The following is a 173,631-nucleotide window of genomic DNA, read 5'->3' as shown; positions in this document are numbered from 1 at the left end:
TGCTTAATTCGCAATGGTGTTTTGATACCTGTCCTACGGACGGGGGTCAGTCCCTGTGGAGAAAGGGGTTTTTCGATTAGATTAATCGTTATTCGTATTGGACTTTAACGCGGAAGCCTGCTTCTTCCGAATGAATTGGATAAAGGCGCGTAGCTTGTTTCCGCCTGGCAGCCAGTCCAGTTCCTTATCCTCAATGAGTGGAATGATGATAAGCAGTCCCAGGTATACAACGAGTCCTACACCGACTCCAGCGACGGTCTCAATCGCTCCCAAAATGCGCACTGGTTCTCTTCCTCTGAACAGGAAATCAACTACCTCTGTCGCTCCCCAAGCCAGAATCAGCATGAGGTTAGCCACCAATAACGGATAAACAGTATCAAAGCGCCAGTTTATCGGAATCGATACGTAACGGCTGATGACGCGCATATTCAGTACACAGACAAATGCAGTAGCAACCAGCCATGACAGGGACAAGCCATCCATACCAAACATCGAGGTAAACACGAGTGTCGCCAGTACCTTTACAATGACACCATACAGCAGATGACGTGCAGGGATTTTTTCTTTGCCGATTCCTTGCAAAATACCGTTTGTAGCAAGCAACAAGGAAAGCGGAATCGCTGTGATGCCTAAAATCGCCATTGCACGCGTGCCTTCCATATCACCATAGAGCGCCAGATTCGCCCCTTCAGCTACAGCTGTCAGCCCAAGACCGGCAGGTAGACCGATTAGCCAAGCAAAGCGCAGCGAGAGTTTGGTCAAGGTCGTAATCCGTTCCTGATCCTTTTGTCTGATCGCTTCGGCAATGGCAGGCACGATCGAGAGGGCAATCGATGATCCGAACAAGCTCGCCATTTGCAGAAGTGGTCCTCCCCTGCTGTAAATGCCAAACCACGTATCCGCCGTCAAGCCGTCCACATTCCATATGTAGCGGAAGATGTTAATCGCCAGAAAGGAATCCGTCAGGCTGAAAATCGGGATAACCAAGGCGCTGACACAAATCGGCCAGGCAATTCGCCACATCGAGGCGAAGAAGGCACGATCATACCACCAAGTAAGGCGCCCCCACTCTGCCCCGCTAAATACGGAATTTTTCCGGTTGTGGAGCCACATGAGCAATGCTAGAAACCCGAGACTTAAAAAGGTACTGATCATCGTACCGAAGTTGACTCCGGTAATCACGGTATCCGTATCTTCACCGAGTGACACGAGATACAGGGAAGCCACCAAAATAAATACGACACGCAATGTTTGCTCTACGATTTGCGAGAGCCCGACAAACAACATTTTTTGATGGCCGTAGAAAAAGCCGCGAATAACCGCAATCAAGGGAACAAACAGCAGCGACATGGATATCGCACGAATCGGCTCAATCAAATGCGGATTCCCCATGAGTTTTGCGATCAGTGGAGAGCTGGCGTACAGGAGCGCAAACAAGACAAGTCCGATCCCGCCCATCATGACCATGCTACGGGCCAAAATTTGTCCAATAGAGCCTTGTTTTCCTTCAGCTAATGCCTCTGCAATCACCCTGGACAAGGCTACTGGCACACCTGCTGTCGCCAATATGAGGAAAGTCAGGTAGAGAGGATATACTTCCTGATAGAGTCCGAGACCTCTGTCGCCCACTATCTCCTGAAGCGGAATCCGATAAAACATCCCGATAACTTTTGACAAAATCCCCGCTATGGCTAAGATCAACGCTCCCGCGAGAAAATGACTTTTTTTCAACATGGGTAACTCCTTTATTCGTCTCTTTGACTGGATACCCGTGGGGCAGCACCAATCGACATGAACCCACTCTCTATCCTACTATCATTTCCCTCTTCCAGCAAACAGGTATATCGATGGAATTTCGCAGCAATACTGGTAAAAAACAGATTCCATTGATTTTTGTGAAAAACGTCTCGACGTTTTTCATTAGACAGAATGTGACCACTTGCGGTCTGCAAATGAACGGTCATGGCCGTTCATTTGCATTCGTCTGCCTGTGTAATCTGTAAGTAGGAGGGGATATTATGCCCACAACCGGATTTTTGATCCGCCATGTACAGTGGCCGTTAATGGAGGCTTTGAAAGGAAATTGCATCCGTCCTTACATGAAAGAATTGCAAGCAGCCGAGCATCTATCTGCCGAAGCGCTTAACGTGCAGCAGCGAGAAAAGCTGGTGAAGCTACTCGATCATGCGATACAAAACGTACCAGCCTACACAGCCTTCGCCCCAGACTGGAGCAAAATGCGCGAGATGCCTGAACGTTTTTTGCAGCGTATTCCTGTTCTGACCAAAGCACACTTTCGGCAAAACGCTGATCAATATATGAGCCAAGGCCTACAAACCAAAAGCCTTCTTGTAAATCGTACGGGAGGCTCCACAGGTGAACCTACCCATTTTTATCTCGATCGTCCAACTGTCGAGCGATATGAAGCTGCGCGCTGGTTGGGGCTATCCTGGTACGGCATACGCATAGGTGACCCATGTGTAATGATCTGGGGCTCTCCTCTCGAATTAAACGCCCAGCAAGCTCGCCGCTACCACTGGAAGGAGCGCTGGTTGAAAAACCGCCTGATGATCTCTGCCTATGAACTGGACGAAAGACATTTGGAAGCAAACCTGCGCCTCATCCGGGATTTCCAACCAGCCTATTTATACGGGTACACTTCCGCACTTCATACGCTCGCCACGATGATGCTACGACGCGGCATGACACTCGGAATCCCGCTCAAAGCCGTGGTCTCTACAGCAGAAAGCCTGCATGAACACCAGCGACAAACGATTGTTCAGGCTTTTGATGCGCCTGTTGTGAATGAATACGGCGCCCGTGACGGCGGAATCATCGCCTACCAATGCAAGGCTGGGAGCATGCATGCCTTTTCCGGGAACTGTTATTTGGAGGTAGTCGATCCCATTACGCATATTCCCGTCTACAAAGGGTACCCAGGAGCACTGCTTGTCACAGACCTGCACAATACTGTCATGCCTCGCCTGCGCTACCAATTAGGAGATGTCGTCGCGCTTTCTGATTCAACCTGCTCATGCAATCTCCCTTTTCCACTTCTGGCTTCGATCGACGGCAGAGAAGACGACATGTTCCTATCGCTAAACGGACGGTACGTACATGGACATTATTTTAATCACATCGTTCGCAATATGGACAGCTTCCGCACCTTCCAGATCGTCCAGCATGAGCCGGAGCGACTAAGCCTGAAACTGGTGAAGGAGCCCGAACGGTTTTTACCTGCCGATGAAGCCAAGCTTTTGGCAGGAATTCGCTCGGCATTAGGTCAAGTGAGTATCCAAGTTTCTTACGTGGAGACCATTCCCCCAGCAAGTTCAGGTAAGACTCGTTATGCAATCCGGGAATTCCCCCTTACGAGCGCCCACCCGCTGGAGTAGACCGCTTGCGTACTTTTTGCAGCAGCTCTGATACAAGTGGCTCTCGAACCAAAATGAGCACCACGAGATATAAAAGAGCTGCACCGATAATTCCTAGCGGCAAGTACAACCAGACAGGCCATGCGGATAACCATGGATCGACAAGTAAAATAGCACCGGCCATGACTGCGCAGCCCAAAATGGTTTTCCCAGCAGTCATGAGGAAATTCGCCCGTACAGGGCTGCCTACCGCCCTCCATAGTAAAACAAACAGCAGGAGCGCTTGACTGATAGCCGAAACGGCATTAGCCAGGGCAATACCGCCATGACCAAGCAGTGGAATGAGCAACCAATTGGCAAGGGCATACACACCAATACCGATCGCCCCGATAATAACGGGTGTCTTCGTGTTTTCCAGCGCATAAAAGGCGCGAGTCAGCAAGTCTCTCGACGCTAAAAAGAAAAGTCCTACGCCATAAAACGGCAGTGCCCACGCTGTCAAAGCGACAGAATGCTCATCGAACGCACCGCGCTCAAAAGCTAGACGGATGATAGGCTCTGCATATAGCGCAAGTCCAACCGTCACGGGCAACAGCAAAATGAGGAGATAGGCAAGTCCCTTTTGCAGGATTTGCTTCATCTCCGTCATTTCCCCCCGCTTGACATGACTAGCCAACAGTGGGAACAGTGGCAGTGTAAACGCCCCGACAAAAATAGCCAGAGGCAATTGCATAATCTGGTTCGCATTGGCGAGAGCAGAGACGACACCAGTTCCGAGTCCTTCTGCAAATCCTCGCTCCAAAAAGGTGGTGGCCTGGGCTACAACCGCACCAATCAAAATCGGAATGACGCGCTCGCCCATGCCTTTGAGCGAATCATCCTCACGCCAAGCAAATGAGAAGCGGTGCTGGTAGCCGAACCCGCGCAAAGTCGGGAGAATCGGCAACAGTGCCGCCAAGTAACCGATTGTCGTAGCCATCGCCAGTCCAATGGGACCATACATCGGAACGAGCACATACATGCTGACAATCACCAAAGCTCCATTGACTACCGTGCCAAGCGTGGGTGTAAAGAAATGCTGATGAGCATTGCAAATACTCGACCACAGTCCTGTTAACCCGATGAAAATAGCTGATGGCCACATCCATTGCAGCATGGTAGCCGTGAGTTCCAGCTTCTCACCTGTCAGTCCAAACATCCCGGCAAGCTCGTAAGAAAAAACAACCCCTAAGACAGAGAGAGCAACGAATGCGCCCAAAATAATCGTGAGCATCTTCTGATACAAGTCAGTCGTCCGCTCTCCTTTTTCCATCATGCCGCGCATCGTCGGAATCAGTACAGCATTGACCGCTCCCGGTATGACCAAGAACAACGTCAGCGGGATCGTTGCCGCGATATTAAACGCATCTGCCTCCATCCCAGTACCGTACAAGCTCGATACATACACACTGCGAAAAAAGCCTAGAAGCCTACCAACGAGAGTCAGCACGACAATCATGGAGGCAATTTTTAACAAACTCATGTCCACTTTTCTCCTATCCCTATTCGAAACCCTACGTTCCAGGCTTGGTTCTAATCCCTCAAACTACCTAGCTATCATATCTTATTTCTAGCGTTCCTACCAACCTCTTTCCCCCCGGCTTGCTACCGGGTTGTCAGATTCATTATAATAGGTAGGTTAATCCCTACCTGTAGGAGGACTACAATAAAAATGAGAGAAACCGTGTTGAAGTGGGGAAGCCAATCAACTACGTGGTTGTATTTGCTGTTGGCCTATCCAGTAATTGATTACGTCTTGCGACAGATTCTACCGATTCCAGTCATATCTTCTTTATGGGATGAAGGACTGCTCATCGTTCTGATGCTGTTTACGTTTGGAGCGTTCTTGCAATCAAACAGAACGATGCCTGGAATCAAACATTGGCTGGGAGCCTTTTTGGTCTTGGGTGTTGCCATCATGGTGACAGACATGGCGAACTGGGGGGCGACTGTGGAAGGATTCCGCTCTGTCTACCAGTACATCCTCGCCTTTTTCATGGGCTTCTATTTACTGAAGTCGATGGAAGACTTGGACAAGTTCATGAAGGGACTTGTGCTGGTTGGTTTCGTGGCGGCTCTGTACGGAGTTTTTCAAGTCGTTGTTGGTGTCAAAACGCCAGAATCATGGGTACAGGAAGGCGAAGCGATCACGACTCGCGCTTTCTCCTTTGTGACGAGCCCGAACGTATTGGGCAGCTACATGGCGTTGGTTTCACCGATTGCCGCTGGTCTTTTCATGACAGCGAAAGACCGAAAGCAAAAATGGATCTGGGCCATTGTTGCACTGACTACTGTGCTCGCTATGCTCTTAACGGGGTCTCGCGGTGCCTGGTTCGCGCTCGCCTTTGCCGTATTTGTGTGCTTCTACATATGGAACAAGCGAGTCGCCGGATATTTGGTGATCGCGGGGATCGTCGGGCTTGTTGCTCTGTTCTTCGTTCCTGATTCCGTTCCGCTTGTCGGAAAAGTAAAAGATCGCATTTTCACGCTGTTTACTGTTGAATATTTCGAATCAAGTAGCCAAGGAGGACGCGTTGGTCGCTGGGGCGAAGCCTATGACAAAATGCGCATCGAGCCATTGTTCGGTGTTGGGCTTGGCCATCACGGCGGAGCGGTTGCTACTCGCCATTTCGGAACGATTTATTCAGACAGTTATTTCTTCAAAAGTCTAGCGGAATACGGTCTGATCGGGATCATCCTGTTAATCGGAACTGTGATCACCATGTTCAAATACGGAGCTGGGCTCATCCGCAACCTCCAAGGCTCGCCGCACTTTTTTGCGATACTCGGCCTATTGGGCGGATTAATAGCCGTAGCTACCCATAACCTCGTGGAAAACATTTTCGAGGTGCCGTTCATGGCCCTCTATTTCTGGCTGTTTGGTGGCTTCCTCTGCGCATTATTCGTCGACCAGACACAAAACAAAAGGTGGTGAGGGCATGCGCCGGAATCCTATTCTCGAAACGATAAGCTGGGCGCTGTACGCCATTGCCCTGTTTCTGATTTACCATTTGCTCGTGAAACCAGCTTTCCTTGATTTAACGTGGATTGCTGTACTCATTTTCCTGCCACTGCTAGCATTTTGCTACTTCGTGGTCCATCCATCGGAACGTCGTCAAGTGCTTGTGTTTACCATCGGCTTCTTGCTCTTGGATCGAGCACTGACACGCGTCGATGTGAAGACGACCGCTGCTCTGTTGATCGGTGGAGCCATCGCGATCATCGTGATTGCGCTTCTCGTGAAATGGTACGGACGCCTCAACTGGCGTGCAGTAGGCTCGTTGGTCCTGATCGCCCTCTTGGCGAATGTGACGTTCAACAGGGATACACTGACTGCACTGAGCAACTTTACCGTGAAATACGAATCTGAGCGTTTATACAACGGAGATTGGGTGGATTACTTCCCGCTCACGCTGCACGACGTCAATGGCGATGGCAGCATGGAGATCATCACGTACGGCAATGCCGAGGAGCTTCCACTGCCTGAAGTAATTGAAAAGCCAGAGACGGAAGAAGAGAAAAAAGCAATGGCGGAGAAGTTGCGCCATTTGCAGGCTGAACCTGTTTCTCTTTATGTCCTGACCTGGAAAGACGGCCAAATGGTGCGGATGCCGAATGACCAGATTCCGGCAGATACCATGGAGATCATCAAGGAAAAATTGCCAACCGATTACCCGGGCTTCCCGTATTACACGATGAAAGACGGTCAATTGGTACCGAATGTACAACGCCAACCATATGCGGAAGGCATGATGCAAATCGGAACGGCACCATATCGTGCGTTTATGCTTGATATGGAAAACATCGCAAATCAACTGGCAGAAAACGAAGGCAGTATGGACGTACGACAAACGTTGGGCTCCAAGTACACGGATCTACACATCAAGGATGGTATGCTGACAGGAAACTATGACGGCAAGCCTTTTGGCGGGATGACCAAATCAACCAAGCTGTTGACCACCATGATGCTCCCAGAAGGACGCGAAGGACTCGTTGTCATGGGTGAACATCTGAGTGTACTGACCGTCGATTCTGATGGCACACTGACGGAAGCCTATACCTTGACTCGCAAAGAAGCTGAGTTGGCAACTGGCGAGTTCATTCCCGCCGATATCGACAACGACAAGGTCGACGAGCTGCTCGTAGCTGGCAAGCCTTCGTACATTTTGAAACCAAAACCAGATGGTACGTGGGAAATATTGTGGGCTAGCGGTGACCGCGACAAGAGCTTCCGCTTCTCCAACTTTGCTACGCTCGGTAACAGCGACAAGCCTGAGATCGTAGCAAAGGCAAAGAGCTGGGTAAGCACAACGGATTCTCGCTATTTGTCTGGCTATGACTACACACCTGAAGGTTTGAAACAAAACTGGCGCATTTACTTGCCACTGATCAATGTTCAAATCGGCGACATCGATGGCGACAAGCAAAACGAAATCGTGGCCAACATGTACAATACGCATCGCATTCTCGTGTTTAAGCAGCACAACATTCCGGTCTTCGGACTCACGATCGCGATTTTCGTGGGACTCTTGGGATACGGAGTCGTAAGGAGGTTTCGCCATGCGTAAAACGACGAAAGCATGGGCATTACTCGCTGCCATCTGCACAGCCTCCCTACTCGGTGGCTGCACGTATGAATCAGGAACGAAAGCTTTTGCCACTACCAATTTTGACCAGAAGCCGGATCAAACGACGACGGTCCAAACCGAGTCAGGAGCAGATTGGCTGAAAACAGCTCTAGAAAAGGGCAAAACGGATGAATTGGCACAGACCTACTGGTATAAGGGCCATGTGAAAAACACCATCTTGTCTCGCACCACGACGAGTATGTTCAATGGTGCCGTCATCAACGGGAAAGGCTACAATGTCGATGCACGCATCGCAGCCCAGCCCTATTCGTACTATCGAATTCACGACAAGCGCTACATCAAGGCTAACGAGCAGTTTGTGACCGCTCCGGATGAGCCACTTGCCTTCGACGTATTGAAAGGCTTCGAAGACTGGCTGCCTTTCATGGATCAGGCCGTCCAATTGCCTGAGGAAAAAGTAATTGGCGTCGTCAGCGTTCCGTTCCAATTGAAAATGACAGGAGCAGATTGGCTGAAAAATAGCCAAAGCTCACTGTTTGAACCACTGAAAAAACAATTGGGAGACCGCCCTGATCTGGATTACATCTTGAAGCAATCCACGATCAAAACAACGATTTGGTTCGGCAAGGAAGACCGTCTGATCCACCAGTACGAGACTTGGATCATTCTCCCACTGCCTGAAGCCGGAACGATGGACCAGCAAGTGATGTTCAACCTGTTTAAATACGGCGATACGGGTGGCATTCACATCAAAGAACCGGAAGAAGTAGAAAAATATTTGTTGTACTAAAAAAGCCTGCTACCCTTGCATGGCAGCAGACTGATCGGTACGAAACAGGACCTGGCGTTTATCGTCAGGTCCTGTTATTTTCATGCAGAAGAAGGATGTCTGTCATGAAGAAAACCCCGCAGCCTTCAATGGCTCCGGGGCTATGCTGAACTATTTTTTTACCAGTTCATCCATCAATTTCGCCAATTGCTTGGCCTGCTCACGACGCTCATACGGTTTCACACGCTCTGCAAAATCCGCTCCGCGTTCCTCACTACCCGTTTGTCCTTGCGCTTTCCACTCCTGATACAGCTTCAGGTACGCTTGCTTGATCTCGTCTTTTTGCTCTGGATCGGCTACTTGTCCGAGACGGAAATCTTCAATAATCTCTGTCGCTTCTCCTCTTTTGTTCAGAGCAAGAATCGGGTTGCCGATCCCCATGTATTCATAGAGCTTGCCCGGAATATACGCTCCAGCGTCAGCGGACACGTCCCCGATCATCAAGAGGACATTCGCACCTTTCATCAGTCCGAGTGCTTCTTTATGCGGCAGGTTCCCCAACACGCTAACGATGTCCCCCAGCCCCAATGCTTCTACACAGTCGCGATTTTCGGAATACCCCGGATAATCGAACACCCCTGCAAAGCTGAGCAAGAGATCATCTCTGTCTACTGCTTTTTCATCGATGAGTTCCCGGATGGCTTGCAGGAGTAGGCGTGGGTTGCGCTTTTGATACAAAATACCTGCGTACACCGCATGAAATTTGTCCGGAGCAGCATGGCTAGGAGCCAACCCATGAAAATCAGCCTGATCAAACCCATTGTAGATCAGCTCCATCCGCTTGATGCGGTCCTGGTGCTTCTCGCGAAAATTATAGGCGAAGGTCGCGGTAACGGTCGTGATCGCATCCGCTTGGGACATCACGGCCTCCTCCATTCGCTCTTCCATGCGCTCTCGCCATTCGATGCCAGAGGTGTGCATATTTTGCGTCCACGGATCACGGAAGTCCGCTACCCATTTGCAGCCAAACTCACGCGAAAGCTTTTTCGCAATCAAATGGTTCGTTACCGGTCCCGATGTGGAAAAAATCACGTCGATCTTTTCTCGGCGCATAATTTCCCGCCCCAGCTTGAGCGCATTCGGCATCCACAGGATTTGGTCGTCTGGTATCAACAAGTATGGCTTTACTTTTTTCAGCACATTGACGATTTGTTTTTTTACCTTCGCCTTGAACGAAGGCTGTGATGGTGTGGACGTTGTATTGGCACTTGCTGATGCAGCTTGTCCCCCTCGATTCGGCAGAAGCTGCCACTCCTTCGCACGGTGAATGGTAACATCACTCGGCAGCTGTGCCAAAAGGGATGGATCGAGCGTCGCATGATAAGCAGGATCTACTGTTAGCACATGGACATTCCAGCCAAACTCCCCCAAATATTTGGCCATTTTCAACGGTCTTGGCACGCCGCCTCCACCAATTGGAGGAAATATGTAGCATATGATCAACACATTGTGCGTATTCATTTACGTAACCGTCCTTCTCCAGTTCAATTTTCCATCATCAACGATACCATAAGTGCTGTCTTATTGCGAATCTAGCAGGCATCTGCTATAGTGAAAATGGCTTTGTTTACAAATTATCCTTCATTTTCGGCACACCGCCTGTATTGGGTCGTGCCTCCATGTACATACCTCGGTAGAGGTTGTTTTTTAATTACGATTCGGGTGAATTCAGATGAGCAAATTACGAGTCCTCCACGTGATTGGCGGGGGGGAATTTGGCGGTGCTGAACAACATATTCTCAATTTGGTCACTACTTTTCCAGTCGACGAAGTAGATGTCGCAGTCGTATGCTTCTATGATTCTCTCTTCGCGAGTAAATTGCGGGAATCAGGCATCCAAGTCATTACACTGAATCAGTTCGGACGTTTTGACTTACGATTGCTGCAGGCTCTGCGGAATGCCTTTTCCACATTCCAACCAGCGATTATCCATACGCATGGGATTAAAGCCAATTTCTTTTCCCGACTGGCAGCTCGCGGTATGAAGGTGCCTTTACTGACCACTGTTCATAGCTCACTCCGTTATGATTATACAAGCTCCTTGGCCTATGCCATTGTAAGCATGATGGAAATGAGCACAAGACATTGGAACCGTCATTATATCGCGATCAGTGGTGCGATTGGCGATATTTTGCGGGGGCAGGGTGTTCGCTCGTCTGACATTAGCGTGATTTATAACGGAATGGACATGAAGCCTTATCGGCAAAACCATTTACGAGAGAATGATCGCAATCGACTGCGTGCGGAATGGAACATACCAGAGGATGCCTTTTTGTTCGGGACAGCAGCTCGCTTTGTTCCCGTAAAAGGTCTCCCGATTCTTCTCGATGCTTTTCATACGCTTTTGGCGGACAAGAAAGAGGCCCCTTATCTCGTGTTGATCGGAGACGGCTCTGAACGTGCTGCGCTCGAAGCCAAGGTGAAAGAATTGGGCCTGGAATCGCGTGTTCGCTTTGCTGGTTTTCGGCAAGATATACCTGCGTGCTTGCATGCCTTGGATGGCTTTGTCCACTCTTCTCTGTACGAAGGGCTAGGCTATACGATCATCGAGGCAATGGCTTCGGAGGTTCCTGTTGTAGCAAGCAATGCCGGCGGTGTGAAAGAGTTTGTTTTCGATGGCGAGACGGGGCTGATCGTCGAACCGGGAAATCCCGCTTTGCTGGCGCAAGCAATGGAACGGCTATGGACTTCACCACAGCTGCGTGAGACCATGGTGCAAAAAGCTCTGAACAAAGTAGAATCCACTTTTACCATTCAACTCATGACCGAACAAATTGTTGCTCTTTATCGCAGGTTACTGAAATGACGAAAAGCACGGTGAAACGCGAACAGCGAGCATCGTGCTTTTTCATATGATTTGTTTGAAGAATCTGTTTTTATGGTTGCCTACTCATGAGCAATCTGGTTACATATGAATTGGAACTATTTTGTATAGCAAGCTGCACCAGACAGAAAGGGTGAAAATGAGATGAAACTATTTCTTTCGGTAGACATGGAAGGTATTTCAGGTATTGTGGATACGAGCTATATTAACCCGGATTCGGGGGTTAACTATCAGCGTGGCCGCCAGTTTATGACGGACGATGCTAATGCGGTTATTGAAGCCGCAATTGAGTCTGGCGTAACGGAAATTGTTGTAGCAGACAGTCACAACACGATGAACAACATTCTCTGGGAAAAGCTCCATCCGAAAACGAGACTGTTGGCAGGTTCTCCACGCGATTCATCTATGATGCAGGGCCTCGACGAGAGCTTTGATGCAGCAATGTTTATCGGCTATCATACCCGCCAAGGGATTCCTGGCGTGCTCAGCCATACAATGTCCGGTGTCGTTCACAATATGTATATCAACGGACAAGTCGTGGGTGAGTTCGGCTTTAACGCCGCGATTGCAGGCATGCACAACGTTCCTGTTGTCATGGTGTCTGGTGATAATCTCATCGCCGTCGAAGCACAGGAACTGATTCCAGGCATTCAAACAGCGATCGTGAAGGAAGCTGTCTCCCGCACAGCTGCTATCTGTCTCTCGCGTGAAGAAGCAACCGCTGAATTGAAGCGCAAGACGGCCAATGCCTTGCGCAACCGGAACAACATCCTGCCATTCCGTACAGCTGTACCTGTAGAGCTGGCGATGGAATTCTCCCATGCAGGACAAGCCGAGATGGCCGCAATTGTCCCGGGCACTCGCTATGAAACAGCTACAAACATGGTTTATTACAATGCAGCCAATCCGCAGGATATGTACAAAACGATGCGGGCTATGCTGAATCTGGCGTCGGGTGCAGAGTTTTTCTAAACAAGTGAGGAGGGAACGGAAGACTGATATCAGTTCTTCCGTTCTCTATTTTAGTGGGAGATTTTTTAAGACTCTGCAGCTACTTCTAGAGAAAATAAAAAAGCAGACCCATCACCTGAGTCTGCTTGTCGTTTCAGCTTTTATAGTCTTCGAACGTTCGTCGCTTGAGGACCACGTTGACCGTTTTCTACGTCAAACTCAACCTCTTGCCCTTCGTCCAAGGATTTGTACCCTTCGCCCTGAATAGCGGAGAAGTGAACGAATACGTCATCTCCACCATCACGCTCGATAAAACCGAAACCTTTTTCACTGTTAAACCACTTTACTCTTCCACGTTCCATTTTTTGCCTCCTAGCATGTAACCCTTACATGACATTTGAAATATTGTCTTACCCCGGTTACTATTGCCATTTACGAGGCTTATTATACGTGATCGAACTTTTTTCTCCTATTTCGCAGCCTTTGTTGCTTCTTTTGCTTTGCTCTGGTCCACGATAAATTGTCCCTTCCAGTTGCCCGCTGTTTTGCCGATCCGGTTCACATCGATATTTAAGGTGAGTGGCTGTGGGAGATTAAATCCACTCGCGACGAAGGCAAGTACGCCTTCTGGCTTATCGTGATCCGCTATTCCCACCATTACTTCCTTACCGGACTCGTCTGTTAAGTAGAAAGGCAAGTAATCCTCTTTGCTGGTCCCGATAAAGTTTAGGACACTTGTACCTTCCAAGCCTTTATCCTGGTACACAGGATTGCCATTTTGTTCGCCTCCCACATCTAATCCTGTCGTATCGAATTCGAAAGGCACCAGTTCGCCATTTTGTTGTTCAATGCGATAGTGCAGCAGAACTTTAGTTTCTTCCGCATACACTTCCGTAAAATGAATCGTAATCCCCTGATCGGTAATTTTTTGATCGATCGGAATAGACAACCCTTCTGCCGCTGCTCGCTTAACCCCTTCATTCACCAAACTGTTCAAGTCTTTTGGTTTGTCTGCAAAATAAGAGGTCCCATTTAAAGCCGCATATACTCCAGTCGGCAGTATAATAGCAGCAACTAATCCCATCATTACTAATTTTTTCTTCATCGTTACAGTCTCCTTTTTTTCGTGATAGCGATGAAAGGACTGCCTGACTCGCTGGTCGAGTTCATCAGGGATCGAGGTTTCGTCAATTTGTTTGGTGAGTGACTGTTTTACGATTTTTTCGATAGACATGTTTGGAGTTCCTCCTCATTCCATTCGACGTCAATCCACTCTCGGATTCGCTTTAATGCCAGATGATTTCTCGATTTTGCTGTCCCCACTGGTATTTGCAGCAGTTCAGCAATCTGATCGTACGTATAATCGTAGTAATACCGATAAATCACGACGATGCGCAGCTTGAACGGCAGCTTTTGGATTGCTTGCTGCATCTCTGTGGCAGACTCCATCGCAAGCATTGGCTCATCCGGTGTTTCGACATGTTGCTTTTCTTCCAAGCTCTGTTTTCGTTCTAACAGACGGAATCTTCTCCAAATCTGTCTACGCCAGTTTTTCACCTGTCTAATGACAATCCCATTCACCCAGAAAAGAAACGGACGCTTGCGATCATAAGCAGGCAGTGATCTCCATAGCTGATAGTAGATTTCGCTTACAATATCATGAACATCTTCTTTATTCGTGACCATGGCTGCTACGGTACCGTAAATTTTTGTCCGTGTCATGCTGTAGACCACCTCAAAAGCTTCTTGGTCTCCATCAAGCAAACGGTCCAGCCACAGTTCTAACATTTGATCATTCATCGGAGGGCCCCCTGAAATTGTATACACGTTGTATTGGCTCTCTCGTTCAATATGGTTCACTACTTTATGAAAAAAAACCTCTCCAAACGCTTCTACGTGCGTTTAGAGAGGTTTTCTCGTATGAATCAGTGGAACTTTGTGCAAGAATTAAATGCGCACCACAGTGGCCTTACTGACAAGATCACGCGGGATGCGGTTTTTCGTATCGAAAAGGATCGGCGCGTCAGCCATCTTTTCAGCAACATGGGCCCAGTTCGCCTCAGCAAATTCCTTTTGGACAGCAGTCAGGAACAATGCATCTGCTCCATTCACTGCTTTCTCCAGACTATCAACCTTGTGATCATACACAGTCGGAACAGCTGGATCATAGGAACGAACGTCTACTCCTTTTGCCATGAGTAGCTTGATCAGATCGTGAACAGGGCTTACGCGGTCGTCATTGGAAAAGTCTTTCATCGCCATCCCCAAAACAGCAACGCGGCTTCCTACCAACGTCTTGCCATTTTTCTTCAAGGCTTGCTCGAGCATGCCGATCAACACTTCAGGAACTGCATCATTCGTATTGCGAGCCAGTTGCAGAATCGGCAGGTTCACTTCCAATTCACGTGCCTTAGGCTGCAAGTAGTACAGCGCATTCGGTAAGCAGAAGCCGCCTACACCCGGTCCTGGCGATAACATGTTTACACGCGTGTGCGTATTGGCAACCTTGATCAGCTCGAACGTATCGATGCCAAATGCCTCGGAGAAACGAGCGAATTCTTGTACCATCGCGATGTTTACATCACGCTGGATGTTCTCGATGACTTTTGCTGTCTCGACTACACGGATATCCGAGATCGTAATGTCCGTCTCACTGATGAAAGACAACAACTCTTTTCCTTTTTCAGCGCTTTGTTCATTGATACCACCAAGAACGAGCGGCATATGGATGAACTCTTCAAAAGCACGCCCCTCTGCAATTCGCTCCGAGCAGTACGTCAGGAAGAAATCAACACCAGCAACAAGACCGCTTGTTTCCTCCAAAATTGGCAGAATCACATCTTCTGTCGTTCCTGGTACGACGGTACTGCGGATCATGATGGTATCGCCTTTTTTCAGTACGTGACCGAGAGATTGTGCACAGCTTTTCAGCGGTCCAAGATCAGGATCGCCGTTATGAACAGGCAATCCGGCTGTTACAATATAGTTATTGACTTCCGCAGCAGCTTCCTCGTAGGAGGTCGTTGCACGGAAACGTTTTGCTTCAATCTGCTCTTTGAGGATCTCTGGCAACGTTTTTCCCTGATAGGACTCCAGGTGATGGGAATGTGCCGCATTGATCTCTTCTACGACATGCGGTAAGACGTCGATACCGATGACGTTTGCTCCTTTCATGGCATAGGTAAGCGCCAATGGCAAGCCTACAAACCCCAATCCCACAACAGCTACGCGTACAGGTTGAGTCATTGCGTATCTCCTCTTTCACATTCTCTAAGTAAGGTCCGTATGACTGTAGAAGTCACGCGGCCAACTTGCGCATATTTTTAGGACAGGTAGTAAACACCTGCAGCGATAAAAAGCACACACAATCCGATGAGGACCTTGTACAACGTTTCCAAGGCTGTTCCTCCCCCATACAATCTTGGCTTGTCCTCTTTTTCGTAAAAAGGACTTTGATTGGGCAGAATAGTTTGGTACTCTTTCGCCAAATCAAATTATACTCTCGTTTGAAATATCGTTCAACCCGTCTAACGAGGCAAGGATGCCCCGATGATATACGAAAATCCGATGGACAGGACCATCGCAATAAAACCAATAGCCCTGTTATCTTTTGCAATTTCCTGATCGACGTTAAAGGTAGGGGTCATGAATTCAAAAATGAAGTACGCAGACAACAACAGGAAAAATCCGAATGTCGCCCAAATCAACGCTTCGCCCAAAGACAAATGCGCCTGAATGGAATAACGAAAAATGTTCGCGATCCCAAAAATTTTCCCGCCTGTTGCCATAGCTACTGCCATGTTCCCACGCTTCAATTCTTCCCAAACACGGTAACGCGTTACCAGTTCAAAAATGGCTAAGAATAAAATCATCGCCAATCCAGACACAGTAAAATAAGCTGCAGTTGCAAAATATGGATTGTGTAGAAGGCTTTCCATATGTCCCTCCCGACCTCTTATTTCAATTCGGCAATGGTAGCACCTACGCCGCCTTCTCCTTGACCACCTAAGCGGAAGGATTTTACATTCCGATGACTTCTCAAATACTCGTGCACGCCTTTGCGCAGTACCCCTGTCCCGTGTCCATGAATAATGGAGACCGAGTGCAAGCCTGCCAACAACGCATCATCTAAAAACTGATCGATTTCCCGAATGCTGTCTTCAACGTTGTAGCCGCGCAAGTCGAGATCCATCTTGATATTGTCACTGCGACGCTTCACAGAGGTGTACGGAGCCGCTTGCGGTTTTTGCTGGATGGAGTTTTGGACATGCATATCATCGCGCTTCACTTTCATTTTCATGATCCCGATCTGCACGAGGAATTCTTCATTGTTTACTTTTTCCAGCACGGTTCCTTTTTGTCCGAAGCTCGTCACCATTACCTCGTCGCCCACCTTGATCTGTGTGGCACGAACGGCTTTCGCAGGCTTCTTCACCTTTTCCTTCTCCAGCTCAAGGACGGCATTGCCCAAGCGCTTCTTCGCATCGATGAGACGATGCTCCTTGATTTCCATGCCTTCTGCCATCATCTCGCGCAGCTCGCGAATGATCGTTTCCGCTTCTTCTTTTGCGAGTTGGACGGCAATTCGCGCTTCGTCTTCTGCTCGCTCCATTCGTTTGTTTTTCTCTTCAGCAAATTGCGCACGCTCTTCTTCCAGCTGTCTACGCAGCTCTTCCGCTTCCTCGCGTGCCGCTTTTGCCACCAACCTGTCTGCTTCCGCCGACTTGCGATTACGCTCCAACGAAGCGATCATGTTCTCGACCTGATTGTCTTCCTCACTGATCGAGCCGCGCGCTACATCAATGATGTGTTCCGGCAATCCCAGTCGTCTTGCGATGGCAAACGCGTTAGATCGACCAGGCACCCCGATGAGCAAACGATAAGTAGGACGTAGCGTCTGTACGTCAAATTCTACGCTGGCATTGATAACCTCGGGTCTATCATAGGCATACGCCTTCAATTCGCTGTAGTGCGTCGTTGCGACCAATCTCGCACCGGAATCAATCACATGGTCGATGATGGACATAGCCAGAGCAGCACCCTCTGTCGGGTCTGTTCCTGCACCTAGCTCGTCAAATAGTACCAAGCTCTTGTCGTCCATTTTCGCCAAGATTTGAATAATATTGGTCATATGGCTCGAGAATGTAGACAGACTCTGCTCGATGGATTGCTCATCCCCGATATCAGCAAAAACGGAGGAGAATACGGTCATCTCGCTCTCTTCCTCTGCCGGAATATGCAAGCCTGCCATGGTCATCAAGGACAGCAGTCCGATTGTTTTGAGGGAAACGGTTTTTCCGCCTGTATTCGGGCCTGTCACAACAATCGCCTGAAACTCTCCACCTAACTCCACATCTACAGGAACGACAACTTCTCGTGGAATGAGCGGATGACGCGCTTTTCGCATGTTTACGTATCCGCGATCATTGATGCGTGGACAGATCGCCTTCATGCTCCAGGCAAGCTGAGCCTTGGCAAACATGAAATCGAGCTCTGTCAGCGCTTCTGTGTTTTCGATCAAAGCTTCTACCGCAAAGGATACCTGCTCCGTCAACACATACAGAATGCGCTCCACTTCACGTTCCTCGCGTAAGCGAAGCTCGCGAAGCTTGTTGTTCATCTCAACGATCACTTCCGGCTCGATAAAGAGCGTCGCTCCAGAAGCCGACTGATCATGAACAATTCCACCAAATACAGAACGATACTCCTGCTTCACCGGAATGACAAAACGATCGCCACGAATCGTAACGATGTTTTCCATCAGCATTTTTTGGTAAGTAGACGAGCGTGTCATTTGATCGAGCTTTTCGCGAATGCGCGACTCGAGTTGTCTGATTTCTTGACGTACCTGACGCAATTCAAGACTCGCGCTGTCCAAAATATCGCCGTTTTCATCAACACAGCGGCGAATTTCGGTTTCCAACTCACGCAGGCCCTCAATTCGCTCTGCCTGCTGTTGCAATAATGGCAGCTCGTGATCCTCACACATATCAAGCAAAAACGTTTTGAGCCTGCGTCCGGCCATAACGGTGCTGGCGATATCCAGCAATTCCATCGGGGCGAGCATAGCGTTCAATCTGGCGCGCTGTACGGGACCGCGGATATCGCGAATGCCACCGAGAGGCACGCTGCCTTTTAGGCGTAATACGGTTGCTGCTTGTTCTGTCCCTTGTTGAGCGGTTATGACTTCATCCAAGCGTAAAAAAGGAATCAGCTCTGATGCTTTTTCTTTTCCATATGTGCAAGATGCCTTGTCAATCAACAGGGCGACTATTTTATCGTATTCTAACGTCTTTAAAACCCGTTGTTCCACTGTGCTCCTCCTTCTTTATCCAGCGGCGACCGTTGTACCGTGCGGGCGGGAGCGACGGTCTATACCGGCAATCATTACGATCTCCCCATTATAACATGGCAGCAGAGCTTAGAAAACTTGGGCTACGGATAGCAGCGGACAAAGCACCTCCGGCGAAGGATAATTTTACACGTTTTCGTAAGGCATAGTTCTACTCTTTGCGTGAGAGAATGAAAGGTGAAACAACCCTAAAGGAGGAGTACACTTGACGATCATGCGCCATATCGTCCGCTTTATCGTCGCTGCCGTAGTCCTGATGTTTGTCGGCTTTCTGGTCCCCGGCTTTTCAGTTAGCAGTTTTTGGACAGCTCTGTTTGCGGCCGTTGTCATCGCACTGATTGGCTGGGCCGTAGAAGCCATTTTCGGAGATCGAATTTCGCCGTACAATCGTGGTATTATCGGCTTCTTGGTCAGTGCCGTCGTGATTTATCTCACTCAGTTCATCGTCTCTGGCTTCCGCGTAACGATTCTTGGAGCGCTTCTGGCTTCCTTGGTGATCGGGATCATCGACTTGTTTATCCCGATCAAAACCCATATGGATATGCGCAATGGAGATGCCGGGAACAAGCAGGAGACATAGGCAAAATGCAACAAAGAGCCATCCCATCAATGACGGGGTGGCTCTTCTCCTTTTACCCACAACGTGAAAAGAGAGGCATTCCGCCCCTCTTTTCCTTAATCTATCGGTTTAGCCTTTGCCTCTTCCTGAATGATTTTCAGCAGTTCTTCGTACTCCTGACGCAAGCGGAAGTATTCATCCGCGATATTGACTGCAGAAAGTACGGCAATTTTGGCAGTATCCAGTCGATGGTTGCCGTTTGCGATTTCGTTCATCTTGTCATCAACGAAACCGGCCACCATGCGTATGTGATTGACACTTGCCTTGCCACTGAGCCGGTATTGTTGGCCAAAGATGTCCACCGTCAAACGATTTTTCCCATCACCTTGCACGAGAGGTACCCCCCTACTGCGACCTTTGCTCTACTTTATCCTTTTTTAGGTTACTGAAAATGTCAGATTTCGTCAAGCAATCTTACACGCGCAGTTCAGCGCCTGTGTTGTTTTTCAAGGCTTCGATGACAGCAGTGGTCACTTGTTGAATCTCTTCGTCCTGCAAGGTACGCTCTGCGTGACGGAATACGAGGGCAAATGCCATGCTCTTCTTATCTTGGGCAATACGCTCACCCATGTATACATCGAACAGGGTTACGGACTCGAGCAGCTCGCCTGCCGCTTCACGAATCGTTGCTTCCAATGCACCAGCAGCTACACTGCGATCCACAACGAGAGCCAAGTCACGCGTTACCGCTGGGGACTTCGGCAACTGATTGTAATGTCCTACCTCGGCAGCTACATCAATCAAAGTAGCTACATCCAGCTGGAATACGTACGTTTCGGACAGATCATACGCTTTTTCTGTACCCGGATGAACCTGCCCCAAATACCCCAGTCTTTTTTCTCCTACCCATACTTCAGCAGTACGGCCTGGGTGCATACCCGCGATGTCCTGTACAGCTTTGTATTCAGCAGCTTGGATACCCAAACGAGCGAAGAGTGATTCCACAATCCCTTTGGTTTGGAAGAAATCAACAGGCTGCTTAGCGCCCATCCAGTTTTGTGTGAGGAGTTGTCCAGTCAATGCACCGGCTACATAAAGACGTTCTTCTGGAAGCTGCGTGAGTGTTTCTTCTTTCGTCAAGAACACACGGCCCAATTCAAAAATCGCGACATCGTGGTTTTGACGGTTTTTATTGTAAGCGACTGTTTCCAAGAGGCTTGGAATCAAGCTCGTGCGCAGAACGCTATGGTCTTCACTCATTGGCATCATGAGCGCAACAGGGTTTACTTTCTCCTGATGCAGACCCGCTACTGCCTCGACACGATCTGGATGAACCAGTGCATAGGAAATCGCTTCATTCATGCCAGTACCGATCAGGTGATGACGGATGGTACGGCGCAATTGCTGTTCTTTTGTCAACTGTCCTTGTGTAGTCGAACCAGAAGGCAAGCTGGTCGGAATGTTGTCGTAGCCATACAGACGTGCAACCTCTTCCACCAAATCCTCTGGCAGCGTAATGTCGCCACGTCTTGTTGGAACCGTTACTGTCCATTTGTCGCCCGCTACTTCATACGGGAATTGCAGACGCTCGAAAATCGGCGATACTTCAGAAGCCGCCATGTCGGTTCCAAGATGCTGATTGATTTTTGCAAGCGTAACGGATACAACAGCAGGCGTAGCTTCGCTTACAACAGCAGAGCTGATTCCTTTGGATACCGTTGCCCCAGACAATTGCTGAATCAGAGCAGCAGCGCGCTCTCCCGCTTCCTGCACACGTGCCTGATCAACGCCTTTTTCCCAACGTACGCAGCCTTCTGTACGCATGCCGAGCATACGAGCCGTACGGCGTACTGTTTTTGGCGTGAACCAAGCTGCTTCGAGAATGATTTCACTCGTCTCGCCTGTGATTTCAGAGTTAGCTCCGCCCATTACACCTGCGATCGCCAAGCCTTTGGTCTGGTCGGCAATCAGCAAGGTTTGCTCATCCAGCGCGCGCTCTTGATCGTCCAATGTCACGAGCTTTTCGCCTTCGTTTGCCAGTCGAACGACAATAGAGCGATCAGCTACCTGTGTCGCATCGAAAGCATGCAGCGGCTGACCGTACTCGAGCAGCACGTAGTTGGTCACGTCTACCACGTTGTTGATCGGACGAATTCCCGCTGCCATCAGGCGATTTTTCATCCATTGCGGAGATGTCGCGATTTTAGCGTTGGTGAAGTGACGACCGTGGTATTGATAACTTTCATTCGTCGCTTCGATCTTGACTTGGATTGGGTTGTCGCCACCGTTTTCGGTCAGCTCGATTTGTGGGAATGCCACTTCTTTGCCCAAAATAGCGGCTACCTCGTAAGCAACCCCCAGCATGCTCAAGCAATCCGAACGGTTCGGCGTCAGACCCAATTCCAGTACATAGTCATCCAAGCCGAGGTACGTAATCGCATCCATTCCGATTTCCGCATCCGCTGGCAAGACCATAATGCCTTCTTGCTGATCTTTTGCCAGAAGCTTTTCGTTTAAGCCCAATTCTTTTGCCGAGCAGATCATCCCTTGGGATTCTACTCCACGCAGCTTGGAACGCTTGATGTTCAGTCCATCTGGGAGCTTCGCACCGATCAGGGCAACGAGAACTTTTTGTCCCTCGTCTACGTTCGCTGCTCCACAAACGATTTGCAGGTCTTCTCCTTGTCCTGCATCAACGACGCATACGTTGAGACGGTCTGCATCCGGATGCTTGCTGCGTTCTTTTACATAACCGATCACAACACCGGATACACCTGCGTTGCGCGATTCAACTGCATCTACCTCAATCCCGCTGCGAGTCAGCTTTTCAGCCAGCTCCTGGGGTGTCGTTCCACTCAGATCGACGTATTCAGATAACCATTGGTACGATACCTTCATCTTTGCCTCTCCTCTCTAGCCTCGATTGAACTGACGCAGGAAACGAACGTCATTGGTATAAAAATGGCGGATGTCCTCCACCGCGTATTTGAGCATCGCAATTCGTTCTACACCCATACCGAATGCAAAGCCGCTGACTTCCTCAGGGTTGTAGCCGGCCATTTCCAGTACACGCGGGTGAACCATACCAGCACCCAAAATCTCGATCCAGCCTGTTTGCTTACATACTCGGCAACCATTGCCACCGCAGTTGAAGCATTGCAGGTCTACTTCTACGGAAGGCTCCGTGAACGGAAAGAAGCTTGGGCGCAGACGGATTTGTTGGTTTTCCCCGAACATTTGACGGGCAAACGTCAAGAGGGTACCTTTCAAGTCACTCATCCCGATTTTTTTATCAATGACGAGACCCTCGATCTGCGTGAATTGGTGGGAGTGTGTCGCATCGTCATCATCGCGGCGGTACACTTTACCCGGACAGATCATTTTGAGTGGGGTCTTGCCTTCTTTTTTCAGCATCGTACGCGCTTGCACAGGAGATGTCTGCGTACGGAGCAACAGCTCTTCTGTGACGTAGAACGTATCTTGCATATCGCGTGCCGGGTGATCCTTCGGTAGGTTCAGCATCTCGAAGTTGAAGTGGTCCATTTCAACCTCAGGGCCTTCTGCCACCTCAAAGCCCAGGCCGATGAAAATGTCTTCGATCTCTTCAATAATCCGAGAGAGCGGGTGCATGGTGCCTGCTGGTACTGGACGTCCTGGCAGTGTCACATCGATTGTTTGAGAAGAAAGCTTGGCATTCAAAGCCGCTTCTTCAAAAGCTTTTTGTTTACCGGAGAACGCTGCTTCCAGCGCTTCCCTTACTTCATTCACCAGCTGACCGACAACTGGACGCTCTTCTGGGGACAGGCCGCCCATTCCGCGCAGCAGTTCTGTCAACTCGCCCTTTTTCCCCAGGTATTTGACGCGCAAATCCTGAAGTTGTGCGGCTTCTGTCACTTGGCTGATTTGGCCCAGTGCGGACTCTTTCATTTCTTGCAACCGAGTTTGCACTTCGAATCGCTCCTTTTTTATTTGTTAAAATAACCTCTACCGAGGCCTTCTCATGGATGAGCGACCGCGTCTTAGCGGAAAGTTATTATGCGCTCCGGAAAGTTTAAGCACAGTCGCTTTTTCACACTGTGAAACACTTAAACTTTCCTCCACGTAAAAAAAAAGAAAAACCCGCCCCAGAAAAGGGACGAGTTACTTTTTTCTCGCGGTACCACCCTTGTTAGACAATTCGCTTCCACCCTGTGACAAATCCATGACAATATCACTAGTGAAAAGAGACATTTGTCTCACTTCAGATCATTGGTAACGGGTATGACCCGGCTGCTCCTACTGCGCGAAAAGCGGTTCAGAGTGCGGCTTTGGAGTGAATTCGGCAGCTATCATGTTAAAGATGCTCGCAGTCTGTGACATCTTCTCCCTGAAAAAACAGATAGGTCCTGCGTACTAGTCTCCGTCATCGCTTTACGTTATAATTGTGACGTAAGGAAAATTATAGCGCAACAAGAGAGAACTTTCAATTCTACAAATGTTACATATCAAGAGAGTGTTTTCATGTGTATGTTACCATTCGAAAGGGGATTTTGACATGATTGATAATGTTTCCGCCCTTTACGATAAGACAATCAACTGCCGCCATTGCCAAGCGACCTTTTCGACCAAAAGGATCAGAAGCGGCACGTTGACGATGCTTCATCGCGATAGCGATTTTTATACCACTTTTAAAGAGCAAACTTTAAATCCCATTATATATACCGTCAATGTCTGCCCTGAATGCGGCTTCGCCTTTACGGATCAATTCCGGGACAAGCTCGCCCCCTGGCAAAAGCAGATCGTGGATGAACAAATCTCCTCGAAATGGAAGCCAAAAGACTTTGGCAAGGTTCGTCATGTACCAGAAGCCATTGTCAGCTACAAGCTGGCCATTTACGCAGCTGAACTCACGGATCAGCCCCATTCTGTAAAAGCAGGTCTGTATTTGCGCCTCGCATGGCTTTATCGATTCCAGAAAAATGTCGTGGAAGAAATGCGCTTTATCGATATGGCCGTGGAAGAATATGAACAATCGTATATTCATTCCGACTACACACGCGGCGACAAAGAAATGACCGAAGTTCGCTTGCTGTACTTGATTGGTGAGCTTTACCGCAGACTCGAAAAGTTTGACTTAGCCATCAAGTATTTCGGCAAGGCACTGGCTTTTCGCAACCACACCATTGAGAGCGGCATTATCCGGATGGCGCAAGATCAATGGCAACTCGCGCGCGAAGAGTATAAAGAGAAAAAAAGTGAGCAAAAGATCGGCTAAGCATGCCGATCTTTTCTTTTGCGTTGTGCCTCGTATACAAAAATTCCTGCCGCGACTGCTGCATTCAATGACTCCGCGCCGCCATAAAGCGGGATATGAACGAATTGGTCTGCCCTGGAAAACATCTCTTTAGAGACGCCTCTTCCCTCATTTCCGATGACCATTGCCGTCAAACCAGCATAATCAGCCTCGTCATAGGAAACACTGTTTTGCTCCAAGGAAGAGATCAGAACTCGCCCTCCCTTTGCCTTCCATTCATCTGCTGTCTCGACTAACGACTGTGTAAAGACTGGAATGCGGAACAGTGCCCCCATTGTGGCACGTACCACTTTTCCATTGTAAATATCAACACTGCCACTTCCAAGTACGACACCATCGACTGCTGCCGCTTCTGCTGTACGCAAAATCGTGCCGAGGTTGCCCGGGTCTTGTATTTCATCCAAAAAGAGGAGTAGCAAGCTGTCTTGTTCCTCTCTCTTCTTATCTACCCATTTTGCCCAATCTGCTGCTGTTTTTTTCACTTCGGCCACAATTCCTTGTGGTGACTTGGTTTCGGACAGCTTCGCCAGCACTGTCTCTGACGCCGCAATGACCTGAACAGCTTCCGGATGATTAGCCAGTGCACGTTGGCAGGCAGGGTCCATGTCACGCTGCTGATCGTAAATAACCGTGACTACCTCCGCCCCGCTTTTTAACGCCTCCTCTACCAGGTGCGCCCCTTCCACGAGAAAACGCTGCTGCTCTTCCCGTCCTTTCCGTGACAGCAACTGGTGCAATCGCTTTATCAGAGAGTTTTGTACCGAAGTAATGATTTCATTTGTCATAAACCTATGCCCGCTCCTCAAATTCACGTAAGTCTTTGTTGTTCCCGATCACCACAAGCACGTCGCCGTATTGGATGACTTCATCCGGGCTAGGAGCGATGTTGAATTTATCTCCACTTTTGATGGCAATAACGTTGACCTCGTATTTTTTCCGAATATCCAGTTGCCGCAAGTTTTGACCGACCAGCTTGGACGACACGACGACCTCCGCCACGCTGTAGTCCTCTGCCAGCTCAATAAAGTCAAGAACGTTAGAGGAGATCAGATTGTGGGCGACCCGCACTCCCATGTCGCGCTCAGGGAATACGACACGGTCAGCTCCTACCTTGTACAATACTTGTCCATGACGCTCATTCTGTGCTTTTGCCACGATCTTTTTGACACCCAAGTCTTTCAATGTCAATACTGTCAGGATGCTCGCCTGAATATCGACCCCAATGGCCACGACGACTACGTCAAAATTGCGGATGCCGATTTCCTTCAAGGCCCGTTCATCCGTAGAATCAGCCGCTACCGCGTGCGTTACGTACTGAATATTTTCGTTAATGCGCTCCTCGTTCTCATCTATTCCCATGACTTCATAATCCATCTCGTACAGCGTTCTCGCCACGCTAGAACCAAAACGTCCCATCCCGATAATGGCAAATTGCTTGGACATGTTAATCTTCCCCTTTACGGAACTTACCAATAACAAGCATTATAGCACAACCAAAACATCCGCCACAAAACGGTCATGAACGTTTTATACGAAAAGCATGGTATGCGCAAATCAGCGTTTACAAATACTATTTCTTGAATTCATTCTCACAAGAGAGGTGCAAGCACGATCATGAATATTGCCTCACTCAACCTACGTCAAGCGATCATGTACAAAATGCAAGGCTCAGATCCAAGCGCAGTTGAAGATACCATTAGTGATGCCATCTCGAGCGGTCAGGAGAAGACGCTCCCGGGTTTAGGCGTTTTGTTTGAAGTGCTGTGGCAAAACAGCGATGCTTCCTCACGTCAATCCATGATTACGACGATCGCGGAACACTTGCCTGAGCAAGCCGAAAAACCGATCTAACCACATCTTCTTTGAACCAAGCAAGCTACAAAAGGGAGGGGCTCTTATGTCCCTCCCTTTTCATTGTTCACTTCCCGACCTTTGTTGAACTGATTGCGCATGAATTGGGTGATTGCCAGCAAAATGGGCATGATGATAGTTATCAAAAATCCCAAGGCAGTCAAATGCTGTGTATAAGAAAACAATTCCACTATATTTTGCGGCAGTAATGTTAGGAAAAATAGTGGCACCATGATCACAATCGCGGTGATTCGCTGAAAACGAATGCCTTTGTGAAACCAGCGTCGCAATGAAAAAATCGTCGCGTAAAGCATATTACCGATTGTTGTAAATACAGAAGCAACCCAAATTGCAAGGAAGGCGGACTCAAAACGCTCCAAAAACCAACCGCTTCTCTGCGTTACCTTGACCAGTTCAAGCGTAGGCCAAACCAGCCTCTGCAATTCTTCATAGCCAAATACAGTAATGCCTGCGACAACTGTGATCAAATAAACGACAAGAGCAAAGCTCATTCCTGTCATACTGGCCACCCCTAGTCTTGCCCCGGGAATAGCGAAGGCAAAGTAAACCATTAACAACTCATACCCGGTGTAGAGCGTATACGTATTCAGACCCGTTTTCATGACCTCCTTCCATGACTCTACTTGGAATGGCAATAAATTGTACCAATCTGCGTTCATGAAGGAGACGAGCGGAATCAAAAGAGACGGCAACAGAAGGAAAGGAATCAACAGCTCATTTATTCTTGCCACAACTTCAATCTCATGAATACAAAGAAACATGACCAACAATAGCAACGTGATGAGAATTACTTCCAGTGGCGTTTGCGGCAATACGGAGGTCACGACGACTTCCCCGAACAATCTGGCTGTGATTCCCGCATTGAGGAACTGATAGAGAATGAAAAGAAACACACACAGGGTACCGATGGCAACACCGAATACCCTCGGCATAAATTCGACAAAGGTAAGGCCAGGAAACTGGTTACCTAAATAAACGATTGCCGCCACAGCCACGGATGCTACGAAAGCACCTGCAATGGGTCCCAACCATCCCATTTGATGAAGGAGTTCGGTTGCCGTTCTCGGGATGATGAGTATACCCACCCCGATCATCGAACTGATCATAATGCTTGTCAGTTGCCAGGTACCAAAATTACGTTGCTGATTCTCCACAATGATCGCTCTCCTATTGCATTTCCATACCAAGACGGCGCAGCTTGATTTTGTATGTAACGCGAACCGGAAAATCCCTGAAATCTTCTTTCCAGTTGTGGGTTTTCCAATAGTCTTGGTAATGCTTCGCACGCAGTGTAAGGCCCAGCTTCAAAATGTCACTATTGTACTGCTTTTGTACTTGCTGTAGTAGCTTCTTGGCGCGGTTTTCCATTTCTTTTTGGATAAGCGCTTGCATTTGTAGCACGAATTGCTCTGCTGGAATTTTCAGGTCTTCTGTGAGTTCGACAATATCTCCCTGAAGCTCGCATTGATAGGTTGCGGAAGAGGATTTATGAATGATCACCTTTTTTTTTGCAAAATGCGGACGAAAGCTCACATATCCGTTCTTGGTTTTCGGCAATGGAATCAAAATGTCTCCACCCGGTTTTTCATTGCGCAGCTGGAGCAATACCCATGTCTGCACGTGATCTAGTATCCCCACCATCTTGTGTCCACGAAAAACAGCAACCCCTTTCCAGCTCACCTCATTCTTTCTTGCCTCTACATAATTCAAAAATGGCTCCATGGTTAGATTAGAGGTCTGATTGAAATAGTCGCCCAACGTTTGGTCTGGAATTCTTCCTAATTTCATGCCATTTTCGATCAGTCCCATCAAAAAGACGACGGGTATCGGCTCGATCCTCGGTTTGATTTCCAGTAAAGTGGAGGCTTTTCCCCTCACGACGATCGGCCACAGGAGTCGCCTTATTTGCGGCTCGCGACGAAAGCTGTCCATGATGTCTTGGATACCCTTTCTGGCGACCTCCTCACTTACTGCAAGAATTCGCGTATGTCCAAGAAACAATCGCTGGTTCAGCTTCATTTGCAGGTTGTTGGAAGCATCTGTTACCGTTCTTCCTGTCACGCTCATGATTTTCACGGCATTCGCATCATTTCCTCCACCTTTCCCACTGCTCCCCGCGATTTTAATGGGAATCGGAATTTGGACGGTCATTTTGTACAGATTCTCATCTTTTTCATCCTGATCAATCGCAATGGCCAATACCGATGCGCGTTCCTCCAGTTCACGTCTGTCCCAGCACCCCGTCAGCAAGATTGTACAGATGATCAACAAAGCGAAGTATCTAAGAGACTTACCCATCGATATTCCGCCCCTCTCGTCGGGTCACCATGTCACGAATGAGGATTACTACCCAGTAAACGACGGGGAACAGCAAATTAATGACTAAGCTAGACAACCCCAGCAACGACGCCCACTTAAATACTTCTGTAATGTTTTGTGGAATGAGGGAAAAGAAGAATAAAGGGACGAGAAGGGCAGAAGCCACGATTCTTTGAAACCTGATTCCCTTGCGAAACAACTGTCTAAGTGAATAAACAACAACGTAATACGCATTGGCTACCGTAGTAAAAACAGCCGAAACCCACACGGCCAAAAAAGCAGACTCTAATCGTTCCAAGATTAATCCAGGCACCTGCGTCGTCTTGACCAATTCAAGTGTCGGCCACGTCACCCTCTGCAGCTCTTCATACCCAAATACCGAAATCCCCGCCACCACGATTAACGTATAGAGCAATGCTGCAATTAACAGGCTGTAAAATCCAGCCAATTCTCTGTTCGTATTTTGTTGTGCATAGGCAAAAAAGATGAACATAATTTCAAAACCAGAATAAGAATAAATTCCTTCGTATACCCCCTCTACCATTGAATGTAATGACACATGATTCATCGGCAGGAGATTCCCGAATTCCGCTTTTTGGAACGACGCAATCGCAATAAAAAGAAGTGGCAAGATAATAAAAGGAAACAGCAGCTCGTTCACTCGCGCTACTACTTCCACCTCATGCATGCACAAAAATAGTACCAACAAAAACATCGTGATAAGCACAACTTCCAGCGGTGTCTGCAAAAGAACGGAAGTCACAACCACTTCACCAAATACACGTGAAACGACTGCCGTGGAGAAATACAGGTATACCAGATAGATACAAATCCATGGGAGGCTGAATACTTTGCCCACCCAAGGCCTTTTGACAGATCCCCATACCTTGTGACTGTATTCAATAAAGGTTTCCCCCGGGTAGCGCCTGCTCAATTTGACAATTAACCATAAGGAGACGTACGCACCTGCTGAACCAATCAGAGGGGCGATCCAGCCCGCCTCAAATAATTTCGAGCTGGTTGTGCGAGGTAGGGTCAATACGCCGACACCGATTAAGGTACTGGTGATGAGACAAATTTGCTGCCACATCGATAGACTTTGGTGCCAGCCGTGCCCCTCCCTCCTGTTCATTTCTGGTTATCCTCCTCTCTGATCCGGATTTTATCTTGAACATGAAACATCATCGGTCTTGTTTTCATCAGATGATGGGGCGCCCTTACGAACAAGTCCTTCATTCCATTCAGGTTGAGCGGACTAAGCGGGCTCATATAGGGTACTCCGAACGATTTCAGTGAAGACAAGTGGATGAGAATGACGATCAAAAACAGCATAATACCGTAAAGACCAAACATCCCTGCCAAGATCATAACCGGGAAGCGGAGCATGCGAATGGCAATCGCTGCACTGTAACTCGGGGATGCGAACGAGCCGATTGTCGTCACAGCTACGATGATCACCATGACAGGACTGACCAGCCCGGCCGTTACCGCCGCCTCTCCGACCACGAGTGCTCCAACAATTCCGATCGTAGGACCTATTGGCCCCGGTAGCCTTACACTTGCTTCCCTCAATATCTCAATAGCCAACTCCATAAACAGGGCTTCGATTAAAGAAGGGAATGGAACCGTAGATCGTCCTGCCGCCATCGCAATGACCAGTCGAGAAGGGATCATCTCTGGATGGAATGCGCTAAAAGCGATATAAAGAGACGGTAACAGTAAGGCGATGCTGATACTGATAATCCGAATCAAACGAATCAAGGTCGCGATGTAAAATCGCTCGTAATAATCCTCGGGACTCTGATAAAACTGCGAAAATACAGCCGGAGCAATCAAACCGAACGGAGTCCCATCTACCAGAATGCCTACCTTCCCTTCCAAAAGATTGGCCACTACTTTGTCAGGGCGCTCCGTATTTTGAATCTGCGGGAATGGGGACCATCTCCGATCCTGGATCATTTGTTCGATGTAACCGCTCTCCAGCACAGAATCTACACGAACACTGCTCTCTATTCGCGCAATCACTTCCTCGACCATCGGGGGATGCGCAATACCGTCGATGTACATAACGTAAATGTCAGTCTGCGTTCGCTCCCCGACAACCATATGACGCACTCTGAGATTGGGGTCCTTCAAGCGGAAGCGGATCAGCGCTGCATTCACACACAACGTTTCACAAAAACCATCGCGTGGCCCTCGTACCACTGATTCCGTCTGAGGCTCTTCCACTGAACGCCTGTCCCAACCTCTCGTGTTATTCAAATAAGCATTTTGACACCCATCGATGATCAGTACCGCACATCCAGACAAAATATTTCGGACGATCTGCCTCAGTTTGTCTGTCAAATCCAGCTCATTTGTCGCCGGATCTTGATAAGTGATATCGGGAGTCGTCATATAGCGAATAATAAAATCACTAATGACATTGCGATCCACCATGCCATCTATAAAAACGATAGCGGCTTGAGTCTTCGACTTTGTTTGAAAACGACGAACGACGAGATCGTCACACTTTCCAAACTGCGCTTGAATCAAATTGATGTTTTCTTCCACATTTGTCGTGAGCGTAACATCCGCTACGCTTTCCATGCTCTTGTTGGAGTGCTGATCCAACCCTTTTGACTGGAGGGCTTCTTTTCTTTTTTGCCATGCTTGAAAAAACTGGTTCAAGCTGCTCACCCTTATCCATGGAATATATCCTGCCTACAGGTACGGATAGTGTGCCCAATAATGGAAAGGAAATCCCGTAAAAGACGTATATCAAAAAGAAAAACAGGTCCAACCTAAGTCGGACCTGTTAAGCAACTACCTCGCGCTTGTTCTCAAATTTCTCGTAGCTCTTCTCTTGCATGATCGTCTTTAAGCTCTGGACACTTTCCCAAACCTCTGTATAAGTTGTATAGAAAGCAACAGGGGCCAATCGAATGATGTTCGGTGCACGGAAATCAGGAATAATGCCCGCTTCCTTCAGAGCCTTGCATATACGTATGGCCTCATCGTGTTCAAGGCTGACATGCCCACCTCGGCGATCATCCTGCTGTGGGTTTGCAATCGTAAAACCCATGTCTGCAAGCTCCACCTCGATCAAATCCATCATGAACCGCGTTAAGCCGAGCGACTTGGTACGAAGCTTTTCCACGGACGCCTCCTGGAACATTTCCAAGGAACCAAGCAGTGGCGCGAGGCTCAGCATATGAGGGGTACCAATCTGGTAAGCGCCCGCATTTTCGCAAGCTTCCAGCGTATGTTCCATGTCAAATTGCTTATCCTTTTTCGAACTGAACCACCCTGCCAATCCCGGAGCCCTGCCAAAATGCTTTCGGTTGACATATAGACTACCCACGCTTCCGGGCCCTGCATTTACGTATTTGTAGTTGCACCAGTATGCAAAGTCCACTCCCCATTTGCTGAAGGAATGCGGGATCGCGCCTACAGAATGACATCCGTCAAAACCAATCAGAATGTCTCTCTCATGTGCAGCTGCTGTCAATCGCTCGATATCAAGCAGCTGACCGCTGCGATACAGGACCGTCGGGAGGACTACCAGTGCTACTTCATCTGTCATCGCATCTATAATGTCCTCTTCCTCGATCAAGCGGCCATCTCTTGACGCTACCCGAACCAAATGCTCTTCCGGGTCCAGCCCATGGAGCTTCATTTGACTCTGGAGTGCGTAGATATCCGTAGGAAAATCCAGCTCGGTGGCAACGACCTTCGTCCTTCTCCCAACCGGATGATAGAAGGTAGCTGCCAGCTGATGGAGGTTGATCGTCGTAGAACCCGTTACGATCACTTCCTCGGGGCTTGCCCCTACAAGTGCTGCGCTCATCTCTCCCAATTTCTCCGAGAAGAAAAACCACGGATGGTTACCCGTTGTCCAGCCTTCCACACCCAACTCCTTCCAAGACTGCATCATATCCATGACACTCTGTTCCGCTCTTTTTGACATGAGGCCAAGCGAGTTACCATCCAAATACAGGCTCGGAAGCAGATAAAACTCTTCGCGATAGCTCGCGAGTTCGTCTTGTGCATCCAATTGCTTTGCGTACGTTTTCGTTATGGGGCTTGATTGAGACATAGCTACCTCCTCAGCTTGTTCTATCGTTCCCTTTTATTATAGGCTGAATTTTCGAACAAGAGAATCCCGTTCACAAAAAGAAAATCCCGTGCCACCTACGACACGAGACTTTTATCCAAGTATAGCTGCGTCAACCAAATGACTAGCAAGATTTGCGCGATGCAAAAGAGCGGAAGTAGGATGAGAAAAGACATATGCTTGGTCTTATGCCGTTGAATAAGCATGCCCTCAAGCGCACCGATCCCTCCTCCTAAAAATGCGACTAGCAAAAGGCTCAGTTCTGGAACCCGAAAACCTTTTTCTTTCGCCAGACGCTTGTCTGTCTGCATCAGGTAATAAGCATAACCATTTAGCAGTAAAGCTCCCCCAGCCAGCACCCAGACATTTGAATTGAAGTATCCTGCCAAGAGGAGGCCCCAACTTATGACGAGCACCAGCACGAGATTGCGGCGATGGGCAGCTAATTGTTGATGGTACATTTCTTATTCTCCTTTTGCCCGATATGCCCGATTTCCCATAAACTGCTTGCGTACGAAGAATACCACACCCAAAACAACCACGATCACCAGCAAAGCGTAGAAACCATATTTGCGGATGACTTCGATAATTGCTTCCACATTATTTCCGAATACATGGCCGAGAAAGTAAAAGGCAATAGTCCAAACCAACCCGATCGGATATGACAGCATCGCATAACGACGGAACGTCATACCGCCAAGCCCGACCAAATAAGGTACGACATGACGGACAACCGGAAATAAGTAGCTGATGCAAAGGGCAGTAGTACCATACTTCTCTAGCAAGCCCGTTGATCGATTCACGGCGTTCCTCATTTTCTCGGTTTTGCACAGCCATTGCAATATCGGTTTCCCAAAGTACTTTCCAAGTAAAAAGCCAATCGTCAATCCGGAGGCAACCCCTAAATATCCCGCCAAAAAAGAATACCATGGGTTTAGCACGCCGATGGAGGCAAGAAATCCTCCTGTAGCGACAACCAGCTCATCGGGAATCGGCAAACCGACAATCCCCAGCCAGAGCAGGAAAAAAATCGCTACGTAGCCGTATTGCTCTATGATTGACATCAGTAGGTCGACTTCCATGAGGCAAAATCCCCTATCCTTGCCACAGTGCGGTCATTTCTTGACATACTAGCAGCTATGGCATCGCACGATATCTGACTCTATGTATTACGTATGAACCTCAAAAAAGGTACTTGTTTATTTTGCAATAGATTTACGTATTTTATCAAGCACAGATACGCCAGACGACTCTATCATGATAGATGTTTGAGCGCTTCACGTCTGGACAAACTCGCGAGTGGCGTCGCTTCAACAAATTCACGTACGGCGTCAGGATTTGTTTTCGCATACTCTCTCAACGCCCAGCCGATTGCCTTCTGAATAAAAAACTCTTTGGAATCCACGCATCTTTCCACCAAGGAATAGAGCAGCCGCTGATCTGTCTTGTCTTTGTATGACAACTGAAATAAAATCGCCGTTCGTTGCAGCCACATGTTTGTTCCATTCATCCAGGCTGTCGTATTCGATTCGATCAGTTCGGGATGTAAGGCAAACAATCTACCTGTTGTATGGGAAGCCAAATAATCCACGGTATCCCACCACGATTTGGTCGTGATCAGTTCGACTACGAACGGGAGATGGTCAGGGGTGAGACGCTTTTTGGACTTCTCGAGTACGTCAAGCGCTACATACTGGTACTCTCGCGCTGGCAATGCCCACAAGGACCTAACAACCTGCTCCCACTTTTCGGGTACACCATAATCACGAAAGATTTGTTTGGTCAGTTCTTTGCGCTGTGGTGATTTTATACCCAGAAAAGGAAAATGATTTTTCATGTACTGCGCCATTGGACCAGCCACAATCGAATCACCATGTGCACGCAACAGTTCCTCTACAGCCTCTGTATACTCGCTTGCGTTCATCTGCGTCTCCTCCCTCCCACTCATCTGATAATCCGGTGGTTAGCCTGCCGCTTGGACGTCCTGCTTGATGACAGCAAAAGCATTTTGCTCTTCATCTTTGTACGGATAATACACGACAAGTGTAAAATCTCCCTCGACAAACTCACCGGTCTCCATCCATTTTTCAATGTCAAAGGTCACCTTGGCGGTCAGCGTGTGTTTGAAGTAATCTTTTTCCAACGCAGCATGCGCCGCAAAATCATCGCGGAGTCGCTCACGCTGCTCGGTTAGGACAGCGAACGTCTGCTGCATCTCTTCCTTGTCCATGACATCCTCCCACCACAACTTGCGCGGGCGATGCTTCTGATTTCGCAGGAAATCGAATTTCATCATGCTGAGCACATGCCCCATGCCGTCCACTTGCTGAGATTGCAAAAACTTCTGCAAGCGCATGAACAAATCCTCTAATTGATGACCGATTCGGCCCCAGCCTTGATTTTCCCAATAGTCGCCAAATGCCTGGAAGAAGTCAAAAGCCGTTTCGAACTGATTTGCCAACAGCCACTCCACGGTATAGTCCATCCGGTGCGCATTCCAGTACTTTTCCAGAATGTCTTCTACACGCTTGATTTTTTGCATGTCATCAAAGGAAAGGACGTTGTTCCCCAAAATTTCGTAAGGAGCCTCATCCATAAAAACATAGCCGTGATTAGCCGCACGCGCACGAACACCTGTCCCGCGCAGCATTTTCAAAAAGCCGAGCTGAAGCTCTTCCGGGCGCAGACCAAACACGTCATTAAAGGTTTTGCGGAAGGATGCATAATCTTCCTCAGGCAAACCAGCGATCAAGTCCAGATGCTGATCGATTTTTTTCGAATCCTTGATCTGTGTCACTGTACGCGCAAGGCGATCGAAGCGCTGAATCCGCTGAACAAGGCGATTGGTCTCATCATTCGTGGACTGAACCCCAATCTCGAAGCGGAAAATGCCTGGCGGTGCGTTCTCGGTCAAGAAGTCGAGTACGTCCGCGCGCAAAATGTCTGCCGTGATCTCAAATTGAAAGACCGTGCCATTGTGGTTGTCGATCAAAAACTGAAAGATCTCCAGCGCATATTTTTTATTGATGTTAAACGTGCGATCCACGAACTTAATCGTTTTGACGCCGTGATTGATCAAACGCATGAGATCTTCTTTTACTCGTTCTAGACTGAAATAGCGTACGCCGTCTTCAATGGAAGACAGACAGTATTGGCATTTGAACGGACACCCACGGGATGCTTCAAAATAGACGACGCGGTTGTTCAGCTCGTCCAGATTGTCCGCGTATGGTGAAGGAATGCTGTCCATCTCTTCCACTTGTGCACGCGGCATGGAAAAACGCACGTACTCCTCTTCGCGATAAGCGATCCCGGCTACATCACGCAGGCGTGGAGGCTGCTTGGTTTGCAAGGATTCCTGATACACCTGCAAAAGCTCCAAGAAGGTCTGCTCCCCTTCACCAATACAGATGACATCGATTTCAGGATGCTTCTTCATCCATTCATCCGCATCGTAGGTCACTTCTGGTCCCCCGAGGATAATCGGAACATCCGGGCAAATCTTTTTCAGTGTGCGCATGACACTGAGGGTCTCACGAATGTTCCAGATATAACAGGAAAATGCAACGACATCGGGCTTGCGCTTGTGGATATCTGCTACTATATTTAACGTCACATCGTTGATGGTATACTCCACCAGCTCAATCGAAGGAAATGCTTCCTGGGCATAGCTTCGCAAATAACGCAAAGCGAGCGAGGAGTGAATAAACTTGGCGTTTAAGGTCGATAGTAAAATCTTCATGGATGGGTCTACTCTCCTTGCAAAATTCGGCACCAAAAAACCATCTGCAATCGATGGTTCAAGGTCTGACCGATCTTTTTCCTTTCGTAACAGTACCATACGAGACTACTAACGGCAAATCCATCCGGTTACAAGTTGCTGAACCCGAACGGTTACCGATTTAATTCGCGCACCACATGCCCAAGCTCTGGCACGATCAACCGATTCATCGCCAGTCGCACCGCACCTGTCGAGCCTGGCGTGGAAAAAATCATTTTCCCTTTCCGTGTCCCTGCAATCGCACGACTGAGCATCGCTGCGGAACCGATGTCTTCTGTAAAGCTCAACATCCGAAACAGCTCACCAAAGCCCGGCATTTCCTTGTCAAGCAAGCCAGAAACAGCCTCAAAGGTATTGTCTCTTGGCGAAATGCCAGTGCCGCCATTGAGAAGAATGACTTGAACGTCGTCATGTGCGATTCCCGCTTCGATCGCCGCAATGACCTGTACAGGCTCGTCCTTTACAATTTGATAAAGAGCAACGCTGTGACCGGCTTCAGTCAGAAGCTGCTTCATTAACTGGCCGCTTTTATCTGTATCCTCTGTCCGAGTATCGGAAACGGTGATGACCATGCATGTGACTTGCTTGGGCGATAGCGCCTTGTGTTCCTGCGTACTCATCCGTAATTTCCTCATTTCTTCAATATATATCTTTTTCTCATGATACCATGTTCGAGATTCCAATACCCTCGTCGTTCCGGCAACAATTTCTTCACTCCCTATACCCGAGATGCTTCGCTTTCCTATATAATGCTGATGACTGCTATTTTTTCGACAGACAAGGAGGCGTGCGCGAATGCCAGAGCGACCATATTTTTCTTTTCATTTCCACAAACAATCGCACACACCAATCTATGTACAACTCGCTGAACAATTAAAAACAGCGATTCTGCGTGGTGCCTTTCTTGTAGATGGACAACAATTGATATCGCTGCGAGATATGAAAACAATTAGCGGCTGCTCGTTGGAGACAGTCAAAAAAGCATACGATCATCTTGCGCTGGAAGGCTGGCTGGAAGCTGTGCACGGCAAAGGCTATTACTTGACGCAACTTGCCAAAGAAGCTCGTTTGGAAAATCGCCTCCCGCTCACAGATATTCCGATCGCTTCCCTGGCGGATTCCTCCCCTCGTCCCAGCGAAGAACTGGTGAAGCGATTGCGTGGTGCTTTTTATGAGAGCCTGACCGTATTGGATGAACCATCCGCGAAGAAGAAAATCATGCGAACGCAGGCTACCAAAGTTTTCGCTGATCATCTCAGCCGCAGGGGACTGCCACACTCACCTGAACGCCTTCTGCTTTTTAACAGAAGCACGAGCGGCTTCGCCTTTCTAGCACAGCGCATCATGAACGCACGCGATGTTGTCTATGTGGAGGAATATAGCTATCCCGTATTTCTGCGCTTACTGAGCCAGTGCGGTATTACGGTTCGCCCGATTCGCATGGATGAAGAAGGCGTCTGTATTCAAGCCCTCAATGAAGAGCAGGAGCATTACCCCGCCAATTGGCTGTTGATTAACCCGCATTACCAATTCCCTACCGGCATCAGCTATTCATTGAAACGAAAAGAAGAGCTGCTCGAATGGGCACAGAATCATAACGTACGCCTGATTGAAAATGACCATTATGGCGACCTCTGGTTTGAAGAGCCGAGCGTTCCCCTGTACCACATGGCTGTGCAGGCAAAAAGCTCTGTCGAGGTCTACTATTTGCATTCTTTGTCCAAAACACTGGCTCGCGACCTGCAATTGGGCGTGTTGATGCTTCCTTCTGATTTATCGGATGATGAACTGGAACGCTATAGCCAGCTTGTTTCCATGACCGGAGCTGAACCTTCCCTGCTCGTCGTAGAGGCAGCCGTTCAACTCCTCGATGATCCTTGGTTTTACGAAGAGTTTCTTGCAGATCGACGTGCCCTGTTCCAAGCCCGCTTCCTACGACTCTGGCAGGAAAGACGGCAAGCACTCCCCGATCACGCGCGGATGTTCCCCATCGCCGGCGGCTTAAATACGTGGATCAAATGGGGCACGCCAACCGCAAGAGCAACCGAACAGGAAGAGAGAGTCGTCGCTATTCTTCGAGAGGAAGGTCTTGAGCTGACAGGTGGCCATGCCTTTCGCGTAGCGGATGAGCCTACCGATATTCTGCGCTGCCCGGCTGTCCGTTTCCCGCTTGCTCCATTGGAAGAACGAGAGTTGAAACATTGGCTTCACCGATTGGGCGCTGCTCTTCTTCGGTAAGATTTCCTAGGGAAATGCCATACTAAGAGATGGATTTCCCTCCTTCCCATAAACTAGACTCGAAAAAAGCCGAGGTATAACCTGCTATGATTAAAAAAATCGTAGATAAGCTTCACCTTGATCCACCAAAAACACTTGTTCTTGGGTTTGGCTTAATTATTTTCCTGGGAGCGCTGCTTTTGACACTCCCGGTCTCTACAGTTGATGGACTTGGCCTGCATTGGCTTGATGCTCTGTTTACGGCCACCTCTGCTACGTGTGTAACAGGCTTGGTTGTCGTCGATACTGGATCGACTTTCACTACCTTTGGTCAACTTGTCATTTTGTCGCTCATCCAGATAGGTGGACTTGGCTTTATGACGTTCGCTACCTTTTTCGCACTGATTATGCGTAAAAAAATCTCATTGCGTGAACGCCTCATCCTGCAAGAATCACTGAATCAGATATCGATAGAAGGTGTCGTACGTTTAGCCAAAATGATTTTGATTTTTACTGCCGTCACTGAGTTTATAGGTGGAGTGCTTCTCTCTATTCGTTTTGCATTTGACTTTCCTCTGCCAAAAGCGATCTACTTCGGCTTTTTCCATGCAATTTCTAACTTTAATAACGCTGGATTTGATCTGATGGGCGATTTCGCCAGCTTAACTGCTTATGTAGCGGATCCGCTCGTTAATCTCGTCGTCTGCTTGATGATCATTCTTGGCGGTATAGGTTTCATCGTTATGAGTGAGTTGTACGATTATCGTCAAACGCGTCGCCTGTCTTTACATACGAAGGTGGTACTGGCAACAACCGGTCTCTTGATCACGGCAGGGACCGTGCTTATCTTCATTTTGGAGTATAACAATCCAAAAACGTTACAGCCCCTTTCCATGATGGGCAAAGTGCTTGGCTCCTTTTATCAGTCGGTTACACCTCGTACGGCTGGCTCGAACACATTGAATATCGGGGATATGTATCAGTCTTCGCTTTTCCTCATTATTATCTTGATGTTCATCGGTGCTTCTCCTGGCTCAACGGGAGGCGGAATCAAAACGACGACCTTTGCCACACTGATTGGTGCTGTTATTGCCCAAATTAAAGGGAAAGAAGATGTCATTTTCTTCCGGCAACGCATTCTGCCTCATATGGTCTACAAATCACTGACACTGACCATGATCGCCCTGTTCATTGTACTTGTCATGACGATGGTGCTCTCGATTACAGAGACAACCGCACGATTCGAGATGATCCTGTTCGAGGTCACTTCCGCGTTTGCTACGACTGGGCTATCCATGGGGCTGACCCCTCATCTGACTCCGATCGGGAAAACGCTGATCGTATTGACGATGTTTGCTGGTCGTTTGGGGCCACTCACGATTGCTTTTGCCCTCGCACAACGCAAGCAAAAAGAATACTTCCGTTATCCAAAAGGGAAGATCACGATCGGATAAGCCGTATAAAAATGGAGAAAACCCTGCCAAAGCACCCGAAGGACTTTGGCAGGGTTTCGTTTTGTATGTTTTATTGTTTTTGCCACTGTTTGGACAGCTCGTCGCGAACCAGTTGGCCCATCTCGACTGTACCAATCGCTTTGCTTCTGTCAGCTGCGATATCGCCAGTGCGATGTCCTGCTTCCAGTACGGACCATACTGCGTTCTCCACTGCTGCTGCCGCTTCATCCATACCGAGCGAGAGACGAAGCATCATCGCTACGGACAGAATGGTTGCCAGCGGATTGGCAATGCCTTTTCCAGCAATGTCAGGAGCAGAGCCATGAACCGGTTCGTACAGGCCATAGCTGCCCGCTGCCAGACTCGCCGAGGACAGCATCCCAATCGAACCAGTCAGCATCGCTGCCTGATCGCTCAAGATGTCGCCGAACATGTTTTCCGTCACGATAACGTCAAACTGTTTTGGTTCACGTACGAGTTGCATCGCGCAGGAGTCTACCAACTGGTGAGACAGCTCTACATCTGGATAGTCAGCAGCTACTCGCTCGGCTACCTTGCGCCAGAGGCGGGAGCTCTCGAGGACGTTTGCTTTATCTACAGATACAAGGCGCTTTTGGCGTTTACGCGCAATGTCGAAACCGACTCGAATGATTCGCTCGACTTCCGCTTCATGATAGATGCACTGATCTTCTGCGACTTCACCGTTTGGACCGTTATAGCGTTTTTTCTCACCGAAATAAATCCCTCCGGTCAGTTCACGTACAACGATCAAGTCAACGCCAGAAACGACTTCTGGCTTGAGGGAGGAAGCATCGATCAGAGAGCTGTGCATGGTAGCTGGACGAATGTTCGCAAACAAACCAAGTGCTTTGCGAATGCCGAGCAGCCCTGTTTCTGGACGAAGATGTCCAGGATTCTGGTCCCACTTCGGTCCGCCAACGGCTCCCAAGAGCACAGCATCCGCTTGCTTTGCCAGCGTTACCGTTTCTTCTGGCAACGGTGTTCCATCCGTATCGATTGCGATACCACCGATCCGGCCTTCTTCACATGTAAAAGTGACACCTTCCAGTTCCCCTACGAGCGTAAGGACTTTGACAGCTTCCTGCATGATTTCTGGTCCAATACCGTCTCCAGGAAGGACGGCGATGCGATAGTTTTTCTTCATCGTTTATCCCTTTTCTATACGTAATGGTTTCCGATCGCTGCTGGTTCCTATGATCCTATCCACATTTGACCTATCTTTATATCGTTGCACTGACGGGCGTAGGTTCGCCACGACGCTCCATGATCTTGTTCACTGCCCGTACGTAGGCGATCGCGCTCGCTTCCAGCACATCTGTGCTCACGCCGCGACCAGTTACGATCAGATCGCCCTGTTGCAGACGGACGAACACTTCACCCAGCGCATCTTGCCCGTGAGTAACAGAAAGGATTTTGTAATCGACGAGGGAGACCTCTTCTCCGGTAGCGCGGTCAATCGCTTTGTAGATGGAATCAACCGATCCATTTCCACATGCGGCTTCTTCGCATACTGATCCGTCGGCACGAACCAGTCGCACACTCGCTGTCGGAACGGAAATGTTGCCGTAAGCGAGCTGTACGGATTCCAGCTGGAACGCTTCTGGTCCGCGAACCATCTTGGAGTCTACCAGAGCGAGAATGTCGTCATCCGTGATTTCTTTCTTCTTGTCGCACAATACTTTGAACGCTGCAAACGCTACGTTCACCTCTTCTTGCTCCAAGTGATAGCCCAGATCAACCAGCTTTTCCTTGAAAGCATGGCGCCCAGAGTGCTTACCAAGAACCAGTTTGTTTGACTTGAAGCCGACCGATTCCGGACGGATAATTTCGTACGTGGTGACTTCTTTTAACACACCATCCTGGTGAATACCGGACTCGTGTGCAAAAGCATTTGCCCCCACGACTGCTTTATTTCCTGGCACGATCATCCCTGTCAAACGGCTCACCAGCTGGCTGGTCCGTGCGATTTCTTTCAAATTCAGCTTGGTCGTCGCCTGGTAGTAATCCTTGCGCGTTTCCAACGCAAGCGCCACTTCTTCCAGAGCAGCATTTCCAGCGCGCTCTCCGATTCCATTGATGGTGCCCTCGACCTGCGTAGCTCCGCCTTCGACTGCAGCGAGACTGTTGGCGACTGCCATCCCGAGGTCATCGTGGCAATGGCAGCTCAGGCGAATCAGATCAGTAGAAGGCACACGTTTTTTCAGCTCACGGAAAATGTCTCCGTACTGATACGGCGTCATGTAGCCAACCGTATCTGGAATATTTACCGTAGTAGCCCCTGCCTTGATGACCGCCTCTACAACCTCTGCCAAAAAGTCGATCTCGGTCCGCGCCGCATCCTCTGCGGAAAACTGGACTTCCGTAAAGTACTTTTTCGCATAAGTCACTGCTTCCACCGCCCGAGCAAGGACTTCTTCCTTGCTCATGTTCAGTTTGAACTGACGGTGAATCGGAGATGTCGCGAGAAAGACGTGGAGGGAAGCGTTTTGTGCGTTGCGAAGCGCTTCGTATGCCTTATCCATGTCGTCTTTTACGGCACGAGCCAGACTGACGACGGTTGCATTCTTCACCCGTTTTGCAACTTCGGCCACAGACTTTTGGTCACCTGGGGAGGCAGCAGCGAAGCCCGCCTCAATTCTGTTTACGCCCAGCTTCTCGAGTTGAAGGGCGATCTCCACCTTTTCGTTCGTGCTAATATTGACGCCCGGAGACTGCTCCCCATCGCGCAGTGTCGTATCAAAAATCTCAATGGTCCGCATGAACTTTTCACCTCCACATTTTTCCCTACATTGTATATAGATTTTTCACACAGCAATTATTGGCCGATTTTCGCTTCTTCTTTTTTCGTATCTTTGTTGATCCAAGACATCATACCGCGCAGTTGCTCTCCTACTACCTCGATGCCATGCTCGGATTCCAGACGGCGACGGGAAGTGAAGCCAGGACGGTTTGCTTGGTTTTCCAAGATCCAATTGCGAGCGAATGTACCGTCTTGGATTTCAGCCAATACTTTTTTCATTTCTTTGCGAGTTTCATCTGTGATGATGCGACGACCTGTGCTGTAGTCACCGTACTCAGCTGTGTCACTGATGGAGTAGCGCATACGAGCCAAGCCACCTTCGTACATCAGGTCAACGATCAGCTTCAGCTCATGCAAGCACTCGAAGTAGGCGATCTCAGGAGCATAACCTGCTTCCACCAATGTATCGAAGCCTGCTTTTACCAGCTCGCTTGCGCCACCGCACAATACTGCTTGCTCACCGAACAAGTCTGTTTCTGTCTCTTCACGGAAAGATGTTTCAATTACGCCAGCTTTTGTGCAACCGATACCGCTGGAGTATGCGAGTGCGAGGTCTTTCGCATTGCCAGTCGCATCTTGGTAGATCGCGATCAGACCAGGTACGCCAAAACCTTCTTGGTATACGCGGCGAACGAGATGACCTGGGCTTTTTGGAGCAGCCATGATTACGTCTACATCAGCTGGTGGCACGATTTGTGCGTAGTGGATGTTGAATCCGTGAGAGAAGCACAATGCAGCGCCGGATTTCAGGTTTGGCGCGATCTCGTCGCGGTATACTTGTGCTTGACGCTCATCTGGCATCAGGATTTGAACCACGTCAGCGCGTTTGGTTGCTTCTGCTACAGTCAGTACTTCAAAGCCGTCTTTTGCTGCTACATCCCAAGATTTTCCTGGACGAAGACCCACAACTACTTTATAACCGCTGTCGCGCAGGTTTTGTGCTTGTGCATGACCTTGGCTACCGTAGCCGATGATTGCAATTGTTTTTCCACGCAGTACCTCTTGTTTTACGTCCGCTTCATAATACATTTTTACCATTTGTATAGCCTCCCTAAAAATGTTTAGTTTGAATTTTTATTCTGAAATTTGGCAATTTAAACCGTTGCTGCGGCTGGTGCTGGAACAATACTGCGCGCCATCGCTACTGAACCTGTTCTTGTCAGTTCAATAACACCGTAGCTTTGTAATAGTACGAGCAGCGCATCAATCTTTTCGGTGTCACCCGTTACTTGCACGATCAGTGAGCTAGGACCCACATCGACGATCGCGGCACGGAACGGCTCGACAATTCCGTTTAACTCTGCCAGCTGGCTGGGCGATGCCGTCACTTTAATCAACGCCAGTTCCCGTGATACAAAAGAGTTCTCGCTGAGATTCGTGACTGAGATGACATCGATCAGCTTGTGTAATTGCTTCATAAGCTGATTGATTTGGCGGTCATCTCCTCCGGTTGTAATGATCATCCGGGACAGCCCCTGTTCTTCCGTGCCTCCCACCGTAATGCTGTCGATGTTGAAGCCGCGTTGGCCGAACAGTGTAGCCACTCTGGTCAAAACGCCTGGTTGGTCGTTGACGAGTACGGAAATGGTATGTTGCTGCATCCTAATCGTCCCCCAATTCCATCTGATCTAGTGTGTTGCCTGATGCAACCATCGGATAGACGTTTTCTTCCTGTGCTACTCGGAAGTCCACCACGACTGGTCCATCATGCGCAAGCGCCTCTGCCCAAACTACTTCGGCTTCTTCCGGCGTGCTTGCTCGCAAGCCTTTTACGCCATAGGCTTCCGCCAGCTTGACAAAATCCGGGCTGCATGTCAGATCGATTTGGCTGTAGCGATTATCGTAGAAGAGCTCCTGCCATTGACGTACCATTCCCAAACACTGATTGTTTACAATCGCTACTTTGACCGGAATTTTGTATTGGGAGACGATTGCCAGCTCCTGGTTGGTCATCTGGAATCCGCCATCCCCTACGACGGAGATTACCGTGCGATCCGGGTGAGCGATCTGTGCGCCAATTGCTGCCGGGAAGCCGAAGCCCATCGTGCCGAGACCACCGGAAGAAATAAAGGAGCGCGGGTGCTTGAACTTATAATATTGAGCTGTCCACATCTGGTGTTGTCCAACGTCTGTTGTGACGATCGCTTCCCCATCTGTGGAGTTGTACAAGAGTTCAATGACCGCTTGTGGCTTCAATACGTCGCCATCTTTTTTGTACTTGTACGGATGTTGTTCTCGCCACTCTTTCAACTGGCTAATCCACGCTTCCGAATCACAAGCTTTTGCGAGCGGAATTGCTTTTGCCAGCGTGCTCTTCACGTCGCCCGCTACTGTGACGGCTGTCTCTACGTTTTTCCCTAGCTCTGCTGGATCGATGTCAACGTGTACGATGCGGGCTTTTGGTGCGAACTCCTTCGTGCGTCCCATCGTGATCCGGTCATCAAAGCGTGCTCCCAGACCAATCACACAATCCGCATTCAAGAGCGCTTGGTTCGCTGTGTAATTCCCGTGCATCCCTGGCATTGCCAGCGACAACTCGTGTGTTCCAGGGAAACCACCCAATCCCATGAAAGTGTTGATCACCGGAATGCGTGTTTTTTCAGCAAAGTCGCGCAATTCTTTCTCTGCTTGAGCTGCAATGATTCCCCCGCCCGCCATAATGACTGGACGCTTCGCTTCACTAACGGCTTTTACAAACTCTTGTACTTGTTCGTCGGTTGGTACGAGTGAAGCGCGGTAGCCACGAATCTCCACTTGATCCGGGTAGGTAAATGGTGCCTTATCATTGGCGACATCTTTTGGAATGTCGATCAATACTGGACCCGGACGACCGGTTGTCGCAATGTGGAAAGCTTCCTTCACAATCCGCGGAAGATCGCGAATGTCGCGGACAAAGTAACTGTGCTTTGTAATTGGGATGGTAATCCCCGTAATGTTTGCTTCTTGGAACGCGTCGGTACCAATCAGCGACTGTGCCACGTTACCTGTGATGCAGACCAGCGGAACCGAGTCCATCTGAGCGGTTGCAATCCCCGTTACGAGGTTCGTTGCTCCCGGACCGGAAGTAGCGATACATACACCCGGTTTGCCTGTCGCTCGGGCATATCCGTCAGCAGCGTGGATAGCGCCTTGCTCGTGGCGAGTCAAAATGTGCTTGAAGTAGCTCCCGTACAGGGAGTCATAAATGGGGAGAACCGCCCCGCCTGGATAGCCGAAAATGTATTCGACCTGCTCCAGGATTAAACAGCGCAGCAGCGTTTCTGCTCCTGACACTTCTTCCCCGAACTGAATCGGTGGAATGCCGTTCTTTTTCTGCAATTCGGCCATTTCAACACTCATTGACCTCTCCTCCTCCCAATTCTCAACAGGTATTGAAAATAACTATAGACACATAGAAAAACCCTTTCGCCCCGACACGGTTTTATTTCCATGTCTTTTGGGGCGAAAGGGTTCGCGGTACCACCCAACTTTATCGGCGCCTCACGGTCAGCCGATCTCAGCCAGTCACAGCAAATGTGGACTGTAACACGTTAACGGGTGTTAAGCGGTTTGGCCTACTACCTGCAAAGCAAGTTTCAGCTAAACGGCTCGGAGGTGAGCAATGCGACGTACCCAATACCCGTTTCTCAGCATCAGGGCTCTCTGTAAAAGGGGTAACGCGCACCATCCTCGTCATGGCCTACTATTAAAACAATATTTTCAATATTGTTGTTGTCAGAATAAAGTGTTACGTCTGATTATAGCTAGGCACCTAGGGGGTGTCAACGAAAACAAAAAGATTTTACTGGACTTTCGTCCGAACGAATGCTCAGTTGGAAATGGCTTTACAGCGCGGTTTTTGCGTGAAAGCGGATACAGAAAAAGAGAAACTTGTCCAGCTTTTGCAACGGAAAAAGAACGGCTTTGCCGTCCCTCTCCTGCTTTTTCGGTTCGTTTTATTGCGGGGATTTCAATCCCTCTATCAAAATCGTTGCGACTTCCGGACGTGTAAATTCCGGAGGTGGCGTGATCCCGTTTCTCAACATTTCCCTCACTTTTGTTCCCGATAAGGTCATATGAGAGTCTTTGTCATGCGGGCACGTCTTGGTCGTTGCCATCCCTTGGCATGCCTTGCAGTAAAAGCTGTGCTCAAAAAAGAGCAGCTGGATACCGAGCTCACCTGGCGCAAACTCGGAAAAGATGTGCTGCGCATCATAGGTGCCGTAGTAATCGCCTACCCCTGCGTGATCGCGGCCGACGATAAAGTGAGTACAACCGTAATTTTTTCGTACTAATGCGTGGAAGACCGCCTCACGCGGACCCGCATATCGCATAGCAGCCGGAAAAGCGCCGAGCAGTACACGGTTGTGCGGATAGTAATTTTCCAGAAGGGCGAGATAGCTTTTCATTCGTACTTGAGCAGGAACATCGTCTGATTTCGTTTCCCCCATCAATGGGTTGAGAAAAAGGCCATCAACAATCTCTAATGCCGCCTTTTGAATATATTCATGCGCCCGGTGAACGGGATTGCGCGTTTGGAAACCAACCACCGTTTTCCAGCCATGTTCCCGAAATCTTTCTCTCGTTTCTGCTGGCGTCAAATAAAAACCAGAGAAACGCTCAGGCTTAGGCTTTTGCAGTATTTTTACAGGCCCACCCACGTATAGGTCAGGCTTTTCAACCAGCTTTTTCACACCGGGGTGAGCGAGATCAACCGTACGAAAAACGAGCTCCGCCTCACGCATTTTATCTGGCACAAAGCAGCTTTTCACCTGCAAAATCGCATAGTCCACTCCATCTTCCCCACGTAACAGAATACTGTCGCCGGGTACAAGATCGTCGTGCTCATCTCCATCGACAGCCAATGTCACTGGCAACGGCCAAACCGTTCCATTGGCTAGACGCATCGTTTCCACGACCGTGTGGTAATCCGCCTCTTCCATGAATCCAGCCAACGGCGAAAATGCTCCGATAGCAAGACACTCGATGTCCGACAGGGTCCATTTGTCCACGATAATGGCTTTTTTGACCCCGTGCCGCAAGATGGTTTGTTTCACTTCTTTCCCTCCTGCGCTGTTCATTTGTGCAGACCGCATTCGGTCTTTTCGAAGCCAGACCACCGTCCCGACCGAGAATCTTGGCCAGGCATGACAGCACGCGTGCATACTCGGCAGCCGATACTTGGATAGTTCCGGTCGTGCAATGGATTGTAAGGGACATCATGCGCATGGATATATTCCCACACCTGGGCCTCCGTCCAATCCGCTAGCGGATTGAATTTAACCAGGTCGAATTTTTCGTCCCACTCCACTTTTTTTGTATTCGCTCGAGTAGGTGATTGCTCGCGGCGAATGCCCGTAATCCACGCCTGATAGTTGGACAGGACGCGCTTTAATGGCTCTACCTTCCGAATCTCACAGCAAAGATTCGGTTCTCTCTCCCACAGTTTGTCTCCGTGTTTTTCTGCCTGCTCGGCTAACGTCAGCTGTGGCTGTACTTGAATAAATGTCATGCCGTATCTGGCTTGCAGCTTGTCACGCGTATCATACGTCTCAGCAAAATGAATGTTGGTATCGAGGTAAAATACAGGAATAGTGGGAGCCAATTTGTGCAGCATGTCGATTAAAACGACATCTTCAGCGCCAAAGCTGGCCGCTAGGATCAGACTAGCCGCATAGTTTTCCACGGCGTTCACAAGCACGCCCTGAGGTGCTTGAACTTCCAGTCGGCTTGCCCATCCCTGTATTTCCTCATCCGCCATTTTCTGGCGATTGCTCATCAGCGAAGCTCCTCTCTTGCTAGGATTCACCCACCATCATATGCCTAGTGACTGGAAGTGGAGCATCGTCCACCTATATCCAACTCGCCCAAACCACACGCTCATAACCGTGTGGTTGACCGCAAGCGGTCGCGTCCACTTTTATGAAAAATGTCGAGATGCTTCGATCCGCCGATGAGAGGGGACGTTTTTCACAGAAAAAAGCCGCCAGACAGGGTCTGACAGCTATCTGCTGCTTTATTTTTCCTCTTTTTCGTTTACTGTGGGGGCGAAAATAAAAGAGGCTCCGGTTTGTTGCGTGTTTTTGGCCTCGGCTTTTTGAACCGTCGGTACGGCGTACGAACCAGGGGTTACCAAGGAAGGTGTCACCGTGTAAGAATCATCCTTTTCTTTTGCAAACGCTCCTGGCACGAGCAATGCTGAACAGACAACCGCTGTTACACCCATCATCATCCATTTTTGTTTTCTCATCTATGTCTCTCTCCCTATCCAATGTTTTCCTGTAACGCTTTTTATTGTATGGCATTGGGGAGTCTGCTCGACACGGACGAAAGATTGTTTTTTTCTCAGACTTGAGACGGAATCATTTTCCACAAAGAAAAAGCATCCTGTACGGATGCTTTAACCCCATTAGTTTTCTTCTTTTTCGTTTACATTTGGAGCGAAAATAAATGCAGTTCCTGTTTTTTGCGTGCCTGTCACGGCATCTGTTTTCTGGACTACTGGAGCGGTAGCCGTCGTGTACGGAGCAGGGGCGAAGAAAGCATTCGTCACGGAATTTGCGTCATCTTTCTCTTTTGCAAACGCTCCTGGCACGACCATCGCTGAACAAACAACTGCTGTAATTCCCATCATCATCCACTTTTGTTTTTTCATTTTACTCTCTCTCCTATCCAATGTTTTCCTCTTATGGCTTTATTTTAAGCGTTTAGCCAGGCTGTTAAACACGGACGGAAGGTTGTTTTTTACTCAGACCTTGGGCGGATTCCTTTTTAGGCCCCGAGCCTAGTTCCATAACGTAATGCCGCGCCTTATTTCTTACACATCGACAGCGGTTCTTGTATGCTTATACAGCTCTTCCATCGTCTGTCCTTTCGCTCGAGCAAGTACCTCCATGCGCACACTCAGTTGCTTTTTCGCAAACTGCTCCAAATCAGCAACCTTCACTCCGAATGCACTCACCCCTTGTCGATCATCCATCCAGTCGTATAAATGACTTGCCATTGGAGCCAGCTCATCCATCTTTTTGGCAATGACATCGTAAATATGGGGATGCTCACAGATCAATCTCTGCAGCAGAAATGTTCCGTAGCTAATGTGTCGCGATTCGTCTGTTTTCAAATACCCAATTCCTTGCATTAAACCAGGCATGAGCCCCGTTTTGCTGAGTGCTTCGTAAAACGCATAATAGCCTGTCTCTGCGAGAACGCCTTCCACAAACATATTGTAGACAGTCGAAGCTTCTGCGATGGCTTCGGGGGATTTATCCGTCAGCAGACGATTGAGTGCATTCGGCAAGATCTCATGGAAAATTCGCTTGTACACATCATCGTGCAAATGATGCAAGTCTCCTGACTCGCCGATGTTGTCGAGAACCAATCGGAAAAACTCTGTATGCTTGGCCTCTTCAAAGAGGAAGGTCGTCAAATACATTTCTTCCTCCAATCGCCCTTCCTCGGCAATAACCATGATCAAAGGCAAAAGATCGAGGGTGACTGCCTCTTCCCCACCAAGAAAACCAGCAATTCGTCCCAAGGTTTCTTCCTTCTGCTCCGGATTCATATTCGCGTAATCTTCGCGGTCTTGCGTAAAATCAATGTCCTGCGGGTTCCAAATGCCGTATCTCTTCGCTTTTTGATACAATTGATACGGCAGTAGCTCCTGATTCAATCCTTTTTGGCTGGTCGAAACAAAACCATTCCTCATCCCCATCCAACCTTTCTTATTTCTCATACGCCCTCTATTCCGAATGAATGAAAGAAGTCATAAAATTGTTAATTTATACCAATTCCATTCTTTACGCTCAGATCAGCCGTTTGATAAAATGAAGGCGCTGTAGGTTGATTATAGGTCAGGCTGAACGGTCGTTCATATCCCCAAAAATCAGGGGGTGTTCATCACTCAAATGGAGGTGGCAATCACTCCATGGTCAGTCCAGAGCTGAACATGTACATCGATCGAATCGAAGAAACCGCATTTTACGAGGAGAAACTAGTGCTTGCTGTACGCGGCTTCGTGGATCTCTTTCCTTTCATGGGAGCCATTCTGTGCAATTACTCGACGCTCAGTCAAATGGGTGAGGGACTATGGTCGATCCTTGACCAAGAGTTATGCTCCATACGCGATATACGAGTGGACATGCGCAACATGCCCCTTATCCAGCGTGCGATCCGTGAACAAAAAGCCGTACTGCTAGATTCTGAGGCAATCCGTCAGTTCCCGCCCAATTTAGTGTACAACGCCCCTTATGCGCTCATTCTCCCCATCAGCTATGGGCCTAACGTACTCGGCTACGCCGGTATTTCCTGGCATCAGGATGGCTGTTCTGGCATCAACCAACAATTGGTACAATCTTTGAGCGCATACTGTCTGATGCTGGGCAAAGTATTGGCAACCGACTCCCTTCGCCCTAAAACCGTCAAGCTCTCACGCCGAGAAGTCGAAGTCATGCAGCGGATGTCATGGGGCGAAAGCGTCAAGGAGATGGCGGACTGGATGGGAATAAGTGAGTTTACCGTGCAGGATTACATCAAGTCGGCCTTAAAAAAGCTCGGTGTGCAAAATCGCGCACAAGGTGTAGCGGACGCCATTCGACAGCGAATCATTTGTTGAATACAAATAGAAAAAACAACCGAATGTGATCTCGGTTGTTTTTTCTTTGACGCAAACTTCCCTATCTACGTTCTGATTTCTACCACTATCTAGACCACAACAAAAAAGCCGACCTTGCCCTCAACCGGGAAGATCGGCTCTTCTATTCAAAAATTAAGCGTTCAGTTTGCTTTTTGCAACTGTTGCCAGTTCGTTGAACGCAGCTTTGTCGTTAACAGCCAAGTCAGCCAGCATTTTGCGGTTAACTTCGATGCCAGCAACTTTCAGGCCGTGCATCAAACGGCTGTAGGACAGACCGTTCATGCGAGCTTGCGCGTTGATACGAGTGATCCACAGTTTGCGGAAATCACGTTTCTTTTGACGACGGTCGCGGTATGCGTACAGCAGGGATTTCATTACCTGCGCATTAGCGGATTTAAACAGGCGATGTTTGGAACCGAAGTATCCTTTCGCCAGCTTCAGGATTTTCTTATGACGACGGCGTGTAACAATGCCACCTTTTACTCTTGGCATACTAAACTCCTCCTGGTCTTTCCAGCATGGCGGCCTACTACTAGGCGCTTAGGGAGCTCATGCTGCGTAATGGTGTGTATTAAAGAAAAACTTACAGGTAAGTGAGCATTTGCTCAATACGTTTTTGATCGCCTTTGGAAACGAGTGCAGCTTTACGCAGGTGGCGTTTTGCTTTTGTCGTTTTGTTAGCGAACAAGTGGCTACCAAATGCGCGGTCGCGCTTCAATTGGCCGCTTCCAGTCTTTTTGAAACGTTTCGCAGCAGCCTTGTTGGTTTTCATTTTAGGCATCTGAAAAATCCTCCTGTCTAAACTACTATCTTACTTTTCCGCTTTCGGAGCCAGAATCATGATCATGCTGCGGCCCTCGATCTTCGGCTTGCGCTCAGGCGTAGCGAGATCTTCACACTGTGCAGCAACACGTTCCATAACGCCTAGTCCAATTTCGGAGTGGGTGATTTCACGTCCACGGAAACGGATCGTACACTTCACCTTGTGTTGATCCTCCAAGAACTTGCGGACGTTGCGAAGCTTTGTTTGAAAATCGTGCTCCTCGATGTTAGAAGAAAAACGCACTTCTTTCAGCTCGATGATCTTCTGGTTTTTACGCGCTTCTTTTTCCTTTTTCGCCTGCTCGTATTTGAACTTTCCATAGTCCATGATACGGCATACAGGCGGCTTGGCTGTAGGAGCAACGTTTACCAGATCCAATTCAGCTTCCTGGGCAATGCGCAACGCTTCCCTAAAGGGTACGACTCCCAATTGGCTCCCGTCTGCACCGATTAAACGGACTTCACGGGCACGGATCGCTTCGTTAATTAACATTTGATCCTTGCTAATACTTGCCACCCCCGTCAATTTCGAGAAGGAACAAAAATGTGCGAACGCAATCTGCGCCCGCACATATCTCACCTAAGCAATTTCATCAGATCCGAGGATCTTTGCGTAAGAGTTACCTGTCAACAGTCGTATACGACGTCGACTCAGGTGAGAAGCTGTGCGCCTCTGCTTGTTCTCGAAGTATGAAGTGTTTATACACGCAATTTATATTACAGGGTAGCTTGGGTTTTGTCAAGGCTCATACCTAATTATCCCCCGATATGGGACATTTCGACCTTTTCACGCTTGGCGAGACCAGGCGTTTCGCTTAGTCGTTCCTCCGAGTAGCGGACATCCCGCTGCTCCCAGATTGCACGTATCAGCTCGCGAATCTCTTCATCCGTGCGTCCATCCCTGACTGGTTCGCGCAAATCATCTCCGGATGAAGCGAAGAGACAGTTGTACAATTTCCCTTCTGCCGACAGGCGAGCTCGCGTACAAGTGGAACAAAAAGCTTGGGTCACCGATGAGATCAACCCGATCTCCTGGTCCGATCCCTCATAGCGATAGCGAGAAGCCACCTCTCCATAGTAGTTCGCTTCAGTCGCTACCAAAGGCATCTCTTCATGGATCATGCGCACAATTTCACGGGAAGGTACGACTTGATCCAGCCGCCAACCGTTACTGTTTCCCACATCCATGAATTCAATAAATCGAAGGGTGTGCCCTTGCTCACGGAAGTACCGTGCCATCGGCAAAATATCTTGATCATTAACTCCGCGTTGTACCACCATGTTGATCTTGATCGTAAGCCCGACATCTGCCGCTACACGAATCCCTTCCAGCACGGCATCGACCTGATAGCCTCTTCCGTTCAACATCCCAAAGCGCTCATTATCCAAGCTGTCCAGGCTAACCGTGACCCGATCCAAACCTGCTTCTTTTAGTGCTTGCGCATGGCGGGACAAGAGAGAACCGTTGGTCGTCATCGCAATATCTTGAACGCCTTCTACTTCACGTATCATTCGAATCAATTCAGGCAGATTTCTGCGCATTAATGGCTCTCCGCCGGTAATGCGGATTTTCCCGACCCCAAGTGAAGTAAAAATCTGGGTCAAACGGGTAATCTCCTCAAAGGTCAGCAACTTGCTTTGCGGCAAAAACTCAAAATCCGGTCCAAAAATTTCGGAAGGCATACAATAACGACATCGAAAATTACATTTATCGGTGACAGATATTCGTAAATCTCGGAGAGGACGGTTCCGTAAATCAAGCACTTTATCTGGCATAGATGTTCACTCTCCTTTTATCTATATAGACATTCATCATTACTATCATACCGCATTTCGACTTAGTACCAGTCTATTATCATAAATCGAAATAGCCAAATTTTCAAACGCAAACAGCACATTATTTCATAAATGGGTCCACTTTTGCAAAAAAAGAGTACGAATACCTCCCGACATTCGTACTCTTTCCGTTATGCATTCTTATATTTTAAACTTACTGATCATTCTTTCCAGTTCACGAGCCATCTGATTCAAGGATTCAAATGAAACGGAAAACTCTTCCATAGTGGCCAATTGACCTTTGGAGGAAGCAGCCAGATTTTCAGCATTGTGCGCTGAAATCCTTGCAATTTGGGCAGTCTCGTCTACAGATGCTGCTACTTGTTCCGATCCGGCGGACATCTGCTCAGAGACAGCAGATACCTCCTGAATTTGATCCGTTATCTGTCGAATTTCTTGCAAGATGCGTTGGAAGGCTTCTCCTGACTCCAGTACGGTAGACAATCCATCCTGAACATCTTGGTTGACTGAATCCATCGAGTTGACCGCCATGGTCGTATCTGTTTGGATCTCCTGAATGAGGTTGGCGATTTGTCGAGCAGACTCATCCGATTGTTCAGCGAGTTTTCTCACTTCATCTGCTACGACTGCAAAACCTCGTCCATGCTCTCCCGCACGGGCAGCTTCGATGGCTGCATTGAGAGCAAGCAGATTCGTTTGGGAAGCAATTCCCGTAATCACGTCAATGATTTGCACAATTTCTTTGGATCGCTCACCCAATTGCTTGACTACGGATACGGAATGTTCCACAGAGCCACGGATGGAGTCCATTTGCTGGATAGCTTTTTGGATGGACTGGTTTCCTAGCTGTGCTTCATCCGCCGTACATGTAGATGATTCCGAGATGATCGAGGTGGTTTCCGCCACCCGTTGGATGCCGATCGACATTTCTTCCATCGCTCTTGCGGATTCTTCCGTACCTCTGAGCTGATTTTGCGCCCCGCTCGCTACTTCCTGTATCGTAGTAGAAATCTTGTTCGTAGTATCTACATTGTCTGCCAAGCGAACCGATATGTTGTCTGATGAAGTAGAGAGTGTGTTAACCGCTTTTTGGACTTCCCGAATGAGTCCTTGGATGGATACTTGCATCACCTGAATACTCTGACCAAGCATGCCAATTTCGTCTTTTCTTTCCAAAAGATTTTTGGGCAATTCACCAGTAAAGTCACCACGTCCAATCTGTGCAATCTGGTCAACAATGGCAAGCAATGGCTTGGTGAATTTGTGCGAGAAAAGAACGGATGCGACAACCGCTAGTAAGGCAAACAAAAGGCTCAATGCCCCGATGATGAAACCGATTTGATTGGCTTCAGCAGAGAGCTCAGCTTTTTCGATAAACGAAATATATTTCCAGCCAGTTTTGTCTGAAGTAAAGACGTTAGCCAAATACTCGGTATCGTTCATCGTGACCGCAAAGCTACTTGCGGTATTCTCTGCGATAGCAGCCAATTCAGGAATTTGTGTATCTTTCAGGTTTTTCGAATTGAGCTCGGGGTTCTTGGGATTAGCCAAAATCGTTCCGTCTTTGCCAACCAGCATGAGATAACCCGTTTTCCCGATCTTAATTTCTTTCAAAATGTCGGTTAGCCCTTTTAAATTCACATCCAGTCCAACAACACCCAGTGGTTCACCCTTGTCATCCGTAAGCATCGTCACGTTACTGATCACGATACTGTTGTCGCCCAAATAGAGATACGGATCTGTCGTGATCACTTTTCCGGGATTCTCCATTGGGGTTTTGTACCAATCCCTTGTACGCGGATCGTAATTCGGAATGACATCATCTGTCGGCCATTGTATGTATCCTCCGTATTTTGTCGCTAAATAAATAAATGCAGTATTCGGATGAGAATCGACAAATCGCAGGAAATCTTGAAAAATGGCCGCCTCTACTCCGCCATTTTGCAGTGGCGTATGCTTGGTTTTGGTTGGTTTGTCCATATACGTCGTGATGGTGTTATTTGCACTTTTTAATAAAGGACTACCTGCTATCAGGTTTACGTTTTCACGAATCGAGTCGAAATGCAGGTTAATCGCGTTGTCTACTTGAGCCACTTCTTTTGTCGTGGACTCTTTAAAATAAGTATGAATTCTCTCCTCCATTTTGACATAGACAAATGAGCTAATCACTCCAATCGGGATTAAAATAATAGCAAGAAATGCTGCTATCAGTCTTTGCTTGATGCTTACCCGCATACGTATCCCCCGCAGTTCTTCTTGATGTCCATATCTATAATTACCCTACATTCTTTTCCCGTTCTTTTTTCCAAATAAACGTATAATGAAAAAAGCCGCCCAAAACTTCAGGGCGGCTTTACTTCTATACGCTTTTACTTCATTTCATTGATTTCAGCGCGGATTTTCTCTACAAACGCATCCACTGTCATCGCGCCTTCATCGCCCACTCCGCGTTTGCGAACGGACAATGTACCGTCAGCCACCTCTTTTTCACCGATGACCAGCATGTACGGGATTTTTTCAACTTGTGCTTCACGAATTTTGTAGCCGATTTTCTCATTGCGGCCATCCAACTCTACACGAATGCCAGCTTGTTGCAGCTTTTCTCTTACTTGTTCTGCATATGGCATGTGCACTTCGCTGATGTTCATGATGCGTGCTTGGATTGGAGTCAGCCAAATCGGGAATGCACCTGCGTAGTGCTCGATCAGGATTCCAATGAAGCGCTCCATAGAGCCGTACATCGCACGGTGCAGGACAACTGGGCGATGCTTCTCGTTGTCTTGACCAACATAAGTCAGGTCGAATTTCTCAGGCATCTGGAAGTCCAGCTGGATCGTTCCACATTGGTGACGGCGTTTCAGCGCGTCGGTAATTTGGAAGTCGATCTTCGGTCCGTAGAACGCACCGTCTCCATCTTTGATTTCATATGCCATACCGAGCTCATCCAACACTGTTTTCAGAGAGCTTTCTGCTGCTTCCCACAGCTCATCAGAGCCCATGGAATCTTCCGGACGAGTGGACAGAGCCACACTGTATTCGAATCCAAATACCTTGTAGATGCTGTCAATCAAAGTGATCATGCCTTTGATTTCGCTCGCGATCTGATCAGGACGGACAAATACGTGCGCGTCATCCTGGCAGAAGGTGCGCACCCGCAGCATTCCGTTCAATGCCCCGGAGTACTCATGGCGGTGAACTTGCCCGAACTCGGAGTAACGGATCGGTAGGTCGCGATAGGAATGCATTTCGTTTTTATAGATCAGCATGTGACCTGGGCAGTTCATTGGCTTCAAGGCGTAAGTCGCGTTGTCTACTTCAGAGAAGTACATGTTCTCTTTGTAATGATCCCAGTGACCGGATTCTTTCCAGAGACGCTCGTTCATGAGGAACGGAGAGCGCACTTCTGTGTATTGTGCCAATTGTTGCAGACGGCGGGAGAATTGCTCCAGCTCATTGCGAACAGTGAAGCCTTTTGGCAGGTAGAACGGCATACCTGGTGCTTCCTCGGAGAACATGAACAGTCCCAGTTCTTTACCCAATTTGCGGTGATCGCGCTTTTTCGCTTCTTCGATGAAGTGCAGATATTCATCCATGTCTGCTTTTTTCGGCCAAGCTGTACCGTATACGCGTTGCAGAACTTGGTTTTCTGCTTTTCCGCGCCAGTATGCACCTGCCACGCTCATCAGCTTGAATGCTTTGATGAAGCCAGTGGACGGCAAGTGCGGACCACGACAGAGGTCGAAAAATTCGCCTTGCTCATACATCGTGATAGTCGCATCCTCTGGCAGGTCGCGAATCAGCTCCAGCTTCAGGTGATCGTTCATCTCTTGGAAAATCGCAGTTGCTTCTTCACGGCTTACGACTTTGCGGCGAATCGGCAGGTCTTCCTTCACGATTTTTTCCATTTCTGCTTCGATTTTGCCCAAATCCTCTGGGGAAAGAGATACTGGAATATCCATGTCGTAGTAGAAGCCATCTTCAATCACAGGACCGATACCGAACTTCACTTCAGCGCCGTAAATGCGTTTTACCGCTTGAGCGAGCAAGTGAGCCGTACTGTGGCGGTATACTTCCAATCCGTCAGCAGAATCGAGGGTAACGATTTCAATCGCTGCGTCATCTGTAAGCTCTGTGTACAGATCGACAACCTTGCCATCTTTTTTACCAGCTACTGCCTTTTTCTTCAGGCTAGAGCTAATGGAGCCTGCGATGTCTTCGATAGTAATCCCAGCGTCGTATTGACGAACGGCTCCATCTGGGAAAGTAACATGAATTTGTGCCACTGTGGATTCTTCCTTCCTGTATCTTGTTTGGTTGAGAAAATAAAAAAACACTCATCCCAAAAAGGGACGAGTGTGTTCTCGCGGTACCACCCTACTTCAAGTCTGTTCACCAAAACAGACTCCTCATTCCATGTAACGGTATTTAACCGGCATACCGATAGTAAAAGCCTACGCTTCGTTCCCGGTAGCTACTCGAAGGTGGTAGATCAATAACAGTTCGCAGCGAGCTTCCAGCCTATGGCCCGCCTCTCTAGAGCGTCCTTACTATTGTCCGTGTCCTTCTCATCGTATTTATAAGCGATGTAAAGTTGTTGTTGCTATTATAGTTTAGAGGGATTATTCCCGTCAAGTACACGTCGCTCGGATAAGCAAAGCGAACAAGAGTGGCAAGTAACGAGCCGACTGTCAAAAATACTGCGGATCGTCTGTGCAAGCCCTGGCTTTTCCGATGCCATATGGAGCACGATACTCTCAGGAGCCAGTGTAACCAAAGCACTGACCAAATAATCCTCGTCCCTACATTTTTGTTCGTCCATGTTCAGCACGGTATCCAACTGTTCAAGCCAAAGACGATCCCCTTTTTTGTCATAAAGATGGAAAGGTTTGTCCACACTAGGAACGACATGAACGACTTCCTGCTTCGTTTCCTGTACAGCGATGAAATAGCGCAACAGCTCGACAAACTCTTGGTATTGCTTGTCTTCCAGATATTCATCAATGCCAGTTTCCACGAGTTCGAATAGCTCGTTCCAATGCTCCTGTAGTCGAAACCGGACGAAGCCCAGGACGTTGATCGTTCTCTCCCACTCCAGATAGGTAAAAACTTTGCGATATACGTTTGCCTTGCGTGTCGTAGCTGTTAACAGGTCCCTATCAGCAAGCTCGACTTCTTGGCACATGCGTTGAATATAAGGAAAAATCTCTGCCCACTCGGTCTCCATCTGTTCGGCAGCGAGTAAGTCAGCGGCCATTTCCTCCATAATTTTCGGTTCCTTCACCTGAATGACCCATTCGGCTAATGTAAGAGCAACGAAGGCTCTCGCCCACTCGATAGTCTGCGCGTCATACTCAGTCTCACACCAGCTTTGAAAGTAGAACAAGAGGTATCCGTTCTCTTCTTGCTCCCTGTATGTAATGCGCACCGGTGCAGTGTTGACCCGCTCCGTCATCTCATTTACGATAGCTCGATACGTGTCACAATGCTCAGGGACATTCTCCAGCAATACGCGAAACGTCTGCATAACCATCCCCCCAACCGCCATTGTAGTTACAGTATATGTCCCGTCAGGAGCGATATACTTTTAAACGGTTGGAAACTCAGGGAAGGTTGCAGGTAAAAACTTCCTGATTAAAATACCAAAAAACGCTTCCCTGTCGGTTTCCCTTTGTTAGGAGGGGGCAGAGAAGCGTTTTTCGGTTATTTAGTTTTGCATGACAAAATCACGTTCTGCCATCTCGCCGTCTTTGAAAACGCGCAGAGTGTCATACTGTGTGTTGCGCTGTGCAGGGATTTTGCCTGCGCCGCGAATGAGCTCCAAAATTTGGTTCGTGTTAACCTTGTACGTACATGCCGCTGCGGAAACAACATTTTCTTCCATCATCGTTTGACCGAAATCATTCGCTCCGTAAGAGAGAGAAAGCTGACCGTAATGCGGGCCCATCGTCACCCAGGAAGATTGGAAGTTTTCAATGTTATCCAGCATAAGGCGGCTGATTGCCAATGTTTTCAAGTATTCCTCTGGCGTGTTGTTGACAGCCTTCATGTTAGTGTTATCTGGCTGGAAGGTCCAGACGATAAACGCTTTGAAGCCGCCTGTTTCATCTTGTGCATCGCGGATGCGCAACAGAGAAAGCACGCGCTCCTCCATCTCTTCTCCAAAACCAATTACCATGGTCGCTGTACCAGGCAAGCCTGCACGGTGTGCGGCTTTCTGAGTATCAATCCAGTCAGTCCAAGAACCTTTCAATCGGGAAATCTTCCGACGTGTACGATCATCGAGGATTTCGCCACCCGCTCCCGGCAAGGAATCGAGACCCGCTGCCTTCAGTTCTTTCAGCACTTCCTCGACAGACATGTTGGAAACTTCCGCGATTTTCATCACTTCCGCTACAGACAGAGAGTGCATCGTAATCTGCGGGAAGCGTTGCTTGATCGCGCGCAACAGGTCGGTGTAATAATCCAGCTTCAGGTCAGGATTGGTACCGCCTTGCATCAAGATTTCCGTACCGCCTACGTCTACGGTCTCCTGAATTTTTTGGAAAATAGTCTCTCTGGGTAGAACGTATCCTTCCGAAGAGCCTGGCGCTCGATAAAAAGCACAAAAACGGCAATAGGTGTCACATACGTTCGTGTAATTGACGTTGCGGCTAATAACAAAAGTCGCAATCGGCTCTGGATGATGCTTTTGCATGACCAGATTGGCGTAATGTCCGATCTTCTCGATTTCATTGCTCGCAAACAAAGCCAGACCGTCTTCGAGACCCAGACGTTCACCTGCGAGAGCACGTTCCAATATAGAATCGATCATAAGGATCACTCCTTGTACCATACGTAAATTCCATCCCACATCATAACACAATACTGGGACATCGGCTATAGCCCGAGGTGCTGGCAGATTCACTGCCATACGCGAAAAAACCCTGCAAGAGACAGGGCTTGGAATCGCAATTATTCTTATTGTTCTTCATATCCGATCTGTTCGTATACTTCTGGCTCCCAGTAAATCACCGTTTGCGCGAGTGGCAAATTCGTTTCGCGCGCTCCGTTTGGTTGGCCATTAAAATAGATAATTTCTGTTATGGATACCCGATCACCACGTACGTCAATTTCCCCTGACAATTGCAAGTTAGTCCCGTTTGGCGCATAGAAAACGACTTTTCCCGAACCCAATGTTTTCATTGGTTCCTCCCATGATGTTTGTCCTGTTTCCCTACATTTTAGTGGATAATCTTTCCTAGCGTCAATGAAAAAACAAGGACTTCATTACCAATATTCGACATAGGATAAGCTCATTGGGCCACTTACATCTAACTCCAGTTGTGGTCTTTCTTTGGACAAACTGGCATAGGATAGCTACAATAGAAAAAACCTTGTAAGGAGATGCTCATGCTCGAACATATCACACAGCTATTCATGCAATATGGGATGTGGGGACTTGTTGCTATGGCATTTTTGGACTCATTTATTAGTCCGATTCCTCCGTTTTTTATGCAAATTGCGATGAGTCTGCTCGATCCAGGCTCAGCGATTCAGTTTGCGACAGTAGCCTTTACTGCTTCCGTCCTCGGCGCTCCCATCGGATTTTTTTTGGGGAGATGGCTAGGAAAACCACTTTTGCACAAGCTTCTCCCTGAAAAATGGGTGATCGTTGCGACGGAAAAATTCGCAAAAAACGGGGATGCTGCCGTACTGATCGGAGCTTTTACCCCCATTCCTTTTAAGGTTTTCACTGTGCTTTCTGGCGTATTCAATTACTCGCTAACCAAGCTCATGTTTTATGCGATCATCGGGCGGGGATTGAAGTTTTATTTGATCGGCACCTTGTTTTATTTATACGGAAAACACGCCAAGGTTCTGATCGATGAATACTTTGAGATCACGCTGCTGGCGATCGCAACAGGGGTTGCTGCGATCTGGTTTATTTGGAGTATGCGCCGCAAGCGGTACGCGTAAAAATCAAAAGCGCCTTCGCCACCTCTAATAAGTGGTCTGAAGGCGCTTTTTGATTATCGGGTCGGAACAATAGCGGACTGTTGGGCCCACTCTTCAACGCTGACAGACTGATACTCCATCAGTTGGGTAAAGAACTGTACATCCAGCAAAGAATCGGCTTGAATCCCCCGCTTTTCTTGTGAATGGAAATGCTTTTCGGCATACAGCTTTGCCAAAATGTATTTGCGGGCATTTCCCTCGCTTGTCACCTGATCCTCTGCTTCACTGACGATGCATGATAAGGTGTACAAATCTACCATATGGTCTGCGAGTGTTTTTAATTTGTACGTGATATAATCGTGGGTCTGTTGCATGAGATAGGCGATATTCTCCTCCAGGATGGCCAGTTCTGTCCGAATCAACTCGGTGTACGGCTGTGAAAAGGCATGCTTCCAGCCAGCAATGCGCTCCCGAAGCAATCTGCTAAACACTTCATGGCTGTTTTCTTTTTGCATCACACGCAAAATATCGAGTGCAAGTATATTCGAGGTGCCTTCCCATACGGTCAAAACTTGCGCATCACGCAACAGACGCGGCGTCACGTATTCCTCGATATAGCCGTTACCGCCATGAATTTCGATTGCGGTATGGGTCGATTTGACAGCCTCTTCCCCAGTCCGGTATTTCAGCAAAGGAATCAGCAGGCGAGCAAGCGCGTTATCCTCTTTGCTAGCGGAATTAGACTGCAAGCGATCATAAACAGCAATCATATCAAACACCGCACCCGTGCTAACCTCCGTATCCAATAAGAGGCTCACCAGCATTTCTTTTACCATCGGGTACTGATCGATTGGATTCCCGAATGCACGACGTTGCTCGGCATAATACCTCGCTTCGTAAAAAGCTCGACGCATGATCCCAATCGAGGCAATCGCGTTGCATATGCGAGAGAGGTTCAGGGCTTCTGCCATGTACTTGAAGCCGTTCTTCGGCTCCCCGATCAAATAGCCCTCTGCTCCGTTCAACAGTATCTCCGCAGATGGTACGGCGTTGACGCCCAGCTTGTCTTTCAAGCGGCGGACCTGGATGTGATTGCGTTCGTTGTCAGGCTTTATCCAAGGCACCAAAAACAGTCCGAGCCCTTTTGTCCCCGGTTTCTCCTCATCGATTCTCGCCAAAACAGTTGCAACAAATGCTCCAGCATTGCTCGCAAAAAACTTTTCTCCCGTCAGTCGGTACACACCCGGTTGACCTGCTACTGGCTCTGCTACAGTCAAATTCGCACCGACATCCGAACCGCCCTGTCTCTCCGTCAGCCAAGTAGCTCCCTCATACAAGCGAGTGCGATCGCGAGAGGTCAGTCCTGTCAGGTACTGCTCCTTCTGTTCTTCGCTGCCGTAACGATCAATCAAATAAGCGGCTGACATCGACAAGGTGACAGGGCAATAGAAGCCCGGCTCAGACTGACTCACGAGATAGCCCATGAAAAAGGAATAGCTGTACGGTGCTTTTCTCCCCAGCTTAGGAATGTCTTGATACAAGTAGCTGACGATGCCTGCTCCGTAAACTTCTGCTACTGTTTCCTTGTAGCCTTCATTGGTAATGATCTCAGAAATATCCTCACCCAACCGATTGTACTTGCGCAATCTCGGCTTGCCTTCTCTGTCTGTATAGGCGGCACGTTCATCGATGGGTCCCGCTACTTGCGCCCCTAACCAGCTCAACTGCTGTCTGGCCCATTCATGCATGGAAGCAGGGAGATAACGTTCCAGCAAGTAATCGAGGTTAGGATCTGCTTTGAAAAAATTTTGTGCCAGTGGTGCGCGCGGATGGGGGATATTGTCGCTGTATGTTCGTTGATCAATGCTCGTTTGCAAATCACTCATCGCAGTTCCACTTCCTTTTGGGAACTGACATCACGCAACACATGCTTCAGGACTTTTCCGCTCGTGTTCCGCGGTAGTGCAGGAACGATATTCACCTGTCGAGGGAGCTTGTAATCGGCTAGATGACCACGCAAAGAGCCTTGGATTTCCTCTAGCCACTCTCGACTGGTATCGACTCCTGGTTTCAGCACCACATAGGCCGTAACCGTCTCGCCCCACTCAGGATGCGGCAAACCTACAACAGCTACCTCTCCAATCGACGGATGACGCTCTAACAGTTGCTCGATTTCCTTCGGGTAGACATTTACCCCGCCCGTAATCATCACGTCTTTTTTGCGATCAATCATCCACAGAAATCCATCCTCATCCACACGTGCAATATCGCCAGTGTACACCCAACCATCGCGTACGGTTTCTGCTGTAGCCTCTGGATTGTTGTAGTATCCTTTCATTGTCCCTTCTCCACGCAAGCGAATTTCACCGGCTTCGCCAATGGCGCATTTCTCTCCTCGCTCGTCTACAACCTCCATTTCGACGAACAATACACCACGATTGCCTATACTGCCGATTTTGTCTGGATGCTCTCGGTGCAAGAGACACATTCCGGTAGGCCCTGCCTCCGTCAAGCCGTATACGCACGCCAGTTTATCGCGTCCATAAGCTCCTTCCATGAGCGAAGCCATCTCTTTGGACAGCGGAGCCCCGCCATACATCCAATATTCGATGGAAGACAAATCGTATGCCGCAAACTCTGGGTGCTTCATCGTCAACAAATACGCCACTGGCGCTCCGAAGAAATGCGTAATCCGATGCTGCTGCACCAAATCCAAAAGAAGCTGCGGCGAGAAGGTCAGGGCCATTACCTGAGTGGCGCCAAGCATGAGCCCTGCAATGAAAAAGAGATGAAGGGGAGCCGAATGACTCAGCGGCATCAAATGCAAAATTCGTGAACGATGTGACATCGTCAGTTCAATCGACATCATTTTCGCGACAGTCAATAAGCTTCTATGTGTATACAGCACCCCTTTAGGCCGTCCAGTCGTGCCAGATGTATACAGGATGCTGACCTCGCTATCTTCGTTCATGTTCGCCAAATACGGCCACAAAGAAAGCGCATTCATTTTATCAAAAGAAAAGACCTTGGCATCCCAGTCAGCGATTCCATGCCAAATCCCTTGGCTCGCACCTGTTTTGATTGCCATAAGCTGTGGCGTTTGGAGGACCCACTCATTCACGATAGGCACGAGGGCATCATGAACAAGAAGTGCCTTTGCACCGGCATGTTCACATATATGTCTTACTTCTTCTTGGGTTGAGCGCGCATTGATCGGAACGACGAGGGCACCACTGCGAATGACGGCGACGTAAAAAATGGCAAAGTCCGGGCAATTTGGCATCAACATGACAACCCGATCCCCTTGCCCGATGCCAAGCTCTTGCAAATGGCAAGCCCACTGAGTAGAGCGTGTGTCCCACTGGGAAAAGCTGACCTCTACATCTCCTGCAATCAGCGCGGATTTGTCAGGGTATTTCCTTCCGTTTGCTGCGAGCAGAGCTGATACGTTCATCGTTTCTCCTCCTCATTTTCTTCAAGCAATTTTTGTTCAAAGTTTTGCTTGTAGACGAGAATGTCTTCTCTCAGTTGTCGGAGTTCCATGATTTTCTCGTCGATCTCAGCCAGCTTTTGGTTGCCGTACTCAATCGTTCGCAAAAGCTGCGCACGACCTGTACGGTCCTCGCCGAACAGCTCAATCATCTCGCGGATCTGATCCAACGAAAATCCGAATCGCTTTCCTCGCAGAATGAGTCGCAGCCTGGCACGATCCTTTCGGTTGTAGTACCTGCTTCCCTTCTCTGTCCGACTGGGGAAAATCAAGCCGAGCTCCTCGTAGTACCGAATCGTTCTGGTGCTGACATCCAATTGTTGAGCGAGATCAGAGATGGTCCACGATTCATCCTTCGGTATTCCTTCTCTGCTCATGTCCAGCGCTCCTTACTTACTTTTATAAAATTCACAATTTACCGAATAAAATGATTGTAACTTCCGTTTACGTCAACGTCAACTTGATGAAAAATTTATTGGGCCAATCACCAATCTATTATTCGCCCATATATTGTTATTGTGATTTTTGTGGAAGGAGGTGAAGCAATGGCCGTCATCAAAGCGAACTCCAGTGATGTCGATATGCTTGCCAGACTGATTCGGGCCGAGGCTGAGGGTGAAGGTGAGTTGGGCATGCTGATGGTTGGCAACGTTGGGGTAAATCGGATTTTAGGTAACTGCCTTGACTTCAAAAACATTCGCAGCATGCGTGACATGGTCTATCAATCTCCGGGAGGATTCGAAGCGATCCAGAAGCCGTATTTCTATCAACGGGCCAGGGAAAAAGACAGACGACTGGCACAGCGCGCAGTCAACGGAGAGAAAACCCGCCCTGCGAGCAACGCATTGTGGTTTTACCGTCCTGCCGGAAACTGTCCAGCTACCTGGTGGGATCAACAAAACTCCGGTCGCTATAAGGCACACTGCTTCTTCGTTCCAACACCAGCAGATTGTCCACGCGTCTACTAAAAGGATTAGATAGATAAAGGAGCGAGTTCATCATGAGTCAACAAATGCCTTACACTGGTTTCCCTCAACAACAATACGGCTACGACATGTACCCATCCGCACAGTATCCATACGGCATGCCTCAACAACAGCAGCAGATGATTCAGCAGCAGCAACCTCAACTGGTTCCGATGCAGCCAAGCGGAGCCTGGATTCCGGGAACGCCCATTACTCCTGGGCAAGTGCTAGAAGAATCGTACATCGAAAACATCCTTCGCCTGAATCGCGGCAAAGTCATTACGGTGTACCAAACGTTTGAAAACAACAGCCAATGGAACGCCAAAATTTTCCGTGGCGTCCTCGAAACAGCTGGCCGCGACCACATCATTCTCAGCGATCCGCAAACCGGCAAACGCTATTTGCTCCTCATGGTCCACACGGATTACATCACCGCGGATGAAGAGTTGAATTACATTCCGCCTCAGCTTCCAACAGGAGTTCGGTAAGCAACCAAACACAAAAAGACAGTTTCCAACGGTGAAGTGCCCCCGAGGAGAACTGTCTTTTTGACGTTTATACAATTCCATGCTATTAATGAGTGAGAAACACGACCGCTTTGCAAAGGATGAAGAAGAGTGGCATTTGGGATTACACGAGACGAACTGAACCGTTGGAAGCAAGCCGTTAGTCGAGGCGAATTGGCGTTTCTCACCCACTATTGGCTAGACTCACGGTTTCCCGGCATCAAAACCGTTACAAAAGTGGGCTGTGCCAATTATTCATTACTGACAGACTGGTGCCTTGCCAATGGACTCGATCCTGTCTACATTCATAACCGTGCACCCTTCCCACATTTTGATTTACTTGGCGAAAAACAATTCCAGATCTTGCAAAAGGAAGGCTTGTGGGATCACTTGGAGCGCTTCCGCATGCTGGATGATCGACAAGACTAGGACGGATCTTTTTGTACGTGATAGCCTCGATCCCCATATGGCGCCAGCTTTTTCATCCATTTATCTTCGAGTTTTTCCAGTACATCCTTCCCATCAAAATACGGATGGTCTTTCTTCTCAACCTTCTCTAGTACTTCGATGTCAAAAGCGTCCGGACCGTATTTATCCCAGTCTTTTTGCAGCTCACGATTAGGATGCGAGCCATGCTGAAGCATGAACTTTCTACCGTTGATCGTTTTTAGGTTATTCGTGCTGGCGATAAACACTTTGTCATTTTGCTTGTTCTTAATTTGATAAACGCCTGCATCGGTTTCTACTTCCTTGTACATCTGCTTGAGCTCTTGTTTGCGATTCATCTGTTGCGCCCCCCGTTCCACTTCTTCATTTTCCACAGCGATCCGCCAATATTGACTGCCGTCTGCCTGTCTATCCATCAACCCAACATCGACTAAATATCTCCGCAAGGTCACATAATCATCGTAGAGACCTTCCAAAATCTCATTCACTTCCCGCTCAGTGTAGAAACGATCGAGCTCGAATTTTTTGGAAATCTCTTCGAGTAAGATGAGTTTATGCTTTTGCTTGCGCGGGAATCGCTCTAATCGACCTGATAGTCCATTCGGCAAGAGTCTCTTTACAATCGCGGCATACTCTTCGGCTTCGTCTTCTTTCGAGATATTCTTTTGCTTGCTTGATTTGGCATCGTTGGACGATTGATGTTTATCCGCTTCATGCAATAACTCCATCATGACCAGCAACACCTTGGCCTGACGTTCTTTTTCCTTGAGTGCAAAGCGGTGGTTACGGATCGTCGATGCACTGCCGATCCCCATTTCATGTTGAACCTCGGCGTCTGTCTTGCCCTGATAAAAGAGGCGAAGCAAATTAACCTGATGATCAGACAAGCCCGTCAATCGTTTATCCAACTGGCTCAAATGAGTAAAGACAGAACCGTGCACAGTCTCGATATGATGGCGCATAAAGCGGGACGCTTCGTACAGGGCACCCTCCACTGGATAAATAATTCCTTTCTCTACCTGTTCCCCACAGAGCAAACACATATAATGTTCGTCTTGTTCGATGTAACCTTGCTTCCATTCTTGAAGGGAAGCGCTCCAAAATGCATCATGAAGACTCATATATAAACACAACCTTTAATCGTTTGATTTATTATAGATAACTTATCATTATGTTTGCTTTGTGTCAAACAAAAAAGCTCCCTGTTGTGTACTCGCACAACAGAAAGCCTTTTTGTCTATGCTTCACTGGCTCGCATCGCAAGACTTGCTTGGGACAGCTCTTTTAAAAATGCCAGGCGATCACCTTTATAGAAACGGCCCTCTGTTGATGTCCGGTTTTGCCGATAGCGGATCGCCAAGCGGTTTACCAACCGATTGATCTCCAGATGTTGTTCCTCTTCCATTGTAAACCGTACGGCGTATTCGTAATAGTCCGTTTCCCACGGAATCGTGCGAACGACGTGGCCGTACATTTTCAGAGCCTGTCCGCACAATTCCGTCGCAAACTGCAGAACGAGCTGGTCATTGGCTGGCATTTTGAGATGAGAGAGAAATCGAAGTCCACCTGCTCCGATATCCTCGATCAATACCTGTGTGCTCCCAATCTCCATGGTTTTCCCTTTGATCAGCACAATAGTCATGTCTGCACAGAGGGCGTATTCTAGACGTAAGCGAAAAAATTCACGTTGATGCCCCTCTGATCTACCTGGCATTGTCTTCTCCTTCTTTCTCTTCTCATAGTGGGTAACACGCAAAAGAAAGAGCGCCTGTCACCTTGGCGCCTTTCTTTTTATTTTTTGGGCTTTCGGTATTTGATCTCCTGCTCTTTCACCTGAAAGCGATTCCATAATTCTCTCTCATCATGTGTGATGGAATCATGCTTTTCCAGCCGGAAGAGGAGTCTAACGACCACCCAAACAATCAAAAGAAACGCAAAAAAGATAACCAGTGTAAGAAAGATCATAAAACCTGCCTCCTCCCATTTACTAACAACATATGGGAGGAAACAAAATAAGATAACCAAATGTGTCAAAAACGTGACAAACCTTCTTTTTTAGAAGGTAGTTACACATCGCGGCTTCTCGGGAACAGCAAACAGCCTATCCAAAATCGGAAGCTTTTCTGGAGCATCCAGCTCCAATTGGCCGTATTGATACAGCCTGCGGGCAGTTACTACCCCCATCACGAGTGAAGAAAAATCCGAAATATCTAGCTGCACCGAAACGTCAGGCTCCACTGCCTCCCCTAGTTCCGGACGTCCATCCGCAAACTTGATGAGCCATGTCCCTGCGTTCTCAGGCAGAAACGAATCGCGGATCGTCAGCTTTACATTTACCGTTTCGGAACCAAAATGGTGGTGGGACAGCTGACGGAAAAATCCCGGCACATCAATGATCCGATACATCAGACCGACTCCAGATGCATGACTCTCATGATAAATGCTCCACAACGTTGTATCCGTTCCATTGCCCGGATCAGACAACAACAAGTGAAAATCTTCGTCCGGCGTCGTGAACTCAATCCGTTGAATCTGATCGGCCTGACTACGCAGGAAAGAGAGCAATTGCGCGAGTGCTTCGCGGTTCTCATACTGAAGCTCTCTTACTTCTATGTTGTTGAAGAGTTTGTTTTTTTCATGGGCGCTCTGGAACTGGAAAGCGAGATAGCCTCCCAGCCTTCCTTCCTTTTTGAAGCCGACGATAATCATTTCAGGAACATCCAGGAGTCTGTCCCAGTCCCGATCTGTTCGCTTGATCATGCCATGCGTTTGACGGGCTATTCGATGATAGCAAGCAGACAGTTCTTCTTTGTCCTCTTTTCCTATATAGACGATTTTGTCCTTGCCTACAAACGGCAGACTGGACGCCTTGAACTTGTATTGGTGAACCTTGGTCCCTATTCCAAAACCCATTTGCTTGTAAAAATCAACACGAAACGGATAGAGAGAGAGCAGTGAGATTCCCCGCTCCCGATAGCTGGAAAGAAAACCTTGCAGCATCGACATGGCCACTTTTTCCTTTTTATGCAAAAGGTCTACGGCGACCAGACCAATCCCGCCAGTCAAAAGCGGTGTACCGTGAACATTCATAGGGAAATCGTACCATTTCATAATTCCCACCAGTCGTCCATTACGGTAGCATCCGTGGTAGCTGACGTGTGGGTCGTTCTTGATCGTCTCCCTTACGCGTTCGGCAAATCGCTGTCTGCTCTCTGCACCCAGTATGTTGCTTCCAGGGTAGCTCATCGCTGCAATCCTAACGACCTCATCGATATCGTCAATGGAAATCGGTCGAATCTCCTCCATCGTCCCATCCACTCCTGTCCGCAAGAAATTGGGCATCTAGGAAAATAGTATCGATGATTGTAGCAACTGGCAATATGTAGTTTGTATTTTTTGGAAAATGGTAACCAATTATTTGAAAAACGCCCGCACTCGGCGGACGTCTTTGAATTTAGTGTGTCTGTTTGACTCGGTTTCCTTTTGCGATCACAAGCGTCAGAACAAAGCTGGCTATCGCAAGCACTAAGGTGCCTGTGAAGACTACATGAACACCACTAGCCAACAAGTCTCGGATCTGTGCCAGCTGTGCCACTGGAATCGATCCATGTTCAAACGTGGCCCCTAAATTCGTATGACCACTTGCTACAGTCACCATGTTGAACAACATTCCGAATACAGCTGCCCCGAAGGTTTGGCTAAAAGTACCCGTGAACGTATTGAGGGCAACCGCTGTCCCCCTCTTGTCGACTGCAACGGATGATTGAATTTTCACCATGATGATCGGAGAAATGAGCCCCATTCCCAAACCAATTAAGCCTACAGCCACATAAATGAGGTATCCCACTGACTGAGCGGACAGAAAGCTTAACAATGTTGTCGCTACCGTCAGAACGGCTGTTCCTGCGACAAACAACTGTTCAGCTCGCAGCTTGCCTAACAAGTTCCCGGCAAGAATAGAGCCGATCGTCCAGCAAACCGGCATCGGTGTCAGGACAAAGCCAGCCATTGTCGCACTTTCTCCCAGGACTCCCTGGCTCCAGATCGGCAAGTAAACCACCATGCTGATGACAATTCCATTGGTCAAGAGTGTCAGCAAATTAATCATGGTCACGTTTCGATTGGTAAAAAGCGAAAGCGGAATCAGCGGCTCAGGCGATTTCTTCTCCACCGCTACAAACATTAGATAGGTTACTAAAGCAAATACGATCAAGGAAATCGTCACTGGACTAGTCCATGATTGATTCTGGCTACCTGTTAACAAGGCATACAACAAGGCGATGGTCCCGACCGAAAAAATAAGCGCACCCGGATAATCGATATGGCGCTTTTCTTTGACGGCAAGCTTTTCCTTGTACAAAAAGACGAGCATGAAAAACGATACGAGGCCAAAAGGCAAGTTAAGAAAAAAGATATAACGCCACGTCAGTGTATCGACCAAAAATCCTCCGACCAACGGACCTGCCACACCGGAAAGTCCCCATACAGCACTAATCCAGCCCTGCGCTTTTGCTCTGGCAGTCTGCTCGGTGTACAAATCTCCGATGATGGTCATCGTAATCGGCATGACTGAACCTGCACCCAAGCCTTGAATGGCACGGAAAACAATGAGCTGCCACATCGACGTCGCCACTCCACAGAGCGTGGAACCTAACAAAAAGATACCGATCCCGATTAACAATACGTTTTTTCGGCCAAATAAATCAGCCAGCTTGCCGTAAATGGGAGCAGATACGGCAGTGGCAAGCATGTAGATGGCGTATACCCAGCTCACCTGTTCAAAGCCTGCCAAATCACTCGTAATACGTGGTACGGCTGTACTCACAATCGTTCCTTCCATCGCAGCAAGGAATGTCGAGAGCATTAGGGCAATCATAATCTGTAGTCTCATCTCGATCTCCTCTCTCTATCTACGCATGATTGCGAGCAGTGAAAAAGCATTGTCTAGTATATCACATTAGAGAACGTATTTTCGCCAATCTTTCTTACCCAACGAAAAACCTCGTCTTGTCGATGACAAGCGAGGCATTGTTTTTCCGATCAGGGTTATCGATTAGCTGCGCGTAGCTTCACTGCCGCAAACACCTGCTGGTAATAATGCACTTCATGCGGTACGAAGTCAGCTTTGGTCGCGATCATCGCTGTATCTTTTTGTTCACCATTTTCCGTTAGCAAAAATCCATTCACCGTCATCTGCCCGATCTCGTCCGCAAACAACTGCTCTAGCTCTTGCAGACTGACCCAAAACAACCCTGTGACTTCTTCTTCCTGTACACGGTACGCATGTAAGGGTTGATCGCATTCATACAAAAAGGTATGGCACATTTCCTTATCAATGATGGAGGGTGCAACCGTTACATCACGAATCACGCCTAGCTTGTCCAATTCCTCAAAGCCCACGGACAAGCCCAGCTCCTCCTCCAATTCCCGCACGCCGTCACATGGCTGTTCCGAAGCGAGAAGATGACCGGCAGAGGTAATGTCGAGCAAGTTCGGACAAGTATCCTTTTGTGGATGTCTTTTTTGGAACAACAATTCGATCTGTTCATCTACTACGTGATAAATCCAGCAGTGAAAGGTTTGGTGCCACAGCCCCAAGCGGTGTACTTCGCTACGCGCTTCAACCCCGATGTGCTGTCCGGCTTCGTCAAATATGTCTAGCTGCTCTTCCTGCATGTTTTCCACCCCATGATTTGTCTCTTGCGCATTTCTTTTCCCCAAGTTACATTCCCGGTCCAGATCGTGAATTCCTCTCTATTAACGAAAGAAGGGACAGCGACAAACGCCATCCCTTCTATCACCATTAGTTGATCGATACTTCATCCAGCATCAAGTAGCCAACAGGGCTCAGCCAGAAGCCATTTACATTTTTTGATGTAACCGCCACATGGTCAATCGTGCGAATTGGAAGGATCGGTACTTCCTTCAGCTCGATTTCTTGCAGCTTTGCGTAAATTTCATTGCGTTTTTGCGCATCTTTTTCGCGACGTCCTTCTTCGATCAGCTTGTCTACCTCTGGGTTGTTGTAGAACGCCATGTTTCCTGCGCTGCCTTTCGAAGTGCTGTGGAAGACGTTGTACTGGTTGTAGTCGCCATCGCCTGTTGCATTGCCCCAGCCCCCGATGAACATCGCATGCTCACCATTGTCTGTATGCTCCAGATACGCACCGTATTCCATTACTTTGATCTCCAAATCAATGCCGATGCCTTTCAACTGTGACTGGATGACTTCTGCTACGTTCATGCGCTCTTTACGGTCATCTGTCACGATGGATGTCTTGAAGCCGTTCGGGTAACCTGCTTCTGCGAGCAGTGCTTTAGCTGCATTGACGTCATACGAGTAATCCTGGAGATTCGGGTTGAAGCCGATTACTTTTGGCGACATCGAGGAAACAGCTTGTGTTCCTACATTGTTGTATACCCCTTGTACAATAGCTTGCTTTTCGATAGCATGCGCGACAGCTTGACGTACGCGTACATCATCAAATGGCTTCTTCTGCACGTTAAAGCCGATATAATCCACACCCAAGCCTTCTGCACGCACCATGTTCATGCCAGGAGATGCCTGAGCACGCTCTACTTCCGTCACTGGAAGCTGGTCGCCGATGTGTGCTTCGCCTGCTTCGATCATCGCTACACGAGTCGTATCTTCCGGAACAACCTTGTACAATACTTCATCTACCTTTGGCTTTTCACCCCAGTAGGTATCATTCTTTGCGAGTTTCATATCTTGGCCCGGTGCCCACGATGAAAATTTGAAAGGTCCGGTTCCTACAGGCTTCTTCGCCAATGTATCGGAATGCTCTGCGATTGCTTTCGGGCTGATGATACTTCCTTCTGAGCTAGCCAAGATAGAGAGCAGCGGTGCAAAAGGATACTCCAGCACGAAATGTACAGTCTTGTCATCCACAATCTTGATTTCTTTGATCATGGAGAAGTTGGATGCACGCGGTGATGCAACCTTTGGATCGAGTACACGTTCGAACGTCTTTTTCACAGCGTCTGCTGTAAACGGTGTACCGTCGTGGAAAGTAACGCCCTCACGGAGCTTAAACTCCCATGTTAAGTCGTCGAGCTGTTTCCATTCAGTAGCAAGCGTAGGCTTGTACTCTCCGTTTTTATCACGCGACACCAAGCTCTCATACACTTTTCCATACACATAGTTTGCCGAAGGAATATTGGAGATGAAATGCGGGTCCAGATTGTTGGCGTCTGCCTTGCGAGCTACAATCAGGGTTCCCCCTTCTTTCGGAGCTTCTGCTGCAGTTGTATTCGTCGAACCGGATTGCTCCGAGCTCGCACCACCACATCCAGTCAGCGCAACACTAACCGTCAATGTCAGAGCCAACAAGGAACCGACCATGCGCGTTTTCTTCATTTGTGTCTACCCCCTGTAGAATACTGTCGAAAATTCTGAATGTATTTCTTATTTGCATTATACGGTAGATTTTTAACCGAACCTTTTAGCATCTTTACATCAATTTATAATATTTTTACTTTTATTTAATTTCGTACAGATGGAAAAGATATGACAATGATTGAAGGTTCTTCATGATTGTCCTTTTTTAGCATTCTAATGAATGGGGTTGATATAAAAATCATTTATGATTATCTAAGTAATCTTTTTGATTAGACTTCAAGTAATTGATCAAAGCAACGCCGGAAGAAGTGCATTTCCAGTCCAAGCGCCTCTGGAGCCCGCCCCAGCGTAGGAATGAATGGCGGGGAATTTCAGCTTCACTTATGAGATACTTCCTTGAAATTGTCTACGTTTGAAGCGCTCCCGCCATTCATTCCGAAGCGAGCAGTCAATCCCCCTTGCGGGGCGGAGGCCGAAGCGTAGACTGGAAATGCACTTCTTCTATCACTACGGCCACTTTTATAAACAAAAAATCCGACCTCCTTAAAGAAGATCGGATCACATTTCCTACTCTTTATTGTTTCTGCCAAACCATCTTGCCGGAGAAAACCACCGCTTCCTTCGGAGAGAGTCTAGCCACAGCCTCGGCGGCGCATTTGGCACGGACGAAAACCGCATTTGCCTCGTCTCCGACTTTCGGCCAAACCAGATTCCCAGCTTGGTCCAGTGGAGTCACGCCACCTGTAACGAATCCCAGTGCTCGCGATAGAGATCGCTCATCGATCCAACGGAACCGTTCAGCCAGTCGGTTTGCTTTTTGTAGCATATCTCCTGTTCCAAATGGGTCCCAGTGATCGGTGATGTTGTCATTGCCCAATCCAACATGGACGCCGTTAGCGTGAAGCAATGGAATCGGGATGGTCGGCATATCAATGGGCACAGCTGACATGACAGCTATTCGCTGCTCTGCAAAAAGCTCCGCGACCTCTTCTGCCACAGTAGTCGGAACCTCTCCTAGCCCGTAAGCATGACTGACAGTGACTCGACCTTGCCACCCAGCATCCTTCGTCATAGCAGCCAGTTTTTTCATAATATAAACACCCAAATGTCCAGGCTCGTGTAAGTGCAGATCAACATCCGCATTCGCTTCTACCGCTATATCCATCATCGTATCAAGAGATTTCTCGATATCATCGTCGAACGTGGCAGGATCGACACCACCAACGAGGCCAGCTCCATGCTTCATCGCCTCACGAACGAGGGAAACAGAATCACTACGCAGCAAACCGTGTTGGGGAAACGCGACAATTTCCCAGGAAAGTTTTTCACGATAAGTGGTTAATGCTTCCAAAGTGGCTTCCAGGTTTTTCAGCCCAATGACCGGGTCAATGTTGCAATGGGTTCGCACGTGAGTAGCACCGTGCGATTGCACTAGCTCCAGCAGCTTTTCTGCACGCTCACGGGCGACGGGAAGCTGGCGAGGCAGCAATTCCTGCTCTTGTTCGATTCGAAAAAAACGATTGGGAGCCGGAAGAACAGCTTGCCATGGACCTCCATAAAATGTTTTGTCCAAATGAATGTGCATTTCCCGGAAAGAAGGAAGCATCAATAGGCCTTGTGCATCCCACACAGATACCCCATTGGGTATATCCAACGAAGCAGGTACGATTTTCTCCACGCGACCGTCCGTGAGCAAGACGTGAAAACGCTCCGTCTTTGTTCCCGTCACGATGCCATTCGCCTCAGTATAACCACATTCCAGACTCGCATTTTTAATCCACAAGCTTTCTTTCATGCTCCGTCTCCATCCTTTTCTATCTAAATGTTTGCGTTATTCAATCGTAATGCCGTTGATCATCATGTACCCAGAAGGGCTGATCCAGAAGCCTTTGATGTTTTTGCTGATTGCAGCGACATGCTCAAGATTGCGGATTGGGACGATTGGTGCTTCTTGCTTTTCAATCCCCAGCGCCTTTGCATAGATTTGCTTGCGCTTTTCCGTATCCTGTTCGCGGCGCCCTTCTTCGATCAGCTTGTCCACTTCTTTATTCACGTAGAACGTTGTATTTCCGCCTTTACCCAAGGAACTGGAGTGGAACAGATTGTACTGGTTGTAGTCAGCGTCGCCAGTGGCATTGCCCCAGCCGCTGATGAACAGCTCTGTTTCACCGTTGTCTTCTGCATCTAAATAAGCTCCATACTCAAGCACTTTTACCTCTACTTCGATGCCGATCCCCTTTAACTGAGACTGGATCACTTCCGCAGCATTAATCCGCTCCTTGCGATCGCCTGTCCACAAGGTTGTCTTGAAGCCGTCCGGATAGCCTGCTTCTTTCAACAGGGCCTTCGCCTTGTTCGGATCAAACTCGTATCCTTTTAACGCCTCATCATATCCAAGAACCTTCGGACTCATTGCGGAATTCGCTTTGGTTCCGACATCGTTGTACACACCTTTGATGATCGCATCGGTCTCAATCGCATAGTTGATCGCCTGGCGAACACGGGCGTCGTCAAACGGCTTTTTCTTGGTATTGAACCCGATGAAATCTGTCCCCAAGCCCTCAGTCCGGTACAAGCTCATATGAGGGGAGTTACTGACGCGGTCAATTTCTGTCACTGGCAATGGTTCAGCGATATGCGCCTCTCCCGTCTCTACCATGGCTACGCGTGTCGTGTCCTCTGGTACGACTTTGAAGACGGCCTTCTTGAATTTTACCTTTTCTCCCCAGTAGTTGTCATTTTTCACGAGTACGATCTCTTGGCCAGGTGTCCACGATTCGAATACGAACGGCCCTGTACCGACGGGATGTTTGCTCAGCTCCTTGCCGTATTGCTCAATTGCTTTTGGACTAATGATACTGCCTTCGTGGTTGGCGAGGATCGACAGCAATGGGGAATACGGGTAGGCTAGCTTGAAATGTACGGTGTAATCATCCACTACCTTGACTTCCGATACCATCTTGAACTGAGACGCACGTGGAGAGGCCACCTTTTCATCGAGGACGCGTGCGAATGTTGCTTTCACCGCATCGGCGTTAAACGGCGTACCATCGTGGAAATTGACTCCCTGACGCAGCTTGAACTCCCAGGTGACATCGTCCAACTGCTTCCATTCCGTGGCTAGCATCGGTTTGAATGCCATGTTATCATCCCGCTGGACGAGGCCTTCGTACACTTTGTGATGGACTACACTCGCTGCATTGATCGCTGAAATAAAGTGCGGGTCTAGATTGTTTGCGTCTGACTGCCGTGCAATCACCAGCGTCTGATCTGTTGCCGGAGCTTCCTTCGCAGTCGGAGTCCCTGCCGCACCCTGCTCTGTACCCGATGAACAGCCTGTAAGCACAAGGCCAACGCCCAGGATACCTGCCAGCATTGATCCTAGCATCTTCTGTTTTTTCATAGACTCGCCCCCATTTACTTCTTCTTTGTATAGTCAATCAGCATAGCTCGTTCCCAATGGGCGAAGCTATGCTGATCATGAAGCATTTTTCCGCTGAAAATTATGGCAATGTTACATCATCGATCTCAATGTGTCCTGCTGGGCTGATCCAAACCCCTTCTACACCTTTTTGAATCGCTGCGAGGTTTTCTGAGAATCGGTACGGTACCATTGCTGCTTCGTCCATTTCGATTTGCTGTGCTTTTTCGTAGATTTGCTTCCGTTTTTCTTCGTCTTTCTCTTTGCGGCCCTCATCGATCAGCTTGTCCACTTCCGGATTGCTGTAGAAAGCATGGTTGCCAGCTGCCCCTTGCGACTTCGTGTGGAACAGATTGTATTGGTTGTAGTCTGCATCGCCTGTCGCGTTGCCCCAACCACTGAGGAACAATTCTGTTTCTCCTTTGTTGGCTGCTTCAATATAAGCACCGAACTCTAGCACTTTCACTTCCAAATCGATATTGATTTGTTTCAGCTGTTGCTGCAGCACTTCTGCCAAGCTAATCCGTGCCTTGTTATCATTTAAGTAAATCGTTGCTTTGAAACCGTTCGCGTATCCAGCTTCCGCCAACAGCTTTTTGGACTTTTCCAGATCGTAAGGCAAGTCTTTTACATTCGGGCTGTAACCAACCATGGACGGGGTAATGGAAGAATGAGCAACAGTCCCGACATCGTTGTAGACCCCTTGAATGATAGTTTTCTTATCGATCGCATGTGCAATCGCTTGACGAACACGCACATCATCGAATGGCTTCTTCGAGTTGTTAATCCCGATATGATCGCTAGCGAATGCAGGGTAACGACCAAGTGCCATACTTGGAGAATTTTTCACCCGATCGACTTCTGTCACTGGCAATTGCTCAGCTATATGCGCTTCTCCTGTCTCGACCATCGCGAGTCTGGTCGTATCCTCAGGAACGGTCTTGAAGACGACTTTGTCTAGATTCGGTTTGTCGCCCCAATAGCTATCGTTTTTCACTAGGACGACTTCTTGACCAGGTGTCCATGATTCGAATTTGTAAGGCCCTGTTCCCGTTGGATGCTTGGTCAAGTCTTTCCCATATTGTTCAATTGCTTTTGGTGACAAAATTCCGCCTTCTGCACTTGCGAGAACGGACAGGAGTGGTGCGTATGGATAGTGCAGGATGAATTGAACCGTCGTATCATCCACGACCTTTACTTCTTTGATGGCTTCAAACAAATTGGCGCGGTTAGAGCCTACTGCGGGGTCTTGGACGCGAGCAATCGTCTTTTTCACAGCATCCGCATTGAATGGCGTGCCATCGTGGAACGTCACACCGGAGCGAAGCTTGAATTCCCATGTCACATCATCGAGCTGCTTCCATTCAGAAGCGAGTGAGCCTACATATTTGCTTTCTTTGTCCATCCGAACAAGACCCTCGTATACCTTGTGATGAATGATGGCAGCAGAATTGATTTGCGTTAGAAAATGCGGGTCAAGGTTGTTCGCATCAGACAAACGGGCGATGACGAGTGTCCCGCCTTCTTTGCCGGCTGGTGCAGAAGCATTGGTTTGCCCTGAAGAATTGGTACTCCCTCCTGCTTCAGGTGCTTGTGAGCAGCCTGCCAACGCTGTAGAAACCGCAACGGTCATGGCAAGCAGCGTCTGGAAAAAGCGCGTCTTTTTCATGTAGTTATCCCCCTGTTTTGTGAAAAACGTCTCGACGTTTTTCATAAATGTTGATGTGACCGCTTGCGGTCAAAAAAAACGGTCGTGACCGTTTTTTGCGCCAGATGTACTTGAATATTTTGACCATTCGCGCATATTTCATTTTACCCACTATTCTGGCATTGTATTTTCACTCTCTTTACTTGTATTTTCACTTTCTTTACTCTTTTTTTCACTTTTTCTACTTTTATGCGAACAGTACATGTTCAAAAAGTCGACTTTTCAGCTTCGAGAAAGTGACGAGAACCTGAAGAAGGAGGCGCGGAGTGTAGCGAACCTGCATAAGCACCGGACTTCGAAGGTGAACGCCACTTTCGATGTCGAATCAGCTTCCAGCAGTACTTCGTGATCAAAAGTCGCTTTTTTGAACAACCACTAAAAAGACCCTCTCCATTTGTTGGAGAAGGTCTCAAGCTCCTGCTATTGAATCGTCACTTGGCTCACGTCAATGTACCCAGACGGACTGATATACACTCCCTGCACATTTTTCGCAATGGCTGCAAGGTTTTCACTGCTGCGGAATGGCAGCAACGGTACCTCCTCCATCTCGATTTGTTGCGCTTCTGCGTAGATTTCCTTGCGCTTCGCTGGATCTTTTTCCTTACGACCCGCTTCAATCAGCGCATCTACTTTCGGATTATTATAGAAGGAATGGTTGCCTGGCACACCTGCTGACGTACTGTGGAAGAGGTTGTACTGGTTGTAATCTGCATCCCCGGTCGCATTGCCCCAGCCACTGATGAACATTTGCGCTTCACCTTTTGCCGCCAATTCCAGATACGCGCCGAACTCCATCACTTGAATCTGCAAGTCGATGCCGATTCCCTTCAGCTGGGATTGCAGCACTTCTGCCACATTGATCCGTGCCTTGTTGTCATTTAGATAGATGGTTGCCTTGAATCCGTTGGCGTAGCCTGCTTCGGTGAGCAATTGCTTCGCTTTGTTCAAATCGTATTCCGGCGTTTTAATATTCGGGCTGTAGCCGATGACTTTTGGTCCTAATGACGAGATGGCTACTTTTCCGACATTGTTGTAAACCCCTTTAATAATCGCTTCCTTATCGATCGCATGGGCGATGGCCTGACGTACGCGAACATCGTCAAAAGGCTTCTGCTTGACGTTCATCCCGATGTGGTCAACTGCGAATGATTCGAACCGACCTAAAGACATGCTCTGCGAGTTCTGTACCCTTTCCAGTTCAGTGACCGGTAGCTGTTCTGCGACATGAGCTTCACCTGTCTCCACCATGGCTACACGTGTCGCATCCTCAGGAATGGTCTTGAAAACGACTTTTTCCAGCTTCGGTTGGTTGCCCCAATACTTCTCGTTTTTCACCATGACGATTTCTTGTCCAGGCGTCCATGATTCAAAGATGAACGGCCCCGTCCCTACTGATTTCTTGGACAGTTCTTTCCCAAATTCCTTCATCGCCTTCGGACTGATGATGCCACCCTCGGCACTCGCTAGTACGGACAAGAGCCCTGCGAACGGATAATGTAAAATAATATCTACCTTCAGTGGGTCAATGACCTTCACTTCTTTAATCATGCCAAACATGTTTGCTTTTGGAGTCGGATTGTCTTTGTCCAAAATACGGTCGATTGTCTTTTTCACAGCTTCTGCATTGAAGGGTTCCCCGTCGTGAAAGGTAACACCGTCACGCAGTGTAAATTCCCAGGTCACATCGTCTTTTTGTTTCCATTCCTTTGCCAAAAGAGGTTTGTACTCACTATTCCGATCCAGCATGACCAGACCTTCATAGAGCTTGTGCTGCGTCACTGCCATGGAATTAATCTGGGTACTGAAATGCGGGTCTAGATTATTCGCATCGGACAAGCGCGCAATAATCAAGGTACCGCCTCCACCCGCTGCGGCCGATGAAGACGCGGGGCTAGTCGAAGCTTGGTTGGAGTTGGACGCGGAATTCGTCCCACTGGATGTCTGACTGCCACCACAGCCTGCCAAAACTGTGGAAAGCAAGACAGACAGGGCAAGAATAGATCCTAGCATGTGCTTCTTCTTCACTGTGAATGCCCCCTTATTCTGGATGATAGAATGAAAAGAATATGACATGATTAAATATTACTAATTTTCTTACTATTAATCTTTTCATTATCTTTACCTTTCTTTTCACTTTCTTTACCATGTCGTTTTTGAATGTTCAAAATAACTCTATTGGAGCTAGCTACATAGTGGAGGAGAAGAAAAGCACAGTTCTCTTCGACTCTGACATGCCAGCATGGGGGATTGGCTGTCCGTCTCCACTTCAAAAAGGGGACCGTCGAGCCAAAGCCACCCTACGGGCGGAAGTTTCTCAAGGAAGAAGTGTTCGACAAGCTTGGTCCCCTTTTTGAAGTTCCGACTGGGGAGGCTTTGTCAAGGTCTGCGAGCCCTGTGCTTTTTCTTCTCACCAGCTTTGGTGGTTTAACGATACCTTCTAGAACTTAGGAAGAAAAAACCCATCCCTCAAAAAAAGGGATGGGCGTGCATAAGATATTGGAATGTGCTCTTTTATACGAATACAAATAATGGCGACGAAAGACTATTTACAGTTCAACATCTTTGTCCCACCGTCTTTCCAGATCCCTCACCGTTGAACTTTTCTCAACATCTTGTTCATTCTTGTACGTTCCCAGCATGACGTCAAAAACAGGGCTGGTAACACCGTACCAATAATGTTCATTTTTGAAGTGATGCCATAGATGGAGCTTTTTCATCCAGCGCCCCCATGGAGATATGGGTTGAACCGGTCGATGGGCGATATAATGTGTCCATTCATAAAATAGCAGAAATCCTATCACGCCCGTAACAAAGGCATTGGTCACAATCACGTCGGAAGTAAGCAGATAACAAATGGCTCCGGTTCCTGCAATGAGCGGCAAGCTGTACCACACGGGCAAGAACAACAGGTGCAAGTTGTTCGGTTCGGCGTGATGATCGTAATGTAAACGCTTTAACAAATGGAGAAAAAATGGATTTCGAGGCGGTTTGAGGTGAAAGAGAAATCGATGAATCAAGTATTCGCTAGCCGCATATCCAATCATCCCCGCTACGAGCGCCACCCATGTTTCCAACAAGTACCATTCAGAAATAGTGAAAGACAAGCCAATCAGGAATAGAATGCTCATGATGAGGATATCTGGAAACGTAAAGAATTCTTTCAGAAACTTTGCCTTCAACAGAACGCCCTCCTCTTATGTTCCTTCACTTGTCTTGTTCCAACACGGTTCGGTTTCTCCACAGCTCCAAACTTTTTTCCATTGCCTTTCTAGCTACACGCTCTGCTTCGATGAAATCTCCCTGTAAAGCGACGTTCAACAGTTCATGGTAATAGTGCCAAGATGCCTCGCGGTGTTCCGGGATGGAAAAATACCTCCGCGCCATTTTTAGATAAAAGGAATCAAAACTGTTTACAATCAGTAAATAGATAGGATTTGGGGAAAGCCTCGTCAGGTTTTTCTGCAGTTCCCAGTCAAACGCTGCATAAGAATCAGCATCAGGTTTCAGTTGATCGAGATCGGCGAGCAATGCGACTACCTTCGGCTGATGAGCGGCTACCGCGTTACGAATGTAAGCAGGCGACAACGATATCCGCAGTTCTAGCAAGTACGAAATAAACTCATCCGTAACATCGTCGTGGTTTTGAATGATATGGACAAGGGTCATTAGATTGCCTTGATGCCAATAATCGTTGACAATTGCCGGATGTCCTTTCCGTACAGTGATCCAGCCATCTCTTTCCAAGCGTTGCAGTGCTTCTCTAACGGTTGGCCGACCTACCCCGTAGTACTCTGCCAACTCCCGTTCCGGCCGCAGCGTACTTCCTGTAGGATACTCTCGGGTCAAAATTGCCTTGATCAACTTCTTCTCAATTTGATCCGACGACCGTTCTTTCTTTCCCCCTTTTTTCTCCAATGTCATTGTCACCTCCCTATGCCCATGGTCCTACAACAAATTTTCGTGGTATTACCACAAACGGTAATATTTTACACAACTCTTGTCAAGAGGTGACCTACACGATCAAAAAAGGCATAGCCCTCTTCCGAAAAAGAGAAGGCTATGCCTCTTGTGTTACTGACGTGATTATTCTGTCACTTCTACCGACCAGCCAAACTTGTCTTCACGCTCACCGTACTGGATTCCTGTCATCCCGTCATACAGTCTCGTTGTCAATTCCCCTGTTTTTTCACCGTTAATGATCATCTGATGTCCGTTCCAGTTCAGATCACCCACTGGGGAAATAACAGCCGCTGTTCCGGTACCGAACGCTTCTTCCAGCTCACCGTTGACGTAAGCGGTATGCAGGTCTTCCATGGAAATCCGCTTCTCTACGACTGGAATTCCCCAGTCCTTGAGCAATTGGATGGTCGAATCTCTCGTGATACCCTCCAGGATACTTCCGTTCAATGATGGGGTCCACACTTCCCCTTTTACCTTGAAGAACACGTTCATACTGCCTACTTCTTCAATATATTTATTCTCTACACCATCGAGCCACAGCACTTGCTCATAGCCTTTTTCTTTTGCTTCTACTTGTGCTTTCAGACCACCTGCGTAGTTACCTGCCACTTTTGCGTTTCCTGTTCCGCCTCTTACCGCACGAACGTAGTTGTTTTCTACGTAAATTTTCACAGGCTTCATGCCACCTGCATAGTACGCTCCAACTGGAGAGAGCACGATTACCAATTTGTACGTATGCGAAGCGCGCACACCAAAGCATGGCTCTGTCGCAATTACGAAGGGACGAATGTAGAGAGACTGTCCGCTTTCTGTTGGAATCCATTCTTTATCTACCGCCACCAGCTGCTTCAATGCCTCGACCATGAATTCCTCGTCGATCAACGGCATGCTCATACGCTCCAGTGAACGGTTCATACGCTTGAAATTTTGATCAGGACGGAACAAGCGAACCTTGCCCTCTTGATTGCGATAAGCTTTCAAGCCCTCAAATACAGCTTGCCCGTAATGGAACACCATGGCTGCCGGGTCCAATGTCAGCGGAGAGTAAGGGACGATTTGTGGATCATGCCATCCTTTACCTTCTGTATAATCCAAGGTGAACATATGGTCGGTAAAATGAACTCCGAACCCCAGCTTGTCAGAAGCTGGTTTCTCTTTTTTTTGTTCTGTCCGGGTAATTGTTAACTGACACTCCATCTTCTACATCTCCCTTAGTATTAAATCCACTATTTGAACAACTTCCTATATATACAAAATAGCAACAATTTTGCATGATTTCCAGCGTAACTTTCTCCTTCCCCTACAATTTATGGTTATTTAGCGAAAACTTCGCAAAATTTTCGTGATCGATTTTTTTCTTCGTAGGCAGGATGAAAGGAACAAGTATCCCGAAAAGAATGGATAGGGACAGAATGAGGAGGGATATGTATGACCACACACCTTCGCTTGCACGGAAAAATTGCCATCGTAACAGGAGCCAGCCGCCTTCAAGGGATTGGGGCTGCTATCTGTAAAATGCTGGCCTCACACGGCGCCGATATTTTCCATACGTATTGGACCGCCTATGACCAATCCATGGCGCATGGGATTCAAAAGGATGAACCCGCAATCTTGCAGGAAGAGATTAAACGCTACGGAGTCAGATGTGCCGGAATCGAGATTGACCTGTCACAGCCTGATGCCTACAAGAAGGTGCTCGACGCAGCTACAGTACAACTGGGTGCACCGAGCATCCTCGTTAACAACGCTTGCTACTCGACAAATGACGGCTACGAGGCACTGGATATAGCCAGTTTGGACGCACATTATGCCATCAATGTGCGGGCAACCACCATGCTCAGTGTGGAATTTGCACGTCGCTTCTCTCAACAACGCGGAGGCCGAATCATCAACATGACATCTGGTCAATCCAAAGGTGCGATGGTCGGCGAGATCGCGTATGCCGCAGCAAAAGGAGCCGTGGAGGCCCTGACGACGACACTCGCTGCCGAAGTAGCTACGCGAGGGATTACGGTCAACGCTGTAAATCCTGGGCCCACAGACACAGGCTGGATGAACGAAGAAATCAAGCAAACCGTTTTGCAGCGATTTCCTTTTGGACGGATTGGACAGCCCGAGGATGCAGCGCGTCTTGTCGCTTTTCTGGCAAGTGACGAAGCAGAGTGGATTACCGGACAAATTATGCATTCCGAAGGCGGGTTCATCCGGTAAGTGAAAAAAGCACAATCCGCCGTTTCTAGCAGATTGTGCTTCTTCTTATTTGTTCAGGCTATGGTTTGCTCACGATTGGGAAAGAAGGCTTGAACAGCTCTTTTTCGCCTAGCTGTTGATAGTCGCGCTCGACGTAGCCCAGACGCATTTTGTCAAAGTAACGCTGTCCCTTTGCTTTGATCTCTTCCAGATCAACTCCTGGCATGAGGCGGTCTTTCATTACGGTGCGTCCAGCGATGATGGAGAGCTTCACATCACGACCTGAGCCACACGTAATAATCGTACGGATTGGATCATCAACCGCACCCATGTGGAAACCATCCAGATCGATGGCAATTATATCTGCTTTAGCCCCCGGTGCCAATCGGCCCAAATCATCTCTGTCGAGGAAACGTGCGCCACCCAATGTCGCTGCACGGTAAATATCCGCGTAGCTGGAATCTGCGACATCACCTTCTACCAAACGGGACAGCATGCTGGCTGTGCGAATGTTTTGGATGAAGTCAGGCGGGAACGTATCGGTTCCAATCGCGATGTTGACGCCACGACGCTTGTAACGGGCAAACGATTCGAGAGCCTCGCCGTGGCGGCCGACTACAAGCGGGCAGTGAATCACGGTCGTACCTGTCTCTTGCAGGATCGCCAAATCGTCTCCCTCTCCGAATTTCGCTTTACTAAAGCCTGGAATGAAATGTGCGTGCGGAATTGCCGTTTTCTTTCCGAGGAAGCCGATCTCATTCAGGAACTGAATCGGTGATTTGTTGTGACGACGATGGATTTCCGTATATTCATAGAGACCTTGTGCAGCATGCAGACGGATAGGACATCCGAGCTCCTCGCTGTAGCGCTTTGTGTTAATCAAGTTCTCTACAGACTGTGACTCGATCCGCTCTGGCGCCAGCATTCCACGGATGAGTCCGTTGTGAGCTCCATCGAAATCTTTAACAAATTGGACAGCTCGCTCCAGACCTGCTTGTCCTTCTGCTTCGTTCCACAGTACTTCGATCTCTCCATTTGCCTTCACGACACGCATACCGGATTGATAGCTCGGTCCCATGTACATGCGCAATCCCAAGCGTCCTGCATGATCGGCTGCGGCTGCCAGCTCCTCATACGTTTCCGCCCAGCGCTTGTAGAAGACGGATGTAATCGGCATCGCGGTCGTTACCCCGTTTAAAATCAGTTGACTGTAGGCGTAAAGGGATTTGAACGCCTCTTCCTCAGGGGTCATTACCTCATGGTAGCCTTGGCGGTAGTAGTCTTCCGACCAAAGCATGTTTTTACTTCTAGCAGAAGCTTGCTCCAGATGTACGATGTCGTGATCAATATCACCCAACGCATTCAGGTCAATGAAGCCCGGACTGACGACTGCATTGCCAGCATCGATCACTTCATCTACCTCGCCATCAAAATGGTGCCCCACATACACAATGGTGTCATTCTCGTAAACGACTTCCCCATCTTTGATAATCACATGATCTTCGCCGTCAAAACCGATGACATATTTTGCGGTTATTTTCTTTTTCATGATGATCCTCCCTACTCTTTCTCATTCCGGCCTCTCCACTCCATGGTATCCCTCGTTATTATAGGAAATATTCTGTAAAATTTGTTTCAAAACTTTTACATGTATTTGCACAATCTTTACTCCTTTTCGAAAACAGGCAAGATTCCAAGCAATACGTAAAGATCATGCAAAAACTAGTAAAAAAGATGAACAACCTCGTTCGAAATATTCACTACAATTAACATAGACAGCTAGACTGGACTCTCATTCACTACTTACCATATAGAGAAAGGGCTGATTTCTAGTGATGCAAGCTTTTTGGTTAACCAACGTTCGTCTCGATAAAGGATTTGAAACAGGAGACGACGGCGTCTTTCACACAATTTCAGAAATCTGTCATTTGAAGATCGAAGATGGCAAAATCGCAGAGATCGTATCGGCGAACGAACCACTCGACACCACTTTACCGCAAGAAGATGCAAAAGGTTTATTGGCCCTCCCCTCTTTTGTCGAGAAGCATAACCATCTAGATAAAACGTATGCGGGCGCAACCTGGAAATCTTGCCTCCCTCCGAAAAAATTGATCGATCGCTTGGAATTCGAAGCAAAAGAAATGCCGCTGATGACTGGGACGACCAAAGAGCGCGCACAAGCAATGCTCCAGTGGCATATCAAAGGCGGTGCCACACATGTGCGCACACACGTCAACATCGATCCATACATCGGCCTGAAAAACCTGGAGGGTGTGCGTGCAGCCCTAGAAGAGTACAGTGATCGTCTGACGTATGAAATCGTCGCTTTCCCGCAGCAGGGGCTCCTGCGCACACAAGCAAGCTCCTTAATGAGACAAGCGATGAAGGAAGGAGCTACACTGGTTGGGGGCTTGGACCCAGCTGGGATTGATAATGAGTTGGAAGGCTCCTTGCGTGAAATGATGGACATTGCGGTAGAAGCAGATGCGGATGTCGATATTCACCTGCATGATCCGGGGACACTCGGCTTTTATACGATTAAAAGACTGCTCGATCTGACCGAGGAAGCGGGCTGGCAGAACCGTATGGCGATCAGTCATGCCTTTGCGCTCGGAGATGTGTCGATGGAGGAAAGCTCAGACATGGCAGACCGATTGTCCAAGCTGGGAACGATGATCATGACGACAGTTCCGATTAATCGTGCCATGCCACCTGTTCCGATGCTTCATGCCAAAGGCGTCCATGTCGCACTCGGTTACGATGGATTCTACGATTCGTGGTCGCCATATGGTACAGGTGATATGCTGGATAAGCTAAACCGTCTGGTCGAGCGCTACCGTTGGGTCGATGAGAAATCATTGGTGCAATCGTTGTACTTCATCACTGGAGGAAAAACAACGCTCGATAAAGATGGCAACCGTGCATGGCCAATGGTTGGCGACGAGGCGAGCATCGTGTTTGCAGAAAGCTCCTGCTCTGCGGAAACGATTGCGAGAAAATCTCGTCGGGCTGCTGTTATGTTTAAAGGGAACATTGTGCATGGTGCTTTGGAGAGAATGGAAGCGGGCAGATAATAGATGGAAAGGCTTCGCCGATTTGGGCGAAGCCTCTTTATGTTTTATCGGATATTAAGTTGCAGGATGATTGGTGGAAGATTCCTTATCTTTAGATAAGAACCAACCCAGTACAGCGATTAAGAGAAGAACGGTCCAGAAGGTTGCCTTCCACGCTACCGACTTTGGAAAATCAGCTGCCAAATATCCTAGCTCAGGATGCGACAGTGTGTATACGGCCAACTTGACGCCAACCCAGCCGACGATCAAAAATGCGGCTGTCTCTATTCCAGGTTTGCGTTGCAGCAACCCGACAAAGTAAGAGGCGGCAAATCGCATAATGACTAAACCGATGATCCCACCTGCGAGAATGACACCAAACTGCCCGCCATCCAATCCACCTACATTTGGCAAAGACGTTTCCGGAAGTGTCACAGCGAAGGCAACAGCAGCGAGGATAGCGTCGACTGCAAAAGCAAGGTCCGCTAATTCTACTTTCAGTACTGTCATCCACAATCCAGAGCCTTTCTTCTCAGTGGCAGCCTCCTGATTGTAATCTTTGCGCCATATAAATTTCTTCACGATATGGTGTATGGCTATAAACAGGAGGTAAGCCGCCCCGATTGCCTGGACTTGCCATACGTCCACGAGGTAAGAAATGATAAACAGCGAACCGAAACGAAACAGGAAGGCTCCGGCAAGCCCATAAAATAGAGCTTTCTTTCTCTCTTTCTCTGGCAGATGCTTCACCATAATTGCGATCACCAAAGCATTGTCTGCCGCCAAGATCCCTTCTAGGCCAATCAGGACAAGTAGCACCCATCCATACTCCAATATCATAGCCCAATCCATTCCAGTCCCCCCTTATGTAAGTCCTATCCCTCACTGTGGTAAATCCATCCTTCCTCTTTTTCTAGTATACGATATTATCGCCTATTATAAGTATATAAACATATGTTTATGTAAATGGAATGGTGTGATGAATTTTAAAACCAAGCCTTTTTTAAAAGCTTCACACCACGTTGGATTTCATCACTTGATAAATTACTGAAACCAAGTTTAATTATGGGTTCATCGGTTTTGTTCTTAATGAAGAAGAGTGAAGTAGGATAGACTTTCACTCCCTGAATGGCCGCTTGTTGAATGAGCCACTCTTCTGAACGCTCCACGTGTACTTTGACTAATAAGTACAAACCAGACTGCTCGCCAATGATAGAAATATGTTGTTTGAGATGCTTCCTTAATTCACAAACGAAGTGCTGCATTTTTCGTTTATAAACAAGGCGCATGCGTTTAATATGGCGATTCCATTCCCCTTCCTCCATAAATTTCGCCATTGCGAATTGGCTAAGTAATGAAGTGGTACTCTCGAAATGTGCGAATTGATTTTTATAAAGGTTGATAAGCGGCTGTGGCAACACCATATAACTTAAACGAATTCCTGGCAGAAAGCACTTTGAGAAATTTCCGAGATAAATAACCCTCGTTGAATCGATGGAAGCGAGAGCCGGAAATGGTTGCTGGGTATAGCGATATTCACTATCATAATCGTCTTCGATAACATATCCTTGCCTATTTTTTGCCCAATGGATGAGGGTATGCCTCTGTTGAATGGGCATGCTTACCCCATATGGACTGTGATGGGACGGCGCCACGTAAATCAATCGTGATTTCATTCGTTCCAAGTGTGAAAAATCAGCACCTGTCTCATAAACGGGTACTGTTTCCAGTGTAAAACTATTTAATTGAAAAGCTTCCCTAGCGCCATCATAACCAGGATCCTCCACAATCACGCTAGAAAAATCATGTTTCAGGACAAGACCGAGATAGACGAGCATTTGTTGGGTACTACTTCCGATAATGATTGCATCTGGTTCTGTTTTCACTCCACGAGACTGGAGTAAATATGCTGCGATTTGCTCACGTAAGCTCCATTCACCAAAAGGTTCCCCGTACCGAAAGCTGTCCTTTGCCGTTAATACTTGATTCGAAATCCTCCGCCACGTTTTTAAAGGGAAATGCGATTGATCGACGACGTCTGCGCGAAAATCTATACGAACAGGTGATACCTGCTCTGTTTGCTTGTGAGTAGAAGAACTGCGAGCTTCTTGAAATAAAACAGGCTCTAACTCATTTACAAAATAACCTTTTCGGCCCTCTCCACGAATATATCCTTCAGCAACAAGTTGTTCATACGCCATTAATGTTGTATTACGGCTTACCTGTAAGGATTCTGCAAGTTGACGAATGGAGGGCAATGGCTCATCCGCCTTTATATCGCCTTGTTCAATAAATGATTTAAATTTCTCATAGATTTGTTTGTATTTAGGAGAATGATCTTTGAATGTAAAAATGGTATTTTTCATTAACACCCCTCCTGACATGTATATTTGTTTGTTATTGTATCTTTTTTTATGTCAGTTTGTATCTTACGCTTGGTTCAAATACACGTTGAAAGGGTGGGTACTGTGTACATTCCTAAGCAATATCAGATGGAACATGATGAGGCAGTTCAATGATGAAGTCTAACCCGTTTGCTTTATTGATTACGGTTGATCAACACCGCCCGTTGGCTACGCACATTCCGTTAGAAATTCGTGAAGAGAAAGGGAAAATCTATGCGTCTGGGCACATCGCTTACGGAAACATGCAGAAGAAAACGTTGGATAACCATAGAGATGTTTTGCTGATTTTTCAAGGACCGCACGCTTACATTTCGTCAAGCTGGTATGAGAGTGAACAGGTTCCCACATGGGACTATCTCGCTGTACATGCGTATGGGACAGCGCGTATCCTCACGAAGGATGAACTGAAATCGGCTTTGGATTCGATGCTTACCCACTATGAATCTCAACGGGAAAATGGTCGGCTCTGGGAGACCTTCCATCCTGAATTGCTTGAGCGAGAAATGAAAGGAATCGTTGGTTTTGAAATTGAAATCACCTCTATTCAAGGGGCAGCCAAAATGAGCCAAAATCGCAACAACACCGATTATCAATCGATTGTGGCAGAGTTTGAAAAATCAAATGATCAAGGGGAAAATCAGGTTGCTCAGTGGATGCGTGAGCAACGAAAAGAGTTATTTAAGTGATCAGCCTATAGATACAACAAGGAGCTGCTTCTTATGGAGTTTTCAACTATTTGGCTATTTGTAATTGCCGCTTCTACATTGTTAATCATACCTGGACCAGCCGTGTTCTATATTATGGCAAGAAGTATCGATCAGGGGAAGAAAGCGGGTCTGGTATCCGTTCTAGGAGTCTCTTTTGGTGGTTCTGTTCACGTTTTAGCTGGAGCAATTGGAGTTTCTGCGATCCTAATGACATCAGCAACAGCCTTTCATATCGTGAAATACTTGGGTGCTGCTTATCTTATCTATCTGGGGTGTAAGACTTTATTTTCAAAAGCTGATAGAACAGATTCCGAAATTCCAAAAGCCCCTCGCAAAAAATTACGAAAGATTTTTTACGAATCAGCACTTGTAGAGGTAATGAATCCTAAGACAGCCCTCTTCTTTTTAGCCTTTTTTCCGCAATTCATATCACCCACTGCTGGGTCAGTCACCGTTCAATTTTTGCTTTTAGGAACGATATTTATTATCCTAGCTTTTGTTAGCGATGGGCTGTATGCCGTTCTCGCAGCAAGTATGAGAAAGCGGATTGTAGGTAGTACGGCGAGTTCAAAGGTAGTGAATCAAATAACTGGTTATTTATATATTATACTTGGGGTTTTCTCCGCCTTTGCGAGCCCCTCCAAAACATGAGCGTGCATGATGAAACGGAGAGATAGGATATGCCTAGATTTATCATTGAAGATGATTTTTGGTCGTTATTTCCACATGCAAAAATAGGTATCGTGATTTGTCAGGGAATTAATAATGCAAGAAAGGACGTTGAAATCTACGAGAAGCTGCTGCAGGAGGCAGAAAAAGAAGCGCATAAATTTTTAAGTCTGGAGGAATTCAGCAGTAATCCAGTTATCTTTGTTTGGCGAGAGGCTTTTCAGAAATTCAAGACTAAGAAAGGGGCAAGGTGTTCCATTGAAGCTTTATTAAAAAGAGTCAAAAATGGCAACCCCATCGGAACAATAAACCCGCTTGTTGACATCTATAATTCCATTTCATTGCGCTATGGACTTCCGTGTGGTGGAGAAGATATCGACACTTTTGTAGGCGATATTCGCCTGACGCAGGCAAATGGCAACGAACCGTTTCTCCCATTGGGACAGGATGAAAATGCTTCGCCATATGAAGGGGAAATTGTTTATAAAGATGATGAAGGTGCCATATGCAGGTGCTGGAATTGGCGTGAAGCTCAGAGGACAATGCTAACAGAACATACGAAAAACGCATTCCTCTGCATTGAATTAGTAGATGAAACAAGAAGCGATGAATTCCATATGGCGTTAAAAGAATTGTCTGATTTAGTGCCACATCATCTTGGTGGTATGGTGAAGATGGAAGTGTTAGATATCAATCAGAGGGAAATGAAAATCTTCGAGTAAGGTCAAACGGCAGCAAAATGCACTGGCTGCCGTTCTTAAAACATTCCATTCTCATTGGGGGAATCATCCGGTATGGCCTGGCCTACATCCCAGAATTCGACGATTTGGTCGTGATGAAAACGGAAGATATGGACCACAGCTCCCCCAAGATCCGCTTGGTTTTGCTTCACATGGGAATGGACCGCAACGATATCCCCCTCTTCGATGGCACGTTTCACTTCGAGAATCTTATGAGGATTCTTTGCGGCGTTCTCTTCCATTGCAAGCATGAGAGAATGAGCATCGCCACGGAAAAAGGGATTATGGTGGCGGAAATTCGGATCTGTGTATCTTTGGTATGCTTCTCGCACATTCCCCGACGCTACCAGTTGCAAAAACGACACCGCATTCTCTTTGAGAGAAGTCTTCATAACCAATCATCCTTTCATTCATAAAGGTTCCTCAGAATTGGTATTTTAAACTTACCATTTTCTAGAGGAAACCGCTCATCTTGCCTACTGCGTTGAGGTATAATAGTTCAAAGCAAAGGGGGCGGGAAACTGTGGAGTGGTTAATCGGTCTGGCCTGCAGCGCTGGGATTGCGGGGGCAGCTTATGTAAAACGGTCGCTGTCTGGTTCCGGCTTATTGGCGGCAGTGATACTGGGCACTGTGATGTACGCACTCGGAAGCCCTATCTGGTTCGGAACCCTCATCGCTTTTTTTGTCTCGTCCACCTTATTGTCCAAGTGGAAAAAGCATAAAAAACAAGAGGCCGAGAGCGGTTATGAGAAAACAGGGAGACGCGATGCCGGCCAGGTGCTCGCAAACGGCGGGCTCGGGCTCCTGTTATGTGTAGCAAATTGGGCGTGGCCGCATCCGCTTTGGTGGTACGCGTTCCTCGGCGTGATGGCGGCGGTCACAGCTGATACATGGGCGACAGAAATCGGCGGTTTAAGCCGCAAGCCTCCGCGATCGATCAAGACGGGACAGCGTGTTCCGCCCGGCACTTCTGGCGGTGTTTCTGGCCTGGGTATGGGTGCTTCGCTGGCTGGTGGACTATTTATCGGCGGTGCAGCATCGTTGCTACTTGCGCTACCCGGCCAAACTGCGCCGGATGTGATCACCCCTGCCCTTAGACTGGCAGCTTGGATCGGCATAGCAGGACTGGCGGGCATGATAGGGTCACTGGTTGATTCATGGATCGGTGCGACTTGGCAACAAATGTACCGTTGCGGCGCTTGCGGTCGTGAAATCGAGCAGGCTCGTCATTGCGGCAAGCCAGCCGTGCGAATCCGCGGTCGCGCTGGTTGGAACAACGATGCCGTCAATGTCGCTGGCTCACTTGCAGGTGGTGCTTTCGCCGTCTTATTGGCGCTGGCAATCGGCTTATCGTTTGACCTATAAAGAAACGGAAAGACTTCGTATCACAAAAACGATACTGAGTCTTTCCGTTTCTTTATTTTGGGGCACAAGTTTAGGCTATTTTCGTCACTTCCTTCGCGTTCTGTACCATTTTTGAGACGCACGCCCAAAGTATGAAGCCAACTAGGAGAAAGCCGACATTCATGCTGATGACGCCTCCCCATCCGTATGCGGACCAAAACAATCCTCCGAGTGTTCCTCCTACACTTGAACCCGTATAGTAGAAAAACAAGTACAAGGATGAGGCCTGTGCTTTATTCTGCAAAGCAAGCTGTCCCACCCAGCTACTTGCAACGGCATGAGCTCCAAAAAATCCAAAAGTAAAAAATCCAAGCCCTACTATCTTCATAAGGAGATTTGCTTCCCATGTCAAACAGACGCCGATTAATGCAAGAAATAAGCTAATGAATAACAGCCTTTGCTTACCGTGACGATCGATTAATTTTCCTATCCAGACAGAGCTGAACATTCCGATGATCATAATTAAAAATGTCCAACTTATAACGGTTTGGCTGAGTGAATAGGGCTTTTCGAGCAATACATAAGCGATGTAATTGAACAACGCTACATTACTTCCTAAAAGTAAAAAGCCGATGACAAATAAACAAATGAGACTTGGAGCCTTTAGATGGTCCATTAAAGATAAACTTAACTTTCTGATAACGAATGGGCGGGCTTTGAAATGTTGGGAAGGTGGTAAGGTGTTCCAAAAAATTAGTGTGGCAGCTAAACTGATGAGACCAACTCCCCCTATTGCGATCTGCCAGCCGAAGTAGTCACTCATCATTCCTGAGAAAACCCTGCCAAACACAGCCCCAATTGAATTGCCACATATATAGAGACCCATAGCCGCTCCCAGACTTTTGGATTCGATTTCTTCTCCAAGATAAGCCATCGCTATGGAGGGTAAACCGGCCAATGATATTCCTTCAATCGTGCGAAATACCAGGAGAACATGAAAGTTCGGACTGAATGCTGTGAGAATACAAAACACAGACGAAGCGAGCATGGAAACGATCATGATTGGCTTACGTCCCCACACTTCAGACAACGAACCAAAAATGAGCATACTGACGGCAAGAACCATTGTTGTAATGGAGAGGGAAAGGCTTGCTGTCGTTGGACTAACCGCGAATTCTTTTGAAAATTCAGGCATTAAAGGCTGTACGCAGTAAAGAATAGCAAACGTATTGAAACCAGCGGCAAAGAAAGCAAAGCTGGTTTTGCGGAAGAGTGGCGTGCCTTGTTGTATCATGTGATCACCATATCATTTCAGGATGATTATGGTTTCATGGTACCATCATTTATCTATGATGTATAATTCATTATAATCATGTTTTTTATGCATTTATGTAATGAAAAATCCGAACGGAAAGTGGTGCTTTCGAATGGAATGGCAACAGTTCGAATATTTTCAAACCCTGGCAAGAATCCAACACGTGACACATGCTGCCAAAGCTCTTTCGATTTCCCAGTCTGCCCTTAGTCGTTCGATTGCCCGATTTGAGGATGAAGTAGGCGTGCCCTTGTTTGACCGTCAGGGACGTTCGATTCGACTCAATAAATATGGTCACCTCTTTTTAAAGCGAGTCGAAAATATGATGAAGGAATTTCATGAAGGAAAACAAGAAATCATGGATTTACTTGATCCAGATAAGGGAGAAGTTTCTCTTGGGTTTCTACACACGTTAAGTACCAGTCGTATCCCTGATTTACTGGCTTCTTTTCGCTCCCACTTCCAAAACATTCATTTTCGACTCGGACAAGGTCCCTCCCATACGCTTATGAATCAGTTGCAAGGAGGAGAATTTGATCTTTGTCTACTTGCTCCTATGGATATGAAATCTCCCTTTGTATGGAAGCCGCTTTGGAATGAAGAACTTTTTGTGATTGTCCCCAAAGACCACAAATATGCAAAGCGCACCTCGATTACTTTGGAAGAGATTGCAGATGAATCATTTATTCATTTAAAAGCAGGATACTCCCTTCGTATCACCGTCGAGCAATTGTTTCAAGTAGCGGGAATTACACCTCCGATTACATTTGAAGGAGAGGAAGCAGATACCGTTGCAGGACTGGTCGCTGCTGGACTGGGAATCTCACTTTTGCCCAATTTAAAGGGAACGGATCAGAGTAAGATCACACAAATCCCTGTCAAAAGCCCGAAGTGCCAACGTACCATTGGAATTGCTTGGGTAGAAGGGAGATATTTATCACCTGCCACTGAAAAATTCAAACAATTTGTGATGAATCATGCCTGCGATTTTGAATAAGGATGGATGAATCTACGACTCTCCCCTTTGCCTTGATTCTCTTCTCCAACTCATCAGTACCAAAGACAATGCGATTGTCGTGAGGATAATGCCAAGCGCTTGCAACCCCTCGGCGCTAAACTTATCTCCCATTACAATGCCGATCAACAACGAGGAGAGAATGGTTCCCAGGTATCTGGATGTTTGAAATAATCCAGATGCTACTCCGATGATTTCTTTTGGAGAACTTTTGAACAAGGCTGCTTGCATTCCGACATTGTTTAACCCGTTGCTAATACCGAATGTTGCTAACGCCACACATACACGAATCACATGTGAATCTTGATTTAACGTCACGAGCCACAATGACCCAAATGTCATAAGCATCGCGGATGTCAACAATGCAGGTCGAGGTCCTGATTGATCAATCCATCTTCCTGCTAGTGGAGAAACAACAAGTGAGCATAAACCTAAGCTGAGCATGAGAATTCCTGTATGGAACGCACTGACGTGACGAACCATTTGCAAGTAGGACGGGAGCCCGAAAAAAAGCGAGTAAAAAAGGACGTTCACGAGCATGAATTCGACATTGACCCATGTCATCGCAGGATACTTGGCGAATGTCCGTAGAGGAATAAATGGAGAAGTCGTTTTTAACTCATGTCGTACGAAAGCCCCTAGTGTAACGAGGCCGATCCCTCCAACCATGATATGCCACCATGAGACATGCCCCGATGATTTTGCTGACAGTAATCCAACGAGCAGTGCAACCAGACCCACTGCGAAGAGCAAGATCCCTGTTGCATCAATCAAATCCAACCATTTTCGAAAGGACATGTTATGTGCAACAAGTGATGCCGATTCATCCTTTGGAATCATCCTCCAGGCTAACAGCAGGCTCGCCACCACGAACGGAATATTAATAAGAAAGATCGCAGACCAATCCCAATAGTGAATCAAGACCCCGCCAATAAAAGGTCCAATCGCTGCTGCTCCGGATAGGAATATGGACAGTATGGAAAGCGCAGTCGCTTGTTTCTCCGTTATATGAATTCGTACGATAGCCATTCCAACCGCAACCATCATGCTTGTTCCGATCGATTGCACAATTCGGAACACAATGAGCCACCCAAAGCTTGGTGATAATGGCGCCAATAATGAAGCAACAAAAGATACAACAAGCCCTGTAAGAAATATCTTCTTACGACCAAACAAATCACTTGCCTTTCCCATGACAGGTTGAGCGATAGCACTTGCAATGTAAAAAGAGAAAATAATCCACGAAACAGCCGTGAAATCAAGACGGTACACATTTTGCAGCCTTGCAATCGCAACAGAAATCATTGAAGAATTTAATGGATTCAATAATATGCCTAGTCCAACGGAAATCATCAACCACTTGTTGTGAGCCCCCACTTTCAGCCCTCCTTAAAGCGTTTTGATGATATCGTACTGGAAATCAAACATTTACTCCAACGCATTTCATGTTATGATTTCATTGATTTGAAGGAATGAATGGAGAGTGCTGAATGGAACTTCTTCAACTGCAATACTTTCTCACGGTAGCTCGAATGGAACATGTGACCGAAGCTGCTCGAAGCCTGCATGTGACCCAATCCTCCCTAAGCAAAACGATTCAACGCTTGGAGGAGGATCTGGGAGTCCCGCTATTTGATCGCAAAGGGAGAAAGCTGCGTCTGAATGAGTTCGGAAGCAAATTCCTCTGCCGGGTGGAAAGAGCTTTGTTTGAATTGGAACAGGGGAAGCTGGAGCTTAGCGATTTGTCCACCCCTGAACATGGCACGCTTGAATTGGCGGTGACTACCGCAAGCGCGTTGCCTAATATCCTTCGAGAGTTTCGGAGAAAGCGGCCGGATATCCAGTTTCATGTACAAATGCTCTCTACGCAGGAAATGGTTACGCTTCTTCATAGAGGTGAAGTTGATTTTTGCTTGTCCTCCCCTCCTGTCCAAGAGGATGGCATTGAATGTCAAATCGTGTACATTGACCCTATACTCGTAGCAGTTCCCAGAGGACATCGACTGGCAGACCGAAGTATCATATCTTTGACAGAACTGAAGGATGAATCGTTTGTCGGTGTAAAGAAAGGGTACGGTACACGGGATTTCGTAGACTCTATATGCAAATCGGTTGGGTTTGTACCTACATATGTGTATGAGGGAGATGAACCTGCAAGGCTAATCCAGCTGGTGGAAGCAGAAATTGGCATAGCCTTCATACCAAGCACAGCAAGAGATTCTCGTGAACAAATCAAATATCTCCAAGTAGAGAATCACGAATTGGTACGGGAAATCGCTTTATTATGGCACAAGAGTCGGTACATTTCGCGAGCCGCTCAGGAATTCCGTGAGGTTGTTGTCGATTATTTTGGGGATGTATGCAAACTTGAGAGGTGATGAGTCATGAAACTTCACGATTGTCCTACTTGTAATACCAACAGTCAAGAATGTATGATCGTCATCGTGAATGCGTTGCACCCTACTGCTGAGAGATTAAAGTGCCGTATATGTTCCTGGAGCGGAAAATGGTCGGACATGAAAGTGCGCGAGATCCCAGACGAACCAATCCCAGGCGTCGAACCGATTACCGACTATGGTGTGCTACATTCAGATCAAATTCGACTTCGATATACAGGAGGTTGTTGCCCTCATTGTGGGGGAGATGATCCTTTATGCTGGTGCCATGCATTTTAGGTATCTATATGCTCGAATGAAACACAAAAACAGACACGTCACATTCGCGTGTCTGTTTTTGTAGCGGCTACTGGCGCTTTTAGGATAATTCGATCTTCTTCCAGCTCAATTCGGAGCTTGCCGTCCGCCTGGATCGCCTGGAGGTACTCCATTGGGATCTGTAGCCTCCCCACCTGATCAAGCACCGCCAATTCCTCATGAGTGTCCGCGTTAGCTAACTCATCCAGAGACTCGGAAGTGTTATTTTCCGTTCCTTTTCGCCGCAACAACTCGCTGGACGTTTTCCCATCCCTAATGGCTACGACACGATCGACTTTGCGTGCCAGCTCCAAGTCATGAGTTACGATGACGACGGTTAGCCCAAACGAACGGTTCAGCTCTTGAAACAAATCGAGAATGATAGCTGCCGTTCGAGTGTCTACACTACCAGTCGGCTCATCTGCCAAAAGCAGCTTGGGCTCGTTCGCCAACGCGATCGCGATGGCTACCCGCTGTTGCTCCCCGCCGGAAAGTTCGCTCAGCTTGTTCTTTTTTCGGTGGCCCAGCCCCACCAGTTCCAACAACTCGTGGGCGCGCTCCCTTTTTCGCTTGCCCCGCAAAAGCATCGGCATCTCCACATTTTGCAGCGCGGATAGATAAGGGATCAGATTGCGGGCGTTGTTCTGCCAGACAAAACCCACGGTCTGCAAGCGATACTGAACCAGCTCGGAAGTCGTCAAACGAAATAAATCAGCTCCCGCGACGGAAAGTTTTCCTGCTGAGGGACGGTCCAGCCCTCCCAGCATGTTCAGAAGCGTTGATTTGCCGCTGCCACTATTCCCAATGATCCCCATCAGCTCTCCGGTCTCTACACGCAAATCCAACCCTTGCAGCGCGACCACTTCCAGATCATTTGCCTTGTAGATTTTCACCAAATTTTCGCATACGATCATCTGACTAGTCCTCCCCCAGCTTTACGGCTTGATGGATCTGCATCCGTGACAGCAGAATACCGACGATCCCGATTCCGATAACTAGTGTCACAGCAATGAACGTATAAATGATTTGTTCATCTTGCGGCTTCGAAATGACAGTAAAGGGAGGAACTTGCTTATCGGCATGCAAATAGAGACTGAGTGCAGGCAAAAACAGGCTATTTGCCAGCTTGCCCGCTGTCATTCCCATCGCAAAAGCGACGCCAAACGTCAAGAGTTGCTCCCACGCGAGTATGGCAAGAAGCTGTCTGAATGGCATTCCCATCGCGCGGAACACGCCGTATTGCAATTTTCTGGCTCCAAGTGTAAGCACCCAATACAACACGTAGCCGATAAAGGTGACCAGCATGGAAAGCAAGAACCCAAGCGTCAACGATCCGTTCAGCCCTAAATAAAATGCGCTGTTTTTCGTCTGGATCACTTGCTGTCTGGCATTATTCAGCATGGCGAGCTTGACTCCCTCTTGTGACAGTCCCTTGTAAAGCGACTCAGAAGACGATCCCTCTTTCATTTTGATCCAAACCTCATATGGCTCCAGACGCATCTTGTCTTGCACAAACGGGAGATTGGCGACTGCCAAATACTGTTCTTCCATTCTGCTTCCATATGTACTTTTTACAGGCGCAGGATTCCATCCCGGCCAGTAATCCACGATGGCATACACAATCATTTCAACCCTGCGAGAATCTCCCCATCCGAACAGGATGGTTTGTCCCTCCACCACTTGCAGCTTGTCAGCGAGGCTGCGAGACAGCAACAGGGCACGCGGTTCTTTTGCTATCAAATTCAAATAAGCGTGGAAGTGATGCGGCAGCAAGTCAGGCTTCATCCAAGCGGCCTTAGCAAACTCTTTGGGCTCGATCCCCATCAAGGTGATGTCCTTCACAGGATCGCCCCGGAAAGAAGCCTCCGCCAGGCCGTTCACAAAGACTTTTGTTGCATGCTCAACCTCAGGCAATCGACTGTACACTTCGAAATCCGGCTCTACATACTGAACGGGAGGAGCGGCAGGCGCTTGTTCCACTTCTGCACCCTCACCTTCTTCCGCATTCCTTCCTCCCCGATAGACCGTTACTTCCGGTTTGTCGCTCTGCCACTCTGCCTTTAAACGAATATCCGCGCCAATAAGGTACCCGATTTTCTCCTCTGCATTTTGATTGATCGTCCGTGCCATGCTTGCACTGAACATTCCTACTGCGACCGTAATCGTCACAAACAGCATGAGAAAATGATACTGACGTGGCGCTCTCCCTACCTGAACCAGCGTCGTATGCAGAGAAAGCGGGAAGAAGGAGCGTCCTGCCCAAGACATCAGACGAAGGAGCCACGGGTACAATCGGAGAAGCAGCAGACCAAAACCGAGTGAAAACAGAACGGGCACAAAAAAGAGAAGGAAGTCGATTGAGATCGCCGTAGCTCCTTCACTCGTTTTTGCTGCGGTTTCAGCGGCGTTTTGATAGGAATACCATCCATACCACGATATCGCAAGCAGCAATACGTCGAAAAACAGCCGGTGCCAAATGGCGGATCCACTCATTCTCGCCATGTTTTGCTTGTGCGTGACGATATTTTGCCTGGTTGCCAGAAACACAGAAATCAAAACAAGTGCGATACAAGCAACGACCATCCACGCAGCATACACGAATACTTCCGGACTGATCGTGACATCCAACCCTTTACGATCGACAAATTCGAGAAATCCATTCGAGACGCCAAGTATCTTACTAAGCTGAATCCCCACAAAGGGACCGATCAGAAAAGCGCATAAACCGAGAATGGCGATCTCCATGAAATAAATAGAAAAGATCTGCATTCTGCTGGCTCCCCTGCTGCCCAGTACTGCAATTTCCGTTCGTTGCCTTTCCACAATTAATCCTGAAACCATCACGAGATAGAGGCCCAGCATAATGAAAATGGGGATGTAGAGTGACCAGAGAATGGTTTTGAATTGCTTCTCTTGCTCATTGTACTTGCCCACGAGACTAGCCGCCGGAAACTGAACGTTGATCTCCGCTTTTTTCAATCCTTGCTGTTGTAGCTTCCCTTCGATTCCAGTCACCATTGAATTCAGCTTCTCTGTATCGCTGATCCGAAATGATTGGTAGTGAAGGGCCGTATACATCTGGGTTGAAATGACCAGATTTTTCTCTTCCAAAAACACACTCCGAAAAAGCTTTTCATCCAATACGAAACCACCGGAGTATTCACTGGTCGAAGCAAACCAATACGGATCGTTCCCCTCTTTTTCCTTGAAAACACCGACCGGCTTGATTCGCACCTTGAGTCCTTCTACCTGGATCGTGGTCAGCTCATACAAGCTGCCTAGCACCATCCGGCGGTCCTTTAACGCTTTTTCCGTTACCAACGCTTCGTACACGCCATCAACGGGAGTTGCAGCAGGCAGGCGACCGTCGACAAGCGTCATATGCTGCGCAAGTCCACTCAGCGAATAGATCCGTGAACTGTCGGAACTGACTGGGCTCTTCGACTGTATGTTTTCCTGTATGGCATTAAACGGAATGGTCCGCAAAACTGTCACTTCTGCATATACCGGGACATCCAGTTCAGCGATTACTTCGTTTTGCAGATGAGCGGTCATTTCGTCTACAAGAACCGCCCCATTCTTTCCTAGCTTGTTTTGATTGACCGCGATCAGCAAGCCACCGGGGAAGCGGTTCACATTCTTCTGGTATTCCTCCATATCCTTGATCAACATGCGTTGGAGTACCCCTGACGTGAATGCGGGTATACTCGATACCAATCCGACAGCGACGATCAGACCAATCAACAGACTGCCGACCAGCCAGCGGTTATTCATCATTTTCCGCAAGATCATTTGCAGCATCGCCACGACATTGTCCCCCTATTCCAAAATAACCAGTTGGCCTGCCGAAAGACCTTTGCGAATCTCAACCTCCGTCTGGGTCATGATACCGGTCTCCACGTCCACTTCCTTCTTGCTATTTCCGTCGAGCACCCGAACGTACTTCCTGCCCGATAATTCATGAAGGGCTTTCCTCGGTATAAAAAGCGTCTGATCCTGCTTGTCCACAATCACTTCAATACTGACCCCTGTCCCGATCTCCAAGCCCTTCGGGGGGATTTTCGGTGCAATGAGTAGACTTCTCTGATACAGCTTTGTCAAATCCTCTGGTAAATTGGATGGGACATGCAGGGGTGTCTGAACAACTGTCCCCTCGCCTTTTTCGTTGTCTTTGCCCGAGAGAATCACTTTCATCCCTTCCCTAACATCTTGCAGCGCCTCTTTCTCGGGAGCGGTATACACCACGAACAGCTTGTTCGGATCGCCTATCGTTACCAACTTTTGATGCGCTTCTACCTCATCTCCCACCTGCTCGTTGCTTGTAAAAAGCACGATGCCGTCAAAGGGCGCGATCAGCTTGGTCTCGGCCCAACGCTGTTGCAGGTTCTTCAGGTCCATCTCTTTTTGCTTCACGTTCAGCCTGGCACGCTCCACCACGTACTGCCTCTTCTTGGGATCCTGCAATTTTGCCAAGTCTAGCTGAGTCTTTTCCAATTCGATCTTGGCTAGCTTGGTCTCGTTTACCTTGGCGTTCATCTCTGCCTTCAAAACGTCCAGCTTGGCGGATTCAACTTCGTAGTGATTATCCTGCTGGGCTTCAAGCAGCTCCAGCTTTGCCTTCTCCACTTCATACCGGGCCGACTCGATCGCTCTCTCCATTTCAGCCGCATCCAATTCAGCAAGCACCTGTCCTTTTTTCACCTGATCGCCGCCTTGGACAGAAAACGACTTTAGCCGCAGTCCCTTCGTCTCTGGAAAAGAGAGCTCCGCCGTTTTCACGGTCGTGAAGGAGGCGTTTCCTTTCACACTTTTTACGATCGTCCCTTTTAAAACTTCTGCCACCTCGTATTTGATAGGTGACGGCTCCACTAATGGCGGAGCCAGCACCTCTTCTTCCTTAGGAAATAGGGAACAGCCCGTCAACAAAAGGAAAACGGTCAAGTACGCCCATTTTATTTTGCTATTCCTTGATACGACCGTCCTCCAATTCATAGACATCGTCCGCCACCTCCATTACACCAGGATCATGTGTCGTCATGACAATGCTCATAGCACCTTCATCGACCAGTTGGCGAAACAAACGGCTAATTTGCAGACCTGTTTTACTATCCAGCTCAGCTGTCGGCTCATCCGCCAATAGTAGTGTCGGCCTGTTCGCAACAGCTCTGGCAATCGCACAGCGTTGCTGTTCTCCACCGGACATCTCAAACGGCCGATGATGCACCCTTTTGGACAGCCCAACGATGTCAAGCGATTCGCGAACACGCTCCCTCCATTCGGCAGCAGGCACCCCTGACAGCCGGAGTCCAAACTCGACGTTTTCAGCGGCTGACATCAGCGGAAGCAAGCCAAACGACTGGAAGATAAACGCCATGTTCTTTTGCCTAATCTTCGTTCGCTCATGATCCGATAGCTGGCCGATTTCTCGTCCCTGAAAGTACACGCTTCCTACCGTCGGACGATCGAGACCACCCAAAAGGTTTAATAGAGTCGTTTTTCCTGAGCCTGATCTGCCTTTTAGTACGAGCAATCGGCCTGATTCTACGCGCATTTTTACGCCCGCAAGCGCTCTAACAGCAGTTGCCCCTCTACCAAACGTGCGTTCTACGTTTTTTGTCTCTGCAATGAACGACAAAATGACACCCCCGAAAATATGTCTGAAAAATATGAGATTTATTAATAGTAACGCAAATGAAAACCATTGTTTAATAAAATTGGAATAAACTAAGATAAAGGAAAATAAATCCTCGTCATGGATTTTGAACTGTAGTTAGTGACAGTTCTTTTTCTCCACATGTCTGCAGATCAGCTATTCCTTTCCCCCGAACGAAAAGATTCCCTATCTCTTCTGAAATAAACACAAAAAGAGCTATCCTTAACAGGTAGCTCATTAAATGGCCAAATATCATGCGGCTCACCTTTTTAGCAAACCGCTCATTTCTCGTGTGGAGGGCAGCTTCTGATCAACCTGAAGCGCCCCCTCAATAGGCCTCAAATTTAAACTTATGACAAAACTTCCCATGAAACACTCTTTCTTAATTACACCTATATTTGTGGTGGACACACTCATAAAAATTGAGCTTACACAAAATTCATTTCAGAACCGATTTTTATACTCATTATTCACCAATATATTTTAGATTTATTTCATCCAACAAGAAGCTACCATCTTCAGATTTCATGTTTAGAAGGTTATATCCTTCTTGAAGATATACCTCATTACCAATAGAAGTGTACGTCTTAAAAACTGGCGCATCTAGACTAGAAGCAGAACCCCGTTGCATCAGATAGTCTACTTCTTTGAATCCTTCATACATCCGAATCTTAAACCATTGATCCGTAGAAATCAGATACTCTATTTTATATCTACCTGTTTTTGGAACCGTAAAATCAAACGTGATATATGGGTTATTTGCTTTGTCTGGTATAAAAATATGTGTTCCTCGTTTTTCTACACCATCACTTCCATAAAAATAATTTTCAGCTTCAATCTTAATATTTATCTCATCTGGTACATTATTTTTTAACGTTTCAGTTATACTAATACGATGATTAATTTGCTCAATATATCCTTCTAAAGTCTGCATGAGAAGCTCTTCAGAACTATATTCTCTACCTATTAGATCATTTTTTGTGTTTACTAGATTCGTTTTATTATAATTTAGCCTAGACAAGGTGTCTTCAAGAGCCTCTTTCGTACCGCTATTACGATTAGCATAATCAAGAACATTAAATGTATCCAGCCTAGCAGCTTCTACACGTTCCGCAATATAATCTCGCTTGCTCTGTTCTGCATCAGAAAGCGGCCCTGAATATTGGAATGTGATAGCATCTAAATCAAAAGAACTTCCCTCTACCTCAAAAACAAGTACTCCCTGATTTAATTTAATTTCACGAGGTGCACTTGATTCAGTTACTTTTTGACTAGAATCCGGTTTATTTCGCTTAATGTCTTCAAGTAAAGCACCGTTTTTAACATTTTTCACCTTAAAATTCATTTCTTGATCGTAAGCAAATTGAAAACTCATCTTATAGAAGCCGGGCTTAGGAATGTACATTTGATACGTTGTTTTTCCGTTATTTTCAAATTTCAGACTGCCATACTGTGCTAGCTTCTGAGTATTTTGGGTATACTGACCGTGATATAAACTTCCATAATTGATATCTGGGTTTCCTCGCAACAAGTGTGTCGGACTTTTCCAAACATTCAATAGGTTCCCAATGGATTCATTGCTTATTAAATTCGAATCCGTCATCGCTGATTTACCAATGTTTCGTGTCTTTCGTCTAAGTTGTTCCATTCGTTCTTCGGTTAAAGTACCGTTACTAAAGGCTGTCGAAAGATCCAAATATCTCCTACCATCTCCACCAACAAAAGCTAACATAGCCACCAAATTTGAAACGAGTTCTGTTTCTTTTTCTAAGTAAAAAACATTATTTTTAGATTTTGCTTTTGTTAAAGCTATACCTTTATCTTTATTATGTTGACTAGCAGGTAAATAATATCTTTCAAATGGTGTATCAGCATCTTTGTCATAAAATTCAAGAATTAGATTTTGTGTACTTGAATTGGTTGGAATTGTAATTTGCTCAAGATTACGTAAAACATATTCAGTTGGTTCATTTGCTCCAAACTCACTATACACTTTAACACGAAACACCACTTCATCACTGCTGGATGTTGGGTTATCTGTCATAAGACCTTTTGTGGCATAAGGATTGTAGGCAATTATGTTAAACTGGTTATAGCCAAAACTTGGGGGTAAAAAAGCTTGTAATTCGTCATCTCTACCATTTTCAACAGAATCTTTATCCAAAAAATAATCTAAAGCTGCAGAAACTATGTTAAGAATGGCAAGAACCGGACCCGCAGCAGACCCAACTGGATTCTTAATTGGATAACCAAACTTAGCATCAAATACTCCAAACACCCCCTCAATTACCCCTTCTAATGTGCTAGAGTCTACTGCTACACTGTTTGCTGCTACACTGTTTGCTGCTACACTGTTTGCTGCTACACTGTTTGCTTTTGCAACTGAAGGAGCAATAAAAGATCCTGGAAAAGAAGACGTTAAAAGCATAAAAGCTAACAAACAAGAAATTTTTTGGCTTCGTTTTTTCATTAATAACCCTCCCTTTTCTTTCATTGGAATTTCCTTAACCTTGTTCAAAACGAATGACATGTTCTGCATGAATATTCGCTACATCCAATCCTGTTTCCAAGCAGCCTCCTCTCTTCTTGATTCGTGATCCCAAATACATAATGCAACAGCTTTTCGTATATAAAATTCAGATAATATTTTTTGTATATGATCGAATGATATATACAAGCTGTTGTATAGATTTTTATCATCGAGAGATCAATATAAGATGAAGATTAAATCAATCTCAAATGAAGTTTATGGTGTTAATGAAAGCCCTTCTTTAAAACGACGCTTGCTCCTGTTGGAGACATAATATTTAACAGTGGGACCAATCCATGTAGGACACAGGACGACAAAAAAGGCAAAACCATAATGGTTCTGCCTCTTAAAAGTTATCGAATTGATTTTACAATGCCCCAGAAACAACATTCCCGCGGAACATCACTGCTTGACGCTTCGCACGGCGTGCAACTGCTTCTGCTGCCGAGGATGCGTGAACGAATACGATATCCGCCTCGTCGCCAACATTCGGCCACATGCGGTTGCCCTCTTTATCCAGCGGTGTTTTCCCGCCCGTAATGAAGCCCAGTGCTTGGGACAGCGAACGCTCATCCTGCATGCGGAAGCGCTCTGCCAGGCGACCTGCTTTTTCCAAGCTATCGCCTTGTCCAAATGGCGACCAGTGATCGGTAATACTATCGTCTCCGAGCGAGACGGAGACACCTTTTTCATGCAGCAATGGAATGGGAATCGTCCCTCTATTCACCGGTACAGTGGAAGTGATCGAAATGCCCAAGCCAGCGAGCATTTCAGCTACGTCGCCTGCTTCTTCCAGGCTGATGTCAGCAAGGGAGTTGGCATGGCTGATGGTAACCCGACCTTGCCAACCTGCTTCTTCGGTCATTTTAGCCAGACGCTTGAATGTAAACACCCCGAGATGATCCGGGTCATGCAAGTGAACGTCGATTGGTGCATTCGCTTCGACTGCCAGCTCAAAAATGGTAGCGAGCGATTTCTCGATGTTTTGATCCACAGTCGCCGGGTCTACACCACCAACATAGGTCGCGCCCATTTTCAAGGCTTGGCGAATGTTCTCCACTTGGTTGCTTCGCAGAAGACCTTGCTGCGGGAAAGCAACAACCTCACACTGCAATCTGCCGCTGAAGGTCTCCAGGGCTGCCATAGTTGCTTCCAGGTTTTTAAGTCCGATGTACGGATCGATATTACAATGGGAGCGAATATGGGTGGAGCCTGCGGACAGCAGCAATCCCAGCATTTTTTCTGCGCGCTCTTGTGCTGTTGGCAACAGCTTTGGCATGAGCTGGCTCTCTTCTTCCAATCGACCCAAGATGTTTTTCACTGGTGTCACGGCTTTCCAAGGACCGCCATAGTACGTTTTATCGATGTGGATGTGCATATCCCGGAAAGACGGCAGTGCCAACAGACCGCTGGCATCCTTCGTTGGCAGCTCGGTTTGTGGAGCAGCTCCACTCACGATCTGTGAAATTCGTCCGTCTTCGATTAATAGATGCGCCACTTCAGTATCTGTAGCAACCACCTTGTCGTTTTCTTTGCGGTACCCGCTCTCCAAGCGGACGTTGGTAATCCAATAGGCTGTAGACATCTATCCATGACATCCTTTCTATTTCAAAGTAGTATTACCACTCACCCGCTACCCGATTGCCTTGGAAAAGAACGACCTTGCGCTTCGCACGTCTCGCAACAGCTTCTGCTGAACATGTCGCTTCGACCGCCATCAGGCTCGCCTCATCTCCAACCAATGGCCACAGGCGATTCCCGGTTTCATCTAGAGTGATCCGCCCTTCTGTCACGAAGCCGAGTGCTACCCCTAACGATCTTTCATCCGTCAAGCGGAAGCGTTCAGCCAGTCGTCCTGCTTTTTCCAACAAGTCTCCACTGCCAAAGGGTGTCCAGTTGTCGGTCAAGCTGTCGTTTCCAAGCATGACGGCAACCCCTTCCTGATGCAGCAACGGAATCGGAATGGTCTGGCGATTGATCGGCACGGTTGATGCAATGGAGATACCAAGGGAGGCGAGTCGTTGTGCCATCTCTCTGGCTTCTTCCTGCGAAACATCGCCCAAACCCATCGCGTGACTAATCGTGACACGTCCTTGCCAGCCTGCCTCTTCCGTCAGAGTAGCGAGGCGCTTCATCGTAAAGACTCCGAGATGCCCCGGATCATGCAAATGCATGTCAATGTCGGCATCCGCTTCGACTGCCAGCTCTAGCATCGTTTGCAGTGAACGCTCGATGTCGCTGTCTACTCCACCTGGATCGACGCCACCTACATGAGTGGCGCCTTGACGTAGTGCCTCACGTACCATGTTGCGTGCTTGTGTACGCAGCATGCCATAATGCGGGAAAGCAACGATTTCGTGTGAGACACGGTCTGCATACGTCTCAAACGCATTCTTCATTCCTTCCAAAAACCCAAGACCAACCTGTGTGTCCACATGACAATGCGTTCTTACATGAGTAACTCCTGTTTCCACCAGCAGCGAGAGAATATTTTCTGCTCCTGTCTGAGCCTGCTTGAGATACATCGGCAACAGCCCTCTGTCCTCAGCGTGGCGTTCGAACAAGTTTTTTACGGGAGTTGTTGCCTTCCATGGGCCGCCGTAATACGTTTTTTCCAGATGAATGTGCTTCTCGGCCATAGACGGCAAAATCAGTAAGCCTTTCGCGTCCTTCTTAGGCAGCCCATCCTCCAAAATCTCACTGGAAGGGACAATCCGCGTAATTTTCCCATACTCAATGAGCAAATCGCACAACTCTGTCCGCGTTCCACTGATCACGCCTTCTTCCCACTCATACCCGATTTCCAATCGAGCGTTGACGATCCAATAAGGAGAAGATTTCACCGGCTTTTCCCCCCTCTTAAACGTTCACTTCTTCCACTTGACCAGAAGCGAGAGTGCCTTTGAAGAATACAGCGTGTCGCTCGGCACGGCGCGCGATTGCTTCTGCCGAGCAGGTCGCGTCCACGAGGATCAGGCTAGCGTCTTCACCTTGTGCAGGCCAGAGCTGTGTTCCGTTGGCATCCAGCGTCGTTTTGCCACCTGTGATAAAACGCAGTGATTGTGACAGGGACAGCTCGTCCAGCCAACGATTACGTTCAGCCAGTCGCCAGAGGCGCTCCAGTACATCGCCATTTCCGTATGGCTGCCACGTGTCAAAAATGTTGTCGCAGCCGACCGCAACGTCTACGCCATTTTGGTGCAACAACTGCACAGGTGGAATGACGCGGCTAAATGGCACACTGGTGATGATTGTGATGCCCGCTTCCCGCAGGATCGTCGCCATCTCTTCTGCTTCTTGTACAGGGATGTCTCCGAGCGCAAACGCATGGCTGATTGCTACGCGGCCTTGCCAGCCAGCGTCTACGGTCATTGCTGCCAGTCGCTTCATCGTGTAAGTTCCCAAATGTCCGGGATCATGCAAATGCAAGTCCACACCTGCGTTTGCTTCCACCGCCAGCTCCATCATCTGGTGCAAAGATTCTTCTATATCACCATCCACATTAGCTGGATCTACGCCCCCGACATGAGTCGCACCTTGGCGCAATGCCTCACGCAAGAGTACTTTTGCGTCTGTACGCAACAAGCCATGCTGCGGGAATGCGACGATCTCGTGGGTGACTCGATCCGCGTAGGTTGCTAATGCTACTTTTACTGATTCCAAATTGGAGATTCCCACTTCTGGGTAAATGTCCACATGTGTACGTACATGTGTCGAGCCATAAGACAAGAGGATCTCCAACAGATTCTCCGCACGCTCTTGTGTGGTTGTCGGCAATCCTGGCAGCGTGCGCTTCTCAATCTCGCAACGCTCAATAATATTGGATACAGGAATGACAGCCCGCCATGGTTCTCCCTGAAGCGTTTTGTCCAAATGAACATGCTTCTCTACGAAAGATGGGAGTGCCAATAAGCCTTTTGCATCCTTTTGTAAAATACCGTCTGTAAGCTTCTCGGTCGCTGGTACAATACGCGCGAATTTTCCGTCTTTTACTAAAATGTGAAACAAGGATGCCTCTGTCCCCGTGACGACACCGTTTTCCCGACGGTAGCCCGTCTCCAAACGAACATTGGTCAACCAATAGGTAACGCCCATCCATTATCCACCCTCTCTTTGTCTCTCTCCATTCCTTTCTCCCCCATTATCTAGAAAGCCGGAAGACTTGATTTGCACAATCTTTACGTCTATTTTCACTATTTTTACGACTTGTTCAAATTGCCTTTACTTCGTACATTTTTCTGATAACTTTGACGTAAGCAAAGGAGGGGTTACACCATGAAGGTTGAGATCGCACCAACCAATCAAGCTCTTCCGCCGAAAGCAGCGGCTGCACGCCCTAGTAGATGGCGGACTTTTTACAGGAAACTACGAAAAAACAAACTCGCCATGGTAGGCGGCTGTATCGTGATTTTTTACATCGCGATTGCCCTGTTGGCACCATTCATCGCTCCTTACGATCCCTATGAGATTGATTTGGTTAACAAATTGAAGCCACCATCTGCTGAACACTGGATGGGTACCGATGACAAAGGTCGGGATGTCATGAGCCGTCTTTTATACGGAACGCAGCTCTCGATGTCCGTCGGATTCGTCGCCGTCTTTATTGGTGCATTTTTCGGAATTATTCTCGGCTTATTATCCGGTTACTACGGAGGCTGGGTAGATACGGTCATCTCCCGTATCATCGATGTCCTTCTCGCCTTCCCGGGAATCCTGCTATCTCTGGCCATTGTCAGTGCATTGGGCCCTAGTCTCTTTAATGTAATGATCGCCGTTGGTATCTTCTCGATTCCTGTATTTGCACGGATCGTCCGCGGCTCTACTTTGACCGTGAAAAAACTGGAGTACATCGATGCGATCCGCTCACTCGGTGCCAATGACTTCACGATTATCTTTAGACACATTTTTCCAAACATTTTGTCTCCTATTATCGTACAGGCAACGATGCGCTTAGCTACCGCGATTCTATCCGCCGCTGGCCTTTCGTTCCTCGGACTGGGAGCACAGCCTCCTCTGCCGGAGTGGGGCGCCATGCTCAGTAATGGACGCGACTTCTTGTTTACCGCTCCGCATCTGGCCATGTTCCCTGGTTTCGCTATTGCAACTCTTGTTCTCGGCTTCAACATCTTTGGGGACGGCCTCAGGGACGCTCTCGATCCACGAATGAAACAATAGGAGGGAAATCTTCATGTTTGTTTACATTATCCGTCGCCTGCTACAGATGATTCCCGTCCTGCTCGGTGTCATTCTGGTCGTCTTTTTGATCATGCAAATGGTTCCTGGCGACCCGGCGGTATTGCTCGCTGGTGAAGGCGCTTCTGAAGAAACGATTGCGAACATGCGTACACAGCTCGGCTTGGATCAACCGATCATGGTTCAATACGCGCAATATGTCGCCAACGTGTTCCAAGGCGATCTAGGTACATCCCTTCGCTCTAATCTCCCCGTGTGGGATGAGATCATGGCGCGCTTGCCTGCTACCATCGAACTCGCACTCGCCAGTATTTTTGTAACAGTTGTACTCGGTATGATCGCAGGTATCATCTCTGCTACCAAGCAATACTCTGCTGCTGATATTACGATTATGGTTATTGCCTTGCTCGGCGTATCCTTGCCAAGCTTTTGGCTCGGCTTGAGCTTGATCTACACGTTTTCCGTCAAGCTACAACTCTTCCCGGTTGCCGGCTGGGGCACTTGGAAGCACATGATTTTGCCAGCGATCACACTCGGTACCGCTGGGGCTGCCATCGTTGCTCGTATGACTCGCTCCAGTATGCTCGACGTCGTGCGTCAAGACTACATCCGTACAGCGAAAGCAAAAGGCTTGCGTGAAACAGTCATCATTTACAAGCATGCTTTGAAAAACGCGTTGATCCCAATTATTACGGTCGTTGGCTTGCAGTTCGGATTCCTTTTGGGTGGGACCGTTCTCGTAGAATCTGTATTTGCCATAAACGGCTTGGGTCGTCTAATCGTCGATGCGATCCGCATGCGTGATTTGCCTGTTGTACAAGGCGGCGTACTAATCGCTTCCATTATCTTCGTATTCGTGAACCTGCTCGTCGATGTATTGTATCGCTACTTCAATAAACGAATTGATCTGAACTAAGGAGGGATCACCATGCCGGAACAACAAGATATCATCCTGGACGTTCGCAATCTGCAAACGCATTTTTTCACAGACGATGGCGTCAGTAAAGCAGTGGACGGCGTTGATTTCTCTCTAAATAGAGGAGAGACACTAGGGCTGGTAGGAGAATCGGGCTGTGGAAAAAGTATCACTTCCCTCTCGATCCTGCGTTTGATTGCCAGTCCTCCGGGAAAAATTGTAGGAGGAGAAATCCTTTTCAAAGGGCACGACCTGACGAAAAAATCTGAAGCAGACATGCGCTCGATCCGTGGAAACGAGATTTCGATGATTTTCCAAGAGCCAATGACCTCGCTTAATCCGGTTTATTCGGTTGGGGAACAAATCGCAGAGGTATTGCGCCTGCACCAAAACATGGGACGTAAGGAAGCATGCGACAAGGCAGTAGACATGCTGCGTCTGGTCGGTATTCCCTCCCCGGAAAAACGCGCAACGCAAGAGCCGCATGAATTGTCTGGGGGTATGCGTCAACGCGTCATGATCGCGATGGCTCTCGCCTGCCGCCCGGAAATTTTGATCGCAGATGAACCAACAACAGCTTTGGACGTTACGATTCAAGCTCAAATTCTCGAGCTGATGAAAAAGCTACAAGTCGAAATGGGCATGAGCATCATCATGATTACCCATGATCTTGGGGTTGTTGCTGAAACATGCGATCGCGTTGCGGTCATGTACGCAGGAAAAGTCGTGGAGTACACGACTGCACAAAACCTGTTCGCGAATCCACGCCATCCCTATACAGTAGGGCTGATGAACTCCCTCCCCCGTCTTGATGAGGACGTGGAAGAGTTGCAAGCGATTAAAGGGAACGTTCCAAGTCCGTTCAACATGCCAGTTGGATGCCGATTCGCTCCACGTTGCCCTCATGCAACAGAGCTGTGCAATACGAAGCTTCCTGAGCTCTTGGAGTATGCAGACGGAAGCAAAGTACGCTGCTGGATGTATACGTCTGAGTGGGACGGCGACACCAAGACTGCTACGGAAGTGGGGGTATGACCATCATGACGACACAAGCGAATCCAACGAAAAAACCACTGCTCGAAGTAAAAAATCTCAAGCAGCACTTCCCGATCAAAGGTGGCATTTTAGGCCGTACCGTCAACCACGTAAAAGCCGTGGATGACATTAGCTTCACGATCTTTGAAGGTGAAACACTGAGTATTGTAGGCGAATCCGGTTGTGGAAAATCCACTACCGGTCGTGCCATCCTCCGTCTAGATGAACCGACGAGCGGAACGGTATTATTCGAGGGACAAGATCTTCTAGCGATGTCCAAGAAGCAAATGCGCGACATGCGCAAGCATTTGCAGGTCATTTTCCAGGACCCATTTGCTTCGCTCAACCCGCGCCAATCAGTATCCGCTATTCTCGGGGAAGCGTTGGCCATCCAAAATATCATACCTGCGCATCAACGCCGCGAGCGTATTATCGAGCTGCTCGGCTTTGTAGGCTTGCGTCCGGATCAAATTGACCGTTTCCCGCATGAGTTCAGCGGTGGTCAACGCCAACGGATCGGGATTGCCCGTGCTCTCGCGATGCAACCGAAGCTGATCATTTGTGACGAAGCCGTATCGGCACTCGACGTATCCATTCAGGCGCAAGTGCTGAATCTCCTGAAATCGTTGCAAAGGCAGTTCAAGCTGACGTATTTGTTTATCTCTCATGACCTCGGCGTCGTTCGTCACATCTCAGATCGCGTCATGGTGATGTACCTCGGTAAAGTGGTAGAGATCGCGGATAAAAAGTCGCTGTTCGACAACCCGCAGCATCCTTACACGCAGGCACTCTTGTCTGCGATCCCGGTACCAGACGCAAACAAAAAGCAGGAGCGCATCATTCTGCGTGGAGATGTACCTTCTCCGATCAATCCTCCACAGGGCTGTCGCTTCCATACGCGTTGCCCGTATGCGATTGATCGCTGCAAAACTGAAGTACCCGGACTTACAAGCCTGCACGATACACATCACGTAGCCTGCCACTTGGTACAATAGAGAGATTAAAATTTTCTAAAAACGCAAGAGATCACGAAGCAGCATGATATGATGATAACTGCAAAATCTATCCATACAGAAGGGATCTCATGATAAGCTTCGAAGGTTTCACATTGCTGATTCTGCTGTTTATTTTGGCTCCTATCATAGGAGCTATTGCTTTATTGTTTCTGTTCATTTTCGAGAAGCGGATTGATCTGTTAGAAAACAAAAATCTGAAGATCGAGCTGGAAAAAGAGTTGCAGCAAGCGCTTTACAATCAGTTAAATCAACAAATCCAGCCGCACTTCTTGTTTAATACGCTAAATGTCATTCTGAGTCTGGCGCGATTGAACCGTACGAAGGAACTGGTGAGAGCGCTCGAAGTCCTCTCCCAGTTTCTCAAATTCAAATATAAATCCACAGAGCCATTGATTTCATTGGCGCGGGAGATTACGTACACGGAGCAATATTTGGAGATTCAAAAGCTGCGTTTCGGCGATCGGCTCCGGATTCAGCTAGATTGTGCAGATGATCTCTTGCAAGCATCCATTCCCCCATTCGTCTTGCAGACACTTGTGGAAAATGCATTTAAGCATGGATTGGAACGAAAAATGGGCGAAGCTATCTTAGACATCCGCATAAGCCGAAAAGATGACGATGTCCTGCTTACGGTCATCGACAACGGTTCTTCCGGACTCACAGCATTCCAGAATGAAAGTGAGATCGAAACTGAACAGCCACATGAGAAGAGCGGTCACGGGTTGGACAACATCCGCAGGCGGCTCCACCTTTGTTTTGGTGATCATGCACATCTGGAGCTTGCTCCGATTTCTGAGGGAGGAACTCTTGTGTCTGTCAGGTGGCCCTGTACTTATGAACAAATCGATCTGAGGTGAGAAGATGAACGTACTACTCGTGGATGACGAACCATTGGAGCTGGACCAGCTCGAGTATTTGATTCAGCCCATGTTCCCCTTGTGGAAATTCTACAAGGCCGCAGATGGCAGTCAAGCCATGGCGATCAGCCAGAAGGTTCCTCTTCATCTCGCCTTTCTGGACATTAATCTTCCGGGGAAATCCGGGCTGGTGCTTGGCGAAGAGCTGAGATCCCAGCACAAAGACATCGAGCTCATCATTGTCACGGCTTATCAAGATTTTCATTATGCCAAGCAATCGATCCGCCTCGGTGTCGTGGATTACATCACGAAGCCCGTCATTGAGAGCGAGCTGGTCGACATTCTGAAAAAATATCAGAAGAGCCCTGCCCTCTCCGCTTATACCCGAATTATTTCCGATGCGATGAACATCATTCATCAAAAATTCGCGGAGAAGCTGAATTTGGCTGATCTGGCCGCAGAGGTCCATATCAATCCTACCTATTTGAGTCGCCGTTTTCATGAAGAAGTAGGCGTCTCATTTTCCGAGTATTTAATGCAGTACCGCATTCAAATGTCGAAGAAGTTCCTGATTGCTCATCCTGATTGGAGCATATCGACGGTTGCCGAGCGGACTGGCTTCAACAGCCAACACTATTTCAGCACCATTTTTCGCAAGGTAGTGGGGAAAACCCCGAAAGAATACCGGGACAAGGGGAATGCATCTTGACCTACTTATCGTTTCGCGAATACGTGGTAGGTGCAGCAAAGATCGGCATTGGGCTTGGGGTCGTCTCGATCCTCGCCCGATGGGTGACCGGAAACACCATATTCGGTTCACCGGAAGCACTCGTCAAATACGGGATATTTGGCGGGATCGGCTTCGCTTTAATGGGAGCATTTGCCCTTAGTATGTTTGGACTGCTTGGGCGTAAGGTCCGCCGTGAGCTGTCAGAAGGGATGACCATCGGGGATTACATGCAGGACAAGCTACATCCGTTTGGTTACTGGTTGATGATCATCATCCTTTTGATTACCACGATTGAAGCGATGTTCGTCCAGGGGATGGCTGGGGGCGTATTGTTAAACATCTTATTTGGCTTACCGATCCCGCTTGGCTTGCTCTGCTTTTTCGGATTTTGTGTGCTGTTTGCAGGCATCGGAGGTATCCGCTCGATCCATCGTTTTGCCATCGTGCAAATTGTCATTACGTTTGCGGCCATCATCCTGATTCCCGTCTACTTTTTCGTCGGAAAAGGTGTCGAGCACGTCTATAACGGGCTACGCCTTTACCATCCTTACCTTCTGGTGCTCAACAACAACGAGGGTCTTTTTTTTATCATTACCGGGCTGTTGATTGGATTTGGTCAAGTGTTTGTCGATCAAGCATCGTGGCAGCGGCTCTATATGATGGAAGAGAAAAAGATCGTTCCTACCTTTCTCGTGTCCGGACTCATTTTTGCCACCGTACCACTGGCGTTTTCCTCGCTGATCATCATCGTTCTTTTTACGGGCGGCTTTGATGACATTTACTCGCTGTTGTTTGATCTCGTACGCAAGATTGACACGATGATATTGCTGGTCTTATTTGTCCTCTGTGCCTTCGGTGCGATCATGTCCGCTTTTGGTGCAGGTCTTCATTCTATGATCAGCCTGATGGTGAACAACGTCTATCAGCTGTTCCGCCCAGACGCTTCTGAACGGCAAAAAATTCGTTTGGGCTACATCCTTGCCATTGCTATCGGTGCGCTTTCGTATGGTTTGACGATCTACTTCCAGCCGACCTTGCTGGATTTGCTGTTCTTCTTTGGCATTATTTATGCCTCGCTGTTTTTGCCTGTCATCGTCATCGTGTTGACGAAGGGGAAGGCCCCTACTTTCATTTTGATCAGCGCAGTAATGGGATTCGTCGCAGGCTATAGCAGCCGGATGTACGTCGATCCGATGATGGCAATCTGGATTGCCTCCTTATGTACAGCTCTGGTCTTAACGGCCTACTTGTGCATGACCTGGCTATGGAAACGGTACATCCGAACGCCGGATCACACTCGCTGACCCACAGGAAGGAACGAATCCTATGCTACGCTCCTATTTGCTGCTCATTTTTTGCGTAACCGCTTGGGGCAGCAATTTCGTCTTCGGAAAAATGCTCGTCGCCGAGTTTTCTCCACTCTTTTTGTCGGCTATGCGTCTCTTGTTTATCGTGTTGTTTCTGCTCATTTGGTCCAGAGGGCGTCTGAAAATGCCAAAGCTCTCTCGTACGGACTGGCTCTTGCTCGCGGTACTAGGAGTTGTCGGCGTATTCATCAACCAGTGGTCCTTTTACAAAGGGCTCGTTACAGCTGATCCAACCACTTCTGCCCTGATTCTGGCACTGACGCCGATTACGACCGCGCTCTTGGCTGCCTTGTTCTTGAAAGAATCGCTGACTGGCCGCATGGCAATCGGTTCGGTGATCGGTACATCAGGTGTTTTATTCGTCATTTATACAGGGGCAGAACTGCATTTTGATGTAGGTATCCTCTGGATTGTATTGACGATGCTGACGTTCGCGACCTCGATCATACTCGTCAGGCTGTTGGGACATCGACTCCCTCCACTCGTGACGACGCTCGTATCCAATTTGATCGGCTTCGGATCGATGCTGCCTTTTCTCCTGATCAGCATCCCTACGGCCACGGTAAGTACCAGCCTCTCATCCTGGATTCTCTTGTTTGTCACCGCTGTCGTCATGCACGGCATTGTGACCTTAATCTGGAACAGTCAACTACAGAAGGTAGGCGCCGCCAAAGCCGCGATGTTTGCCAATCTGGAACCGTTTATTGCCATGCTTTTTGGCTTATTATTGCTGGCAAAGCCTGTCACAGCTGTACAGTTTTTCGGAGCGGTTCTCATCATTGCAGGCGTGACCTTGACCACAACCTCCAAGGAGCCGCGTGAAAAGAAGAAGCTCTCCTCGCTTTCATCCTAATGAAAGCAGTTGGTCGCACTTTTCATACTAAAACAGTCGGAATTGTAGTTGAGAAGTACAATTTCATTGTTTTATACTTGAAGAAAGGCGGGCGATGTCCGTCCCGTTACATCGTGATAAGAGGAGGGGACAGTCCATGTCTACCGTAAAACTATCCCAGTGGGAAACGATGCTCTTAGAGGCAGCCCGTGCCCATGGATTCGTCGATGAGGAAATCATCCACAAGTTGAGAACAGGTGACCCTGCGCCGTTTTCGGACGTGGAGGGCGGCAAGTACGATTACACCCATCTCTTTGAACTGTCCAAAAATGATCCCTCTACGCTGGAAGCTGCGATTCGCGACGGCTACCAGATCAAGTTCACCACTTTTAACGGGATCAAGTTTTTGCTGAACAAACGCTACAACATCCAAGCAGAGCACGATTATCAAGTTGAGGAAACAGCGCTGCACCACGTTCGCTTACCAAACGATGCATTGGCGTGGATGCGCAGGACAATCTCCCATAACTGGCGAATTGTTGAACTAGAAAAGCTCGCAGACACCAAAGAAACGCTCGTCAGATTTGAACTGGCAGCATCGTAAATACGAAAGAGCACTTTCCTTTAGAGGAGAGTGCTCTTTTTTCGAAATGCGGAGTATTGGAAGGAGAATCATGATGACAACGCAAGCGTACATCCAACACATTCAAGCAACGTATCCGGAATTGACCATCACTTCCGCCTACTTTAACGAAATGGGCCAAAATAATGATGTGCTCATCGTCAATGACGCGTACGTGTTTCGATTCCCGAAATATACCGCCGGAATCGAGCAACTGAAGGTCGAAACGAACATTTTACACACGGTAAAACCATATCTCTCCCTGCCAATTCCGACTCCGATCTATTTGTCCTTTGCCGAAGAAATACCTGGGCGGGTGTTTGCCGGATATCCGCTACTCGAAGGTGAGCCTTTTACCCGAGAAGCTTTTCAAGTAGCCTCTCGTCAAAATTCGGTACCGACTGTCGCTGCCCAGCTGGCACAGTTTCTTTATGAACTGCATCAGCTTCCCTTCTCCTCCTTGCTCCCGGAGCTTATCCCTGGCGATTTTGACATGGCCAAGCAGTTAACTGAACTGTATGAACAGATTGATTCGCAATTGTTCCCAGCCATGCGTGAGCAAGCGAAAAAGGATGTAGCCGAGCGGTTCGAATCGTACCTGGCAGAACCTGCCCACTTTGATTTTCAGCCTTGCTTGACTCACGGAGATTTTGGCACAGGGAATATCTTGTACTCCCCGACAAAACAACGCATCACAGGCATCATCGACTTTGGCGGATCGGGTGTGGGCGATCCGGCATACGACCTCGCAGGACTCTGCGCGAGCTACGGGGAACCGTTTTTGCAGCACTTCACTCCGGTGTACCCCCAGCTTGAGCAGGTGATGGCAAGGATGCGATTTTACCGCAGTACATTTGCTTTGGAAGAAGCGCTGTTTGGTCTGGAAAACGACGATGAGACAGCATACCAAGCCGGCATGCGTGACTACCTCTAGCCTTTTACAGCACCTTGTGTGAGCCCTTCTACCAAGTACTTTTGGCAAAAGGCAAACAGCAGCATCGTCGGGATGACTGACAGCACCGTCGCTGCCGACATCGCTCCCCATTCGATATCGTACTTTTTGATGAAGGCATTCATCGCGACGGGAATCGTTTTGACTGACTCTTCATCAATGAACAGAACTGCCATAATCAGCTCGTTCCAGCATTGGACGAACGCGAAAATAAACGTGGCCGCAATTCCGGGGAGCATGATCGGTACAATGACACGAAACAGGGCGCTCAATCGGGAACAGCCGTCCATCATCGCTGCTTCCTCCAAGGCGTTGGGTATCCGTTGGAAAAAGCCGGACATGATGATCGTACAAAATGGAATCAGCATCACCGTGTAGATGAGCATCAACGAAAACAGGCTGTTTAAGATGTGCATCTTGGACATCATCATGTACAACGGCGCCATGCCAATAAACATCGGGATCATTTGAGTGACGAGAAATCCGAACATCACCTGCCGCTTTCCTTTAAACGAAAAGCGGGCCAACACGTAACCGCCGAGCATCGCGATGAATACGACCATAGCCGAAGCGACCAGGGAAACGAGAAAGCTGTTCCAGATATACACCTGAAAGTGGGAAATCTGAAAGATCTCCAAGTAGTTGATCAACGTCACCTGTTCCGGCCAATATTGAATCGGGAGCGAAAAGATTTCCTTCTGACCTTTGAGCGATGTAATGATAATCCAATACAGCGGGAAAATCGCAAAAGCAAGAAACAGGGTCAGTACAATCGCTCTGCCAGTCCTCCACCCTAGATGTTCACGGTGCATCAGAAGTCCCCTCCCTTCTCTACTTTGGTCGCTTTCACGTAAAAGATCGTAAACAACATCAAAATCAATACGATGATGACACCTACTGCCGAGGCTTGCCCGTAGTCTTGTCCAAAGATGACTTTATCGATCATGTAAGTAGCGAAGATATGCGTGGAGCCTGCAGGAGCTCCATTTGTCATTGCGTAAATAATGTCCGGGAAGTTGAGAATCCAGATGACCCGCAACAAGATCGTCACCAGCATCGTAGGCATGATATACGGCAGTGTCACCCTCCAAAACTGCTGAATCCGTCCCGCTCCATCCATTGCCGCCGCTTCGTACAGCTCCTCTGGGATCGATTGCAGGGCAGCCAGAATCATGATGGCAAAAAACGCGACGCCATACCAAATATTCGCAATAATGACGGCAGCCATCGCCCAAGTGCCATCCGCCAAAAAGGAGATCGGCGCATCGACCAGACCCGCTTTCAAGAGCAAATCGTTAATGACGCCAAACTGAGCATTGAACATCCACCGCCAAATCAGCCCAATCAGAAAGCCGGACATCGCCCACGGGAAAAAGACAAATGCCTGGTAAATCCCTCTTCCCCGAAATTTTTTACGCATCAAGAGGGCCAGCAGGAAGCCAAACAGCAATTGAAAGACAAGGGAGAAAAACACCCAGTAAAAGCTGTTCATGGCCACACGCGGGAAGTCTGGGCTTGTCAGTACGTTCACAAAGTTGTCCAGCCCGATGAACTGAATATTCATCAAGTCAAAGAGCGTGTAGTTCTGAAAAGACATGATGATTCCACGTACGAGTGGATAATACGTAAAGACCGAAACAAACAAAATGGCGGGCAAGAGGCACAAAAATATAAAGCGACCTTCTTTGGAAATCCGGAACGTTTTCTTCCCTTCCGGCACAACCTGCTTCGTCGTCATGACGATGGGTTTTTGTGTGTCCAAGCTACCATCCCCCACGTCTACTTTCGCTCGGCTTTTTCTTTCGTCCAATATTGATTCCATTTTTTCAACAGGTCCTCTGCGGTCAGCTGATCAAGCAAAAAGCTCTGAATATCTTTATCCGCCGTGCTTTGCCAAGCTCCCCAGCCTTTGTAGTCGACAGGACGTGAAACATCGAGGAACTTCGTCGGCTGCTGGCTCATCTCAATAAACGGCTGGAAGTAACCTGTCTTGTAAAATTCATCTTCTGCCGCGCTTTTCACGACAGGAATCGTGGACGTCTTTTTCGCAAAATGAGTGCTCTGTTTCGGATCAGAGAGGAATTCAATCAGCTTCCACGCCTCTTCCTTATGCTTCGAGTACGACGTCATTCCCCAACCCGGCCCGCCGACTACTTGTTGAGCGACACCTGAAGGACCAATCGGAATCGGAGCGGTCGCCCACGTCCCTTCCTGCATCTTCTCCTTGGCTCCATCGATGACGTCAGGGTCTTGAATTAGCATGGCAGTCGAACCCGCTACAAAGCCCTGTACCATCTCCTGAAAGCCCCAGCTCACCGAATCTTTTGGAGAGCCTTCCTTGTAAAGCTGTTTGTAATACTGCATCGCTTCAAGTGATTGCGGCGTGGAGAAGAGCGTGCGTCCATCCTTCATAAAAAAGGCAGAGTCAGGGTCGACCTCGGTCCCGTTGTAGGCCCACATGGTGATTAGCGCGTAATCCCACCCGGTCGCACCTCCCCGGAAACTGTACCCGTATCGGTTCTTGGCTGGGTCCGTCAGCTTTTTGGCTGCGACCAAGAGCTCATCCCACGTCTTCGGCACCTCGATCCCTGCTTCCTTAAACCAATCCGTCCGATAATATAAGACGCGCTGGTACAATCCATTCGGAATGTAATAAGGAGTTTTGTCCACCCAAGTGGCTCGACGTTTGGCGACGTCGGTCAGCTGATTGTAATTTTGCCATTTGTCTGTGTAGGGCTTCAAATTTTCAATAAAGCCGTTCATCGAAAACTGCTTGGCATTGAATTCACGAACCTCCAGTACGTCCAGCTCTTCTTTTGCCATCAGCATCTGTGTGATCTTCTGATCTGCTCCTTCAAAGGGAGGTGAAATCAGATCGACTTTGATCCCCGGATTCTTCGCTTCAAACTGGGCTAGCATTTCTTTTAACAGCGCAGTTCGTTGTGGGCTAGTAATGCTCTCGACCATTTTTAGCGTGACGCCATTCGCACCTGACGGCGATGCTGAGTCAGAAGTGGCCGCCGGCTGACTACAGCCTACAAGCAAAGCTGTCGCCATCGTTAATTGGAGCGCCACAGAAATCCAGGAACGAAATCCCATACACGAACCCCCTCATGATCTTTTTGTGAGACAGTTCGTATTATATTAAATATTCTGAATTATAAGTTTTGATATCTTTACCATTTTTTTCGTTTTCTTTACTCTTTTTTCAGTGAGGCTTTCTCGACACTATTTATTTGACGAACTGGAATAAATAAGTTAGCATTTTATATGCTGTAGCATGTATGCGAAGGGGCTTGGGTTTCCTATGGAATTATTCAATCTGACCGGATTTCTTCTTCACCGCACAGATATGAAAATGACGAACTATTTTAAGAAGAGGTTAAAACAATTGGAGATCACGCCAGAGCAATGGGGAATTCTTAGTGTAATGGATGGAGAAAGAGCGATAACACAAAAGGAACTTTCAGATGCTATTGACCGAGATCAAACCACCGTCGTCAGAATGATTTACTCACTTGAAAAAAAGGGAATCGTCATTCGCACCTTAAATGACGCGGATAGACGCTCTCATAACTTGTTGCTGAGTGACAAAGGGATGGAGCTAAAATCAAAGCTAATACCCGTCGTTACCGAAGCGCATACTCATGTCACGCAAAACCTTACCGATGTAGAGATTGCGGAATTGCATGCATTGCTCGACAAACTCTATCAAGTAGTAAAAGATGAATAAATAGAGAGGCAGATGCTTTCTCCATCAAATACATGCTATAGCATACATCTAGTTTGATACTGAATAACGAAAGTGAGGAAGCCGTCATGACCCTAATCATTTTGCAAGTCATCGTTGCGATTTTCTTTATGTTTACAGGCACAAAAATTATTTCCGGTAAAATGGCGAATGAATTCGATCGATTTGGACTCCCTCCCCTCTTTAACTTCTTAACTGGCTTTATTGAAATCATCAGTTCTATTGGCTTGATTATTGGAATATGGTTTTCGATCGCTGCATTACTATCAGGATTGCTTTTAGGCGTGACTATGTTGGTAGCTGCCTTCATCCTACTTGTGATCGCTAAAGATCCTTTTCCGAAAGCAGTACCAGCGCTCGTTCTCGGCTGTCTCTCTCTTTTAATCTCGATGTATCATTTTTAGCCTAGGGAGGGGAATACCCACCGAACTATGGATACAGTCATACCAGTGGCGATTCCAAGACTTTATTATCATGTCTTAGGTCGCCGCTGGTATGTCACCTACTCGCTCCTACAAAGCATCCTCAGCCCCATGAGGACCGCCCACGCTTGCTGCTGTTTTTTGAAAAAGAAGCGAAGCGGTTGACCGTTTTGTACATCGATCAGCGTATCGTGGCTGCTGGCCCGTAACTCGTACTCCATACCAGCTACCTCAGCAACAGGAGCATCATCTCGGAGGAAGAGTCGCAATCTTCCGCCTTCCCCTGACGTGTATGTCCCGACGAGCTTCTCTAGCTCTTCTCTCGTTGGGCTATAGAGCGGGGCTTCGTCTTCTTTGTGTGCAAGCGGTAAACCAAGGACAGCATTCACAGCAGCCAGCCAGACATTGCGGATCGGAACGTTTTCCAGGTTGGATAGAACGGTAACGACTATCCCTTTTTCCGGTACAAACCCGAAGTTCGACGACACCCCGGGCTGGCCGCCCCCATGCTCAACTAGCGTTATTCCTGCATAATGGGGAGTTGTTTTGAGCGCATAGCCATACCACGCGTCCTTTGTCAGTCGATGAACTGGCTGCCACATGGCTCTAAGCGAGGCTCCATCTGCTACCTGCTTCTCTTTATAGCGCCCGGCATTGATATAGAGCTGTCCGTATTTCAGCAAATCAACGACGCAGGATCGGATACCTCCCCCCACTTCATAGTTGCCGAGCGTGGGCCACGGCACTTTTTTTAGTTGTTGCTCCTCCCCTTTGACATAAGGGACGGAGACATCGGCAAAGCGAGCGACTTCTTCCAGATTAAAGGTCGACCGACTCATTTCGAGCGGCGCTAGCAGGCGTTCTGTTACATAGGTACGATAGCGCTTCCCAGTGACAAGCTCGATCATGGCTCCCAGTAGGAGAAACATGTCGTTACTGTAACTGATATACTCACCCGGCTCACCAAGGGGAGCAAATTGGCCTTCGTTCAAATAGGCAATATGTTCAGGGAGTCTTGTCAGTTCTTCACGGCGCAGCAGCGGTGGAACACCTGATGTGTGAGAGAGCAAATGGTGAATCGTGATGTTGTCAGTATGTATGTCCGCCTTCAGTCGTAAATCAGGCAAATAGCTGCAAATCGAGTCGCCAACAGTCAGCTTGTCTTCTGCCACGAGCTGCATGATGGCGGCAGCGGTAAACGATTTGGTAACCGAAGCAATGCCGAAAATGGTATCAGGTGTTACTGGCTGACTCGTCCCCAGATCGGTGACACCAAAGCCTTTTTGATAGATGGTCTCACCATTCCGGGAGATGCCAATGGAGAGCCCCGGCACCTTTTCCTTTTCCATGAACTGCTGCACAAATGCTTCAAAAGCTGAAACGCTTGCGTGGTCCATTCCATTCCCCTGCCTTTGGCTATAAGATTCTAGTTAGTAAAAAGAGTGTTCCAAAAGCCATTCAACATGCCTTAGGAACACTCCTTTTCTACGTGATCTCATATTTTTTCATTTTATTGTACAGCGTGCCCCGGGATATCCCCAGCTGCTTGGCTGCCTTTGTGTAGTTGTAGCGGCTATCGTTCAATGCTTCCACGATTTGCGTACGTTCATCATCTAGCGGCGTCGACTGCAAAAGTCGTCTGCTGTCTTCGATTGTCCCTGTTGACTCCTGGATCATATCCGGTATCTGCCATGGGAAGATTCGGTCATCCTCCGCAAAGACGACGGCATGCTCGATCGCATTTTTCAGCTCTCGGACATTTCCCGGCCAATCGTATAGTCGCAGTGCGTCCATCGTGTCGGGCATCAAGCGGTATGCAAAAGATCCGTGTCTGTGTGCGCTCAAAAAGTGTTCGGCCATTGGGACGATATCTTCTTTTCGCTCGCGCAGTGGAGGGACTTTTAGTTCTATCGAATTCAGCCGGTAGTAAAGATCCAAACGGAATTGTCCGGCGTCAGCCATTTTTTTCAGATCCTTATTGCTGGCAGCGACGATCCGAATGTCTAAAGGGCGAGCCTTGTATTCTCCAATGCGGGTCACTTGCTTCTCCTGCAATACGCGCAGCAACATCGCCTGAATGGGCAATGGGAGCTCCGCGATTTCATCCAGAAACAAGGTGCCTCCGTCCGCCACTTCAAACAGCCCCACTTTCCCTTCCTTCAAGCCGCCCGTAAACGTCCCCGGTGCATAGCCAAACAACTCGCTCGCAACCAGATCATGGGCAAAGGCTGCACAGTTCACCGCGACAAAAGGCTTATGTCTTCGCAAGCTATGATCGTGAATGTACTGGGATAGCACTTCTTTCCCTGTTCCGCTTTCCCCGATTAAGAGCACAGACATATCACGTCCAGCGACCTTGTCCAATTTTTGCAGCAAGCCAAGCCACTGTGGTGACTCTCCCACCATTTCTTTCGCAGTTCCCTTGCTCGGTAGCGCAGAACGTGAAGGTTGACGGCGCATTTGAACAAGCGCGCCGATCAGCCGATTTTTGTAATATACGAGCTGAACTCTGCCTGTAGCAGGATCGGGTAAAAAAGGCAAAGGCCGCTCAGTCGAAACGATAGTGGATAAAAGGGATAGATCGAATTGCTCCTGACAGGATTGGAAGTAGTGGAGCCACTCGAATCGGTTGCACCATTCTTGTTGATCTGTCGTAGCCGGGTCATTGCTCCGCACGATCTGACCATCCAAATCAATAGCCACTAGTAAATCATTGGAAATGGCTAGCTCTTTTTCGAGAAATGTGTTTTCCAGATAAAGCCGATGAATTTGAAGCTGATTGAAAATCTCCATCTCGATACTTTTCGCAACCGTTTGCGTTAAGACCAAGGCATGGGCAGGGAAATCCTCTGCAAAGCTCGTCAAATCCAATACGCCAATGACCTGTTTGGTAATCGGATGAAAAATTGGCACACCTGCACAAGAAATGTTTTGCCAGCTCTCACAAAAGTGCAGGGCATCGTGGATGACGACTGGCTGCCCCGCCACAAGGGTGGTGCCAAACGCAGTCGTTCCGCACAGCTCCTCGCTCCACACTCCGCCTGGAACTGCATTGACGCTGGTCAATAGCTCCATCAATTGGTGGTCGGCATTGACATGGAGTAATCTCGCTTTATGATCTGCTAGCATGATGGAATATTTTGTATGAATGAAAGATTGGATTTTTGGAACAATTGATTGATATGCATGGTATAACAAGCTGGATTCCTGTAGCATGTGGACATCCATTTGGTTGAGTACTTCAGGCGTTTTTCGCAAATTCGGATCAATTTTATAGGACAAGCTCCTGCTCCATGACTCTGAAATACTGACGGGAACATCAGCTTTTACCTGTCCAGCAGAGAGAAACGTATCTCTGGCGTTCATCCGATTTTTGTACATAGCCTGCCCCCCCATCTAGTTATCTCTCCTTATTTTATTATACCTCTATGTGGTATCGCATTAGTAGTCTTTTAGGCTATGGTTGGGCTGTAGTGAAGAAGAGAAAAAAGAAGAAAACGCTCAAGTTCTTGGGCTACCTGCTAGGGGGTGATCCCTGTCCAGCTCCATGGAAAAAACGAAACCCGCGTCCAAAGTCGCGCATCTAAGGAGCGTCTCAGAGGTGGACGCTAAAGGCAGGTTTCCTTTTTTCCATTGCGCTTCGGTTGGTATTCCAAAGACTTTCGCTTATTTCTTCTTTTTTCTCTTACCAGCTACGGTGGTTATACTCGCTTAAAAGATTATTGTTCAGGTTTAGTTTACGAAGATACTTCAATGAATAGCTTGCGAGATCTTTGACAGAAGCTGCGTAGAAGAAGCGCACTTCCAGTCCAAGCGCCTCTGGAGCCCAACCTAGCGTAGGAAAAAATGGCAGGGAATTTCAGCTTCACTTATGGATTACTTCCTCGAAACTTTCTACGTTTGAAGCGCTCCTGCCATTTTTTTCGGAGCGGACAGCCATACCCACAGCGGGGCGTAGGCCGAAGCCTAGACTGGAAATGCGCTTCTTCCCCCACTACAGCAACTCCAACAAAAAACAAATCCCTTCGGTCTTTTGTACGGAAGGGATTTGGCTTTTATCTATTAAAACGGAAACGGACGAGTTTCCTTCTGAACGGATACCCAGCGTGGAGACGTAAACTCATGCAGAGACCAGTCACTACCATGGCGTCCCAAGCCGGATGATTTCTCTCCGCCAAATGGTACGTTCGGCTCGGTGTTGATGCTTTGATCGTTGATATGCATCATACCTGTTTCGATTTGCAGAGCAACTTCTACGCCATGCTCCAAATCGCGTGTAAACAAAGATCCGCTCAAGCCAAAATCCGTTTCGTTTGCAATACGGATTGCTTCCTCTTCGCTATCCACCGGCAAAATATTGGCAACGGGACCGAATACTTCATTCTTAGCTGTCGCCATATCATTCGTAACATCTGCCAGTATCACTGGCTCCATCAATGTGCCTTTCACTTCACCGCGTTTGATGACACGCGCACCTTCCACGATTGCTTGATCGACCAAGCCTTGAATTTTATCCACTTGTCTCTCGTTAATAAGCGGACCGACAAAGGTATTCGGGTCTGCTGGATTACCTGCCTGGATAACGGAAGCTTTTTTCGCGAAAGCGTCAATAAATTGATCATAGATTTTGCGATGGACGATAATGCGGTTCAACGCCATGCAAACTTGTCCTTGGTGGAGGAACTTCCCGAAGACAGCCGCGCTTGCTGCTTGCTCGACATCTGCATCTTCCAGAACGATCATCACGTTGTTACCGCCTAATTCGAGGGAAGCTTTCTTCAAGTTTCTGCCGCAGATTTCGCCGATTCGACGACCAGCAGCGGAAGAGCCTGTGAAGGAAATGACTTTTGGAATCGGATTTTCGATCATCGCATCGCCGATTTCCGCAATATCTGCAACGACTACGTTAAACAAGCCTTTTGGCAGGCCAACTTCTTCGAGCAGCTTCGCGATGACCAATCCACCGGAGATGTACGTTTGCAGATCCGGCTTGACCACAACGCCGTTACCAGTAGCCAAAGCAGGGATGATGGCGCGGATAGACAAGTACAGCGGGAAGTTAAACGGGCTGATTACACCTACGACCCCAACCGGCAGATGGTAAACGCGATTTTCTTTGCCCGGAATGAACGAAGGCAGGATTTCACCTTTCATCCGTAATGGCAAGGACGCGTATTCCTTGATATCTCCGACCACAAAATCAACTTCCGCATTCGCTTTTGCAAATGTGCTACCTGTCTCGGATACTAAAATATTCACGAGCAGCTCACGATTTTTTTCTACTACATCTGCGATTTTGTGAATGATGCCAGAGCGAGCGTATGCATTCGTTTTTGCCCACTCTTTTTGTGCTGCTTTTGCAGATTCGTATGCCTGCTCTACGTCTTCAACCGTAGCTAACTTGATGTTTACCAGCTCGGATTGATCGTATGGGTTGCGGTTAGTATAGCTATTCTGGCTCTTTCCTTCTCGCCATTCGCCATCCACGTATTGTTTTGTGTACTCGCTGAAAATGTTGCTCATATGAAGTGTCCTCCTAGCTTAGTCCATCTTGATGATTGCTTTGATTGTTTTACCGCTATGAGAATCGGCCACCGCTTGGTTGATTTCATCGAAACGATAGAATTTCACCAGCTTGTCCATCGGGAATTTCCCTTGTTTGTACAAATTGATCAACTGTGGAATGAAAATGCGCGGTACGCAAGCCCCTTCTACTACGCCAGTAATGGTTTTGTTGAACAAGAGCAAGTTGTTCGTATCGATTTTCTCATCGGTTCCGAGTGGCGGTGCCCCGATTTGCGCTACGACTCCGCAAAATGTGAGTGCATCGACAGCTTGACGCAATACGCCTGGTCGACCAGCAGTTTCTGCTGCATAGTTTACGCCGCCATTGGTAATCTTCTTGATCTCTTCCACTGGATCAACGTTTCGCGCATTAATGACATGGGTTGCGCCCAGTTCTTTCGCCAGCTCAAGACGGTTATCATGCACGTCAACCGCGATGATCGTACCGCAGCCGATTGCATTCGCAGCCATGATCGCGCTAAGCCCAACCGCTCCTGCACCAAATACGGCAATGCTTGATCCTGCCTCTGGCTTCAGCTTGTTTATGACCGTACCACTACCTGTTTGAATACCGCAGCCAAGCGGTCCCAAAAGAGCCAAATCTACATCTTTGTCTACTTTCACCAGATTGCGTTCGTTTACAATCGTGTACGTTCCGAAAGAGGACTGACCGAAAAAGTTGGACAACCCTTTCTCTTCGCAGTGGTGTCTTTTTGTCCCATCTTCCATATTTCCAAGGAAGTTCAGCTCGAAAAATCTTTCACATACATACGGACGTCCGCTCAAGCAATAATGGCATTTTCCGCAATGGGCAAAACCGAGCACCACATGATCGCCAGGCTGTACATAAGTAACACCCTCGCCTACCTTTTCAACTACTCCGGCACCTTCATGGCCCAGAACGGCTGGAAGTGGAACTGGATATTCTTGATCGCGCGCAATCATATCTGTGTGGCAAATTCCAGAAGCTACGACGCGAATCAGAACTTCTCCGCTCTTTGGTTCATCGAGTTGAATCGTTTCAATACGAAATTCTTCACCTTTTGAGTGAGTAACAGCAGCTTTCATTTGCATAAAATATCCCTCCGGTGATTTGAAGAAAAATCCAATCGAGTGTTGTGCGTCGAGAGTAACGTTATCGTTTCTCTTCTCCGAGGATTATTCCAATAGCAATTTTCATGCCAATCATATTTTTCAACTGAAAATGAAGCATTTCCCCACTCTATCCTTACTTTTTCTACGCGCACATTTCTCGATCGCCTTTGAACGAATTGAACATATTGTCTAGCTCACATTGAACAAATTGTTCAAAACAGGACGAAAAACAAAGGCATCGCCTTCTTGTTTGCAAGAACGGGCAATGCCTTTGGATTTTCCCAGATGTATAGGTGTAAAGCCATAGTAGGAGTATTCTCTCCATTCGCTTTTTTACTATTCAACACAATAATATCGCCATATCCCGTTGCTTTTACTCTTTTGGACGCTGTTCTCCGCCTCTAAATAATCCAATAACCCGATGATCTCTGACATAACAGGAGAAAATGCTTGGCTGTACTTCGTTGGATAGTAGTTTTGTGCCAGCTCGTAAGCAGTCGCTATGCCACTGTGAATCAACGCTCTTATTCTTCCAGCTTTGACTTCTATACGAGCCAAGCGTTTTTCGATGAGCTCCTTGTGATTACCGATCCATTCACCATGTCCTGCAAACACAATTTCCGCATCGAGCTCCAAACACTTTTTCAACGATTGAACATACGCAACAACAGTACGTATCCGTCTCCCTTCACGATTCGGTTCCACAAAAGCATTGCTGGAAATATGGCGAATCAAATGATCGCCAGCAAATAACCAGCTTCTATCAGAATCCCAAAATGCAAGATGATCGGGGGCATGACCAAAAACCTCAACGACTTGAAAGCTTCCTATGCGGTCTGCTTCTGTGAGAGGAATAATCTCCGGTTCGATTTTGAAACGTTCATTGGCAATCACTGCTTCCTGCAGCTTTTGTACTTGTCTTACTCCCGTTTCCCCACAACCCATTTCTCGATAAAGCTGATCGAAAAATTGAATGCGCATGGTGAGAAAGTCACGATCTCTTTTCATGCGAGGAATCGCCTCGGGATGGGCATACACCGGAGTATCCTGATGCAACGCGATTTGATTGATCAATCCGATATGGTCGACATGGTTATGGGTGATCAAGATTCGCGAAAGATCATGCAGTGCGAAGCCGCGCTCCGCCAGCATTTGAATCAAGGCCTCCCAGCATTGTTCCGAGTCAATTCCAGCATCGATTAAGGACAGCTCGCCCTTCTCTTCCAGTAAAAACAGATTCACATCGCCGACATCATACGGGGTAGGAACCGTTATAGGATACACAACCGCTCCGTTTTTTTCGATTGTCTTCACGACACAATGAACCCCTTCCCTAATGGTATTGAGCTGTGCTGATGGCAACAAGATGATGACCGTCCCTCCTTTGATGAAAAGGCCAGCAGGGCGGATTCCTTTGCCTTCATCCGTATTCACCCCTGCCTTTTATTGACTATCGTCACATTTACATAATGATTGCTACGAAAGAAAAGGAAGGTAGCTAATCTCTACTCTTCCTTTTTCACTCAACCTTAGGCACTCAACCAAGGGTTGATTTGATTATTCTCGGCAGGACGGTCTTCTCGCAGGATGTCCTTCACTTCATCTGGGATTGGAACCGCCTTGATTTTCCCTTCGGTTTCCTTCACCCAACCACGCAGCTCATAGCCAGTCCCCGTTCTCGTATCCCCGCGATACACGTCGTGATGCAGCTTGATCGTCTTATTGTTGATTTCTCCTACGACGGTTTTGATCGTAATGATATCGTCGTAATACAGCGGTTGCTCAAATGTGCAGCGCACGTCAATTAAAGGCAGAATAATCTGTCTATTAACAACAAGCTCAACCGGTGACAACCCTGCACTTCGGAAAAATTGGTGTCCTGCAATATCAAACCATTTGAAGTAATTCGGGTAGTAGACGATGCCAGCCTTATCCGTATCGCCCCAGTTCACACGCAGTTGAAATTCATTTCGTCTCAATTATCGATCCCTCCCCCTCTTAACCCACTCGCAATTTAAATCGTTGAATCTTCCCTGTCGGGGTCTTTGGCAGTTCCTCGATAAATTCAACACTGCGCGGATATTTGTACGGGGCTAACTGCTTTTTGACGAAGTCCTTCAATTCTGCTTCCATTTCACCTGTTGGCATGAGCCCCTTTTTTAGCACCACATACGCCTTTGGTTGTACGAGATCGTGCTCATTCGACTCTCCGATGACCGCTACCTCCAACACTGCTTCATGCTCTAACAGGCAGTTTTCGATCTCTGTCGGTGAGACCCATATCCCCCCGACCTTTAGCATGTCGTCCGAGCGCCCGCAGTACCAATAGTACCCCTCATGATCCATGTAGTACTTATCTCCGGTCGCCAGCCATTCGCCGCGGAATTTTTGTTTGCATTCTTCGTGCAGATTCCAGTAGCCTTGAGCAATGCTGTCACCCTTGATCATCAAATCCCCGATTTCATTGGCAGGAAGCGGTTGGCCAAGCTCATCGACGATTTTGGTCTCGTAACCGGGCACTATTTTTCCCGAGCTGCCTTCTCGTACATCGCCAATTCTGTTGGATAAGAAAATGTGCAAGGCTTCTGTTGATCCGATGCCATCGAGGATGTCGAGCTGATACATGTCCTTCCATTTTAAAATATACGGACTCGGCAAGGCTTCTCCTGCTGAGACACAAATCCGGATAGACGACAGATCGAAGGTACGCCCCGTTTGCTGGACATAATCAATCATGGCCCCATATAAAGTCGGCACACCAAAAAATACGGTTGGTCTGTAAGTTTCGATCATCTCAAACACATTTTCTGGCCGAGCACGTTCTGGCATCAGAATCGTCGAGGCTCCCAAACCTAACGGAAAATACATCGCATTCCCCAGTCCGTAGGCAAAGAAAAGCTTAGAGGCAGAGAATGTAAGATCATGCTCATTCATCTTCAATACGTTTTTCGCGTAATGCGTTAAGGCAAATTCCATGTCATGCTGTAAATGAATGACGCCCTTGGGATTTCCCGTACTCCCTGAACTGAACAACCAAAATGCTGAATCATCGTACGTGGTATGAACAGGCTCTAATTCACGGCTGGCCGCTTCCAACAACTGATTGTAAGAAATGACGTTCTCACTCGGCCGCTCGTCTTCGGATATGACAATGACATGCTTCACGTACAGAAAACGGTGGCGTAAATGCTTGATTTTGTCCCACAGCTCCTGATGAGCAATCAAGACTTTTGCCCGACTATTATTCAGATAATATTCGTAATCACTAGGCTGCATCATCGTATTCACCGGAATCGGAACAGCACCGATTTTTACCGAACCAAAAAATGAAACGATAAACGCTGGCGAATCCAAGCACATGATCAAAATTCTGCTTTCGATGCCAACCCCTATATGCTTCAAGGCATTCCCAAATTGATTGACGCGATCCTGAAGCTCTCTGTAAGTAACTTGTTCCCCCTGATAGTAAATCGCGACTTTTTGAGCCAGACCCTCGTTTATTCTTTCATCAATAAACGCTCGGGCAGCATTGTACGGAACGCCCATGCCCCTTACATCCATCCATGATCATCCCTTTGCGCAAAGTAATGACAGTTACGGTGAAAAGGAAGCAAGCTTTTCTATTATAGACCCTTCCAGTTCGCTGGACGTTTTTCCAGGAAAGCCGTTAGCCCTTCTTTGGCATCCTCCGAACGGAACAACAGGTTTTGAAGCTCTCCTTCATAGCGGATCGCTACATTTAAGGGCATCTCTTTACCGTTCATGATCGATAGCTTTATATTGGATGCTGCATAGGTCGCGCTATCAGCAATCTTTCTGGCGTATTCCAACGTTTGCGCACGCGTCTCCTCTTGCGCGAATACTTTGTTCACCAAGCCGATCTCCAATGCTTCCTGCGGAGAAAGTGTGTCACCCGTGATGTTCATATCCAGTGCGCGGGAGTGTCCGACCAAGCGTGCCAAGCGCTGTGTGCCACCTGTTCCCGCTAATACCCCAAGCGTGATTTCAGGAAGACCGATCTTGCCTGCTTGATCCCCCATGAAGCGAAGGTCACAACCTAATGCCATCTCTAATCCGCCACCAACCGTGTGTCCTTCCAGACAGGCGATATAAATTTGGGGAGAGCGAGCCATTTTGTCCAAGGTTTCGTTGCAGAACAGGCAAAACTGTGTTTTGAAACGAGGTTCGGCCGCTTTCAGGAAATTAATATCTGCTCCTGCCGAGAAAAATTTAGGGACATCGCTCATGAGCACGACGACCTTGATCTCGGAGTCAAAACGAATATCATCAATTGCTGCGTTCAGCTCTTGGTAGAACTCCAGGTTATACGAGTTGGTTTTGTTCACATGCAAGTGAATTTCAGCGATGCCATTTTCTTTGACCAGCGTGAGGTTTTCTTTTTTCACAGTAGATACTGTCATCATTCATTCCTCCTTGTTTTTACTCCCCTTTGTATACGGGCGAGCGTTTTTCAATAAAAGCAGCCAGGCCTTCTAATCGATCTCGGGTCGGAATCGTCTGCTTATAATAGCTCCACTCTGCATTCAACCCATTTTCTAGCTGCGCAGCATTGTAGCTATGTATGGCTGCTTTCGCTAACCGGACGGATATCGGTGCATTTTTGGAAATCTCACGAGCCAATTCAAGCGCCTTCTGCTCCGATTCACCTACGCTGCATACTTGTTCGACCAACCCGATCTTTTCAGCCTCATGCGCACGCAGACTTCTTGCAGAAAAAATCAGCTCTTTCGCCTTGCCTGCACCTACGAGCTGCGAAAGACGCTGTGTCCCGCCTGCACCAGGAATAATTCCCCACGACACCTCCGTTAACCCCATGAATGCATCCTCTTCCATGACTCGTATGTCACAAGAAAGTGCCAGCTCACAGCCTCCACCGAGTGCCAACCCTTTGATGGCAGCGATGGTAGGCATGGGAAGCTCGGCAATTTTCGTAAAGGTATCCCGAAGCAGTGCTACGTATGAGACGATCTGTTCTTCATCCATCATTCGTCGTTCTTTTAAATCTGCCCCCGCGCAAAACGCCTTGCTCTCTCCTCCCGTAAATACAACGGCACGCAGCGTATCATTTCGGGATAAGCGTTCGATGTGGTCGGCCAGTTCTTCCACCAAAAATCGGCTAAGTGCATTCGCTCGACTAGGATTGTTCAGGTTCACAACGGCACAATTATCTTTGTACGCTACGATTACCCCAGTCCGAGACATCTTGGCATTTCACCCCCTTACTCCATCGTGTAGATGGCTTTTTATATTATGTTTTTTTGAATATCGTTTATATTACATAATACTAAATAGTTTGAATTTTCTTGTCAAGTCGTAATTTCCATTTATTATCTGCTTGATTTTTGCACAAAAAAATAGCATTCATCACTCCCAACAGAGCATGAATACTACTTTTTCCATAAATATTTCGCCATTCCTTACTTATCGGAATAAACACTTGCATGGTAAACAATCTTTGGGTCATCTGTCTTCAAGAGTCGCCCAGCAGCTACAAGATACTCCAAATGCGCCAGCGTTTCGGCCATCGCAAACCGCCATTGGTGCGGCGTCAGCTCCTTATGGCTAAAAGTCGCATCGGCAATCTGATAGGCTGTACGTCCGTCCTTCGCCAGCTCATACATGCTCTCCAGTCGCTCTTCATGATGTATGACAATCTCCTGAATGCGTTGGGGAAGATTCGTTACGATGTCCCCATGACCCGGCAGGACACGCTCCACATCCAGACCCATCATCTTTTGCAGAGACCGCAAATAATCCTGAAGCGGATTGGAACGACATCCCGGCCACAGACTGATATTCGGCGTAATTTTCGCGAGGATGTGATCGGCGGCAATCAACAGACGATCTCTCGCATGGTAAAAACAGAGGTGTCCATCACTATGACCTGGTGTGTGGATCACCTGCCAGGTCTCGTCTCCTAAAACGACCTCTTGCTGCTCAAAAGGCTTGATCTCAGGCAATGGATGGACATGTTTATTCAAACGCTCCATTTGTTCCATGATTTGTTGCCCCAGCTCTTCTGGCACTCCATTTTGCAGGTATAATTCCCGGATACGTTTGGCCTGCACACTTTCTGCTCCCCACACCCGATTTACCATCTGCAAATCTTCTGTGCTCAAATAAACGGGCGCCCCCGTCCATTGCTGCATCCAGCCAGCCAACCCGAAATGATCCGGATGAAAATGCGTAAGATAGATGGCGCGAATGCGTTGAGGTTCCAACTGTAACTGTGCGAAGGCATCCTGCCACACCTCGCGAGCAGCTGCGTAGTTCAGCCCTGTATCGACGAGATCCCAGCCCTCTTTTCCTTGAATCAAATAACAGTAGACATACTTCATCGGAAAAGGGACAGGAATGGGGATTCGATAGACATGATCGTTGATTCGCTGAATACCCAAGACGTTTGACCCCCTTTAATTGAAATCCGCAAACGGGTTGATCGCTTTGTCTCGATTCGGATGGAAATCACGGTCTGGCGGCAGTTCGAACAAGGATTCAAAGTAGCGTACAGCGTGCACGGATATCAACTGGTGGATATTCCAAAACAGCTCTCTCGCTTTGATTCCGTTCCAATCAGACGGCAACAGCTCAAGCGGAAAACCCGGGTCTTTGAACAAGAACTTCCTGTATTCATGTACCAAGCTCGTTCTCTCCACAAAGCATTCCACATCGGTCAAAGAGCCGTTCCACGCCCGTTCCTTCAAATCCTCGTATTTGCGCTTATATTGCTCAATAAATTGATCGTATTCGCTGGCGATCTCTTGTAAATCCCAGCCCTTATCGACAATGTCCTGATTCGTATGCGACACAATAGAACCTGCAGAAAACAGCATCGTGTAGTCTTCTAGCTGGTACGTCTTGATCAATTCCATAATTTGTTCTTCTAATGGATTGGGACTTACCCACGTGCTATTGGACAAGAGACCGAAGCCAGTCCAGCCCAATTCTTTCCGAATCTGATTGCGCAATTCCCGCTTTTCTTCTGGAACGGAATAGGTCATGATTCGCCAGTTTCCATCCCATTTATCGTTTCGGATCGAGTACACCCTGCGCACCCCGTCTCCGACTCTTCTCTTTCCTTTATCCGTTAGCGAATAGTAGCTCTTGTTGCCCACTTTTCTCGACTGTACCAAATCCTGCTGAACCATCCGCAGCGTAGCACCTCTGATTGAAGATTCGGAAATTCCGAATTCAGACATCAAGCGAATGAGGCTGCCCATCCAAACTTCCCCACCATAATATTGAATAAAATCCCCGTAGAGGGTGATCATCAGTGATCTAGGTTTCATGATTTCACCTTCGATAATCGAAATTTTTAGAGAAGAATCACTGATTATTACAATATGCGAATGCTGGATAAGTTTCAAGCGGCGGTCCTCCAACCGTTGTGGTCGGGGGGAAGTGCTGTTGGCTACTTCCTTCTTTCAAACCATTATAGAAGGTTAATCAGGATCGCTTTCTTTGCCCACTACAGCCACATTCTCTCTGCCAAAAAAGCAATACCGGCTATGCTCCATAACCGATATTGCTCGATGAAAACTTATTAACCTTGCCAGTTCGCAGGACGTTTTTCCAAGAAAGCAGTCAGGCCTTCTTTTGCATCTTCCGAACGGAACAATAGGTTTTGCAGCTCGCCTTCATAGCGGATCGCCACATTCAGCGGCATTTCTTTTCCGTTCATGATCGACAGCTTAATATTGGATGCTGCATAGGTTGCGCTAGCCGCAATCTTTTTCGCGTATTCCAGCGTTTTCGCGCGTGTCTCTTCTTGTGTGAATACTTTGTTCACTAAGCCGATCTCCAGCGCTTCCTGCGGAGACAGCGTATCTCCTGTGATGTTCATATCCAGTGCACGAGAGTGTCCGACCAAGCGAGCCAAACGCTGCGTACCGCCTGTACCTGCTAATACACCCAGTGTGATTTCGGGAAGACCGATCTTGCCCGCTTGATCTCCCATGAAACGCAGGTCGCAACCCAGCGCCATTTCCAATCCGCCTCCAACCGTATGTCCTTCCAGGCAAGCGATGTAAATTTGCGGGGACCGAGCCATTTTGTCCAATGTTTCGTTGCAGAACAGGCAGAATTGTGTTTTGAAACGAGGCTCAGCCGCTTTCAGGAAGTTGATATCTGCTCCAGCCGAGAAGAACTTTGGCACATCGCTCATCAGCACAACTACTTTTATCTCTGGATCAAAACGAATGTCATCAATCGCTGCATTCAGTTCTTGATAGAATTCGAGGTTGTAGGAGTTGGTTTTATTTACGTGCAAATGAATTTCGGCAATTCCATTTTCTTTTACCAATGTGAGATTTTCTTTCTTTATAGTAGATACTGTCATGTCGTTTTCCTCCCTAATTTATGTTATGTTTTTTTGGCTATCGCAAATAATTCACAATACACAAAAAGCACCAATTGTTTGCAATGTATTTTATAAAATATTTTGTCAATTTCACCTAAGGAGTGCTATAGACCGAACAGATTGAGGGGACGGCTTCCGACATAGGACACGACGCTTTTTGTCTCCGTGTAGAGACTCAATGTTTCCAGGGCCAATTCTCGGCCAAAACCGGATTGCTTGTAGCCGCCAAACGGCGTTCCTGGGAAAGCAGATATCGGGGAGTTCACCATGACAATCCCTGCGCGAATCGCCGCTGCCACGCGGTGGGCTCGACCATGGTCTTTCGTCCAAATGGCAGAACCAAGGCCAAAGATGGTGTCATTCGCTCGGCGAATCACTTCATTCTCATCACTGAACTTCATGACAACGACGACGGGACCAAAAATTTCTTCCTGCGCTACCCGCATGTCATTCGTCACGTTCCCAATGATCGTAGGCAGATACCAGTTGCCCTTTTCAAACTCCGGTCCATCTGGACGTTTTCCTCCATAGAGAACGACGGCACCTTCGGCAACAGCCAGTTTTACATAGCTGTCGATGACTTTTTCATGGCCCGGCGAAATGACCGCGCCCATATGGACTCCTTTTTCAAACGGATCGCCAGTACGGATTCGACTTGCTTTTTCCAGGAACTTTTCCATGAAGGCATCATAAATCTTTTCGTGGACAAACAATCGAGAACGCGCTTCACAAGACTGGCCTGTGTTGTAGAAGATACCGTACAAGGAACCGTCTACCGCGCCATCCAAATCACAATCATCAAATACGATGTTCGGTGACTTGCCACCCAACTCCAGCGTGATTCGCTTTAAGGTTCCGGAAGCACGAGCCATAATGTCTTTGCCCGTTTCTGTCTCACCTGTAAAGGCGATTTTGTCGATGCCCGGGTGTTCCGTCATGTAAGGACCGATTTCTGCTCCACTACCCGTAATGACATTGATGACGCCTGCTGGTACTCCCGCTTCATGGCAAATGTCCGCCAACATAAATGCAGTGATCGGAGTCGGACTGGCAGGCTTTAAAACGACGGTACAACCCGCAGCCAAAGCAGGCGCAATTTTCCATGCCGCCATCATCAACGGATAGTTCCACGGAATGATCTGACCGCAGACTCCAACTGGCTCCTTCGCCGTGTAGTTGAAGAAACCGTTTGGCACCGGCTTCGTTTCACCGCCAAGCGTCAGAGATGCAGCCGCATAAAATTCAAAGTCCTCAATCGCTTGCGTGATCTGTCCTTTGGCTGCATCCACGGTCTTCCCGCTATTCAAAACCTCTGTGTGGACCAATTCATCGAAGCGCTCTGTCATGATGCTCGCGATCTTGTTCAGCAAGCGGGCGCGTCTCGCCCCTGTCAGCTTGGGCCATTTCCCTCCTTCAAAAGCCGCACGAGCCGCTGCTACTGCTTTGTCCACATCTTCCTTGGTTGCCTTCGCTACGGTTGCGAGCACTTCACCCGTAGCCGGGTTATGCGTTTCAAAAAACTCGCCATTGCTACTGTCTACGTATTCTCCATTGATCAGCAATTGGTATTTGTTTTTCACCATACCACTACCTCCCTAGCATTTCTCAATGACTGTCGCTATGCCTTGCCCTACACCGACACACATCGTTGCCAGTCCATATCGACCATCTCTTTTTTGCATTTCATGTACTAAGGTCGTCATGATTCGGGCACCGCTACAGCCTAGCGGATGACCCAACGCAATCGCGCCGCCGTTTACATTGACCTTGTCCATATCAAACCTTAGCTCTCTCGCACACGCGATCGATTGCGAGGCAAAGGCTTCGTTCATTTCGATAACGTCCAGATCATATACGGACAATCCAGCCCGCCGCAGAGCCTTTTGAGTAGCGGGAACAGGACCCATCCCCATATAGGACGGATCAACTCCAACCACGGCAGAAGCGACGATTTTGGAGAGGGGTTTACGTCCCAATCTTACCGCCGTCTGCTTCTCCATGATCAAGAGGGCACTTGCGCCATCATTGATGCCAGAGGAATTTCCAGCGGTGACCGTCCCACCAGCTTTGAAGGCAGGCTTCAATTGCGCTAGCTTTTCCAAGGTTATATCCGCTCTCGGGAACTCATCCGTGTCAAAAAGAATGGGATCTCCTTTATGCACGGCAATCTTCAAAGGAACGATCTCCTCTTGAAAACACCCACTTGTGATCGCCTGCCCTGCCTTGCACTGACTCTCAAGAGCAAACTCATCCTGTGCCGTGCGGGATACATCATAGCGAGCAGCTACGTTTTCAGCTGTTTCACCCAAGCTGATGGGTGGGTACTGCGCAGCCAAAGCAGGGTTTACCAGACGCCAGCCAATGGTCGTGTCATGCAGCGTCTGATTATCCCGCATGCCACCAAGCTGAGGCTTCATCATCACGTAGGGAGCTCTCGTCATACTTTCCACTCCGCCTGCGATAAAGACGTCACCCAAATCGGCTTGGATCGCAGCCGCCGCTTGATTGACCGCCTCCAGTCCCGAAGCACATAAACGATTGACGGTAACACCCGCTACAGTCTCTGGCAGCCCAGCCAGCAACAAAGCCATTCGCGCTACATTTCGATTGTCTTCTCCACCTTGATTCGTGCACCCGACATACACGTCTTCGATGAATCGGGGATCGAAATGATTTCTCGCGATCAATTCACGGATGACATGCGCCGCCAAATCATCTGCACGCACATCTCGTAGTGCTCCATTGTATTTTCCTATCGGAGTTCGAACGGCATCGACAATGACAGCTTCCCTCACGCTACTGTCTCCTTCCCTCCTTGATGGGTATACCGATAAAATCCTCGGCCACACTTCTTGCCCAACCAGCCTGCGTAAATCATCTTCTTCAGCAAGGCAGCAGGGCGATATCGCTCTTCTCCAAGCTCCCGGTACAGACCAGCCAATACCGCATACACATCATCGATCCCTACTTCATCCGCCCAAGCCAATGGCCCCATCGGGTAATTGGTTCCTTTTTGCATAGCCGTATCGATATCCTCAACGGTAGCTACCCGCTCCATCCATGCAAACACCGCCTCATTGATGATCATGGATAAAATGCGCGGAAAAACGAGCCCAACTTGATCATCAATAACCTCTATTTCTCTGCCCATCGCATCGAATAACTGGCATGTTCGCTCCAGAAAGGCCGAATCCGTCTGCAACGCCGGAGCAATCTCTACCAGCTCCACTTCCTCCTGCTGGACAAAGGTCGCAAAACCTACCAAGTGCGCAGGATGCGACAACCACGAAGCAGTCTCTGTCGCAGTTAATCCTAAGCACGAGGAGAGGATAAGCGTATCACCTGAGACATGCTCTTCGATTTGCTGAAGGTTTTGCTTTTTCCGAGCGAGGTCGAGATTCGTCGTCTCGATCACGGCATCTATATCCACCCCTTCGTGTAGGGGCACAAGCTCTATGTCACTGACAACAGAAGCCAAATCACGAAGAGAAGCCGCTAATGCATTCGACCCTACAATCGCAATTTTCCAACTACTTTTCATAATCGTAGTACCCTCCCCCCGCCTTTCTTCCGAGCTTTCCTGCTTGCATCATTCGCTGCTGAAAAAAGTGCGGGCGAAAGCGGTCCTCCCCGAAAAATCCTTGATGAACAGATTCAGTCGTCGAAAAGTTGATATCGATGCCGATCAAATCTTGCAGCTCAAACGGCCCCATCTTGAACCGACCCGCTTTTTTCATAATGCGGTCTACCTGCTCTACCGAAGCTATTGAATCTCCTTTGATCCTCAACGCCTCGTTGTAAAACGGACGCGCTACGCGATTGACGATAAATCCGGGTGTATCTTCGCAGAGAACCGGGTGCTTTTTCAGATTTAATGCCAGCTGCACGAGGGTAGAGATCGTCTTTTCATCCGTCTGTACACCCCGGACGATCTCCACTAACGACATGATCGGAACCGGATTGAAGAAATGCATGCCTGCGACGCGATCCGCCCGTTTCGTAATACTCCCAATCTCCGTAATAGAAAAGGAAGACGTATTGGTTGCGAGAATCGCATCCTCCGCGCAATGCGCATCCAGCTCTTGAAAGATTTGTTTTTTGATCGCCAATCGCTCTGGTGCCGCTTCGATGACGACTTGGCAATCGTGCATATCAGCCAAGGTGGTCGTCTGCCGAAAACGCGCTTGTATCTCCTGACATTCTTCTCTTGTCAGCTTACCTTTTTCATAGAGCCTCTCAAGCCGTGAAAAAATACCGGATAGCGCCCTTGCTACCACCTCCTCACGGATATCGTATATAACGACTGTATACCCACTCTGTGCTGCAACCTGCGCAATGCCTGCCCCCATGGTGCCCGACCCGATTACACCGACTTTGGTCACGTCCACCAAATGCTCACCCTTCCTTTACGGCATCATCTGCGGGTTGCCAACGGATAAATTCGAACACACTCTTACAGGCGTTACAGTAATACTGGCGAACTAATTGGGCTGTACCGAAGGGAGACATGAGCGTCACATCTGTCGAGTCACAAAACGAGCAATGTGGTTGTACAGTTTTCTCAATTTCCATGAGCCACTGCCCCTTGAGGTGCTACTTTTCCAATCTGCTCTTTAAATGACTGGACGAGGCTGACATTTGGCAAGAGATATCCCTCTGCTCCTAGCTCAGTCGTGTTTTCGATCGTCAAGAGCCATGTCTCTGCTTCCGGAATGATTTGCTCCAGAGATTCCCTGAACCTGCGGGGGACAGCTCCCTTGTCATGCAATAGCTGATGCGCCCAGTTGCTCGCGTACATAATATGTTCCTTTTGTTCTTTGATCAGCTTGTGAATGCGTGCGACCACTTCTGCGTGGCGTGCTTCCAGTGCGGATTTCAGCACCACATCCAGCGCCACATTGACTGTATAAAGAGCTGCGATCAACGAAATCCAGTCTTTTGCCTTCACGACACCATCGAGCGCTTTGCCTGACTGCTTTTCGATTTCAGGCTTCTTCCCTTTCTTTTCCCGAAGATCAAACGTCCAGTTGTACAGCAATCTGGCGTGACCCAGCTCCCCTTGCGCCATAGCAACAGAAGAGAGAATCGCCTCCAGATTGGGGCCGCCGATTCCGACTTCCACCAGGCGATCGCCCATCACGTATTTGTTGTCAGCTACGCCTTCAATTAACTCAATAAATGCCTGCAATCCCGCCGTTTGCTTCGTCATAGCTTACCAGCGCCTTTCTTTGCGAATAGCCCTTCCGGCTTCCTGACCCACGTGATCTGATCCCGGCGAACGACGCACATCTCCACCCACTCTTCCTCATCGTAGGTAAATGTAGCGTATACGTGCGCGAGCTCATCCGTTTCCGCTTCGACTGTCCCAATTTGTACGAGTTGATCCCCGCGCTTGATTCGGGTGAACACCTCATACTCATAACGACATTGCGCGTCCACACTCATCTGGAGCTTACCCCCCAATATTTCATTTTCTCTCGGGCTTCCTGACTCAAACACTCCACCGTCCAAGGCGGGTCCCACACGACCTGAATGTTGGCTTCCCGAACATCCGGCTCTTGCAGCAAGCGCTTTTTGATATCACCCTCAATCCATTCCATGCAGGCACAGGAGGCAGCCGTATAGGTCATAGTCAAGTCGATGACTCCCTCGTTCTCTTTGATGTCATAGATGAGGCCCATATCGACTACACTGACGGGAAACTCCGGGTCCATGACTTCCTTCAAGGCGTCCCAGTAGCGTTGCTCCAGTTTGCTCATTTACACCACCTCTTTGCGAAGTTCTTCCAATTCGTGCTTTCCTTTCTGAATCCGAGCAACAAACTGCTCGTTATACGGCCCGCGTTTTTTAAACCGTGCGATGACGTTGTCCCAGGTATCCGGCTGGTCGTATAGCCATTTTTTGTTTTCCGAGTCAAATTTGCACGGGAACGGGACATCGATGACATATCTTTCGGTTTGTTCATCGTAGTGAGCGGGAATCATGACTCCGATTGACTCGCAGAACGGAACAGCCGTAGACAGCCATTTTTGACGCAGCTCGTCGTTCGTCTTCCCTTTCAGCTTGTAATCGAGCTGTGCAGAGCGGCTCTTTCGATTATCCTCTACACCGAAGAACTCCAGCGCCATCAGGAACATCCAATCTACCGCCCGCTGCACTTCCGCTCTCGTCTCGGGATGCTCCATCGCAGCCTTCATGATGATCTCCCCGTTGCGCAAATGGAACAGTTCTTCTTTATCCACTTTTACAAGGGCACGCTTCCAAGGTCCATACGACGTATGCTGATGGGCATCTCCCAGAAGCGTATAACCGGCACGGTCAAACAGAGCATTGAACACCCCGAGCTCCACCCAGTTCGCCAGATCGAAGTCAAAGGCATACGGATTTTTCCAACGATGGGCCGGACGCTCAAACACCAGTTCATCCGGGTTCTCGCCGAGATCCTTCAGCAGTCGGTACGCGATATGCGCGTGACCGATTTCATCCTGCATGATCGCCAATGCCGTAATTTTGTGATTGAGAGTCGGCGCTTGATCGTACACCGTTAAGAGTGGCGGAACACTCAACAGCTCCGTATCCCCGACGATCGTCAACGTTTGCTTTAACGCTTGAAAGTATTCGTCGTTCATATCTTCCAGGCGTTCCACCATAAAGCCAGCATGCAGCTTTTCTTTTAGTAACGCTTGAGTCATAGGTGATCACCTCATTTATATTATGTTTTTTTGAACTTCGTCTTTATAACATAATATTATTCAGTGGTTTGTTTTGTGTCAATAGCGAATAGTGTGACAATTTTAAAAATAAGACACACAAGTGAAAAAAACTGATCAAATCAGGTTTTACCCTGTTCGATCAGTCTTTTCATTTCTTGACACGAATTTAGTTTTTGCCTATAAAATCATATCGTTTTTTTGTAACTCGTCACATTTCCATATAAAACTTCGCACCTAGATTGCTTTCCCCCATTCTATCTCTTTCCATTCAAAAGAATAAGCCAACACATCACTTCCACGCTTACTTCCCGCTCCTCATAACCAGTAAAACCGACGAAATCATGTGAGGGGCTGATCATCCAGGGAACTTCGACAGGAACAACTTTCATTTGACTCATCGATTTACGTTCGCTTCAAAGGACACCATTTCATCAAATGTAATCCCAAGATAGCTGTACTTTATCTTCACTCTGTTTATCGCTTCATGATGAATAACACTAAGTCCATAACTTTCATCGTTTTTCGTAGCAGTACCCTCATCTAATTTTTTAAAATAAGCAGAAGGAGATGTACCAGCCTTCATCACTATATCCTCTATATTCTGAAATCCATACGGTTTGGAGACCTGATTATCATAATCATCCGTTATGATGAACCCTTGCATGGCATTACTAACTTGTACTTTTGTTTTTGATGGCTTTTCATCGTTATTGACTGAAACACCTAATATTTTCATTTCACCAAAGCCCTTATTACCAATGCCCACAACAACAGATTTATGATCATTGCTTGAAGTAAGGGTATCAATATCCAATGGCGGATTACCTTTCACAAGAAAATAAAAACCTCCCATAAATATTGCTATAAGTAGTACAGAAATCCACAGTTTCTTCTTCAATTTCCCCATCCTTAATCTTTGTTTTTTCATGTCTATTGAAAACCATATGTTGGTAAATTCAATAAAAAATAGCCAATATCCTGCACCAAAGCAGAAATATTGGCCATCTAACCCCACTCATTCAAGAGTTAATAAACTCCACCAGCTTCTTATTAAAATCATCCGCCTGACAAATCGGCATGCCGTGCCCACTGTTTTCAAACGGAAACAGCTTTGACCCTTTGATTTGCTGCTGGGTGAGTTCGGCGCTTTTGAATGGAATCAATTGATCGTGAATCCCATGAAAGATTCCGGTTGGCACACGGATTTGACTCAAATCATTGATTACATTCTCTCTCGCTGCTGCTTGCATGATTTTGATGAGCGCATAGGAAGCGGAGTCCAACCCCATTTTGACAAACCACTGGAGCGTTGCAGTGCCTAAATTTCGATTGAAAAACTGCAAAGAAACCGTGTTAAGTAACTCAGGCAAATTGGCGTACATCTGACTGATCAGCCCATCCGCTTGCTCCTTCGGGACGCCGTATGGAGAACCCGGCATTTTGACAAAGGAAGGAGAAACCGCATCCACTAACGCTAATTTGGAAATATGACGCCCTTCATAACGAGACATATACCGAATTGAAATCGCTCCACCCACCGAAAAACCTAACAAGACAGCATCTCTTATCTTTAATGCTTCCAATACGACATAGATGTCATCTGCTAAGCGATCATACGTATAGCCGTTCCAAGGTTTGTCCGATTGGCCGTTGCCGCGGATGTCCATGGCAACACAGCGGAACCCCTGCTGGGGCAGTACGTTGAATTGGTAGGAAAACATGTTATGGTTGAGCGGCCAGCCGTGAACAAAAAAAATCGTTTTGCTATTCGGACCAGGATTGAGGTCTTCAACGAAAACCGTGACACCCTTTTCGACTTCAATGTACATAACCCTACCTCCTATTGCACACCATGCACCTCTTTACACTCAAAGTATGTCACCAGTTGTAGGGTTATGTTACTACTCTCCTATATCCTGACTCGGATACGCATGAACGATGCGTCCTTTTCTTCCCGTTGTCGTGACTGCTTGCGAAAGAGAATGATAGATGGCTTCCTCTGTCGCTTCTGCTGCAGCAGCAAACAGTTCGTTCATGATCGGGTGATCCTCGCGTAGTTGCACGCGAGTTTCTGTAACGGCTGTTGTCTGATGTGGGATTTTTTGCGCTGTGGAAAAAGCGATAACGATGTCGCCGCTCCCGTGCCCAAAATGGCTCCCCGTTCGTCCCAAGCCAATTCCTGCGCGCTTCGCTACCCGAAGCAGTTGGCGATCACTCAATGGAGCATCTGTTGCCACGACGATGATGATGGAGCCATCCTCGGACTTGTCCACTGCCATTTCTTTTCGGAGGCCGCTTGCAAACACCTTTTCACCCAGGAAGTCATTTTTATTGCCGAAGTTACTGAGAACGAGTGTCCCCAATGTATACAATTGCTCCTCAGCCACAACGATACGAGAAGACGAGCCGATCCCACCTTTATAGCCAAAGGCAATCATCCCCGTCCCTGCCCCGACAGCTCCTTCTTCTACGGCCTGGTCCGTTGCGTTCTGAATCGCTTCTCTCGAATCTTCCGGGCGCACGACACAGCGGCGAATGGAATTGAGATGACTATCGTTGCATTCGCCCACGACAATGTTGATCGTCCCGGTCGTGTCCCCGATCTCTTCGTTCGTATCCAGCATGTATTGCAGAGTCCCTTGTGTAACCGCTGGTACGGAAAACGTATTGGTGAGCATGATCGGCGATTCCAAAACACCCAGCTCATTTACTTGCACGAGTCCTGTCGTTTTGCCGAAGCCGTTGATCACATAGCTGGCTGCAGTTACCTTTCGCGAAACAGGCTGCCACCATGTGGCAAAATCGCTGTCACACCGGTGCATGCATAATCCTCGTTGTCTAGCTCATGCTGAATCGTTACATGTCCCACTCGGACTCCGGCTACATCCGTAATATCATTTTTCTCTCCGACGGGCAGCCTCCCGATTGTCGCACCGAGTTGCCGAATTTTTTTCGTCATGCATTCCATTCCTTTCGTAAGGCTGTGCCGATCACTTACACGGGACGATTGCGCAAAAAGTTCTCATAGGCAAACCCGCGCACTTCTTCTTCCTTATAATGCTTGAGCAGCTCGTTGATCAGGTTTTGGCTCTGCCCCGCATGCTCCAAGCTCACGACCTTTGCGGTAATCCCGTCGAAGTCAGAGCCGAGCCCGATATGACGCACGCCACCGAGCGAACAAAAATGATCGATGTGCTTGATCAGATCATCTATCGTGGTTGGTGTCGTTTCATTGATAAACTGGGTGCAATAGACGACGTGTACATTCGCACCTTTGGCAAATAACGCTTTTGCCTGTTCATCCGTCAGGTTGCGTGGATGGTCACAGATCGCTCGTGCATTTGAATGACTCGCAATCGGGTATGTAGCGAGCTCAATCGTATCCCAGAAGCTGCCCTCCCCTAGATGCGAGACGTCCGTCAACATTTTATGCTCATTGTGAAACTGAATGATTTCCTTGCCAAAGGTCGTCAGTCCGGCATTTCTCGGTTCCAGCGCACCATCCGCAGCGAGATTTGCGAAGTTCCAGGTGAGGCCCACAGAGCGAACCCCTAACTGATACAAAATGTGCAGCTTCTTCAAATCGTTGCCGATTGGCTCTACACCTTCCAATGTCAGCAATGCCCCGATCTCTCCCTCTTGCAAATGATCGAGATCGCTCCAATCACGGATTTGTTTCATTTCTGGGTGTTTCCCGAGAACCTCTGTATAAAAGTAATGAATTTGATCCAAAGCTTTTTGAAAACGTTGCTCCGTGGACAATTCAGGTGATGTCCAGATGGCATAGCACTGTAGCTTTACCCCGCCATCGTGTAGCCGTTTCCTGTTGACGTCCAGCTCGTCCGCATCCGCAAAGGACAAAGCCCCATTTTTTTCCCAAATTTTCAGCAGTGCATCACAGTGCAAATCGATAATCGGCATTTTGGTCATTTGTATCCATCCCTTGTGCTAATTTCCTTTGAGAACACTCCCTATTCTGTTAATGTTAAGGTAATGTATTTTGGAGAGCGAATCCAATAAATTATTGCTATAAGTTACTTAAGAAAACATTATCGAGGCTTATTCGAGGCGGAGCGACTGCCTTTTTTTGGAAAGTTTAAAAATTCACACAATGGAGCCACTACTCATGAATATGGAGCAAATTGAAGCATTCATCTTTGTCGCCCTGACCGGGAGCTTCAGCAAAACCGCTGATTTGCTCTATCTGTCACAGCCCACGGTCAGCATGCGGATCAAAGCACTCGAGACGACTATGGGCTGCAAGCTGTTTCAACGTACGGGTCATACGATTTCTCTTACAAAAGAAGGCGATCTGTTCCTTCCCTATGCGAAAAACATCATGCACATGCTACAAGAGGGTCAGCAAGCGATTCAGCGATCGCAAGGCGATGTAGAGGGAGAATTGACCATCTCCACCGTTTTTGTCTCCGCCTTTTACATTTTGCCTGACCTCGTCCAGCAATTCCAGCAATTGTACCCCAAAATCAAACTGACGATCCTCACCGGGCATTCCCATCAGGTGCTCGATATGGTTCTGAACCACGAGGTGTCATTCGGAATCGCTCGTGCCGTTACCCATCCACAGATTAACCGGATTCAGCTGATGCCTGATGACATGGTCTTAGCGATTTATCCCGATCATCCGTTTGGATTCCGCCATCAGGTTTCCATTGAAGAAGTCGCACGTGAACGACTGATCTTGTTCAATAGGGGTTCGCTCGACTGGAAGCTGATCAACAATGCGTTCAGCCATTTTCAGCTACAAAACAATGTCGTCATGGAGGCTGACAACATCGAGGTCGTGAAGCGGATGGTCAAACAACGGCTGGGCATCGCCTTTTTGCCTCGCTTTGCCATCTCCAAAGATTTGAGCGAAGGCGAGCTGCAGGAAGTAGACGTCCTGAATCTGCCGCAAATCAACCGGAACTTCGAGCTGATTTATCTCAAAGATACACCTGTTCACGGGATTATGCGTACGTTTATTGATTTTTTGATGCAGAGCAAAGCTTTGCAGCAGTAGGGAGAAAACAGAGGATGCTCTTTAAGACACCTGCGCAGAATCCATCAAAAGTGCTGGTCCTCCTGAAGGTGAAATGGATGGAAAAAAGCCGATATTTGTTCGTTGAACAATATAACAGCGGCGACCTATGACCTGAAATAAAGTCTTAGACTCGCCGCTACATTGCTAAGCTATCGATCTAGTCTACTGAGTTAATACCCTGCCCTCTAACCAGAACTGGTTCATTCGTATTTTTCTCTTTATGCCCAAGCTTTCGTTTTTCGCGCAGCATGCAAAGGATCAGCAGCAAGGCCAAAATCCCTGCATACAGCAGCAGCGCACCGATTTCTTTTTGAAAATAAGACAGCTCTCCTCCACGCAAGCCCATCCCGCGGATAAAAGCGAACAGCCAGGTAAATGGGATAGCTTTGCCCACGATCTGCAAGGCGACAGGCAACAAGGCAACAGGCGCCTGCACTCCCCCGAGCAGCATCGACGGCAAGAGAAAAAGAGTTACCCGGAAGGCTGCCTTCGCCGGAGTGGCTACATTCCAGCTGATCAGCATGGGCAGCAATCCCGCCACGACTGAGTATAGGAATAGCGGCAGCAAAAACTCCCATGGATTGCCGGTAAAGCGAAAGGAGCCCAGCACCTTCAGAACGCCCAATGAGAAAAAGATGCCAATCGTCCCGACCAGGGCATACGGGATCACTCGGCTGAACAAGGCGAGTGGGTTTTCCAGCTCTCTGCCCAGTCTCCCCTCCACACGAAGCCGCGGAATAATTTGCAGGCACTGAAAGGTGTAGATCCCGAGGCAAATCAGCATGACATACCCGATGACATTGGAGTTGATCGGATCCATCGTAGGATTAAACAGAAGTCGCTGCTGGAGGGAAATGCCCGCGATGGTTGCATTTATCTGGTCATCGTTCATTCCGATTGCTTTTAAACGCCCCATTGAAGAACCGATATTTTCTGTCGAGATGACCTCGGCAACTCCCGTCCGCAACGTGCCGACCGCAGCGGCATTCGCGTTGTCAACGAACAGGCCGATATTGCTTTGAATACCCTTGTAGCGGTTTTGCTCCAAACCTTGTGGTATGTACAGAACTCCCATAAATTCTTCATTGTAGAGCAGCTCATCCGGCTTCACTGCATGCAGAAAAACTGCCGCTACATTCACGTACTGGGAAGCATCCAGTCGATCGATCAGCTGCCTGCTGTACAAGCTGTTGTCCTGATCGATGACAGCCAGTTTTCCCTCCGTAATCTGGTTGTTGCTGAAAATATAGCCGAACACGACCGCGACGATCAGCGGAACAATGAGGGCAAGCGTGATAAATTTTCCTTTCCATATATGCGAAAATTCATCGCGCAGCGATTTCATCCGTTTTCACCTCCACTGTCATGCCCGGCAGGAGATCGTCCGCTCTTTTTACGTAGACCCGCACCTGGAAAGAGCTCAGGTCCGCCTGTCCTTTCTCCCTGCTCATTCGCAGATTGGCAAATTGCGGTGCAGCCGTAATGAATCGCACATCTCCTGTAAGATCGTGGTTTAGGGCTAGGACATGTCCTGTCACCTGCGCTCCGACCTTGAAACTCGGCACTTGTGTCTCGGAAACGTAGATGTCGTAGAAAAGGTTGTCCGTCTCCAGCAGAACCACCGTACCCCCTATTGCCACGTTCTCTCCGACTTTCGGCACTACCTTGATTGCTTTGCCGTCTTGCGGTGCTTTCAATGTCAATCGCTCCCGCTGTGTCTGCAGCGTTTTCAACTGAATTTCAGCCGCTTCTTTTTGCTTTTGCAAAATATCTGCATTCATCGCGTTATTCGTCAAATCATCGCGAGCCTGCTCCACTTGCGAAAGCACGGTTTTCGCCTTTTCCGCAGCGATGCTGGCTTGCTTTCTTTCTTCGGCAGTAGCCCCTGCCTTGAGTTTTTTCAACACCTCTTCTTGCTGGGCTAATGCATTCTGAAATGTGGATAGGGCTGTCTCTGCACTGTCCAGACTTGCCTTTGCCACCGCTCCCTCGTCAAACAGCTTTTTCGTCCGATCAAATGTTAGCTGTGCATTTTCTAATGATTTGCGCGCATCTGTCACAACAATTTCTTGGCGGTGTACATCCTCATCCCGCGCCCCTTTGTTTATCTGCTGCTGGCTGGTTACTGCAGACTCGACCCCCAATTTTGCTTGAAGCTCCTGAGTCGATACTTTATGCCCGCCATTTCGCACAGAATCCTGGATTTGCTTGATTTTGACGTCCATCTGCTCCAAATCCTTCTGGGCTTTGGCGATTTGCAAATCCAGATCGGTTGAATCGAGGTGCATGAGCACGTCTCCTTTTTTCACTCGCTGTTCTTCCAGCACCTCTACTTGTGTGACACGGCCTCCTACTTGTGTGACACGGCCTCCTACTTGTTGAAAAGAAACATTCACCTGCTCTGCCGTCAAAATACTCTCTTTTTGCGTGGCCGCCACACTAACCGCATCTGTGCCGTTCGTATTCAGCAAAAGTCCGCCTCCGATCAGGCAAATGACCAAAACACCAACTAAAACCAGATTTCTTTTCATTCCAAACCCTCCACACGAAAGCTCGTCTATTGTCGTCAAATAAATGATTTGGCGGTATAAAGTTGACCACCAAACTACTTCTACAAAAAAAGGATTACTCTAACCGAGTTATCCCTGTCTGGATTTTTCCGAGCAGCCCAATCAATATTTTTCTCTCTTCTGCTGTAGTTTCTGCCAATACTGTAGTTATCCGTACCAGCTGCTCTGGCAAAATGGAAAACAACAGGTTCCTGCCAGTCTCCGTAAGATAGATCGTGATTTTCCTGCGATCATGCGGATGATTGCGCCTCTGGACATAGCCCTCTCGCTCCAGGCCATCCAAAAGACCGGTAATGGTCCCTCTCGTCACGTTCGCTCGCTCTGCCAATTCGGATGGCGTCAGTTCTTCTTCTCGAATCTGCTGATTGGTGTACAACAGTATCAGCAAATTGAGCTTTGCCTGCGAAAAATTGTATTTGGCAAGGTACTTCCCCATGGAATTGTACATGTCGTTAAAAGTTTTTATGAGGTACAGCCATGTTTCTGCCCCGGAAATATCATCTTCTGTTAGTTCATGCTGCATTTCTTTTAAAAGAATGTCCGAAGCAAGATCACTAAAAATAAACATTGACGAAGATTCACCTGCCTTCCATTTTAGTTTCTGACCATATAATATGGCACCAAATCACTATACGTCAATCCCTTTTTGTTCATCCATTGCGGGAAGGCCTGGAGCAAAATCTGGGTCTCGTAATTGCCAAAGCGCGTCGAATTAGTGGAAGCAGGCGTTCCAGCAGCGGAAAATCTCCCTGGGGTGGAGTTCACAAACAGAAAAGAGCAGTCGCCAGGATGTGATCCCCCTGCCTACCTGCTCTTTTTTCGTGGACTTTTCCTGCTAATTTCTATTTGATGTAGTGTACTTTTTCATGTCCAAGCAATGCTTCCAGCACTTGCTGTACTTTCACGCCTGTCTCAAACGTAACCAGTCTGGCATCTCCACCTTTAATCGCTATGGACAGTTCATCCAACAGCAGGGAGAGACGGTCTTGCTGTGGAACTTCAGCCGGAACGAGCGTTTCGCCGTGTCCACCCACAAACAGATTGCTCCAGTTCACGACACTCAACGTTCCTTTTGACCCGTACACGCGATAATCCAGATGCTCCTCATGCGCGATACCGGCTAAGCCATTGATCGTAACCGGAGTACCATCTGTCAGACGCAGGAAGGCCGATACACCTGTCTCGCATAGGTCATGATCTGCTGGATAATCTACCTCTGACCGGACTACATGCAGGTCTCCGAAGAGCTCGTAAGTCAGGTGAGTGAAATGAGGGAGCACTTCACGGATGAAACCGCCTTGCTCACGACCAGCCAGCCAAGGAGTTTGCTGCCATGGACGCGGCCACTGGTGAAAATGCGTCAGGATATCGATGCGGCAGATGTCTCCGATTTCTTCGAGTCTGCGGGAGAGCTCAGGAAAAACGCCTTGATAGTAGAGCGGGAAGTTCATCGCATGGACAACCCCTGCGTCATTTGCTGCTTCCAGCATTTCTTGCGCTTCTGTCAACGAATTGGCCAACGGCTTTTCGCAGAGCAAATGCTTTTTGTGCGCCAGTACATCCAGCGCAATTGCGTGATGGAATTTGGGAGGGACAGCCAAATAGATGACGTCCAGCTCTACTTTTTTCAATAATTCCTTATAATCTGTGTACCAAGGCACATCGCCGGACTTTTGCGCGGCCTCCTGTGCTCTTTCCGCAGATACATCACTTACTGCGGCTACTCGAAATTTTTCGTGGGTACGGATCGCGTTCATCATACGCTCGCCCATGACGCCTGCGCCAATAACCCCAACGTTCCATTTCACTTGGTCCATCTGCATTTCCTCGCTTCCTGGTGAATGTTCGTCTTCGTGCCTCTACCCCTTTCTCCATTTGTCTGAACATTCCTCCTGAATGGCTCAGATTGACAGCTGATTCTGGGATTCCCCGTTGGTTAGAGATTTTTAGTTGCGGTTGATTATGAAGTCGTTTAGTTTGATTCAGAGATATTACATGACTGATACTGCGTTAATACGACATGAAAAGAAAACAGCTAGGGAACCGGTGTACCAACCATGTTCCCTAGCTGTTATTTATCCAACTGCTTCGTTACCCAATGTGCAAACTAAATGTTTTATCTCCGAACGAAACGGTCTCCATGTCTGCTACTTTCGCAAAGGACACGCCCGAAACGAGTACACTCTCACGCAAAACATGATCAAATCGCTCCAAAGCTGCTCGTAGCTCATCGTCCACATCCAGTGTGAGCTGGACACGCTTATCGATAGGCAAATCCAGCTTTTTGCGTGCATCCTGAATGACACGGATGACTTCACGAACCAAGCCTTCTTGCTCAAGCTCTTCTGTAAGCGTTGTATTCAAAGCCACGTGGAGTTGATAGCCGGATGCAGAAGCGAAGCCTTGCTTTCCTTGCTTTTCCACGAGCAGCTCATCTAGCGTAAGCCGCACACTCTCACCTGCGACAACCACATCCAAGTAGCCATTGTCCATAGCTTTCTCTGCATCGGCAGCATTCAATGCTTTTAAAAATTCTTGGATTGCCCCAACGAGCTTGCCGTATTTTTTCCCAGCTATCTTCAGGTTGAGCTTGAAATGATACGTCACAAAGCTGCTATCGCTTTGCTCCACCCGAATGTTTTTGACATTGATCTCGTCTTGGATAATGCCAGCAAAACGCTCGAGATTAAATGGCTGCTCCATCGATACGATCAGCTCGGACAGAGGCTGTCTGGTCTTGAGTCCGGTTTCGTTGCGGACATTTCGCGCCAGCTCCACGATGTGTCGAGCCGTTTCCATGTCCCGCTCAAGGGTTTCGTCGATTGCTTCTGTGTTCACCTTCGGATAGTCTGTCAAATGAACACTGCCTTCTCCCCCCAGATTGCCATACATATCTTCAGCAATCAGCGGCGCGTATGGTGCGATCATCTTCGCCAGCGTCAGTAGCACTCCCCGTAGCGTCTGGTAAGCAGACACTTTGTCAGGTGTCATCCCACTACTCCAGAAACGATCCCTCGAACGACGGATGTACCAGTTGCTCAGCTCGTCGACAAATGCTTCGATATGCCCCGCTGGATTCATGAAATCGTAGGTTTCCAGACCTTTGACTACGTGCTGCAAGGTGGTATTCAAGCGGGAAAGTATCCAACGATCCAATTCGTTTACAGGCGCTTGCGGCAGATACTCCTCTGGTTTGAACGAATCGATCAAGGCGTATAACGAATAAAAAGCATGCGTGTTATGGATCGTATCGATCACTTTGTACTTCGCCTCGGCGACGATCCGCTTGGAGAACCGCTTGCTACTCCACGGCGCACTGTCAGACAAGAGCGCCCACCGGAACGCATCTGCTCCGAACTCCTCGATAACCTCCCACGGATCGATCCCGTTTCCTTTGCTTTTGGACATCTTTTGACCGTGTTCATCCAAAACATGACCGGTAGAGATGACCGCCTTGTAAGGAGCTTTTCCGTTATACAGAGTAGAAACTGCCAACAAGCTAAAGAACCAGCCCCGTGTCTGATCGATTCCTTCCGAAATGATGTCCGCAGGATACTGCTCCTGGAATACCTTTTCGTCGCCGAATGGATGATGGTACTGAGCAAACGGCATCGAACCGCTGTCGAACCACACATCAATGACCTCAGGCGTTCGCTCCATCGTACCGCCGCAGGAGCAACGCAGCTTCACCTCATCCACAAACGGCTTGTGTAGCTCCAGACTCTCGTCGAGTGGTGCCACAGATTTCTCGCGCAGCTCTTTTACACTGCCTGGCGCATATTCGCAGCCACACTCCTGACAAAGCCATAGATTGAGCGGCGTCCCCCAATACCGATTGCGGCTGATATTCCAGTCTACAAGTTCTTCGAGAAATTTCCCAAAGCGACCTTCGCGCAAGTGGCCCGGATACCAGTCGATCTTGCTATTGTTTTCGATCAGCTGATCCTTAATCGCTGTCGTTTTGATGAACCAGCTCTCCATTGCGTAGTAGAGCAGCGGCGATTTGCAGCGCCAGCAAAACGGATAGCTATGTTCGTAGCGCTCCTTGGAAAACAGCAGTCCGCGATGCGACAAGTCTTTTACGATATCGACGTCGCAATCCTTTACGAAGCGGCCCGCGAAATCCGAGATTTGATCGGTATATCGTCCAGCCAAATTCACGACGTTCACGAAATCAAGTCCATGCTGACGGGTTGTGCGATAATCATCCTCCCCGTGCGCTGGTGCAGTATGCACGATGCCAGTTCCGCTCGTATCACTGACATAGTCCGCATCGACGACGATATGCCCATGGTTTACCTTGATATAGCCAAAAGGCGGCTCATACTGGGTACCGACGAATTCTGTACCTTTGTGGTTGGACAAAACCTCGTAGTCTTCTTTGAACACTTTCTCCGCGAGATTTTTTGCTACGACATACACTTCATCCTTGTGCTTGACCCGCACGTAATCGAGCTCTTTGTTAACAGCCAAAGCCACGTTGGCTGGAAGTGTCCATGGTGTCGTCGTCCACGCGAGAAAGATGTCATCGCTTGTCTTGCTTTTGAATTTAACCGTCGCACTCAAGTCCTTCACGTCTTCATAGCCTTGCGCCACTTCATGGGAGCTGAGCGTCGTCTGGCAATCCGGACAATACGGACTGACACGATGTCCTTTGTACAGCAGTTCTTTTTTATGAATTTCTGAAAGGATGTGCCAGACGCTTTCGATGTAATCGTTGGTCAACGTCACATATGGATGCTCCATATCTGTCCAATAAGCGATCCCTTCCGTCAGCTCACGCCATTGTTTTTCGTACTCAAATACGCTATTTTTGCACTCCTCGATGAACTTGGCCACTCCGTAGTTTTCGATCTCCTGCTTACCGGAAATACCAAGTCGCTTCTCCACCCCAAGCTCTACCGGAAGACCGTGTGTATCCCAGCCTGCTTTGCGGACGACACGGTAACCGGACATCGTTTTGTAACGTCCAATGAAATCCTTGATGACCCGTCCGAGCACATGACCGATATGCGGCTGTCCGTTGGCGGTCGGAGGGCCTTCATAAAAGACGAAATTAGGCTTTCCCAACCGATTGTCCATCGACTTGCGGAATGTATCCTCTTTCCTCCACTGATCCAAAACGCGTAACTCTCGCGTTCTTGCTTTTTCTTTTACGTCTACTTTCCTCATCATGTACACTCCTTCTTCTTGTAGTGTGCGTAGAAGTGTAGGTTCATAGAACGCAAAAAAATCCCGCCCCCTAAGGGACGAGATTTGATCTCGCGATACCACCCTTGTTCCGAAAAGCTCATGTAATCATGATTTTCCGGCACCTCTACTACGTACCATCATACGCGTCCCTTGTAACGGTGGGATTCCGGGTCAGCTTACTCCAGATGCTTCAGCTTTCCTTCTCGGAGAGGATTTTCCGCTAAGTCTTGAACGTTGGCTTTCAGCACTAGGGCCAACTCTCTGGGGAACAAGGGGATTAGCTTACTCTTTCTCGTCAATGAATTTGTTGGTGTTGGTGTTTTGTTTATTACCTTACTTTTTACACTGGTTTCAAAAAAATGTCAAGGGTTAGACTGCGACGCGCTTCACGCTGCGACGGCTTTCCACCTGCGACAAGAACAAGCTGAGAATCAGGATAATCGCTCCGAACAAATACGGTGCATTCAAATGAACCCCGTACAGCGTACCTGCCACGGCTGGGCCGAAAATATTTCCCAGACTCATGTAAGCATTGTTCATTCCTGCTACGAAGCCCTGTTCGTCCCCTGCTCGCTTGGAAATCAGCGTGTTGATTGCCGGACGCATAATCGACGTCAGGGTAAAGAAGATAACTGTCATAATCAGCATATACCAGAAGTTACCAGACAGCAGCATCAGCACCATCGATACGGCAGACATGAAGAACGTCCAGTTAATGAGCTTCTTCTCGCCAAAACGAGTAATGAGCTTGCCGATCAGCGCTCCCTGCACAATCGTACCTGCAAGTGCTCCCACTGTGATAATGATGGAAATATCACGCGGAGTATAAGCGAACTTCGCATCAACGAACAGCGGGAAAATGACTTCAAAGTTCGCCAAGCCAAATGTCATCGTAAAGATCAGCACCAGCATGATGAAGTACGACGATTGAAACGACTTGCCGAGTTGTACGAAGATGTTTTCCTGCTTCTCTTTGCCTTTTCGTGCCGCGAGCTGCTTTTCCTTCGGAAGTGATTCTGACAAGAAAAAGATGGAACCGAGTGTGGCTACCGCACCGACTGCCGCAGAAATGTAGAACGGCATACGCAAGCCAAGCTCCGCCAAAAATCCGCCAATACCAGGTCCGATAACAAATCCGAGCGACATGGCAGCTCCGAGCATCCCTAGTCCTTTTCCTCGTTTGTCCTCTGTCGTGATGTCTGCTACATACGCTAGCATGGACGGAATCATCGCCGCTGCCCCGATTCCGCCGATCAGACGAGAAAGGTAGAGCACCCAAGTCTGTTCAGCTAAGGCAAAAACCAGATTGGAGATCGTAAACAGGACGAGTCCCGATACAATCATGATTTTTCGACCGTACTTATCTGACCATTCCCCCGCAATCGGAGAAAAAAGAAATTGGGTCACACCAAAGGCCGCCACCAAGTATCCAGCCGTCTCGCCACCCGCGCCGAACTCTTTAAGAAATTCGGGCAAAATTGGAATAATCAAGCCAATTCCCAGCATCGCAATAAACATGTTGATCATTAGGAAGAGAATCGGTCGCTGACTATTCTCTTGTTTACTCATATTCATTTATCCATTCCTATCCTATAGATTTTTCTCTTTAGCCTTGCAGCTTCGCTTTTACACTCTCAATCACCGTACGCCAAATGGCAGGGTCTGTAGATATCTTTTGCTTGAAGTTGCGGTACAACTCCTTTTGCTTTTCCTCAAAATCTGGAGCGTCTGCAGCCGGCAATCCTGCACGGGCTGTCGTAATCATTTCCTGTACTTCTGGAGCGCGCGGGCCCCAAACTCTTGCCTCGTAGCCATCCTGATCGAGGAAAATAAAGATCGGGATCGCACGTGCTGTGCCATTGGTCAGGTATTGATCCATCAACTCCAGATTTTCGTCACGGATGAGAAAGCGCAATTCGATGTTGCTTTCCTCGGCAATTCGCTGAATGACAGGAACGCACAAGGAAGCATCCCCACACCAGTCTGCGGTCAGCACGATCCCTTTCCAATTGCGCTGGGAGAGATCACCAAAGAACGCTAGGTCCTCCTTAGTAAATGTGAGCTGATCGTATACGCGGGACAGCTCTTCTTTGTTGACGTTCATGCTTTCTTTGTACGCGGCAAAGCTCATTCCTTTTTCAAACCAACTGTTCTGATTCACGTTAGACATACTCCGTACTCCTCCTGTATAGTGAAAAATTATTGCTCCCAAATAGCTGAAGTTCCCAAGCGATTGCGAATGGAAGAGCTTCTTGTTTTGCGGGCTTCTTTCCCTGACGCCTGTTTCATGGTGCTTGCCTTGGCAGTCAGGTCCATAAACCACTCTCTATCTTTGGTTGCGAGGGCGAGGTCGATCAAATCATGCATGTGTTCTTCATCATCAAAAGAACCTACCGCAATGCGTTCCATCCACTGTCTCGGAATCACCACCTGCTTGCCGATCGTCTCTTCGTTGTCGCATTGAACCACATAAACTTTCGCGGTACCTCGCAATGAATCATCTGTTTCGACGAAGCCTTGAACTAACTCGCCGAATTTGGTTTTTCCCAATACCCATTCTCCGACTTCCAATAACTCATCTCGATTCATTCTCGTGCACCTCCTAATTGTAACGGAAATCATTACAGTTTCCACGTTAAAAATTTGTAAGGTTACTGTTGCGAATTCTCCTGACATCCTTGACGGACTTTATCTAATACGGTCTGGATCGTGATTTGTTCCAAATACTTCGTAAAGTACATCTCTGCTTCGGTAAAAATCTGATCCATAACTCCGTGCATATTCGCAGAAACCTGACACGCTTCTTGCGGATCTCCCGAACACCAATGCGGTTTCAGCGTACCGTTCGAGATCGAGCAATAAATCTCGGCCAAAGTGACCTCATTCGGGTCGCACGCGAGGATATAACCGCCGCCAATTCCCTCTTTGGTCTTCACAAATCCGTTCTTACGCAGAATGCTCATGATTTTGCGAATTCTGGCAGGATTGGTACATACATTTTTTGCGATGAGCTCACTGCTTGCCATATGCTCTGGTATATGAGCCAACAAAGCCAAGCTGTGAACAGCTATGGTAAATTCACTATTCACGTCACAGACGGCCTCCTTGCGAAGAGTACTGTAATAATAATTCGTACAGTTATGAATGTCAACAATTGTGTGGGGGCAAACTTTTTAAAAAGCCGGAGGCTTTCATTTCGCGGTGGTCGGGGGGAAGCGCAGGCACATGTTTTTCAGTCGCCTTTTTCCTCACTATGTTCGGGCGGTCTCCTTCCAAACATGTACCTGCGCTTTTCGGACAGCAATTGCTTCTGCGATGCATTTTAAAAGAGATTTTTAATAAAAAGGATAGCCTCTTTTTTGGTAAAAGCCCATGGCGTGCAGGTTATCGTTGGTGGTGACGAGCTTCATGCGGTGGCAGCCTTTTTCTTTGGCGGTCCGCGCTACTTGATTGAGAAACGCGGTCCCGATTCCTTTGTTTTCGAACACACTGTCCAGGGAAATGATTTCACATGCCTGATCTTCGAGTACATAGGAAATAAATCCGTTGATTGCACCATCTTCACCCTTCACTGCGTAGCATTCACCTCTCAAAAATGATAAAGAGAAAGCCCCCGCTTGTGAGTCAGCAAGGGCTCCACATTATTACGAACGCACATCCAGCAGTACTTTTCCCGTGCTCGCCCTGCTCTCGACCCACGCATGGGCACTCGCTGCTTCTTCTAATGCAAAATGCTTACCGATCTTGATGTCGAGCTGGCCATTCGCTAAATACTCCAAGACTGGCTTCGCTGTATCCTGCAACAAGTGTGGGCGCAGCTTACGTGTCGTACCAAAGCTGAAGCCTAATACAGAGCGGCAGCTGGCATGCAGGTCGATGGTCTTGATCTGGCCGATTTCGCCGCTGGCATTGCCGAAATGGACGAGTCGGCCGTACCAAGCGAGACACTCGAGACTGCGCTCGCTCACCGTTCCGGAAATCGAGTCCAAAATGACGTCGGCTCCCGCACCATCTGTCAGCTCACGTACCTTTTCCACAAAATCTTCGCGATCATTGCAAATCACATGGTCAGCACCGGCTGACGAGACAAGTTCCGCCTTTGCTTCATTACCAACTGTGCCAATGACACGTCCTGCTCCGAGCAGCTTGGCTAATTGAATCGCCGTCGTCCCGATTCCGCCTGCCGCAGCGTGAATCAGTACGGTTTCCCCTTTGGCAACGCGGGCAACCTTCGCCAGTAGCTGGTACGAAGTAAATGACACGACTGGGCAAGCGGCAGCTGTTTCCGTGCTGATTTGATCTGGGAGGGCAAAGGTCAAGCTCTCATCCGCCACGATATACTCGGCGTAAGATCCGTTGGCTGGAAATGCGATGACTCGTTGTCCCACCTTCAGGCTTTGCACCTCTGTCCCTACCTGTTCGATCACGCCAGTCGCATCGAGTCCTGGAATAAACGGCAGCTTGGCTGCTCCCTTTTTTCCATATCTGGATTTGATATCGGCAAAATTGACACTGGTCATCTCGACGCGAATCAGGACCTGTGTAGGTGACATGGTCGGCATCTCGACTTCCGTATATTTCATCATTTCTGGCCCGCCTAATTCCGTTACCAAGATCGCTTTCATGAGAACCCTCCAGACAAGATTGGGATGGAATGTTATTTTTGCAGAATGGTCATGATCGCAGCTTTTTTCTTTGCGAACTCCTCGTCAGAAAGCACAGGGGTAAACGCAGCTCGCGGAATGTCCACCAATAGATCATGCCAAGATTTGCAGCCTTGGTAAGCAGCGTCAATCGGGATTTCTACCGGCTGCTCTAATCGATACATTCGCACGAACAAAATGTGCAGTGGATGTTTTTTCTTCCAATGCAAACGCACATCTGCAAAATTATCCGTCCAGATGTGGAAGGGCGAAAGCGCACGCAGCTTGGCTTCGTCCATCAGCTCTACACCGTCAGTTACTTCGGCAAAATATTCGATAGTCACCGTCTTCTTGTCCATTGTCCAGCCTTCGAGGGTCGCGTCTAACAGGTGTTGGTAGTCTGCCTTTACCATGTCGCGCTTCTGGTGCTCATAGGTCGGATACAAATAAAATTGATTGTTTTCCAAGCGGAATTCTCGTGTTTCTTCGTATAATCCACCCTTGCGGATCGTGATGATCTGCTCACCTTCTCCAAGTGCTTTGACGGCGACTGCCCATTCCTTCAAGCTAAGGGGGGATAGCGGCTGTACGATCGACTGCATGCAGCACGGCTCCCTTCTACTGTCAGAATCATTATGACTTTAGTCTAGTCCAATTCCAGCTCGTTGAGAAGTCGTCTTCAACAGTTGATCGACATGCTGCATAGCTCCTTGCAGTCTCTCGGCATAATTTCCTCGCAGTGTCACGTACGTAATTCCCCGCTCATCCAGCATCTGGCGCAGCTTTTCATGATTGTGCAGGCGCACTTGCTCCTCTCCGTGCACACGCAGTCCATCATCCACCCATGCGACATCTGGCTCCATGAACAACCACAAATCGTATGCTTGCTCTTCGGCAACCTGGTCGAGAACAGGGAAGGTTTGCCCGGTGTACAGTTCGGAGTAAAACTGGGTGACAATCGCTTCGGTATCGATGAACAAGAGCTTGTTGGCTTTCTGGAGCGCTTCGTACTCTTTCATTTTGTGGCCGTACGCGATATGCGGAAAATACTCCGGTGTCAAAATCGTATCGCACCCCCCGACCTCTTCGCAGATTGTACGCCCATACTCCTCGACAAACGTAGTGTTGTAGATTTTCGCTAGATAACGGGTCAAGGTCGATTTCCCGCAGCTCTCTGTTCCTACCACCACTACCTTTTTAACGAAATAGGGTTGAACAACAGCAGGAATGTGCTGCCAATGGGTGTAGACTCCTTCGTTGCGGATTCGGGTAGCGGAAATTGGTACTTGGCAGCGCGATTCATCGAGAATGATGTGCGCTGCCTCCGGGTATAAACGGTGAAAAATCGAATCATAGGAGGGCTCGGAGCTGAAAACCAGATCGATTTTTTTCCCGATCTTGCGCTTGATATCCGCTGCTCCCGTCTCCCAATCGTAGCTCTCATCACTATCTGCACAATCCTCAACTGCAATCACTCGAACATTCTCCATGTCCTTGACCAGCGTGGACAGCCATCTCAAGCGCACTTCATAGGGAATTGGCTTAATTCCTGCCTCCTCACACAGCTTTCGGTCACGAATCGGGCTATGCGAGAGAACGACGTACAGTTCGTCGCAGCGGCAGGCAGCCTGTGTAATCGCGTATACATGTCCTTGATGCAGTGGCAAAAATTTGCCGCCAATGAAGCCTACGCCCCCCATGTCTGCTCCTCCCTTTGCTTACGGTATTGCCGAACCCAGTTCATCAATCCGTAGATGGCATTCACCAAATAAGCGGACCACATGACCAGCATCGAGATATCGCTTCCGTCCTTCAAAAACGCTACCAGCCACATGTAGATCGTGAACAAATCAATGATGATCCAGACCACCCACTGCTCGACCAAGCGCTTCACCATAAAGAGCATCGCGATGACGGAGAGAACGGCCGTCAAGGAATCGACAAAGGGCAAGGCCCCACCCATTTGCTTCAATACAAACCCGTAGGCAATCGTTGCGATGATACTCAAGATCGTCCACCAGATGCGCGCACGGTTGGACAAAATCGTAATCTTGACGTCATTTTGTTTGACTTCAGATACGCGGTTTTTACGCCACAGGTAGAGTCCTATGAATTGCATCGGCAAAAAATAGAGAAGATTCAGCATTACTTCGCCATAGTACTTTTGCCCATAGGCCACGAACGCGTACAAAACCACATTGATGATACCCGGGTAGTAACTCCACGTCTTTCCTTTGGCGACGAGCACGACACTCAGCATCCCTGTCAAAGACGCGATCAAGCCAATTAATGTATCATCCAGTGCAAAATACAAATAGACGGTAACGAGTGTAAACGAGATGAGCCATATTTTTTCAAACCAATTCCAGTCTGCTAAAAAGCCGGTGCTTTTCGCATTCATGCGAATCTCTCCTTGAACGCTCGCAGGTTTTCCTGGCGCGCAGAATTGTCGTAGACGGCAAAAACGATGTGGTCAAAAAGCTGTGCATGCTGCTCCTCGATCAAAACAGTCGCAAAGTAATCTGCTACGTCCTCCGCTTTGTTGCGGAATACTCCGCAGCCGTACGCTCCCAAAATGATCGTCCCGTGGTTGTGAATGGCTGCTGCCCGCAAAATTTTTCGGATGCGTTCCTTCATGACAGGGCCAATCTTCGCGATGTTTTCAGGCTCTCGCTCACGAACAACCCCCGCATTCACAGCAGGCGCCGTAACAAAAGACAAGAGGTATGGATCATGCAAAAGCTGGTCGCTTTGGTCCCGGAGCACAGGGACCAGCGGTGAATAAATCATGTAGTCGGAATAAAAGCAGGTTTTCAACTGGCGATGAAAGGTGTACATTTCCTGCATTTGCACGATGCAAGGATACAGCCCGGAGGAACGCGCCAAGCTCTCTTCCTGCGCCTGGCTCCCTCCGAGGAATCCTCCGCCCGGATTTTTGGCGGAAGCAAAATTCAAGCATATGGCATCTGCTCGTTTCTCTTGAACGACGAGGCGTTTGGCTGCATCCAGGCTGGATTCCGAGGTTACCTCCACCTTGGCACGCAGCTGTGCAGCTGTTGTTTGATGCGATGGCAGTTGCACGGTGTCTGCTGCCAAATCATTTGGACGATACAAGATCGACTGGCTGATTGCAGCAGCCAGATCCTCCGTAATGCTCTTCTTTTCTCCGGCTTTGTTCATGTAGTAGCCTTGCTCTATGATTTGCAGCGTCTCTTGTGCGATTCGTACGCGAACACTTCGATTGTGTCCCTGATTCATTGTGATTTCCTCCCTGGTACGGGGCTACGTCTGATCCATCCATTCCGGATTAAAGCGGAAATACTTGGATGGGCGGTGCCCGGCATGTTTTCGATATTGATTCGTTTCTAGCACTTTGTCGGCTACCTTCCTGCGAAACGCCGCAGCCAACAGCTCACGTCCCAAAATCACTTCGTACACCTGTTGCAGATCGCTCAGCGTGAACAGCTCTGGCATTAAGGCAAAGGCAATGTCCGTGTATTCAATCTTGTTACGCAATCGCTCCAGTGCGTATTGAATGATTTTGGCGTGATCAAATGCAATGTTGTTCGTCTCTACAATTTCGCGGGTCTCACGTACGGTGCGACCCGTTACTGTTTTCGTGATCTTAATGGTGGCAGACAGCTCTTCGCTCTCGTGCACAAGTCGCAGCTCCAGCCATTTTTCAGTAATGGTACCGTCCGGGGTAGACGTCTTCGTTTCTTTCAGCCATTTGTCCTCGATGCGGTACCACTCCGCTTCATCTGCATCATCCCCTGCTTGCAGCTGTAAAGACGAGCTATCTACCAAGGCCATGTACGATGTGCTGATGACCCATGTCCGCGGATCTCTGCCCGTATCTCCCCAGGTGTAGAGCTGCTCCAAGTAAATGTCGTCTACGTTTGTTTCCGTACGCAGCTCTCGTCTGGCTGCCTCCTCGAGACTCTCCCCAGGTGTAACAAACCCACCTGGCAACGCCCATTGACCGATATACGGATGCTCCCCACGCTTCACGAGCAATATTTTCAACGACTTGGGAGAGAGCTTGCGGTAATTCTCCTCCAGCTCATCCATCACGGTGAATACCAGCATATCGACCGTCACAGACGGTCGCTCGAATTGGCTGACATCATAAGCCTCCAAGTACTCCTGTTCGGTTTGACCTCGTTTATTGACATTTGGTTTATCGTTCATCCAATCGCCTCTTTTAGCTGCTGAATTGTTGTTGCCTTTTTGTTATTAACAAAATGTTATTATCAAGTTATTGGTATCATATTACTCTTTCCTGTTTTTGGTGTCAACTAATAAAATCAGAGTAGGTTGTTATCAAAAAAGCTACGTAGTATTCAGTGAAAATAAAGTATTAGACCGGAACCCCTTATGGTACATGGAGTTCCGGTCTTCTATATCACTAGTAGAACGATCCTGAAATAACCTTCACGATCAGCTCTCCAAGCCATACTTCCAACGGAAAGGAACAGGATTGGCATACTGTAGAAAAAAAGGATATCCCGAAATGCCTCATATGAGCATTAACGGGATATCCTTTTGTGCTTAATTTACATACAAGGCGAGGAATCGCTTCTGTATTTCCTCAGGTTCTACAATTTCAATTGTGGTTGAGATCATCCAATAATGTCCGAACGGATCCTTCACACTTCCCGCTCGGTCACCGTAGAATTGATCCGCCATTGGATTAACGACTGTCGCTCCAGCAGCAATCGCCTGATGGAACACTTTATCTGCATCTTCGACATTCAGTTGGATACCAACCGTTGTGTTTCCAATCGTTTCCGGCCCTAAAATGCCGTATTCGGGATATTCTCCAGCGAGTTGTATTAGGGCTCCGCCGATTGTAATTTCAGCATGAGCCACTTTGCCTTCCGGCTCCGTCAAGCGATATCTCTCTACTGCATCGAATGCCTTCTTATAGAACTCAATCGCTTCCGCAGTATTCCTGATCCATAGAAACGGGGTTGCTTTATCCATTTAAATCCACCTCTCTCTTTCCCGGAATATGATGAGCCATATGCAAGTATGGCTAGATGCGATTCATCTGTTTGCCCGCCTCATATAAATATTCTATCTTTCCCTAAAACGAGGGTATAGTAAAAATTTGACCCTTTAGTTGGGGAGCGCAACATGATTCTGATGCATGCATTGCCTCAAGAGATATTCAGTAGGATTGAGGCTGCTGAAAGCCTGAAAATCTTTTATAAAATGCATCTGATCATAATAACCGCAAGCGATAGCGACATCCAACCAATTGACGCTCTTTGCGTGGTCTATTCTGTTCAAAACCTCCTGAAAACGGCGAAGACGACAGAAAAGCTTGGGAGTCAACCCCACTTCTGCTTTGAAAATTTGGATAAATCTTCGTTGGCTTAAACCGATTTGTCCGATCACATCCGAGAGAGGCCTTGTATGCGGCAAACTCAGAAATTCGTTAAGTGCGAAGCTTACTGCAGGATGTCGGATCAGAGGTCTGGATGCCAGCATGATAAGACTATCTTCAAGTGTTCGAAACTTATCATCCACCGTTTTTGATACAAACAGCGCCTCACGTAGTTCTTGGACTCTTACTCCCCACATTGTCTCCAGGGATACATGAATATTATGTAGTTCATTCACGGGCATGTTAAGAAATGGAGCAATACCCCCCGGTTTGAAATGTATTCCCAAAACCGTAGTCTCTGCGGAAGTATCAATAATGAAAAATTCCGAATGCGGACCGCAAATAACAGAACTGCCATATGTCCGCATCAGGTCCTTATGTTCTCTGTCAAACAAATTAATCTTAGCATCACTCAGGCTGATCACAAGTTCAATCGAACCATCAGGCAGCGCGAGCTCCTTCGAATGAGGCGGACTATATCCTTCGAAATACCAGAAATAATCAACAAAACCTGACAATGGAGCTTGTGGAGTATACGTACGTAACTGCATGGCATATGCGCGACAGGAGTCATGAAAGTCAAACCCGTGGAGTCGCTCCATCCTTTCCAGGGGAGTACTTTATAAACAAATGACCAATTCTTTTTTGCGTATGGAATGTTACAGATCAAATAAGAAACTGTGAAGCAAATGATAATTGCCATTGGAGCCACGATAACCAATTTGATTATTGGAAGAAGGTTTATATGATGAAACAAAAGCGTACAACTGACACCAATGATCGGGTGAATGATGTAGGCAGTATAAGCTGAACTCGATAAAATTTGCATGAATTTATTCGTACGGTTCCAACGAACTTGAAACCATACTAGTAGAACGATCCTGAAATAACGTTCACGATCAGCTTTCCAAGCCATACTTCCAACGGAAAGGAACAGGATTGGCATTCACTTCTTGAAGAAGCACCTGCTTCGTCATTTTGGCAAAGAAGCTTTCAATTACGTTCAACCAGGAACCGTGCTTTGGTGTAAAAACAAATTCAAAGCGACCCCGCACACTCTCCAAGTATGCATTCGTTTCTTTGGAGATATGGGCAGAATGGTTGTCCAAAATGATTTGAATGCGCAATTCCGGGCTATAGTGGGCGTCCAACTTCTTGAGAAAATCAACAAATTCACGGCTACGGTGTCGCTCTTCTACCGTACCGATAACTTCACCCGTAACCAGATCAATGCCGGCCAACAGACTTAGCGTTCCATGCCATTTATATTCGGAGTCGCGACCGATCGTCGGGTGTTCTCCGGGCACGGGGGGGCTTATCTTCGGCGGTATTCCCAATGGCTTAATTCCGGGCTTTTCGTCGTAAGGCAAATAAACGTCACATAGCGGCTTTAGTTCTTCGTTTTCCCAAATGTATTCGACTTGCTGATACACGCACAGCACTTCAGCACGTTTCGTGTCAAATTCAGGATCGCGGCGCTCCAAATAATAGCGGACCTTGTGAGGTTGCAAGTCATGAGCATTCAGCAACCGGTAGACACTGTTTGGCGACATACGAGAAAGGCACTCATGGCCAGCTGATACTGCATGATTTCGTACATGTTGAGCCAGGAGACGTTGGGTCCAAACTTCATACGAGTAACCCAACTCTTTGGGTTTCTAACAGGCAAGTGAGATGACCCATGCTTTGGCTTCGGGCGTCACGACAGGCGGTCTGCCGGAACGTTGTTCTTCTCCCAAGGCAGCCTCTGGCCCGAGTTCCAGTGCTTTATCGACACAACGATTCACCTTCGGGACGGTAGTACTGAGCATCTCTGCAATTTTCGGTATACTGAGGCCGTCGGCATAGTGAAGAAGCATGCGGGCTCGCTCCACCCGGCGGTATTCCTCCGTACATGCACGACTGATTTTTAGGAGCATATCCCGTTCGGTAATGGAAAGTTGTAATTTTTCTTTTTTCGATTGGAATGGCATGGTTTCTCTCCGACCAATAAAGGCTACGAAGATTATTCCATATTTCACCGGAATGTAGTTACATTATTTCAGGATCGCTTTACTAGATATTTGAAAATTAGTTTTAGACTCAACATTAGAAGCAATCCATGGCTCTAAACTGAATAATAAAGTTTTAGACTGACTCATTTTAACGCTCGAACCCGTCGCTTAATGATTTACTGCGATTCGATTAGTTTCCACCTACATTGCTTTTTTGAATTGCCTCAGATGGAACTAGGGACCGAATGACACCCTGCACGAATTTACGGAGTTATTCATTTAGAAGTATGAGAAAATATCAGTTCTCGAAGTTGCGTTAAAACGCTAGGTAAGTATTCTTGTGGATGCAAAAAAATCGCTGCCAACACGCTTATTGGTATGACTACAATCCAAATCAAACTTTTGTATAAGGGAAGTATTCGATTAATAAAAGCATGGTAACTATACTCGGAATCATGGCTAATAAGAAAGTGATTACCAACTTCTTCATGTGATGATCTCCTAATCTGGTTCTCTGGAGTTTCACTTAACATCTTATTTACATACTGCGATTTCCATAATGAGGTATTCGTGAAATGAATTAATCTATCCTGCCCGTTCGTATTATGAGGTCAGCCAGTTTTTACTGGTTGACCATTTTTAATA

Annotated in this window: 158 protein-coding genes, 1 pseudogene and 2 other annotated features; of the genes and pseudogenes, 37 read left to right on the top strand and 122 right to left on the bottom strand. The window is 48.0% G+C overall.

Annotated elements, in window-relative coordinates; genetic code table 11:
- Nucleotides 1-81: 81 nt before the first annotated feature.
- Entirely contained in the window at nucleotides 82-1,734 is a 1,653-nt protein-coding gene (locus ACQ5DJ_RS14135) for a putative polysaccharide biosynthesis protein (protein WP_429843023.1), read from the bottom strand.
- A 284-nt stretch (nucleotides 1,735-2,018) separates the two neighbouring features.
- Here ACQ5DJ_RS14135 and ACQ5DJ_RS14130 point away from each other — a divergent pair, with 284 nt between their 5' ends.
- Nucleotides 2,019-3,395: a phenylacetate--CoA ligase family protein gene (locus tag ACQ5DJ_RS14130; protein WP_429843022.1), complete on the top strand. Its 1,377-nt coding sequence runs from the start codon at nucleotides 2,019-2,021 to the stop codon at nucleotides 3,393-3,395.
- On the opposite strand, the gene murJ is transcribed toward ACQ5DJ_RS14130, so the two are convergent.
- Nucleotides 3,370-4,896 carry a murein biosynthesis integral membrane protein MurJ gene (gene murJ / locus ACQ5DJ_RS14125; protein WP_429843021.1) on the bottom strand — a complete coding sequence of 509 codons (1,527 nt, stop codon included), beginning with the start codon at nucleotides 4,894-4,896 and terminating at the stop codon, nucleotides 3,370-3,372. The two genes, ACQ5DJ_RS14130 and murJ, sit on opposite strands and share 26 nt — an antisense overlap.
- Nucleotides 4,897-5,085: 189 nt before the next feature.
- Here murJ and ACQ5DJ_RS14120 point away from each other — a divergent pair, with 189 nt between their 5' ends.
- Genes ACQ5DJ_RS14120 through ACQ5DJ_RS14110 form a run of 3 tightly spaced genes read left to right on the top strand, consistent with a single transcriptional unit; the run spans nucleotide 5,086 to nucleotide 8,792 of the window.
- Nucleotides 5,086-6,348, top strand: coding sequence for an O-antigen ligase family protein (locus ACQ5DJ_RS14120; RefSeq protein WP_429843020.1), 1,263 nt, complete (start codon nucleotides 5,086-5,088; stop codon nucleotides 6,346-6,348).
- Nucleotides 6,349-6,352: 4 nt separating this feature from the next.
- The gene (locus ACQ5DJ_RS14115) at nucleotides 6,353-7,981 is read left to right on the top strand and encodes a hypothetical protein (RefSeq protein WP_429843019.1); all 1,629 of its coding nucleotides are present in this window, start codon (nucleotides 6,353-6,355) and stop codon (nucleotides 7,979-7,981) included.
- Complete coding sequence (locus tag ACQ5DJ_RS14110) at nucleotides 7,974-8,792, top strand: hypothetical protein (RefSeq protein ID WP_429843018.1); 819 nt, start codon at nucleotides 7,974-7,976, stop codon at nucleotides 8,790-8,792. The genes ACQ5DJ_RS14115 and ACQ5DJ_RS14110 overlap by 8 nt, the downstream gene beginning before the upstream one ends.
- A 150-nt stretch (nucleotides 8,793-8,942) precedes the next feature.
- On the opposite strand, the gene ACQ5DJ_RS14105 is transcribed toward ACQ5DJ_RS14110, so the two are convergent.
- Complete coding sequence (locus ACQ5DJ_RS14105) at nucleotides 8,943-10,292, bottom strand: glycosyltransferase family 4 protein (protein ID WP_429843017.1); 1,350 nt, start codon at nucleotides 10,290-10,292, stop codon at nucleotides 8,943-8,945.
- A gap of 211 nt (nucleotides 10,293-10,503) precedes the next feature.
- Between ACQ5DJ_RS14105 and ACQ5DJ_RS14100 the strand changes: the two genes are divergently transcribed.
- On the top strand, nucleotides 10,504-11,637 hold the full coding sequence (locus ACQ5DJ_RS14100; protein ID WP_429843016.1) for a glycosyltransferase: 1,134 nt from the start codon (nucleotides 10,504-10,506) through the stop codon (nucleotides 11,635-11,637).
- A 162-nt stretch (nucleotides 11,638-11,799) separates the two neighbouring features.
- Nucleotides 11,800-12,627, top strand: a complete 828-nt coding sequence (locus tag ACQ5DJ_RS14095; RefSeq protein WP_429843015.1) for a M55 family metallopeptidase — start codon at nucleotides 11,800-11,802, stop codon at nucleotides 12,625-12,627.
- A 140-nt stretch (nucleotides 12,628-12,767) separates the two neighbouring features.
- Here ACQ5DJ_RS14095 and ACQ5DJ_RS14090 read toward each other — a convergent pair whose 3' ends face one another.
- From ACQ5DJ_RS14090 to ACQ5DJ_RS14065, 6 genes are all read right to left on the bottom strand, one after another.
- Complete coding sequence (locus ACQ5DJ_RS14090; protein ID WP_007728493.1) at nucleotides 12,768-12,968, bottom strand: cold-shock protein; 201 nt, start codon at nucleotides 12,966-12,968, stop codon at nucleotides 12,768-12,770.
- A gap of 107 nt (nucleotides 12,969-13,075) precedes the next feature.
- Nucleotides 13,076-13,840 carry a DUF4179 domain-containing protein gene (locus ACQ5DJ_RS14085; protein WP_429843014.1) on the bottom strand — a complete coding sequence of 255 codons (765 nt, stop codon included), beginning with the start codon at nucleotides 13,838-13,840 and terminating at the stop codon, nucleotides 13,076-13,078.
- Nucleotides 13,819-14,406, bottom strand: coding sequence for a sigma-70 family RNA polymerase sigma factor (locus ACQ5DJ_RS14080; protein WP_144616925.1), 588 nt, complete (start codon nucleotides 14,404-14,406; stop codon nucleotides 13,819-13,821). The genes ACQ5DJ_RS14085 and ACQ5DJ_RS14080 overlap by 22 nt, the downstream gene beginning before the upstream one ends.
- 147 nt (nucleotides 14,407-14,553) lie before the next feature.
- Entirely contained in the window at nucleotides 14,554-15,852 is a 1,299-nt protein-coding gene (locus tag ACQ5DJ_RS14075) for a nucleotide sugar dehydrogenase (RefSeq protein WP_429843013.1), read from the bottom strand.
- A gap of 281 nt (nucleotides 15,853-16,133) precedes the next feature.
- A complete protein-coding gene (locus ACQ5DJ_RS14070) occupies nucleotides 16,134-16,544 on the bottom strand; it encodes a DUF350 domain-containing protein (protein ID WP_429843012.1) in 411 nt (136 codons plus the stop codon).
- 17 nt (nucleotides 16,545-16,561) lie between these two features.
- Nucleotides 16,562-18,919, bottom strand: a complete 2,358-nt coding sequence (locus tag ACQ5DJ_RS14065; RefSeq protein ID WP_429843011.1) for an endonuclease MutS2 — start codon at nucleotides 18,917-18,919, stop codon at nucleotides 16,562-16,564.
- Between the two features lie 244 nt (nucleotides 18,920-19,163).
- Here ACQ5DJ_RS14065 and ACQ5DJ_RS14060 point away from each other — a divergent pair, with 244 nt between their 5' ends.
- The gene (locus ACQ5DJ_RS14060; protein ID WP_017251059.1) at nucleotides 19,164-19,538 is read left to right on the top strand and encodes a phage holin family protein; all 375 of its coding nucleotides are present in this window, start codon (nucleotides 19,164-19,166) and stop codon (nucleotides 19,536-19,538) included.
- Between the two features lie 95 nt (nucleotides 19,539-19,633).
- Here the strand turns inward: ACQ5DJ_RS14060 and zapA are convergent, their stop codons facing one another.
- The 3 genes from zapA to pheS all read right to left on the bottom strand — a co-directional run bounded on the left by zapA (nucleotide 19,634) and on the right by pheS (nucleotide 23,465).
- Nucleotides 19,634-19,909: a cell division protein ZapA gene (gene zapA, locus ACQ5DJ_RS14055; RefSeq protein WP_007728510.1), complete on the bottom strand. Its 276-nt coding sequence runs from the start codon at nucleotides 19,907-19,909 to the stop codon at nucleotides 19,634-19,636.
- Between the two features lie 82 nt (nucleotides 19,910-19,991).
- Nucleotides 19,992-22,415: a phenylalanine--tRNA ligase subunit beta gene (gene pheT, locus ACQ5DJ_RS14050; RefSeq protein WP_429843010.1), complete on the bottom strand. Its 2,424-nt coding sequence runs from the start codon at nucleotides 22,413-22,415 to the stop codon at nucleotides 19,992-19,994.
- Between the two features lie 15 nt (nucleotides 22,416-22,430).
- The gene (pheS, locus tag ACQ5DJ_RS14045; RefSeq protein WP_376897883.1) at nucleotides 22,431-23,465 is read right to left on the bottom strand and encodes a phenylalanine--tRNA ligase subunit alpha; all 1,035 of its coding nucleotides are present in this window, start codon (nucleotides 23,463-23,465) and stop codon (nucleotides 22,431-22,433) included.
- 586 nt (nucleotides 23,466-24,051) lie between these two features.
- On the opposite strand from pheS, the gene ACQ5DJ_RS14040 reads away from it, so the two are divergent.
- Entirely contained in the window at nucleotides 24,052-24,771 is a 720-nt protein-coding gene (locus ACQ5DJ_RS14040; RefSeq protein ID WP_429843009.1) for a DUF2225 domain-containing protein, read from the top strand.
- On the opposite strand, the gene ACQ5DJ_RS14035 is transcribed toward ACQ5DJ_RS14040, so the two are convergent.
- Both ACQ5DJ_RS14035 and ACQ5DJ_RS14030 read right to left on the bottom strand, forming a co-directional pair.
- Nucleotides 24,768-25,595 carry a TrmH family RNA methyltransferase gene (locus ACQ5DJ_RS14035; RefSeq protein WP_429843008.1) on the bottom strand — a complete coding sequence of 276 codons (828 nt, stop codon included), beginning with the start codon at nucleotides 25,593-25,595 and terminating at the stop codon, nucleotides 24,768-24,770. The genes ACQ5DJ_RS14040 and ACQ5DJ_RS14035 overlap by 4 nt on opposite strands.
- Nucleotides 25,596-25,599: 4 nt before the next feature.
- On the bottom strand, nucleotides 25,600-26,253 hold the full coding sequence (locus tag ACQ5DJ_RS14030) for a potassium channel family protein (RefSeq protein WP_007728524.1): 654 nt from the start codon (nucleotides 26,251-26,253) through the stop codon (nucleotides 25,600-25,602).
- Nucleotides 26,254-26,424: 171 nt separating this feature from the next.
- On the opposite strand from ACQ5DJ_RS14030, the gene sspI reads away from it, so the two are divergent.
- Complete coding sequence (gene sspI, locus ACQ5DJ_RS14025; RefSeq protein WP_429843007.1) at nucleotides 26,425-26,661, top strand: small acid-soluble spore protein SspI; 237 nt, start codon at nucleotides 26,425-26,427, stop codon at nucleotides 26,659-26,661.
- Between the two features lie 44 nt (nucleotides 26,662-26,705).
- Here sspI and ACQ5DJ_RS14020 read toward each other — a convergent pair whose 3' ends face one another.
- The 10 genes from ACQ5DJ_RS14020 to ACQ5DJ_RS13975 form a co-directional block, all read right to left on the bottom strand.
- Nucleotides 26,706-27,836 carry a GerAB/ArcD/ProY family transporter gene (locus ACQ5DJ_RS14020; protein ID WP_429843006.1) on the bottom strand — a complete coding sequence of 377 codons (1,131 nt, stop codon included), beginning with the start codon at nucleotides 27,834-27,836 and terminating at the stop codon, nucleotides 26,706-26,708.
- Nucleotides 27,837-27,849: 13 nt separating this feature from the next.
- Complete coding sequence (locus tag ACQ5DJ_RS14015) at nucleotides 27,850-28,980, bottom strand: Ger(x)C family spore germination protein (protein ID WP_429843005.1); 1,131 nt, start codon at nucleotides 28,978-28,980, stop codon at nucleotides 27,850-27,852.
- A complete protein-coding gene (locus tag ACQ5DJ_RS14010; protein ID WP_429843004.1) occupies nucleotides 28,973-30,133 on the bottom strand; it encodes a GerAB/ArcD/ProY family transporter in 1,161 nt (386 codons plus the stop codon). The genes ACQ5DJ_RS14015 and ACQ5DJ_RS14010 overlap by 8 nt, the downstream gene beginning before the upstream one ends.
- Nucleotides 30,130-31,671, bottom strand: coding sequence for a spore germination protein (locus ACQ5DJ_RS14005; protein WP_429843003.1), 1,542 nt, complete (start codon nucleotides 31,669-31,671; stop codon nucleotides 30,130-30,132). The genes ACQ5DJ_RS14010 and ACQ5DJ_RS14005 overlap by 4 nt, the downstream gene beginning before the upstream one ends.
- A 127-nt stretch (nucleotides 31,672-31,798) precedes the next feature.
- Nucleotides 31,799-33,079, bottom strand: coding sequence for a kynureninase (gene kynU, locus ACQ5DJ_RS14000; protein ID WP_429843002.1), 1,281 nt, complete (start codon nucleotides 33,077-33,079; stop codon nucleotides 31,799-31,801).
- A 95-nt stretch (nucleotides 33,080-33,174) separates the two neighbouring features.
- A complete protein-coding gene (locus ACQ5DJ_RS13995) occupies nucleotides 33,175-33,558 on the bottom strand; it encodes a DUF1294 domain-containing protein (protein ID WP_429843001.1) in 384 nt (127 codons plus the stop codon).
- A 3-nt stretch (nucleotides 33,559-33,561) separates the two neighbouring features.
- A complete protein-coding gene (locus tag ACQ5DJ_RS13990; protein WP_106841570.1) occupies nucleotides 33,562-34,179 on the bottom strand; it encodes a DedA family protein in 618 nt (205 codons plus the stop codon).
- A 173-nt stretch (nucleotides 34,180-34,352) separates the two neighbouring features.
- Entirely contained in the window at nucleotides 34,353-35,021 is a 669-nt protein-coding gene (locus tag ACQ5DJ_RS13985) for a DNA alkylation repair protein (RefSeq protein WP_429843000.1), read from the bottom strand.
- Nucleotides 35,022-35,060: 39 nt separating this feature from the next.
- Nucleotides 35,061-36,839: a B12-binding domain-containing radical SAM protein gene (locus ACQ5DJ_RS13980; RefSeq protein WP_429842999.1), complete on the bottom strand. Its 1,779-nt coding sequence runs from the start codon at nucleotides 36,837-36,839 to the stop codon at nucleotides 35,061-35,063.
- Nucleotides 36,840-36,991: 152 nt separating this feature from the next.
- Nucleotides 36,992-37,498, bottom strand: a complete 507-nt coding sequence (locus tag ACQ5DJ_RS13975) for a MogA/MoaB family molybdenum cofactor biosynthesis protein (RefSeq protein ID WP_409177931.1) — start codon at nucleotides 37,496-37,498, stop codon at nucleotides 36,992-36,994.
- Nucleotides 37,499-37,673: 175 nt separating this feature from the next.
- On the opposite strand from ACQ5DJ_RS13975, the gene ACQ5DJ_RS13970 reads away from it, so the two are divergent.
- Together ACQ5DJ_RS13970 and ACQ5DJ_RS13965 are read left to right on the top strand one after the other, a co-directional pair.
- Entirely contained in the window at nucleotides 37,674-39,116 is a 1,443-nt protein-coding gene (locus ACQ5DJ_RS13970; RefSeq protein WP_429842998.1) for a PLP-dependent aminotransferase family protein, read from the top strand.
- 86 nt (nucleotides 39,117-39,202) lie between these two features.
- Nucleotides 39,203-40,549 carry a TrkH family potassium uptake protein gene (locus tag ACQ5DJ_RS13965; RefSeq protein ID WP_429842997.1) on the top strand — a complete coding sequence of 449 codons (1,347 nt, stop codon included), beginning with the start codon at nucleotides 39,203-39,205 and terminating at the stop codon, nucleotides 40,547-40,549.
- Between the two features lie 70 nt (nucleotides 40,550-40,619).
- Here ACQ5DJ_RS13965 and leuB read toward each other — a convergent pair whose 3' ends face one another.
- From leuB to ACQ5DJ_RS13915, 10 genes are all read right to left on the bottom strand, one after another.
- Nucleotides 40,620-41,714 carry a 3-isopropylmalate dehydrogenase gene (gene leuB, locus ACQ5DJ_RS13960; protein WP_429842996.1) on the bottom strand — a complete coding sequence of 365 codons (1,095 nt, stop codon included), beginning with the start codon at nucleotides 41,712-41,714 and terminating at the stop codon, nucleotides 40,620-40,622.
- 76 nt (nucleotides 41,715-41,790) lie between these two features.
- Nucleotides 41,791-43,329 (bottom strand): 2-isopropylmalate synthase, encoded by a 1,539-nt coding sequence (locus tag ACQ5DJ_RS13955; protein ID WP_429842995.1) that lies wholly within the window; start codon nucleotides 43,327-43,329, stop codon nucleotides 41,791-41,793.
- Nucleotides 43,330-43,385: 56 nt separating this feature from the next.
- Nucleotides 43,386-44,408, bottom strand: coding sequence for a ketol-acid reductoisomerase (ilvC, locus tag ACQ5DJ_RS13950; protein WP_007728552.1), 1,023 nt, complete (start codon nucleotides 44,406-44,408; stop codon nucleotides 43,386-43,388).
- 56 nt (nucleotides 44,409-44,464) lie between these two features.
- On the bottom strand, nucleotides 44,465-44,971 hold the full coding sequence (gene ilvN / locus ACQ5DJ_RS13945; RefSeq protein ID WP_429842994.1) for an acetolactate synthase small subunit: 507 nt from the start codon (nucleotides 44,969-44,971) through the stop codon (nucleotides 44,465-44,467).
- Between the two features lies 1 nt (nucleotide 44,972).
- Nucleotides 44,973-46,709, bottom strand: a complete 1,737-nt coding sequence (gene ilvB, locus ACQ5DJ_RS13940) for a biosynthetic-type acetolactate synthase large subunit (protein WP_429842993.1) — start codon at nucleotides 46,707-46,709, stop codon at nucleotides 44,973-44,975.
- 596 nt (nucleotides 46,710-47,305) lie between these two features.
- The gene (gene sat / locus ACQ5DJ_RS13935; RefSeq protein ID WP_429842992.1) at nucleotides 47,306-48,445 is read right to left on the bottom strand and encodes a sulfate adenylyltransferase; all 1,140 of its coding nucleotides are present in this window, start codon (nucleotides 48,443-48,445) and stop codon (nucleotides 47,306-47,308) included.
- Entirely contained in the window at nucleotides 48,427-49,128 is a 702-nt protein-coding gene (locus ACQ5DJ_RS13930; protein ID WP_429842991.1) for a phosphoadenylyl-sulfate reductase, read from the bottom strand. The genes sat and ACQ5DJ_RS13930 overlap by 19 nt, the downstream gene beginning before the upstream one ends.
- A gap of 237 nt (nucleotides 49,129-49,365) precedes the next feature.
- Nucleotides 49,366-49,599 carry a hypothetical protein gene (locus ACQ5DJ_RS13925; RefSeq protein ID WP_429842990.1) on the bottom strand — a complete coding sequence of 78 codons (234 nt, stop codon included), beginning with the start codon at nucleotides 49,597-49,599 and terminating at the stop codon, nucleotides 49,366-49,368.
- 159 nt (nucleotides 49,600-49,758) lie between these two features.
- Nucleotides 49,759-50,004, bottom strand: coding sequence for a hypothetical protein (locus ACQ5DJ_RS13920; RefSeq protein ID WP_429842989.1), 246 nt, complete (start codon nucleotides 50,002-50,004; stop codon nucleotides 49,759-49,761).
- Nucleotides 50,005-50,166: 162 nt separating this feature from the next.
- A complete protein-coding gene (locus ACQ5DJ_RS13915) occupies nucleotides 50,167-51,054 on the bottom strand; it encodes a R2-like ligand-binding oxidase (protein WP_429843030.1) in 888 nt (295 codons plus the stop codon).
- A 219-nt stretch (nucleotides 51,055-51,273) separates the two neighbouring features.
- On the opposite strand from ACQ5DJ_RS13915, the gene ACQ5DJ_RS13910 reads away from it, so the two are divergent.
- Complete coding sequence (locus ACQ5DJ_RS13910) at nucleotides 51,274-51,960, top strand: response regulator transcription factor (RefSeq protein WP_429842988.1); 687 nt, start codon at nucleotides 51,274-51,276, stop codon at nucleotides 51,958-51,960.
- 153 nt (nucleotides 51,961-52,113) lie between these two features.
- Here the strand turns inward: ACQ5DJ_RS13910 and rplT are convergent, their stop codons facing one another.
- The 9 genes from rplT to ACQ5DJ_RS13865 all read right to left on the bottom strand — a co-directional run bounded on the left by rplT (nucleotide 52,114) and on the right by ACQ5DJ_RS13865 (nucleotide 61,782).
- The gene (gene rplT / locus ACQ5DJ_RS13905; RefSeq protein ID WP_007728568.1) at nucleotides 52,114-52,473 is read right to left on the bottom strand and encodes a 50S ribosomal protein L20; all 360 of its coding nucleotides are present in this window, start codon (nucleotides 52,471-52,473) and stop codon (nucleotides 52,114-52,116) included.
- A 91-nt stretch (nucleotides 52,474-52,564) separates the two neighbouring features.
- On the bottom strand, nucleotides 52,565-52,762 hold the full coding sequence (rpmI, locus tag ACQ5DJ_RS13900; protein ID WP_017251031.1) for a 50S ribosomal protein L35: 198 nt from the start codon (nucleotides 52,760-52,762) through the stop codon (nucleotides 52,565-52,567).
- 30 nt (nucleotides 52,763-52,792) lie between these two features.
- Nucleotides 52,793-53,296 (bottom strand): translation initiation factor IF-3, encoded by a 504-nt coding sequence (gene infC / locus ACQ5DJ_RS13895; RefSeq protein WP_035291699.1) that lies wholly within the window; start codon nucleotides 53,294-53,296, stop codon nucleotides 52,793-52,795.
- 263 nt (nucleotides 53,297-53,559) lie between these two features.
- Entirely contained in the window at nucleotides 53,560-54,579 is a 1,020-nt protein-coding gene (gene moaA, locus ACQ5DJ_RS13890; RefSeq protein WP_429842987.1) for a GTP 3',8-cyclase MoaA, read from the bottom strand.
- Between the two features lie 201 nt (nucleotides 54,580-54,780).
- The gene (locus ACQ5DJ_RS13885) at nucleotides 54,781-56,835 is read right to left on the bottom strand and encodes a methyl-accepting chemotaxis protein (protein WP_429842986.1); all 2,055 of its coding nucleotides are present in this window, start codon (nucleotides 56,833-56,835) and stop codon (nucleotides 54,781-54,783) included.
- Nucleotides 56,836-56,969: 134 nt separating this feature from the next.
- Nucleotides 56,970-58,883, bottom strand: coding sequence for a threonine--tRNA ligase (gene thrS / locus ACQ5DJ_RS13880; protein ID WP_429842985.1), 1,914 nt, complete (start codon nucleotides 58,881-58,883; stop codon nucleotides 56,970-56,972).
- A 59-nt stretch (nucleotides 58,884-58,942) separates the two neighbouring features.
- Nucleotides 58,943-59,178: a binding site (T-box leader), on the bottom strand.
- A gap of 25 nt (nucleotides 59,179-59,203) precedes the next feature.
- A complete protein-coding gene (gene ytxC, locus ACQ5DJ_RS13875) occupies nucleotides 59,204-60,124 on the bottom strand; it encodes a sporulation protein YtxC (RefSeq protein ID WP_429842984.1) in 921 nt (306 codons plus the stop codon).
- 180 nt (nucleotides 60,125-60,304) lie between these two features.
- Nucleotides 60,305-61,411, bottom strand: a complete 1,107-nt coding sequence (gene mqnC / locus ACQ5DJ_RS13870) for a cyclic dehypoxanthinyl futalosine synthase (protein WP_429842983.1) — start codon at nucleotides 61,409-61,411, stop codon at nucleotides 60,305-60,307.
- A 146-nt stretch (nucleotides 61,412-61,557) separates the two neighbouring features.
- Nucleotides 61,558-61,782 carry a hypothetical protein gene (locus ACQ5DJ_RS13865; protein WP_007728577.1) on the bottom strand — a complete coding sequence of 75 codons (225 nt, stop codon included), beginning with the start codon at nucleotides 61,780-61,782 and terminating at the stop codon, nucleotides 61,558-61,560.
- Between the two features lie 207 nt (nucleotides 61,783-61,989).
- Here ACQ5DJ_RS13865 and ACQ5DJ_RS13860 point away from each other — a divergent pair, with 207 nt between their 5' ends.
- A complete protein-coding gene (locus tag ACQ5DJ_RS13860) occupies nucleotides 61,990-62,556 on the top strand; it encodes a YqaA family protein (RefSeq protein ID WP_429842982.1) in 567 nt (188 codons plus the stop codon).
- Nucleotides 62,557-62,609: 53 nt separating this feature from the next.
- Here the strand turns inward: ACQ5DJ_RS13860 and ACQ5DJ_RS13855 are convergent, their stop codons facing one another.
- From ACQ5DJ_RS13855 to ACQ5DJ_RS13845, 3 genes are read right to left on the bottom strand one after another with little or no spacing between them, the layout of a single operon-like run.
- Nucleotides 62,610-64,421, bottom strand: coding sequence for an acyl-CoA dehydrogenase family protein (locus tag ACQ5DJ_RS13855; protein ID WP_429842981.1), 1,812 nt, complete (start codon nucleotides 64,419-64,421; stop codon nucleotides 62,610-62,612).
- A complete protein-coding gene (locus ACQ5DJ_RS13850) occupies nucleotides 64,418-65,989 on the bottom strand; it encodes a class I adenylate-forming enzyme family protein (RefSeq protein WP_429842980.1) in 1,572 nt (523 codons plus the stop codon). Before ACQ5DJ_RS13850 ends, ACQ5DJ_RS13855 begins: the two co-directional genes overlap by 4 nt.
- A complete protein-coding gene (locus tag ACQ5DJ_RS13845; RefSeq protein WP_429842979.1) occupies nucleotides 65,986-66,402 on the bottom strand; it encodes a MerR family transcriptional regulator in 417 nt (138 codons plus the stop codon). The genes ACQ5DJ_RS13850 and ACQ5DJ_RS13845 overlap by 4 nt, the downstream gene beginning before the upstream one ends.
- Nucleotides 66,403-66,570: 168 nt before the next feature.
- Between ACQ5DJ_RS13845 and ACQ5DJ_RS13840 the strand changes: the two genes are divergently transcribed.
- The 3 genes from ACQ5DJ_RS13840 (at nucleotide 66,571) to ACQ5DJ_RS13830 (ending at nucleotide 67,925) form a co-directional block, all read left to right on the top strand.
- Nucleotides 66,571-66,993 carry a cell wall hydrolase gene (locus ACQ5DJ_RS13840; protein WP_429842978.1) on the top strand — a complete coding sequence of 141 codons (423 nt, stop codon included), beginning with the start codon at nucleotides 66,571-66,573 and terminating at the stop codon, nucleotides 66,991-66,993.
- Nucleotides 66,994-67,025: 32 nt separating this feature from the next.
- Nucleotides 67,026-67,478 carry a spore coat protein GerQ gene (gerQ, locus tag ACQ5DJ_RS13835; protein WP_376897849.1) on the top strand — a complete coding sequence of 151 codons (453 nt, stop codon included), beginning with the start codon at nucleotides 67,026-67,028 and terminating at the stop codon, nucleotides 67,476-67,478.
- A gap of 129 nt (nucleotides 67,479-67,607) precedes the next feature.
- On the top strand, nucleotides 67,608-67,925 hold the full coding sequence (locus tag ACQ5DJ_RS13830; RefSeq protein ID WP_429842977.1) for a hypothetical protein: 318 nt from the start codon (nucleotides 67,608-67,610) through the stop codon (nucleotides 67,923-67,925).
- Here ACQ5DJ_RS13830 and ACQ5DJ_RS13825 read toward each other — a convergent pair.
- The 14 genes from ACQ5DJ_RS13825 to ACQ5DJ_RS13760 form a co-directional block, all read right to left on the bottom strand.
- Nucleotides 67,922-69,064, bottom strand: coding sequence for a DUF2087 domain-containing protein (locus ACQ5DJ_RS13825; RefSeq protein WP_429842976.1), 1,143 nt, complete (start codon nucleotides 69,062-69,064; stop codon nucleotides 67,922-67,924). The genes ACQ5DJ_RS13830 and ACQ5DJ_RS13825 overlap by 4 nt on opposite strands.
- A gap of 116 nt (nucleotides 69,065-69,180) precedes the next feature.
- Complete coding sequence (locus ACQ5DJ_RS13820) at nucleotides 69,181-69,657, bottom strand: PilZ domain-containing protein (RefSeq protein WP_144616966.1); 477 nt, start codon at nucleotides 69,655-69,657, stop codon at nucleotides 69,181-69,183.
- 77 nt (nucleotides 69,658-69,734) lie between these two features.
- Nucleotides 69,735-69,908, bottom strand: coding sequence for a hypothetical protein (locus ACQ5DJ_RS13815; RefSeq protein WP_007728597.1), 174 nt, complete (start codon nucleotides 69,906-69,908; stop codon nucleotides 69,735-69,737).
- Between the two features lie 90 nt (nucleotides 69,909-69,998).
- The gene (locus ACQ5DJ_RS13810; RefSeq protein WP_429842975.1) at nucleotides 69,999-71,249 is read right to left on the bottom strand and encodes a GNAT family N-acetyltransferase; all 1,251 of its coding nucleotides are present in this window, start codon (nucleotides 71,247-71,249) and stop codon (nucleotides 69,999-70,001) included.
- Between the two features lie 148 nt (nucleotides 71,250-71,397).
- Nucleotides 71,398-72,834, bottom strand: a complete 1,437-nt coding sequence (locus ACQ5DJ_RS13805) for an MDR family MFS transporter (RefSeq protein WP_429842974.1) — start codon at nucleotides 72,832-72,834, stop codon at nucleotides 71,398-71,400.
- Between the two features lie 155 nt (nucleotides 72,835-72,989).
- Nucleotides 72,990-73,619, bottom strand: a complete 630-nt coding sequence (locus tag ACQ5DJ_RS13800; protein ID WP_429842973.1) for an NUDIX hydrolase — start codon at nucleotides 73,617-73,619, stop codon at nucleotides 72,990-72,992.
- A gap of 127 nt (nucleotides 73,620-73,746) precedes the next feature.
- A complete protein-coding gene (locus ACQ5DJ_RS13795) occupies nucleotides 73,747-75,321 on the bottom strand; it encodes an ABC transporter substrate-binding protein (RefSeq protein WP_429842972.1) in 1,575 nt (524 codons plus the stop codon).
- A gap of 556 nt (nucleotides 75,322-75,877) precedes the next feature.
- Nucleotides 75,878-77,098, bottom strand: coding sequence for an amidohydrolase family protein (locus tag ACQ5DJ_RS13790; RefSeq protein ID WP_429842971.1), 1,221 nt, complete (start codon nucleotides 77,096-77,098; stop codon nucleotides 75,878-75,880).
- A gap of 36 nt (nucleotides 77,099-77,134) precedes the next feature.
- Entirely contained in the window at nucleotides 77,135-78,706 is a 1,572-nt protein-coding gene (locus tag ACQ5DJ_RS13785) for a glutathione ABC transporter substrate-binding protein (RefSeq protein WP_429842970.1), read from the bottom strand.
- 100 nt (nucleotides 78,707-78,806) lie between these two features.
- The gene (locus tag ACQ5DJ_RS13780) at nucleotides 78,807-80,393 is read right to left on the bottom strand and encodes a glutathione ABC transporter substrate-binding protein (RefSeq protein ID WP_429842969.1); all 1,587 of its coding nucleotides are present in this window, start codon (nucleotides 80,391-80,393) and stop codon (nucleotides 78,807-78,809) included.
- A 459-nt stretch (nucleotides 80,394-80,852) separates the two neighbouring features.
- Nucleotides 80,853-82,457, bottom strand: coding sequence for an ABC transporter substrate-binding protein (locus ACQ5DJ_RS13775; protein ID WP_429842968.1), 1,605 nt, complete (start codon nucleotides 82,455-82,457; stop codon nucleotides 80,853-80,855).
- A 521-nt stretch (nucleotides 82,458-82,978) separates the two neighbouring features.
- Complete coding sequence (locus ACQ5DJ_RS13770; protein WP_429842967.1) at nucleotides 82,979-83,611, bottom strand: sterol desaturase family protein; 633 nt, start codon at nucleotides 83,609-83,611, stop codon at nucleotides 82,979-82,981.
- Nucleotides 83,612-83,636: 25 nt separating this feature from the next.
- Nucleotides 83,637-84,353 carry a GntR family transcriptional regulator gene (locus ACQ5DJ_RS13765; RefSeq protein WP_429842966.1) on the bottom strand — a complete coding sequence of 239 codons (717 nt, stop codon included), beginning with the start codon at nucleotides 84,351-84,353 and terminating at the stop codon, nucleotides 83,637-83,639.
- 162 nt (nucleotides 84,354-84,515) lie between these two features.
- A complete protein-coding gene (locus ACQ5DJ_RS13760; RefSeq protein WP_429842965.1) occupies nucleotides 84,516-85,589 on the bottom strand; it encodes a branched-chain amino acid aminotransferase in 1,074 nt (357 codons plus the stop codon).
- Nucleotides 85,590-85,820: 231 nt separating this feature from the next.
- Between ACQ5DJ_RS13760 and ACQ5DJ_RS13755 the strand changes: the two genes are divergently transcribed.
- A complete protein-coding gene (locus ACQ5DJ_RS13755; RefSeq protein ID WP_429842964.1) occupies nucleotides 85,821-86,603 on the top strand; it encodes an SDR family oxidoreductase in 783 nt (260 codons plus the stop codon).
- A gap of 58 nt (nucleotides 86,604-86,661) precedes the next feature.
- On the opposite strand, the gene ACQ5DJ_RS13750 is transcribed toward ACQ5DJ_RS13755, so the two are convergent.
- Complete coding sequence (locus ACQ5DJ_RS13750) at nucleotides 86,662-88,131, bottom strand: amidohydrolase family protein (RefSeq protein WP_429842963.1); 1,470 nt, start codon at nucleotides 88,129-88,131, stop codon at nucleotides 86,662-86,664.
- Between the two features lie 283 nt (nucleotides 88,132-88,414).
- Between ACQ5DJ_RS13750 and ACQ5DJ_RS13745 the strand changes: the two genes are divergently transcribed.
- The gene (locus ACQ5DJ_RS13745; protein WP_429842962.1) at nucleotides 88,415-89,656 is read left to right on the top strand and encodes an amidohydrolase family protein; all 1,242 of its coding nucleotides are present in this window, start codon (nucleotides 88,415-88,417) and stop codon (nucleotides 89,654-89,656) included.
- Nucleotides 89,657-89,710: 54 nt separating this feature from the next.
- On the opposite strand, the gene ACQ5DJ_RS13740 is transcribed toward ACQ5DJ_RS13745, so the two are convergent.
- Both ACQ5DJ_RS13740 and ACQ5DJ_RS13735 read right to left on the bottom strand, forming a co-directional pair.
- Nucleotides 89,711-90,487 (bottom strand): TerC family protein, encoded by a 777-nt coding sequence (locus tag ACQ5DJ_RS13740; protein WP_429842961.1) that lies wholly within the window; start codon nucleotides 90,485-90,487, stop codon nucleotides 89,711-89,713.
- A 134-nt stretch (nucleotides 90,488-90,621) separates the two neighbouring features.
- Nucleotides 90,622-92,001 (bottom strand): PLP-dependent aminotransferase family protein, encoded by a 1,380-nt coding sequence (locus ACQ5DJ_RS13735; RefSeq protein WP_429842960.1) that lies wholly within the window; start codon nucleotides 91,999-92,001, stop codon nucleotides 90,622-90,624.
- 149 nt (nucleotides 92,002-92,150) lie between these two features.
- Between ACQ5DJ_RS13735 and ACQ5DJ_RS13730 the strand changes: the two genes are divergently transcribed.
- Genes ACQ5DJ_RS13730 through ACQ5DJ_RS13720 form a run of 3 tightly spaced genes read left to right on the top strand, consistent with a single transcriptional unit; the run spans nucleotide 92,151 to nucleotide 94,138 of the window.
- Nucleotides 92,151-92,726: an FMN-binding negative transcriptional regulator gene (locus tag ACQ5DJ_RS13730; protein ID WP_429842959.1), complete on the top strand. Its 576-nt coding sequence runs from the start codon at nucleotides 92,151-92,153 to the stop codon at nucleotides 92,724-92,726.
- A 33-nt stretch (nucleotides 92,727-92,759) separates the two neighbouring features.
- Nucleotides 92,760-93,398 (top strand): LysE family translocator, encoded by a 639-nt coding sequence (locus ACQ5DJ_RS13725; protein ID WP_429842958.1) that lies wholly within the window; start codon nucleotides 92,760-92,762, stop codon nucleotides 93,396-93,398.
- 29 nt (nucleotides 93,399-93,427) lie between these two features.
- On the top strand, nucleotides 93,428-94,138 hold the full coding sequence (locus ACQ5DJ_RS13720) for a B3/B4 domain-containing protein (RefSeq protein ID WP_429842957.1): 711 nt from the start codon (nucleotides 93,428-93,430) through the stop codon (nucleotides 94,136-94,138).
- Nucleotides 94,139-94,173: 35 nt separating this feature from the next.
- Here ACQ5DJ_RS13720 and ACQ5DJ_RS13715 read toward each other — a convergent pair whose 3' ends face one another.
- Nucleotides 94,174-94,548: a nuclear transport factor 2 family protein gene (locus tag ACQ5DJ_RS13715; RefSeq protein WP_429842956.1), complete on the bottom strand. Its 375-nt coding sequence runs from the start codon at nucleotides 94,546-94,548 to the stop codon at nucleotides 94,174-94,176.
- Nucleotides 94,549-94,679: 131 nt separating this feature from the next.
- Here ACQ5DJ_RS13715 and ACQ5DJ_RS13710 point away from each other — a divergent pair, with 131 nt between their 5' ends.
- Entirely contained in the window at nucleotides 94,680-95,522 is an 843-nt protein-coding gene (locus ACQ5DJ_RS13710) for a DUF92 domain-containing protein (RefSeq protein WP_429842955.1), read from the top strand.
- Nucleotides 95,523-95,592: 70 nt separating this feature from the next.
- Here the strand turns inward: ACQ5DJ_RS13710 and ACQ5DJ_RS13705 are convergent, their stop codons facing one another.
- Nucleotides 95,593-96,795, bottom strand: a complete 1,203-nt coding sequence (locus ACQ5DJ_RS13705) for an MFS transporter (RefSeq protein WP_429842954.1) — start codon at nucleotides 96,793-96,795, stop codon at nucleotides 95,593-95,595.
- Nucleotides 96,796-96,928: 133 nt separating this feature from the next.
- Between ACQ5DJ_RS13705 and ACQ5DJ_RS13700 the strand changes: the two genes are divergently transcribed.
- Complete coding sequence (locus ACQ5DJ_RS13700; protein ID WP_429842953.1) at nucleotides 96,929-97,813, top strand: LysR family transcriptional regulator; 885 nt, start codon at nucleotides 96,929-96,931, stop codon at nucleotides 97,811-97,813.
- A gap of 12 nt (nucleotides 97,814-97,825) precedes the next feature.
- Here ACQ5DJ_RS13700 and ACQ5DJ_RS13695 read toward each other — a convergent pair whose 3' ends face one another.
- Nucleotides 97,826-99,184, bottom strand: a complete 1,359-nt coding sequence (locus ACQ5DJ_RS13695) for an MFS transporter (RefSeq protein ID WP_429843029.1) — start codon at nucleotides 99,182-99,184, stop codon at nucleotides 97,826-97,828.
- Nucleotides 99,185-99,321: 137 nt separating this feature from the next.
- Between ACQ5DJ_RS13695 and ACQ5DJ_RS13690 the strand changes: the two genes are divergently transcribed.
- Nucleotides 99,322-100,209: a LysR family transcriptional regulator gene (locus ACQ5DJ_RS13690; RefSeq protein WP_429842952.1), complete on the top strand. Its 888-nt coding sequence runs from the start codon at nucleotides 99,322-99,324 to the stop codon at nucleotides 100,207-100,209.
- A 335-nt stretch (nucleotides 100,210-100,544) separates the two neighbouring features.
- Here ACQ5DJ_RS13690 and ACQ5DJ_RS13685 read toward each other — a convergent pair whose 3' ends face one another.
- The 8 genes from ACQ5DJ_RS13685 to ACQ5DJ_RS13650 all read right to left on the bottom strand — a co-directional run bounded on the left by ACQ5DJ_RS13685 (nucleotide 100,545) and on the right by ACQ5DJ_RS13650 (nucleotide 112,802).
- Nucleotides 100,545-101,438 (bottom strand): ABC transporter ATP-binding protein, encoded by an 894-nt coding sequence (locus ACQ5DJ_RS13685; protein WP_429842951.1) that lies wholly within the window; start codon nucleotides 101,436-101,438, stop codon nucleotides 100,545-100,547.
- A 4-nt stretch (nucleotides 101,439-101,442) separates the two neighbouring features.
- Nucleotides 101,443-104,325 carry an FtsX-like permease family protein gene (locus ACQ5DJ_RS13680; RefSeq protein ID WP_429843028.1) on the bottom strand — a complete coding sequence of 961 codons (2,883 nt, stop codon included), beginning with the start codon at nucleotides 104,323-104,325 and terminating at the stop codon, nucleotides 101,443-101,445.
- An 18-nt stretch (nucleotides 104,326-104,343) separates the two neighbouring features.
- Nucleotides 104,344-105,522 (bottom strand): efflux RND transporter periplasmic adaptor subunit, encoded by a 1,179-nt coding sequence (locus tag ACQ5DJ_RS13675; protein ID WP_429842950.1) that lies wholly within the window; start codon nucleotides 105,520-105,522, stop codon nucleotides 104,344-104,346.
- Nucleotides 105,485-106,159: an ABC transporter ATP-binding protein gene (locus ACQ5DJ_RS13670; RefSeq protein WP_429842949.1), complete on the bottom strand. Its 675-nt coding sequence runs from the start codon at nucleotides 106,157-106,159 to the stop codon at nucleotides 105,485-105,487. Before ACQ5DJ_RS13670 ends, ACQ5DJ_RS13675 begins: the two co-directional genes overlap by 38 nt.
- A gap of 484 nt (nucleotides 106,160-106,643) precedes the next feature.
- Nucleotides 106,644-108,647, bottom strand: a complete 2,004-nt coding sequence (locus ACQ5DJ_RS13665) for a hypothetical protein (RefSeq protein WP_429842948.1) — start codon at nucleotides 108,645-108,647, stop codon at nucleotides 106,644-106,646.
- A 427-nt stretch (nucleotides 108,648-109,074) separates the two neighbouring features.
- Nucleotides 109,075-110,292, bottom strand: a complete 1,218-nt coding sequence (locus tag ACQ5DJ_RS13660; protein ID WP_429842947.1) for an amidohydrolase family protein — start codon at nucleotides 110,290-110,292, stop codon at nucleotides 109,075-109,077.
- 34 nt (nucleotides 110,293-110,326) lie between these two features.
- Nucleotides 110,327-111,550: an amidohydrolase gene (locus tag ACQ5DJ_RS13655; protein WP_429842946.1), complete on the bottom strand. Its 1,224-nt coding sequence runs from the start codon at nucleotides 111,548-111,550 to the stop codon at nucleotides 110,327-110,329.
- 16 nt (nucleotides 111,551-111,566) lie between these two features.
- Nucleotides 111,567-112,802, bottom strand: a complete 1,236-nt coding sequence (locus ACQ5DJ_RS13650; RefSeq protein WP_429842945.1) for an amidohydrolase — start codon at nucleotides 112,800-112,802, stop codon at nucleotides 111,567-111,569.
- A 180-nt stretch (nucleotides 112,803-112,982) separates the two neighbouring features.
- Between ACQ5DJ_RS13650 and nikC the strand changes: the two genes are divergently transcribed.
- From nikC to ACQ5DJ_RS13600, 10 genes are all read left to right on the top strand, one after another.
- The gene (nikC, locus tag ACQ5DJ_RS13645; RefSeq protein WP_017250979.1) at nucleotides 112,983-113,882 is read left to right on the top strand and encodes a nickel transporter permease; all 900 of its coding nucleotides are present in this window, start codon (nucleotides 112,983-112,985) and stop codon (nucleotides 113,880-113,882) included.
- Nucleotides 113,883-113,895: 13 nt separating this feature from the next.
- Entirely contained in the window at nucleotides 113,896-114,816 is a 921-nt protein-coding gene (gene nikB, locus ACQ5DJ_RS13640; RefSeq protein WP_392429216.1) for a nickel ABC transporter permease, read from the top strand.
- A 12-nt stretch (nucleotides 114,817-114,828) separates the two neighbouring features.
- Nucleotides 114,829-115,851: an ABC transporter ATP-binding protein gene (locus ACQ5DJ_RS13635; RefSeq protein WP_429842944.1), complete on the top strand. Its 1,023-nt coding sequence runs from the start codon at nucleotides 114,829-114,831 to the stop codon at nucleotides 115,849-115,851.
- 5 nt (nucleotides 115,852-115,856) lie between these two features.
- Nucleotides 115,857-116,846 (top strand): ABC transporter ATP-binding protein, encoded by a 990-nt coding sequence (locus ACQ5DJ_RS13630; protein ID WP_429842943.1) that lies wholly within the window; start codon nucleotides 115,857-115,859, stop codon nucleotides 116,844-116,846.
- Between the two features lie 89 nt (nucleotides 116,847-116,935).
- Entirely contained in the window at nucleotides 116,936-117,724 is a 789-nt protein-coding gene (locus ACQ5DJ_RS13625; RefSeq protein ID WP_144617002.1) for a sensor histidine kinase, read from the top strand.
- Between the two features lie 4 nt (nucleotides 117,725-117,728).
- Entirely contained in the window at nucleotides 117,729-118,433 is a 705-nt protein-coding gene (locus ACQ5DJ_RS13620) for a response regulator transcription factor (RefSeq protein ID WP_429842942.1), read from the top strand.
- Complete coding sequence (locus ACQ5DJ_RS13615; protein ID WP_429842941.1) at nucleotides 118,430-119,758, top strand: sodium:solute symporter family transporter; 1,329 nt, start codon at nucleotides 118,430-118,432, stop codon at nucleotides 119,756-119,758. Before ACQ5DJ_RS13620 ends, ACQ5DJ_RS13615 begins: the two co-directional genes overlap by 4 nt.
- A 22-nt stretch (nucleotides 119,759-119,780) precedes the next feature.
- Entirely contained in the window at nucleotides 119,781-120,674 is an 894-nt protein-coding gene (locus ACQ5DJ_RS13610; RefSeq protein WP_429842940.1) for a DMT family transporter, read from the top strand.
- Nucleotides 120,675-120,810: 136 nt separating this feature from the next.
- Entirely contained in the window at nucleotides 120,811-121,257 is a 447-nt protein-coding gene (locus ACQ5DJ_RS13605) for a hypothetical protein (protein WP_429842939.1), read from the top strand.
- Between the two features lie 73 nt (nucleotides 121,258-121,330).
- The gene (locus tag ACQ5DJ_RS13600; RefSeq protein WP_429843027.1) at nucleotides 121,331-122,209 is read left to right on the top strand and encodes a phosphotransferase family protein; all 879 of its coding nucleotides are present in this window, start codon (nucleotides 121,331-121,333) and stop codon (nucleotides 122,207-122,209) included.
- On the opposite strand, the gene ACQ5DJ_RS13595 is transcribed toward ACQ5DJ_RS13600, so the two are convergent.
- Genes ACQ5DJ_RS13595 through ACQ5DJ_RS13585 form a run of 3 tightly spaced genes read right to left on the bottom strand, consistent with a single transcriptional unit; the run spans nucleotide 122,206 to nucleotide 125,326 of the window.
- Entirely contained in the window at nucleotides 122,206-123,039 is an 834-nt protein-coding gene (locus ACQ5DJ_RS13595; protein ID WP_017250969.1) for a carbohydrate ABC transporter permease, read from the bottom strand. The genes ACQ5DJ_RS13600 and ACQ5DJ_RS13595 overlap by 4 nt on opposite strands.
- Nucleotides 123,039-123,989, bottom strand: a complete 951-nt coding sequence (locus tag ACQ5DJ_RS13590) for a carbohydrate ABC transporter permease (protein WP_429842938.1) — start codon at nucleotides 123,987-123,989, stop codon at nucleotides 123,039-123,041. The genes ACQ5DJ_RS13595 and ACQ5DJ_RS13590 overlap by 1 nt, the downstream gene beginning before the upstream one ends.
- A gap of 17 nt (nucleotides 123,990-124,006) precedes the next feature.
- On the bottom strand, nucleotides 124,007-125,326 hold the full coding sequence (locus tag ACQ5DJ_RS13585) for an ABC transporter substrate-binding protein (protein ID WP_429842937.1): 1,320 nt from the start codon (nucleotides 125,324-125,326) through the stop codon (nucleotides 124,007-124,009).
- A 208-nt stretch (nucleotides 125,327-125,534) separates the two neighbouring features.
- Between ACQ5DJ_RS13585 and ACQ5DJ_RS13580 the strand changes: the two genes are divergently transcribed.
- Nucleotides 125,535-125,960, top strand: a complete 426-nt coding sequence (locus tag ACQ5DJ_RS13580; RefSeq protein ID WP_429842936.1) for a MarR family winged helix-turn-helix transcriptional regulator — start codon at nucleotides 125,535-125,537, stop codon at nucleotides 125,958-125,960.
- A gap of 86 nt (nucleotides 125,961-126,046) precedes the next feature.
- Nucleotides 126,047-126,382, top strand: a complete 336-nt coding sequence (locus ACQ5DJ_RS13575; protein ID WP_429842935.1) for a DoxX family protein — start codon at nucleotides 126,047-126,049, stop codon at nucleotides 126,380-126,382.
- Nucleotides 126,383-126,480: 98 nt separating this feature from the next.
- Here the strand turns inward: ACQ5DJ_RS13575 and ACQ5DJ_RS13570 are convergent, their stop codons facing one another.
- The 25 genes and pseudogenes from ACQ5DJ_RS13570 to ACQ5DJ_RS13450 all read right to left on the bottom strand — a co-directional run bounded on the left by ACQ5DJ_RS13570 (nucleotide 126,481) and on the right by ACQ5DJ_RS13450 (nucleotide 152,083).
- The gene (locus ACQ5DJ_RS13570; RefSeq protein WP_429842934.1) at nucleotides 126,481-127,797 is read right to left on the bottom strand and encodes a serine hydrolase domain-containing protein; all 1,317 of its coding nucleotides are present in this window, start codon (nucleotides 127,795-127,797) and stop codon (nucleotides 126,481-126,483) included.
- An 88-nt stretch (nucleotides 127,798-127,885) separates the two neighbouring features.
- Nucleotides 127,886-129,796, bottom strand: a complete 1,911-nt coding sequence (locus ACQ5DJ_RS13565) for a sigma-54-dependent Fis family transcriptional regulator (protein ID WP_429842933.1) — start codon at nucleotides 129,794-129,796, stop codon at nucleotides 127,886-127,888.
- A gap of 666 nt (nucleotides 129,797-130,462) precedes the next feature.
- Nucleotides 130,463-131,923, bottom strand: coding sequence for an aldehyde dehydrogenase family protein (locus ACQ5DJ_RS13560; protein ID WP_429842932.1), 1,461 nt, complete (start codon nucleotides 131,921-131,923; stop codon nucleotides 130,463-130,465).
- Nucleotides 131,924-131,941: 18 nt separating this feature from the next.
- Nucleotides 131,942-133,039, bottom strand: a complete 1,098-nt coding sequence (locus tag ACQ5DJ_RS13555) for an NAD(P)-dependent alcohol dehydrogenase (protein WP_429842931.1) — start codon at nucleotides 133,037-133,039, stop codon at nucleotides 131,942-131,944.
- A gap of 357 nt (nucleotides 133,040-133,396) precedes the next feature.
- Nucleotides 133,397-134,494, bottom strand: a complete 1,098-nt coding sequence (locus tag ACQ5DJ_RS13550) for an MBL fold metallo-hydrolase (RefSeq protein WP_429842930.1) — start codon at nucleotides 134,492-134,494, stop codon at nucleotides 133,397-133,399.
- A 95-nt stretch (nucleotides 134,495-134,589) separates the two neighbouring features.
- The gene (locus ACQ5DJ_RS13545) at nucleotides 134,590-135,039 is read right to left on the bottom strand and encodes an acyl-CoA thioesterase (protein ID WP_429842929.1); all 450 of its coding nucleotides are present in this window, start codon (nucleotides 135,037-135,039) and stop codon (nucleotides 134,590-134,592) included.
- A 19-nt stretch (nucleotides 135,040-135,058) separates the two neighbouring features.
- Nucleotides 135,059-136,621, bottom strand: a complete 1,563-nt coding sequence (locus ACQ5DJ_RS13540) for a benzoate-CoA ligase family protein (protein WP_429842928.1) — start codon at nucleotides 136,619-136,621, stop codon at nucleotides 135,059-135,061.
- A gap of 62 nt (nucleotides 136,622-136,683) precedes the next feature.
- Complete coding sequence (locus tag ACQ5DJ_RS13535; RefSeq protein WP_429842927.1) at nucleotides 136,684-137,484, bottom strand: enoyl-CoA hydratase/isomerase family protein; 801 nt, start codon at nucleotides 137,482-137,484, stop codon at nucleotides 136,684-136,686.
- A gap of 16 nt (nucleotides 137,485-137,500) precedes the next feature.
- Nucleotides 137,501-138,283 (bottom strand): enoyl-CoA hydratase-related protein, encoded by a 783-nt coding sequence (locus ACQ5DJ_RS13530; RefSeq protein ID WP_429842926.1) that lies wholly within the window; start codon nucleotides 138,281-138,283, stop codon nucleotides 137,501-137,503.
- A gap of 215 nt (nucleotides 138,284-138,498) precedes the next feature.
- Nucleotides 138,499-139,479, bottom strand: coding sequence for an MBL fold metallo-hydrolase (locus ACQ5DJ_RS13525; RefSeq protein WP_429842925.1), 981 nt, complete (start codon nucleotides 139,477-139,479; stop codon nucleotides 138,499-138,501).
- A 15-nt stretch (nucleotides 139,480-139,494) separates the two neighbouring features.
- The gene (locus ACQ5DJ_RS13520) at nucleotides 139,495-140,370 is read right to left on the bottom strand and encodes a PaaX family transcriptional regulator (protein WP_429842924.1); all 876 of its coding nucleotides are present in this window, start codon (nucleotides 140,368-140,370) and stop codon (nucleotides 139,495-139,497) included.
- 254 nt (nucleotides 140,371-140,624) lie between these two features.
- A complete protein-coding gene (locus ACQ5DJ_RS13515) occupies nucleotides 140,625-141,419 on the bottom strand; it encodes an enoyl-CoA hydratase/isomerase family protein (protein ID WP_429842923.1) in 795 nt (264 codons plus the stop codon).
- 125 nt (nucleotides 141,420-141,544) lie between these two features.
- On the bottom strand, nucleotides 141,545-143,023 hold the full coding sequence (locus ACQ5DJ_RS13510) for an aldehyde dehydrogenase family protein (protein WP_429842922.1): 1,479 nt from the start codon (nucleotides 143,021-143,023) through the stop codon (nucleotides 141,545-141,547).
- A 12-nt stretch (nucleotides 143,024-143,035) separates the two neighbouring features.
- Nucleotides 143,036-144,235 carry a thiolase family protein gene (locus ACQ5DJ_RS13505; protein ID WP_429842921.1) on the bottom strand — a complete coding sequence of 400 codons (1,200 nt, stop codon included), beginning with the start codon at nucleotides 144,233-144,235 and terminating at the stop codon, nucleotides 143,036-143,038.
- Nucleotides 144,232-144,981 (bottom strand): 3-hydroxyacyl-CoA dehydrogenase family protein, encoded by a 750-nt coding sequence (locus tag ACQ5DJ_RS13500; protein WP_429842920.1) that lies wholly within the window; start codon nucleotides 144,979-144,981, stop codon nucleotides 144,232-144,234. The genes ACQ5DJ_RS13505 and ACQ5DJ_RS13500 overlap by 4 nt, the downstream gene beginning before the upstream one ends.
- The gene (locus ACQ5DJ_RS13495; RefSeq protein ID WP_429842919.1) at nucleotides 144,971-145,828 is read right to left on the bottom strand and encodes a 3-hydroxyacyl-CoA dehydrogenase NAD-binding domain-containing protein; all 858 of its coding nucleotides are present in this window, start codon (nucleotides 145,826-145,828) and stop codon (nucleotides 144,971-144,973) included. The genes ACQ5DJ_RS13500 and ACQ5DJ_RS13495 overlap by 11 nt, the downstream gene beginning before the upstream one ends.
- Nucleotides 145,829-145,835: 7 nt before the next feature.
- Entirely contained in the window at nucleotides 145,836-146,012 is a 177-nt protein-coding gene (locus ACQ5DJ_RS13490) for a hypothetical protein (RefSeq protein WP_429842918.1), read from the bottom strand.
- Nucleotides 146,002-146,649 (bottom strand): Phenylacetic acid catabolic protein, encoded by a 648-nt coding sequence (locus ACQ5DJ_RS13485; protein WP_429842917.1) that lies wholly within the window; start codon nucleotides 146,647-146,649, stop codon nucleotides 146,002-146,004. Before ACQ5DJ_RS13485 ends, ACQ5DJ_RS13490 begins: the two co-directional genes overlap by 11 nt.
- Nucleotides 146,646-146,885, bottom strand: a complete 240-nt coding sequence (locus ACQ5DJ_RS13480) for a hypothetical protein (protein WP_429842916.1) — start codon at nucleotides 146,883-146,885, stop codon at nucleotides 146,646-146,648. The genes ACQ5DJ_RS13485 and ACQ5DJ_RS13480 overlap by 4 nt, the downstream gene beginning before the upstream one ends.
- Nucleotides 146,882-147,199, bottom strand: a complete 318-nt coding sequence (locus tag ACQ5DJ_RS13475) for a metal-sulfur cluster assembly factor (RefSeq protein ID WP_429842915.1) — start codon at nucleotides 147,197-147,199, stop codon at nucleotides 146,882-146,884. The genes ACQ5DJ_RS13480 and ACQ5DJ_RS13475 overlap by 4 nt, the downstream gene beginning before the upstream one ends.
- The gene (locus ACQ5DJ_RS13470) at nucleotides 147,200-148,132 is read right to left on the bottom strand and encodes a Phenylacetic acid catabolic protein (protein WP_429842914.1); all 933 of its coding nucleotides are present in this window, start codon (nucleotides 148,130-148,132) and stop codon (nucleotides 147,200-147,202) included.
- A 415-nt stretch (nucleotides 148,133-148,547) separates the two neighbouring features.
- The gene (locus ACQ5DJ_RS13465) at nucleotides 148,548-149,060 is read right to left on the bottom strand and encodes a hypothetical protein (protein ID WP_429843026.1); all 513 of its coding nucleotides are present in this window, start codon (nucleotides 149,058-149,060) and stop codon (nucleotides 148,548-148,550) included.
- Nucleotides 149,061-149,172: 112 nt separating this feature from the next.
- Nucleotides 149,173-149,982 (bottom strand): alpha/beta fold hydrolase, encoded by an 810-nt coding sequence (locus ACQ5DJ_RS13460; RefSeq protein WP_429842913.1) that lies wholly within the window; start codon nucleotides 149,980-149,982, stop codon nucleotides 149,173-149,175.
- A 72-nt stretch (nucleotides 149,983-150,054) separates the two neighbouring features.
- Nucleotides 150,055-151,112: pseudogene (locus ACQ5DJ_RS13455) on the bottom strand (P1 family peptidase).
- A 35-nt stretch (nucleotides 151,113-151,147) separates the two neighbouring features.
- On the bottom strand, nucleotides 151,148-152,083 hold the full coding sequence (locus ACQ5DJ_RS13450; RefSeq protein ID WP_144617017.1) for a dipeptidase: 936 nt from the start codon (nucleotides 152,081-152,083) through the stop codon (nucleotides 151,148-151,150).
- A 196-nt stretch (nucleotides 152,084-152,279) separates the two neighbouring features.
- On the opposite strand from ACQ5DJ_RS13450, the gene ACQ5DJ_RS13445 reads away from it, so the two are divergent.
- Nucleotides 152,280-153,173 (top strand): LysR family transcriptional regulator, encoded by an 894-nt coding sequence (locus tag ACQ5DJ_RS13445; protein WP_007716122.1) that lies wholly within the window; start codon nucleotides 152,280-152,282, stop codon nucleotides 153,171-153,173.
- A gap of 178 nt (nucleotides 153,174-153,351) precedes the next feature.
- Here the strand turns inward: ACQ5DJ_RS13445 and ACQ5DJ_RS13440 are convergent, their stop codons facing one another.
- The 20 genes from ACQ5DJ_RS13440 to ACQ5DJ_RS13345 form a co-directional block, all read right to left on the bottom strand.
- Nucleotides 153,352-154,539 carry an ABC transporter permease gene (locus ACQ5DJ_RS13440; protein ID WP_429842912.1) on the bottom strand — a complete coding sequence of 396 codons (1,188 nt, stop codon included), beginning with the start codon at nucleotides 154,537-154,539 and terminating at the stop codon, nucleotides 153,352-153,354.
- Complete coding sequence (locus ACQ5DJ_RS13435; protein ID WP_429842911.1) at nucleotides 154,520-155,725, bottom strand: HlyD family secretion protein; 1,206 nt, start codon at nucleotides 155,723-155,725, stop codon at nucleotides 154,520-154,522. Before ACQ5DJ_RS13435 ends, ACQ5DJ_RS13440 begins: the two co-directional genes overlap by 20 nt.
- A gap of 94 nt (nucleotides 155,726-155,819) precedes the next feature.
- The gene (locus tag ACQ5DJ_RS13430) at nucleotides 155,820-156,332 is read right to left on the bottom strand and encodes a MarR family winged helix-turn-helix transcriptional regulator (protein ID WP_429842910.1); all 513 of its coding nucleotides are present in this window, start codon (nucleotides 156,330-156,332) and stop codon (nucleotides 155,820-155,822) included.
- Nucleotides 156,333-156,606: 274 nt separating this feature from the next.
- Nucleotides 156,607-157,581 (bottom strand): Gfo/Idh/MocA family protein, encoded by a 975-nt coding sequence (locus ACQ5DJ_RS13425; RefSeq protein ID WP_429843025.1) that lies wholly within the window; start codon nucleotides 157,579-157,581, stop codon nucleotides 156,607-156,609.
- Nucleotides 157,582-157,855: 274 nt separating this feature from the next.
- The gene (gene ileS / locus ACQ5DJ_RS13420) at nucleotides 157,856-160,936 is read right to left on the bottom strand and encodes an isoleucine--tRNA ligase (protein WP_429843024.1); all 3,081 of its coding nucleotides are present in this window, start codon (nucleotides 160,934-160,936) and stop codon (nucleotides 157,856-157,858) included.
- Between the two features lie 70 nt (nucleotides 160,937-161,006).
- Nucleotides 161,007-161,265: a binding site (T-box leader), on the bottom strand.
- Between the two features lie 61 nt (nucleotides 161,266-161,326).
- Nucleotides 161,327-162,532, bottom strand: coding sequence for an MFS transporter (locus ACQ5DJ_RS13415; RefSeq protein WP_429842909.1), 1,206 nt, complete (start codon nucleotides 162,530-162,532; stop codon nucleotides 161,327-161,329).
- Nucleotides 162,533-162,563: 31 nt separating this feature from the next.
- A complete protein-coding gene (locus ACQ5DJ_RS13410; protein ID WP_429842908.1) occupies nucleotides 162,564-163,127 on the bottom strand; it encodes a thioredoxin family protein in 564 nt (187 codons plus the stop codon).
- A 29-nt stretch (nucleotides 163,128-163,156) separates the two neighbouring features.
- A complete protein-coding gene (locus ACQ5DJ_RS13405) occupies nucleotides 163,157-163,546 on the bottom strand; it encodes an IDEAL domain-containing protein (RefSeq protein WP_429842907.1) in 390 nt (129 codons plus the stop codon).
- A 62-nt stretch (nucleotides 163,547-163,608) separates the two neighbouring features.
- Nucleotides 163,609-164,046 (bottom strand): RrF2 family transcriptional regulator, encoded by a 438-nt coding sequence (locus ACQ5DJ_RS13400; protein WP_069845731.1) that lies wholly within the window; start codon nucleotides 164,044-164,046, stop codon nucleotides 163,609-163,611.
- A gap of 246 nt (nucleotides 164,047-164,292) precedes the next feature.
- A complete protein-coding gene (locus tag ACQ5DJ_RS13395) occupies nucleotides 164,293-164,529 on the bottom strand; it encodes a GNAT family N-acetyltransferase (RefSeq protein ID WP_429842906.1) in 237 nt (78 codons plus the stop codon).
- Between the two features lie 72 nt (nucleotides 164,530-164,601).
- Nucleotides 164,602-165,582, bottom strand: a complete 981-nt coding sequence (locus tag ACQ5DJ_RS13390) for a quinone oxidoreductase family protein (protein ID WP_429842905.1) — start codon at nucleotides 165,580-165,582, stop codon at nucleotides 164,602-164,604.
- A 32-nt stretch (nucleotides 165,583-165,614) separates the two neighbouring features.
- Complete coding sequence (locus tag ACQ5DJ_RS13385; protein WP_429842904.1) at nucleotides 165,615-166,202, bottom strand: DUF1802 family protein; 588 nt, start codon at nucleotides 166,200-166,202, stop codon at nucleotides 165,615-165,617.
- Between the two features lie 39 nt (nucleotides 166,203-166,241).
- The gene (gene nadR, locus ACQ5DJ_RS13380) at nucleotides 166,242-167,300 is read right to left on the bottom strand and encodes a multifunctional transcriptional regulator/nicotinamide-nucleotide adenylyltransferase/ribosylnicotinamide kinase NadR (protein ID WP_429842903.1); all 1,059 of its coding nucleotides are present in this window, start codon (nucleotides 167,298-167,300) and stop codon (nucleotides 166,242-166,244) included.
- On the bottom strand, nucleotides 167,288-168,001 hold the full coding sequence (pnuC, locus tag ACQ5DJ_RS13375) for a nicotinamide riboside transporter PnuC (protein WP_429842902.1): 714 nt from the start codon (nucleotides 167,999-168,001) through the stop codon (nucleotides 167,288-167,290). Before pnuC ends, nadR begins: the two co-directional genes overlap by 13 nt.
- Nucleotides 167,998-168,858: a TIGR02452 family protein gene (locus ACQ5DJ_RS13370; protein WP_429842901.1), complete on the bottom strand. Its 861-nt coding sequence runs from the start codon at nucleotides 168,856-168,858 to the stop codon at nucleotides 167,998-168,000. The genes pnuC and ACQ5DJ_RS13370 overlap by 4 nt, the downstream gene beginning before the upstream one ends.
- A gap of 24 nt (nucleotides 168,859-168,882) precedes the next feature.
- A complete protein-coding gene (locus ACQ5DJ_RS13365; protein ID WP_429842900.1) occupies nucleotides 168,883-169,791 on the bottom strand; it encodes an NUDIX hydrolase in 909 nt (302 codons plus the stop codon).
- A 360-nt stretch (nucleotides 169,792-170,151) separates the two neighbouring features.
- A complete protein-coding gene (locus ACQ5DJ_RS13360; RefSeq protein ID WP_429842899.1) occupies nucleotides 170,152-170,586 on the bottom strand; it encodes a VOC family protein in 435 nt (144 codons plus the stop codon).
- A gap of 135 nt (nucleotides 170,587-170,721) precedes the next feature.
- Nucleotides 170,722-171,594: an AraC family transcriptional regulator gene (locus ACQ5DJ_RS13355; RefSeq protein WP_429842898.1), complete on the bottom strand. Its 873-nt coding sequence runs from the start codon at nucleotides 171,592-171,594 to the stop codon at nucleotides 170,722-170,724.
- A 297-nt stretch (nucleotides 171,595-171,891) separates the two neighbouring features.
- Nucleotides 171,892-172,638 carry an IS630 family transposase gene (locus ACQ5DJ_RS13350; protein ID WP_429842897.1) on the bottom strand — a complete coding sequence of 249 codons (747 nt, stop codon included), beginning with the start codon at nucleotides 172,636-172,638 and terminating at the stop codon, nucleotides 171,892-171,894.
- Nucleotides 172,639-172,650: 12 nt separating this feature from the next.
- A complete protein-coding gene (locus ACQ5DJ_RS13345; protein WP_429842896.1) occupies nucleotides 172,651-172,965 on the bottom strand; it encodes a helix-turn-helix domain-containing protein in 315 nt (104 codons plus the stop codon).
- Nucleotides 172,966-173,631: the final 666 nt, after the last annotated feature.

It is taken from the genome of Brevibacillus sp. FIR094 (assembly GCF_050477165.1).
GTDB lineage: Bacteria > Bacillota > Bacilli > Brevibacillales > Brevibacillaceae > Brevibacillus.
The sequence above is the reverse complement of the archived record's forward strand: the minus strand, read 5'-3'. Positions and strand labels throughout refer to the sequence as shown.

Coding starts and splice junctions, on each gene's coding strand:
- rpmI (WP_017251031.1), bottom strand. CDS start 52,762: ATGCCTAAAATGAAAACCAACAAGGCTGCTGCGAAACGTTTCAAAAAG.
- ACQ5DJ_RS13910 (WP_429842988.1), top strand. CDS start 51,274: ATGGTCAGTCCAGAGCTGAACATGTACATCGATCGAATCGAAGAAACC.
- ACQ5DJ_RS13415 (WP_429842909.1), bottom strand. CDS start 162,532: ATGAATATGAGTAAACAAGAGAATAGTCAGCGACCGATTCTCTTCCTA.
- ACQ5DJ_RS13810 (WP_429842975.1), bottom strand. CDS start 71,249: ATGGAGGAGATTCGACCGATTTCCATTGACGATATCGATGAGGTCGTT.
- ACQ5DJ_RS13755 (WP_429842964.1), top strand. CDS start 85,821: ATGACCACACACCTTCGCTTGCACGGAAAAATTGCCATCGTAACAGGA.
- sspI (WP_429843007.1), top strand. CDS start 26,425: ATGAATATTGCCTCACTCAACCTACGTCAAGCGATCATGTACAAAATG.
- ACQ5DJ_RS13995 (WP_429843001.1), bottom strand. CDS start 33,558: ATGTACCATCAACAATTAGCTGCCCATCGCCGCAATCTCGTGCTGGTG.
- ACQ5DJ_RS14070 (WP_429843012.1), bottom strand. CDS start 16,544: ATGGAAAGCCTTCTACACAATCCATATTTTGCAACTGCAGCTTATTTT.
- ilvB (WP_429842993.1), bottom strand. CDS start 46,709: ATGAGTGTTGAAATGGCCGAATTGCAGAAAAAGAACGGCATTCCACCG.
- ACQ5DJ_RS13490 (WP_429842918.1), bottom strand. CDS start 146,012: ATGGAAATTGAGAAAACTGTACAACCACATTGCTCGTTTTGTGACTCG.
- ACQ5DJ_RS13580 (WP_429842936.1), top strand. CDS start 125,535: ATGGAATTATTCAATCTGACCGGATTTCTTCTTCACCGCACAGATATG.
- nadR (WP_429842903.1), bottom strand. CDS start 167,300: ATGGGGGGCGTAGGCTTCATTGGCGGCAAATTTTTGCCACTGCATCAA.
- ACQ5DJ_RS14100 (WP_429843016.1), top strand. CDS start 10,504: ATGAGCAAATTACGAGTCCTCCACGTGATTGGCGGGGGGGAATTTGGC.
- ACQ5DJ_RS13510 (WP_429842922.1), bottom strand. CDS start 143,023: ATGGTGAAAAACAAATACCAATTGCTGATCAATGGAGAATACGTAGAC.
- ACQ5DJ_RS13850 (WP_429842980.1), bottom strand. CDS start 65,989: ATGAACGTATCAGCTCTGCTCGCAGCAAACGGAAGGAAATACCCTGAC.
- nikC (WP_017250979.1), top strand. CDS start 112,983: ATGAAGGTTGAGATCGCACCAACCAATCAAGCTCTTCCGCCGAAAGCA.
- ACQ5DJ_RS13990 (WP_106841570.1), bottom strand. CDS start 34,179: ATGGAAGTCGACCTACTGATGTCAATCATAGAGCAATACGGCTACGTA.
- ACQ5DJ_RS13530 (WP_429842926.1), bottom strand. CDS start 138,283: ATGTCTCGGACTGGGGTAATCGTAGCGTACAAAGATAATTGTGCCGTT.
- ACQ5DJ_RS13815 (WP_007728597.1), bottom strand. CDS start 69,908: ATGATCTTTCTTACACTGGTTATCTTTTTTGCGTTTCTTTTGATTGTT.
- ACQ5DJ_RS13575 (WP_429842935.1), top strand. CDS start 126,047: ATGACCCTAATCATTTTGCAAGTCATCGTTGCGATTTTCTTTATGTTT.
- ileS (WP_429843024.1), bottom strand. CDS start 160,936: ATGAGGAAAGTAGACGTAAAAGAAAAAGCAAGAACGCGAGAGTTACGC.
- murJ (WP_429843021.1), bottom strand. CDS start 4,896: ATGAGTTTGTTAAAAATTGCCTCCATGATTGTCGTGCTGACTCTCGTT.
- ACQ5DJ_RS13975 (WP_409177931.1), bottom strand. CDS start 37,498: ATGAGTACGCAGGAACACAAGGCGCTATCGCCCAAGCAAGTCACATGC.
- ACQ5DJ_RS13720 (WP_429842957.1), top strand. CDS start 93,428: ATGCCTAGATTTATCATTGAAGATGATTTTTGGTCGTTATTTCCACAT.
- ACQ5DJ_RS14120 (WP_429843020.1), top strand. CDS start 5,086: ATGAGAGAAACCGTGTTGAAGTGGGGAAGCCAATCAACTACGTGGTTG.
- ACQ5DJ_RS13625 (WP_144617002.1), top strand. CDS start 116,936: ATGATAAGCTTCGAAGGTTTCACATTGCTGATTCTGCTGTTTATTTTG.
- ACQ5DJ_RS13355 (WP_429842898.1), bottom strand. CDS start 171,594: ATGGAGCGACTCCACGGGTTTGACTTTCATGACTCCTGTCGCGCATAT.
- ACQ5DJ_RS14015 (WP_429843005.1), bottom strand. CDS start 28,980: ATGGGTAAGTCTCTTAGATACTTCGCTTTGTTGATCATCTGTACAATC.
- moaA (WP_429842987.1), bottom strand. CDS start 54,579: ATGCCAGATAAAGTGCTTGATTTACGGAACCGTCCTCTCCGAGATTTA.
- ACQ5DJ_RS13470 (WP_429842914.1), bottom strand. CDS start 148,132: ATGACTCAAGCGTTACTAAAAGAAAAGCTGCATGCTGGCTTTATGGTG.
- ACQ5DJ_RS13430 (WP_429842910.1), bottom strand. CDS start 156,332: ATGTTTATTTTTAGTGATCTTGCTTCGGACATTCTTTTAAAAGAAATG.
- rplT (WP_007728568.1), bottom strand. CDS start 52,473: ATGCCAAGAGTAAAAGGTGGCATTGTTACACGCCGTCGTCATAAGAAA.
- ACQ5DJ_RS13480 (WP_429842916.1), bottom strand. CDS start 146,885: ATGAGTGTGGACGCGCAATGTCGTTATGAGTATGAGGTGTTCACCCGA.
- leuB (WP_429842996.1), bottom strand. CDS start 41,714: ATGAAGAAAAACTATCGCATCGCCGTCCTTCCTGGAGACGGTATTGGA.
- ACQ5DJ_RS13620 (WP_429842942.1), top strand. CDS start 117,729: ATGAACGTACTACTCGTGGATGACGAACCATTGGAGCTGGACCAGCTC.
- ACQ5DJ_RS13715 (WP_429842956.1), bottom strand. CDS start 94,548: ATGAAGACTTCTCTCAAAGAGAATGCGGTGTCGTTTTTGCAACTGGTA.
- ACQ5DJ_RS13955 (WP_429842995.1), bottom strand. CDS start 43,329: ATGCGGACCATTGAGATTTTTGATACGACACTGCGCGATGGGGAGCAG.
- ACQ5DJ_RS13980 (WP_429842999.1), bottom strand. CDS start 36,839: ATGAAGATTTTACTATCGACCTTAAACGCCAAGTTTATTCACTCCTCG.
- ACQ5DJ_RS13865 (WP_007728577.1), bottom strand. CDS start 61,782: ATGAAAACATTGGGTTCGGGAAAAGTCGTTTTCTATGCGCCAAACGGG.
- ACQ5DJ_RS13475 (WP_429842915.1), bottom strand. CDS start 147,199: ATGAGCAAACTGGAGCAACGCTACTGGGACGCCTTGAAGGAAGTCATG.
- ACQ5DJ_RS13805 (WP_429842974.1), bottom strand. CDS start 72,834: ATGAGACTACAGATTATGATTGCCCTAATGCTCTCGACATTCCTTGCT.
- sat (WP_429842992.1), bottom strand. CDS start 48,445: ATGCGGTCTGCACAAATGAACAGCGCAGGAGGGAAAGAAGTGAAACAA.
- ACQ5DJ_RS14035 (WP_429843008.1), bottom strand. CDS start 25,595: ATGACAAATGAAATCATTACTTCGGTACAAAACTCTCTGATAAAGCGA.
- ACQ5DJ_RS13825 (WP_429842976.1), bottom strand. CDS start 69,064: ATGAGTCTTCATGATGCATTTTGGAGCGCTTCCCTTCAAGAATGGAAG.
- ACQ5DJ_RS14085 (WP_429843014.1), bottom strand. CDS start 13,840: ATGTCTATCGAAAAAATCGTAAAACAGTCACTCACCAAACAAATTGAC.
- ACQ5DJ_RS13675 (WP_429842950.1), bottom strand. CDS start 105,522: ATGTCTATGAATTGGAGGACGGTCGTATCAAGGAATAGCAAAATAAAA.
- ACQ5DJ_RS13930 (WP_429842991.1), bottom strand. CDS start 49,128: ATGAGCAATCGCCAGAAAATGGCGGATGAGGAAATACAGGGATGGGCA.
- ACQ5DJ_RS13735 (WP_429842960.1), bottom strand. CDS start 92,001: ATGAAAAATACCATTTTTACATTCAAAGATCATTCTCCTAAATACAAA.
- ACQ5DJ_RS13800 (WP_429842973.1), bottom strand. CDS start 73,619: ATGCAGGAAGAGCAGCTAGACATATTTGACGAAGCCGGACAGCACATC.
- ACQ5DJ_RS14105 (WP_429843017.1), bottom strand. CDS start 10,292: ATGAATACGCACAATGTGTTGATCATATGCTACATATTTCCTCCAATT.
- ACQ5DJ_RS13660 (WP_429842947.1), bottom strand. CDS start 110,292: ATGTCTACAGCCTATTGGATTACCAACGTCCGCTTGGAGAGCGGGTAC.
- ACQ5DJ_RS13555 (WP_429842931.1), bottom strand. CDS start 133,039: ATGCAAATGAAAGCTGCTGTTACTCACTCAAAAGGTGAAGAATTTCGT.
- ACQ5DJ_RS13460 (WP_429842913.1), bottom strand. CDS start 149,982: ATGTACATTGAAGTCGAAAAGGGTGTCACGGTTTTCGTTGAAGACCTC.
- ACQ5DJ_RS13760 (WP_429842965.1), bottom strand. CDS start 85,589: ATGGAGTGTCAGTTAACAATTACCCGGACAGAACAAAAAAAAGAGAAA.
- ACQ5DJ_RS13500 (WP_429842920.1), bottom strand. CDS start 144,981: ATGAAAAGTAGTTGGAAAATTGCGATTGTAGGGTCGAATGCATTAGCG.
- ACQ5DJ_RS14010 (WP_429843004.1), bottom strand. CDS start 30,133: ATGAACAGGAGGGAGGGGCACGGCTGGCACCAAAGTCTATCGATGTGG.
- ilvC (WP_007728552.1), bottom strand. CDS start 44,408: ATGGTAAAAATGTATTATGAAGCGGACGTAAAACAAGAGGTACTGCGT.
- ACQ5DJ_RS13820 (WP_144616966.1), bottom strand. CDS start 69,657: ATGCCAGGTAGATCAGAGGGGCATCAACGTGAATTTTTTCGCTTACGT.
- ACQ5DJ_RS14110 (WP_429843018.1), top strand. CDS start 7,974: ATGCGTAAAACGACGAAAGCATGGGCATTACTCGCTGCCATCTGCACA.
- ACQ5DJ_RS13780 (WP_429842969.1), bottom strand. CDS start 80,393: ATGAAAAAGACGCGCTTTTTCCAGACGCTGCTTGCCATGACCGTTGCG.
- ACQ5DJ_RS13515 (WP_429842923.1), bottom strand. CDS start 141,419: ATGACAGTATCTACTATAAAGAAAGAAAATCTCACATTGGTAAAAGAA.
- kynU (WP_429843002.1), bottom strand. CDS start 33,079: ATGTCTCAATCAAGCCCCATAACGAAAACGTACGCAAAGCAATTGGAT.
- ACQ5DJ_RS14040 (WP_429843009.1), top strand. CDS start 24,052: ATGATTGATAATGTTTCCGCCCTTTACGATAAGACAATCAACTGCCGC.
- ACQ5DJ_RS13750 (WP_429842963.1), bottom strand. CDS start 88,131: ATGAAAAAGAAAATAACCGCAAAATATGTCATCGGTTTTGACGGCGAA.
- ACQ5DJ_RS13845 (WP_429842979.1), bottom strand. CDS start 66,402: ATGAGCAGAGAAGGAATACCGAAGGATGAATCGTGGACCATCTCTGAT.
- ACQ5DJ_RS13680 (WP_429843028.1), bottom strand. CDS start 104,325: ATGCTGCAAATGATCTTGCGGAAAATGATGAATAACCGCTGGCTGGTC.
- ACQ5DJ_RS13705 (WP_429842954.1), bottom strand. CDS start 96,795: ATGATACAACAAGGCACGCCACTCTTCCGCAAAACCAGCTTTGCTTTC.
- ACQ5DJ_RS13385 (WP_429842904.1), bottom strand. CDS start 166,202: ATGCAGTCGATCGTACAGCCGCTATCCCCCCTTAGCTTGAAGGAATGG.
- ACQ5DJ_RS13795 (WP_429842972.1), bottom strand. CDS start 75,321: ATGAAGAAAACGCGCATGGTCGGTTCCTTGTTGGCTCTGACATTGACG.
- gerQ (WP_376897849.1), top strand. CDS start 67,026: ATGAGTCAACAAATGCCTTACACTGGTTTCCCTCAACAACAATACGGC.
- ACQ5DJ_RS13790 (WP_429842971.1), bottom strand. CDS start 77,098: ATGAAAGAAAGCTTGTGGATTAAAAATGCGAGTCTGGAATGTGGTTAT.
- ACQ5DJ_RS13585 (WP_429842937.1), bottom strand. CDS start 125,326: ATGGGATTTCGTTCCTGGATTTCTGTGGCGCTCCAATTAACGATGGCG.
- ACQ5DJ_RS14090 (WP_007728493.1), bottom strand. CDS start 12,968: ATGGAACGTGGAAGAGTAAAGTGGTTTAACAGTGAAAAAGGTTTCGGT.
- ACQ5DJ_RS14075 (WP_429843013.1), bottom strand. CDS start 15,852: ATGACTCAACCTGTACGCGTAGCTGTTGTGGGATTGGGGTTTGTAGGC.
- ACQ5DJ_RS13700 (WP_429842953.1), top strand. CDS start 96,929: ATGGAATGGCAACAGTTCGAATATTTTCAAACCCTGGCAAGAATCCAA.
- ACQ5DJ_RS13965 (WP_429842997.1), top strand. CDS start 39,203: ATGATTAAAAAAATCGTAGATAAGCTTCACCTTGATCCACCAAAAACA.
- ACQ5DJ_RS13630 (WP_429842943.1), top strand. CDS start 115,857: ATGACGACACAAGCGAATCCAACGAAAAAACCACTGCTCGAAGTAAAA.
- ACQ5DJ_RS13345 (WP_429842896.1), bottom strand. CDS start 172,965: ATGCCATTCCAATCGAAAAAAGAAAAATTACAACTTTCCATTACCGAA.
- ACQ5DJ_RS14135 (WP_429843023.1), bottom strand. CDS start 1,734: ATGTTGAAAAAAAGTCATTTTCTCGCGGGAGCGTTGATCTTAGCCATA.
- ACQ5DJ_RS13690 (WP_429842952.1), top strand. CDS start 99,322: ATGGAACTTCTTCAACTGCAATACTTTCTCACGGTAGCTCGAATGGAA.
- ACQ5DJ_RS13855 (WP_429842981.1), bottom strand. CDS start 64,421: ATGAGTGATTTGCAAACGAGCATTGATCAACGAACATACAGCGACAAT.
- ACQ5DJ_RS13610 (WP_429842940.1), top strand. CDS start 119,781: ATGCTACGCTCCTATTTGCTGCTCATTTTTTGCGTAACCGCTTGGGGC.
- ACQ5DJ_RS13920 (WP_429842989.1), bottom strand. CDS start 50,004: ATGAAAAAACAAAAGTGGATGATGATGGGAATTACAGCAGTTGTTTGT.
- ACQ5DJ_RS13440 (WP_429842912.1), bottom strand. CDS start 154,539: ATGAAATCGCTGCGCGATGAATTTTCGCATATATGGAAAGGAAAATTT.
- ACQ5DJ_RS14080 (WP_144616925.1), bottom strand. CDS start 14,406: ATGAATGATCAAATGTTAGAACTGTGGCTGGACCGTTTGCTTGATGGA.
- ACQ5DJ_RS13560 (WP_429842932.1), bottom strand. CDS start 131,923: ATGAGCAACATTTTCAGCGAGTACACAAAACAATACGTGGATGGCGAA.
- ACQ5DJ_RS13445 (WP_007716122.1), top strand. CDS start 152,280: ATGAATATGGAGCAAATTGAAGCATTCATCTTTGTCGCCCTGACCGGG.
- ACQ5DJ_RS13970 (WP_429842998.1), top strand. CDS start 37,674: ATGCCAGAGCGACCATATTTTTCTTTTCATTTCCACAAACAATCGCAC.
- ACQ5DJ_RS13535 (WP_429842927.1), bottom strand. CDS start 137,484: ATGATGACAGTATCTACTGTGAAAAAAGAAAACCTCACGCTGGTCAAA.
- ACQ5DJ_RS13635 (WP_429842944.1), top strand. CDS start 114,829: ATGCCGGAACAACAAGATATCATCCTGGACGTTCGCAATCTGCAAACG.
- ACQ5DJ_RS13740 (WP_429842961.1), bottom strand. CDS start 90,487: ATGGATTGGGCTATGATATTGGAGTATGGATGGGTGCTACTTGTCCTG.
- ACQ5DJ_RS13540 (WP_429842928.1), bottom strand. CDS start 136,621: ATGGATGTAAGGGGCATGGGCGTTCCGTACAATGCTGCCCGAGCGTTT.
- infC (WP_035291699.1), bottom strand. CDS start 53,296: ATGTTAATTAACGAAGCGATCCGTGCCCGTGAAGTCCGTTTAATCGGT.
- ACQ5DJ_RS13570 (WP_429842934.1), bottom strand. CDS start 127,797: ATGGACCACGCAAGCGTTTCAGCTTTTGAAGCATTTGTGCAGCAGTTC.
- ACQ5DJ_RS13485 (WP_429842917.1), bottom strand. CDS start 146,649: ATGACGAAGCAAACGGCGGGATTGCAGGCATTTATTGAGTTAATTGAA.
- ACQ5DJ_RS13915 (WP_429843030.1), bottom strand. CDS start 51,054: ATGAGGAATGGTTTTGTTTCGACCAGCCAAAAAGGATTGAATCAGGAG.
- mqnC (WP_429842983.1), bottom strand. CDS start 61,411: ATGATCGATTCTATATTGGAACGTGCTCTCGCAGGTGAACGTCTGGGT.
- ACQ5DJ_RS13370 (WP_429842901.1), bottom strand. CDS start 168,858: ATGAATCAGGGACACAATCGAAGTGTTCGCGTACGAATCGCACAAGAG.
- ACQ5DJ_RS13765 (WP_429842966.1), bottom strand. CDS start 84,353: ATGACATTGGAGAAAAAAGGGGGAAAGAAAGAACGGTCGTCGGATCAA.
- ACQ5DJ_RS14095 (WP_429843015.1), top strand. CDS start 11,800: ATGAAACTATTTCTTTCGGTAGACATGGAAGGTATTTCAGGTATTGTG.
- ACQ5DJ_RS13405 (WP_429842907.1), bottom strand. CDS start 163,546: ATGAATCGAGATGAGTTATTGGAAGTCGGAGAATGGGTATTGGGAAAA.
- ACQ5DJ_RS13840 (WP_429842978.1), top strand. CDS start 66,571: ATGGCCGTCATCAAAGCGAACTCCAGTGATGTCGATATGCTTGCCAGA.
- ACQ5DJ_RS13665 (WP_429842948.1), bottom strand. CDS start 108,647: ATGAAAAAACGAAGCCAAAAAATTTCTTGTTTGTTAGCTTTTATGCTT.
- ACQ5DJ_RS13695 (WP_429843029.1), bottom strand. CDS start 99,184: ATGATTTCCGTTGGACTAGGCATATTATTGAATCCATTAAATTCTTCA.
- ACQ5DJ_RS13785 (WP_429842970.1), bottom strand. CDS start 78,706: ATGAAAAAACAGAAGATGCTAGGATCAATGCTGGCAGGTATCCTGGGC.
- ACQ5DJ_RS13390 (WP_429842905.1), bottom strand. CDS start 165,582: ATGAAAGCGATCTTGGTAACGGAATTAGGCGGGCCAGAAATGATGAAA.
- ACQ5DJ_RS13450 (WP_144617017.1), bottom strand. CDS start 152,083: ATGACCAAAATGCCGATTATCGATTTGCACTGTGATGCACTGCTGAAA.
- nikB (WP_392429216.1), top strand. CDS start 113,896: ATGTTTGTTTACATTATCCGTCGCCTGCTACAGATGATTCCCGTCCTG.
- ACQ5DJ_RS13425 (WP_429843025.1), bottom strand. CDS start 157,581: ATGGACCAAGTGAAATGGAACGTTGGGGTTATTGGCGCAGGCGTCATG.
- ACQ5DJ_RS13925 (WP_429842990.1), bottom strand. CDS start 49,599: ATGAGAAAACAAAAATGGATGATGATGGGTGTAACAGCGGTTGTCTGT.
- ACQ5DJ_RS13410 (WP_429842908.1), bottom strand. CDS start 163,127: ATGTCTAACGTGAATCAGAACAGTTGGTTTGAAAAAGGAATGAGCTTT.
- pheT (WP_429843010.1), bottom strand. CDS start 22,415: ATGAAGGTATCGTACCAATGGTTATCTGAATACGTCGATCTGAGTGGA.
- ACQ5DJ_RS13465 (WP_429843026.1), bottom strand. CDS start 149,060: ATGGGGAAATTGAAGAAGAAACTGTGGATTTCTGTACTACTTATAGCA.
- ACQ5DJ_RS13605 (WP_429842939.1), top strand. CDS start 120,811: ATGTCTACCGTAAAACTATCCCAGTGGGAAACGATGCTCTTAGAGGCA.
- ACQ5DJ_RS13565 (WP_429842933.1), bottom strand. CDS start 129,796: ATGGGGGGGCAGGCTATGTACAAAAATCGGATGAACGCCAGAGATACG.
- ACQ5DJ_RS13435 (WP_429842911.1), bottom strand. CDS start 155,725: ATGAAAAGAAATCTGGTTTTAGTTGGTGTTTTGGTCATTTGCCTGATC.
- ACQ5DJ_RS14115 (WP_429843019.1), top strand. CDS start 6,353: ATGCGCCGGAATCCTATTCTCGAAACGATAAGCTGGGCGCTGTACGCC.
- ACQ5DJ_RS13595 (WP_017250969.1), bottom strand. CDS start 123,039: ATGCACCGTGAACATCTAGGGTGGAGGACTGGCAGAGCGATTGTACTG.
- ACQ5DJ_RS14030 (WP_007728524.1), bottom strand. CDS start 26,253: ATGTCCAAGCAATTTGCCATTATCGGGATGGGACGTTTTGGTTCTAGC.
- ACQ5DJ_RS13885 (WP_429842986.1), bottom strand. CDS start 56,835: ATGCGGGTAAGCATCAAGCAAAGACTGATAGCAGCATTTCTTGCTATT.
- ACQ5DJ_RS13360 (WP_429842899.1), bottom strand. CDS start 170,586: ATGGATAAAGCAACCCCGTTTCTATGGATCAGGAATACTGCGGAAGCG.
- ACQ5DJ_RS13685 (WP_429842951.1), bottom strand. CDS start 101,438: ATGATCGTATGCGAAAATTTGGTGAAAATCTACAAGGCAAATGATCTG.
- ytxC (WP_429842984.1), bottom strand. CDS start 60,124: ATGCAGACGTTTCGCGTATTGCTGGAGAATGTCCCTGAGCATTGTGAC.
- ilvN (WP_429842994.1), bottom strand. CDS start 44,971: ATGCAGCAACATACCATTTCCGTACTCGTCAACGACCAACCAGGCGTT.
- ACQ5DJ_RS13650 (WP_429842945.1), bottom strand. CDS start 112,802: ATGGGCGTTACCTATTGGTTGACCAATGTTCGTTTGGAGACGGGCTAC.
- ACQ5DJ_RS13730 (WP_429842959.1), top strand. CDS start 92,151: ATGATGAAGTCTAACCCGTTTGCTTTATTGATTACGGTTGATCAACAC.
- pnuC (WP_429842902.1), bottom strand. CDS start 168,001: ATGAATGCGAAAAGCACCGGCTTTTTAGCAGACTGGAATTGGTTTGAA.
- ACQ5DJ_RS13365 (WP_429842900.1), bottom strand. CDS start 169,791: ATGAACGATAAACCAAATGTCAATAAACGAGGTCAAACCGAACAGGAG.
- ACQ5DJ_RS13860 (WP_429842982.1), top strand. CDS start 61,990: ATGCTCGAACATATCACACAGCTATTCATGCAATATGGGATGTGGGGA.
- ACQ5DJ_RS13600 (WP_429843027.1), top strand. CDS start 121,331: ATGACAACGCAAGCGTACATCCAACACATTCAAGCAACGTATCCGGAA.
- ACQ5DJ_RS13725 (WP_429842958.1), top strand. CDS start 92,760: ATGGAGTTTTCAACTATTTGGCTATTTGTAATTGCCGCTTCTACATTG.
- ACQ5DJ_RS14130 (WP_429843022.1), top strand. CDS start 2,019: ATGCCCACAACCGGATTTTTGATCCGCCATGTACAGTGGCCGTTAATG.
- ACQ5DJ_RS13985 (WP_429843000.1), bottom strand. CDS start 35,021: ATGAACGCAAGCGAGTATACAGAGGCTGTAGAGGAACTGTTGCGTGCA.
- ACQ5DJ_RS13520 (WP_429842924.1), bottom strand. CDS start 140,370: ATGAAACCTAGATCACTGATGATCACCCTCTACGGGGATTTTATTCAA.